151 protein-coding genes and 2 tRNA genes (1 of these 153 running past the window's edge) are annotated in these 167,064 nt (G+C 72.1%); 97 read left to right on the top strand and 56 right to left on the bottom strand.

Features of this window, described 5'->3' with window-relative positions; genetic code table 11:
* Window positions 1-793 precede the first annotated feature (793 nt).
* Genes ACFYXV_RS25795 through ACFYXV_RS25780 form a run of 4 tightly spaced genes read right to left on the bottom strand, consistent with a single transcriptional unit; the run spans window position 794 to window position 4,339 of the window.
* Window positions 794-1,996, bottom strand: a complete 1,203-nt coding sequence (locus ACFYXV_RS25795) for an ABC transporter permease (protein ID WP_383337863.1) — start codon at window positions 1,994-1,996, stop codon at window positions 794-796.
* A complete protein-coding gene (locus ACFYXV_RS25790) occupies window positions 1,993-2,727 on the bottom strand; it encodes an ABC transporter ATP-binding protein (RefSeq protein ID WP_385474848.1) in 735 nt (244 codons plus the stop codon). The genes ACFYXV_RS25795 and ACFYXV_RS25790 overlap by 4 nt, the downstream gene beginning before the upstream one ends.
* Window positions 2,724-3,833 carry a peptidoglycan-binding protein gene (locus ACFYXV_RS25785; protein ID WP_389384144.1) on the bottom strand — a complete coding sequence of 370 codons (1,110 nt, stop codon included), beginning with the start codon at window positions 3,831-3,833 and terminating at the stop codon, window positions 2,724-2,726. The genes ACFYXV_RS25790 and ACFYXV_RS25785 overlap by 4 nt, the downstream gene beginning before the upstream one ends.
* On the bottom strand, window positions 3,830-4,339 hold the full coding sequence (locus tag ACFYXV_RS25780) for a hypothetical protein (protein WP_389384143.1): 510 nt from the start codon (window positions 4,337-4,339) through the stop codon (window positions 3,830-3,832). The genes ACFYXV_RS25785 and ACFYXV_RS25780 overlap by 4 nt, the downstream gene beginning before the upstream one ends.
* 102 nt (window positions 4,340-4,441) lie before the next feature.
* On the opposite strand from ACFYXV_RS25780, the gene ACFYXV_RS25775 reads away from it, so the two are divergent.
* From ACFYXV_RS25775 to ACFYXV_RS25765, 3 genes are read left to right on the top strand one after another with little or no spacing between them, the layout of a single operon-like run.
* Window positions 4,442-5,167, top strand: a complete 726-nt coding sequence (locus ACFYXV_RS25775; RefSeq protein WP_389384142.1) for a response regulator transcription factor — start codon at window positions 4,442-4,444, stop codon at window positions 5,165-5,167.
* Window positions 5,164-6,453, top strand: coding sequence for a sensor histidine kinase (locus tag ACFYXV_RS25770; RefSeq protein WP_385474855.1), 1,290 nt, complete (start codon window positions 5,164-5,166; stop codon window positions 6,451-6,453). Before ACFYXV_RS25775 ends, ACFYXV_RS25770 begins: the two co-directional genes overlap by 4 nt.
* 25 nt (window positions 6,454-6,478) lie before the next feature.
* A complete protein-coding gene (locus ACFYXV_RS25765) occupies window positions 6,479-7,471 on the top strand; it encodes a L,D-transpeptidase family protein (RefSeq protein WP_389384141.1) in 993 nt (330 codons plus the stop codon).
* Window positions 7,472-7,539: 68 nt separating this feature from the next.
* On the opposite strand, the gene ACFYXV_RS25760 is transcribed toward ACFYXV_RS25765, so the two are convergent.
* On the bottom strand, window positions 7,540-8,190 hold the full coding sequence (locus ACFYXV_RS25760) for a hypothetical protein (RefSeq protein WP_389384140.1): 651 nt from the start codon (window positions 8,188-8,190) through the stop codon (window positions 7,540-7,542).
* Window positions 8,175-8,453, bottom strand: a complete 279-nt coding sequence (locus ACFYXV_RS25755) for a hypothetical protein (RefSeq protein ID WP_389384139.1) — start codon at window positions 8,451-8,453, stop codon at window positions 8,175-8,177. Before ACFYXV_RS25755 ends, ACFYXV_RS25760 begins: the two co-directional genes overlap by 16 nt.
* A gap of 240 nt (window positions 8,454-8,693) precedes the next feature.
* Between ACFYXV_RS25755 and ACFYXV_RS25750 the strand changes: the two genes are divergently transcribed.
* The 8 genes from ACFYXV_RS25750 (at window position 8,694) to ACFYXV_RS25715 (ending at window position 18,388) form a co-directional block, all read left to right on the top strand.
* Window positions 8,694-9,641 carry an LLM class F420-dependent oxidoreductase gene (locus ACFYXV_RS25750; RefSeq protein WP_389384138.1) on the top strand — a complete coding sequence of 316 codons (948 nt, stop codon included), beginning with the start codon at window positions 8,694-8,696 and terminating at the stop codon, window positions 9,639-9,641.
* Between the two features lie 111 nt (window positions 9,642-9,752).
* Window positions 9,753-10,550 (top strand): SDR family NAD(P)-dependent oxidoreductase, encoded by a 798-nt coding sequence (locus tag ACFYXV_RS25745; protein WP_383501080.1) that lies wholly within the window; start codon window positions 9,753-9,755, stop codon window positions 10,548-10,550.
* Between the two features lie 117 nt (window positions 10,551-10,667).
* Window positions 10,668-11,789, top strand: coding sequence for an LLM class flavin-dependent oxidoreductase (locus ACFYXV_RS25740; protein WP_366100562.1), 1,122 nt, complete (start codon window positions 10,668-10,670; stop codon window positions 11,787-11,789).
* Between the two features lie 247 nt (window positions 11,790-12,036).
* Window positions 12,037-13,776, top strand: a complete 1,740-nt coding sequence (locus ACFYXV_RS25735) for an amidohydrolase family protein (protein WP_389384137.1) — start codon at window positions 12,037-12,039, stop codon at window positions 13,774-13,776.
* Window positions 13,773-15,245: an aldehyde dehydrogenase family protein gene (locus ACFYXV_RS25730; RefSeq protein ID WP_385474867.1), complete on the top strand. Its 1,473-nt coding sequence runs from the start codon at window positions 13,773-13,775 to the stop codon at window positions 15,243-15,245. The genes ACFYXV_RS25735 and ACFYXV_RS25730 overlap by 4 nt, the downstream gene beginning before the upstream one ends.
* 253 nt (window positions 15,246-15,498) lie before the next feature.
* Complete coding sequence (locus ACFYXV_RS25725; protein ID WP_385474869.1) at window positions 15,499-17,088, top strand: APC family permease; 1,590 nt, start codon at window positions 15,499-15,501, stop codon at window positions 17,086-17,088.
* 135 nt (window positions 17,089-17,223) lie between these two features.
* A complete protein-coding gene (locus ACFYXV_RS25720; protein ID WP_385474871.1) occupies window positions 17,224-17,517 on the top strand; it encodes a hypothetical protein in 294 nt (97 codons plus the stop codon).
* Between the two features lie 76 nt (window positions 17,518-17,593).
* The gene (locus tag ACFYXV_RS25715; RefSeq protein WP_389384154.1) at window positions 17,594-18,388 is read left to right on the top strand and encodes a DUF4239 domain-containing protein; all 795 of its coding nucleotides are present in this window, start codon (window positions 17,594-17,596) and stop codon (window positions 18,386-18,388) included.
* Window positions 18,389-18,832: 444 nt separating this feature from the next.
* On the opposite strand, the gene ACFYXV_RS25710 is transcribed toward ACFYXV_RS25715, so the two are convergent.
* On the bottom strand, window positions 18,833-19,279 hold the full coding sequence (locus tag ACFYXV_RS25710) for a MarR family winged helix-turn-helix transcriptional regulator (protein WP_385474872.1): 447 nt from the start codon (window positions 19,277-19,279) through the stop codon (window positions 18,833-18,835).
* Between the two features lie 108 nt (window positions 19,280-19,387).
* Here ACFYXV_RS25710 and ACFYXV_RS25705 point away from each other — a divergent pair, with 108 nt between their 5' ends.
* Window positions 19,388-20,305: an alpha/beta hydrolase gene (locus tag ACFYXV_RS25705; RefSeq protein WP_389384136.1), complete on the top strand. Its 918-nt coding sequence runs from the start codon at window positions 19,388-19,390 to the stop codon at window positions 20,303-20,305.
* A gap of 309 nt (window positions 20,306-20,614) precedes the next feature.
* Here the strand turns inward: ACFYXV_RS25705 and ACFYXV_RS25700 are convergent, their stop codons facing one another.
* Together ACFYXV_RS25700 and ACFYXV_RS25695 are read right to left on the bottom strand one after the other, a co-directional pair.
* Window positions 20,615-20,860 (bottom strand): DUF397 domain-containing protein, encoded by a 246-nt coding sequence (locus ACFYXV_RS25700; RefSeq protein ID WP_385474876.1) that lies wholly within the window; start codon window positions 20,858-20,860, stop codon window positions 20,615-20,617.
* Window positions 20,857-21,693 carry a Scr1 family TA system antitoxin-like transcriptional regulator gene (locus ACFYXV_RS25695; RefSeq protein WP_385474877.1) on the bottom strand — a complete coding sequence of 279 codons (837 nt, stop codon included), beginning with the start codon at window positions 21,691-21,693 and terminating at the stop codon, window positions 20,857-20,859. Before ACFYXV_RS25695 ends, ACFYXV_RS25700 begins: the two co-directional genes overlap by 4 nt.
* Window positions 21,694-21,867: 174 nt before the next feature.
* Between ACFYXV_RS25695 and ACFYXV_RS25690 the strand changes: the two genes are divergently transcribed.
* Together ACFYXV_RS25690 and ACFYXV_RS25685 are read left to right on the top strand one after the other, a co-directional pair.
* Complete coding sequence (locus ACFYXV_RS25690) at window positions 21,868-22,320, top strand: ATP-binding protein (RefSeq protein ID WP_389384135.1); 453 nt, start codon at window positions 21,868-21,870, stop codon at window positions 22,318-22,320.
* Window positions 22,317-22,793 carry a hypothetical protein gene (locus ACFYXV_RS25685; RefSeq protein WP_389384134.1) on the top strand — a complete coding sequence of 159 codons (477 nt, stop codon included), beginning with the start codon at window positions 22,317-22,319 and terminating at the stop codon, window positions 22,791-22,793. Before ACFYXV_RS25690 ends, ACFYXV_RS25685 begins: the two co-directional genes overlap by 4 nt.
* Before the next feature lie 71 nt (window positions 22,794-22,864).
* Here the strand turns inward: ACFYXV_RS25685 and ACFYXV_RS25680 are convergent, their stop codons facing one another.
* The 4 genes from ACFYXV_RS25680 to ACFYXV_RS25665 all read right to left on the bottom strand — a co-directional run bounded on the left by ACFYXV_RS25680 (window position 22,865) and on the right by ACFYXV_RS25665 (window position 25,783).
* Window positions 22,865-23,350 carry a hypothetical protein gene (locus tag ACFYXV_RS25680; protein WP_385474881.1) on the bottom strand — a complete coding sequence of 162 codons (486 nt, stop codon included), beginning with the start codon at window positions 23,348-23,350 and terminating at the stop codon, window positions 22,865-22,867.
* A complete protein-coding gene (locus tag ACFYXV_RS25675; RefSeq protein ID WP_385474883.1) occupies window positions 23,347-23,592 on the bottom strand; it encodes a hypothetical protein in 246 nt (81 codons plus the stop codon). The genes ACFYXV_RS25680 and ACFYXV_RS25675 overlap by 4 nt, the downstream gene beginning before the upstream one ends.
* Before the next feature lie 60 nt (window positions 23,593-23,652).
* Window positions 23,653-24,513, bottom strand: a complete 861-nt coding sequence (locus ACFYXV_RS25670) for a TIGR03619 family F420-dependent LLM class oxidoreductase (protein ID WP_389384133.1) — start codon at window positions 24,511-24,513, stop codon at window positions 23,653-23,655.
* A gap of 73 nt (window positions 24,514-24,586) precedes the next feature.
* Complete coding sequence (locus ACFYXV_RS25665) at window positions 24,587-25,783, bottom strand: ADP-ribosylglycohydrolase family protein (RefSeq protein WP_389384153.1); 1,197 nt, start codon at window positions 25,781-25,783, stop codon at window positions 24,587-24,589.
* Window positions 25,784-26,313: 530 nt separating this feature from the next.
* Here ACFYXV_RS25665 and ACFYXV_RS25660 point away from each other — a divergent pair.
* The gene (locus tag ACFYXV_RS25660) at window positions 26,314-27,408 is read left to right on the top strand and encodes a tyrosine-protein phosphatase (RefSeq protein WP_389384132.1); all 1,095 of its coding nucleotides are present in this window, start codon (window positions 26,314-26,316) and stop codon (window positions 27,406-27,408) included.
* 76 nt (window positions 27,409-27,484) lie between these two features.
* Here ACFYXV_RS25660 and ACFYXV_RS25655 read toward each other — a convergent pair whose 3' ends face one another.
* Window positions 27,485-30,049 (bottom strand): bifunctional FO biosynthesis protein CofGH, encoded by a 2,565-nt coding sequence (locus ACFYXV_RS25655; RefSeq protein ID WP_389384131.1) that lies wholly within the window; start codon window positions 30,047-30,049, stop codon window positions 27,485-27,487.
* 49 nt (window positions 30,050-30,098) lie between these two features.
* Window positions 30,099-30,881 (bottom strand): SDR family oxidoreductase, encoded by a 783-nt coding sequence (locus ACFYXV_RS25650; RefSeq protein ID WP_385474891.1) that lies wholly within the window; start codon window positions 30,879-30,881, stop codon window positions 30,099-30,101.
* Between the two features lie 560 nt (window positions 30,882-31,441).
* On the opposite strand from ACFYXV_RS25650, the gene ACFYXV_RS25645 reads away from it, so the two are divergent.
* A complete protein-coding gene (locus ACFYXV_RS25645) occupies window positions 31,442-32,290 on the top strand; it encodes a helix-turn-helix domain-containing protein (protein ID WP_389384130.1) in 849 nt (282 codons plus the stop codon).
* A gap of 14 nt (window positions 32,291-32,304) precedes the next feature.
* Here ACFYXV_RS25645 and ACFYXV_RS25640 read toward each other — a convergent pair whose 3' ends face one another.
* Window positions 32,305-33,522 (bottom strand): PLP-dependent aminotransferase family protein, encoded by a 1,218-nt coding sequence (locus tag ACFYXV_RS25640; protein WP_389384129.1) that lies wholly within the window; start codon window positions 33,520-33,522, stop codon window positions 32,305-32,307.
* 130 nt (window positions 33,523-33,652) lie between these two features.
* On the opposite strand from ACFYXV_RS25640, the gene ACFYXV_RS25635 reads away from it, so the two are divergent.
* The gene (locus ACFYXV_RS25635) at window positions 33,653-34,504 is read left to right on the top strand and encodes a hypothetical protein (RefSeq protein ID WP_385474897.1); all 852 of its coding nucleotides are present in this window, start codon (window positions 33,653-33,655) and stop codon (window positions 34,502-34,504) included.
* A gap of 149 nt (window positions 34,505-34,653) precedes the next feature.
* Here the strand turns inward: ACFYXV_RS25635 and ACFYXV_RS25630 are convergent, their stop codons facing one another.
* From ACFYXV_RS25630 to ACFYXV_RS25620, 3 genes are all read right to left on the bottom strand, one after another.
* The gene (locus ACFYXV_RS25630; protein ID WP_048474551.1) at window positions 34,654-34,866 is read right to left on the bottom strand and encodes a DUF397 domain-containing protein; all 213 of its coding nucleotides are present in this window, start codon (window positions 34,864-34,866) and stop codon (window positions 34,654-34,656) included.
* A 225-nt stretch (window positions 34,867-35,091) separates the two neighbouring features.
* Complete coding sequence (locus ACFYXV_RS25625) at window positions 35,092-35,976, bottom strand: helix-turn-helix domain-containing protein (protein WP_383337884.1); 885 nt, start codon at window positions 35,974-35,976, stop codon at window positions 35,092-35,094.
* 338 nt (window positions 35,977-36,314) lie between these two features.
* Entirely contained in the window at window positions 36,315-37,061 is a 747-nt protein-coding gene (locus tag ACFYXV_RS25620; RefSeq protein ID WP_383337886.1) for a GPP34 family phosphoprotein, read from the bottom strand.
* 163 nt (window positions 37,062-37,224) lie between these two features.
* On the opposite strand from ACFYXV_RS25620, the gene ACFYXV_RS25615 reads away from it, so the two are divergent.
* The 3 genes from ACFYXV_RS25615 to ACFYXV_RS25605 all read left to right on the top strand — a co-directional run bounded on the left by ACFYXV_RS25615 (window position 37,225) and on the right by ACFYXV_RS25605 (window position 42,476).
* Window positions 37,225-40,026 carry a hypothetical protein gene (locus ACFYXV_RS25615; protein WP_389384128.1) on the top strand — a complete coding sequence of 934 codons (2,802 nt, stop codon included), beginning with the start codon at window positions 37,225-37,227 and terminating at the stop codon, window positions 40,024-40,026.
* Between the two features lie 144 nt (window positions 40,027-40,170).
* Window positions 40,171-42,165 carry an MFS transporter gene (locus ACFYXV_RS25610; protein WP_389384127.1) on the top strand — a complete coding sequence of 665 codons (1,995 nt, stop codon included), beginning with the start codon at window positions 40,171-40,173 and terminating at the stop codon, window positions 42,163-42,165.
* 107 nt (window positions 42,166-42,272) lie between these two features.
* Window positions 42,273-42,476, top strand: a complete 204-nt coding sequence (locus ACFYXV_RS25605) for a hypothetical protein (protein ID WP_351779666.1) — start codon at window positions 42,273-42,275, stop codon at window positions 42,474-42,476.
* A gap of 176 nt (window positions 42,477-42,652) precedes the next feature.
* Here ACFYXV_RS25605 and ACFYXV_RS25600 read toward each other — a convergent pair.
* Both ACFYXV_RS25600 and ACFYXV_RS25595 read right to left on the bottom strand, forming a co-directional pair.
* A tRNA-Arg gene (locus ACFYXV_RS25600) sits at window positions 42,653-42,725 on the bottom strand.
* 250 nt (window positions 42,726-42,975) lie between these two features.
* Window positions 42,976-43,923 (bottom strand): LysR family transcriptional regulator, encoded by a 948-nt coding sequence (locus ACFYXV_RS25595; RefSeq protein ID WP_389384126.1) that lies wholly within the window; start codon window positions 43,921-43,923, stop codon window positions 42,976-42,978.
* A 71-nt stretch (window positions 43,924-43,994) separates the two neighbouring features.
* Here ACFYXV_RS25595 and ACFYXV_RS25590 point away from each other — a divergent pair, with 71 nt between their 5' ends.
* Both ACFYXV_RS25590 and ACFYXV_RS25585 read left to right on the top strand, forming a co-directional pair.
* Complete coding sequence (locus ACFYXV_RS25590) at window positions 43,995-44,729, top strand: SDR family oxidoreductase (RefSeq protein WP_389384125.1); 735 nt, start codon at window positions 43,995-43,997, stop codon at window positions 44,727-44,729.
* Between the two features lie 143 nt (window positions 44,730-44,872).
* On the top strand, window positions 44,873-45,748 hold the full coding sequence (locus ACFYXV_RS25585) for an FAD binding domain-containing protein (RefSeq protein ID WP_389384124.1): 876 nt from the start codon (window positions 44,873-44,875) through the stop codon (window positions 45,746-45,748).
* Window positions 45,749-45,761: 13 nt separating this feature from the next.
* Here the strand turns inward: ACFYXV_RS25585 and ACFYXV_RS25580 are convergent, their stop codons facing one another.
* Together ACFYXV_RS25580 and ACFYXV_RS25575 are read right to left on the bottom strand one after the other, a co-directional pair.
* Window positions 45,762-46,244: a RidA family protein gene (locus ACFYXV_RS25580; protein ID WP_385473758.1), complete on the bottom strand. Its 483-nt coding sequence runs from the start codon at window positions 46,242-46,244 to the stop codon at window positions 45,762-45,764.
* Between the two features lie 31 nt (window positions 46,245-46,275).
* On the bottom strand, window positions 46,276-47,553 hold the full coding sequence (locus ACFYXV_RS25575; protein WP_385473760.1) for a M6 family metalloprotease domain-containing protein: 1,278 nt from the start codon (window positions 47,551-47,553) through the stop codon (window positions 46,276-46,278).
* Between the two features lie 246 nt (window positions 47,554-47,799).
* On the opposite strand from ACFYXV_RS25575, the gene ACFYXV_RS25570 reads away from it, so the two are divergent.
* The 3 genes from ACFYXV_RS25570 (at window position 47,800) to ACFYXV_RS25560 (ending at window position 51,596) form a co-directional block, all read left to right on the top strand.
* Complete coding sequence (locus ACFYXV_RS25570; RefSeq protein WP_389384123.1) at window positions 47,800-48,552, top strand: TetR/AcrR family transcriptional regulator; 753 nt, start codon at window positions 47,800-47,802, stop codon at window positions 48,550-48,552.
* A gap of 92 nt (window positions 48,553-48,644) precedes the next feature.
* Window positions 48,645-50,183, top strand: coding sequence for an MFS transporter (locus ACFYXV_RS25565; protein ID WP_385473764.1), 1,539 nt, complete (start codon window positions 48,645-48,647; stop codon window positions 50,181-50,183).
* Between the two features lie 435 nt (window positions 50,184-50,618).
* On the top strand, window positions 50,619-51,596 hold the full coding sequence (locus ACFYXV_RS25560; RefSeq protein WP_383337906.1) for an RNA polymerase sigma factor RpoD/SigA: 978 nt from the start codon (window positions 50,619-50,621) through the stop codon (window positions 51,594-51,596).
* Between the two features lie 87 nt (window positions 51,597-51,683).
* Here the strand turns inward: ACFYXV_RS25560 and ACFYXV_RS25555 are convergent, their stop codons facing one another.
* A complete protein-coding gene (locus ACFYXV_RS25555; RefSeq protein WP_385473767.1) occupies window positions 51,684-52,652 on the bottom strand; it encodes a helix-turn-helix transcriptional regulator in 969 nt (322 codons plus the stop codon).
* A 64-nt stretch (window positions 52,653-52,716) separates the two neighbouring features.
* Between ACFYXV_RS25555 and ACFYXV_RS25550 the strand changes: the two genes are divergently transcribed.
* The 3 genes from ACFYXV_RS25550 (at window position 52,717) to pfkB (ending at window position 56,027) form a co-directional block, all read left to right on the top strand.
* Complete coding sequence (locus ACFYXV_RS25550; RefSeq protein ID WP_385473769.1) at window positions 52,717-54,201, top strand: MFS transporter; 1,485 nt, start codon at window positions 52,717-52,719, stop codon at window positions 54,199-54,201.
* A gap of 120 nt (window positions 54,202-54,321) precedes the next feature.
* Window positions 54,322-55,080 (top strand): DeoR/GlpR family DNA-binding transcription regulator, encoded by a 759-nt coding sequence (locus ACFYXV_RS25545; RefSeq protein ID WP_385473771.1) that lies wholly within the window; start codon window positions 54,322-54,324, stop codon window positions 55,078-55,080.
* Window positions 55,077-56,027 carry a 1-phosphofructokinase gene (pfkB, locus tag ACFYXV_RS25540; RefSeq protein ID WP_385473773.1) on the top strand — a complete coding sequence of 317 codons (951 nt, stop codon included), beginning with the start codon at window positions 55,077-55,079 and terminating at the stop codon, window positions 56,025-56,027. Before ACFYXV_RS25545 ends, pfkB begins: the two co-directional genes overlap by 4 nt.
* A 51-nt stretch (window positions 56,028-56,078) precedes the next feature.
* Here the strand turns inward: pfkB and ACFYXV_RS25535 are convergent, their stop codons facing one another.
* Window positions 56,079-56,861: a DUF6227 family protein gene (locus tag ACFYXV_RS25535; protein ID WP_389384122.1), complete on the bottom strand. Its 783-nt coding sequence runs from the start codon at window positions 56,859-56,861 to the stop codon at window positions 56,079-56,081.
* Between the two features lie 192 nt (window positions 56,862-57,053).
* Here ACFYXV_RS25535 and ACFYXV_RS25530 point away from each other — a divergent pair, with 192 nt between their 5' ends.
* Entirely contained in the window at window positions 57,054-57,695 is a 642-nt protein-coding gene (locus ACFYXV_RS25530) for a vitamin K epoxide reductase family protein (protein ID WP_385473777.1), read from the top strand.
* Window positions 57,696-57,802: 107 nt separating this feature from the next.
* Here ACFYXV_RS25530 and ACFYXV_RS25525 read toward each other — a convergent pair whose 3' ends face one another.
* A complete protein-coding gene (locus tag ACFYXV_RS25525) occupies window positions 57,803-58,213 on the bottom strand; it encodes a rodlin (protein ID WP_385473787.1) in 411 nt (136 codons plus the stop codon).
* A 279-nt stretch (window positions 58,214-58,492) separates the two neighbouring features.
* On the opposite strand from ACFYXV_RS25525, the gene ACFYXV_RS25520 reads away from it, so the two are divergent.
* Both ACFYXV_RS25520 and ACFYXV_RS25515 read left to right on the top strand, forming a co-directional pair.
* Window positions 58,493-59,104 carry a hypothetical protein gene (locus tag ACFYXV_RS25520; protein WP_389384121.1) on the top strand — a complete coding sequence of 204 codons (612 nt, stop codon included), beginning with the start codon at window positions 58,493-58,495 and terminating at the stop codon, window positions 59,102-59,104.
* Between the two features lie 166 nt (window positions 59,105-59,270).
* The gene (locus ACFYXV_RS25515; protein WP_385473781.1) at window positions 59,271-59,510 is read left to right on the top strand and encodes a chaplin; all 240 of its coding nucleotides are present in this window, start codon (window positions 59,271-59,273) and stop codon (window positions 59,508-59,510) included.
* Window positions 59,511-59,629: 119 nt separating this feature from the next.
* Here the strand turns inward: ACFYXV_RS25515 and ACFYXV_RS25510 are convergent, their stop codons facing one another.
* The 5 genes from ACFYXV_RS25510 to ACFYXV_RS25490 form a co-directional block, all read right to left on the bottom strand.
* Window positions 59,630-59,977, bottom strand: coding sequence for a hypothetical protein (locus ACFYXV_RS25510; protein WP_385473783.1), 348 nt, complete (start codon window positions 59,975-59,977; stop codon window positions 59,630-59,632).
* Window positions 59,978-60,144: 167 nt separating this feature from the next.
* The gene (locus ACFYXV_RS25505) at window positions 60,145-61,368 is read right to left on the bottom strand and encodes a chaplin (protein WP_389384120.1); all 1,224 of its coding nucleotides are present in this window, start codon (window positions 61,366-61,368) and stop codon (window positions 60,145-60,147) included.
* 119 nt (window positions 61,369-61,487) lie between these two features.
* On the bottom strand, window positions 61,488-61,721 hold the full coding sequence (locus ACFYXV_RS25500; protein ID WP_366100511.1) for a chaplin: 234 nt from the start codon (window positions 61,719-61,721) through the stop codon (window positions 61,488-61,490).
* A gap of 245 nt (window positions 61,722-61,966) precedes the next feature.
* Entirely contained in the window at window positions 61,967-62,377 is a 411-nt protein-coding gene (locus tag ACFYXV_RS25495; protein WP_385477252.1) for a rodlin, read from the bottom strand.
* Between the two features lie 142 nt (window positions 62,378-62,519).
* Window positions 62,520-62,762: a chaplin gene (locus tag ACFYXV_RS25490; RefSeq protein WP_385477255.1), complete on the bottom strand. Its 243-nt coding sequence runs from the start codon at window positions 62,760-62,762 to the stop codon at window positions 62,520-62,522.
* Between the two features lie 102 nt (window positions 62,763-62,864).
* Here ACFYXV_RS25490 and ACFYXV_RS25485 point away from each other — a divergent pair, with 102 nt between their 5' ends.
* The 9 genes from ACFYXV_RS25485 (at window position 62,865) to ACFYXV_RS25445 (ending at window position 73,968) form a co-directional block, all read left to right on the top strand.
* Window positions 62,865-64,049, top strand: a complete 1,185-nt coding sequence (locus ACFYXV_RS25485) for a DUF3344 domain-containing protein (RefSeq protein ID WP_385477257.1) — start codon at window positions 62,865-62,867, stop codon at window positions 64,047-64,049.
* Between the two features lie 67 nt (window positions 64,050-64,116).
* On the top strand, window positions 64,117-65,286 hold the full coding sequence (locus ACFYXV_RS25480) for a glycosyltransferase (RefSeq protein ID WP_389384152.1): 1,170 nt from the start codon (window positions 64,117-64,119) through the stop codon (window positions 65,284-65,286).
* Window positions 65,283-66,809 carry an exopolysaccharide biosynthesis polyprenyl glycosylphosphotransferase gene (locus ACFYXV_RS25475; RefSeq protein WP_385477261.1) on the top strand — a complete coding sequence of 509 codons (1,527 nt, stop codon included), beginning with the start codon at window positions 65,283-65,285 and terminating at the stop codon, window positions 66,807-66,809. The genes ACFYXV_RS25480 and ACFYXV_RS25475 overlap by 4 nt, the downstream gene beginning before the upstream one ends.
* A complete protein-coding gene (locus ACFYXV_RS25470) occupies window positions 66,809-68,218 on the top strand; it encodes an O-antigen ligase family protein (RefSeq protein WP_389384119.1) in 1,410 nt (469 codons plus the stop codon). Before ACFYXV_RS25475 ends, ACFYXV_RS25470 begins: the two co-directional genes overlap by 1 nt.
* Complete coding sequence (murJ, locus tag ACFYXV_RS25465) at window positions 68,215-70,074, top strand: murein biosynthesis integral membrane protein MurJ (RefSeq protein ID WP_389384118.1); 1,860 nt, start codon at window positions 68,215-68,217, stop codon at window positions 70,072-70,074. Before ACFYXV_RS25470 ends, murJ begins: the two co-directional genes overlap by 4 nt.
* Window positions 70,064-70,840, top strand: coding sequence for a polysaccharide deacetylase family protein (locus ACFYXV_RS25460; protein ID WP_385472206.1), 777 nt, complete (start codon window positions 70,064-70,066; stop codon window positions 70,838-70,840). The genes murJ and ACFYXV_RS25460 overlap by 11 nt, the downstream gene beginning before the upstream one ends.
* A gap of 5 nt (window positions 70,841-70,845) precedes the next feature.
* Window positions 70,846-72,081 (top strand): glycosyltransferase, encoded by a 1,236-nt coding sequence (locus ACFYXV_RS25455; RefSeq protein WP_385472221.1) that lies wholly within the window; start codon window positions 70,846-70,848, stop codon window positions 72,079-72,081.
* Entirely contained in the window at window positions 72,074-72,829 is a 756-nt protein-coding gene (locus ACFYXV_RS25450) for a lipopolysaccharide biosynthesis protein (RefSeq protein WP_385472203.1), read from the top strand. The genes ACFYXV_RS25455 and ACFYXV_RS25450 overlap by 8 nt, the downstream gene beginning before the upstream one ends.
* Window positions 72,826-73,968 carry a GNAT family N-acetyltransferase gene (locus ACFYXV_RS25445; RefSeq protein ID WP_389384117.1) on the top strand — a complete coding sequence of 381 codons (1,143 nt, stop codon included), beginning with the start codon at window positions 72,826-72,828 and terminating at the stop codon, window positions 73,966-73,968. Before ACFYXV_RS25450 ends, ACFYXV_RS25445 begins: the two co-directional genes overlap by 4 nt.
* A gap of 5 nt (window positions 73,969-73,973) precedes the next feature.
* Here the strand turns inward: ACFYXV_RS25445 and ACFYXV_RS25440 are convergent, their stop codons facing one another.
* Window positions 73,974-75,626 carry a glycosyl hydrolase gene (locus ACFYXV_RS25440; protein WP_385472197.1) on the bottom strand — a complete coding sequence of 551 codons (1,653 nt, stop codon included), beginning with the start codon at window positions 75,624-75,626 and terminating at the stop codon, window positions 73,974-73,976.
* A gap of 294 nt (window positions 75,627-75,920) precedes the next feature.
* On the opposite strand from ACFYXV_RS25440, the gene ACFYXV_RS25435 reads away from it, so the two are divergent.
* The 5 genes from ACFYXV_RS25435 to ACFYXV_RS25415 all read left to right on the top strand — a co-directional run bounded on the left by ACFYXV_RS25435 (window position 75,921) and on the right by ACFYXV_RS25415 (window position 81,427).
* Complete coding sequence (locus ACFYXV_RS25435) at window positions 75,921-77,342, top strand: ATP-grasp domain-containing protein (protein ID WP_389384116.1); 1,422 nt, start codon at window positions 75,921-75,923, stop codon at window positions 77,340-77,342.
* 121 nt (window positions 77,343-77,463) lie between these two features.
* On the top strand, window positions 77,464-78,738 hold the full coding sequence (locus ACFYXV_RS25430) for an NAD(P)-binding domain-containing protein (RefSeq protein ID WP_389384151.1): 1,275 nt from the start codon (window positions 77,464-77,466) through the stop codon (window positions 78,736-78,738).
* Between the two features lie 18 nt (window positions 78,739-78,756).
* A complete protein-coding gene (locus tag ACFYXV_RS25425) occupies window positions 78,757-79,056 on the top strand; it encodes a hypothetical protein (protein WP_389384115.1) in 300 nt (99 codons plus the stop codon).
* A 14-nt stretch (window positions 79,057-79,070) separates the two neighbouring features.
* Complete coding sequence (locus ACFYXV_RS25420) at window positions 79,071-81,158, top strand: SpoIIE family protein phosphatase (protein ID WP_385472215.1); 2,088 nt, start codon at window positions 79,071-79,073, stop codon at window positions 81,156-81,158.
* A gap of 89 nt (window positions 81,159-81,247) precedes the next feature.
* Entirely contained in the window at window positions 81,248-81,427 is a 180-nt protein-coding gene (locus tag ACFYXV_RS25415) for a hypothetical protein (protein ID WP_383337945.1), read from the top strand.
* Between the two features lie 34 nt (window positions 81,428-81,461).
* On the opposite strand, the gene ACFYXV_RS25410 is transcribed toward ACFYXV_RS25415, so the two are convergent.
* On the bottom strand, window positions 81,462-81,902 hold the full coding sequence (locus ACFYXV_RS25410) for a DUF6299 family protein (protein ID WP_389384114.1): 441 nt from the start codon (window positions 81,900-81,902) through the stop codon (window positions 81,462-81,464).
* A gap of 162 nt (window positions 81,903-82,064) precedes the next feature.
* Here ACFYXV_RS25410 and ACFYXV_RS25405 point away from each other — a divergent pair, with 162 nt between their 5' ends.
* Together ACFYXV_RS25405 and ACFYXV_RS25400 are read left to right on the top strand one after the other, a co-directional pair.
* Complete coding sequence (locus tag ACFYXV_RS25405) at window positions 82,065-82,667, top strand: hypothetical protein (protein WP_385472185.1); 603 nt, start codon at window positions 82,065-82,067, stop codon at window positions 82,665-82,667.
* Between the two features lie 56 nt (window positions 82,668-82,723).
* The gene (locus tag ACFYXV_RS25400) at window positions 82,724-83,215 is read left to right on the top strand and encodes a DUF5949 family protein (RefSeq protein ID WP_359169438.1); all 492 of its coding nucleotides are present in this window, start codon (window positions 82,724-82,726) and stop codon (window positions 83,213-83,215) included.
* 89 nt (window positions 83,216-83,304) lie between these two features.
* Here the strand turns inward: ACFYXV_RS25400 and ACFYXV_RS25395 are convergent, their stop codons facing one another.
* Together ACFYXV_RS25395 and ACFYXV_RS25390 are read right to left on the bottom strand one after the other, a co-directional pair.
* On the bottom strand, window positions 83,305-84,573 hold the full coding sequence (locus ACFYXV_RS25395; RefSeq protein ID WP_389384113.1) for a cytochrome P450: 1,269 nt from the start codon (window positions 84,571-84,573) through the stop codon (window positions 83,305-83,307).
* 67 nt (window positions 84,574-84,640) lie between these two features.
* A complete protein-coding gene (locus tag ACFYXV_RS25390) occupies window positions 84,641-85,795 on the bottom strand; it encodes a low temperature requirement protein A (protein WP_389384112.1) in 1,155 nt (384 codons plus the stop codon).
* Window positions 85,796-85,990: 195 nt separating this feature from the next.
* On the opposite strand from ACFYXV_RS25390, the gene ACFYXV_RS25385 reads away from it, so the two are divergent.
* The 14 genes from ACFYXV_RS25385 to ACFYXV_RS25320 all read left to right on the top strand — a co-directional run bounded on the left by ACFYXV_RS25385 (window position 85,991) and on the right by ACFYXV_RS25320 (window position 100,089).
* Complete coding sequence (locus ACFYXV_RS25385) at window positions 85,991-87,415, top strand: NarK family nitrate/nitrite MFS transporter (protein WP_389384111.1); 1,425 nt, start codon at window positions 85,991-85,993, stop codon at window positions 87,413-87,415.
* 89 nt (window positions 87,416-87,504) lie between these two features.
* On the top strand, window positions 87,505-87,894 hold the full coding sequence (locus ACFYXV_RS25380) for a GntR family transcriptional regulator (protein WP_385472172.1): 390 nt from the start codon (window positions 87,505-87,507) through the stop codon (window positions 87,892-87,894).
* A complete protein-coding gene (locus ACFYXV_RS25375; RefSeq protein ID WP_385472169.1) occupies window positions 87,891-88,778 on the top strand; it encodes an ATP-binding cassette domain-containing protein in 888 nt (295 codons plus the stop codon). Before ACFYXV_RS25380 ends, ACFYXV_RS25375 begins: the two co-directional genes overlap by 4 nt.
* Entirely contained in the window at window positions 88,775-89,716 is a 942-nt protein-coding gene (locus tag ACFYXV_RS25370; RefSeq protein ID WP_389384110.1) for an ABC transporter permease subunit, read from the top strand. The genes ACFYXV_RS25375 and ACFYXV_RS25370 overlap by 4 nt, the downstream gene beginning before the upstream one ends.
* 206 nt (window positions 89,717-89,922) lie before the next feature.
* Complete coding sequence (gene pflB, locus ACFYXV_RS25365) at window positions 89,923-92,193, top strand: formate C-acetyltransferase (protein ID WP_389384109.1); 2,271 nt, start codon at window positions 89,923-89,925, stop codon at window positions 92,191-92,193.
* A gap of 134 nt (window positions 92,194-92,327) precedes the next feature.
* The gene (gene pflA, locus ACFYXV_RS25360) at window positions 92,328-93,113 is read left to right on the top strand and encodes a pyruvate formate-lyase-activating protein (protein ID WP_389384108.1); all 786 of its coding nucleotides are present in this window, start codon (window positions 92,328-92,330) and stop codon (window positions 93,111-93,113) included.
* 180 nt (window positions 93,114-93,293) lie between these two features.
* Window positions 93,294-94,427 (top strand): MFS transporter, encoded by a 1,134-nt coding sequence (locus tag ACFYXV_RS25355; RefSeq protein WP_389384107.1) that lies wholly within the window; start codon window positions 93,294-93,296, stop codon window positions 94,425-94,427.
* Window positions 94,424-96,742, top strand: a complete 2,319-nt coding sequence (locus tag ACFYXV_RS25350; protein ID WP_389384106.1) for a molybdopterin oxidoreductase family protein — start codon at window positions 94,424-94,426, stop codon at window positions 96,740-96,742. The genes ACFYXV_RS25355 and ACFYXV_RS25350 overlap by 4 nt, the downstream gene beginning before the upstream one ends.
* A 7-nt stretch (window positions 96,743-96,749) precedes the next feature.
* Entirely contained in the window at window positions 96,750-97,349 is a 600-nt protein-coding gene (locus tag ACFYXV_RS25345) for a 4Fe-4S dicluster domain-containing protein (protein WP_030865674.1), read from the top strand.
* Entirely contained in the window at window positions 97,346-97,999 is a 654-nt protein-coding gene (locus tag ACFYXV_RS25340) for a ubiquinol-cytochrome c reductase iron-sulfur subunit (RefSeq protein ID WP_385472152.1), read from the top strand. Before ACFYXV_RS25345 ends, ACFYXV_RS25340 begins: the two co-directional genes overlap by 4 nt.
* Window positions 97,996-98,364, top strand: a complete 369-nt coding sequence (locus ACFYXV_RS25335; protein ID WP_389384105.1) for a hypothetical protein — start codon at window positions 97,996-97,998, stop codon at window positions 98,362-98,364. The genes ACFYXV_RS25340 and ACFYXV_RS25335 overlap by 4 nt, the downstream gene beginning before the upstream one ends.
* 2 nt (window positions 98,365-98,366) lie before the next feature.
* On the top strand, window positions 98,367-98,621 hold the full coding sequence (locus tag ACFYXV_RS25330; RefSeq protein ID WP_389384104.1) for a hypothetical protein: 255 nt from the start codon (window positions 98,367-98,369) through the stop codon (window positions 98,619-98,621).
* The gene (locus ACFYXV_RS25325) at window positions 98,622-99,800 is read left to right on the top strand and encodes an MFS transporter (protein ID WP_389384150.1); all 1,179 of its coding nucleotides are present in this window, start codon (window positions 98,622-98,624) and stop codon (window positions 99,798-99,800) included.
* A gap of 67 nt (window positions 99,801-99,867) precedes the next feature.
* On the top strand, window positions 99,868-100,089 hold the full coding sequence (locus ACFYXV_RS25320; RefSeq protein WP_366100482.1) for a hypothetical protein: 222 nt from the start codon (window positions 99,868-99,870) through the stop codon (window positions 100,087-100,089).
* Window positions 100,090-100,093: 4 nt separating this feature from the next.
* On the opposite strand, the gene mscL is transcribed toward ACFYXV_RS25320, so the two are convergent.
* The 7 genes from mscL to ACFYXV_RS25285 all read right to left on the bottom strand — a co-directional run bounded on the left by mscL (window position 100,094) and on the right by ACFYXV_RS25285 (window position 107,562).
* Window positions 100,094-100,642 carry a large conductance mechanosensitive channel protein MscL gene (gene mscL, locus ACFYXV_RS25315; protein ID WP_385472141.1) on the bottom strand — a complete coding sequence of 183 codons (549 nt, stop codon included), beginning with the start codon at window positions 100,640-100,642 and terminating at the stop codon, window positions 100,094-100,096.
* Between the two features lie 120 nt (window positions 100,643-100,762).
* Window positions 100,763-101,134, bottom strand: a complete 372-nt coding sequence (locus ACFYXV_RS25310; protein ID WP_389384103.1) for a hypothetical protein — start codon at window positions 101,132-101,134, stop codon at window positions 100,763-100,765.
* A 428-nt stretch (window positions 101,135-101,562) separates the two neighbouring features.
* Window positions 101,563-102,993 (bottom strand): hypothetical protein, encoded by a 1,431-nt coding sequence (locus ACFYXV_RS25305; RefSeq protein ID WP_389384102.1) that lies wholly within the window; start codon window positions 102,991-102,993, stop codon window positions 101,563-101,565.
* Window positions 102,994-103,069: 76 nt separating this feature from the next.
* Entirely contained in the window at window positions 103,070-103,903 is an 834-nt protein-coding gene (locus tag ACFYXV_RS25300) for an S-methyl-5'-thioadenosine phosphorylase (RefSeq protein ID WP_389384101.1), read from the bottom strand.
* Between the two features lie 78 nt (window positions 103,904-103,981).
* Window positions 103,982-104,284, bottom strand: coding sequence for an FmdB family zinc ribbon protein (locus ACFYXV_RS25295; protein ID WP_385472129.1), 303 nt, complete (start codon window positions 104,282-104,284; stop codon window positions 103,982-103,984).
* Between the two features lie 67 nt (window positions 104,285-104,351).
* On the bottom strand, window positions 104,352-105,686 hold the full coding sequence (locus ACFYXV_RS25290) for an MFS transporter (RefSeq protein ID WP_385472126.1): 1,335 nt from the start codon (window positions 105,684-105,686) through the stop codon (window positions 104,352-104,354).
* A gap of 418 nt (window positions 105,687-106,104) precedes the next feature.
* Window positions 106,105-107,562, bottom strand: coding sequence for a potassium/proton antiporter (locus ACFYXV_RS25285; protein ID WP_385472123.1), 1,458 nt, complete (start codon window positions 107,560-107,562; stop codon window positions 106,105-106,107).
* Window positions 107,563-107,851: 289 nt separating this feature from the next.
* Between ACFYXV_RS25285 and ACFYXV_RS25280 the strand changes: the two genes are divergently transcribed.
* Window positions 107,852-110,710, top strand: coding sequence for a penicillin acylase family protein (locus ACFYXV_RS25280; protein ID WP_389384100.1), 2,859 nt, complete (start codon window positions 107,852-107,854; stop codon window positions 110,708-110,710).
* Here ACFYXV_RS25280 and ACFYXV_RS25275 read toward each other — a convergent pair.
* Window positions 110,700-111,332, bottom strand: a complete 633-nt coding sequence (locus ACFYXV_RS25275) for a 5-formyltetrahydrofolate cyclo-ligase (protein WP_389384099.1) — start codon at window positions 111,330-111,332, stop codon at window positions 110,700-110,702. The two genes, ACFYXV_RS25280 and ACFYXV_RS25275, sit on opposite strands and share 11 nt — an antisense overlap.
* A 96-nt stretch (window positions 111,333-111,428) precedes the next feature.
* On the opposite strand from ACFYXV_RS25275, the gene galU reads away from it, so the two are divergent.
* The 8 genes from galU (at window position 111,429) to ACFYXV_RS25235 (ending at window position 120,998) form a co-directional block, all read left to right on the top strand.
* Window positions 111,429-112,331 carry a UTP--glucose-1-phosphate uridylyltransferase GalU gene (gene galU / locus ACFYXV_RS25270; RefSeq protein ID WP_366100473.1) on the top strand — a complete coding sequence of 301 codons (903 nt, stop codon included), beginning with the start codon at window positions 111,429-111,431 and terminating at the stop codon, window positions 112,329-112,331.
* A 4-nt stretch (window positions 112,332-112,335) separates the two neighbouring features.
* Window positions 112,336-113,676 carry a gephyrin-like molybdotransferase Glp gene (glp, locus tag ACFYXV_RS25265; RefSeq protein WP_385472114.1) on the top strand — a complete coding sequence of 447 codons (1,341 nt, stop codon included), beginning with the start codon at window positions 112,336-112,338 and terminating at the stop codon, window positions 113,674-113,676.
* A 74-nt stretch (window positions 113,677-113,750) separates the two neighbouring features.
* A complete protein-coding gene (gene moaC / locus ACFYXV_RS25260; protein ID WP_383499706.1) occupies window positions 113,751-114,230 on the top strand; it encodes a cyclic pyranopterin monophosphate synthase MoaC in 480 nt (159 codons plus the stop codon).
* Between the two features lie 131 nt (window positions 114,231-114,361).
* The gene (locus ACFYXV_RS25255) at window positions 114,362-114,850 is read left to right on the top strand and encodes a molybdenum cofactor biosynthesis protein B (protein WP_385472212.1); all 489 of its coding nucleotides are present in this window, start codon (window positions 114,362-114,364) and stop codon (window positions 114,848-114,850) included.
* A gap of 17 nt (window positions 114,851-114,867) precedes the next feature.
* Window positions 114,868-115,458: a GNAT family N-acetyltransferase gene (locus ACFYXV_RS25250; protein WP_383338005.1), complete on the top strand. Its 591-nt coding sequence runs from the start codon at window positions 114,868-114,870 to the stop codon at window positions 115,456-115,458.
* 153 nt (window positions 115,459-115,611) lie between these two features.
* Complete coding sequence (locus ACFYXV_RS25245) at window positions 115,612-116,661, top strand: hypothetical protein (protein ID WP_385472109.1); 1,050 nt, start codon at window positions 115,612-115,614, stop codon at window positions 116,659-116,661.
* A gap of 75 nt (window positions 116,662-116,736) precedes the next feature.
* Window positions 116,737-116,810: transfer RNA gene (locus tag ACFYXV_RS25240), tRNA-Ala, on the top strand.
* A gap of 192 nt (window positions 116,811-117,002) precedes the next feature.
* On the top strand, window positions 117,003-120,998 hold the full coding sequence (locus ACFYXV_RS25235) for a hypothetical protein (RefSeq protein ID WP_389384098.1): 3,996 nt from the start codon (window positions 117,003-117,005) through the stop codon (window positions 120,996-120,998).
* A gap of 72 nt (window positions 120,999-121,070) precedes the next feature.
* Here ACFYXV_RS25235 and ACFYXV_RS25230 read toward each other — a convergent pair whose 3' ends face one another.
* Complete coding sequence (locus tag ACFYXV_RS25230; protein ID WP_385472103.1) at window positions 121,071-121,565, bottom strand: GNAT family N-acetyltransferase; 495 nt, start codon at window positions 121,563-121,565, stop codon at window positions 121,071-121,073.
* A 38-nt stretch (window positions 121,566-121,603) separates the two neighbouring features.
* On the opposite strand from ACFYXV_RS25230, the gene ACFYXV_RS25225 reads away from it, so the two are divergent.
* Window positions 121,604-122,407, top strand: a complete 804-nt coding sequence (locus ACFYXV_RS25225; protein ID WP_389384097.1) for an exodeoxyribonuclease III — start codon at window positions 121,604-121,606, stop codon at window positions 122,405-122,407.
* On the opposite strand, the gene ACFYXV_RS25220 is transcribed toward ACFYXV_RS25225, so the two are convergent.
* Window positions 122,389-123,069 carry a MerR family transcriptional regulator gene (locus ACFYXV_RS25220; RefSeq protein WP_383338015.1) on the bottom strand — a complete coding sequence of 227 codons (681 nt, stop codon included), beginning with the start codon at window positions 123,067-123,069 and terminating at the stop codon, window positions 122,389-122,391. The two genes, ACFYXV_RS25225 and ACFYXV_RS25220, sit on opposite strands and share 19 nt — an antisense overlap.
* Window positions 123,070-123,205: 136 nt before the next feature.
* On the opposite strand from ACFYXV_RS25220, the gene ACFYXV_RS25215 reads away from it, so the two are divergent.
* The 4 genes from ACFYXV_RS25215 to ACFYXV_RS25200 all read left to right on the top strand — a co-directional run bounded on the left by ACFYXV_RS25215 (window position 123,206) and on the right by ACFYXV_RS25200 (window position 126,813).
* Complete coding sequence (locus ACFYXV_RS25215) at window positions 123,206-124,744, top strand: flavin-containing monooxygenase (protein WP_385472096.1); 1,539 nt, start codon at window positions 123,206-123,208, stop codon at window positions 124,742-124,744.
* On the top strand, window positions 124,741-125,673 hold the full coding sequence (locus ACFYXV_RS25210) for an alpha/beta fold hydrolase (RefSeq protein WP_389384096.1): 933 nt from the start codon (window positions 124,741-124,743) through the stop codon (window positions 125,671-125,673). Before ACFYXV_RS25215 ends, ACFYXV_RS25210 begins: the two co-directional genes overlap by 4 nt.
* Entirely contained in the window at window positions 125,670-126,563 is an 894-nt protein-coding gene (locus tag ACFYXV_RS25205) for an SDR family oxidoreductase (protein WP_383338019.1), read from the top strand. The genes ACFYXV_RS25210 and ACFYXV_RS25205 overlap by 4 nt, the downstream gene beginning before the upstream one ends.
* 76 nt (window positions 126,564-126,639) lie before the next feature.
* Complete coding sequence (locus ACFYXV_RS25200; RefSeq protein ID WP_385472090.1) at window positions 126,640-126,813, top strand: hypothetical protein; 174 nt, start codon at window positions 126,640-126,642, stop codon at window positions 126,811-126,813.
* A gap of 100 nt (window positions 126,814-126,913) precedes the next feature.
* Here ACFYXV_RS25200 and ACFYXV_RS25195 read toward each other — a convergent pair whose 3' ends face one another.
* Window positions 126,914-130,261, bottom strand: a complete 3,348-nt coding sequence (locus ACFYXV_RS25195) for a S41 family peptidase (protein ID WP_389384095.1) — start codon at window positions 130,259-130,261, stop codon at window positions 126,914-126,916.
* A 172-nt stretch (window positions 130,262-130,433) separates the two neighbouring features.
* Between ACFYXV_RS25195 and ACFYXV_RS25190 the strand changes: the two genes are divergently transcribed.
* On the top strand, window positions 130,434-131,024 hold the full coding sequence (locus tag ACFYXV_RS25190; protein ID WP_385475764.1) for a TetR/AcrR family transcriptional regulator: 591 nt from the start codon (window positions 130,434-130,436) through the stop codon (window positions 131,022-131,024).
* A gap of 110 nt (window positions 131,025-131,134) precedes the next feature.
* Window positions 131,135-133,336: an MMPL family transporter gene (locus tag ACFYXV_RS25185; RefSeq protein ID WP_385475766.1), complete on the top strand. Its 2,202-nt coding sequence runs from the start codon at window positions 131,135-131,137 to the stop codon at window positions 133,334-133,336.
* A 96-nt stretch (window positions 133,337-133,432) separates the two neighbouring features.
* Here the strand turns inward: ACFYXV_RS25185 and ACFYXV_RS25180 are convergent, their stop codons facing one another.
* Window positions 133,433-133,852 (bottom strand): SsgA family sporulation/cell division regulator, encoded by a 420-nt coding sequence (locus ACFYXV_RS25180; RefSeq protein WP_385475768.1) that lies wholly within the window; start codon window positions 133,850-133,852, stop codon window positions 133,433-133,435.
* Between the two features lie 180 nt (window positions 133,853-134,032).
* Between ACFYXV_RS25180 and ACFYXV_RS25175 the strand changes: the two genes are divergently transcribed.
* The 4 genes from ACFYXV_RS25175 (at window position 134,033) to ACFYXV_RS25160 (ending at window position 137,897) form a co-directional block, all read left to right on the top strand.
* On the top strand, window positions 134,033-135,097 hold the full coding sequence (locus tag ACFYXV_RS25175) for an energy-coupling factor ABC transporter permease (protein WP_389384094.1): 1,065 nt from the start codon (window positions 134,033-134,035) through the stop codon (window positions 135,095-135,097).
* Between the two features lies 1 nt (window position 135,098).
* Window positions 135,099-135,860, top strand: coding sequence for a cobalt ECF transporter T component CbiQ (cbiQ, locus tag ACFYXV_RS25170; RefSeq protein WP_385475772.1), 762 nt, complete (start codon window positions 135,099-135,101; stop codon window positions 135,858-135,860).
* The gene (locus ACFYXV_RS25165) at window positions 135,848-136,627 is read left to right on the top strand and encodes an energy-coupling factor ABC transporter ATP-binding protein (protein WP_389384093.1); all 780 of its coding nucleotides are present in this window, start codon (window positions 135,848-135,850) and stop codon (window positions 136,625-136,627) included. The genes cbiQ and ACFYXV_RS25165 overlap by 13 nt, the downstream gene beginning before the upstream one ends.
* A 73-nt stretch (window positions 136,628-136,700) precedes the next feature.
* Window positions 136,701-137,897: a serine hydrolase domain-containing protein gene (locus tag ACFYXV_RS25160; protein ID WP_389384092.1), complete on the top strand. Its 1,197-nt coding sequence runs from the start codon at window positions 136,701-136,703 to the stop codon at window positions 137,895-137,897.
* Between the two features lie 105 nt (window positions 137,898-138,002).
* Here ACFYXV_RS25160 and ACFYXV_RS25155 read toward each other — a convergent pair whose 3' ends face one another.
* The 3 genes from ACFYXV_RS25155 to ACFYXV_RS25145 all read right to left on the bottom strand — a co-directional run bounded on the left by ACFYXV_RS25155 (window position 138,003) and on the right by ACFYXV_RS25145 (window position 141,846).
* Window positions 138,003-139,643, bottom strand: coding sequence for a penicillin-binding transpeptidase domain-containing protein (locus ACFYXV_RS25155; RefSeq protein ID WP_389384091.1), 1,641 nt, complete (start codon window positions 139,641-139,643; stop codon window positions 138,003-138,005).
* Between the two features lie 119 nt (window positions 139,644-139,762).
* Window positions 139,763-139,966: a hypothetical protein gene (locus ACFYXV_RS25150; RefSeq protein ID WP_385475780.1), complete on the bottom strand. Its 204-nt coding sequence runs from the start codon at window positions 139,964-139,966 to the stop codon at window positions 139,763-139,765.
* An 83-nt stretch (window positions 139,967-140,049) separates the two neighbouring features.
* Window positions 140,050-141,846: a dolichyl-phosphate-mannose--protein mannosyltransferase gene (locus ACFYXV_RS25145; RefSeq protein ID WP_389384090.1), complete on the bottom strand. Its 1,797-nt coding sequence runs from the start codon at window positions 141,844-141,846 to the stop codon at window positions 140,050-140,052.
* A 228-nt stretch (window positions 141,847-142,074) separates the two neighbouring features.
* Between ACFYXV_RS25145 and rsmI the strand changes: the two genes are divergently transcribed.
* From rsmI to ACFYXV_RS25080, 13 genes are all read left to right on the top strand, one after another.
* Window positions 142,075-142,923: a 16S rRNA (cytidine(1402)-2'-O)-methyltransferase gene (gene rsmI / locus ACFYXV_RS25140; RefSeq protein ID WP_180291325.1), complete on the top strand. Its 849-nt coding sequence runs from the start codon at window positions 142,075-142,077 to the stop codon at window positions 142,921-142,923.
* Between the two features lie 161 nt (window positions 142,924-143,084).
* Entirely contained in the window at window positions 143,085-143,585 is a 501-nt protein-coding gene (locus ACFYXV_RS25135; protein WP_385475784.1) for a hypothetical protein, read from the top strand.
* Window positions 143,586-143,595: 10 nt separating this feature from the next.
* Window positions 143,596-144,471 (top strand): TatD family hydrolase, encoded by an 876-nt coding sequence (locus ACFYXV_RS25130; protein ID WP_385475788.1) that lies wholly within the window; start codon window positions 143,596-143,598, stop codon window positions 144,469-144,471.
* A 122-nt stretch (window positions 144,472-144,593) separates the two neighbouring features.
* Window positions 144,594-145,889 carry a ubiquitin-like domain-containing protein gene (locus tag ACFYXV_RS25125; protein WP_389384089.1) on the top strand — a complete coding sequence of 432 codons (1,296 nt, stop codon included), beginning with the start codon at window positions 144,594-144,596 and terminating at the stop codon, window positions 145,887-145,889.
* Window positions 145,886-146,821 carry a 16S rRNA (adenine(1518)-N(6)/adenine(1519)-N(6))-dimethyltransferase RsmA gene (rsmA, locus tag ACFYXV_RS25120; RefSeq protein ID WP_385475793.1) on the top strand — a complete coding sequence of 312 codons (936 nt, stop codon included), beginning with the start codon at window positions 145,886-145,888 and terminating at the stop codon, window positions 146,819-146,821. The genes ACFYXV_RS25125 and rsmA overlap by 4 nt, the downstream gene beginning before the upstream one ends.
* A 20-nt stretch (window positions 146,822-146,841) precedes the next feature.
* On the top strand, window positions 146,842-147,732 hold the full coding sequence (locus tag ACFYXV_RS25115; RefSeq protein ID WP_389384088.1) for a 4-(cytidine 5'-diphospho)-2-C-methyl-D-erythritol kinase: 891 nt from the start codon (window positions 146,842-146,844) through the stop codon (window positions 147,730-147,732).
* A gap of 82 nt (window positions 147,733-147,814) precedes the next feature.
* On the top strand, window positions 147,815-149,146 hold the full coding sequence (locus ACFYXV_RS25110) for an acyltransferase family protein (protein ID WP_389384087.1): 1,332 nt from the start codon (window positions 147,815-147,817) through the stop codon (window positions 149,144-149,146).
* Window positions 149,147-149,173: 27 nt separating this feature from the next.
* The gene (locus tag ACFYXV_RS25105) at window positions 149,174-150,970 is read left to right on the top strand and encodes an ABC-F family ATP-binding cassette domain-containing protein (protein ID WP_385475799.1); all 1,797 of its coding nucleotides are present in this window, start codon (window positions 149,174-149,176) and stop codon (window positions 150,968-150,970) included.
* Window positions 150,971-151,125: 155 nt separating this feature from the next.
* Window positions 151,126-152,763, top strand: a complete 1,638-nt coding sequence (locus ACFYXV_RS25100; RefSeq protein ID WP_389384086.1) for a PQQ-binding-like beta-propeller repeat protein — start codon at window positions 151,126-151,128, stop codon at window positions 152,761-152,763.
* A 47-nt stretch (window positions 152,764-152,810) separates the two neighbouring features.
* Entirely contained in the window at window positions 152,811-154,601 is a 1,791-nt protein-coding gene (locus ACFYXV_RS25095) for a PQQ-binding-like beta-propeller repeat protein (protein WP_389384085.1), read from the top strand.
* Window positions 154,602-154,744: 143 nt separating this feature from the next.
* Window positions 154,745-155,443 (top strand): response regulator transcription factor, encoded by a 699-nt coding sequence (locus tag ACFYXV_RS25090; RefSeq protein ID WP_385477274.1) that lies wholly within the window; start codon window positions 154,745-154,747, stop codon window positions 155,441-155,443.
* A 77-nt stretch (window positions 155,444-155,520) separates the two neighbouring features.
* Window positions 155,521-156,468, top strand: a complete 948-nt coding sequence (gene galE, locus ACFYXV_RS25085; RefSeq protein WP_389384149.1) for a UDP-glucose 4-epimerase GalE — start codon at window positions 155,521-155,523, stop codon at window positions 156,466-156,468.
* Between the two features lie 523 nt (window positions 156,469-156,991).
* On the top strand, window positions 156,992-157,756 hold the full coding sequence (locus ACFYXV_RS25080; RefSeq protein WP_389384084.1) for a LuxR C-terminal-related transcriptional regulator: 765 nt from the start codon (window positions 156,992-156,994) through the stop codon (window positions 157,754-157,756).
* On the opposite strand, the gene ACFYXV_RS25075 is transcribed toward ACFYXV_RS25080, so the two are convergent.
* Window positions 157,715-158,212: a MarR family winged helix-turn-helix transcriptional regulator gene (locus ACFYXV_RS25075; protein ID WP_099891746.1), complete on the bottom strand. Its 498-nt coding sequence runs from the start codon at window positions 158,210-158,212 to the stop codon at window positions 157,715-157,717. The two genes, ACFYXV_RS25080 and ACFYXV_RS25075, sit on opposite strands and share 42 nt — an antisense overlap.
* A gap of 175 nt (window positions 158,213-158,387) precedes the next feature.
* Here ACFYXV_RS25075 and ACFYXV_RS25070 point away from each other — a divergent pair, with 175 nt between their 5' ends.
* Together ACFYXV_RS25070 and ACFYXV_RS25065 are read left to right on the top strand one after the other, a co-directional pair.
* Complete coding sequence (locus ACFYXV_RS25070) at window positions 158,388-159,272, top strand: trans-aconitate 2-methyltransferase (RefSeq protein ID WP_385477282.1); 885 nt, start codon at window positions 158,388-158,390, stop codon at window positions 159,270-159,272.
* A 5-nt stretch (window positions 159,273-159,277) separates the two neighbouring features.
* Entirely contained in the window at window positions 159,278-159,640 is a 363-nt protein-coding gene (locus ACFYXV_RS25065) for a VOC family protein (RefSeq protein WP_383338071.1), read from the top strand.
* A gap of 145 nt (window positions 159,641-159,785) precedes the next feature.
* Here the strand turns inward: ACFYXV_RS25065 and ACFYXV_RS25060 are convergent, their stop codons facing one another.
* On the bottom strand, window positions 159,786-160,457 hold the full coding sequence (locus tag ACFYXV_RS25060) for a TetR/AcrR family transcriptional regulator (RefSeq protein WP_037836190.1): 672 nt from the start codon (window positions 160,455-160,457) through the stop codon (window positions 159,786-159,788).
* Complete coding sequence (locus tag ACFYXV_RS25055; protein WP_385475890.1) at window positions 160,457-161,443, bottom strand: acyl-CoA desaturase; 987 nt, start codon at window positions 161,441-161,443, stop codon at window positions 160,457-160,459. The genes ACFYXV_RS25060 and ACFYXV_RS25055 overlap by 1 nt, the downstream gene beginning before the upstream one ends.
* Window positions 161,444-161,825: 382 nt before the next feature.
* Between ACFYXV_RS25055 and ppc the strand changes: the two genes are divergently transcribed.
* Window positions 161,826-164,594 carry a phosphoenolpyruvate carboxylase gene (gene ppc, locus ACFYXV_RS25050; protein WP_385475892.1) on the top strand — a complete coding sequence of 923 codons (2,769 nt, stop codon included), beginning with the start codon at window positions 161,826-161,828 and terminating at the stop codon, window positions 164,592-164,594.
* An 85-nt stretch (window positions 164,595-164,679) separates the two neighbouring features.
* On the opposite strand, the gene pth is transcribed toward ppc, so the two are convergent.
* The 3 genes from pth to ACFYXV_RS25035 all read right to left on the bottom strand — a co-directional run.
* The gene (pth, locus tag ACFYXV_RS25045) at window positions 164,680-165,270 is read right to left on the bottom strand and encodes an aminoacyl-tRNA hydrolase (RefSeq protein ID WP_383338079.1); all 591 of its coding nucleotides are present in this window, start codon (window positions 165,268-165,270) and stop codon (window positions 164,680-164,682) included.
* Between the two features lie 91 nt (window positions 165,271-165,361).
* Window positions 165,362-165,946 (bottom strand): 50S ribosomal protein L25/general stress protein Ctc, encoded by a 585-nt coding sequence (locus ACFYXV_RS25040; RefSeq protein WP_385475894.1) that lies wholly within the window; start codon window positions 165,944-165,946, stop codon window positions 165,362-165,364.
* Between the two features lie 177 nt (window positions 165,947-166,123).
* Window positions 166,124-167,064, bottom strand: the 3' portion of a protein-coding gene (locus tag ACFYXV_RS25035; RefSeq protein ID WP_048479135.1) for a ribose-phosphate diphosphokinase. Its footprint extends 37 nt past the window's final position; only the last 941 of its 978 coding nucleotides appear in the window; the start codon falls outside the window, past its right edge; the stop codon is at window positions 166,124-166,126.

Below are 167,064 nucleotides of genomic sequence, written 5' to 3'. Positions count from 1 at the left end.
GGCACCACCATCCCCAGCCGGACCCGGGGGCGCCCCAGATCGCTACGCGCTCCTCACGGCATAGCGTCCAACGACCGCCTGTGGCTGGACATAAGCCGCCCACGACCAACCCCACACCCCTCCGGCCCGCGAGAGCGGCCCGTTTGTCCCCATTTGGCCGCCGATCGGGACCCACAAGAGCCCTTGCCTGACCGAGAGGTTGAAAAGTCCGGCATCAGGCTCCCCCACACCCGCTCTTCACCCTCGACACCCGCCCATGGCCCCGGAACAGGCCGCAGACGCCGAAATAGCCGTCCGTGGATGACGTCTGGGCGGCCTATGTCCGGCCACAGGCGGTCGTCGGACGCTGAGACGTGAGGAGCGCGTAGCGATCTGACGCGTCCCGACGTCCTGGCAGGGGATGGTGGTCCCGGGACGGGAACACGGCCGGCCGAGAGCCCCGGTCGGCATCACTGAGGGCCCGTCCCTCTTGCTGAACCTCCCGGCCATTCCTTCGGGGGCTTCCCGGCAGTCTTTTGGCATTCCGGGGCGGGGCGGTCAGTCAAGGGTGGCCGAAGGCCATCGCGCAGCGACGCGAACGAAGTGAGCGCCCTTGACGGACCGACCCGACACGGAAGGACAGTGGACTGCCGGGACGCCCCCGGACACACCACCGACCCCGAACACGGGGATCCCGCCCCCCGAAGCCCCCGGTCGGCCGTCCCGTCACCGAGACGACGAGTCCCGCCCCCGAAGCCCCCACCAACCCACCCGACCCCGAGACGACGGGCCCCGCCCCCCGAAGCCCCCGCCCCTACCCCGCCTGCAGTGCCAGCGTCGGTGACAGGCGTGCCGCGCGGACCGCCGGGTAGAGGCCCGCCAGGGTGCCTATCGCCAGCGTCGAGGCGAAGCCGCCGGTCACCGCCCAGAGGGGGACCACCCAGGGGAGGTCGCCCGCGTGGGCGTACGCCGCCGTGGCCGCCGCGCCGAGGGCTATGCCGGCCAGGCCGCCGAGGCCCGACAGGAGCAGGGACTCCGTCACGAACTGGATGCGGACCTGGCCCTTGGTCGCGCCCAGCGAACGGCGCAGTCCGATCTCGTGGCGGCGCTCCAGGACCGAGATGATCATGGTGTTCGCCACCCCGACCCCGCCCACCAGCAGGGCGATCCCGCCCAGCCCCAGCAGCAGCGTGCTGAACGCGCCCTCCGTGGCCGCCTTCGCCTGGAGAGCGGCCGACGGGTCCGACACCGACACCGTGCTCGGCGACTGCGGGTTGGCCGTCGGGGCGATCAGCTCGCGCACCGCCGCGACGCGGTCGTCCGCCGAGCGCTCGTAGATCGCCGTCGGGTGGCCGTCGAAGCCGAGCAGCTGCTCCGCCGCCTCCCAGCCGATCAGCGCCGCGCGCTCGATCTCCGGGGCCAGCGGGATCGGGTCCAGGATGCCGATCACCGTGAAGTACCGGCCGCCGATGAACACTTGCTGCCCGGGCTCCGTGATGCCCAGCCGCTCCGCCGTGACGTTGCCGAGCACCACCGACGGGTAGCGCCCGGTGGCCCCGTTCAGCCACGTGCCCTTCTGCATCCTGGCGCGCAGCACCTCCAGCAGGTCGTCCTTCGTCGCCTTCAGCCCGATGCCGCCCGTCTCCTCCTTGGGGATGTTCTCGGAGCGCCGTACGGACTGGGCGACATCGCCCGTCGTACCCACCGACTCGACGCCCTCGATGCGGGAGACCATGCCCGGGGCCTCCTTCGGCAGCTTCGTGTCCTGCCCCGAGAACATCGACTGGCCCGGTGTCGCCACCAGCATGTTCGTGCCCAGCTTGTCGAGTTCCCGCAGCAGCTTGGCCTGGCTGGACGAGGACACCCCGACCACCGCGATCATCGTCGCGATGCCGATCGCGATCCCGAGCGCGGACAGGAACACCCGCATGGGGCGCGAGCGCAGCCCCGCCGAACCGACGTGCAGGACGTCGCGCGGCCCGAGCCGGGCCGGGGTCAGCCTTCGCGAGGCCCTCATGACGCGTTCACCCCTGCCGTGTTCCACACGTCCGCCACGATCTCCCCGTCCCGGATCCGCACCTGCCGCGGCAGGCTCGCCGCGATCTCGTGGTCGTGGGTGATCACGGCGATGGTGGCCCCGTCCGCGTTCAGCTCGTGCAGCAGCTCCATCACCGACCGCCCCGACGCCGAGTCCAGCGCGCCCGTCGGCTCGTCGGCCAGCAGCAGGTCCGGTTCCCCGGCCACCGCCCGGGCGATCGCCACGCGCTGCTTCTGTCCGCCGGACAGCTCGTGCGGCCGGTGCTCCATCCGGTCCCCGAGGCCCACGCGTTCCAGGGCCCGCGCCGCCCGGCGTCCGCGCTCGGCCCGCGAGAGGCCCGAGTACAGCAGTCCCTCGGCGACGTTCGCCCGCGCGCTGATGCCCGGTACGAGGTGGAAGGACTGGAAGACGAAACCGACATGGCGCGAGCGCAGCGCCGACAGGGCGCGGTCGGACAGCTTCGCGATGTCGTGCCCGGCGATGGCGACTTCACCGGCGCTCGGCCGGTCGAGGGTGCCGACGATGTGCAGCAGGGTGGACTTGCCGGAGCCGGACGGGCCGACGATGGCGAGGAGTTCGCCGTTCAGGACGGTCAGGTCCACCCCGCGCAGTGCCTTGACCCCGCCGGGGTACTCCTTGGTGACGCCCGTCAGCTCCACGACGGCGCGCGCGTGCCGGTGTTCTGCCGTACTCACGGTGGCCTTCGTCATGGCTTGGGGATCCCGACCTGCATGCCCTCCTTGAGGGCGTCCCCCTTGACCTCGACGCGGCCCTGGCCGAACATGCCGAGCTCCACGGGCACGTCGCGGACCGCGCCGCCCTCGACGACCTGCACGCCGAAGCCTCCGCCGGACAGCGCGAGGAGTGCGTTGACCGGAACGGAGAGGACGCCCTTGCGGGTCTCGCCCGTGAGCCGGACGGAGACCGGGGACTGGTCCGGGCCGTTGATCTCGGAGGCGTTGTCCAGGGACACGTTCACCTCGACCTTCGGCTTCCCGCCCCCGCCTCCTCCGCCCCCGCCGGGGCCGCCGCCGTTCGGGTCGTCCGGGTTCGCCGTGCTCCCCACCGAGTCGATCTTGCCGGTGGCCGTGGCGCCGCCCGGCAGGTTCACGGTCACCTTGTCGCCCGTCTTCGCCGCGCCCGCCTTGGCCACGTCCAGCTGGAAGCGGACCATCCGCTCGGTCCCGGTCAGGGTCATCACCGGCTTGCCCGGCGCCGGCTCGTCACCGACCGCCGTGTCGTTCTTCTGCACCCGCTGCGGCCCGGTCGCGAAGGCGATGTCCTCCTTGCCGACCTCGCCGGTCTCCGCCGTCTTGTGCGCCTTCTGCCAGCGCTTGACCGCGGTCGCCGTACCCGCCGTGAAGGTGCCGTCCTCGGGGTCGAGTCCGGTTCCGTACCCGAGGGCCTGGAGGTTGCGCTTGAGCTGCTTGACGTCCTCGCCCTTGTCCCCGGTCTTCATCTGCCGGTACACGGGCGTGCTGCCGTACATGAGCCGCACCGGCTTGCCGTTGACCTCGTACAGCTTCCCGTCCCGCTCGACGGCCGTGCCCGCGCCCGCGGCCCAGGTCAGTACGCCCGGACCGCCCGCGGCCAGCTTGCGCTCCTGCGCGTAGCCGAGCGTGCCCTCGACCGTGAGGCCCGAGCTGAGGTCCCCGCGGGTGACCGGGGCCGTCGCCTGCGGCAGCCCGTCCGCGCGCCGGTCCTTCGAGCCGTCGGAGTCCGACCGCGGCTGGGCCGCCGTGACCGCGTACCCGCCGCCCGAGACGGCGAGTACGACGGCCAGCGAGCCCAGCAGCCACTTGCCGCGCCGCCTCACGCGGCTTCGCACTTCTTCTGGGCGTCCTGGAAGGCCTGCTCCTGGCCGTCGGGGATCTTGGTCGCGCTCATCGCGCTCCCGTTGAAGGTCGGGTCCGGGATGTTCACGCCGTTGTCCCGCATGCACTTGGCCCACTTCAGGGCCTTGTCCTTGTCCTCCTGGGACACCTGGCCGCTGCCCGGGGCCTGGAGCCCGCACGCGTCGAAGGCCTTCTTCACGGCTTCCGGGTCCTCGCTGCCCGAACCCAGGGTCATGCCGCGCGGGTCCTGGCCCGGCTCCGGGTCGGGCGCGTCGATGCCGTGCTCGCGCAGGCACTTGCGCGTCTTGAGCGCCTTGTCGGCGTCGGCGCCGCTCGCCTTCCCGTTGCCGCCGCCGCCCGACGCGTTCGACGACGTGCCGTCCTTCTTCCCGTCCTTGCCGTCCTTGCCGTCCGAGCCGGCACCGCCCGTGCAGGCGGTGACGAAGAGGGTCAGGCCGGTGAGCGCCGCGGCCGTGGTCATGGTCATGGATCGATTCATGCGCCAGACCCTGCACCCGCTGCGGGTTTCGCTTCTCTCTCCGATCTTGCTTATGACGAGGAAATACGGGATTCCGGTAAAGAGGGCGCCATGCGAGTTCTGGTGGTGGAGGACGAGGAATTCCTCCGGGAGATGATCGCCGACGGGCTGCGCCGCGACGCGCTGGCCGTCGACGAGGCGGCCGACGGCCTGGAGGCGCTGCGCCGCCTGCGCCTGGGCGAGTACGACGTCCTCGTCCTCGACCGCGATCTGCCCGGCCTGCACGGGGACGAGGTCTGCCGCCAGGTGGTGCGCGAGCGCCTGCTGACCCGCGTCCTGATGCTGACCGCCTCGGGGACGGTACGGGACCGGGTCGAGGGTCTCGGGCTCGGCGCCGACGACTACCTCACCAAGCCCTTCGCCTACGACGAGCTCCTCGCCCGTGTCCTGGCGCTGGGCCGGCGCACCCGGCCGGCCCTGCCGCCGGTGCTGGAGCGGTGCGGGATCTCCGTGGACACCGCCCGGCGCAGCGCGAGCCGCGACGGGCACCGGCTGGCGCTGTCGCGCAAGGAGTTCGCGGTGCTGGAGGCGCTGCTGCGGGCGGAGGGGGCGGTGCTCGGCAATGACGACCTGATCGAGCAGGTGTGGGAGGAGGACACCTCGTACAGCACCAATGCCGTACGGGTGACGCTCAGCAAGCTGCGGGCGAAGCTGGGCGAGCCGCAGGTGATCGAGACGGTGCCGGGGGCCGGCTACCGGATCGCGGGCCCGGGCGCCGGTCCGATCAGCGAACCGATCACCACACCGATCAGCGAACCGATCACCGATCCGCGATGAGAGCAGTGCTCCATTCCGAGCGCGCCCGTCTCACCGCGCTCTACGGCTCCCTGCTCGTCCTCGCCGGCGGCGGCCTCATCGCCCTGATCAACATCCTGCTGCGGGGCGGCCTCTACACCCGCATCAGCGGAGCCGTCACCACCGCCGTCCCCGGCACCGCCTTCGAGCGCGCCGCCGTCGAGGGCCAACCGCTCAGGGCGGTCCCCGCCCAGCGGCTCCCGCCCGGCGCCGCCGTCCCCACGCAGGAGCAGCTCCGCACGTGGGCCGCCACCCGCAACCTCTCCACCGCCGTCGAGAGCGCCACCCTCCACGAACTGCTGATCGTCTCGCTCATCGCCCTCGCCGTCTTCGCCGTACCGTCGATCTGGCTGGCCTGGTGGATGGCGGGCCGCGTACTGCGACCGGTGGGCGTCATCACCGAGACGGCCCGCCGCCTTTCGGGGGAGAACCTGCACGAGCGGATCGGGCTCAAGGCCCCGCCCGGTGAACTCAAGCGGCTGGCCGACACCTTCGACGGGATGCTCGACCGGATGGAGAGCCTGGTCGGCGCGCAGCGCCGGTTCGCCGCCAACGCCGCCCACGAGCTGCGCACCCCGCTGGCCGTGCAGCGGGCGGCCGCCGAGATCGGGCTGGCCGGGGACCCGCCCCCGGAGAAGGTGGCCCGGATCCGGTCCAAGCTGATCGGCGTCGCCGAGTCCAGTGAGCACCTCGTCGAATCGCTGCTGCTGCTCGCCGTGTCGGAGGAGGGCCTGGAGACCACGGCCCCGGTGGACCTCGCGGCGCTGGCGGAGTCCGCGCTCACCGAGTCGGCGCTCACCGAGCAGGAGCCGACGGCGGATACGGCCCCGGCCGGGAGCGGCGCCCCGGCGGCCGGCCCGACCCTCGTACGGAGCCTTGAGCCGCTGAGCGTGGTCGGCGACCGGGCCCTGCTGGGGCACCTGGTGCGGAACCTGCTGGCCAACGCCGTACGGCACAACCGGCCGGGCGGGCGGATCAGCGTGAAGACCTCCGCCGACGGGGCGCTGACGGTGTCCAACACCGGACCGGTGATCGACCCCGCCGACGTGCCGCGGCTGCTGGAGCCGTTCCGGCGGCGCGCCGAACGGCAGCACACGGCGGGGGAGGGGGCCGGGCTGGGGCTGTCGATCGTCGCCTCGATCGCGCGGGCCCACGGCGCGAAGCTGGTGGTGCGGGCCAATCGGGGACCGGGCGGCGGTCTGACGGTCCGAGTGCGCTTTCCGGTCACACCTGCGCCGCAACGGACGGCGTCGCCTCAGCAATTCTGATGATCGCATGTGTAACGTCGGTCACATGAGCAAGCACCCCCGCGCCGGCTCCCGCAATCCCCTCTCGTTCCGTACGCTCCGCGGCCTCCGTTCTCCCCGGCGTGCCGCGCTCGCCGCCGCCGTGGGCCTGCTGGCCTTCGGGGCCGGCTGGGTCTGCACGGTCCAGGAGGACGACCCCGGCCCCACAGCCCAGGCCCGGACCGGAGACCGTCCGGGGGACGCGGCCGTCCGTACGCCGTCCCCGGGCACCGCCTCCGATGCCGCCACCTCCGACTCCGCCCCCGCCGGCGGAGCCTCGCACACCACCCGCGGGGCGCGGGGCGCCCCGGGTGCGCCGGGTGCGCCCGGGGCACCTGGCGCCCCGGGCGCCCCGGGCGCCCCCGCGGCCCCCGCCGCCTCCGGTGCCCCCGCCGGCTCCGATCCCGCCGACGGCCTGGCCGAGATCAGCGAGGAGACCCGGGCGCGGATCCCGGCCGACGCCCGCCAGCTCCTCCTCGTCGAAGGCAAGGCGAGGGACTCCTCGGAGTCCACGGCCACCCTCTACAGCCGCCCGGCGGCCGGCGCCGGCTGGTCCCGGACCACCGAGAGCTGGCCCGCGCACAACGGCGCCAGCGGCTGGAACTCCGGCGAACGCGAGGACGGGGACCTGACCACCCCGGTGGGCGTGTTCACGCTGGGCGACGCCGGCGGTCTGCTGGAGAAGCCGCCGGGCACGAAGCTCCCGTACGACCACAACCGGCTCTTCGTCCCCACGGGCCGGGGCGTGAACGGCGAGTCCCTCGCGGGCGCCTTCGAGTACGTCATCGCGGTCGACTACAACCGCCGCACGGGGTTCTCCCCGCTGGACCTGGTCAAGCCGGAGGGCGAGGACAAGGGCGGCGGCATCTGGCTCCACGTCGACCACAACGGCCCCTCGCAGGGCTGCATCGGCATCTCGAAGGAAGCCATGGAGAAGCTGCTGACCACCCTGGACCCGGCGGCGAAGCCGGTCGTCGTGATGGGCCCGGCGGGCTTCTGACGGCCGGGGCGGAGGGCCGGGGCGGGCGGTCAGCGCGTCCGATCAGCGCGCCCGATCAGCGCGCCCGGTCAGAGCGCACGGTCGGCGACCGGCAGCAGGACGGGAGCGGCGGCCACCCGCCGCTCCCGCACCAGCAGCCCGATGTACGTCAGGTCGAAGGCGCTGCACAGCAGGCCGAGCCCGAGGATGAACGGCGAGTCCTCGATCACCCCGAAGAGCAGGGTCGGGGCGAGCGTCCCGAGCCATTTGGCGACGGCGATGACGAGGGACTGACCGCGCGGGCCGCGCCGGTCGGCGTAGAGGGCGATGAACAGCCCGGACATCAGCAGGTTCTGCAGGAACGCCGCGTACCGGGTCGCGTCGTGCGTCCCGAAGTGCGCGAGGAAGAGCCACTGCACGGCGAAGCCGCTGCCGAAGACGAGTACGCTCCACGCCGCGAACAGCGGCCGCGTCACGAACCCCGGCAGCTCGGCGCGCCCGAAGCGCAGGTAGGTCCAGATGATGACGACGTCGGCGAGGGCCCACACCACGTTGACCACGCCCTGGGGGGACACCCCGGCGCGGAACTCGCCCACGGCGTAGGTCGCCTCCCACGCGAAGTTCAGCGCGAGCGCGGCCACCGGCATCGCGTACGTCCGGTCCCGCACCCCGACCCGGATCGCCTCGACGTACACGACGGTCCACGCCACTCCGCTGACCAGCGTCAGAAACAGATCCACGCGCGCACCCTAGAGGATGGCCCCCACCGGGCAAAGATCCCGCGCAGCGATCGGATGCGCACCCACTGGACCGGTGTGGGGCGCCCGACCGACGCGGCGGCGCAGAGCTTCGGTACGTGGGAGCCATCGGAGGAGATCACTTTCGCGGGCCCGGACGAGAGGGCGGCGGTGGCGACGACCAGTGCGTCCACCACGCACTCGTGGCCGTCGATACCGGCCGCCTCCAGCAGTCCGGCAGCGAGGTCCGCGAGCGGCTCGGTCACGGGGACGACGATGAGGCGGGATCTCACCCGGGCCGGGTGCTGCCCGGTCCGACCGTGTCGCCGCACCGCCACGAGGCGCCTGGCACGGGATCCCACCACGGGTAGGACCGGGCACGCGCGGACGGGTGAATCCCGCCCACCCCTTGCCTGACGGACCGTCAGCTAAGACGATGGCCCCCGGCGCCGGCGGGTCCCCGTGCCGGGGCCGCCGGTGAACGCGGTCGACGAAGCGGAGGCGGCATGGCGCGCGTGTTTGCGGAAGGCCGGCTGGTCTACGGGATGCAGCTCCCGATCCAGTCGCAGAGCACCATCTACGCCGAGCCCTGGGAGGCGGCGGCGAGCGCCGCCGACCTCGCCGAGGTGGCGCGGGCCGCCGACCGGGCCGGCTTCGGGTACCTCGCCACCTGCGACCACGTCGCCATCCCGCGCCGCCTCGCCGGCCCCATGAGCACCATCTGGTACGACCCGGTGGCCACCCTCTCCTTCCTCGCCGGGATCACCGAGCGCGTACGGCTGCTCAGCCACGTCGCGATCCTCGGCCTGCGCCACCCGCTCCTGAGCGCCAAGCAGTACGCCACCGTCGACCACCTCTCCGGCGGCCGGCTCATCCTCGGCGTCGGCGCGGGCCACGTGCAGGAGGAGTTCGAGGTCCTCGGCGTCGACTTCGCCCGCCGCGGGGCCGTCCTCGACGAGACCCTGGACGCGCTGCGCGCCGCCCTCGGGCCCGAGGAGTACCCGGAGTTCGAGGGCGAGCTGTTCTCCTTCAAGGACCTCGGCCAGCTGCCCCGGCCCGCCCAGACCCGCGTCCCCGTCTGGGTCGGCGGCTCCTCGCCCGCCGCCGTCCGCCGGGCCGCCGTGCGCGGCGACGGCTGGCTCCCGCAGGGCGACCCGCGCGACAAGCTCCCCGCGCAGATCGCGCGGATCAAGGAGCTCCGCGCGGCGGCCGGGGTCGGCGACCCGATCGAGTTCGGCGCGATCACCGAGGCGCTGTACGTCGGCGAGCCCGGCTGGGACACCGGCAGGCGCACCCTCACCGGCAAGGCGGAGGCGCTCGCCGAGTCGCTGCGCGAGTACAAGGCCCTCGGCGTGGACCAGATCCAGGTCCGCTTCCGCAGTCGCGACCGCGCCGAACTGACCGACCAGATCACCGCGTTCGGGGCCGAAGTGGGCCCGCTCCTCAATGACTGAGCTCTCGGCCGGTCGGCACTCGACCGCCAGCACTCGACCGCGAGCACTCGACCGCGAGCACTCGACCACGAGCACTCGACCACTGAACACTCGACGACTGGGAGTACGGGCATGGGCAAGCTGGACGGGCGCGTCGTCGTCATCACGGGCGCGGCGCGCGGCCAGGGCGAGCAGGAGGCCAGGCTCTTCGCCGCCGAGGGGGCCAAAGTGCTCCTCTGTGACGTGCTGGACGAGCAGGGCGCCGCCGTCGCCAAGGAGATATCCGAGGAGGCGGGCGAGGACCGCGCCCGGTACGTACGGCTCGACGTGAGCCGGGAGGAGGACTGGGCCGCCGCCGTCGCCACCGCCAAGGAGGCCTTCGGGCCGGTCAGCGGCCTGGTCAACAACGCCGGCATCCTGCGCTTCAACGAGCTGGTCTCGACCCCGCTGGAGGAGTTCCAGCAGCTGATCCAGGTGAATCAGGTCGGCACCTTCCTCGGCATCAAGGCCTTCGCCCCCGAGATCGAGGCGGCCGGCGGCGGCACCATCGTCAACACCTCCTCGTACACGGGCCTGACGGGCATGGCGTACGTGGGTGCCTACGCGGCGACCAAGGCCGCGATCGTCGGCCTGACCCGGGTGGCCGCCCTGGAACTGGCCGCCAAGGGCATCCGGGTCAACGCGATGTGCCCGGGCGCGGTGGACACCCCGATGGCCAACCCCGGCCTGCTGGACCCGGCCAACATGAGCGACGAGGCCCGGGACGCCATGGCGGAGCTCTACGGGCGGGTCGTGCCGATGGGCCGGGTGGGCCGGGCGGACGAGATCGCCAGGCTGGCGCTGTTCCTGAGCAGCGAGGACTCCTCGTACATCACCGGCCAGCCGTTCGTCATCGACGGCGGCTGGATGGCGGGCGTCAGCATCATGTGAACCGCCCCCGACCGATATCTGATGAGGCGTCAGGTATTGACGCTCCCGCTCCCCCGGTGGAACAGTCGATTCATCGAATCTGACGACACGTCAGAAATCAAAGGACGGTGAACCCCCTTGGAATTCGGGCTCTTCGTGCAGGGATACGTGCCTGAGGCGCGGTCCAAGGTCGACCCCGAGGCAGAGCACAAGGCGCTGATCGAGGAGACCGAGTACGTCATCCAGGCCGACAAGTCCGGCTTCAAGTACGCCTGGGCCTCCGAGCACCACTTCCTGGAGGAGTACTCGCACCTCTCGGCGAACGAGGTCTTCCTCGCCTACCTCGCCCACGCCACCGAGCGCATCCACCTCGGCTCCGGCATCTTCAACCCGCTCGCCCCGGTCAACCACCCCGTCAAGGTGGCCGAGAAGGTCGCGATGCTCGACCACCTCTCCAAGGGCCGCTTCGAGTTCGGCACCGGCCGCGGCGCGGGCAGCCACGAGATCCTCGGTTTCCTGCCCGGCATCACGGACATGAACCACACCAAGGAGATCTGGGAAGAGACCATCGCCGAGTTCCCCAAGATGTTCCTCCAGGAGGAATACGAGGGGTTCCAGGGCAAGCACTGGTCGCTGCCGCCGCGCAAGATCTTCCCCAAGCCGTACGGGAAGGCCCACCCGGCCATGTGGTACGCGGCCGGCTCCCCCTCCTCGTACGCCATGGCCGCGAAGAAGGGCCTCGGCGTCCTCGGCTTCAGCGTCCAGAAGGTCTCCGACATGGAGTGGGTGCTGGAGCAGTACAAGACGGCCATCCAGGAGGCCAAGGCCATCGGCGCGTTCGTCAACGACAACGTGATGGTCACCTCCACCGCCATCTGCGCCGAGACGCACGACAAGGCGGTGGAGATCGCCGTCAACGCGAACATGAACCGCTTTCAGTCGCTGGTCTTCCGCTACCACGACACCTTCCCGCGGCCCGAGGCCATCCCGCAGTGGCCCGAGACGCTCCCCGAGTACAACGCGGAGATCATCGAGCTGCTGATCGCCGAGGAGCTGCTGATCTGCGGGGACCCGTCCGAGGTGCTGGCGCAGTGCAAGCGCTGGGAGCAGGCGGGGGCGGACCAGCTGTCGTTCGGCCTGCCGACCGGGGTTTCGTACGAGGACACGATGAACACCGTCAAGCTCATCGGCGAGCACGTGATCCCGAAGATCGACACCGACCCGGTCCACCGCACCACGCGGTTCCGCGAATCCGCCTGACCGGGCGGACAGTACGGGGGCGGCGTCTTCCCGGACCGCCGCCCCGCACCGGCCCCGGCCGGAGGTCATGCCGAGGCCGCGGCCGGCCCGGCGGGGCCCCGGCCGGGGCGCGCGGACGTCCGGGGCGCGCACATCGGGGCGCGCGGACGACCGGGGCGCGCACACCCGGGGCGCGCGTACGACCCGGGGCGGGCGGCGCGGCCCCCGGGCGAAGGCCAGCGACACGAACACCGGCAGAGGGGACGTCATGCTCGACCACCTGATCAAGGGAGCCACCGTCGTCGACGGCACCGGCGCCCCCGCCCGCGTGGCGGACGTCGGCCTGCGCGACGGGCGGATCACCGTCATCGGCGCGCCCGGCACGGTCACGGAGGAGGCCCGGACCACCGAGGACGCCACCGGGCTCGTCCTGTGCCCGGGCTTCGTCGACCCCCACACGCACTACGACGCCCAGCTCTTCTGGGACCCGTACGCGACCCCCTCCATGAACCACGGCGTCACGACCGTCGCCGGCGGCAACTGCGGGTTCACCCTCGCCCCGCTGCACCCCGACCGCCCCGAGGACGCCGACTACACCCGGCGCATGATGAGCAAGGTCGAGGGCATGGCCCTCAAGGCCCTGGAGGAGGGTGTCGACTGGACCTGGTCCGGCTTCGGCGAGTACCTCGACGCCCTGGAGGGCCGGATCGCCGTCAACGCCGGCTTCATGGTGGGCCACTGCGCGCTGCGCCGCCACGTCATGGGCGCGGACGCCGTCGGCGGACAGCCCACCCCCGAGCAGATGCAGCAGATGCTCGACCTCTTCCACGACGCCATGAACGCGGGCGCCTGGGGCCTGTCCACCACCCAGTCCGCCACCCACTCCGACGGGGACGGCGCCCCCGTCGCCTCCCGCCACGCCAAGCCCGACGAACTGCTCGCGCTGTCGAAGGCCGTCTCCGAACACGAGGGCACCCAGCTCGAAGCGATCGTCGCGGGCTGCCTCGACCAGTTCGCCGACGAGGAGATCGACCTCTTCGTCGACATGAGCGCCGCCGCCGGCCGCCCCCTGAACTGGAACGTCCTCACCATCGATGCCGCCGTCCCCGAACGGGTCCCGCGCCAGCTCATACCGAGCGAGCGGGCCCGCAAGGCGGGCGGCCGCATCGTCGCGCTGACCATGCCGATCCTCACCCCCATGAACATGTCGCTCGGCACCTTCTGCGCGCTGAACCTGATCCCGGGCTGGGGAGAGGTCCTCGGCCTGCCCGTGCCCGAGCGGATCGCGAAGCTGCGCGACGCCGGCGTACGGGCGGAGATGCTGCGCCGCGCCGACAGCAAGGAGGCCGGGGTCTTCCGGCGCCTGGCCAACTTCGGCCGCTATGTCATCGGGGACACGTACAGCAAGGAGAACGAGGGCCTGTCCGGCCGCGTCGTGAACGACATCGCCGCCGAACGCGGCCAGGACCCCTTCCACTGCCTGGTCGAGATCTGCGCCAACGACGACCTGCGCACGGTGCTCTGGCCGATGCCCACCGACAACGACCCGGCGAGCTGGGCCCTGCGCGCCGAAACCTGGCAGCACGAGGACGTCATGCTCGGCGGCTCCGACGCGGGCGCGCACCTGGACCGCATGTGCGGGGCCCCGTACACGACCCGCTTCCTCGGGGACTGCCTGCGCGGGCGCAAGCTGGTGCCGCTGGAGCAGGCGGTGAAGATGCTCACCGACGATCCGGCGCAGCTGTTCGGGCTGCGCGAGCGCGGCCGGATCGCCGAGGGCTTCCACGCGGACCTCGTCCTCTTCGATCCGGAGCGGATCGAGGCGGGCCCGGCCACCCTCGTCCACGACCTGCCGGGCGACAGCCCGCGCCTGGACGCCCGCGCGATCGGGATCGTGTCCGTGCGCGTCAACGGCGTGGAGACCATCCGCGAGGACGAGGTCACGGGGGCGATCCCCGGGATCGTCCTGCGCTCGGGCCGCGACACGAGGACGGTGAGCACGCGATGAGCGGGCCCGCGGCGCAGAAGCTGTACATCGGTGGCGAGTGGGTGGAGCCGGACGCCGGCCACTACGAGGTGATCGGCCCGGCCGACGAATCGGTGGTCGGGCTCGCGCCCGAGGCCTCGCGCGCCCAGGTCGAGGAGGCGGCGCGCGCGGCGGCGGAGGCCTTCGGGACCTGGTCCCGTACGAGTCCCGAGGAGCGGGCGGCCGTCCTGGACCGGGCCGCGGACATCATGCAGCGCGAGTACGAGCCGTGGTCGGCCCTCGCCCGCGCCGAGACGGGCGCGCCGACCGGGATCGCGCGCGGGATGCAGGTCGGGGTCGGGGTCGCGCGCTTCCGGCGGTACGCGAAGGGCGCCCTGGAACCGGTGGAGCGCGGGCTTCCCCCGCAGGTCACCGAGGCCGGGCCGATGGGGAAGGCGAGCATCCTGGGGGCGCTGGAGGTGCGCCAGCCGGTCGGCGTGGTCACCTGCATCACCTCGTACAACAACCCGTGGGCGAACCCGGCGGGCAAGGTGGCCCCGGCGCTGGCCATGGGCAACACGGTGGTGGTGAAGCCGGCTCCGCAGGATCCGCTGTCGGTGTTCAAGATGGCCGAGGCCCTGCACGAGGCGGGCGCCCCGGCCGGCGTGGTGAACGTGGTCTGCGGTGCGTCGGTCGAGGTCGGCGAGGCCGCGGTGGACTCGCCGTACGTGGACATGGTGTCGTTCACCGGCTCCACGGGCGTCGGGCAGCGCATCGCGGAGGTCTGCGGCCGCTCGATGAAGCGGCAGCTGATGGAGCTGGGCGGCAAGGGCGCGGCGATCGTCTTCGGGGACGCCGACCTGGACGCGGCAGTGATGGGGATCGGCACCACCTTCTCCTTCTACTCCGGCCAGATCTGCACGGCTCCGACCCGGGTGATCGTGCACCGGTCGGTGTACGAGCGGCTGGTGGAGAAGCTGACCGGCTACCTGGCCTTCATGAAGGTCGGCGATCCGGCGGCGGCGGGGACGGTGGTGGGCCCGGTGATCTCGGCGGCGCACCGGGACCGGGTGGAGTCGTACGTGGAGCTCGGCCGCAAGGAGGGCGCGCGGATCGCGTACGGCGGCGAGCGGCCGGTGGTCGGGGACGGCCGCGGCTTCTACGTGGCGCCGACGCTGCTGGTGGACTGCACGAACGACATGCGGGTGGTCCGGGAGGAGATCTTCGGGCCGGTGGTCGTGGTCGTGCCCTTCGACGGGGACGAGGAGGAGGCGGTCCGCCTCGCCAACGACAGCGATTTCGGGCTGCTGAGCTACGTGTGGTCCGGGGACGCGGCGCGCGCCTTCCGGGTGGCGCGGCGGCTGCGGGCGGGCGGGGTCGGCGTGAACACGATCGGCCGGAACATGGAGGCCCCGTTCGGCGGCTTCAAGCGCTCGGGCGTCGGGCGGGACGTGGGCTCGTACGCGCTGCACGCGTACAGCGAGATGCAGTCGATCGTCTGGACGACGTGAGGGGAGTCCGGGCGGGCTGAGACCCAGGTCACAGGGGAAAGTTCAAACCGGCATAAAAGGGGTACTGCTGCGGTTTCCGCATTCCGGAACGGACTGTCCGCTCCCTGTTGAGCAGGGGGCGGACGCGCGCATGAACCTTGCATTAAGTGTTAATGAACTGCCGCATGCTCTGGATTCGAAGGTGTTCCCGCCGGTAGCCGCTCGGACCCAATCCGTCCGGATATGGAAAACGCAGCCTCTAACGTCTCGACCCATGACACAGCTGGACGTACGGCCTCGGGTCGGAGACACGGTGAGCGGCGTCGCCGGCGGCGGGGACGGCGAGGGCGGCGACGGCAACGGCGACGTGCGCGGCAAGGGCCTCGGCAAGGGCTCCGTGGGCCTGGTGGGCAGTGCCGTCATCGGCATCTCCACCGTCGCCCCCGTCTACTGCCTCACCTCGACCCTCGGCTCCACCGCCGGCGAGGTCGGCGTCCAGATGCCGGCGGTCTTCCTGGCCGGCTTCCTGCCGATGCTCCTCGTCGCCTTCGCGTACCGCGAGCTCAACAAGGCCGTACCGGACTGCGGCACCTCCTTCACCTGGACCGTGAAGGCCTTCGGCCCGCGGATCGGCTGGATGTGCGGCTGGGGCCTGGTGATCGCCACGATCATCGTGCTCTCCAACCTGGCCGGCGTCGCCACCTCGTACTTCTGGCTGCTGGCCGGAGAGATCACCGGCAATCCGTCGATCGCGGCCCTGGACGACGACAAGCTCGTCCACATCGCCACCTGCCTCACCCTGATCGCCGCGGCGACCGCCATCAGCTACCGCGGCATGACCGCCACCAAGGGCGTCCAGTACACCCTCGTCGGACTCCAGCTCGCGGTCCTCGCCCTCTTCGTCGCGATGGCCCTCCAGAAGGCCTCGGCCGGCACCTTCGACACCGGCCTGGACTTCTCCTGGCAGTGGATGAACCCCTTCGCGGTCGAGTCCATGGGCGCCTTCACCGCCGGACTCTCCCTCTCGATCTTCATGTACTGGGGCTGGGACGCCTGCCTGGCCACCAACGAGGAGACCACCGGCTCCGCCAAGACCCCCGGCCGCGCCTCGCTCATCGCGATGGTCGTCCTGGTCGGCTCGTACCTGGCCACCGGCATCGCCGCCCAGATGGCCGTCGGCTCCGGCACGTCCGGCCTCGGCCTCGGCAACCCGGAGACCTCCGGCAACGTCTTCGCCGCCCTCGCCGGCCCCGTCATGGGCCCGGCGCTCGGCATCCTGCTCTTCGTCGCCGTCCTCGCCTCGGCGACCGCCTCGCTGCAGACCACGTTCATCCCGGTCGCCCGCACGGTCCTGGCCATGTCCACGTACGAGGCCCTGCCGGCCTCCTACGCCAAGGTCCACCCGCGCTTCAAGACCCCGGGCCGCGCCACCGTCATGGCGGGCGTCGCGACCGGCGCGTTCTACACCGTGATGACCCTCGTCAGCGAGAACGTCCTGACCGACACGATCTTCGCGCTCGGCCTGATGATCTGCTTCTACTACTCGCTGACTGCCTTCGCCTGCGCCTGGTACTTCCGCGGCGAGCTGCGCCGCTCCGCCCGCGACCTGTTCTTCAAGGGCGTCTTCCCGGTCCTCGGCGGACTCCTGCTCGCCGCAGTCTTCCTCAAGACCCTGATCGACATGTGGAACCCGTCGTACGGCTCCGGCTCCACCGTCCTCGGCGTCGGCAGCGTCTTCGTCATCGGCGTCGGCCTCCTGGCCCTCGGCCTGGTGATCATGCTGGTCACGCAGCGCCGCAGCCCGGCCTTCTTCCGCGGGGAGATCCTGACAAAGTCCACCCCGGCCCTGGTGGTCGAAGACTGACCCCGCCGCACACTGGAGAAGTCCCCCCGCGGCCCGGACCGATCCCCCCGATCCGGGCCGCGGACCCAACACCGGGCGTCACCCCCAGGGGGGCCGGGTGGTGACCCTGGGTGGCGGCGGGTCGTTGGGTACGGCATGAACCCCATGAAGCGCCGCCTCGCCGCCCTGGTCCTGACCAGCGGCGCCGCCCTCGCCCTGACCCCCCTCGCCGCCCACGCCGACACGACGGGCCCGACCATCGAGGGGCAGCCCGTCACCAAGCGCATCACCGACATCGCCAACCACCCCGGCCAGGCGGTGGAGGACACGAAGACGGCCCTGGCCGTGACCACCTCCGCCGCCGGCGCCGCCACCCACGCCACCGACACCTCCCTCGCGGGCGCGGGCAACGCCATCGACGGGCTCCCGAAGGCCCCGTCGGTGCGCTGACGCGGCCGTTGACCCCCGCCGTTGACCGCGGCCCGGCGCGGCGGGCCCTCAGGAAGTGTCGGTCGTTGAGCAGGCCATGATCCTGTGGCTGCTCAACACCTTCAGCACGTTCACCCTCGGCATCCTCCTCGTCGGCGGCTTCGTCGCCCTCGCCGTCGGCGGCAGCCTGGCCTCCCGCCGCCGCTTCCCGCACCTGGCCGGCGGCGAGCACAACGAGATGGTCGGCGTGGCCCTCGGCATGTTCGGCGCGATCTACGGGATCATCCTCGCCTTCGTCGTCGTCACGCTCTGGACCCAGCTGGAGAGCACCCAGACCGTCGTCGCCACCGAGGCCACCGACCTCGCCCTCGTCGTCCGCAGCGCCGAGTCCTTCCCGCCCGCCGAACGCGCCCGCGTGGAGCGGGCGGTGGGCGACTACGTGCACGCCGTCGTCGAGGTCCAGTGGCCGATGATGCGCGACGGCCGCCCCAGCTACGAAGCGACCGCCGAGCAGACGCACGGGCTGTACCGGGCGTTCCAGGCGTACGAGCCCTCCGGAACCCGCAACGAGACCTTCTACGAGGAGGCGGTGGGCCGCCTCAACGACGTCGCGGCGCAGCGCCGCGCCCGCATCACGATGGCGGAGACCTCCCTGCCGGTGCTGCTCCAGGTGCTGGTGTACGGGGGCGCCCTCGTGATCCTCCCGCTCACGTTCCTGTTCGGCCTGCGCAGCCTGAAGATGCAGCTGCTGTTCGTCTCGGCGGTGGCGGGTCTGATCGGTTTCAGCCTGCTGCTGGTGATGGCCCTGGACCGCCCCTTCGCGGGCGACCTGAGCGTGAGCCCGGCCCCGTACAAGGAGGCGGCCCTGTCCCAGTTCTGGCGGGCGGGGTAGGACGGGTGGGGTGGGGGCTTCGGGGGGCGGGACTCGTCGACCCGGGGTCGGTGGTGTGTCCGGGGGCGTCCCGGCAGTCCACTGTCCTTCCGTGTCGGGTCGGTCCGTCAAGGGCGCTCCCTGCGGTCGCGTCGCTGCGCGATGGCCTTCGGCCACCCTTGACCGACCGCCCCGCCCCGGAATGCCACAAGACTGCCGGGAAGCCCCCGAAGGAATGGCCGGGAGGATACCGGGCAGGGACGGCCGCGTCAGCGATGCCGGTCGGCGCCCTTCGCAGGCCGCCATCACCCTCCAGGGCCACGGAGCCCGGCCATGACGTCGGGGCGCGTCAGATCGCTACGCGCTCCTCACGTCTCAGCGTCCGACGACCGCCTGTGGCCGGACATGGGCCGCCCAGACGTCATCCACGGATGGCCATGTCGGCGTCTGCGGGCTGCTGGATCCTCATCCCTGCCGGCCGGTTGAGCCGGCCTCCAGGTTTGTCCGAAGGGTGGCCAGGGTCGAGGCGATGCGGGCCAGGTCGTCAGGGGCAACCGTCGCGGTCAGTGAGGCGAGTTCGCTCTCGACGACGGGACGGGCGGCGGACAGCTGCGTCTCACCCTCGGACGTGAGGCGGAGTACGGACGAACGGCGGTCCTGGGGATGTGCGACCCGCAGGCACCAGCCCGCAGCCACCAGCCGGTCGACCGCCTTGCTGACGGCCCCCACGGTGATTGCCACTTCACCCACGATGTCGAGCACGCGGCACCCCGGCACGCGGTCGATGATCTCCAGGAACTCGAACTGTCCGAGGCTCAGCCCTCGTTCGGCTTGCAGCCGGTTGTTCACCGCGTTGTACAGCCGTGTCTCGACGCGGACCAGATCAGTGAAGATCGAAGTGACGTGGCTCACATTGGCCTTCCAATAGATTCCTGGGAATCATCTTCCTTGGAATCCGGTTGGGATCGGTAGATGGATTCCAAGGAATCCATCCTCGCACCCCGACCCGTGGAGGCCCCCATGTCCCGACAGCAGCGCGATGCCTTGGACGCCATACTCCGTTCCCTCCCGCGCAGTGAGGTGCCGCCCACTCCCGAGGAGCAGCGCAGCGGCTTCGCCGCAGCCGCCACCCGTCCCGCGCCGGAGGGCGTGGTCACCCGCAGGACCGTCCTGGGCGGGCGGCCGGCCCTGGAGCTGGAGCCGGCCGAAGCCTCCGGGCGCCTGCTCTACCTGCACGGCGGCGGCTACATCGTCGGCTCCCCGGACACCCACGCAGGTCTGGTCGGTGAGCTGGCCCGCCGCGCCGGACTGCGCGCGACGTCGGTGGACTACCGCCTGGCGCCCGAGCACCCCTTCCCCGCAGCCGTCGACGACGGGCTCGCCGCCTACCGCGAGCTGCTGGAGTCGACCGACCCGCGAGACCTCGTCATGGCCGGCGACTCGGCCGGCGGCGGACTGAGCATCGCCACGCTGCTCGCCGCCCGGGAGGCCGGGCTGCCGCAACCGGCCGCCGTGGTCGTCTTCTCCCCCTGGGTCGACCTCACGCTCTCCGGCGCAAGCATCCGTTCCAAGGAGGGCGCAGACCCCATATTCACCGAGGCCGACGTGCGCGCCTACGCCGACCTCTACGTCGGTGCGGGCGACAGGGCGCATCCCCTGGCCAGCCCGGTGTTCGCCGACCTCACCGGACTGCCCCCACTCCTCGTGCAGGCCGGGGCGAACGAGCTGCTCCTCGACGACGCGGTCCGGCTGGCCGGCCGCGCGGGCGCCGACGGCGTCGAGGTCACCCTCGAAGTCCTCCCCGGTCTCCCACATGTCTTCCAGCACCACTACGGCCGCCTCGACGAGGCGGACGCCGCACTCGACCGCGCCGCCCGCTTCCTCACCGCCCATCAGCCCCGGACGGCCGGCGGACGCCGAGCCGAGAGGAGCGCGTAGCGATCTGTCGCGTCACCCCGGGCTGCATGGGCATCTCATCGCTGCCGGGTGCGGGTAGGGGGCTGAACAGGGTGGCGGGATCCGCGTCCCTGACGCGGGCATGTGGATGACCGTCCCCCTGACCGTTCCTTCGGGGGCTTCCCGGCAGTCTTGTGGCGTTCCGGGGCGGGGCGGTCGGTCAAGGGTGGCCGAAGGCCATCGCGCAGCGACGCGACCGCAGGGAGCGCCCTTGAGGGCCCGGACCGACACGGAAGGACAGTGGACTGCCGGGAAACCCCCGGACTCCCTCTGACGCCGCCCGGCCGGAGCTCAGGCCCCGGTGACCCCGCCCAGGAACGCGGCCCAGGCCGTGGGCGCGACCGCCAGCTCGGGCCCGGCCGTCACCTTCGAGTCCCGGATGTGGACGGCGTCGGCGCACGCGGCGACCTCGACGCAGCTGTCGCCCTCGCTGCCGCTGTACGTCGACTTGTGCCAGGGGAGGGCGATCTCCACGCAGTCGTCGCCCTCGCTGCCGCTGTAGCTGCTCTTGAACCATCGCAACGGTGAGCTGTTCACAGGGATCCTCGCATTCGCATCAACAGGCCCGCGCTATCGGCGGGGTTGAGGGCCTGGATACGAAGTTTGGCATACCGCTGATGGAGCACGCTGATGGCTTTTGCGTCTGAGATGACGACGCCCGTCTTCTGCCCTTCGCTGTAGCCCAGCCACTCGTTGTCCTCGGTTTCGATGAGCCGGAAGGGGCCATCGGTGCCTGCGTGGAGAGGCTGGATCGTCGGCATGATCTGGATGTCGACGTTGGGTAGTTTCGCGCACTCCAGCAGGTGGTCGATCAGCTCCCTCGTGGCCTCCGCTCCGCCGATCCGGCGCTCGATCACCGCCTGTTCGATGATGAAACTGAAAGCGATGTACGGCATGCGCACCAGTAGCTTCTGTCGTTCGGCGCGGGCCGCTATGCGGGCCTCGGCCTCGCCCGGAGTGATCAACGGCGGAACGTTGTCGATCTGCGCCCGCCCATAGGCCTCCGTCTGTAACAGCCCCGGAATCGACCTGCACTCGTACGTATTGAGCGCGACGGCGACGTCCTCCAGTTCAGCCCACCGCCTGAACCATGAGGCGAGCCCCCGTCGTCGTTGCAGCTGCTTCGCCGCGATGCGGATCACCCCGAACGCGTCCAGCGCCTCCTCCGAGCGGCTCACGAACTTCACCGACGGGTGCCGCCGGCCCTGCTCGACCGAGCCGACGTACTGGACCGAGTACCGGACGTGCTCGGCCAGTTGTTCCTGTGTGAGTCCCGCGCGTTTGCGGAAGGCCTTCACGGTCTCCCCGAAGTTCCGCAGGTCGCTGTCCGGCTCGACCTCGCCGTCGCCGCTCTCTTCGTGACTCACCATCGCGGTCACCTCCCGCGTTCAGGTTCACGGGCGGTGACCGCCACTGTCCAGAGCGTGAACTCGTACAGTTGAAAAGTAGCGGTCGACTTTCTGGGAACTGCCCCCCTCACCCGGCACGTTGCTCCCATGACCGCACCCTCTGCACCCTCTGCCTGCCCCCAGACCCCCGCACGCGTGTTCACTCAGCGTTTCAGCAGCACCCGGCGCGGGGCCCGCCTGGCGCGGTGTCTCGCCATGGTCGAGCTGCACGACTGGGGGATCCCGCACCGCAGCCCGCTGTCGGAGGACGCGGAGCGGATCGTCGCCGAGTTCACCGCCAACGCCGTCATCCACGGGAATGCCGCCGGCCGGGACTTCGAACTCAAGCTCACGCTTCTCCAGGGCGTGCTGCGGATCGAGGTGTCCGACGCCCGCCGGGAGCGGCGGCCCGCGCTGCAGCCGCACGCGGACCAGGCCGAGGGCGGTCGCGGCCTGCGGATCGTCGACGCCGTCGCCGCCGACTGGGGCGTCACCGACCGCGTGATCGGCAAGACGGTCTGGGCGGAGCTGACCGTCAGGACGGCCTGGGCCCCTCATGTGGGTGATGGCGGCTGCCGGGATGATTTCGAAGTACTTTCAAAGTTGTGACCGCCGAGAACGCTGTGAACTTCTCCGAACTGGTGAACAAGAACAAGAAGACGCTCGCCCGACTCAAGGAATCGCCGCGGCTGCTCCTGCACCGCAGAGACGGTGAGGACCTGGTCCTCACCACCGCGGCGAGAGCGGAGCAGGATCAGACCGTGGTGTCGGCCGCCACCCGGATGTTGGCCGCGATGGCGCGGCGGGAGCGCGGCAGCACGGAGCTGCTCCTCGACATACTGCCGGATGCGTTTCCCTGGGTGCGCTTCCTGCCCGAGCCCGATGTCCATGCGTTCGCCGTCGAGCTGGTCGACACCATGCGGGCTGCGGACTCCATCGGCAACAGCGCCTCCGTGGCCCAGCTGCTCATCGCGTGGCAGCACACGGCCGAAATCCACTCCGACCCCGAGCTGCTCGACGCGCTGTCCAGGGACCACGATGCCGACTACGGGCCGGTACCCGATCCGCGAGGTGTCGCATGACGGCAGGTCGAGGTACCGGGCACCCGCGAGCCACCGACAGGCGGTAAGCGCGGTCCGGTCGGTGCAGGGCTTCAGGGGCGCCGGCGGGGGGCTTCGTAGGTCGGCTGGTCCGGGCTCGGGAAGTGGAAGGGGACTCCCAGGTGGTCGGCCAGGGCCGTGCCGGCGCGGGTGGCCACCGCGGCGGCCGTGGCCCGGTGGACGGTGGCCAGGTGGTGCTGCCCGGCCGGGGCTTCGGTGACGGCCAGCAGCTCCACGAACCAGTCGTGGACGGTGTCCCCGTCCCAGACGGCCTCCACCGCCACCACGCGCCCGGGGAACCCGGCGGCTCGGGCCGCCAGGGAGTCGAGGTCGACGGGGGAGTCGGGGGTACGGGCCACCCGGTCGCCGAAGTGCGCGTAGCGGGCGGCGACCAGGTCCTGGGCCTCCCTGAGGCCCAGCCCGGAGACGCGTCCGGCCTCCCAGACCGCCCGGACCGCGTACATGTACCGGTCCTGGAGGACGTACCCGTCGGCCTGTTCGCGGACGCCGGCCGGGACGCTCTCCCACCGGAAGCTCACGCGGCGCCCTCCGGGACGAAGACGCTGACCCGGTAGCTCGTCGGGTGGGTGAGGCGGCCGCAGAACTGGTCGATCCGCACGCACTCGGGGTCGAGGTCGCGCTCGGTGTGGAGGCGGCGGACGTACTCCTTCAGCTCCGCGTGCACCTGCGTCGAGAACAGCGGTTCCCAGTGTCCCGGTACGGCCGCCGCCCGGCGGTGGGCACGTTCCCTGCTTCGCTTGCGCTTCTGCTGGCCCGGCATGTGGATCAGCCCCCTTTCGGGGGCCATCGTCGGACCGGCCGTGTCCCCGCGTCGAACGAATTAGAGGTACTGCGCGAAGTCGTCCAGGATGCGCAGGATCTCCGGCTCCCGCTCGGACGGGAGCTGGAGGACGACCTCCTCGATGCCGAGGTCCGCGTAGTGGGCGAGCTTGCCCGGGTTCGGGTGGACCGCGTACGGAACCACCTGGAGGCTCTTGGGGTCGCGGCCCGCGGTCTCCCAGACCTGGCGCAGCACCGGCAGCGATTCGGTCAGGCCGCCCCCGCCGATGGGGAGCCAGCCGTCGGCGTGGTCGGCGATGGCCGCGAAGAGCTTCGGGCCGGCCGCGCCGCCGATCAGGGTGCGGGGTCCGTGGAGGGGGTGGCCGGGGCCGAGTTCGCGCGGGGCCTGGACCGGCTTGGGGTGGGCCTGGCTGGCCTGTACGGAGCAGAACTCGCCGACGTGAGCGGTGGGTTCCGGAGCCCACAGGGCGCGCATCAGGGCCATCCGGTCCCTGACCAGTTCGCGCCGCGTGCGCCACTCGACGCCGTGGTCGGCGGCTTCCTCGACGTTCCAGCCGTAGCCGATCCCGAGGGTGAAGCGGCCGCCGGAGAGGTGGTCGAGGGTGGCGACCTGCTTCGCGAGGGCGATGGGGTCGTGCTGGGTGACGAGGGTGATGCCGGTGCCGAGCGCGAGGCGTTCGGTCACGGCGGAGGCCTGACCGAGGGCGACGAAGGGGTCGAGGGTGCGCCCGTACATCTCGGGGAGGTCGCCGCCCATGGGGGCGGCGGTGTCGCGGGCGACCGGGATGTGGGTGTGCTCGGGGAGGTAGAGCCCGGCGAACCCGCGCTCCTCCAGGGCTCGGGCGAGGCGGACGGGGGAGATCGTGTGGTCCGTCAGGAAGATGGTCGTGGCGATCCGCATGGCTGGGGGCACCTCCGTGGCTCTTCGATGGAGGGCCACGCTACGGCCTGCGCGCGCGATTGTTGAGGGGGCGTCAGGTCTTGCCGACGGGATAGCGGGTCTGCCAGCCGGTGGAGGGGACCTTCGGGCCGTGCAGGGAGGGTCCCTGGGTCATTTCCAGGGCGAAGTCGTCGGCGAGTTCCAGGAGGGTGGCGCGGCCTTCGAGGCCGGCGAGCCAGGCGCCGGGGAGGGCGGTCTCACCGTGCAGGGCGCCGAGCAGGGCCCCGCAGAGGGCGCCGGCGGCGCAGGAGTCGCCGCCGTGGTTGACGGCGAGGCGCAGACCGTGCGGGACGTCCTCGGCGACGAGCGCGCAGTAGACGGCGACGGCGAGGGCGTTCTCGGCGGCGCCGGGTCCCTCGCCGCTGCTGCCCAGGGCCGACACCGTGCTCGCGGAGGGCGTCCCCTGGGGGACGGCCGCCAGTGCCCGCTGGAGGGCGTCGGTGACGGCCTGATGGCCGGGGCGGGCGCCGAGCAGGCCGAGGGAGCGCTGTACGGCCGCGTCGAGGGAGTCGCCGCGGGTCAGGCCGTGGACGATGACGGCGAAGGCGCCGGCGGCGAGGTACGCGGCGGGGTGGCCGTGGCTCTGTGCCGCGCACTCGGTGGAGAGTTGGAGGACGAGCCCGGGCTCCCAGCCGACGAGCAGGCCGAAGGGGGCGGAGCGGGTGGCCGCGGCCGCGTCGCGGGCGTCGGGGTTCTTGGGCTGGTCGAGGGTGCCGAGCGTGTCGTCGGCGAAGCCGGTCAGGCAGGCGCGGTCGGGGCCGCGGCGGGCGTAGAGCCACTCCTGCCGCGCGAGCCAGCCGTTCTCCGTACGGCGCTCGTCGGGGCCCCAGTCGTGCTGGGTGGCGGCCCAGCGCAGGTACGCGCGGTGGATGTCGGTCGGCGGGTGCCAGGCGCCGGTGTCCCGGCGTACGTGGGCACGGATCAGCCCGTCCACGGTGAACAGGGTGAGCTGGGTGGCGGCGGTGACCGTGCCGCGGGGGCCCTGCGGGCCCGGGGCGGGGTCGGCCAGGCCCTGCGGGCCGTGGGCTTCGCGGATGGCTTCGAGGGAGAGTCCGGCCACGGGGGCGCCGAGGGCGTCGCCGACGGCGGATCCGAGGAGCGCCCCGCGGACGCGGCTGCGGAAGTCCTGTTGCTCGGCCCGGCCCCAGAGACCGGCGACGACGCGGGTCCGCCCGCCGAGCGTCCCGCCGGGCTGTGCCGCAGGGCGGGCTCCGCCGACCCGGGCCGCGATCCCGGCCGCGGCCGCGGCGCCGCCCACCGGGCGCGGGCCGGCGCCGGTGCCTGTGCCGGTGCCGGTTGCCGTACCGGTACCAGCGCCGGTCCCCGCACCGGCCGCCGTGCCGGCCACCGTGCTGGTTCCCGCACCGGCCACCGCACCGGCCACCGCACCGGTCCCCGCACCGGTCCCCGCACCGGTTTCGGCGCCGGGACTCGGCGGCACGGAGTGCTTCTCGGTCGTCGTGTCGTCCATCGCGATCCCCCTGCCCCGCCCCGGCATGCTCTGGCGCGCACTGTAATGGACACGTCTGATCGAATCCGGAACCGGGGCGTCCAGCAAGCCTCATGTACGCACGGAACGGCTGGAATCCGTAGGTCGTTCCTTCGACATCTCGATCACATCCGGTCTGAACCGGTCGACAGAAGTCCAGGTGGCGACCCTTGATCGATAAGTGGCACGTTTTGCCACTCGCCTTGGAGCTGGCCGGTTTCGGCCATGTCTCGTTCATGCACAGTTATCCGACGGCCAACAGCCTCAAGGGCATGAAGAAGGCACTCCTCGCCGCGACCGTCGTCGCCTCCGCGCTCACCGCTTCCCTGGTCGCAGCCCCCGCCGCCACCGCCGCCTCGGCCTCCACCGGCTGGGACCTCCCCTGGAGCAACCACCACAGCCGCACCACCTCCATACCCTTCACCGAGGCCACCGTCACCGCCGGCGCGGACGGCCGGTTCACGCTGAAGTGGAAGGCCCAGGGCGTCAAGCGGGTCGAGATCAAGGCGAACGGCAAGGTCGTCGCCAAGGGCGGCGCGCAGGGCACCGCCGTGGTCTCCGGCCTGCCCGCCGCCGACCGCCAGTGGTTCGACTTCAAGCCCGACCGCGGGGAGGGCCTGCGCCTCGCCGACCGCCTCATCACGCTCGAAGGCGCGGTCAACTTCCGCGACGCGGGCGGCTACCGCACCACCACCGGCCAGTGGGTCAAGATGGGCGAGGTCTACCGCTCCGACGCCCTCGACAAGCTGACCGCCGCCGACCTGGCCAAGCTCCAGCGCCTGCGCGTCAAGAACGTCTTCGACCTCCGCATGGAGAGCGAGCGCGCCACCGCCCCCGACAAGGTCCCGGCCGGCGCCAAGTACACCGTCGCCGACGTCTTCGCGGGCTCCGGCTCCTTCCAGGTTCTGCCCAAGTCCCCCGACGAGGCCGTCAAGGCCATGGTCGACGCCGAAAAGGCGATGGTCAGCGGCGAGGGTGGCAAGAAGGCCTACGATCAGGTCTTCGAGGGCCTGGAGCGCGACCGTGACCGCGCCGTCCTCTTCCACTGCACCGCCGGCAAGGACCGCACCGGCTGGGCGAACGCCGCCCTGCTGACCGCCCTCGGCGTACCGGGCGACACCGTCATGGCCGACTACCTGGCCAGCAACGACTACCGCAAGGCCGCCAACGACGCGGTCCTGTCGCACCTGCCGGCCCCGCAGGCCGCCGTCTACAAGCCGATGCTCGACGTCCGCGCCGAGTACCTGAACTCCGGCTACGACGAGGTCAAGGCCAAGTACGGCACCTTCGACCGCTACCTCAAGGACGGGCTCGGCGTCGACTCCCGCGAGCTGAAGCAGCTCAAGAAGGACCTCCTCGTCGGCTGATCCACCGGCCGGAGGGAACGGCGAAGGGGCCCGGCCGGGAAACGATCCCGGCCGGGCCCCTTCGGGCGTACGGCTCTCAGTCGAGCACCGGCAGCAGCTCCGGCAGGTGACCGTCCGAGGCGCGCGCCGCCTGCTGCCGCTCCTGCGGCACCTCCCCGTACAGCGTCGTCCGGGCCTTCGCGGGCCGGCCCGCGGCCTCCGCGACCGCGATGAGGTCCCGTACGGACTTGTACGAGCCGTAACTCGACCCCGCCATACGGGAGATGGTCTCCTCCATCAGCGTCCCGCCGAGGTCGTTGGCCCCGGAGCGCAGCATCTCGGCCGCGCCCTCCGCACCCAGCTTCACCCAGCTCGTCTGGATGTTGGTGATGTGCGGGTGCAGCAGGATCCTGGCCATCGCCGTCACCGCGCGGTTGTCGCGGACCGTCGGACCGGGCCGGGCGATGCCCGCCAGGTACACCGGCGCGTTGGTGTGGATGAACGGCAGCGTCACGAACTCCGTGAAACCGCCGGTCTGCTGCTGGATCCGCGCCAGCGTGCGGAAGTGCCCCAGCCAGTGCCGCGGCTGGTCCACGTGCCCGTACATCATGGTCGACGAGGAGCGGATCCCCAGCTCGTGCGCCGTCGTGATGACGTCGATCCAGTCCGCCGTCGGCAGCTTGCCCTTGGTCAGCACCCAGCGGACCTCGTCGTCCAGGATCTCCGCCGCCGTACCCGGGATGGAGTCCAGTCCGGCCTCCTTGGCCGCCGTCAGCCACTCCCGTACGGACATCCCCGTCCGCGTCGCCCCGTTGACGACTTCCATCGGCGAGAACGCGTGCACGTGCATCCCCGGCACCCGCTTCTTCACCGCGCGCGCGATGTCGAAGTACGCCGTCCCCGGCAGGTCCGGGTGGATGCCGCCCTGCATGCACACCTCGACCGCGCCCACGTCCCAGGCCTGGGCGGCCCGGTCGGCGACCTGGTCCAGCGACAGCGTGTACGCGTCGGCGTCCGTGCGGCGCTGCGCGAAGGCGCAGAAGCGGCAGCCGGTGTAGCAGACGTTCGTGAAGTTGATGTTCCGGGTGACGATGTACGTGACCTCGTCGCCCACCACCGACTTGCGCAGGTCGTCCGCGATCCGGCACAGCGCGTCGAGCGCCGGCCCGTCCGCGTGCAGCAGGGCGAGGGCCTGGTCGTCGGTCAGCTTCGTCGGATCGTCGGCGGCCTGGGCGAGCGCCGCCCGCACGTCGGTGTCGATGCGCTGGGGGACCATGCCGGGGGCGGCCGCCTCGCGCAGCGCCTCCCAGTCCCCGTAGACGTCGTCGAAGTCCTCGCGCCGGTCCCCGGTGCGGCCCTCGGTGTCGATGGTGGCGTGCAGATCGGTGCGCCCGTACGAGCCGAACCCCTCCTCCGGCTCCTGCCAGGGGTGCCCGACGACCTCGGCGTCCGGGTTCGCGAGGCCCGTCTGCGGATCGGCCAGCGCCCGTACGTGCGGCAGCAGCCGCGGGTCCAGCCACGGTTCGCCGCGCTGCACGAACTCCGGGTACACGCACAGCCGCTCGCGCAGCTCGAAGCCGGCCGCCGCGGACTGCTCGGCCAGTGCGTCGATCTGCGGCCACGGCCGCTCGGGGTTCACGTGGTCGGGGGTCAGCGGCGAGACGCCGCCCCAGTCGTCGATGCCGGCGCCGATCAGGCGCGCGTACTCCCCGTCGACCAGGTTCGGCGGGGCCTGGATGCAGCCGGAGGGGCCCATGATGTGCCGGGCGACGGCGACCGTGGCGACGAGGTCGTCGAGTTCGGCGTCGGGCATGCCGCGCATCGCCGTGTCCGGCTTGGCGCGGAAGTTCTGGATGATCAGCTCCTGCACGCCGTGGTACGAGCGCGCCACGCGGCGCAGCGCGAAGAGTGACTCGGCGCGCTCCTCGCAGGTCTCCCCGATCCCGATGAGCAGCCCGGAGGTGAAGGGCACGGAGGAGCGTCCGGCGTCCTCCAGCACGCGCAGGCGTACGGCCGGCTCCTTGTCGGGGGAGCCGTGGTGCGGGCCGCCGGGCTCCGACCACAGGCGGGTGGCCGTGGTCTCCAGCATCATGCCCATCGAGGGCGCGACGGGCTTGAGCCGCTGGAAGTCGGCCCAGGACATCACGCCGGGGTTCAGGTGCGGGAGGAGTCCGGTCTCCTCCAGGATCAGGATGGAGATGGCCCGCACGTACGAGATGGTGTCGCTGTAGCCCGCCGCCTCCAGCCACTCGCGGGCCTCGGGCCAGCGGTCCTCGGGCTTGTCGCCGAGCGTGATGAGCGCTTCCTTGCAGCCCAGCGCGGCGCCCCGGCGGGCGATGTCGAGCACCTCGTCGGGGGACATGAACATCCCGTGGCCGGCCCGCCGGAGCTTGCCGGGGACGGTGGCGAACGTGCAGTAGTGGCACTTGTCGCGGCACAGGCGGGTGAGGGGGATGAAGACGCTCTTCGAGTACGTGATGACGCCGGGCCGCCCGGCGGCCGCGAGGCCGGCGTCGCGGACCCGGGCGGCGGAGGCGGCGAGGTCTTCGAGGTCGTCGCCGCGCGCCTGGAGGAGTACGGCCGCCTCGGTCGCGTCGAGCGCGACGCCGTCGCGGGCTCGCCTGAGCGCGCGGCGCATCGCGTTTTCGGTCGGAGTCGTCATGCGGTGAGCATACGAGCCGACATCCCCACCGTGAGGTGGCGCAGGGGGCTCATCGCATCAGCTCACCGGCGTTGACCAGCAGGGACTGGCCGGTTATCGCCCGTGCCCGGTCGGAGGCGAGGAAGGCGGCGGCGTCGGCGACGTCCCCGTCGGTGGCCAGGTCGGGCAGCGCCATGCGCTCTGTGAGCCGGGCGTGCACCTCGGCTTCGGGGACGCCTTCGGTGTGCGCGGTGAAGGTGACGAAGGCCTGGACGGGCGGCCCCCACATCCAGCCGGGGAGAACGGTGTTGACCCGGATCCGGTGCGGGCCGAGCTCGCGGGCCATCGAGTACATGGCGGAGGTGAGCGCCCCCTTGGAGGCGGCGTACGCGGCCTGCTGCACCTCGTTGGGCGCGGCGACGGCGGACTGCGTCCCGATGATGACGACGGATCCGCCGCCCTCCTTGAGGGCGGGCAGGCAGGCCCGGGTCATGCGCAGGGTGCCGAGCAGGTTGACGTCGAGGATCTGCTGCCAGGTCCCGAAGTCGGCGTCTTCGAGCCCGCCGAAGTAGGAGTCCCAGGCGGCGACGTGCACGACGGCGTCGATCCCGCCGAACCGCTCCTGCGCGAGGGCGGCGAGGGCCGCGCACTGCGCCTCGTCCGATATGTCGGTGGACAGGTGGGCGGTGTGCCGGCCGTCGGGGTCGATCTCGGCGGCGGACTTGGCGAGATTGGCCTCGGTGCGCGCGCCGAGGACGGCGTTCCCGCCGTCCCGTACGACGGCGGCGGCCACCTGGTGTCCGAGCCCGGCCCCGACGCCGGAGACGATGACGGTCTTCCCTTGCAGCAGCATGCGCGTGCCTCCCGGCGCCGGCCCTGTACGTGACGGTGCGTCAGATTACGGGGGTGGTGCCGAGGAGGGAAGGGGGCGGACCGGACCCGTCCCGTGTGTGTGCGGAGGCCCGGGCCGAAGCGTTTCGCCGTCGTTCGATCGGCGTAACGCCGCTGTTCGGGCCGGGTCTGGCGAAGGTGCGTGGCGGTGCCGGGAGGGGCGGTTCGGCACGTGGCCAAAGACCAAAGAACCGGGGGAAAGAACCAGACCAACCCCCTCCAGCCTCCCTGTTCGACCGCAATCGCTCGGATGGGTGAATCTGTCCAACTCGACTGGATTCGCGTGGGGTTGGCTGGCATATGCTCGCCGCGACAACTCCAGAACATGAGACGGCCCCCGGCGGGACTGCAATCCCGGCCGGGGGCCTGATCCACGAGGAAGAGAACAGCTTCCCAATGGCTTTCCAGAAGCTTAGCCGGGCCCTGCCCGCATCACCCCGCGCTCCGCGCGGAACCGCCCGATCCGGTGGCGTTTCCGGCGTCAGGCACACCAATGTCCCCCTCAGGGGCGACTTCACGGTCGTGAGCAACCGGCTCGCCCAGCACGGGCAGTTGTCGCTCCTGGCGATCGGCACCGCCCTCCACATCCAGTCGCTGCCCGAGGGCGCCCAGGTCAGCATCCGGGCCCTGGCCGAGCGCTTCCCCGAGACCGAGCACCGCATCGGGCGGGCGCTGCGGGAGCTGGAGGCGGCCGGCTTCCTGTGCCGCACGCGCCTGCGGACGGTCGACGGCAAGGTGGTCACCCGCACCGTGTCGTACAACCTGCCCCTGGCGGACACCCCGCCGGCAGATGCCCCGCCGGAGCGCGACCCGGACCCGGAGCCACCGGACCCGGAACCGGGGCCGGACCCGGAACCGGGGCCGCCGAGCGCCGACCCCGAACCGCGTGCGTCCACACCCGCACCCGCACCCGCACCCGCGCCGGAGCCGGTGTCCGGCACCGAACCGCCGGGTGATCCCGTACGGGACCCGGGGTGCGCCCGGGCCGTCCTGCGGGCGGCCCGGGAGCTGCTGGCCGGGCTGCGGACCCGCGAACCGCGCCTGCTGCTCGCCGAGCGGGACGTCGAGCGGCTCGCGCCCGCGCTCGTGGAGTGGCTGGACCGCGGGGCCGCGCCCGAGGCCGTACGCCGCGCCCTCACCGCGGACGTACCGTACGACCTGCGCAATCCGGCCGGGCTGATCGCCTACCGGCTGCGCGCCGCCATCCCGCCCCCGCTGCCCGAACGCGACCGGGGGCCCGTCACCACGCCGCCGCCCGACCGGCTCGTTCACCCCTTCCAGACCTGCGACGGCTGCGAACGCGCCTTCCGCGCCCCGACCCCCGGGCGCCGCTGCGGCGACTGCACGGCCGAGGGGCGAAGGGCCGCCTAGCCCGAAGGTGCCCGCTACGCGGCGGCGTCGGGGGAGTGGGCCGCCACCGCGTCGGCCAGCCGGGCAAGCCCCTCCGCGATCTCGGCCGGGGTGTGCGTCGTGAACGACAGGCGCAGGGTGCGGGGGTCCGGGGTGCCCGTGTGGAAGGGGGCGCCGGGGACGAAGGCCACGCCGCGGGAGATCGCCGCCGGCAGCAGGGCGCCCGCGTCGTGGCCCTCGGGCAGGCGGGCCCACACGAACATGCCGCCCTCGGGGCGGTTCCACTCCGAGCCCTCCGGCAGGGCCGCGCCCAGAGCCGCCAGCAGCGCGTCGCGCCGTTCCCGGTAGGCCGTGCGGACCGTGGCGACGTGGGCGTCGAGGTCGGCGGTCCGCAGATAGTGGGCCGCCGCCAGCTGGTCCACGGTCGAGGTGTGCAGGTCCGCCGCCTGCTTGGCCACCGCCGCAGCCCGCCGCAGCGCCTCCGGCGCCCGCAGCCAGCCCAGCCGCAGCCCCGGGGCCATGACCTTCGAGAAGCTCCCGAGAAGCGCCGTACGGTCCTCCGCCCCCGGATGCGCCGCGAGCCACGGGACCTCCGCCCCCTCGAACCGGAGCTCCCCGTACGGGTCGTCCTCCACCAGCCACAGCCCGCGCCGGGCCGCGATCTCCGCCACCGCCGCCCGCCGTGCGCCCGGCAGGGTGCGCCCGGTCGGGTTCTGGAACGTGGGCACCGAGTACAGGAGCTTCGGCCGCTCCCGGGCCACGATCTCCTCCAGCTCGTCGGGCAGCATGCCCTCCCCGTCGCAGGGCACGGGTATGACCCGCGCCCCGGCCAGGCCGAAGCACTGGAGGGCCGCCAGGTACGTGGGGTTCTCGACGAGGACGGCGTCGCCCGGTTCCACCAGCGTCGAGGTGATCAGGGTGAGGGCCTGCTGGGAGCCCGTGGTGACCACCAGGTCGTCCGCTCCGGTCTTCAGCCCCCGGGCCGTCACCCGCGCGGCCACCGCCTCGCGCAGCTCCGGCGCGCCCTCGGTGGTCGAGTACTGGAGCGCCCGGGGGGCGGATTCCGCGAAGGCGGCGTCGTACGCGGCCCGCAGGCCCTCCGTGTCGAAGAGCTCGGGCGCGGGCAGGCCGCCGGCGAAGGAGATCACCCCCGGGCGTGCGGTGAGGGCGAGGATCTCGCGGATGGGGGACCCGGCGACGGCCGTGGCGCGGGCGGCGAACGCGGGCGGGGGGAGGGCGGTGGTCGCGTACATGCTGCTCCTTCGGGGGAGGCGGGTGCGCGCATCCTAGACGCGGAAGCATGTAGACAGCACCTATGTGTCAGGGAGTGGAACGCGCCCCGGGGTCTCGTCATCTGACGCCACATCAGCTAGACCCTTGGGCATGACGACACACGAGCACCGCGAGGACGCCCGGACCGAGGACTACGCCGCGCTGGCGGCCGTCGGCCCGTACGGGGTCCGCCCCGGCCACGCGCTGATCACCATGGTGGAGCCGCATCCGGGCCACGAGTACGCGTACAACCGCTGGTACGAGGACGACCACTACTACGCCGGCGCCATGGCCATGCCCTGGATGTACGCGGGCCGCCGCTGGGTCGCCACCCGCGAGCTCCAGGAGCTGCGCTACCCGGAGAAGTCGGCCGTCGCCCAGCCCGTCACCGCCGGCTGCTACATCTCCACGTACTGGGTCACCGAGGGCCGCTACGACGAGCACATGAAGTGGACGGTCGGCATCAACAAGCGGCTGAACCGGGACGGCCGCGTCTACCAGGACCGCACCCACGTGTTCACGTCCTTCCAGGACCACGAGGCGACGGTCTACCGCGACGGGGCGGCGGGCCCGCGGGACTTCCACGCCCTCGACCACCCGTACTCCGGCCTGGTCCTCCAGGTCGTCGACGCCGACGGCCCCGAGCAGCGGGCGGAGCTGCTGGAGTGGCTGCGCTCGCGCGCCCTGCCGAAGCGGCTGCACGGATCGCCGGCCGCGATGGTGACGGTCTTCCGGCCGACTCCGCTGCCCGGAGACCGGATGACGTACGTCAAGCAGGTCGAGGGGGTCGACACCCGGCTGACGCTGCTGTGGTTCCTGGAGGCCGATCCGCGCACCTGCTGGGACCGGTTCCGGGGCCTGGACGCCGAGGTGGCGGAGGCCGGGCTGGGGCGGGTGGAGCTGGTGGCGCCGTTCATCCCGACGGTGCCGGGGACGGACCGGTACGTGGGGGAGCTCCGGTAGGCGGATCCGGATCCGGACATGGCCGAGCCCCCTCGGCCGGGACGGCGGGCCAGTCGAGAGGGCTTCAGTCAGTGGTGCAGGTGGTGCTGGTGGTGCAGTCGTGGCGCGTGATGCAGAGGAGGGGGCGGCGGGGCCGTACGCCGTGACGTTCAGGCGAGGCGCCCCAGCCGGCCCTCGGTGACGTCGGCGACGAAGGAGGTCCAGGAACCGGGCGCGAAGGTGAGGGACGGACCGTCCTGCACCTTCGAGTCGCGGACCGCGATGGCCTCCACGACCGGGGACTTGACCTCGACGCAAGCGCCGTTTCCGCCGGAGTAGGAGGACTTGATCCAGTTGTCCGTGGCGCCCTGACGAATAGCCATGTTTCTCTCCGGTTCAGCGAGTTGTGCCAGTGAGGTGTCGGCCATTTCGCTTCCCTGACCGACGTGATCGACGCTACCGGCACCTCCGGACAGGTGAAGGGGTCATTCACCCGACCGAGTGGCATATTCCATTCAGGACTTCTGTGGCTGGGGAGTGACGGTGTACCGTACCGGCCTCCCTCGCCACCTGCCCGGTTTTCTCCCCTTTTACCCTGTTCTCTGCTTCTACCGCCCCTTGCCCGCGTACTCGCCGATGATCTCGGCGATGAACTGCCGCGTCTGTTCCACGTTGAGGGCCTGGGCGCGCAGGTGCTCGTACATCACGCTGTACTTCTGGACGTCGTTGGCCTTCTCCAGGTACAGGTCGCTCGTCACGCCCTCGATGTAGACCACCGTCGAGTCCGACGCGTCCGGGAACTCCAGGATCGCGTACTGGCCGTTCACGCCCGGGTGGGCGCCCATCGAGAACGGCATCACCTGCACGGTGATGTACGGCTGTTCGGACTGCTCTATCAAGTACTCCAGCTGTTTGATCATCAGCTGGGGGTCTCCCACGTGCCGGCGCAGCGCGGCTTCGTCGATGACCGCCCACAACCGCAACGGACCGACGTCCGGATTGTTGTTGTCCGTCTCGGAGAGCCGTTTCTGCCGGTGCATGCGCACTTGTACGCGCTTCTCGACATCGACCGGAGCGGTCTCGGGCAGCGCGCCGCGGATGAGGGCCTGGGCGTACTCCGGGGTCTGGAGCAGGCCGGGCACCATCTGGGGTTCGTAGGTGCGCAGGCTGGCGGCATCGGTCTCCAGGCCGATGTACACGCTGTACGGGATGTCGCCGAAGGCGTGCCACCACCCCTGCTGGCGGGAGTCCTTGGCCATCTGCATGAGGGAGTCGACGAGCCGGCGGTCCTCGACCTCGTACACGTCGCACAGGTCGCGGACGTCGCGCTGGCTGATGGAACGGCGGCCGTTCTCCAGCCTGCTGATCTTCGACTGGGAGACGAGCAGGCGTTCGGCGACCTGTTCGGCCGTCATGCCCTTGTCTTCGCGGAGCTTGCGCAACTCCATGCCCAGTCGGCGGCGTCGGACGGTGGGATTGACATTGGACGCCACTTGAACGGCACCTCCGCCTTCTTCTGTTCTGTCTCTCTGCGTGTCTGATGGTGAGCAGACTGCCACCGAAGGGCGGGGCGGCGCCGGAGAACGGCCCGGAAATGCAGACGCGCGGGACGGCGGGGCCGGCGGACCGGCCCCGCCGTCCCGCGCGCTGGCGGCTCCCGAACCGGGTCATCGGGGACGCCGGTTGCGGCGATGGCGGTTCGGTGGAGCGGTGAATCGGTAAAGCCGCGGAGCCGAAGTTCGTTCGGTCCGGTGGTGCTGGCCGATCGGGTGGATCGGGTCGATCGGGTCGATCAGGTGGATCGGGACCACCGGTGGGACGGTCGGACGGATCAGTGCGCGGCCACGCCGGCGCGTGCCATCGCGCCCGTCCGGCGCGCCTGCATCGGTACGCCGTTCGCCGTGGCCCGGGCGGCCGGCGGGGCCGCCGGTGCGCGGTCGCGGCGCGGTTGCGCCGCCGCACCGTTCTGGACGTCCATGACGGCATGCGCCACGAGACCGCCCATCGGGTCGTGCCGGATCAGATCCCGCAGCCGGGATCTGGACGACCGCCCCTCGTTGCCGGGGTACAGGTGCTTGCCGAGTCCGACCGCGTGGGCCAGTGCGGCGAGCGCCGCGGTCCGCGGGTCCGGCGGTACGCCGGTGCGGATCGCACTGTCGAGCCGGGCACGGATCTCCCGGCTGATCGCCGTGTCGGTCGCCTGGTAGCGAGTCGTCGGCAGCACTCCGCACATCTGGCCCGCGACGGCATGCACCATGCCGCAACGCTCCAGATGAGCGAGGTAAATCTGGCGGAGCCCCAGCCGGGGTCCACCGATCCAGTGGACGGCCCGTACCGGGCTGCCGCGCCTGCGCAGCAGTTCCAGTGCGGAGTCCAGAGTCGGATCTCCTGTCGGCCGTGGCATCACCACGGCGATACGATCCCCGTCAGGGGCTATCCGTCCTGCCAGAGCCAGCTCTACTAGCTGTGCCCCGGCCAGGCCGAGGTCGAGCGACTGCGGCTGCGCCGTGGTACCCGTGGTCGGGTCCAAAGCGAGCAGCAGAAGCTCCTCCGGAATTGTTCTGCGGCTCCTGCCCATCCATGCCTCCCCGCGTGGATGAGTGACAGGGTGACGCCTCTCACATTCATCTGTCGAGAGCGCCTGGTCGTTTTGCGGGGGAACCGGCAACTATGTCGTTCTCGTCTGGCACGGGGGCGATGCTCCCTAGACGGGACACTGTTAGACATTCGGACAGCCGGACGTGGTGGCGATCGAGGAGGAACTGGTGGCGGGCGAGTCCCCCGACAAGTCGGTTGATGAAGGAGCGTCGGGGGCGGCGATGTCCTCCGCGGAGCGTGACCCGAGGCTGTCGGTGTTCCGGCCGCGGGAACCGGAGTCGGGCAGCGCGGGCGAGAAGCGCGACCCGCTGCGCGACGCGGTGGCGGCGTGGGTGGCCACGACCGAGGACGAGGCCGAGTCCTCCGGTCGGGTGGACTCCGACGCGGACTCCGACGCGGATGCGGATGCGGATGCGGACGCGGACATGGACGCGCGTGCGGACACCGACGCGGACACCGAAGCGGACGCGGCCTCCGCCCCGGCTCCCGGCGAGAGCGGCGAGAGCGGCGAGACCGACGAGAGCGGCGAGACCGACGCGCCCGCAGCGTCGCCCGCCGCCGCGAAGCCGGGCGACGCTGCCGAGCAGCCGGCGCGCGACAGCGAGCGGACCGCGGTCTTCCGGGCCGTGAGGCCGGGCAGCGGTACGGATGCCCCGGCATCCGCCGCCGGGAAGCCGGCCGACGGCGAGCGGAGCCCTGCGACGGCCTCCGGTTCCGGTGCTGCGGGTAAGGATTCCGCTTCGGCGTCCGGCGCGGCCAAGGCGCCCGCAGCCGACGGGTCGGCCGAGCCGACGGCCGGGCCGACGGCCGGGCCTTCGGTGGACGAGAGCGAGCGCACGGCCGTGTTCCGTGCCGTGAAGCCGGCTTCGGCATCCGCGCAGGGCGGCTCGTCCGCCTCTTCCGCGGATTCCGCTTCGGCCAGCGCCGATGCCCCGGCCGCCAAGCAGGGTTCGGCTCCCGCCCCGGCGGGGAAGCCCGCAGACTCCGCTTCGGAGTCCGGCGCGGGCAAGCCCTCCGCTTCCGACGCGTCGGCGGACGAGAGTGAGCGCACGGCCGTTTTCCGTGCCGTGAAGCCGGGTTCGGCACCCGCCCGGGGCGGCTCTGCCGTGCCCTCTGCGGATTCCGCTTCGGCCGGCGCCGATGACCCGGCCGCGAAGCCGGGTTCCGCTTCGGCGGACGACAGCGAGCGCACCGCTGTGTTCCGGGCCGTGAAGCCGGGGAGCGCCGGGCGAGGCTCTGCCGATGCCGGCAAGGGCTCCGCGGACAGTGAGCGCACTGCCGTGTTCCGGGCCCCGAAGGTGGATTCCGGATCCGGCACCGCAGGCAAGGCTTCCGGCGAGGCGGCCGACAGCGAGCGCACCGCCGTGTTCCGCGCAGTCAAGCCGGACGCCGAGGCCTCCGCCTCCGCCCCGGCCCCGGCAGCGGCCCCGGACCCCGCTTCGCAGAAGCCCGCCGCTTCCCGGCCCGTGCCGCCGAAGGCGGTCGGCGGGGAGCGGGCCAGCACGTTCGTCCCGCTGCGCAAGGACGACGCAACGGCTCCGGCCAAGCCCGCCCCGGCGGCCGCCCCGGCGGCTCCGGCTCCGGCCAAGGCCGCCCCGGCGGCCCCCGCTCCCGCCCCCGTACCCGAGCGGACCGAGCGGACCACGCAGCAGCCGCTGCCTCCCAAGCCGCCGCTCGACATGCTCGCGGACCTCACCAACAACCCGCCTCCGCCGCCGAGCCCGATGCGCACGGCCGTCCGGCGGTTCAAGATCTACGCCCCGCTGGTCGCGCTCGTCGCGATCATCCTGGCCGTCGTCCAGCTCGTGCGCCCCCTGCCCGAGCCGAAGCTCACGATGACCGCGAAGTCCTCGTACACCTTCGACGGCGGCAACCCGGTCCTGCCCTGGCCGAAGGAGGGCCAGGCGTACATGGCCGCCGCCGGCCTCGGTACGGTCGGCAGCTTCGGCGAGCAGAAGCCGGTCGCCATCGGCAGCGTCGCGAAGACGATGACGGCGTACGTGATCCTGAAGAACCACCCCCTCAAGAAGGGTGAGAAGGGTCCGCTGATCGACATCGACCAGACGGCGGTCGACGACGGCGCCAAGAGCTCCGAGGGCGAGTCCACGGTCGGCACGCTCAAGGCGGGCGACAAGATCAACGAGTACGACGCCCTTGCCGCGATCATGATCCCGTCGGCCAACAACGTCGCGCGGCTGCTCGCGCGCTGGGACTCCGGCGGCGACCAGGAGGCGTTCGTCAAGAAGATGAACGAGGCCGCCAAGGAACTCGGCATGACCAACACCACGTACACCGACCCCTCGGGTCTGGACGCGACGACGGTCAGCACCGCCGAGGACCAGGTCAAGCTCGGTCTCAAGGTCGTGGAGATGCCGGAGCTGGTCGCGATCACCAAGCTGCCGGAATGGACCGACCAGTACGGCAAGAAGTGGCGCAACTACAACACCCTCATCCCGGGCAACGGCGCGCTCGGCATCAAGACCGGCTCCACCACCAAGGCCGGCGGCAACCTGCTCTTCGCCGCCGAGAAGCAGGTCGGCAAGACCAGGCAGCTGATCGTCGGCGCGGTGCTCGGCCAGTACGGCGTGCCCATCCTCGACACCGCCATCGCGGCCAGCAAGCAGGTCATGCTGGCCACGCAGAAGATGCTGGTGAACGCCCCCGTCGTGAAGAAGGGCGACGTCGTCGGGTACGTGGACGACGGTCTCGGCGGCCATACCCCGGTCGTCGCCACCGCCGACGTGGAGGCGGTCGGCTGGCCGTCGCTCACGGTCAACGTCAAGCTCGCCGCCGGGGACGGCAAGCTGCCCCAGACCGCGAAGGCGGGCACCGAGATCGGCGCGCTGACCGTCGGCGAAGGGGCCAGCCAGGTGAAGGTGCCGGTGGCGCTGCAGAGCGACCTCGCCGCGCCGGGCATCGGCAGCAAACTGACCCGTGTCGGCTGATCGCCCCCGCGATACCGCGTGATTCCGGCGCCCCGGGCAACCCCGGGGCGCCGCCGCGCGTCTAGCGAGCCGGGAACGGCATGCAGAAGTTCGATCGAAGCTCCGGTGAACCCGGGGAGTCCGGGGAATCCGGGGAGTAGTGCAGTGACCACCGCTGAGCAGCAGAGCCAGGGAGACCGGGGTGCGTCCGAAGCCGCCGGCGGAGGCGACGTGCCCGAGGCCGCACCCGGCGGCATAGGGGCTTTCACACCCGCCCCGGCCGCCTCACCCGCCTCACCCGCCCCGGATCCCGCACCCGCCCCGGCCGCCGCACCCGCCCCGGCGCCGGCCGGCGCCCCCGCGGCCGACGACACCGCCCCCGTGGTCTCGCGCTTCCTCGGCCGGCTCCGCCGCCACCCCGTGCTCGTCGCCACCGCCGTGGCCGCCCTCCTGCACGTCATCTGGTTCTTCAGCTTCGCCAACAGCGGCGGCGACCTGGCCGCGCAGGACGCCTGGGCCGAGTTCGTCGGCCGCCATCCGGACTCGGCGTACAACCTGGCCTGGTACGGGGGCATGCACCCCGTCTCGTACAGCGTGGTGTCCCCGTACGTGATGTACATGATCGGTGTGCGGACCACGATGATGGTCGCCGGTACGGTCTCGGCCGGGCTGTTCGCGCTGATCCTCACCCGCAGCCGCCGCACCGTCCGCGAGCCGCTGTGGCCGGCCCTCGCGGGCGTGTACGGGCTGCTGTGCAACGCCCTGTCCGGCCGGGTCACCTTCGGGCTCGGCGCGATGTTCGCGCTCGCCGCGGTCGCCGTCGTCTTCTGCTGGCCCCGCAAATGGGCGGAGCGGCGCTGGGCCAAGGCGGCCGCGGCGGCCCCGCTGGCCGCCCTCGCGACCGCCTCCAGCCCGGTCGCCGGGCTCTTCCTCGGGGTGATCGCGGCCGCGCTGTTCCTGAGCCGGCGGCGCCCGGGGGCGTACGCGCTGGGCCTCGCCCCGGTGGCGGTCGTCGGGCTGTCGGCCTGGCTCTTCCCGTTCTCCGGGACGCAGCCGATGAAGCTGGGCTCGGCCGCGCCGCCGTTCGTGTTCGGGCTGGCGATCCTGTTCCTCGTACCGAAGCGGTGGAAGACGGTCCGGATCGCCTCCGCCGTGTACGCCTTCGGGGTGCTGCTGACCTGGGCGATCGACTCGCAGGTCGGCTCGAACGTCACCCGGCTGGTCATGCTGTTCGGCGCGGCCGTGCTGCTCGCGGCCCTCCCGTACGCGGTCCCGCGCAGCCGGCACTGGTACGCGGTGCTGTTCGCGTTCATCGGGATCAACGTCTGGATCACCGCCAACAGCATCACGGACATCGTCCGCACCACCCCGGTGGCCGCCTGGAACCGGGAGCTGGCCCCGCTGGTCGACCAGCTGAAGAAGGCGGACGCGGCGCGCGGCCGGGTCGAGGTGGTGCCCGCCAGCAGCCACCGCGAGTCCTCCGCCTTCCCCTCGTACGTGAACCTCGCGCGCGGCTGGAACCGCCAGGCCGACCTGGAGCGCAACCCGCTCTTCTACGACGACACCCTCACCGCCGAGAGCTACCGGGAGTGGCTGGACCGCTGGGCCGTGCACTACGTGGTGCTGCCGGCCGACAAACCCGATTCGGGCGGCGAGGACGAGGCGAAGCTGGTGCGCGAGGGGCTCCCGTACCTGGAGCAGGTGTGGGGCGACCGGAACTGGCGGCTCTTCAAGGTCGACCGGCCGACGGACCTGGTGTCCGGGCCGGCGACGGTGGTGCGGGCGGGCGCGGACCAGCTGGTCGTGGACGTGAAGGCGGCCGGGCGGGTGCTCGTACGGATCCCGCACTCGCCGTGGCTGGGGCTGGTGGACGGGGAGGGCAAGCCGGTGCCGCCCCCGCAGGAGACGTTCGCGTCGAAGGCGCGCGGCGGGGGCGCGGGCTCGGGCGCGCTGGGCAAGGAATACGCGAACACGGCGGGATGCCTGTTCAAGGCCGCTCCGGACACGGCGGGCGACGTGTGGACGGAGCTGCTGGCGCCGGGGCCGGGGGTGTACCGGGTGGCGGCGAAGTACCAGCTCCCGCGGGGGACGCCGTGCCCGGAGGAGCTGACCCGGCGGCTGGCGGGGCAGCCGGAGCGTGCGGCTGCCCCGCGCCCTTGACCGGCTTGATCGCGAGTTTTTACCCCCGGTCCGGGTGCGTTGCTCCATATATCTGCATACGATCCCAATAGTCCGATTGGGTGCTTCCCGAGGGAGTTGACGACGGGATGAGCAAAGAGCAGCAGAGGCAGGATTTCCGAGAGGCCTTCCAGGCCCAGGAGCCGGATCGGCCGCCGCGCCCGGCAGGCCACGGCTTCGACGGGCTGGTGCGGAGCAAGGTCAAGGGCGGTGCGCACACCAAGGCGGCCCTGAAGCGGGCCGGTACTCCGCAGGGTGACCGCATCGGTGAACGCAGCAGAGGCCTGAGCTGATCCCGAGACCCAGGACGCGCGTCTCACGTCCCGGCCCTCCCGGCTTCGGCCGGGAGGGCTTTCGCGCGGCTCCCACCGCACCAACAACGTCGTCTTCTACGCGGACCTGATCGCCTGACGCTCCCCCCGCACACGGAAGGGCACCCGCCGACTCCGGCGGGTGCCCTTCTCCACTGTGCCCTCGGCAGGATTCGAACCTGCGACACCGGCTTTAGGAGAGCCGTGCTCTATCCCCTGAGCTACGAAGGCGGGGGCTTGTCGGAGACGTTGCCGGAAACCCCAGGGGGATCGCGCGACCTGCCTCGACAAACGTGCTGCTCAGATGACGTTCGCACACCCGGGTGGAGATGCCCTCGCGGACACTTTCCCGGGCACACGCCTGGTAGTCGTCTGACCGCTGACAGCCTAGCGGATCGTGTTGGGAGTGGTCGCATGGATTGTCGTGACGTGGAAGACGAGGCGGCATGCCCATGGCGGGGGAGGGTGAGGGGGGCGGCCCTCAGTGGGCCAGTGCGGCCATGTGGTCGGGGTGGTGGGCGGCGACGTCGTGGGCGGCCTGGACGAAGGCGGCGACGGCCGGGGATCGCGAGGTCTCCGGCCAGGCGACCACGACCGCGCTGGGGCTGAGGCCCGTGACCGGCCGGTAGGCGATGTCCGGGCGCTGGTGCCGCTCGGTGGTGGAGAGGGACAGGAACGCCACCGCCTGGCCCAGCGCGACCACCTCCAGGAGTTGCTCGACGCTGGCCACGAGCGGCCCCTCAGGAGTGTCGGCCGGCGCCAAGTCCGTGTGGCCATCGCCCGCTTCCGCCCCGTCGCGTCCTGTGTAGTAGGCGGTGTTGGAGGGGGCCGCTCCCTTCCAGCGCGGGACCGGTTCGCCCTTGAGGTCGCTCAGCCGCAGTCGCCGGCGTCCGGCCAGGCGGTGCGCGGCGGGGAGGACGGCCAGTCGCGGCTCGACCACGAGCGTCTGGGAATCCAGTCCTCGGCCGTCGAACGGGCTGCGCAGCAGCGCCACATCGGCACGGCCGTCCCGCAGCATGGCGATCGGCTCTCCGCTGCCGCCGACCACGACTTCGGGCGGCGGCAGATGCGGACCCGTTCCCCGGTAGGCGGCGAGGATCTCCCGCAACAGCCCGGCATCGCCCGCCGGTTTGACCGCCACGACGAGTTGGGGTGTCTGCTGGCCGGCGCGGCGTGCTCGCCGGGCCGCCGCGTGCACCGCGTCGACCGCGATCCGGGCCTGGTCGAGCAGCACCTGACCGGCGTCGGTCAGCCTCACCTGCCGGGTGGTGCGCTCCAACAGGCGTACCCCGAGCCGGGACTCCATCTGAGCGATCGCCTTCGACAGCGGGGGCTGCGCCATCCCCAGGCGTTGCGCGGCCCGGCTGAAGTTCAGTTCCTCGGCGACCGCGATGAAGTACCTCAGCTCCCGCACCTCTAGCTCACTCATATCCGTGGACTATAGATCCAGAGCCTTCTGGTCTTTCCCTGCCGCCCGTGGGTGAGGGGAGGCTGGGTGCCATGACGACTTCGCAGAAGACCGCACTGATCACCGGTGCGAACAAGGGCATCGGCAAGGAAACGGCGCGCAGGCTCGCGGCTCTCGGCATCACCGTGCTGATCGGCGCCCGCAACGCCGAGCGTGGCGAGGCTGCGGCCGAGGAGCTTCGCGCGGGCGGCGCCGACGTACGGTTTGTACCGCTGGACGTCACCGACGAGACCTCGGTCCAGGCCGCCGCCGAGCACATCGACGCCACGTTCGGCCGCCTCGACATCCTCGTCAACAACGCCGCGATCGCCACCGAACCGAACAAGCCGAGTGAAGCCCTCGCCGCCACCGTCCGGCAGGTCTACGAGACCAACGTGTTCGGCGTCATCGCGGTGACCCACGCGATGCTCCCCCTGCTCCGCCGCTCCGCCGCCGCACGCATCGTCAACATGTCCAGCGAACTCGGCTCCCTCACGCACATGGCCGACCCGGGCAGCCCGTGGTCCGCCTACTACTCGATCCTCCTCCCTTACTGCACCTCGAAGAGCGCGCTGAACGCGATCACCGTGCTCTACGCCAATGAACTGCGCGCCGAGGGGATCCTGGTCAACGCGGTGAGCCCCGGCTACTGCGCGACCGACCTCAACCGCCACAGCGGGATGCGCACGGCGGAGGAGGGCGCGGCCGTCGCGGTCGACCTGGCGACGGCGGGCGAGGACGGCCCGACGGGCGCCCTTCTGGCCGAGGACGGCCCGATTCCCTGGTGACGCCCTGCCGCGCCGTCTCCACCCGTAGCCCGCCGGCGGCGGCGCTCCGCACCCCCGGCCCGAGCGGGCGTGGTGAGCGGGGTGGCCGGGGGAAATGCGGTCGATTCGGTTTGGGGGCGGACACCTCGGTCCATGGGACTCCCATGGAATTCCTTCGTCCCGCCGGCTGGGAGGAGGCGCTCGCCGCCAAGGCCGAGCACCCCGCCGCCGTGCCCATCGCCGGCGGTACCGACGTGATGGTCGAGATCAACTTCGATCACCGCCGGCCGGAGTACCTCATGGACCTGAACCGCATCGGGGCGCTGCGGGAATGGGAGACCGGCGAGGACGTCGTACGGCTCGGCGCCTGCGTCCCGTACACGCAGATCATGGAGCACCTGCGGACGCCGCTCCCGGGCCTGGCCCTCGCCTCGCACACCGTCGCCTCCCCGCAGATCCGCAACCGCGGCAGCGTCGGCGGCAACCTCGGTACGGCCTCCCCGGCCGGTGACGCGCACCCGGCGCTGCTCGCCGCCGGGGCGCAGGTCGAGGTGGAGTCCGTACGGGGCTCCCGGCTGATCCCGATCGACGACTTCTACACCGGGGTCAAGCGCAACGCCCTCGCCCCCGACGAGCTGATCAGGGCCGTGCACGTCCGTGTGGCCGACGGGCCGCAGCAGTTCTCCAAGGTCGGCACCCGCAACGCCATGGTCATCGCCGTCTGCGCCTTCGGCCTGGCCCTGCACCCGCGGACCCGCAGCGTCCGTACGGGCATCGGCTCGGCGGCGCCCACGCCGGTCCGGGCGAAGACGGCCGAGGAGTTCCTGGCCGCGGCCCTGGACGAGGGCGGGTTCTGGGAGTCCCGTACGTCCATCACCCCGTCGGTCGTCAAGCAGTTCGGGGATCTCGCCGCCGCGGCCTGCAACCCGATCGACGACGTGCGCGGCACAGCCAAGTACCGCCGGCACGCCGTGGGCGTCCTGGCCCGCCGCCAGCTCCTGTGGACCTGGGAGGAGTACCGCGGCCGCGGAGCCCCGTGAGCCCGGCGGGGCCTCACACGCCCATCGGGGTGTGCAGCTCGACGACGACCTCCACCTCCACCGGCGCGTCCAGCGGCAGCACCGCCACGCCCACCGCGCTGCGCACGTGGATGCCCGCGTCCCCGAAGGCGGTGCCGAACAGCTCGCTGGCCCCGTTGACCACGCCCGGCTGGCCGGTGAACCGCGGATCGCTGGCCACGAACCCGACCACCTTGACCACCCGCTTGACGGCGGACAGGTCCCCGGCCACCGAGGCGATCGCGGAGAGCGCGTTCAGTGCGCACTGCCGCGCCAGCCCCTTGGCCTGCTCCTCGGTCACCCCGGCGCCGACCTTCCCGGTCAGCGGCAGTGCGCCGTCGACCATCGGGAGCTGGCCGGAGGTGTACACGTAGTGCCCGTTGACCAGGGCGGGCACGTACGCGCCCAGCGGGGCGAGGGTCTTCGGGAGGGTGAATCCGGCCGCGGCCAGCCGCTCCTCGGGGGTACCGGTCGTCATCCTGCTCTCTCCTCGGTTCGGTCGCGCGGTCTCAGGGGCGGGTGATGCGGACCTGGAAGCTGCCGTTGCGCAGTTCTCCCACCACCGAGACGCTGATGCCGTTCTGCTCGTCGGTGAAGGTTTCGCCCGGCCGGAACGGCGCGTCCGACAGTTCGCCGTGCACGTTGGGCCGCCGGGTGCAGCCCCCGCTGCCGATCGCGCTGTCCGAGACGGCGACGGGCCCGCGCCCGGTGTCCACCTGCGAGTCCACCTTGTAGATCAGTACGCCGGGTTTGCAGACGGCCTCGTCGTTCCCGGCCCGGGTGCGCACCTCCACCGCGTACCCGGCGGTCTCCGACAGCGGTACGAAGGCCAGCTTGGTGCCGCCCTCCACCGCCAGCGGGGTCAGGGTGTGGTCGCTGACGCCGGATTTCGAGGCGCAGCTGATCTGCGAGCTGTCCAGCCAGCCCAGCTTCCACTTGTGCCAGCCCAGCAGGTCGTTGTTGGCTCCCCAGTCCTCGCTCATGATGTCCCAGTGCCCGACCGAGCCCCCGCCGTCGGAGGTGTAGAGGTCGGGCAGTCCGAAGACGTGCCCGTTCTCGTGCGGGAGCACCCGGTAGCCGGTCTCCCGGTACGTGCCGGAGCCGTCGTCCTGGCGGCTGTAGACGAAGGACGTGTTGGCGAGCGGTACGCCGTCGGCCATCGGGGCCTCGGCGTTCCCGGAGAAGGTCACGGAGAGCACGGTGTCCAGGGCGGACGGTCCGGCGTTCGGTGTGACCAGGATGTTGACCAGGTCGTAGCGGCTGAAGTCCACCTCCGCGTCCGCGGCCTTCGCGATGTGCTCGACGAGCTGGCGGTAGCCGGGCTCGTACGCGGATCCGCGCTCGATCCCGTAGGCGGCGAACGGCATCGGCATCCGCAGCCAGGTCCTTATCGGGGCCTCGGCCCGGTACGTGAGCCGCCCGTACGAGCTGGTGCGGAACCAGTCGGCGGTCTGGGGGAAGAACTCCGCCATGCGGTCGAGCGCGGTGCCCTCGCCCTTGGCGTCCGGGAAGTCGATCATCAGGTTCAGCGCGCGGACCTCGCCGGTCGAGCGGGAGTACCCCGGCGGGGTCGGCAGGCCCTCGGACATCTGGACGCCCATGGCGCCGGTGATCCGGCAGGGCGCCAGCGCCGACTCGGCGCTCGTGGCCACGGGTCCGGCGGCGGACTGGCCCCGGCTGGATATCCCGGTGCTCGCGGTCGCGGTGATCCCGAGGGCCAGCACGGTGAGGCCGATGTACGCGCCGGCGCGGCGTGGTGTGCGTATCCGGTGGCGGGTCTGCGGCATGGAGATCGCCTTCGGGTCCGCGGCAGCCGGCCGGGCCCGGACTGCGCTCTGTGCGATCACCCTCCGTCGGCTGCGGCGCGCCCGCGCGCCGGGTACGTCCGAACGGGAACCGGCATGTGACCCAGGTCACACAAGAGAGTGAAATAACCGGGGACGCAATCCCCGTTTGTAAGGGAGTCCCGCAAAGCGGGGACCGACTCCCCGTTTGGGGAGCGGACAGGAGACCCAGGCCCAGGGAGGCCCCGCATGAAGCGCCCCACCACCTCGGCGGCGGTCCTGTCCGCCCCGGAGGCGGCCGTGGACCTGTCGGCCGAGCCGTCCGCGGGCCCGGCGGGGTCGTCGGACCCGGCGGGGCCGTCGGCCGCAGCGGCCACCCCGGTCCCGCGGCCGCGGGCGGACGCCGTGCGCAACCGCGAGCGGATCCTGGTGGCGGCGCGCGAGATGCTGGTGGAGCAGGGCTCGGGGGCGCCCTTCGACGAGATCGCCCGCCGGGCGGGCGTCGGCAACGCGACCCTCTACCGGCACTTCCCCGACCGGGCGGCCCTCGTCCACCACGTCGTGCTCTTCGTGATGGACCGGGTGGTCGTCCAGGCCGAGGACGCCCTCGCCGGCGAGCCCGACGCCTTCGCCGCGCTGTGCCGCTTCACGCACGCCGCGGCGGACGAGCGGATCGGCGCCCTGTGCCCCATGCTCGCCGGCGACTTCGACGGCGAGCACCCCGAACTCATCGCGGCCCGCGAGGCCTTGGCGGCCGCCGTCGAGACCCTCGTGGCCGCCGGCCAGGAAGCCGGGCTGGTCCGCACGGACATCGGCGTCGGCGACCTGATGGTCGCCCTCTCACAGCTCAGCCGGCCCCTGCCGGGCATCTCGTGCATGGCGGTCGACGGGTTCGTCCACCGTCATCTCCAGCTGTTCCTGGACGGGTTGCGGGCGCCGGCCCGCTCCGAACTGCCGGGTGAGGCGGCCACGCTTGAGGACCTGAGGCAGAAAACCATGTGACGCCCCGGGTCGCGCCCGCTAGCGTCGTAAACCCGTCCAAAAGCTTCAAAGACAATAAATTCAGTCATTCCGCACAGTAAGTGGGTACCCCCATGTCAAAAACAGCCGCGCCCGCGCCGCTGGCTGCCGATCCCAGTCGCTGGAAGGCACTCGTCTTCATAGCCCTGGCCCAACTGATGGTCGTCCTGGACGCGACGATCGTGAACATCGCCCTCCCGTCCGCCCAGACCGACCTCGGCATCTCCGACGGCAACCGCCAGTGGGTCATCACCGCGTACGCGCTGGCCTTCGGCGGACTCCTGCTCTTCGGCGGCCGCATCGCCGACAAGTGGGGCCGTAAGAACGCCTTCATCGTCGGCCTCATCGGCTTCGCCCTGGCCTCCGCGCTCGGCGGCGCCGCCAACGGCGAGGCGATGATGCTGGGCGCCCGCGCCCTCCAGGGTGCCTTCGGCGCGCTGCTGGCCCCGGCCGCGCTCTCGCTGCTGGCCGTCATGTTCACCGACGCCAAGGAACGGGCCAAGGCCTTCGGCATCTACGGTGCGATCGCCGGCGGCGGCGGCGCCGTCGGCCTGATCCTCGGCGGCTTCCTCACCGAGTACCTGAACTGGCGCTGGACCTTCTTCGTCAACATCCCGTTCGCGATCATCGCGGCCGTGGGCGCGTGGATGATCATCCGTGAGCCCGCGGGCGGCCGGAACCGCGCCCCGCTCGACATCCCCGGCGTGATCCTTTCGACCACGGGTCTGGTCGCGCTGGTCTACGGCTTCACCCGCGCCGAGTCGGCGGGCTGGTCCGACGTGCTCACCGTGAGCATGTTCGTCTCCTCGGCCCTGCTGCTCGCGGCCTTCGTGTTCGTCGAGTCCCGCGTGAAGTCCCCGCTGCTCCCGCTGCGCGTCCTGCTGGAGCGCAACCGCGGCGGCGTCTACCTCTCGCTCGGCCTGGCCGTCATCGCGATGTTCGGACTGTTCCTGTTCCTCACGTACTACCTCCAGGTCGTGAAGGGCTTCTCGCCGGTCAAGACCGGTTTCGCCTTCCTGCCGATGATCGCGGGCATGATCACGGGCTCCACCCAGATCGGCGCCCGTCTGATGACCCGGGTCGCGCCCCGGCTGCTGATGGGCCCGGGCTTCCTGCTCGCCGCCACCGGCATGCTGCTGCTGACCCAGCTGGAGGTCGGCTCCTCCTACCCGGCGCTGATCCTGCCGGCGCAGCTGCTGCTGGGCCTCGGCATGGGTACGGCGTTCATGCCGGCCATGTCGCTGGCCACGCACGGGGTGAACCCGGCCGACGCCGGTGTCGCCTCCGCCATGGTGAACACCTCGCAGCAGGTGGGCGGCGCCATCGGCACCGCGCTGCTGAACACGATCGCCGCCTCGGCGACGACCGCGTACCTGACCGACCACGCGGCCGAGGCCGCGGCGGGCGGTCCGGCGGCGAAGCTGGTCCAGGCCCAGGCGATGGTGGAGGGCTACTCCTCCGCCATCTGGTGGGCGGTCGGCATCCTCGTCGCCAGCGCGACCATCGCCCTGACGCTGATCACCACGGGCCGGCCGGGCGCCGGCGGTCCGGTGGCCTCCGGTGACGGCGCGGGCGCCGACGCCGAGGTGAAGATCCCGGTGATCGCTCACTGACGCGGCTCGGGCAACCCCGGGGATGACTGACGACCCCCTGTCGTTCACATGTGAACGACAGGGGGTCGGTCCGTTCCCGGCCGGCGCGGACGACCCGCGGAGGTGCCGGTTCGAGTCGGATGGGCGGCTTGTCGGGAATCCAGTGATTCGCCGGTCCGGCCAGGCAACCGGAAGCGGGCGGCGGCCGTCTTCAGGAGTGGAGCGAGCAGCCACGGCACCTACCGCGAGGTGTGACGACGGTCACGTGAGCGCGGTGGCGGGGCAGGATACTGCAAGATCCCCAAAATGAGGGACCGGCGTGGGAATTCTGTCCCGATTCCAGTCGTTGTTTCCTTCGGAAGCGGGCACTCGGGAGAGTGTCCAGGAACGCACCGCGAAGACACACCCGCGTTCCAGCAGCCGCACCGCGACCTAACTCATTGCAAGGGAGCACGCATGGCAACCCGCGCCGTCGCCCGTAGTCAGTCCAGGGGCAGCGCCCGCGCTGTGGGCGGGGAGATCGCCGACCGCGACCTGGTGGGCATGTACCTCGACGAGATCGCGCGTACCCCGCTGCTCGACGCGGCCAAGGAAGTGGAGCTCTCCCAGATCATCGAGGCGGGCGTGTACGCCCGGCAGATCCTCGACGGGGAGATAGAGCGCGAGGGCGAGAGCCCGGCCCGCGAGGAGCTGGAAGCCGTCGCCGCCGAGGGGGAGCGGGCCAAGGAGATCTTCATCCGCTCGAACCTGCGCCTCGTCGTGGCCGTCGCCCGCCGCTATCCGCGCAGTGGCCTGCCCCTGCTCGACCTGATCCAGGAGGGCAACGCCGGCCTGGTGCGCGCCGTCGAGAAGTTCGACTACGCCAAGGGCTTCAAGTTCTCCACGTACGCGACGTGGTGGATCCGCCAGGCCATCACGCGCTCCATCGCCGACCAGTCCCGCACCATCCGCCTCCCCGTCCACCTGGTCGAGGAGCTCGGCCGGATCCGCCGCGTGCAGCGCGAGTTCAACCGCGAGAACGGCCGGGACCCGGAGCACGCCGAGATCGCCGCCGAGCTGGACACGACGGAGAAGCGCGTCGGCGACGTCCTGGACTGGGCGCGCGACCCGGTCAGCCTGAACATGGCGGTGGACGACGAGGGCGAGACGCAGTTCGGCGACCTCCTGGAGGACACCTCCGCGATCTCCCCCGAGCAGTCCGTCCTGTCCCTCCTGCGCAGCGAGGAGCTGGAGGACCTGCTGGGCAAGCTGGACCAGCGCACGGCGTCCATCATCAAGATGCGGTACGGCATCGACGACGGCCGCGAGCGGACCCTGACGGAGGTCGGCAAGCAGCACGGACTGACCCGCGAGCGGATCCGGCAGATCGAGAAGCACGCCCTGCTGGAGCTGAAGCGGATGGCCCGCGACACGGGCTTCGACGCGGTGGCCTGACCCGGCCGACCGCCCCCGAACGAGCCCCCGGTGCCTATCCCCCCCAGGCGCCGGGGGCTCCCCCCTACCCGCGGTCGCCGTCCGTACTCACGCGCGCGGAGCCGGGGCCGGCGCCGGGGCCACGGCCGCCGTGAGCCGGGAGGCCAGCGCGCGCGCCGCCGCGGCCAGGAAGTCGGGGGTGTGCACCGTGAAGGGGACGGCGGTCAGCGCAAGCCGGGCCGCCACCCACTCCGGGGAGTCCCCGCTGGAGAACCGCACCCGGCAGCCCCCGCCCACGGGCTCCGCGTGCTGGCGCAACCACCCCGGCAGCACCTCGGCCGGGGCCCCGAACGACACGTCGACCGCGTACGTCTCCCCGCCCCGCAGCCCACGCCGTACGAACTCCGCCGCGTCCACCGGCAGCTCCCGCGGCGCGAACCGGGCGCCCGTCGCGAACGGCTCCGCCACCCGGTCCACCCGGAAGGTCCGCCAGTCCCCCCGGTCCAGGTCGTACGCCACCAGGTACCACCGGCTCCCGGTGCTCACCAGCCGGTACGGCTCCACCAGCCGCTTCGAGTCCGCCCCGTCCCGCGCCCGGTACGCGAACCGCAGCCGCTCGGGCCCCGCCACCGCCGCCGCGATGGTGGTGAGCGTCCGCGGGTCGATGCTCGGCCCGTCTCCCCGGGTCACCGCGATCGTCGCCGACTGCAGCGCGCCCACCCGGCGCCGCAGCCGCCCCGGCAGGACCTGCTCCAGCTTCGCGAGGGCCCGTACGGACGCCTCCTCCACCCCCTCGATGGCGTGCCCGGCCCCCGCCCGCAGCCCCACCGCGATCGCCACCGCCTCCTCGTCGTCCAGCAGCAGCGGCGGCATCGCGGCCCCGGCCACCAGCCGGTACCCGCCCTCCGCGCCCAGCGTGGCCTCCACGGGATACCCCAGCTCCCGCAGCCGCTCGATGTCGCGGCGGATCGTGCGCGGGCTCACCCGCAGCCGCTCCGCCAGCTCGCTCCCGGGCCATTCGCGCGGGGTCTGGAGCAGGGAGAGCAGGGTCAGCAGCCGTGCCGGGGTGTCGGTCATACGATCCACATTGCCATGGGAAATAGGACACCATCTGGCCTAGATGGCGTCTAAGTTTTCTTCCATGACCTCCGAGACCACCTCGCCCGCCGATCGCCGCCGCTGGCTGGCGCTAGCCATCGTGATGACCGCGTCCTTCATGGACCTGGTCGACGTCACGATCGTCAACATCGCGATACCCAGCATGCGCCAGGACTTCGGCGCCTCCACCAGCGCGATCCAGTGGATCACCGCCGGCTACGCGCTCGCCTTCGCCGCGGGCCTCATCACGGGCGGCCGTCTCGGGGACATCTACGGACGCCGGCGCCTCTTCCTCGTCGGCGTCGCCGGATTCACCGCCGCCTCGCTCCTCTGCGGCATCGCGGCCGACCCCGGCATGCTCGTCGCCTCGCGCCTCCTCCAGGGCGCCATGGCGGCCATGATGGTGCCGCAGGTACTCGCGATCATCCACGTCACCTTCCCGCCGCACGAGCGCGGCAAGGTGTTCGGCATGTTCGGCGCGATCGTCGGCCTCGGCGCGGTCTCGGGGCCGATGCTCGGCGCGCTGCTCACCGAGTGGAACCTCTTCGGCCTCGAATGGCGCACGATCTTCCTGATCAACCTGCCCGTCGGCATCGCCGCCGTGATCCTGGGCCGCAAGTTCATCTCGGAGTCCAAGGCCCCCAAGGCCCTGCGCCTCGACCTGGTCGGCATGGTCCTCGCCACCCTCGCCCTGGTCATGCTGATCTTCCCGCTCACCCAGGGCCGCGAGAACGGCTGGCCGCTGTGGGGCTTCATCTGCATGATCGCCTCACCGCTGGTCTTCGCCGCCTTCATCGCGTACGAGAAGTACAAGATCAAGAAGGACGGCTCCCCGCTCGTCGAGCTCTCCCTCTTCCGGATCAAGAGCTTCGCCGGCGGCATCACGGTCCAGCTGGCCTTCGGCCTGGCGACCGGCATCTTCTTCCTCGTCTGGACGCTCTACATGCAGATGGGCCTCGGCTGGAGCCCGCTGCGCGCCGGTACCACCGGCATCCCCTTCTCCATCGCCGTCTCCGTCGCCGCCGGCCTCTCGGTCGAGAAGCTCGTCCCGCGGTTCGGCCGCAAGGTGCTCCAGGCCGGCGCGCTGACCATGGCCGCGGGTCTGCTCCTCTACATCTGGGAGTCGCGGCACTACGGCATGGGGATCGCCTCCTGGCAGATGGCCGCGCCGCTGATCGTCATGGGCATCGGCATGGGCCTGATCGTCGCCCCGCTGAACGACACCATCCTGTCCCAGGTGCCGCGCGAGCACGCCGGCTCGGCTTCCGGACTGATCAACACCACCGGCCAGATGGGCAACGCGCTCGGCCTCGCGCTGACCTCCGTCGTCTTCTTCGGGTCGATCGCGGACGACCGCGTCCTCGGCGCGCCGTACGTCGACGCCTTCCGCGGCGCGCTGTGGTGGGTCGTGGCGGTGCTCGTCGTGATCTTCGCGGTGATGTTCGTGCTGCCGCGCAAGCAGATCCCGATGGAGGAGCGCGAGGGCGGAACGCAGGCCCCCGCCTCCGAGACCGTCCCGGTCGGCTAGCTCCTCCCGAACCCCCTCCGGGCGTGTCCGCTTCTGTTGGCGGACATGCCCGTTTGGTTTTGTATGCCCTGATATCGGCGTAAAGTGGGGGGTAATCCGCAGAAACGGACGCGAACCCACATGTACGCACCGGAGCGTCAACAGGAGATCCTCCGGCTCGCCCGCGAGGCGGGCCGGATCGACGTCCTCTCCCTCGCCGACCGCTTCCAGGTCACCGCCGAGACCGTGCGCCGCGACCTGAACGCCCTGGACCGGGCCGGCCTGGTCCGCCGCGTGCACGGCGGGGCCATCCCGGCCGGCCGCCTCGACTTCGAACCGGACCTCACCGAACGCGAGGCCACCCGCGCCGACGAGAAGGACCGCATCGCGGCCGCCGCCCTCGCCGAGATCCCCGGGGGCGGGAGCATCGTCCTCGACGCGGGCAGCACCGTCGCCCGCCTCGCCGCAGCCCTACCCGTCGACACCGCGCTCACCGTGGTCACCCACGCGCTGCCCGCCGCCGCCCGCCTCGCCGACCACGCCGGCATCGACCTCCACCTCGTCGGCGGCCGCGTCCGCCACCGCACCCGGGCCGCCGTCGACGCCTGGGCGCTGCGCGCCTACGCCGAGATCCGCGCCGACGTCGCCTTCCTCGCCGCCAACGGCTTCTCGGCGCACGGCCTCTTCACCCCCGACCTCGCGGAAGCCGCCGTCAAGCGGGCCGCGATGACAGCCGCCCGCCGGGTGGTGCTGCTCGCCGACTCCTCGAAGGCCGACCGGGAGCACTTCGCGTGCTTCGGCTCCTTCGCGGACGTGGACCTCCTGATCACCGACCAGGGGCTCGCCCCTGCCCAGCAGGCGGCCATCGAGGCCGCCGGTACGGAAGTCGTGCTCGTATGATCCTCACCGTCACCCCGAACCCCTCCCTCGACCGGACGTACGAGGTCCCCTCGCTCGGCCGGGGCGCGGTGCTGCGTGCCACGGGCGACCGCGTCGACCCCGGGGGCAAGGGGGTCAACGTCTCCCGCGCGGTGGCCGCCGCGGGAGTCCTCACGACGGCGGTCCTCCCGCTCGGCGGCATCGCGGGCGCGGTGATCGCCGAACTGCTGGGCGTACAGGGCGTGGACGTCACGGCGGTGACCGTCGCCGGGCAGACCCGCTCCAACATCGCGCTCGTCGAACCGGACGGCACCCTCACCAAGATCAACGCACCGGGCCCCGAACTCACTGCGGAGGAGTCCGCCCTGCTGCTGGAGACCGTCCGCACCGCCGCCGGCCACCCCGAATGGATCGCGGCCTGCGGCAGCCTCCCGCGCGGCCTGGCCCCCGACTGGTACGCCGGCCTGGTCGCCCGCGGCCGCGAGGCCGGCGCCCGGGTGGCCCTCGACACCTCGGGCCCGGCGCTGACCGCAGCCCTCGCCGCCCGCCCGGACCTGGTCAAGCCGAACGCCTCGGAGCTCGCCCAGGCGGTCGGCCGCCCGCTGGCCACCCTCGGCGAGGTCACCCGGGCGGCCCAGGAGCTCCGCTCCCGGGGCGCGGGCGCGGTGCTCGCCTCGCTCGGCGCGGACGGACAGCTCCTGGTGAGCACCGAGGGCACCTTCCACGGCACCGCCCCCGTGACCGCCGTCCGCAGCGACGTGGGGGCGGGAGACGCCTCCCTGGCCGGGTTCCTGATCGCCGGCGGAACCGGCCCCAAGGCCCTCGCCTCGGCCCTGGCCCACGGCGCGGCGGCGGTCCGGCTCCCGGGCAGCGTCATGCCGGCCCCGGCGGACCTGCGCCCGGAGGCGGTCCACATCACGCAGAACCCGTCCCCGGAGCTCCGCCTCTCCGCTCCCGCACTTCCCTGAACCGGGGTCACGCACTCGCGCGCGGGGCAGAGGTCATCGCACCCGCGCGGGTCATCGCACCCGCGCGCGCAGCTCCATCGCGCCGCGGGCGGCCGCCTCGCTCTCGTACACCTCGCACATGTGCCGCCCGTCCGGCGTCGCCGTGTGCTCGACCTCCCACAGGCTGAGCTCGCTGCCGTCCAGCAGGACGAACGAGTGCTCGTACAGGTTGAAGCCCCCGCCCCGCCCGTCCGCCGTGAACGGCCGGGTCCCGAACGCCTGGGTGATCCGGTGCGCGTACGCCGACCGCAGCAGCAGGGCCGTCCCCGCGCCGGGCCGGTCCGGGTTCTCCGCGCGCCGCAGCACCCGGCGGGCGTGGTCGGCGGACTCCTCCACCGCGTACTCCCGGTGGCGACGCGCCGGCGCAGTGGCCGCGAACAGCGCGCTCAGCCCCGCCGCGGTGGCGTCCGGCTCCTCCTCGGCGGCCGCGAGCGCCGGATCCAGATCCGGGTCGAACGCCGCCTCCGCCGGGGCCTCGCCGAACAGCCTGGCCACCGCCAGGCAGGCCTCCGCCTTGCTCACGAAGACCTCGTGCCGGATCGTCCGGTCGCCCACCAGCCGGTACACCAGCTCCCACAGGGACGCCGAATCGCCGTCGGACAGCAGGTACGTGTGCCGGTGGGTCTCCCGCCACAGGCCCGCCGCCGGACTGCGGTGGGTGGCGTACAGCGAGGAGCTGTGGGCGAGCGCCGTACCGAGGCGCTCGACCAACCGGTCCGGCAGGTCGAAGGAGTTGAGGGCGCGGCCCAGGAGTCGATCGAGGTGCGCCTCGGTTGTCTCGTACGGATCGCTCAAGGTGGGTCTCCAGGCCGTCGCAGCTTGTGACTTCGCGGAAGCTCAACGTAGCCCCTGGCTCTGACATCACGTCCGGGGTTCGGTAAAACGTCCGGGAAGCATCAGGGGTTCCCGCCACACCTTCAGGTCAACTTGGCCCGGGATGTGCATGGTTCGCCCGGGTCTGTGCCGGAGCGCGGGAACATGGGCCGTATGGCAACGAAAACAGTGGGCCTTCCCCGCCAACAGGGACTGTCCTCCAGTCGAGACGAGGGTGAACCGGAGTCCGGGCGCCGGGCACCCGCCTGGCTGCTGGTGCTCACCGGGGCCGCCGGGGTGCTGGCCTCCTGGGTGATCACCCTCGACAAGTTCCTCCTGCTGGAGGACCCGGACTTCAAGCCCGCCTGCAGTCTGAACCCGGTGGTCTCCTGCGGCAGCGTCATGAAGAGCGACCAGGCGGCGGTCTTCGGGTTCCCCAACCCCCTGCTGGGGCTCGTCGCGTTCGGGGCCGTCGTGTGCGTCGGCGCGGGCCTGCTGGCAGGCGCCCGTCACCGCGGCTGGTTCTGGCTGGGACTGAACGCCGGGATGCTCTTCGGGGTCGGCTTCTGCACCTGGCTGATGGTCCAGTCCCTGTACGAGATCAACGCGCTCTGCCTGTGGTGCTGCCTGACGTGGACGGCGACCCTGCTGATGTTCTGGGCCGTCACCGCGTACAACGTCCGTACGGGCGCGCTGCCCGCCCCCGGCCCCGTCCGCACCTTCTTCACCGAATTCGGCTGGGCCCCGCCCGCCCTGCACATCGGCGTGATCGGGATGCTGATCCTCACCCGGTGGTGGGAGTTCTGGACCGGCTGACGGCCCCGCACGCCCGAGGGCCCCGGCAGCTGGACGCTGCCGGGGCCCTCGTCACATCGCTCCACGGGCCCGACGGGCCCGGACCGCGGAAAGCAGGGGAGCGGAGATCAGCTGCCGATGGAGCCGTTGCCCGACAGGACCGGGATGTTGTCCAGGATGTGGGAGAGCGGCTCGTCGCCCTTGGCCTGGGTGGAGTTCTCGGTGCACTGCTGGTTCATCGGGTTGGACAGGACGTTGACGTCCTGGACACCGACGTTGATGAGGGCGAGGATCGACTGCGCGTTGACCTTGACCGGCAGACCGATGCAGGGCTTGTTGAGGGTGCCCTGGACCAGGCCGAGCTGCGGGCTCATCGGGCCTTCGGTCTTCTGGTTGCCGTAGATCTGCTGAGCACCGTTCCCGTTGACGGTGTTGATCCCGTTGTCGTTGCCGATGGCCATGGCCGGGGCCGCGACAGCAGCGCCCGCGCCGACGGCGGCGGCGGTGACCGCGGCAGCAGTCATGATCTTCTTGAGCATCATTGGTCCTTTTGTCGCACGAGTGCCCGCTAGTGGAGCGCCCTGGTCAACTGCCCTCCCCGGGGGTTGGTTCCGCTGCTTCACTCAAACGGCCCGCCGCGGCCGAGGATTTCCCCGTCCCGGGTGAGCCTTCTGCGGACGCGTGCGCGAAGCCCGTACGCAGCGCCCAGGGAGGGGCGGCGCCCCGGGTCCGGTTGCGCTCCGTGCAAGGTGTTCGCACGGTGGGTGAGGAAGCGGATCGCTCGGGTCCGCCTCTGTGCGACCACCGAAGGAACCGCCATGCACCGCACGAAGCCGTCCCGCGTCCGCGTCCTCGTCCCGTCGGCCCTCGCCGTCGTCATACTCTCCGGCGCGGCCGCCCCCGCGGGCGCCGCGGACGGTGACACGGCCGCCGCCGTCCGGAACAGGATCGCGGCCGTCCAGCAGCAGGTCGACCGCCGCGCGGCGGCCGCCGGGCCGCTCGACGACCTCCTCGCGCAGATCACCGCGATCCTCGACGGGATCACGAAGTCCCTGGAGGGGCTCCTGCCGGGGGTGAAGCTCCCGCCGATCTCGCTGCCGTCCCTGCCGAACCTGCCGGCGATTCCGGACATCCCGGCGCTGCCGATCCCGGCCCTTCCCGAGATCCCCTCCGTCCCCGAGATCCCGGACATCCCCGAGATCCCCGTTTCCCAGCCGGCGGCTCCGGCGGCCCCGGCGGCCCCGGTCTCCAAGCCGGCCGCGCCGGCGTTGCCCGCGGTCCCGCTGAAGCCGGCCAGTCCGGTCAAGCCGGTCAGTCCGGTCAAGCCGGTCAAGCCGTTCAGTCCGTTCAAGCCGTTCACGCCGTTCAAGCCGGCCAAGCCGGCCCTGACGCCGGCGGAGATCGAGCCGGAGCTCCCCGACCTCCCGTAGCGGGGAGGCATGATCGCAGACGAACGGCCGAAAACCGCGCGCGGTTACGACTATTGAGCTGAACAGGTCTGATTGCGCGCGGGGCCGTGTCGTACGGGACGCTGGACCGTTTCGCTCGGTGTGAGCCCCGCGTGGGGCAGAACATCGAACAGAAGGTGCACTTCCCATGAACTCTGCCAAGAAGGCCGCCCTGGTCCTGGCCTCCGCCGGTCTCGCTGCGGCCGGTGCCGCCGGCTCCGCCATGGCCGACTCGTCGGCCGAGGGCGCGGCCGTGGGTTCGCCCGGTGTCCTCTCGGGCAACCTGGCCCAGGTCCCGGTCCACGTGCCCGTCAACGTCTGCGGCAACTCCGTCAACGTGATCGGCCTGCTGAACCCCGCGTTCGGCAACGTCTGCGTCAACGACTGACGTCAGTCGGCACACCTGACTGTGGGCGCCACCGGCCTCGCCGGTGGCGCCCACAGTTTTTTTCTCCGCTGATCCCGCTGATCCCGCGGATCCCGCCGGGGGCGGGGGACCGGACCGGCTCAGTGGGCCCCGCCGTTGAGCTTGACGCCGCCGAGGAGCGGGGAGGCCTCCGTGGCCCCGTTCGCCACCTTGAGCACCTCGCCCGGAGCATCGTTGCGGACCTTGTTGACGCGCTGGGCGGTGTCCACGACCTTGGTGACGGTCTCGCCCTGCTCGGCCACCCCGTTGTTCAGGGTCTGCGGGAGCGACTCGGTGACCGGGGCGAGGGAGTTGACGGCCTCGGTGGCTCCGCTCGTCAGGCTCATGGGGGGCATCGCGACCGGCGCCGCGGCCGCGAAGGCGGGAGCGGAGGCGCCGAGCGCCGCAACGGAGCCGGCGATGACCGCGGCGACCTTCGTGAGCTTCATTATCGAAATCCTCTTCTTTCGTGGACAGAGGTGTCAGCGCAGACCGTCACGCCGCTTTCGTCCTGGGTAACGATTCCCCGCCGCTCCGGAAACGCGTACGGCAACGGCCGGAGATCCCGACAAGGGATTCTCCGGCCGATATTTCTTCCGATTACCGGTATTGCCGGTCAGGCGTTTCGGGACCTCCGGTACAGAATGGCGCCGCCCAGGATCAGCGCCGAGGCGAGGGCGGCCGCCGCGCCGGGCCGGCCCGCGCCCGTGGCGGCGAGTTCCGGAGCGGACGCATGCGCCGGAGCGGGCGCCGGAGCCGGTACGGGGGCCGGCGCGGCCGGGGTCTCCGGGGTCACCGGTACGGGAGCCGGGGCGGGGGCCGGCGCGGGCGCCGGGTGGATCGGGGTGTCACCGGCGGGGGCGGCCGGCGGCTGGTCGGCGGGACGGACGACCTCGGGCGCCGGGGCGGGAGCCGGGTGCTCCTCGAACCGGCTGCCGTGCGGCGGCGCCGGTACGGGGGCCTCCTCGGCGACCGGCGCGGGGGCCGGAAGCGGTCGGGGCGCCTCCGCGACCGGGACGGGGCCCGGAACCGGAGCGGGGAGCGGGACGGGCGCCTCGTGGACCGGGGCCGGCAGCGGAACCGGAGCCGGGGCGGGGACCGGGGCCGGCGCGGGCCGTGGCGGCGCGGGCACCTCGTGGGCCGGGGGCTTCGGCGCCGGGTGGGGGACGGGCTTCGGCGCGGGGTGCGGCTTCGGCGCGGGCTTCGGGGCCGGGTGCTCCGCCTCCGGCTTCGGCTGCGGCTTGGGCTGCGGCTTCGGGTGGGGCCGCGGCTGCGGCCGCTCGGGAGCCGGGGGAGCGTGGTGGGCTACCGGCGCCGGTGCGGGGAGGGCGTGCGGATGGTCGTCGCACTCCTCCTCGTCCGAGCCCCCGTAGCCGCCCTCGTCGCGCGGCTCCTCGTACCGGGGGGCCGCGTGCCGCGGTGCGTGGTGACGGACGTCCTCGTAGCGCGGCTCCTCGTGGCGCTGCTCGGGCAGCGCGTGCCGGCCGCCCTGGTGCTCTTCGAGGTAGCGCTCGAAGGCCTCGGCGTGTTCCGGGCCGAGGTAGCGCTCGTAATCGCGGTCGGCGCCGTGGGCGTCCGAGCCGGTCGTGGTGGCGCACGTGTTCCCCATCGAGGGGTTGAGCGCCGCTCCGCCGTCCACGCTGTTGCCGCACACGTTCGGCGAGAGGGTGATCGGTACCGAGACGCTGTTGCCGGACAGCACGCCCGGTGAATGCGAGGCCTCGGCCATCGCCCCCGGGTGCGCGTAGGCCGCGCCGGTCGCGATCGACAGCAGGCTTGAGGCGGCCGCCGCCGTGAGCACCCCCTTGCCCAGTACCTGTCGGCTCAGTACCTGTCGCATGGGTCCTTCCCTGTCTACCGGCACTCCCGCCGGTGCTGGATCGAAGGTGGCCTCGGAGTGCACCGCCGTGCACTCCGAGGCCACCCCGAGGAGGTTTGCCCTGGCGGGCGGGCGCTTCGTCAGGCGTTGACGCAGGTGTTGCCGAACGCGGGGTTCAGCAGGGCGATCACGTTGACGGTGTTGCCGCAGACGTTGACCGGGACGTGCACCGGAACCTGGACGAGGTTCCCGGAGAGCACGCCGGGGGAGCCGATGGCCTTGCCGTCGGCAGCCGAGTCGGCCATGGCGGGCGAGGCGGCACCGGCGGCCATGAGAACGCCGGCGGCCAGCACCACTGCCTTCTTGTACGTCATTTGTTTTCGATCCTTCCCGCAGGGGCGTGTCCACTGCAGAAATAACAACGAGTGGGTCCGGAAAAAGAAACCGGAGATTTTCGCGAGTGGCTCCGCGAATTCACCCACGCGTACGCCGCCCGGAATTCGCGACGGATTTACGCGCTATTCGCGGCGCGGGTGGGAGGGGCGTGTGCGCGGTGTGGACAAGCGGCGAGGCCGCCGCGACCCGGAGGGTGCGGCGGCCTCGCTTGCGCGGGCTGCGGTCAGCTGCCGGCGGAGGCGTTGCCCGACAGGACCGGGATGTTGTCCAGGATGTGGGAGAGCGGCTCGTCGCCCTTGGCCTGGGTGGAGTTCTCGGTGCACTGCTGGTTCATCGGGTTGGACAGGATCGGGATGTCCTGGACGCCGACGTTGAGGAGCGCGAGGACCGACTGGGCGTTGACCTTGGCCGGCAGCGCGATGCAGGGCTTGTTGAACGAGCCCTGGATGAGCGCCATCTGGGGGCTCATGTTGCCGTAGGTGGCCTGGTTGCCGTAGATCTGCGAGGCGCCGTTGCCGTTGACGGTGTTGATGCCGTTGTCGTTGCCGATGGCCATCGCCTGAGGGGCCATGGCGGCACCGATGCCCACGACCGAGGCTGCGGCAGCCGCAGTTGCCATCATCTTCTTGATCATTGTCGTCCCTTTTTAGCTGGATTGCCCGGTGGTGGAGCACCCGGATCAACGGCCCCGTCCCGGTTCGGGTTGCGTGGCTTCACTCGGATGCCTTGGTTTCGAGCGGCCTGATTGACGGTTCGGCTGACAGTCGGACCGTCGGTCAGGCGTTGACGCAGGTGTTGCCGAACGCCGGGTTCAGTGCGCCCACCAGGTTCGCCGTGACGCCGCAGACGTTGACGGGGACGTGGACCGGGACCTGGACCAGGTTGCCGCTCAGCACGCCGGGGGACCCCGCCGCGATGCCGTTGGCCGCCGAGTCCGCGGAGGCGAGGCCCGCGCCGCCCATCAGCACCGCAGTGCCGGCGGCCGCCAGGGTGGTGACGCGCATCAGCCTCTTCTTCATCTCCGTTTTTCCTTTCGGTTCGAACAATGGTGCACCGCATAACGACCCGCCGCCTGTGAGGGTGCGTGTTATCGCCCAAAAGGCCGTACGAGCGAGTCCGGCGTGATTTCCCGCCTGCTTTCTGACAAAGTTCACTTCTGTTTTGTCCCCTTGATCGAAAATGGAGACAGGGTCATGGGTTCGTCCCGCGGAATCCTCGGCACGCTCGGCCTGCTGTCCTGCCTCGTACTTTCGGCGAACGTCCCCGCCGCGGCCGCCCCGCCGGGCCCCGCCGCCCCCGCCGCGCGGGAAATGGCCAAGGTCCCCTTCGCGCAGCGTTACCAGGCCGTCCAGCGCGGCGGGCTGGTCCGCGCTTCCAACTCCTCCATCGCCTGCCGCCGCGAGGAGGCGGCGGACGCCGAGCCGTGCACCGAGGTCAACCGGGGGGCGGCGGGGGTCAACGGCGATTTCGACATGTTCTACAGCGAGGTCGACAAGGACCCGGACACCTACAACTCCACCCGGGCCGAGCTCAAGGTCCCCCAGGGCGCGAAGGTCTCGTACGCCCGCCTGTACTGGGGCGGGAACCTGCGGGTGGGTGAGCAGAAGCCGCCGGAGGACAACGGCCGGGTGCTGGTCGCCGAGCCGGGCGGGGCCTACAAGGAGGTCCTCGCCGACACGGTGATCGGCCACCGGGCGGACGCGGGCAGCGATGCCTACCAGGCCTCGGCGGACGTGACCCCGATGGTCCGCAAGGGCGGCGCCGGGATGTGGACGGTGGCCCAGCTGAACATCGCGATGGGCCACTCCGAGGTGGGTGCCTGGGGCGGCTGGACGCTGGTCGTGGCGTACGAGCACCCGCAGGAGCCGGTGCGCCGGATCTCGGTGTGGGACGGCTTCGAGCAGATCGCGGCGGGCGCCGGCCCGGGTGCCGCCGACACGGTCGAGATCGCCGGCCTGGACGCGGCCGCCGGTTCCGCCGGGAAGGCCGGGGTGGTCGCGTACGACGGGGACCGCGGGACGCTGGGGGACTCGCTCACGGTGACCTCCGACAGTGGCCGCCGGGTCGACATCAGCGATGCCGAAAATCCTTTTAATGATGTTATGAATTCCACGATCACGGAATTCGGAGATCCCTCGTTCGTGCGACAGCCCGAACATATGAATAATCTCGGATATGACGCGGACGTGTTCGACCTGAGTCCCGCCCTGTCCGGTGGCGCCCGCAGCCTGAGCTTCAGGTTCGCGGGCGAAAGCCAGGGTCAATTCCTCGGCGTGCTCTTCGTTCAGACAGACGCGCGCCGCTGAACGTAGGAGACCACTCCGCGTGCCGACACAGCCTCCCCCCGCGCAGCCCTCCCGTGCGCGGGTCCCGATTCCCCGCCCCCTGTCCGTCCTCCACCTGGTCCAGCCCGTCGACGGCGGCGTCGCCCGCGTCGTCGTCGATCTCGTCCGCGCCCAGACGGCCGCCGGCCTGCGGACGGCCGTCGGCTGCCCGCGCGGCGGACAGCTCGCCGAAGCGGCCCGCGCGGCCGGGGCCGAGGTGCTCACCTGGCGCGCCGGGCGGGCCCCCGGCCCCGACCTGCCCGCCGAAGTGCTCGGCGCCCGCAGGGTGATCGGCATGGTCGGGCCCGATGTCCTGCACGCCCACAGTGCCAAGGCGGGACTCGCCGGGCGGCTCGCCGTGCGCGGGGCCGTGCCCACCGTCTTCCAGCCGCACGCCTGGTCCTTCGACGCCGTCGGCGGGGCCACCGCCGCGCTCGCCCTGCGCTGGGAGCGGTTCGGGGCCCGTTGGGCCGACCGGGTGCTCTGCGTCAGCGAGGCCGAGCGCCGGGCCGGGGAGGCCGAGGGGATCGCCGCCCACTGGTCGGTGATCCGCAACGGCGTGGACCTCGACCACTTCCGGCCCGGAGGCCCCGACCGCGAGGCCGACCGGGCCCGCGCGCGTACCGAACTCCCTTTGCCCGCCGCCTTCCTGGGCGACGGGCCGCTCGCCGTCTGCGTGGGCCGGCTCTGCCAGCAGAAGGGCCAGGACATCCTGCTCCGGGCCTGGCGGGAGGTGCTCGGCAACGTCCCGGAGGCCCGTCTCGTGCTCGTCGGCGACGGCCCCGACACCGAGAAGCTGCGCCGCAGCGCCCCGCCCGGAGTGCTCTTCGCCGGCGCCGCTCCCGACATCCGACCGTGGCTTCGGGCCGCCGATCTCGTTGTACTGCCGTCGCGGTGGGAGGGCATGGCGCTCGCCCCGCTGGAAGCCATGGCCTGCGGCCGACCGGTCCTGGTCTCCGACGTCAGCGGTGCCCGGGAGAGCCTGCCGCCCGGCCAGGGACGGCTCTGCCTGGTACCGCCGGAGGACCCGACGGCCCTGGCCAAGGCCCTGGGACGGCTGCTCGCCGAACCGCGGCTGCTCGCCGAACTCGGGGAGCAGGCCCAGCAGCACGCCCGGACCGACTTCGACGTGCGGCGGACCACGGACGCGGTCACCGGTCTGTACCACGAACTGCTGGGCAGGCCCCGGCCCTTGAACCAGGAGCGCATCAGCCGATGACGATGGACAGCGCACCCGCCCGGCACACCGGGCAGGGCGGCACGGGGGCCGGCGGCACCGCCGGCACCGCGGCCGTCCGACGGTCCGTGACCGCCATCCACCCCCCACGCCGGCCGAGGGCCGACCAGGCCCGGCCGCTGGCGCGGCCGCAGCGGGTCCGGCGCCGCGACGGGGTCCTCCCGCTGCTGACCGCCGATGCGCTGGCCGCCGTACTCACCACGACGCTCACCACGACGGTCCTGTCGGCGCCCGGGACGGCGATGCCCGCCGAGGCGTCCGCCCCGATGGCCGTCCTGCTCACCGCGCTGCACGCGCAGGCCGGGCTGTACCGGCCGCGCCTCGCGCCCTCCGCGCTGCTGGAGCTGCCCGCGCTGGCCGGGCGGGCCGCCATCCTGTGGTGCGCCTTCGCCGCGGTCGTGGCCGCCACGGCGCCGGGCGGGGCCATGGGCTGGCCGGCCCTGCTGGGCGCCGTCTGCGTGCAGACCGTACTGACCTGCTCCGGGCGCGGGCTGGTCAACCGGCTGCGCCACCGCGCGGCCCGCCGCCGGCCCGCCTCCGCCCTCGTCGTCGGCCCCGGCGCCGGAGCGAGCGCGGTCGCCGCCGCCCTCCACGGGCGCCCCGAGTACGGGCTGCGACCCGTCGGGCTCGCCGCCACCGGAGCACCGGAAGAGGGCGGCGGGGCCGTGCCGGTGCTCGCCACGCACGAGGACATCCGGCGCGCGGTCATCCAGAACTCGGTCCGGCACGCGGTGTTCACCCGGCCGCCGGAGGCCGACGAGCGCACCGCCTCCCTGGTCCGCCTCTTCCACGACCACGGCTGCCGGCTCTGGCTCGCCGATCCGGCCGGCACCGCCAAGGTGACCGGCATGCGGGTGGCCCAGCCCGCCGACCAGCTGTGGGGGTACGCCGTACAGCCGCTGCTGCCGCGCCCGTCCCGGCCGGTGGAGCGGTGGGTGAAGCGGGCCATCGACGGGCTGCTGGCCGCGCTCGCGCTGATCGCCGCCGCACCCGTGATGGGAGCGTGCGCGCTGGCCGTACGGATCTCCGACGGACCCGGGGTGATCTTCCGGCAGGAGCGGGTCGGGCTGTACGGGCGCCCCTTCACGCTGCTGAAGTTCCGCACCCTGCGCGCCGACGAGCACGAGTCGGCCACCCGGTGGACGGTCGCCGGCGACAACAGGATGAGCCCGGTCGGCTCCTTCCTGCGCAAGTCCTCGCTGGACGAGCTGCCGCAGCTGTGGAACGTCGTGCGGGGTGACATGAGCCTGGTCGGTCCGCGGCCCGAACGCCCGTTCTTCGTCGCGAAGTTCAGCACCGTCCACCCCGGCTACGAGGCCCGGCACCGGATGCCCGTCGGCATCACCGGGCTCGCCCAGATCAACGGCCTGCGCGGGGACACCTCCATCGAGGACCGGGCCCGCTTCGACAACCACTACATCGACACCTGGTCGCTCTGGCAGGACCTGTGGATCCTCGCCCGCACCGCGGCCTCCTTCTTCCGCTTCCGGCTGGGGGGCAGTTGATGAGCCTCGCCGTATCCCCGCTCGGCGCCGCGGCCGCGGCCCGGCCCGGCCCGGCCGGGCTGCTGCGGCGGCACTGGCCGCTGCTGCCGCTGGCCGCGACCGTCCTGCTGCTCCTCGCCCCGATCGCGGCGGGCGACGCGAGCACCTCCGGCAAGGTCGGCCCGGCCGACGCCGCCTCGCTGCTGCTGGTGGTGGTCTGCGCGGTGCAGGCGCTGCGCGGCCGGGTGCGGGCGCTGAGCCCGCTCGGTGTGCTGGTGCTCGGCGTGCCCGCCGTGGGGCTGGCGGTCGCGACCGCGACCGCCGGTGACCCGTACGCGGCGCTGCCCGGGTTCGTGCGCTACCTCCAGGTGTTCGTGCTGGTCCCGGCGGCGATCGTGCTGCTGGTGCGCGACGCCGGGGAGTTCCGGCTGGCCGCCGGGTGTTTCGTGGTGCTGGCGCTGGTGCAGGGCGCGGTGGGGGTCGTGCAGTTCGCGACCCACACCGGGGCCTCGTACCAGGGTGCGGACATCCGCGCCGTCGGCACCTTCGGGCCCGGCGACGTCATGGGCATGGCCACGGTGGTGGCGTACGGGCTGGTCGTGGCCGCGGCGGCGGCCCTGGCCCCGGGGCTGCCGGGCCGGGTGCGGCGGATCGCGGGCGGCGCGGCCCTGGTGCTGGTGGTGCCGCTGGTGCTGTCGTTCAGCCGGGGCGCGTGGATCGCCACGGTCGGCGCGGCGGTGCTGGTGATGCTGCTCGCCGGGATCCGGCGGGCGCTGAAGGTGCTGCTCGCGCTGGTCGCGGCCGGGGTGGTCCTGGTGGGCGGGTTCGGGGTCGGCTCCGAGATGGTCGCGGAGCGGCTGACCTCGATCACGCAGGTCTCCAGCGCCCCCGACCAGTCGGTGACCGACCGCTACACCATGTGGGCCGCCGCCGAGTCGATGTGGCGCGAGCGGCCGGCGGTCGGGGTGGGCCTCAAGGGCTTCCCGGCCAACCGGGACGGGCACTCCTCGCTGGGGCTGTCCTCCGGCAGCGACACCGCGGGCGCGGGACAGGCGTACATCCGCCAGCCGCTGCTCTCCCCGCACAACATGTACCTGCTGGTGCTGAGCGAGCAGGGGCTGATCGGGCTGACCGCGCTGGCGGGCGGCTGGGCGGCGCTGCTCGTCGCGGGCCTGCGGCGCTGCGCGGGCGGCGGCGCCGGCATCCGGGACTGCGGGCTGATCGCGATCGGGCTGTTCGTGTGGCAGCTCATCGACTTCCTGTACGCGGACATCGGCGGCCCCTCCACCGTTCTGACCGGAGTGATCATCGGCCTGGCGGCCTGGTGGGCCCTGCCCTCGCCCTCCGCACGGGACACGGCCGCCGAGGCGGGCGGGCGCACCGGCCTCGTGGCCGCACCGCGCGCCGCCTCGGGTGCGGACGGCCGGTGACCGATACGACGCCCTGGCGGCCCGCCTCCGGCCCCCCGGCCGGGGCGGGCCCCGCCCGCGTCCCGGGCCCGCCGGCCCCGGCGCCCCCCGCGGCCCCGCAGGGCCCCGCCGGGGCCCGGCCCCCGGCCCCGGGCGCAGCCGCGGCCGAGCGCGGGGTGCGGGTGGCGGCCCGGGCCGCGCGCCGGGAGGCGTCCGCGGGCGAGGGGCCCGTACGGGCCGAGCCGCCCGCCGGGACTGCGGGCGGGAACGCGGCTCCGGCTCCGCTCGGGCGGTTCCTGGCCAAGGCCGCCGCCGTCACCGCCGGACTGACCGCCGCCGGAGCGGTGTTCGGGCTGTTCCGGGACCAGACCATCGCGCACCTCTTCGGGGCCGGGCACGACAGCGACGCCTTCCTGATCGCCTGGACCGTGCCCGAGATGGCCTCGACGCTGCTCATCGAGGACGCCATGGCCCTGCTGATGGTGCCCGCGTTCAGCCAGGCCCTCGCCCGGCGGGCGGCCGCCCGCGCCGGGCTGACCCGCAAGGCGGCCCGCGACCAGGACCCCGTACGGCTGCTCGTGGCGGCCACCCTGCCGCGGCTGACGGTGTTCCTGGCCGCGGTCGCCTCCCTCCTCGTCGTCGCCGCGCCGCTGGTCGTCGCCGTGCTCGCGCCCGGACTGCCCGACCCGGCGCTGGCCGTGGAGTGCACCCGGATGACCGCGCTGACCGTGCTCTCCTTCGGGATCGCCGGGTACTTCAGTGCCGCCCTGCGGGCCCACCGCTCGTTCGTGCCGCCGGCCGCGATCTACGTCTCGTACAACATCGGCATCATCGGGACGATGATCGCCCTGCACGCGGTGTGGGGGGTGCGGGCCGCCGCCGCCGGGGTCGCCGCGGGCGGACTGCTGATGGTGCTCGTCCAACTGCCCGCGTTCATCCGGAACGTGGGCTTCGGGCCGTCCCGCGCCAAGGGCGCGCCACGCAGCCAGCGCGACCGGGACCGGCCCACCCTCATCGCGTTCGGCGTGATCGCCCCGGTGATCTTCTTCGCGGTGTTCCGGCAGTCGCAGGTGCTGGTCGAGCGGTTCCTGGCCGCCTCGCTGCCGCCGGGAGCCATCTCGCACCTGAACTACGCGCAGAAGGTCGCGCAGATGCCGATGGTGCTGTCGCTGATGATCTGCACCGTCACCTTCCCCGTCGTCGCCCAGGCCATGGCCGGAGGAGAGCGCGAGAAGGCCCGGCGGCGCGTCGAACAGGACCTGGCGCTGGCCTCGCTCGCCGTCCTCGTGGGCAGTGCCCTCGTCATCGGCTACGCGCCCCAGATCATCCAGGTCCTCTTCGAACGCGGCGCGTTCACCCACCGCGACACCCTGGCCACCGCCTCCGTCATGCGGGTCTACGCCCTCGGACTGCTCGGCCACTGCCTCGTCGGGGCGCTGTCCCGGCCCTTCTTCTCGACCGCCCGGCCCACCTGGTTCCCGGCGCTCGCGATGGGCGCCGGACTCCTCGTCAACATCGTGGCCGGAGCCTTCGCCGTCCGCTGGTGGGGCACGTACGGCATCGCCGCCGCCAACGCGGCCGGCATCTCCACCACCGCCGCGTTGCTGCTCACCGGGCTCGGCTCGCGGATCGTCGCCATCCAGGTCCGCCGGGTCGCGCTCAGCATCGGCCGGCTCTCCGTCGCCGCCGTCGGTGCCTGCGGCACCGGGTGGATCGCCGGGCCGATGATCCCCGACCCGCTGCTCAGCGCCGCGCTCGGCTGCCTGCTCGTACCCGCCATGTTCGGCGCCTGCGGCGTGGCCATGCGGGTGCTCGAAATCACCGCCCTGCCCGCCCAGATCGCCCAGATGACCCAGAGGTTCCGCAATGCCCGCTGACACCCGCACGGCGCCGGCCGCCCAGGTGGTCCCCGCCCCCCGGACCGCCTCCCCGTGGGTCCTGATGTACCACTCGGTCGCCGAGTTCACCGATCCCGCCGAGGACCCGTACGGCATCACGGTCACCCCGGCCACGCTGGAGGCGCAGCTCTTGTGGCTGCGCTCCCGGGGCCTGCGCGGGGTGTCCGTCGGCGAACTGCTGCGGGCCTGCGCGGCCGGGCGCGGCGCCGGGCTCGTCGGGCTGACCTTCGACGACGGCTACACCGACTACCTGACCCGGGCGCTGCCGCTGCTGCGCCGCCACGACTGCACCTCCACGCTGTTCGTGCTGCCCGGGCGGCTCGGGGTGGACAACGTGTGGGACCCGCTGGGCCCGCGCAAGTCCCTGCTGACCGCCGAGGGCATCCGCGAAGTCGCCGCCGCGGGGCAGGAGATCGGCTCGCACGGGCTGCTCCACCAGGACCTCACCGCCGCCCCCGACGACATCCTCCAGCAGGAGCTGCGGGGCAGCAGGGAGCTGATCCGGGAGCTGACCGGAACCCTGCCCGAGGGGTTCTGCTACCCGTACGGGCACCTCGACGCGCGGGTCGTCGAGGCGACGCGGGCCGCCGGGTACGGGTACGCCTGCGCCATCGACCCCGGCCGGCTGGCCGGCCCGCACGCCCTGCCGCGCACCCACGTCAGCCAGGCCGACGGACCCGGGCGGCTGCGGATCAAGCAGCTGCGCCACCGGGTGCGGGAACTGCGCCGGGCGGTGCGCCGGTGAAGACGCTGCGGGCGCTGCACATCATCACCGGGCTCGGCGTCGGCGGCGCCGAGCAGCAGCTGCGGCTGATGCTGCGCCACATGCCGATGCGCTGCGACGTGCTGACGCTGACCAACCCGGGGCCGGTGGCCGAGGGCCTGCGCGCCGACGGGGTCCGGGTGGTGCACCTGGGCATGAAGGGCAACCGGGACCTGGGGGCGCTGCCGAGGCTGGTGCGGTTCATCCGTCGCGAGCAGTACGACCTCGTGCACACGCACCTGTACCGGGCCTGCGTGTACGGGCGGCTCGCGGCCCGGCTCGCGGGGGTCGGGACGACCGTGGCCACCGAGCACTCGCTCGGCGAGGACGAGATCGAGGGCCGGAAGCTCACGGGCGGGGTGCGGACGCTGTACCTGGCCAGCGAGCGGCTGGGCGCGGCGACCGTGGCGGTGTCGGACACCGTGGCGGCGCGGCTGGAGGCCTGGGGGGTGCCGGCCGCGCGGGTGCACGTCGTGCCCAACGGGATCGAGGCGAGCCGCTTCCGCTTCGACGAGGGGGTGCGCCGGGCCACGCGGGCCCGGACCGGCCTGCCGGAACGGGCGTTCGTGGTCGGCGGGGTCGGCCGGCTGGTGCCGGGCAAGCGGTTCGACTCCCTCGTACGGGCGGTGGCGGCGCTGCCGGGGGCGCACCTGCTGCTGGCCGGGGACGGGCCGGAGCGGGCGGCGCTGCGGCGGCTGGCCGCGGAACTGGGCGCGCAGGGCCGGATCCACCTGCTGGGGGAGCGGGATCCGCTGGGCGACGGCGCCGACGGGCGCACGCCCGGTATTGCGTCGCTGCTGGCCGCGATGGACGTGTTCGTGTCGCCGTCGCGTGAGGAGGCGTTCGGGCTGGCGGTGGTGGAGGCGCTGGCGGCGGGGCTGCCGGTGCTGCACGTCACCTGTCCCGCCATCGACGACCTGCCGGCCGCGCAGGCGCCGGGGGCGCGGCGGATCGGGACCGGGACGGAGGAGCTGGTCGCCGCCCTGCGCGGGCACATGGAGGCGGGCGTGCGGCGTCTGCCCCAGCCCCCGGTGGTCCGCCGCTACGACATCGCCCGCAGCGCGGAGCGCCTCCTCGCGGTCTACGCCCAGGCCCTGCCGGGATCCCGTCCCGCACCGACGCCGCCACCGGGCGCCTCGATCGACGACGCACCACCGACGGGGTTCCCCTCGCGGGAGCCCGAAACCACTCCCATCCCTCCAGGAAGGCACGTACATGGCTGACACCGCCGATCCGAAGAAGACCGACCAGAAGAAAGCCGACCCGGGCAAGGCCGACCGCAAGAGGGCCGGCCGGAAGAGGGCCGACCGCCGCCGCACGGTGCGGCTGCTGCCGCCGCCCGCGTGGTGGCCGCTGCCCGCGGCCGCCGCACTGGGGCTGGCCGCGGGCGGGGCGTACGGGGTGCTGAAGGCCCCCGAGTACGCCGCCACCAGCTATGTCGTCGCCGTACCGGACGACACCACCGAGCCGGCCACCGCCCTCGGCTTCGCCCAGGCGTACGCCCGCATCGCCACCAGCAGCTCCACCCTCGCGTACGCCCAGCCGCGTGCGGGCATCAGCGCCCGTGAGCTCCGTACGCAGGTCCGTGCCGAGACCTCCCCCGAGTCCCCGATGATCGCCATCACCGGTACCTCGAAGAGCGCGGGCGAGGCCGCCGACATCGCCAACGCCGTCGCCGACGCCCTCTCGCTGAGCAGCAATCAGGCCGCCAAGAACACCGGCGTCCAGCTGCTCCTGTTCAACCAGGCCGTCGCGCCGAGCGAGCCCGCCTCGCCGTCCGCCGCCATCAGCGGGGCCGTCGGGCTGTGCGCCGGCGGGCTGTTGGGCGGTCTGTGGCTGCTGGCCCGGCCCGCCGGCCGTACCCGGCGGCCCGAGGAGCGGCCCGTCGCCGCGCCCGTCGTCGAGGAGTACGCCTCCCTGCCCGCCCAGGGCGACCACACCGAGACCAAGGAGAAGGAGTCCGTGCGATGACGACGGGCTCCACCGGGGCCCTGTCGGTGACGCTGTGCCGCGACCCCCGGCAGTTCGCCTCGCTGGAAGAGCCGTGGAACCGGCTGATGCGGGCCTGTCCCACCGCCACCCCCTTCCAGAGCCACGCCTGGCTGCACTCCTGGTGGCTCTCGTACGGCAAAGACGGGCGCCTGCGGATCGTGCTCGTACGGCGCGGCGGGGAACTCGTCGGCGCCTGCGCGCTGATGCTCGTCCACCGGCCCCTGCCGCTCCTGGTGCCGCTCGGCGGCGGCATCACCGACTACTTCGACGTGCTCGTGGACGCGGACCGCGCCGACGAGGTCGTCCCGGCGCTGGCCCGCGGCCTGCACCGGGCCGCCCGGGGCGCGGTCGTCGACCTGCGCGAGGTACGGCCGGGGGCGGCCGCCGAGGCGCTCTTCGAGCAGTGGCAGGGGACCCGGAGCAAGCTCACCGACTCCACCTGCATGGAGCTGCCCGCGCTGCCGTTCGACGAACTGGTCAAGCGGATGCCGGCCTCCGGCGCCCAGCGGGTCCGGGCCAAGCTGCGCAAGACCGACGCGGCGGGGATCGAGGAGCGGGAGGTCACCGAGCAGGAAGTGCCGCGCGCCGTACGGACGCTGCTGCGGCTCCACGAGAAGCAGTGGCGCGGCCGCGGGGTGACCCCGGAGCACCTGCGGCCCCGCTTCGCCGAGCACCTGACCCGGGCCACCCGGCGGATGGTGCGGGCCGGAGAGGGCCGGCTGACCGAGTTCCGGCTGGACGGGAAGGTGGTCGCCGCCAACGTCACGCTGTTGTCGGGGGCGCTCAGCGGCGGCTATCTGTACGGGGCCGACCCGGACCTGCGGACCCGGAAGGTGGACGTCGCCACGCTGCTGCTGCGCTACGAGGCGGGCCGCGCCCTGGCGGAGGGCCGCCCGGTGGTGAGCTTCCTGCGCGGCAACGAGCCGTACAAGAACCACTGGCGGCCCGAGACCGTCGTCAACCAGCGGTTCCTGCTGGCCAGGACGGCGCTCGCGCCCCTGCTCCACCTGCACGAATCGCAGGTGACGGGGCGCGAGCGGGCGGTGGACGCGCTGCGCGAGGCGCTGCCGGCCGCCAGGGACTGGCGGGCGCGGATCAACGAACTGCGGGTCCGATGACGGCTCTACCAGGGCCAGAAGCCGGAGTCCTTGCCCCAGTCGACCTTGACGCAGACCGACTGCTTGCCGACCAGCTTGGAGAGCCATTCGCCGAAGTTGACCGGCACGCACCACTCCGTGCTGTTGGCGGGCGGCTCGGGCGGCTCGGGCTTCGGCACGACCGGGTCCGGGTCCGGGACCGGGGGCAGCACCGGCGAGGGCTCCGGGAGCGGCACCGGGACGGGGTCCGGGCTCGGGCCGGTGCCCGGGCCCACCGGGGTCTGCGGCGACGGGACCGCCGGCGAGGGCACGGGCTCGGGAGCCGGCTCGGGCGAGGGGCTCTCGGGTGCCGGGACCTGCGGGCTCGGCTCGACCGGCTCCGGGGAGACCGGAACGGGCTCGGGGGCGGGGGCCGGGACCTCGGGCGAGGGCACGGCCGGCGAGGGCACGGGTACGGGTACCGGCTCGGGCGCGGGTTCCGGTACGGGACTCGGGCTGGTGCCCGGGGTCTCGGGCGACGGGACCGGAGCCGGGATCTGCGGGCCCGGGACCACCGGCGAGGGCACGGGGATGCCGGGGGTCGGGATCTCCGGCGTCGGGATCGAGGGAGTCGGCAGGACCGGGGTCGGGACCACCGGCGTCGGGATGGCCGGCGTCGGGACAACCGGGGTCGGGATCACCGGGGTCGGGACCACCGGTCCCGGCCGCTCGGGTGCGAGCGCGGCCCGGAAGGCCTTCGCGGAGCGGGGGTTCTGCTTGCACTGCCACACGCCGTGCGGGCAGTAGTCGGTGATGGTGTGGTAGAGCGGCTTGTGCTGCTCGATCCACTTCAGCATGCGCTGCACGTACGTCGGGTTGTCCCCGTGCCGGAACAGCCCCCACTCCGGGTACGAGATCGCTTTGCCGTGCGCTTTCGCGAAATCTACGTGCTTCTGGAGTCCGTAGGGCTGCTTGACCATCTCGTCGAAGGTCTTGCCGGGAGCCTGGTCGTACGAATCCATGCCGACGATGTCGACCACGTCGTCGCCCGGGTAGCACGCGGTCCAGCCGATCGCGTCCGAACCGCGGTTCGGGGCGAAATCGAACTTGAACTCCTGTCCGGGGACGGAGCGCATCGTGTTGACGATGCGGTTCCAGTACTCCTTCCATCCCTCCGGGTCGGGAGCGCAGCGGTGCGTGTACGTGGCGCCGTTCATCTCCCAGCCGAGCACGATCACCGTGTCCGGGACGCCCAGCTCCACCAGCTTGTGGGCGAGCTGCTCGAAGTGGTGGTCGAACTCGCCCTCCGCGCCCGCCCGGATGAGCCGGGCCACCTCGCGGTCGGGGACGTGGTCCTCGTTGTGCTCCTGCATGGGCACGTTGAGGACGAAGAGCCGGTCCGGCCTGGCCCGGCGCCACTGGGCCCAGGCCTCCAGGAAGTCGGGGTTCTCGATGCGGGCCCACCGGTCTCCGGGCAGATAGGTGTGCCCGACCCGGATCTCCTTGCCGCCCAGCCAGCGCGACAGCTGGGGAATCCGGGCGACCCCGGTCTGGCCGGAGTCGAGAAACGCGCCCATGGCGATGTCGGAACCCTTGGGCTGCTCCTTCTCGGGGGCCGCGAGCGCGGCTCCGGTGGCGAGCAGCCCGGCCGTCACCGTACCGATGCAGGTGCTCGCCAGTCGGCGGTGTGGTCTGGGCATGGCGTCTCCCGAACTTTCCTGAATCGGTCTGCTTGTCAAAGACGTTAGGCATCACATCTGACGAATGGCCTGTCCGGTGACCGCCGCCTAGGCCATTCGCAGCTGCGTATCCTCCCCGCTTGGTCCGACTAGGTGAAAGACACCGTTTCCATGCACGCGTTCGACGGCCATGTGCCCGCAGTAGTGCTCAGACTCGATCGGAATCCGTTCCACCACGGAACCCTCGGCGCCGTCAGATCGCTCGGGCGCAGGGGCGTGGAGGTCCATGCCGTCGTCGAGGCCGGGGGAGGTCCCATGGGGCGTTCGCGCTACCTGCGCGCCGTACATCCCGGCCCGGACGGGGGGTTGGACCCCGAGGCCCCGGAGACGCTGCTGGAGTGCCTCGTCGGGGTGTCGGAGCGGATCGGCCGGCCCGCGGTGCTGATCGCGATGGACGACCTGAGCGCCATCGCCGTCGCGCGGATCGCGCCGATGCTCGACGGGCGGTTCCGGATCCCCCATCAGCCCGACGGACTGCCGGCCCGGGTGGCGGACAAGGCGGAGCTGTCGCGGCTGTGCGCGCGCTGGGACGTCCCGCACCCGGAGACGGTGGTCCCGGCGAGCGGCGCCGAGGCGGCGGAGGCCGCGTGGCGGCTCGGGCTCCCGGTGGTGGCCAAGTGGAGCAGGCCCTGGCTGCTGCCCGCGGGCGCGGGGCTGCGCAGCACCACGCTCGTGCACTGCGCCGCCGAGGCGCGCCGGCTGTACGAGCGCACGCAGGAGGCGGGGAGCCGGCTGCTGCTCCAGCGGTTCCTGCCGGCCGGGTCCGACACCGACTGGTTCTTCCACGGCGCGTTCGGCCGGGGCGGGCATCCGCTGCTCGCGGGATCGGGCCGCAAGGAGCTGTCCTGGCCGGTGCGGACGGGGCTGACGGCGGTGGGCCGCTGGCTGCCGGACCCGGCGGTCGAGGAGGCGGGGCTGCGGCTCGCCCGGCGCCTGGGCTACCAGGGCATCCTGGACCTGGACTTCCGCCGGGACGAGGACGGCTGTTTCCGGCTGGTGGACTTCAACCCCCGCCCGGGGGCGCAGTTCCGGCTGTTCACGGACGCGGGCGGGCTGGACGTGGTCCAGGCGATGTACCTGGATCTGACGGGGCAACGGGTCCCGGAGCCCTCGGGCGGCCCCGGCCGGGTGTTCGTCGCGGAGAACTACGCCCTGCTGGCGGCGGTGCGCGGCCGCCAACTCCCGTGGCGGTCCGGCGCGGCCGGCCGGGCAGCCGTCCCCGCACCGGCGCGCTCCGGGGAGTCAGGGTCCGGGCAGGAGCGGCACGCGGAGGCCGAGCGGCCCGGGGCCGAGCGGACGGGTGACGTGCGGACAGGTGACGTGCGGACGGGCGGCGGGCGGACGGGCGGCGAGCGGACGGGCGGCGACCGGTCCGGCGGCCCGCGGCCCGGGCCCGTCCGGGTGGCGCCGCGTGCCGAGCGCGGGCGGGTGGAGGCGGCCTGGTTCGCCGCCGACGACCCGATGCCGTTCCTCGGGATGCTCGCCGCGTTCCTCGGCCGGGGCGCGGACAAGGGCGCGCGCGCCCTTCGCGGTGTCCCGGCGCACGGCCGGCGCACGGCGCGCGCCGTGGTGCGCGCCCCGCGCCAGCGCGGCCGCGACCTGACCCCGCCGGCCACCCCGGCGGCCCCGGCCAACCCCGCGGCCCCCGCCGAACCGGACGAGTTGGTGACCCGGTGACGCCCCGCCACCCGCCTCCACCTCCGCCTCCGCCTGCCGGCGCGGGCGCAGGCGCGGGCGTGGGCAGTGGTGCGGGCAGTGGCGTGGGGTCCATGAGAGTGGAGGGACAGCAGTGACGCGGATCAACGATCTCGTCGTGGTCGGCGCAGGGCCCTACGGGCTGTCGATCGCCGCGCACGCGGCCGCGGCCGGGCTCGGCGTACGGGTGCTCGGGCGCCCCATGGCCTCGTGGCGGGACCACATGCCCGAGGGCATGTACCTGAAGTCGGAGCCCTGGTCCTCCAACCTGTCCGCGCCCGGCGGCCGGCACACCCTCGCCGCGTACTGCGCCGGCCGCGGGCCGGCGGCCGAGCACGGCAGCCCGCTCCCGATCGACGTGTTCAGTTCGTACGGCATGTGGTTCGCCCGGCACGCCGTCCCCGAGGTGGAGGAGGTGACGGTCACCGAGGTCTGCCCGCAGGGCGACGGCTTCCTGGTGCGCACCGCCGAGGGGCCGCCGCTGCTCGCCCGTACGGTCGCGCTCGCCGTCGGGGTGATGCCGTTCGTCCACCTCCCCGAGCCGCTGCGGGAGCTGCCGCCCGGGCACTGCTCGCACAGCAGCGGCCACCGCGACCTGTCCCGGTTCGCCGGCCGGGAGGTCGCGGTGATCGGAGCCGGGCAGGCGGCCCTGGAGACCGCCGCACTGCTGGCGGAGAACGGTGCCCGGCCCTGCCTGGTCGCCCGCCGGTCCCGGCTGAACTGGAACACCGTGCCCCAGCCGCTGGAGCGCCCGCTGCTGCGCGCCCTGCGCGAACCGCACAGCGGCCTCGGCACCGGCTGGCGCAGCTGGGCCTGGTCGGAGCTGCCGTGGGCGGTGCGCCGGCTGCCCGCGCCGACCCGGGAGCGCATCGCGGCGACCGCGCTCGGGCCGGCAGGGGCCTGGTGGCTGCGGGACCGCTTCGAGCGGAGCGTGCCGGCGCTGCTGGGGCACCGCCTGCACCGCGCGGCGGCGGTGGGCGAGCGGACCCGGCTCGGGCTGACGGCGCCGTCCGGGGAGTCGGTCGTACTGGACGTCGCGCACGTGGTCTCGGCCACCGGGTTCACCCCGCACCTGGGGCGCCTGGAGCTGCTGGACGCCCGGCTGCGGGCCGTCCTCGAGACCGTCGGGGACAGCGGTACGCCGGAGCTCGGCGCCGGCTTCGAGTCCTCGTGGCCGGGTCTGTTCTTCGCGGGGCTGCTGACGGCTCCCTCATTCGGCCCTTCCATGCGATTCGTGCACGGTGCGGGGTTCACGGCGGGGAGACTGGTCACAGGAGTGCGAAAGCGTCTCGGTGCCCGGGGCAGGCCGACGGGCTCCACCGGGACCGTACGGCCCGACCGGGCCGGTGCCGGGCATCCGAAGACGTCTCTGCGGTGAGGTCGAGAGGGGTCCGCGATGAGTGCGGAGCAGCGAGCACAGGGCGGCCGTGGCTGGGTGCGCATTCCCGCGAGCCGGGCGGAGCAGCCCGGCGCGGCCGGGCCTGCCGCGAGGCCGGCGTCCAGGCCCGTGACCAGGGCCGCCCCCTCGCCGTACGCCCCCGGCGCCCACACCCCTCCCGGACACGCCGCCCCGGACCAGCCGACGATCTACCTCTCCCTCGTCAGGCGCTGGCAGGAGGCCGGGCGCACCCTTCCGGGGCATCCTGACGAGGAGTGGGAGCGGCTGATCTCCCAGCCGTGCTGGCCCGGCCGTTAGGTGGTGTGTCTCTCGTGGCAGCGGCGGAGCGCGACAGATCCGGGCAGGGCAGCCGGGACCCCGTGACGGGCCCCGGCGAGCGGCTCGCGCTGAACGGCATGGGCAGCTTCGAGTGGGACCTTGAGGCGGGGACGCTGACGCTGGACGAGTCCGGGCTCGTGGTCTTCGACCTGGAGCGGGAGGAGTTCGACGACACCCCGGAGGGGCTGGGGCTGCGGATCCCGGCCGACGACGGCGCCCGGCTGGCGGAGGCCACGCAGGCCGCCCTGGACGGCGGCACGGAGACGTACGGCTCGTACTTCACCGTGCAGCGGCGCGACGGCGTCGACCAGTGGACGCACACGCAGGGCCGGATCCAGCGGGACGCCGGTGGCCGGCCCCTGCGGATCGTCGGGATCGTCCGGGACGCCACGGCCGAGCTCGCGCACGCCACCGTGCTGCGCAAGCTGGAGACGGCGCGGGCCCAGCAGGCCGCCATCGTGCAGCGGACGACGGAGGCCCTGTCGCGGGCGGTGACGGTCGACGACGTCACGGCCACGCTGACCGGCGCGGGGGCGCTGGAACGCCTCGGCGCCGACGGGCTGGCCCTGGGGCTGGTCGAGAACGGCGCCATCAAGATCATCGCGCTGAGCGGGGAGTCGCTGGAGATCCTCAGCGAGCGGCGGTTCACCCGGCTGGACGGCTCGCTGCCGCTGTCGCAGGCGGTGCTCACCCGCAAGGCGCGGTTCGTCACCTCCCTGGCCGAACTGGCGGGGGAGTTCCCGCTGCTCGCGGACTACCTGAGCCGGATCCGGTTCGACGCCGCCGCCTACCTGCCGCTGATCGCGCAGGCCAAGGCCATCGGCGGGCTGGTGCTGTTCTACCGGCGGCGCACCGAGTTCAGCCCGGAGGAGCGCAACCTCTGCCTGGGCCTGGCCGGCATCGTGGCGCAGTCCCTCCAGCGGGCGCTCCTGTTCGACCAGGAGCGGGAGTTCGCCACGGGACTGCAGGCCTCGATGCTGCCGCGCCGGATCCCCGAGATCAGCGGCGGGGAGATCGCGGTGCGCTATCACTCCGCGTGGAGCGGGCGGGAGGTCGGCGGGGACTGGTACGACGTGATCGCGCTGCCCCGCGACCGGGTGGGCATCGTCGTGGGCGACGTACAGGGCCACGACACGCACGCGGCCGCGATCATGGGCCAGCTGAGGATCGCGCTGCGGGCGTACGCGGGGGAGGGCCATCCGCCGTCCACCGTCCTGGCCCGGGCCTCCCGCTTCCTCGCGGAACTGGACACCGAGCGCTTCGCGACCTGCATGTACGCGCAGGTGGACCTGGAGACCGGCGGCGTACGAGCGGTCCGCGCGGGCCACCTCGGGCCGCTGATCCGGCACACGGACGGGCGTACGGGCTGGCCCAACGTACGGGGCGGACTGCCGCTCGGGCTGGCCTCGGTGTTCGAACAGGAGGACTTCCCCGAGACCCGGCTCGACCTGGTCCCCGGGGAGACGCTGGTGCTGTGCACCGACGGCCTGGTGGAGGAGCCCGGCACCGCCATCACCCAGGGCATGGAGGCCCTGGCGCACGCCGTGCGCAGCGGCCCGCACGAGGCGGGGGCGCTCGCCGACCACCTGTCGGACCGGCTCTGGGAACGCTGGGGCTCCGGGGACGACGTGGCCCTGCTCGTGCTGCGCCGGGCGCCCGACCCGGGCACCCACCGGGCTCCGCGGATCCACCAGTACATCCACCAGGCGGACCCGGAGGGGCTCTCGGAGGCCCGCTACGCCCTGCGCCAGGCCCTGCGCGACTGGGGCATGCCGGACCTCGCCGACGATGTGGAACTGGCCGCCGGGGAGCTGCTGGTCAACGCCCTGCTGCACACGGACGGCGGGGCGGTGCTGACCATGGAGGTGCTGCCGGAGCCGGTCCGGCGGATCCGGCTGTGGGTCAAGGACCGCTCCAGCGTCTGGCCGCGCCGGCGCACCCCGGGCGAGGCGGCGACCACCGGGCGCGGGCTGCTGCTGGTGGACGCGCTGGCCACGCACTGGGGCGTGGAGTCCCGGGGCGACGGCAAGGCGGTGTGGTGCGAGTTCGACGTCGCGGGCAGCGTACGCGGCATGGGGTGACCGTGTGGTCACCCCGAGTTGTGGGATGCCGGGGCCGGAGTGATGATGCCGTCCATGGAACGGACGACCACACGGACCGGGATCCCGCCGTGCACCGGCTGAACAAGCGGCCGGGCAAGGGGGCGGCGACCGCTCTCCTCGGGCTGCTCCTGCTGTCCGCCGGCGTACCGGCGGCCGTGCACCGTGCGGCCGGGCGCCCGCAGACGGATCCCGGCTGCCGGACGGTCGCGTTCATGTCGATGACCGGCGTGGCCCCCGCCTGCAGGTAGCGGCGGGCGCCGCCCACCGGCCGGGAACGGGCGCTCAGCGGTGCTTCTCCTCCAGGACGACGTCCCGCTCGGCCTGCGCCAGGTAGGACACGCGCACGCTGAACCCGGAGTTCAGGCTCGCCGCCTGGAGCCTGGCCTCCGCACCGGCCGCACCCCGGTGCAGGTGCACCAGTTCCAGTGGGGCGGACGCGGACCAGTCGTGCTCCTGTCCGTCGCACACGGCCTCCTCGCCGCCGAAGCCCAGGCGGGTGGAGTCCTGGGTGAGCGTGACCTGGATTTGCACTCCACGGGGTGACGAGGGCGTGCACACGTAGGTCCCGTAAAGGGTGACGCGGTCGCCTCCGGAAAGGTGGCCGACGTCCTGTACGGAAATCGCATTCTGGTGGGAACGGGCGTCCGCCGGGGCGGTGAACGCGGTGGTGGCGGCCAGTGCGGAAAGCGCCGTCACGGCCAGGCGGCGGGTGGAAACTCGCATGAATCCTCCATGGGGGTGGGTCGGCACAAAAGCGCCGAAACGCATTGTGCTGGCAGATGGCGGGCAACTCCTTCCGCACACTCGTGTCGGTGTGTGCAATTTCCCGCTCGGGCGCGTGAGACTGGCCGGAATACCTCCCGAAGGTCCCCGAAGGGATCAGCCATGCGCCAGTCCGCTTCCGTCCTCGCCGCCGCTCTCCTGCCCGTCCTGCTGTTCGGTGCCACAGCCTGCTCCGGCACCCCCGAGGGGCCCGCGCTCGCCCCCGCCGCGGCGCCCGCCGTCCCGGTGGACGACGGGGTGCCGGGGGCCGGGGAGGATCCGGCGGCCCCGGGGGCGGCCCGGGCCGCCTCGAAGGACGCCCATGTGGGTGATGCCGTACGGGTGCGCGGCCGTCAGATGGGCCGGCACCTGCAGGCCGTGCTCAACGCGTACGTCGACCCCGCGGTCAGCGTCGAGAAGAACTACGCCCCGCCCGCGGGCAAGCGCTGGGTGGCCGCCTCGATGTCGTTCGTCAACGTCGGCGGGGACTCGTACGGGGAACTGGGGCACATGTGGGCGTACGACAGCGCGGGAGGGCGCCACCGGGTGGTGCCGACCGGTGAACTGACCACCGGAAAACCCCTCGTCTTCGATTCCCTCGCCGTCGGCCAGCGGGCCGAGGGGTGGGTGGTGTTCGAAATTCCGGAAAAGGCGCGCATCGTGCGGCTCCAGTACCAGGACGCGAACATGCAGGCGAATTCCGCAGAGGGATTCTGGGCCGTCTAGCCCGCCCGGGTGAAAGGCCGGAAAGGGTCGGCGGAGAGAGCACTAGGGTGCGGCGCATGACTTCAACTCAAGCCGAAACCGACCGGTCCCATCTCGGCACCCTTTCGGTGCTCGCATGGATCGGCGACCCCGCCGAGGGCCACGACATCCCGTACCTGCTCGCCTACACCCTCGGCGACGGGCCGCAGGGGCGGGAGGCCGGCGAGACCGCCGCCCGCGGGCTGCTGGAGGAGATCGGCCTGCCCATCGGTGACGTGGTCATGGACGGCACCCGCAACCCGGCCGGTTTCCCCGTGCAGATCGTGCTCGCGGACAACCAGGTCGCGCTGACCCTGCCGGGGCTGAACGCGACCTGCACGGCCCCGGACGAGTGGGTCGCCGCGGCCAACGAGAGCGGCCAGGCCTACTTCCTCTTCGCCACGCGCGCCTGGCCCGAGGCCGTCCCGGGCCAGCCGGTCGACCCGAAGACCCTTCAGGAGTTCGCGGGCGACGAGTCCGTGCTCACGGGCAGCGCCCACTGCGTGCTCGCGGTGCGCCGCCTGCAGTAGGGCTCTTCCGGCCGCGCGTGAGCACTCCCGCGGATCCCCTCCAGCTCCGGCCGCCGGGCCCCCAGCCCGCCCGGTGGCCGGCGCGCCCCTCAGGGGCGTTCGAAGGCGAATTTGAGCGAGCGGACCCGGTTGTCGAAGTTCGAGCCCGCCAGGTCCGGGAGCCCCACCGCCCGCAGTCCGACCGGCCGGGTCAGCAGCTCGCGGAACAGGGCCTTCATCTCCACCCGGGCCAGGTGCGCGCCGAGGCAGAAGTGCGGGCCGCCGCCGCCGAAGCCCAGGTGCGGATTGGGCGAGCGGGTGATGTCGAAGGCGTCGGGGTCGGGGAAGACGGCCTCGTCGCGGTTGGCGGAGGCGTAGTACAGCACCACCTTGTCGCCGGGGTGGAACAGGTGGCCGCCCAGGGTGTGTTCGGCGGCGACGGTCCGGCGGAACTGGATGATCGGCGTCGAGTGGCGGATCATCTCGTCCACCGCGCCGTCCGCGTACGTCTCGAAGTCCTCCAGCAGCAGGTCCCGTTGGGCGGGGTGGTCGGTCAGCAGGCTCAGCCCGTGGGTGATCGCGTTGCGGGTGGTCTCCACCCCGGCCACCATCAGCAGCGAGAAGAACGCTCCGAGCTGGCGGGCGTTCAGGGCCTGTCCGTCCACATCGGCGCAGACCAGCGCCGAGATCAGGTCGTCCGTCGGGTTCTTGCGCCGCTCCCGGCCGATGCCCGCGACCATCCGCTGCATCCTGGCCAGCGCCCGAAGCCCGCGCCCGGGCATCCGCAGCCGGGCGGCCAGGCCCCGCTCGACGCCGATGTTCTCCGAGGCGTGGTTGACGCGGTCGGCGATCTCGGCGCGGTGGCGCTCCGGGATCCCCATCATGTTGCAGATGACCTCCAGCGGCAGCCGGGAGGACACGGCCGAGACGAACTCGTCGGGCTCCCGCACCAGTACGTCGTCCACGATCCGGGCGGCCACCGCGTGGATGTCCGCCTCGGCCGCCGCCAGCAGCCGCGGTGTGAACGCCCGCTGCACGATCTTGCGCAGCTGCGCGTGGTCCGCGCCGTCCAGGTTGACCATCGAGTCCCCGAACAGCGCCCGCACCCACCGGGCCGGCTCGGGCGTGGTCACCCCGGGCGCGCTGGCGAACACCTTGGGGAGCCGGCTCGCCTCCTGCACGTCCGCGTGCCGCACGAGGGCCCAGTGGCCGCGCCCCTTGCCCTCGGGCACGTAGACCGGCGAGTCCAGGGCCCGCAGCCGGGCGAACGCCGCGAGGCGCGCCGCCGGGGGCTGCTGCCAGAACGCCGGGTCGGCGAGCTCCCCGTACTCCGCCACCGCCGAGCCCGTGTCCGCGTACCGCTGTACCGGGACCTTCATCGTTTCTTCTCCCTGTCGCCGGCGCGCTCGCTCGCCGCGGCCGCCGCGGCCGCGGCGCCCGCCGTCCTCACGCACCAGAACGCGCCCGGTCGGCCAAGGTCACGCCCACCGCGACGGAGGCCGAGGCGACCAGCCCCGCCCACAGCACCGCCTGCGGACCGGCCCACGCGCAGGCGAGGATCGCCGCCGCCGTGAGCGGCAGCACCAGCTGCTGGGCCGTGCCCCGCTTGAAGTGGCGGGAGTGCAGGAGCCAGACGAATGCGAGGAAGAGAGCCGCCGGAACGCACACCGAGAGATTGGCGGACAGCGCCGAGACGTGGGCCTTGCCGACGGCGTGCTCGATCGCCACTTCGAGGCCGGCCCCGATGGCCGCGGCCGCGGCGAAGATCACGTAGTGCCCGTACCCCCACGGGATGGCCTCGCGGTTGCCCCTCAGCCGGTCGTGCGCGGGGACGGCGAAGTAGATCCACCAGGCCGCGAAGACCAGCAGCAGCCCGCCGGCGGCGATCGGCAGCAGCTCGCCCAGCGCCTCGTGCTCGTCGATCGCCGACTGGACCGCGACCGTGCTGGCGGCGATGGTCTCGCCGAGCACGATGATGGTGAACAGGCCGTACCGCTCGGCGATGTGGTGCGGGTGCCAGTGGGTCTGGTAGCTGCGCTCGGCGACGGCCGGGATCAGCAGCTCGATCAGCACCAGGATCAGGAACAGCCACCTGCGGGAGTGCTCGGGGGCGGCGAGCAGCGCCACCCAGCCGGCCTGGCAGACCAGCAGGCCGATCGCGTACGTGAGCGCGGTGCGCCGGGCGGCCCCCTGCTCCCCGGCGGCGGCGCGCAGCCACTGCACGGTGAGCGCGAGGCGCATCACCACGTAGCCGAGGACGCAGATCGTCCAGTCGTTGTCGTTGAAGGCGCGCGGGATCCCGGCCGCGTAGATGAGCACACCGGCGATCTGCACGAGGGTCGCGATCCGGTACGGCACGTCGTCGACGTCGTAGGCGGAGGCGAACCAGGTGAAGTTCATCCAGGCCCACCACACCCCGAAGAACACGAAGAGGTAGCCGGTGATGCCGTCGCCGACATGGCCCTCGGCGAGCGCGTGGACCAGCTGCCGGCCGGCCTGCGCGACGGCGACGACGAAGCAGAGGTCGAAGAAGAGCTCCAGCGGGGTCGAGGCCCGGTGGCTCTCGTGCCTGCTGCGGGAGGTCATCGGTACGTACGTCATGCCGCACAGGACAGCAGCCTTGCGCCGGACGGCAGGCGAGGCGCGCGGTCGGGGTCCCAGACCTACGCACTGTGGGCGACGGGACCTTGTCCTTGCCGGCCGCGCGACGTTCTCCTCTGATGCCGGGGGGCGGGCGGGACGGAGCCTGGAGGGGTCAGGACCCTCAGGAGTCTTCTCAAACACCCAGGACATGCCATGAGTTCCGCCACGCAGGATCTGCGCACGGAGACGGGCCGCCGCGCGCAGGCGCCCGATCCGGCGCAGTACCGCCCCGGCCGCACCATCACGGACTGGACGCCCGAGGATCCGTCCTTCTGGCGGACCACGGGCAAGCGGGTCGCCACCCGCAACCTGTGGATCGCGGTGCCGGCCCTGCTCGTGGCCTTCGTGGTCTGGCAGGTCTGGAGCATCACGGCGACGAACCTGAAGGACGTCGGCTTCGGCTTCAGCCAGTCGCAGCTGTTCTGGCTGACGGCCGTTCCGGGCATCACCGGCGGTACGGCGCGGATCCTCTACACCTTCCTCGGGCCGATGATCGGCCAGCGCCGGTTCACGGCGATCTCGACGGTGGTGCTGGTCGGACCGCTGCTGTGGCTGGGCTTCGCCGTGCAGAACCCGGACACCCCGTACGCCACGATGATCGCGATCGCCGCGCTGTGCGGCATCGGCGGCGCGAACTTCTCCTCCTCGCTCGCCAACATCGGCTTCTTCTACCCCAAGCAGGAGAAGGGCAACGCGACCGGCATCAACGGCGGCCTGGGCAACCTCGGGGTCTCGGTGGTCCAGCTGCTCACCCCGATCCTGATCACCTCGTCCGTGCTGGCGATCGGAGCGGGCCAGAAGAAGGCGAACGGCTCGGAGATCTACCTCCAGAACGCGGCGTTCGTCTGGATCCCGGTCCTCGTCGTGCTCGCCGCGGTCGCCTGGTTCGGGCAGAACGACCTGAAGGTGGCCTCCACCCCCTTCAGCCGGCAGAAGGTCATCTTCAAGCGCAAGCACAACTGGCTGATGACCTGGCTCTACGTCGGCACGTTCGGCTCCTTCATCGGGTTCGCGGCGGCCCTGCCGCTGCTGATCAAGACGACCTTCCCGGCGTACTCGGTGGCGACGTACGCCTGGATGGGCCCGGCGCTGGGCGCCCTCGCCCGCTGGGCGGGCGGCTGGATCGCCGACAGGCTCGGCGGCGCCCGGGTGACGATCCTGTCCTTCCTGGGCATGGCCGGCTCGATCATCGGCGTGATCACCTTCCTCCCCGCGGGCTCGGACCAGGGCTCCTTCCCCGGCTTCTTCCTCTGCTTCCTGTCGGCTTTCTTCTTCTCGGGCATCGGCAACGGCTCGACGTTCCGCCAGATCCCGGTCATCTTCCGGGGCCAGCACCTGAAGGGCCTGACGGAGGGCACGCCGCAGTACGCGGCCGCGCTGAAGCAGGCGGAGATCGAGTCGGGCGCGGTCACCGGTTTCACGGCGGCGATCGCGGCGTACGGCTTCTTCTTCATCCCGGCGATGTTCGCCAACTTCCCGGTGACCGGCGCCATGTGGGGATTCGTGGGCTTCTACGCCAGCTGCGTGGCGGTGGCCTGGTGGTTCTACGCCCGCAAGGGCGCGGAGGCCCCCAGCTAGGCCGACTCCCGCCGTGGCGGGGCGGGTTGACACGGAGCGGGACCTGCACCACCCTTTCACTACTTGCCTAGTGAAAGGGTGGTGTTGGCGTGCTGGAGTACCGCATCGACCGGCGCAGCGGCATCGCCACGTACCTCCAGATCGTCCAGCAGACCAGGCAGGCGCTGCGCCTGGGCCTGCTGGAGCCCGGCGACAAACTGCCGACCGCGCGCGAGGTCGTCGAGGCCACCGCCATCAACCCGAACACCGTGCTCAAGGCGTACCGCGAGCTGGAACGCGAAGGGCTCGTCGAGGCGAAGCGGGGCCTCGGCACCTTCATCCGGAGGTCCCTGGGCAGCGCCCCGGCCGACTCTCCGCTGGTCGAGGAACTCGCGGACTGGGCACGGCGGGCCCGGGGGGCCGGGATGGAACGGGACGACGTCGCGGCGCTCTTCGCATCCGTACTGGAACAGCAATTCAAGGGGGACGGCGACTCATGACGGAAACCGTGATCGAGGCGGAGGGCCTCGGCCTGCGCCACGGACGCCGGGGAGGCTGGGCGCTGCGCGACTGCTCCTTACGGCTGAGCGAAGGACGGGTGTGCGCGCTCGTCGGTCCCAACGGGGCCGGGAAATCGACGCTGCTGACCCTCCTGGCCCGGCTCGCCCTCCCCACGGAGGGCACGCTGCGCACGGCGCCGCCCGAGGCACTGGCCTACGTGGGGCAGGACAAGCCCCTCTACCCGCAGTTCACCCTCGCCGAGACCCTGCGCATGGGCCGCGAGCTCAACCCCGGCCGCTGGGACGCGAGGGCGGCGGAGCGGATCGTGGCGGGAATGGAGCTCGACCCGGGCACCAGGATCCGCACCCTCTCCGGCGGCCAGCGCACCCGCGTCGCCCTGGCGCTGGCCCTCGGCAAGCGCCCCGGCCTGCTGCTCCTGGACGAGCCGATGGCCGACCTCGACCCGCTCGCCCGACACCGTCTGATGGGCGCCCTGATGGCCGACGCCGCCGAGAACGGCACCACCGTGGTGATGTCCTCGCACATCCTCACCGAGCTGGAGGGCGTCTGCGACCACCTCGTCCTCGTCGACGGCGGCCGGATCCGCCTCAACGGCCCCATGGACGAGCTCCAGGCCGCCCACCGGCTGCTCACCGGCCCCGTCGCCGCCCGCGCCGAACTCGCCCCGCACACCGTCGTCGAGACCCGCACCACGGGCCGCCGGATCACCGCGCTGGTGCGGCCGCGGGGCCCCGTCGACGGCCGGACCTGGGAGGCGGTGCACCCCTCGCTGGAGGAGCTCCTGCTCGCCCATCTGCGTTCGCCCGACGCCCCGTCGTTCGCCATCGACGACTCCCTCGCGAGTGCGGGGGTGCGGGCATGAGCGCGCTGACGCTGAAGGGCCCGTACTGGGTCACCGCCCGCCAGCACCGGCGCGTGCTGTGGGCGATACCGGCCGTCGTGGCCGCGAGCCTCGCCGCGGTGGTCGCCCTGCGCACGGGGGCGGGGGACCCGTACTCCGACCCGTCGTCCCTCGTGCCCCCGCCCCCGGACCGCTGGTACGACCTGCTGCGGCTCTCCATGCAGTCGGCGGGCACGGCGCTGCTGTTCCTGCCGATGCTGGTGGGGGCCTTCGTGGCCGGCCCGATGACCGCTCGCGAGCTGGAGAGCGGCACGTGGCGGCTCGCCCTCTCCCAGTCGACGACGGCGAGGGCGTGGCTCGGCGCGAAGGTCCTGGTGGCGGCGGGGGTCTGCGTACTCGGCTCGGCCGCACTGGCCGGCGTCTACCGCCTGGGCTGGGTCCGGGTGTACGGCACCTATCAGCTCCACTGGGCGGACCGCGGGCCCTACGAGGCGGGGGGTCCGGTGCTCGCCGCCTACTGCCTGCTCGGTGTGGCCGCCGGAGTCCTCGTGGGCCAGCTGGTGCGGCGCACCCTCGCCGCCATGGCCGTCACCGGCCTCCTCGTCGGCCTGATGCTGCTGGCCCTCGGCGCCCTGCGGTGGTCGTTCCTCCCGGTGCGGACGGTGATCACGCCCTTCCCCCGCGGGAGCGCGGCCGGAGGACAGCCGGGTTCGTCCCTGCTGATGGACTCGGGACTCGTCACCGCCACGGGCGGGCGCCTGCCGATGTACGCCTGCTTCGAGCGGACCGGGAACATGAACGCCTGCCCCGCCGACATGAACGTCATCGGCCGGTACGCCGATTTCCACCCGGTCTCGCACTACTGGCCCACGCAGCTCATCGAAACCTCCCTCGTGCTGGCCCTGGCCGCCGTGCTCCTCTACGCCGCCTTCCGGCTCGTGCGCACCCGGCAGGGCTGAGACCCGGCTCTTGTGAAGATCTTCACAAGCTGCGCCGTGGACTTTCGGCCCGGATGAAACACCAGGTGGGAGGTGGTGTCGACCCGGATGGCCGGTGAGGGTGCGGGACCTTCGGACGTCGGATCGGGACCAATGCGGCGCCAGATGATCGATCAAACGGCGTGCAATGGAGTCAAGCGATGATGCGACGGAAGAAGGTGCCGGCCATGACTGTCACTCCTGCGGAGACCACGACGAACGGCGAGGCCTGGGAGGGCTTCAGGGGCGGTCTGTGGCGCGACGCCATCGACGTCCGCGACTTCATCCGGCAGAACTACACGCCGTACGAGGGCGGCGACGAGTTCCTGGCCGGCCCCACCCCCCGTACCACCGCCGTGTGGAAGGCCGTCGCGGACAGGTTCCCCGAGGAGCGCGAGAAGGGCGTCCTGGACGTCGCGTACGACATCCCGTCGACCATCACCGCGCACGCGCCCGGCTACATCGACCGCGACAAGGACCTGATCGTCGGCCTCCAGACCGACGCCCCGCTCAAGCGCGCGATCATGCCCAACGGCGGCTGGCGCATGGTCGCCGGCGCCCTGGAGACGTACGGCTACCCGGTCTCCGAGGAGCTGGAGAAGGTCTTCACGCAGTACCGCAAGACGCACAACGCCGGTGTCTTCGACGCCTACACCCCCGAGATCCGGGCCGCCCGCAAGGCCGGCGTCGTCACGGGGCTGCCGGACGCGTACGGCCGCGGCCGCATCATCGGCGACTACCGCCGCGTGGCCCTGTACGGCGTCGACCGCCTCATCGCGGTCAAGAAGGAGGAGAAGGAGGAGCTGAACTCCCTCTCCGCGAGCCCCCGCCCGCTGGAGGAGACGATCCGCCTGCGCGAGGAGCTCGCCGAGCAGATCCGCGCGCTCGCCGAGCTCAAGGCGATGGCCGCCTCGTACGGCCACGACGTCTCCGCCCCCGCGCGCACCGGCCGCGAGGCCGTCCAGTGGCTGTACTTCGCGTACCTGGCCGCCGTGAAGGAGCAGAACGGCGCGGCCATGTCGCTCGGCCGGACCTCCACTTTCCTCGACGTCTACCTCCAGCGCGACATCGAGGCCGGCCTCCTGACGGAAGAGCAGGCGCAGGAGCTCGTCGACGACTTCATCATCAAGCTCCGGATCGTGCGCTTCCTGCGCACGCCCGAGTACGACCAGCTGTTCTCCGGCGACCCGACCTGGGTCACCGAGTCCATCGCCGGCATGGGAGAGGACGGGCGCCCGCTGGTCACCCGCACCTCCTTCCGCTACCTCCAGACCCTCTACAACCTGGGCCCGGCCCCCGAGCCGAACATGACCGTCCTCTGGTCGCCGCGGCTGCCGCGGGGCTTCAAGGAGTTCTGCGCCCGGGTCTCGATCGACACCTCGTCGGTGCAGTACGAGTCCGACGAGCTGATGCGCCCGCGCTTCGGCGACGACACCGCGATCGCCTGCTGCGTGTCCGCGATGCCGGTCGGCAAGCAGATGCAGTACTTCGGCGCCCGGGTGAACCTCGCCAAGACCCTGCTGTACGCGATCAACGGCGGCCGGGACGAGAAGTCCGGCGCCCAGGTCGGCCCGGCGAGCGGCGCCATCACCGCGGACGTCCTCGACTACGACGAGGTCATGGCCAAGTTCGACACGCAGATGGAGTGGCTCGCCGACACCTATGTCCACGCGCTGAACGTCATCCACTACATGCACGACAAGTACGCGTACGAGCGCCTCGAGATGGCGCTCCACGACCGCGACGTGCGCCGCACGATGGCCTGCGGCATCGCCGGCCTGTCGGTCGCCGCCGACTCGCTGGCCGCCATCAAGTACGCCAGGGTCGGCGTGGTCCGCGACGAGACCGGGCTGGCCGTCGACTACACCGTCGAGGGCGAGTACCCGGCGTACGGGAACAACGACGACCGGGCCGACGGCATCGCGGTCCGGCTGGTCGAGGAGTTCATGCGCAAGGTGCGCCGCCACCCGACGTACCGCGGCGCCGAGCACACCCAGTCGGTGCTGACGATCACCTCGAACGTCGTCTACGGCAAGAAGACCGGCAACACCCCGGACGGGCGCCGCGCCGGCGAGCCGTTCTCCCCGGGCGCCAACCCGATGAACGGCCGCGACACCCACGGCTACGTCGCCTCGGCACTGTCGGTCGCGAAGCTGCCGTACGAGGACGCCGAGGACGGCATCTCGCTGACCAACACGGTCACCCCCGACGGACTGGGCCGCACCCCCGAGGAGCGGATCGAGAACCTCGCGGGGGTGCTCGACGGCTACATGGCCGGCGACGGCTTCCACATGAACGTCAACGTCCTCAACCGCGAGGTGCTGCGGGACGCCATGGAACACCCGGAGAACCACCCGCAGCTGACCATCCGGGTCAGCGGCTACGCGGTGAACTTCGTCCGCCTCACGAGGGACCAGCAGCTCGACGTGCTGAACCGCACCTTCCACGGCTCGCTGTAACCCACGCGAACGGGCGGTCCGGGGGCCGGTCCGGGGCCGGTCCGGGGCCGGCCCTCATCCGGCTCCGGACCGCCCGCCAAGGATCTCCCACAGAGATCGAGAAACGACGGAACACAGCTCAAGGGGTGCCCGCCATGACCGTCCTGCTTCCCCTCCCCACCACCCTGGCCGCTGCCGCGACCCACCGGCCCAGCGAGGGCTCGGTGCACTCCTGGGACCTGTCCACCGGCGTCGACGGGCCCGGGACCCGCTTCGTCACCTTCCTCTCCGGATGCCCGCTGACCTGCCTGTACTGCCACAACCCCGACACCTGGCGGATGCGGGCCGGCAAGCGCACCTCGGCGGACGAGATCATCGCCGAGGCGCGCAAGTACACGCGGTTCATCACGGCCTCGGGCGGCGGCGCCACCCTCTCCGGCGGCGAACCGCTGCTCCAGCCCGTCTTCGCGGGCGAGCTGCTGCACCGGATGAAGCACGAGCTCGGTCTGCACACCGCCCTGGACACCTCCGGCTTCCTCGGCGCACGGGCCACCGACGCGCTGCTGCGCGATGTGGACCTCGTCCTCCTGGACGTCAAGTCCTGGGACCGGGAGACGTACCGGAAGGTGACCGGGCGGCCGCTCCGGCCGACGCTGGACTTCGCCCGCCGCCTCGCCGGCCTCGGCAAGGAGGTGCACCTGCGCTTCGTGCTGGTGCCGGGGCTGACCGACGCCCGGGAGAACGTCGAGGGCGTCGCCGCCTTCGCCGCCGGCCTCGGCAACGTCGCGCGGGTCGACGTACTGCCCTTCCACAAGCTGGGGGAGGGGAAGTGGGAGGCGCTCGGCAAGGAGTTCACCCTGCACGACACCCCGTCGCCGACGGCGGAGCAGGTCGCGCGGGCCAGGGCGGTCTTCGAGGCCCGCGGGCTGACCGCCGTCTGAGGCGTCTGAGGCGTCTGAGGCATCTGAGGCGAGCAAGGCGTGTGAGGCGAGCGAGGCGTGCGAGCTGTGTAGGCGGGTAGGCGTGCGGGCCGTGCGGGTCTGCAGGAGGCTCACTCTTCCAGCCCACCCCCGTATACGTCATAACGGGCCTAATCGGTACAGACCACCTAGCGTGGTGCTGTGTCCGAGCCCTCAGAAGCCCTCGCCGCGGAGCCGCCCCCGCCCCCGCCCCCGTCCGTGCCTCCGCGCCCGGCCGCGCCGCCGCTGACGGGGACCCTCCCGCCGGCCGGACCGTCCGTCACCGCCCGGGCCACGCTCGCCGGCACGGTCGTCTCGCTGCTGCTGATCGCGGCGATCGTGCTCGGCAGCCGGCTCCTGCGCGACTTCGACTCCGCGCTGCTGCCGTACGCCGTCGCCACCGTCTTCCTCGCCTTCGGCGTGGCCTACCGGTACACGGTCTGGGTCTCCGCGCCCGGCGCCCGGCGCCTGTTCAAGAAGGGCTTCGGCAGCTTCTTCTCCGCCGCCAACTTCCGCAAGGCCCCCACCGCCGTACCGCGGATGATCGCCACCTACCTCGGCTTCCAGAAGTTCCTGGGCGCCCGCTCGCGCTCGCGCTGGGCCGCCCACCAGATGATCTTCTGGGGCTGCCTGCTGGCCGCGGCGATCACCTTCCCGCTCACCTGGGGCTGGTTCACCTTCACCTCCTCCACCGGCTCGGGACCCGGCTACGAGATGCGGATCTGGGGCTTCAAGATCCTCGGCTTCAACGCGCTGAACTTCGTCGGCTGGCTGATGTTCCACGGCCTGGACATCGCCGCCGCGCTGGTCATCCCCGGGGCCTCGTACTTCCTGTGGCGGCGGATGAAGGACCGCGGGGCCATCACCGGCCAGCGCTTCGCCTACGACCTGCTGCCGCTGATCTGCCTGATCGTGATCTCGGTGACCGGGCTGCTGCTGACCTTCTCGTCGATCTTCCTGCACGGCGGCGGCTACGAGTTCCTGGCACTGCTGCACATGGTGTCGGTGGTGTTCACCCTCATCTACATCCCGTTCGGGAAGTTCTTCCACATCGTCCAGCGGCCGGCCGCCGTCGGCATGCAGCTGTTCAAGTACACGGCCCGCCAGGACGAGCAGGTCTTCGCCTGCAAGCGCTGCGGAGAGCCCGTCGACACCGCCCCGTACGTCGAGAACCTGCGCGGCACGATGCAGGACCTGAAGCTCGACTTCAACGCCTTCGTCGAGTACTGCCCGCGCTGCAAGCGGGTCCTGCGCGGCAACGCGTACCTCGCGCACGTCAAGAAGGGCTTCAAGTGACCGCGACGGACCCCGCCAAGCCGGCCGCACTGCCCCTCGACCCGTCGATCGCCCCGCCCGGCACGCGCAACTTCCGCGACGCGGGCGGCATCCCGGCCGACCGGTGGCACGCCGACCAGAACGGCGAGACCCTCGTCCCCACCCACTGCTGCTTCTGCGGGGTGCAGTGCGGGATGTACCTGCGCGTGGACCGCGGCGGCAAGGTGTTCGGCGTGGAGCCCCGCAACCACGACATCAACCGGATGCGGCTGTGCCCCAAGGGCATCAACGCCTACCAGCAGGTCAACCACCCCGACCGGCTCACCGCCCCGCTCATGCGCCGCTCCCGGGACGAGGAGTTCCGGGAGTGCTCCTGGGACGAGGCCCTGGACTTCACCGTCTCCGAGATCCGCCGCATCCAGGACGCTTACGGGAACGACGCGTTCGGGCTGCTCGGCGGCGCCAGCCTGTTCTCGGAGAAGACCTACCTGGTCGGCAAGTTCGCCCGGGTCGCCCTGAAGACCAAGCACGTCGACTACAACGGCCGCCTGTGCATGGTCAGCGCCGCGGGCGCCAACAAGCTCGCCTTCGGCATCGACCGGGCCGGCAACCCCTTCTCCGACATCCTCCTCACCAACTGCCTGCTCATCGCCGGGTCGAACGTGGGGGAGTGCTTCCCCGTGATGACCCAGTACCTGTGGGGGGCACGGGACCGGGGCGCCACGCTGATCGTGGTCGACCCGCGCGAGACGGCCATCGCCCGCACCGCCGACATCCACGTCGCGATCAAGCCCGGCACCGACTCGGCCTTCTTCAACGCCGTCCTGCACGTGATCGTCGCCGAGGGCCTGACCGACGAGGCCTACCTCGCCGCCCACGCCACCGGCTGGGACGAGGTCAAGGCGACCGTCGCGCAGTACCCGCCCGCCCGCTCCGCCGAGATCTGCGGGGTGCCCGCGGAGCAGATCGTCCAGGTCGCCCGCGTCTTCGCCGGTGCGGCCAAGGCCATGGCCTGGCACGCCCGCGGCATCGAGCACCACTCCCAGGGCGTCGAGAACTGCCTCTCCGTCATCAACCTGTGCGTCGCCACCGGCCACATCGGCAAACCCGGCGCCGGCTACGGGACCATCACCGGCCAGGGCAACGGCCAGGGCGGACGCGAACACGGCCAGAAGTCCGACCTCCTCCCCGGCGGCCGCTCCATCACCAACCCGGAGCACCGGGCGCAGATCTGCCGGATCTGGGGCATCGAGGAATCCGAACTCCCCGGCGCCGGCACCTCCATGATGGAGATGGTCTGGCAGATGCAGCGGCGGGAGATCCGCGGCCTCATCGGCATCTGCAACAACCCCTTCGTCTCCCTTCCCAACTACGCGGTGGTCAAGGACGGCTACGACACCGCCGAGTTCCACGCGCAGTTCGACTTCTTCCTCTCCGAGACCGCGGCCAACGCCCACGTCGTCTTCCCCGTCACCACCTGGGCCGAGGACGAGGGCGTGATGGCCAACGCCGAGGCCCGCGTGGTCAAGCACAACAAGGCCCAGGAGCCCCCGGCCGGGGTGCGCACCGACACCTGGGTCATCTGCGAGCTCGCCCGCAGACTCGGCGCCGGAGCGCACTTCGAGTTCCCCGGCTCCCGCGAGGTGTTCGAGGAGCTGCGGATCGCCTCCGCCGGCACGGTCAACGACTACTACGGCATCACCTACGACCGGCTGGAGGAGACGGGCGGGATCGCCTGGCCCTGCCCGTCCACCGAGCACCCGGGCACGCCCCGGCTGTTCGAGGACGGCCGGACCTACCACCCCGACGGAAAGATCCACCTCCAGGTCGTGGAATGGCATCCGCCCATGGACGCCTACACCGAGGAATTCCCCCTCTCGCTCACCACCGGCCGCACCGTCGCGCACTTCCTCTCCGGCAACCAGACCCGCCGCCTGGGCGCCCTCGTCGAGCAGACCCCCCGCCCCTGGGTGGAGGTCCACCCCTCGCACGGCTTCAGGAACGGCGACCCGGTCCGGGTGGTCACCCGCCGCGGCAGCGAGGTCTTCCCGGCCCTGGTCACCGAGGCCATCCGCCCCGACACCGTGTTCATCCCGTACCACTGGCCCGTCCCGACGGCCGCGAACGCCCTGACCATCGACGCCCTCGACCCCCGCTCGAAGATCCCCGAGTACAAGGTCTGCGCCGCCCGGATCGAGGCCGCCGAGCGGGTCGACGAGGTGCCCGCGCCTCCCACGGCCCCGGGCCACGAGGCCTACCCGGAGGCCCAGGCCTCCCGCACCGACCGCCTGCCCCCCACGTCCCCGCAGGGGCGTGGCACGGCGGAGAGGAGCTGACCCCGCCATGATGGGCCGCACGATCTTCATCGACCCGGGGCGCTGCATCGGCTGCCAGGCCTGTGTCTCCGCCTGCCGCGAATGCGACTCCCACCGCGGCAAATCGATGATCCACCTGGACTACACCGAACCCGGCATGTCCGTCGCCTCCCTTCCGACCGTCTGCATGCACTGCGAGGACCCGGTCGCCCCCTGCGCCGAGGTCTGCCCCGCCGACGCGATCCTGGTGACCGCCGACGGCGTGGTCCAACAGGCCGACACCACCCGCTGCATCGGCTGCGCCAACTGCGTCAACGCCTGCCCCTTCGGCGTCCCGAAGATCGACCTCCAGGCGAAGCTCCAGATGAAGTGCAACCTCTGCTACGACCGCACCGCCTACGGCCTGGCCCCGATGTGCGCCACCGTCTGCCCGACCGGGGCCCTCTTCTACGGAACCCTCGAAGAGCTCCAGGCCGAACGCCCCGGCGTCCAGGTCGCCGACTCCTTCGCCTTCGGCGACGTGATGGTCAGCACGGGCGTCGCGATGGTCGTCCCCGCCGACAAGGTCCAGTGGCCCGTCCCCGGCGGCCTGCCCGTCGTCGAGATCAACGGAGTGGATGTCCGATGAGCCTGACCGAACCGCCCCCGCCCGCCACGGGACCGGAACTCGCGGGAGAGGACGCCGCCGAGCGGCTGCGCGACCGGATCAGCGCCGACTCCCTCACCACCCGCCGCGACTACCTGCGGATCGTGGCCACCGTCTCGGGCGGCCTCGCCATCGGCGGTGTGGGCGTCGCCTCCGGCATCCTGCACCGGCACGGTGACAGCGAGAGCCTGCCCCGGACCAAGAAGGTCGCCGACCGGCTGGCGCCGGGAGAGTCCGTCGCCTTCCGCTTCCCGGGGGACGAGGACCGGGCCCTGGCCGTACGGCTGTCGGACGGCTCCCTCGTCGGTTACTCCGCCGTCTGCACCCACCTGGCCTGCGCCGTGCTGTGGCGCGAGGACCGGGGCGCCGACGGGGAGTTGTACTGCCCCTGCCACGAGGGCGTCTTCGACGCCCGCACCGGCGAGGTCACCGCGGGCCCGCCGCCGCGCCCGCTCCCCAGGATCTTCCTGACCGAGGAGATCGACGGCAGCGTCTGGGCCGTCGCGACCGCCCGGTCGGGAGAGTCGGCGAGGGAGGCCCTGTGCCGGCAGTTCGGCGAGGACCGGCCCGACACGGCCCGCCGGCTCGGCTGCCCCGGTGCGGACCGCGCCACCGAGAGCAGGCGTACATGAGCAACGGCGCCCTGCCTCCGCGCCCGGACTACCAACCGGGCAGTGCCCAGCCCCGGCTGAACCGTCCGGTGCACGAGCGGTATCCGCAGATCCGCCCCACCAGCGGCTACGGAGACCCGCGGATCCGGCACACGGGCCCCGGTCCGGGCGCCGGATCCGAACAGGAGCCGGAGCGCTCCTCGAAGCTCAACGCCCGCCTGGCCCTGGCCCTCACGGTCGTGATCGGCCAGCTCTGGGCGCTGACGGTGACCGTCAACGAGTGGATGGAAGGCAACACCGCCACGGCCTGGTGGGGCGCGGGATTCCTGGTCCTGTCCTTCCTCGTCGTGCTCGGACTGTGGCTCCTCGACCCGAAGGACCGATGACCATGTCCATACCCACCCCCACCCCCACCCCGTCCCCGGTGCGCCCGCACCGCCGCGAGACCTACAAGCCGGGCGCCACCATCGGCGACTGGCGGCCCGAGGACGAAGGGTTCTGGCAGTCCACCGGCCGTACCGTCGCCCAGCGCAACCTCTGGGTCTCGATCCCGGCGCTGATGCTCGGCTTCGTGGTCTGGCAGGTCTGGTCGGTCACCGTGGTCAAGCTGAACGACGTCGGTTTCGGCTTCTCGAAGTCGTAGCTGTTCTGGCTGACGGCCATCCCCGGCATCACCGGCGGCACCTTCAGGATCCTGTACACCTTCATCGGGCCGATCTTCGGCGAGCGGAAGTTCACCGCGTTCAGCACGATCATCCTGGTCGGGCCGATGCTGTGGCTGGGCTTCGCGCTCCAGGACACCGGCACTCCGTACTGGGAGCTGGCGCTGATCGCTGCCGTCTGCGGGATCGGCGGCGCGAACTTCGCCTCCTCGATGGCGAACATCGGCTTCTTCTTCCCCAAGCGGGAGAAGGGCAGCGCCAACGGCCTCAACGGAGGCCTCGGCAACCTCGGCGTGAGCGTGGTCCAGCTCGTCGCCCCGCTGGTGGTCACCGCCGCGGTACTGGGCGCGCCCGCGGGCGGTCCGCAGCACGACGCGAAGGGGAACACCGACATCTGGCTCCAGAACGGCGCGTTCCTCTGGGTGCCGCTGCTGGTGATCATGGCGCTGCTCGCCTGGTTCCTGATGAACGACCTCCGGGTGGCCTCGGCCCCCTTCAGCCAGCAGAAGATCATCTTCAAGCGCAAGCACAACTGGCTGATGACCTGGCTCTACGTCGGCACCTTCGGCTCCTTCATCGGGTTCGCGGCCGGCCTGCCCCTGCTGATCAAGAACAACTTCGAGGGGCAGGGCTACCAGGCGACCACCTATGCCTGGATCGGCCCGTTCATCGGCGCGCTCATGCGCTGGGCCGGCGGCTGGCTCTCCGACAAGATCGGCGGCGCCAGGGTCACGATGCTCTCGTTCGTCGGTATGGCCGCGGCTCTGGTCGTGGTGATCTTCGCGCTGCCCTCGGGTGGCGACCAGGGCAGCTTCTGGGCGTTCTTCATCGGCTTCCTCGCCGCCTTCGCCTTCTCCGGGCTGGGCAACGGATCGACCTTCCGGCAGATCCCGGTGATCTTCCGGGACCAGCACATGCGGGAGGCGGAGGGCAAGGGGCCCGAGGCGCAGGCCGCGGCGCTGAAGCAGTCGGAGATGGAGGCCGGCGCCGTCACGGGCTTCTCCTCCGCCATCGCCGCCTACGGGTTCTTCTTCATCCCCGCGATGTTCGCCGCCATGGCCGTCACGAACGCGCTGTGGCTCTTCATCGGCTTCTACGCCACCTGCCTGGCCGTGTGCTGGTGGTTCTACGCCCGCCCGGGTGCCGAGGCCCCCAGCTGACCCCGAGCCCGGATCGGGGCGGGATCGGGGCCGGAGGCCGGGGCGGGGGCGGCCGTACCCTGGAGGCATGAGCAGCGCCCCCGCTTCCGACCCGCAGTCCCCGCAGCCCGAGCCCCGGCCCGAGGCCGCGCCCGCGCCGCGCCCCAAGCCCCGGCTCGTCTTCGACGACCCGCTGGACCAGCAGTCCTCGGACGACACCGACCGCGGGTGGGGCGAGCGGCCGGCCTCCGCCGGGAGCGCTGCCGACCTGGCCCGCTTCCTCGACGAGAAGCCGCCGCACCACGTCTGACCCGCTAGTAGCCCTGGCCGGGGTGACCGTACTGGCCGCCCTGGCCACCTTGGCCGCCGTAACCGCCCTGGCCACCTTGGCCGCCCTGGCCGTTCTGGCCGCGCTGGGCGATGAGCTCGTCCCGGATCTCCTTGAGGACCACCAGCTCGGTGATCTCCATGGTCTCCTGAACGCCTTCCTTGGCCCGGCGGCGCTGCTCCATCCGGGCCAGGTACTTCGCCATCGGCAGCACCATCAGGAAGTAGACGACCGCGGCCGTGATCAGGAAGGTCAGCGCGGCGTTCAGCACCGAACCCCAGAGGATGTTCACGCCGATGGCATCCCCCTTCGCATCGACACCGCAGGGGCCCTTCAGGCAGGACGTGTAGCCGTCCAGACTCTTCGTCCCCACGGCGCCGACCAGCGGGCTGATGATCCCCTTCACGACCGAGTTCACGATGTTCGTGAACGCGGCGCCGATGACGACCGCCACCGCCAGGTCGACCACGTTGCCGCGCATCAGGAAGGCCTTGAAGCCTGCCAGGACGCCTTCCTTCTTCTTCTCGCTCACCACTGAGCCTCTCTTCGAATCCGCCGAACATGGAGCCAACGGTTCCGAAAGCTACGGCAGTCCGGGCCCGGCGTGTCCAATCGGTGCCCGTCTTGTAGTGACTTGACTGCACGCACGTCCGATTCAGCACAGTGTCACCGCCAGCCGTGCCACGGCGCCCGCCCCCACGAGAGCCCGCGCGGTGTCCCGGGGCACCGACAGGACGACCAGCGCCCCGGCGTCCCCAACGCCCTGCTCCGGAGCGGGCACTTCGGCCACGCGCGCTCCGGCGGCCACCACCCTCGGCGGGCCCGCGCGCTCCGCCGCGACCACGTCCACCCGGTCCCCGGGCCGCAACAGCCGCACCGTCGCGGCGTCCGCGATGCGCACCGGCGCAGACACCCACCGCACCGCCGCCGGCGGGGGTTTCACCTCGGGTGGCGGAGCCGCGCCCCGCGAGGCCTGGGCCGCCTCCGTCCCGCCCACCACCGCCAGCGCGGCCGCCAGTACGGCCAAGCCGGCCGAAGCGGCCCGCCGCCGACGCCGTACGGCCCGGCGCAGCCGGTCCCCGCCCCGCCCGACGCGAAGCGGGGGAAACGGGGGCACGGGCCGCGCGGGGGGACACGTGGAAGAGGCGGAAGAGGAGGAAGAGGAGGAAGAAGAGGAAGAGGAAGAGGAAGAGGAGGAGAAGCACGAGGACTTGGACATGACGGTCACCACCGGCGAATCGAGTTCCGACGCCCGGACCCGCCGCCCGGACACCCCTCACGATCCGCCGCCCCGCCCACTCCCGCTCGCCCCTGTGGACAATCCCCAGCCTGTGGACAACTCCGTCACCCACAGGAGTGAGCCGGCCAACCAGCTCCCGGACCGTCCTTGTCGGGTGATGTGGTGGTCCGCGTCTCCGCGAGACGGGGCGCTCATCGCCGGCTCGGGTTTGGTGTTCAGTGACTCGGCGAGAGCGAAGGGTTGCTCAGTGCGGCGAAAGGTGTCGCGACGTCCACGGACTGCTGGTAAGTGAGGCCGTATCGTTCGCCCTCATCCGCCGGCTGGTTGCGCGCGCCGATGCCCGCACCGATGCTCGAATTGATGCCGTCCCTGTTTACCGTCATCCAGGAAGTCACGTAACGAGGCTCCCTCGTCACATTTGTGATGGTGTTATTGTGGCGTACCTCCGCGAAGTGTGTAGCGGTTGTGTTGCATTGCTCGGGGCAGCCTTCGATGCCGTACTGGTCGTTGGTGAAAGAGAGCGAGCGGCTGGCTGCGAATTCTCCTGTGGACATAGCCGCGCGGTCTCGGCGAAGAATCAGGGCATTCGCGTTGGCCCGCACGAGATCGAAGTGGGCGCTGCGCGGCATCTGGGCGATCTTCACCGTGCTGAACTCGGCCCCGGGCTCAAGCCAGGAGCCCGGAGCAACCCACCATCCGGTACTGATCAGTTTCGATTCTGGGGGTGTGCGGTAGAGGTCCGTGTCGCGACTCTGCCATGCGTCCGTCTTCCGCTTTTCCGGAGGGCGTTCCGTCTGGGTGAACTCGGCTGTCTCACCCCGGACCCAGAAGATCGTTTCGAGTACGTAGACCGGCACTTTCCCGCTGTTCCTTACCCGGAAGTCCACCGGAAGGTGAATGGTCGACCCCTCGATTTTCGATACTCCGAACTTTACTTCAGTGGTGATGAAGGGCTGCATGGCGCTGGGCTGGTACATGGCCGAGTAGACAAAGTTCGCGCCGGTGAAGGCAACGGTCAAGGCCACTCCGATAGCCACGCCCTTCGGAGAGGGGATCTCGTGCCAGGCTCTCTGCTTGTGAAGGAGTGCGGTGGTCCAGGCGGCCCAGACCCAGACTGCGAAGATCATCGGCACAAGAGGCGGGAACTCCATTTCATCGTGCCAGACGAAGACGAGCAGGCTGCTGACCGCCAGCGCGATGAGTGAACCTCCGAGGCTCACCGCCCCCGAGTACCTCCCCTTGCGTTTGGCCCAGTAGTCCAAGGCCGCGAGTGCAGCCGCCCCCTCGACCGCCCCTGCGGCGACAAACAAAGCCCCCGTGACACGTCCCGCGAAGGTCAACGCATTGAACGCGTCGTCCAGGCCGATGTAGGCGAACAGGGCCATGGAACCCAGAAATCCCGCCACCATCACCACGAGCGTGACGAGCCGCCGGGGCCGATGCGGCCAAGTCGTGCTGCCCGCCTCGCGCCAGCGGACGATGGACGGATCGTTCAGATCCACATCATGCGGGAAGCCGGCACGCCGCAGGATCCTGCGGAGGTCGCGCAGGGACCATGCGGCGCCAACCGGGATGCCGCCGACGGTGACCTCGCGCAGACCGCGGCTGTCGGGAGGCTTGACCACCACCTTGGGATGCTTGCCCATGGAGCCAGGGTCGTGGCAGGGCCCCCAGGCCGCACCCCGGATTGCTCCAGGCGCCCTGCCGGGGTGCGGAGGCGGGTTACGGCAGTTCGATGCCGAGGTCCCAGCCGTCGTGGGCGTGGGTGCACAGGCAGGCGCGGGAGTCCGTCGGGGGGAGGGCGGAGACCGCGTCGAAGAGGACCTCGCGCAGGCGGCCGACGTTCTCGCCGAACACCTTCAGGACCTCCGTGTGGGACACGCCCTCACCCGTCTCCGCACCCGCGTCCAGGTCCGTGACCAGCGCCATCGACGTGTAGCAGAGGCCCAGCTCGCGGGCGAGGACCGCCTCCGGGTGGCCCGTCATGCCGACGACCGACCAGCCCATCGCCGCGTGCCACTTCGACTCGGCGCGCGTCGAGAAGCGGGGGCCCTCGACGACGACCATCGTGCCGCCGTCCACCGGCTCCCACGCGCGGCCGCGCGCCGCCGCCAGCGCCACCGAGCGGCCGACCGGGCAGTACGGGTCGGCGAAGGTGGTGTGCACGACGTTCGGCACCGTGCCGTCGGGCAGCGGCTCGCCGTCGAAGAAGGTCTGGGCGCGGGACTTCGTACGGTCGACCAGCTGGTCGGGAACGAGCAGGGTGCCCGGGCCGTACTCCGTGCGCAGGCCGCCGACCGCGCACGGGCCGAGCACCTGGCGGACGCCCACCGAGCGCAGCGCCCACAGGTTCGCCCGGTAGTTGATCTTGTGGGGCGGGACCTTGTGGCTGCGGCCGTGGCGGGGGAGGAACGCTACCTGGCGCCCGGCCAGCTCACCGAGGAAGAGGGAGTCGCTCGGGGGCCCGTACGGGGTGTCCACCCGGACCTCGGAGACGTCGTCCAGGAAGGAGTAGAAGCCCGAGCCGCCGATGACACCGATCTCTGCGTTAGCCATGCCGCCACCCTAACCGGGCATGCGCGAGGCCCCGCCGCCCGGAAGGGCTGCGGGGCCTCGCGCATCAGAGACGGGAGATCAGGCGGCCGACGTCGAGCTGCTGCTCGTGCTCGACGAAGAAGACGACGAGGACGTCGACGAAGCGGCCGGGGCGGCGGCAGGCGTGGACGGCTTCGAGGAGGCAGGCGTGCTGCTCGACGAGGCGCCGCGGCTGTCGTTCCGGTAGAAACCGGATCCCTTGAAGACGATGCCGACCGCGGAGAACACCTTCTTCAGGCGTCCGTGGCAGTTCGGGCACTCGGTCAGTGCGTCATCGGTGAACTTCTGCACGGCCTCAAGGCCCTCACCGCACTCGGTGCACTGGTACTGGTAGGTCGGCACGAATTTCCTCCTGGCACTCTGACTCAATGAGTGCTAACGACGTTCCATGGTGACGTATTCCGGCCGATCAGTCCACCGTCACCGGCACGCGGTGACCGACACCACGCTCGTTCACCCGCGCGGCAGGGACCTCGGGAGCACCGGTGGCGGGCGTTCCCGCCGACGAGCTGATGATCCGGCTCGGCGCCTTCGGGGCCAGGCTGGAGCGCAGCGCCAGCAGGGTGGCGAGGGCCAGCACGGTGCCCGCCATGGGCACCAGGAAGCCGTACGAGGACCCGTGCGCGTCCGTCAGGCGGCCGGCCAGGGTCACGGCGGTGGCCTGACCGAAGGCGACGGCGCCGGTGAGCCAGGTGAAGGCCTCGGTCCGGGCGTTCGCCGGGATCAGGGATTCGACCATCGTGTAGCCGGTGATCAGGGCCGGAGCGATGCACAGGCCGACGACCAGGCCGAGCGCGCCCAGCAGGATCATGGAGTGCGCGGTCCACAGGACCGAGGCGGCCACGGTGAGGCCGGCGTAGCCGAGCAGCAGCCGGCGGCGCGGGCCGATCTTCCAGGCGATGGCGCCGCAGGCGATGCCCGCGGTCATGTTGCCGGCCGCGAAGACGCCGTACAGCAGGCCGTTGGCGCCCGGGTTGCCGATCTCGTTGGAGAAGGCGGCGAGCGAGACCTGCATGCCGCCGAAGACGGCGCCGATGCCGAGGAAGGCCACGATCAGGACGCGCAGGCCCGGGAAGGACAGCGCGGAGGCGTGCTTCTCGTTCCCGGCCGCCACGGTGTGGAGCTTCGGCTGGGTGGCGCGCTGCGCCGCGAAGACCAGACCGCCGGCCAGCGTCAGCACGGCCTCGGTGATCAGGCCGGCGGCCGGGTGGACGCCGGTGCACAGGGCGGTGGCCAGCACCGGGCCGACGACGAAGGTGAACTCGTCGGTGACGGACTCGAACGCGGCGGCCGTCGGCAGCAGCGGGGAGCCTTCCAGCTTGGCGGCCCAGCGGGCCCGGACCATCGGTCCGACCTGCGGGACGGAGGCGCCGGCGGGGACGGCCGCCAGGGCCAGCGCCCACACGGGAGCGCCCAGCAGCGCGAGCGCCACGAGGGTGGAGACGGCTGCGGAGTGCATGAGGACGACGGGGACCAGGACGGCGCTCTGGCCGCGGCGGTCGGTGAGCTTGCCCATCACCGGGGCGGACAGCGCCATCGAGACGCCGGTGACGGCGGCGACGATGCCGGCGCTGCCGTAGGAACCGCTGGTGTGCTGGACGAGCAGCAGGATGCTGATGGTCAGCATTCCGAAGGGGAGCCGGGCGGCGAATCCCGGGAGAACGAAGCCGATGGCGCCGGGCGTGCGCAGGAGCTGCCCGTAACCGGGGCGGGCGGACTTGTCGGTCGTGACCGCGGATGTCACGGCCTGGCCTTTCCGCTGCCTGGTAGAGCGTCCCCGTCTGCGGACGGTGAGCCGCCTCGTGAGCGACCGCACCCGTACATGTGGGAGCCCCGAGAGCTGTCCTCTTGCGCAGAACCGAGTGATACCTGGGCGCCCACTGCGGGAGGGAGCCACGGCCGCTTTGCGGTCGCGCCAGCTCTGCGTCAGGCAGAGTTGGTTCGATGTGGTGTGCCTTTATCGTACAGGCAGACCCGGTGTGTGTCCTGTGATTCCGGTGACATGCGATGTCTTCACCTGCGATTAACTGGAAGTTCGCATTCCGGGGCCCATGAAAGCGGGGTGAAACCGCCCGCAAACCCCGAAAACACAGAATTAGAACGACACTCTAACGCTCTGTTGAAGTCAGGTCCGGGGGCCCGCGGCCCCGCCCGGCCCCCGTTCAGCCCCCGTTCGCGCCCGTCCCCAGCCATCCGGCCAGCTTGCCGCCCCGCGCCACCGCCCGCAGCCGGGCCTCCGCCGCGTCCCGTACCGGATCCGTCGCCACCACCAGCAGCTCGTCCCCGCGCCGCAGCACGGTCGACGGCAGCGGTACGAAGCTCTTCGCGTCCCGGACCACCAGCGTCACCGAGGCCCCCGGCGGCAACCGCAGCTCGCTCACCTCGACGCCGTGCATCCGCGAGGCCTCGGGGATGGCGAAGGACAGCAGGTGCCCGCGCAGCTTCTCCAGTGGTGCCGACTCGATCCCCAGGTCGGCGGCTCCCTCGTCGCCCGCGCCGAGTTCCAGCTTGCGAGCCAGCCAGGGCAGGGTCGGCCCCTGGACCAGGGTGTAGACGACGACCAGCACGAAGACGATGTTGAAGACGCGGTCGCTTCCCTCGATCCCGGTCACCATCGGGATGGTCGCCAAGATGATGGGCACGGCGCCGCGCAGCCCCGCCCACGACATCAGGGCCTGCTCCTGCCAGGGGATCCGGAAGGGCAGCAGGCTGAGGAAGACCTCCAGCGGGCGCGCCACCATCGTCAGCACCAGGCCGATGACCACGGCGGGCCAGAAGTCGTTCACCAGCTCGTGCGGGGTGACCAGGAGCCCGAGCAGGACGAACATGCCGATCTGGGCGATCCAGCCGAGCCCGTCCGCGAACCCCCGGGTCGCCGGCCAGTGCGGCAGCTTCGCGTTCCCGAGCACCATCGCGGCCAGGTAGACGGCGAGGAAGCCGGAGCCGTGCGCGATGGCGCCGGCCGCGTACGCCGACACCGCGATCGCCATGACGGCGATCGGGTAGAGGCCGGAGGCGGGCAGTGCCACGTGCCGCAGGCCGTACGCCCCCAGGAAGCCCACCGACAGCCCGATCGCGACGCCGATCAGCAGCTCCAGGGCGATCTTGCCGATCAGGACGTACCACTGGTCCACCGGGCCCACCGTCGCGAAGGCGACGACCAGGATGACGACGGGAGCGTCGTTGAAGCCCGACTCCGCCTCCAGCACACCCGTGATCCGGGAGGGCAGCGGGACCTTGCGCAGTACGGAGAAGACGGCCGCGGCGTCGGTCGAGGAGACGACCGCGCCGATCAGCAGGGCCTGCCGCCAGTCCAGCCCGACCAGGTAGTGCGCGCCCGCGGCCGTGACGCCGACGCTGATCGCGACGCCGACGAGCGACAGCACGATCGCGGCCGGCAGCGCCGGTCTGATCTGTTTCCACTTGGTGCCCAGACCGCCCTCGGCGAGGATCACGACGAGCGCGGCGTAGCCGATGACCTGGGTCAGCTCGGCATTGTCGAAAACGACGTTGCCTATGCCGTCCTGGCCTATCGCTATGCCTATGCCGAGGTAGATGAGCAGGCTGGGGAGGCCGCTGCGTGAAGAGAGGCGCACCGCCGCGACGGCGACGAGCAGCACGAGCGAGCAGACCAGCAGGAGCTCATTGAGCGTGTGGACGGTCAGCGGGCGGCCCTTTCTTCAAGTCGCCCGGCGGAACGTTCCTCCAGGCCACAAGTCCGGCAAGATCGGCAGGTACTTCGTTACCTTACCTAATATTTGACGCGCCCTTTACGCGATACCCACATTGTGAAACGCCTGTCAGGCCCTGTCCTCGTCACCTCGACCCCTGGCGGATCAACGGACCCGGTGCTGCGCCTATGGTTGCTCCCAGCACTCCCAGGACCACCCTGCCCCTCTAAGGACAGCGATGCCCGCCAACGAAACCGCTCCTCCCGTCAAGAAGAGGGGACGACGCGCCCGTCTGATCGTGCTCGTGCTGGTCCTGGCGCTCCTGTCGGGCTTCGGGTACGGGACGTACTGGAGCATGGACAACGTCCGCGCCTCGTTCCCCCAGGCCACCGGCACCCTCAAGGTTCCCGGCCTGACCGGGACCGTCGAGGTCAAGCGCGACTCCCACGGCATTCCCCAGCTCTACGCCGACAACGACGACGACCTCTTCCGCGCGCAGGGCTTCGTCCACGCCCAGGACCGCTTCTGGGAGATGGACGTCCGACGCCACATGACCTCCGGCCGGCTCTCCGAGATGTTCGGCGCCGACCAGGTCGAGACCGACGCCTTCCTGCGCACGCTCGGCTGGCGCCAGGTCGCGCAGGAGGAGTACGACAAGAAGCTGTCGCCCGAGACGAAGAAGTACCTCCAGGCCTACGCCGACGGGGTCAACGCGTACCTGAAGGGGAAGTCCGGCAAGGACCTCTCCGTCGAGCACGCCACCCTCAAGCTCAGCGACGACTACCAGCCCGAGCAGTGGACGCCGGTGGACTCGGTGGCCTGGCTCAAGGCGATGGCCTGGGACCTGCGCGGCAACATGCAGGACGAGATCGACCGCGCGCTGATGTCGAACAAGCTCACGCAGGCGCAGATCGACGAGCTCTACCCGCCGTACCCCTTCGACCGGAACAAGCCGATCGTCGACGCCGGCAAGATCGAGGGCGGCAAGTACGCGCCCCAGGGCGCGGCCGCGGGTTCCCCCGGCTCCGGCAAGGGCTCGGGCGGCGGCAGCACCACCGGCTCGCAGGCCTCGACCGGCGCGCAGGCTCCGGGCGCTCCGGCCGCCCCCGCCACCCCGACCGGCCTCGCGGACGACACCACCGCCCAGGGCGCCACGGTGGGGCTGCGCAACTCGCTGACCTCCCTCGCCGCGACCCTGGACAAGGTCCCGGCGATCCTCGGCCCCAACGGCAGCGGCATCGGCTCGAACTCCTGGGTCGTCTCCGGCCAGTACACGACCACCGGCAAGCCGCTGCTCGCCAACGACCCGCACCTGTCCCCGCAGCTGCCCTCGGTCTGGTACCAGATGGGCCTGCACTGCCGCACGGTCTCCAGCCAGTGCAAGTACGACGTCGCCGGCTACACCTTCTCCGGCATGCCCGGCGTGGTCATCGGCCACAACGCCGACATCGCCTGGGGCATGACGAACCTCGGCGCCGACGTCACCGACCTCTACCTGGAGCAGGTCAAGCCCGAGGGCTACGTCTACGACAACAAGGTGGTCCCCTTCACGACCCGTGAAGAGGTCATCAAGATCGCGGGCGGCAAGAGCAAGAAGATCACCGTCCGCACCACGAACAACGGCCCGCTGATCTCCGACCGCAGCGACGAGCTCGGCACGGTCGGCAGCCGCACCCCCGTCTCCAGCTCGGCCCCCGACCGCGGCAACGGCTACGCCGTCGCCCTGCGCTGGACCGCCCTGGACCCGGGCAAGTCGATGGACGCCGTCTTCAGCCTGAACCGGGCCAAGGACTTCGCGGGCTTCCGCGCCGCCGCCCGCGACTTCGAGGTGCCCTCGCAGAACCTGATCTACGCCGACAACAAGGGCCCCTCCGGCAACATCGGCTACCAGGCCCCCGGCCGCATCCCGATCCGCGGCGCCGGCGACGGCCGCATGCCGGCCCCGGGCTGGGACTCCAAGTACGCCTGGAAGGGCGGCAGGGACGGCAACGCGGGCTACATCCCGCAGGACGAGATGCCCTACGACTACAACCCGGCGCGCGGCTACATCGTCACCGCGAACCAGGCGGTCGTGGAGGGCGGGACCGGCGCGGGCAAGTACCCGTACGTCCTGACCACCGACTGGGGCTACGGCGCCCGCAGCCAGCGGATCAACGACCTCATCGAGGCGAAGACCAAGGACAACGGCAAGATCTCCACCGATGACATGCGCACCATGCAGATGGACAACGGCAGCGAGATCGCCGCGCTGCTGACCCCGATGCTGGCCAAGATCGAGGTCTCGGACCCGGACGTGCGCTCCGCGCAGAAGCTGCTGGAGGGCTGGAACTACACCCAGGAGCCCGACTCGGCGGCGGCCGCGTACTTCAACGCGGTCTGGCGCAACATCCTCAAGTTGTCCTTCGGCGACAAGATGCCGAAGGAGCTGCGGATCGAGGGCAGCTGCATGAACGTCCAGGAGGAGAGCAGCGGTCCGGTCGACGACCTGGCCAAGACGGTCCGCGAGTGCGGTGCGCGCGACGCGGACTCGGCGCAGCCGGACGGCGGCGACCGCTGGTTCGAGGTGGTCCGCCGCCTGGTCAAGGACGAGAAGTCGGCCTGGTGGCAGACGCCGGCCGCCCGCAACCAGCCGGCGACCGCCACCCGCGACCAGCTGTTCGCGCGGGCCATGAAGGACGCGCGCTGGGAGCTGACCGCCAAGCTGGGCAAGGACCAGTCCACCTGGAGCTGGGGCCGCCTGCACCAGCTGACGCTGAAGAACCAGACCATCGGCACCGGCGGCCCCGGCTTCATGCAGTGGCTCCTCAACCGCGGCCCGTGGAACCTGGGCGGCGGCGAGGCCACCGTGAACGCGACGGGCTGGAACGCCTCCAGCGGGTACGGGGTCACGTGGGTCCCGTCGATGCGCATGGTCGTGAACCTCAACGACCTGGACAAGTCGCGCTGGATCAACCTGACCGGCGCCTCGGGCCACGCGTACCACGACAACTACACGGACCAGACGACGATGTGGGCCAAGGGCGAGCTGCTGGACTGGCCCTTCGGCAAGGAGGCCGTGGACAAGGCGACCACGGAGACCCTCACGCTCAAGCCGTGAGCGGCCCCCGCGCCGTGAATCTGACCACCCCCGACGGGGTGGCCACCGCCTGAACGGGGTGGTCGTGCGGTTCCTCCGGGACCCGCGCGACCACCTCTTCGTCGTAGAGGAGCACGACCAGCGCGGGGTGCGCCCCGGCGCGCGCCAGGCGCGCCAGCACCCGGTCGTACGAGCCCCCGCCGCGCCCCAGGCGCATCCCGCGCCCGTCCACGGCCAGTCCGGGCAGCAGTACGGCGTCGGCGCCGGTGACCGCGTCCGGCCCGAGCCGGGTCCCGGCCGGCTCCAGCAGCCGCATCTTCCCGGGGTGCGCGGCCTCGGCGAGGCTGCCGGGACCCTCGTACGCGGCCCAGTCGAGGTCGTTGTCGGGCAGCAGAACGGGCAGCAGTACGCGCTTCCCCGCGGCGAGCAGGGCGTCCAGCAGATCACGGGTGCCCGGCTCGGAGCCGACCGAGACGTACGCCGCCACCGTGTGGGCAGCGGCCAGTTCGGGTAGTTCGAGGGCGGAGCGGGAGAGCGCGAGGGCCGATGCGCGAAGGGATTCGGGGGACAGGGCGCGGCGGGCGGCGAGCAGTTCGCGGCGCAGCGGAGCCTTTTCGGACGGGTTCGGCGGGTTCCCTACCACAGCTGACTCTGATTTCCTTTCAAACCGGTGCATTATCGGATCTACTTACCGGAAACAAGCCCGGAGCGGTCTGTGTGACCCACTATCGTTCTGCCCATGACTCAGTTGCACCCTGTGATCAAGAAGGCCGTGATCCCGGCCGCAGGTCTCGGTACCCGCTTCCTGCCGGCGACGAAGGCGACGCCCAAGGAAATGCTCCCGGTCGTGGACAAGCCGGCCATCCAGTACGTGGTCGAGGAGGCCGTGTCGGCCGGCCTGGACGACGTCCTCATGATCACAGGACGTAACAAGCGCGCCCTCGAAGACCACTTCGACCGCAACTACGAGCTGGAGTCGGCCCTCATCGCCAAGGGCGACGACGACCGCCTCAAGAAGGTCCAGGAGTCCAGCGACCTGGCCACCATGCACTACGTCCGCCAGGGCGACCCGCGCGGCCTCGGCCACGCCGTCCTGTGCGCCGAACCGCACGTCGGCGACGAGCCCTTCGCCGTCCTCCTCGGCGACGACCTGATCGACCCGCGCGACCCGCTGCTGCGCCAGATGACCGACGTCCACGCCCGCACCGGCGGCACGGTCATCGCCCTCATGGAGGTCGACCCCGCCAACGTCCACCTGTACGGCTGCGCCGCCGTCGAGGCCACGGACGAGGACGACGTCGTCCGGATCACCGGCCTCGTCGAGAAGCCCGACCCGGCGGACGCGCCCAGCAATTACGCGGTCATCGGACGGTACGTCCTCAACCCCGCGATCTTCGACATACTGCGGGAGACCGAGCCGGGCCGCGGCGGGGAGATCCAGCTCACCGACGGCCTGCAGAAGCTGGCCGCCGACGAGACCGTGGGCGGCCCGGTGCACGGCGTGGTCTTCCGGGGCCGCCGCTACGACACCGGGGACCGCGGGGACTACCTGCGGGCCATCGTCCGACTCGCCTGCGAGCGGGAGGACCTCGGCCCGGAGTTCCGCACCTGGCTTCACCGTTACGTCACGGAGGAGATGTAGGACCTTGAGCAGCCGCGCACCGCAGGACACCGGCCCGGACGCCCAGCGCCTGTGGTCGGTCGACGAGCACCTCGCTGACGTCCTCGCCGCGATCCGGCCGCTGGAGCCCATCGAGCTCCAGCTGCTCGACGCCCAGGGCTGCGTCCTGGTCGAGGACGTCACCGTGCCCGTCGCGCTCCCGCCCTTCGACAACAGCTCCATGGACGGCTACGCCGTCCGCACGGCCGATGTCCAGGGCGCGAGCGAGGAGTTCCCCGCGGTGCTGACGGTGATCGGGGACGTGGCGGCGGGCAGCGCCGAGCTGCCCACCGTCGGCCCCGGCCAGGCCGCCCGCATCATGACCGGCGCCCCGCTGCCCCCCGGCGCGGAAGCCGTCGTACCGGTCGAGTGGACCGACGGCGGCACGGGCGGCGGCGCGGCCGCCGGCATGACCCCCGCCAGCGCGGCCCCCGAGGGCTCGGGCGGCGAGGTGCGGGTGCACCGGGCCGCCGAGGCGCGGGCCCACGTCCGCGCGCGCGGCAGCGACGTCCAGGCCGGTGACCTCGCGCTCGCCGCGGGCACCGTCCTCGGTCCGCCGCAGATCGCGCTGCTCGCCGCCATCGGGCGGGGCACCGTACGGGTGCGCCCGCGCCCGCGCGTGGTCGTCCTGTCCACCGGGAGCGAGCTGGTCCAGCCGGGCGAGTCGCTGGCCGCGGGAACGATCTACGATTCGAACAGCTTCGCGCTGGCCGCGGCCGCGCGCGACGCGGGAGCGATCTCCTACCGGGTCGGGGCCGTGGCCGACGACGCCGAGACCCTTCGCTCCACCATCGAGGACCAGCTGATCCGGGCGGACCTGCTGGTCACCACGGGCGGCGTCAGCGTCGGCGCGTACGACGTGGTCAAGGAGGCGCTGACCTCGGTCGGCGCCGCGGACGACGAGGCCGACGGCGGGCGGATGGACTTCCGCAAGCTGGCCATGCAGCCCGGCAAGCCGCAGGGCTTCGGCACCATCGGCCCCGACCACACCCCCCTGCTGGCCCTGCCCGGCAACCCGGTGTCCTCGTACGTCTCCTTCGAGCTGTTCGTGCGGCCCGCGATCCGCGCGCTCATGGGTCTGGCCGACGTGAGCAGGCCCAGCGTGCGGGCCGTCCTGGAAGCCGACAAGGCGCTGGGCTCCCCGGCCGGGCGCCGCCAGTTCCTGCGCGGCAAGTACGACGCGCAGAAGGGCACGGTCAGCCCGGTCGGCGGATCGGGCTCCCACCTGATCGCGGCACTGGCCCACGCCGACTCCCTGATGGTCGTACCGGAGGACGTCACCTCGCTGGAGCCGGGGGCCGAGCTCGAAGTGGTCCTGCTCGGCTGAAGTACGGCCGGTGCGGGTAGCGTGTTGCACCACACAGGCCCTTGCGGGGCCCGGAGCGGGAGCGGCACGAACCTATGACCACGCACAGCAGGCTGACGCACATCGACGAGGCCGGCGCGGCCCGGATGGTGGACGTCTCGGAGAAGGACGTCACGACGCGGACGGCACGGGCCAGCGGCCGCGTGCTCGTCTCCGCGCGGGTGATCGAGCTGCTGCGCGGCGAGGGCGTGCCCAAGGGCGACGCCCTCGCCACCGCGCGGATCGCCGGGATCATGGGCGCGAAGAAGACGCCTGACCTGATCCCGCTCTGCCACCCGCTGGCCGTCTCCGGCGTGAAGGTGGACCTGACGGTCGCCGACGACGCCGTCGAGATCCTCGCCACCGTCAAGACGACCGACCGTACGGGCGTCGAGATGGAGGCGCTGACGGCCGTCGCGGTCGCCGGGCTCACCGTGATCGACATGGTGAAGGCCGTCGACAAGGGCGCCGTCATCACGGACGTCCGGGTGGAGGAGAAGACCGGCGGCAAGTCCGGCGACTGGACGCGCGCGTGAACGCCCCGCGCGGCGGCGACGCCTTCAGCCACGTGCCCGTACCGGCCGGCGGGAGCGGGTCGGCGGCCCGGTCGGCCGAGCCGGACGCGGCGGGGGAGTCCCGGGAATCCGGGAGCGCCCCGCGCGGACTCGTGGTCACCGCCTCGAACCGCGCCTCGGCGGGCGTGTACGCCGACCGGGGCGGGCCGTTGCTGGCCGAGGGGCTGGAGAAGCTGGGCTTCGCGGTGGACGGCCCGCGGGTCGTCCCCGACGGGGACCCGGTCGAGCAGGCGCTGCGCGAGGGCGTGGCCGCCGGGTACGACGTCATCCTCACCACCGGCGGCACCGGCATCTCGCCGACCGACCGCACCCCGGACGCCACGGCGCGGGTGCTGGACTACGAGGTCCCGGGCATCCCGCAGGCCATCCGCGCCGAAGGCCTGGCCAAGGTGGCGACCGCGGCCCTGTCCCGGGGGCTGGCCGGCGTGGCCGGGCACACGCTGATCGTGAACCTGCCGGGTTCGCCGGGCGGGGTGCGCGACGGCCTGGCCGTCCTGGCCCGCATCCTGCCGCACGCGGTGGACCAGATCCGGGGCGGCGACCACACCAGACCGGCGGAGCCTTCCGGGAGCACGAGCTGAACGGACCCACCTGGCCGGTGGTGCTCACCGACGGCGACGTCACGCTCCGGCCGATAAAACTGCGGGACCAAAGTGCCTGGCGGGAGGTCAACCGGCGCAACCGCGACTGGCTCCGGCCGTGGGAGGCGACGATTCCGCCGCCCGCGCCCTGGGGGCCGGTGATCCACCGGCCGACGTACCGCCAGATGGTCCGCCATCTGCGGGCCGAGGCGAACGCGGGGCGGATGCTGCCCTTCGTCATCGAGTACCAGGGCCGCCTTGTCGGCCAGCTGACGGTCGCCGGGATCACCTGGGGCTCGATGTGCGCGGGCCACGTGGGCTACTGGGTGGACCGCGAGGTGGCGGGCCGGGGCGTGATGCCGACGGCGGTCGCGATGGCGGTGGACCACTGCTTCGCCAAGGTCGGGCTGCACCGCATCGAGGTCTGCATCCGCCCGGAGAACGGGCCGAGCCGGCGCGTCGTGGAGAAGCTGGGCTTCCGCGAGGAGGGGCTGCGCCCGCGCTACCTCCACATCGACGGCGCGTGGCGCGACCACCTCGTGTACGCGCTGACGGCGGAGGAGGTCCCGGAGGGGCTGCTGCGCCGCTGGCACCGGGCACGCGCATAAACGAATATCTGTTCGAATTATCGGGGGCGGAGCCGATTCGCCCATAACCTGATCCGAAGAATCACAAAAAAAGTCCGTGATATCAGCCGGTTCGCGCGACACACCGGCCCAATTGGCGGATCCGCCCGGCCGCGCCCCTCTACGGTGTGAGGTGTGAGCAGCAGCGGCCTCATCTACGCAGTCATTGTCGGGGCCTGGGCCGCCTACTTGGTGCCCATGTGGCTCCGGAGGCAGGACGAGCTGAACGAAGCCCGTCCGACGGAACGCTTCTCCACTGCCATTCGGCTGCTTTCCGGCCGGGCGGGAATGGAGCGCCGTTACGCCAAGGGGCTGCGTGAACGCGGCGACCAAGAGGCCGGTCCCGAGTACCGCGCGGACCCGGACGCCGCGACGGAAACGGTGAATTCCGTGGACGCCGACGCCCGGGCCGTTGTCGTACCCCCGACCAGGGCGGAGCCGAGGTCGGCCGCGGCGGAGCGGCACCGGCGCGAGCAGCGCCTCCAGGTGCTCGCGCGCCGCCGGCGTACCACCGCGCTCCTCTTCCTGATCTTCACGCTCGGCGCGGTCGTCGCCGCGGTCGGCGGTCTCGGCTACCTCTGGGCGCCCGCCGTGCCGGCCCTGCTGCTGAGCGCGTACATCGTGCACCTGCGCGTCCAGGAGCGGCGCCGCTACGAGTTCACGATGGACCGGCGGCGCGCCGAGGCCGCCGCCCGGCAGCTGCGCGAGAACCGCCCGCGCCGCCGCGAGCCGGAGGCGGACGCGGGATCCGAACCGGACCCTGCTCCACCGGTCTCCCCGCAGGAAGCCGGACGGCGCGCGCTGGTCGAGCAGACCGACCACGCCGAGTGGGTGGACCAGCAGCGCGAGCGCGAGCGAGGCCCCGTCCGCGGTGACAGCTGGGAGCCGGTCCCGGTCCCGCTGCCGACGTACGTGACGGCCCCGGTCGCCCCGCGCGCCACGGGACCCTCGAACCCGGACGCCTGGAGCGCGACCCGCTCCAGCACGGCCGAGCCGACGGACCCGCGCCTGCGCGCGCAGCCCTCGCCGGCCGCGAAGCCGGAGCCGAAACCGGACGCGAAGCCCGAGCCGAAGCCGGACCAGAAGCCGCTCCCGAACGCCCGCGGCCGCGGCCAGGGCCGCGGCCGCACGCCGCTGTTCGACCAGTACGAGAGCGACGACCGCCCCCGCGCCGCGAACGAGTGACCGGACCTGCGCGGACGCTCCCGGTATCGGTTTTGGAGCACCGGCGCGGGGATGCTAATGTTTCACACGTCGCAAGGGCCTGTGGCGCAGTCTGGTAGCGCACCTCGTTCGCATCGAGGGGGTCTGGGGTTCAAATCCCCACAGGTCCACAAACGACAGTTCTTGAGTAGCTCTCAGGAACGGTGACGAGATCCCGTCCGATCGAAAGATCGGGCGGGATCTTCGTCGTTTCCGGGCTCCTGAAATCCCCTTGGGGCTCCCCTGCGGCTGATGGTTACACTCCGCCTGCCCGCAATCCGTGTGATCGTCATCCGGGTCGGGCCGTTTGAACTGGGGGGTTCATGAGTTTGCTGCCGATCGGCAGAAGAGTGCGGGAAAGACGGGGCAGCGGCCGTGGCCCGGTCGTCTCCGGTGCTCTGCTGCTCGCCGTCCTGACCGCGCTGACCGGTCCGACCGGATCCGCGTTCGCGGCCGTCTCGCCGCCCGCGGCCGCCGCCTCGCCGCAGTCCGAGCCCGCCGGGCCGGCCCCGGCCGGGCCCAAGGCGCCGCCGAAGCCGGATCCGAAGGCCGATCACGAGGCCGCCGTGCGGGCGCTCCGCCAGAGCGATGTCACCGGGGACTGCCCTGCGGCGCTGGCGCCGCACACGACCGTCAACTGCACGGTGGAGCCGAACAAGACCGCCTCGTTCGCACTCGCTCTGCCGCAGCAGAAGGACCTGGTGCTGGCCCAGATCGTCTCGGCCCAGGGGTCCGTCTACTCCAAGCTCGTGGGGCCGGACGGCGCCGCGGTCGCCTGCGAGAACGTCTTCGGCAGCGGCTTCGGGAACGGGGCCCAGCGCTGCGCCACCGGCAAGGCGGGCGCGTACACCTTGCAGATCTGGACCAATAGCGGCTCGCAGAACGACATCTCGGTGTCGTACGTCCCGCTGCTCTCCTCCACCTCCTGCAAGGCGGTGGGCGCCGCCGACCGCAAGCTCGGTGCGCCGACCGCGTTCCACGGTGCACCGGCCGCCGGCTCGGCGGGCGACTGCTACACGCTGGACCTGGCCGCAAACGACGTGCTGCGCGGCTACACCTCCACGTACCGGGTGACCCAGACCGTCTACGACGCCACCGGCACGCAGATCTGCTCTTCCCGGGACCACGAGAGCGAGGCCCTCGACTGCAAGCTCACGGGCGCCGCGCCGTACCGGATGTCGGTGCTGCAGTTCTCCGGGGCGGCCGAGACCTACGACCTCACGGTGGCCCGGCTCTCCAAGCCCGAGGGCTGCACCGTGGTGGAGCCACAGGCGTTCGGGGTCTCCCCGGACCTGAGCTCCACAGCACGCTGCCGCACCCTGCGGGTGTCGCAGGGCGGCGCGTACGCCTTCGAGCCCGTCTCCTCCGGTTCCGCCCCCTACGGCGCGCTGTTCGCAGCCGACGGCACACCCGTCGCCGCATGTGCGCAGGGCGCCTGCGACCTGGCCCCCGGCGATCACAGCTGGGTGGTCGACCCGCGCAGCGCCGACCCCGGCGCCTACGGGATGGCCTTCCTCTCCGCCAAGGAGGCCCGGGGCTGCACCGCGACCCACGACAACGGGCTGGTCGCCGGTCCGGCCACGGGCACGTTCGGCGGAGCCGGGCAGAAGCTGTGCCTGACGCTGCCGACCGCCACCGGCAAGGGCGTCTACCTGCTGAACCGGCCGCCGGCCGAGGGCACCGACGCCACCGTCGTGGTCTACGACGCGTCCGGTGCCAAGCAGTGTGAGAACGACGGGCGCGCGTACGCCGTCTGCAAGCTGACCGGTACCGCCCCGTTCCGCGCGGTGCTCGGCGGCACGCCGTCCCAGGCGTACGGGCTCGTCGTCCACCGCACCGGTGAGACCGCGGGATGCACCCCGTGGCAGCAGACCGGCTTCGACGGCAGCTGGGGCGCCGAGGTCTCGCAGACCCCGGCCGACCCGATGCGCTGCCTGGCCATTGCGGCGGACCGGCACTCCACCGCAGAGATGCTCGACTACGCCAACCTGAACAACAAGGTGAACGCGTCGGTCCAGGTGGTCGACCCCGCCGGTACCACGGTCTGTTCCACGGCCGGTTCGTCCACGACCATGTGCGGTCTCGCGGCCGGTGTCCCGCACACGGCGATGCTGATCCTCACCGGCTGGCAGCCGGACACGTACAAGCTGGTGCGCCGGGACGTCTCGGCGACCGCGAAGTGCCTCACGCCGTCCTCGACCGCCGTCGGCGGCAAGTCGACCCCGCTCGACCTGACCTCCGCGCTCGACGCCCGCTGCGTCCGGGTCACCGGAGCGGCCACGGACAAGTTCTGGCTGAGCTCCCGCACGCTCGGGGACCCGCGCTACGAGCCCTCCACCCTGATGATGGCGGTCGACGCCGACGGCAAGTTCGTCTGCCGCCAGTGGGGCGTCTCCTGCCGGGTGACCGGCTCGACCTCGTACCTCGCGGTCGTCCTGGCCTCCGGCTACAAGGACAACCCCATCCACGCCGACGTGGACACCTGGAGGGTGGGCACGGCGGCCGGCTGGGCGCCGGAGTGCACCGCCAACCCCGTCTCGGTCAACGGCTTCCCGGCGCGGAGCGGGGTGCTCTCCGAGTCCTCGGCGGGCTACTGCGCCGTGGTCGACGTGAAGCCCGATCAGGCGTTCAAGGTCGCCGGTACCACCAGCACGACCACGAACGAGAACCCGTCGCTCAGCCTGCACGGTGCCGCTCAGTGGACGAGCACGGGCTCCGAGTTCCAGTGCGTCCAGTCGTGGGGCGTGTTCGGTGCCCGGTGCCTGACCCTCGGGAACGCCGGGGCCGGCCAGGCCGTTCTCCTGCTGAGCGCCGGCCGCAGTGCCACGCCCGTGGAGTTCAGCATGCAGGGACTGTGCGACTCCGAGTGCGTCCACCCGCAACCGGGGGCCCTGCCCACGTCGATCAGCCCCGCGACCGGCGCCGCCGGGACGCAGACCCACGCCGTCGTCCGCGGTACGGGCCTCACCCTGGACAGCAAGATCCATCTGGTGCGCAGTGACGTCGGGGGCGATCCGAGGCCGGTCATGAAGGTGCTCTCCGTGAACGTCGACGGCACCGCCCTCGATGTGCTGGTCGACACCAACGGGCTGGAGCCGGGCACCTACGACGTGGTCCGCGACGGCTACGTGTCCACTCCCGGAGTGCCCTCTCCGGGCTACCTGCCGAAGGCGTACACGGTGACGGCGGCCGCGACCGCGGCGAAGAGCCGGTTCGTGCCGATCACGCCCTCGCGGTTCCTGGACACGCGTGACGGCACCGGGGCGACGAAGGCCCGGGTCGGCCCGGGTGGTGTGGTCACCCTCCAGGTGGCCGGTGTGAAGGGTGTTCCGGCGAGCGGGGTGACCGCGGTGGTCATGAACGTGACCGCCGTCAACCCGACCGAGGCCGGGCACGTGATGGTGTACCCGAACGGTCAGCCGCAGCCCTCGGTGTCGAACCTCAACTTCTCGGCCGGGCAGATCGTTCCGAACCTGGTGACGGTCCCGGTCGTGAACGGCAAGGTGGACCTGCGCAACAACGCCGGTTCGGTGGACCTGATCGCGGACGTGACCGGGTACTTCACCGACAAGGCCGCGACCGGCTCGGCATTCACGCCGATCACGCCGTCACGGTTCCTGGACACGCGTGACGGCACCGGTGCCAACAAGGCCCGGGTGGGTCCCGGCGGGGTCGTGACCCTGCAGGTGGCCGGTGTGAAGGGTGTTCCGGCGAGCGGGGTGACCGCGGTGGTCATGAACGTGACCGCCGTCAACCCGACCGAGGCCGGGCACGTGACCGTCTATCCGAACGGGCAGGCGGCGCCCGGGGTGTCGAACCTCAACTTCACCGCCGGGCAGGTCGTCCCCAACCTGGTGACCGTTCCGGTCGTCAACGGCAAGGTCGACCTGCGCAACAACTCGGGCTCGGTGGACCTGATCGCCGACGTCACGGGCTACTACTCGGCGAACGGGTCGACGTTCTCGGCCGGTTCACCGGTGCGGCTGCTCGACACCCGTACCGGCACCGGCGCCCGCGCCGGGGCGGTCGGCCAGGGCGGCGTCGTCAGCATCAAGGTCGCCGGGGTCGAGGGCGTGCCGCTGAGCGGGGTGAGCGCGGTGGTGCTGAACGTCACCGTCACCAACCCCACCCAGGACGGTCACCTCATCGTCCAGCCGCACGGGGTCGCGCGTCCCAACGTGTCGAACCTCAACTTCACGGCCGGCCGGACCGTATCCAACCTGGTCGTGGTCCCGGTCGTGGACGGTCGGGTGACCTTCTACAACAACACCGGTTCCGCCGATGTGATCGCCGACCTGAACGGGTTCTTCACTTCCTGACCCGGATCCGCTCTGCCTTACGGGAGATCCCGTCCGTTCGCGAGATCGGGCGGGATCTTTCGCATCTCACCGTCAGGGGTGGAGCGGTTTGGCCATGCAGCGGCTGGAGTCGTAGTCGCGGTAATGGCCGAACTTCTTCGTGAGGGTGTAGTCCGAGGAGGAGTAGAGGGCTATCGCCTCCGGCTGCCGGTCTCCCGTTTCCAGCACCATGCGGGTGCGGCCGGCCGCGCGGGCGTCGGCTTCCAGTGCGGCCAGGATGCGGCGGGCCAGGCCCAGGCCACGGGCCCCGGCGACCACGTACATGCGCTTGAGCTCGGCGTCGCCGTCCGAGTAGCCCTCGTCGTTCTCGTCCTGGCCGCGCCAGCCGCCGCTGGCCACGGGTGCGCCCGAGGCGTCGTACGCAAGCAGGTACAGGCCCCTCGGCGGGGCGAACATCGCCGGGTCGAGCGGTGTGACATCGCCCTCACCGCCGTAGCGCGCCTGGTACTCCAGCTGGACCTGGTCGTTGAGTTTGAGGGCGTCCGGGTGGTCGTAGGGCACGACGCGGAGCTCTATCCCGTGAGACATCGGAACATCGTACGGAACGCTCCCGTTATGGTGCGGGGATGCTCACTGTGACCAGCGTGAATGTGAACGGGATCCGCGCCGCCGCCAAGAAGGGGTTCTCCCCGTGGCTGGCCGGGTCGGACGCCGACGTCGTCTGCCTGCAGGAGGTGCGGGCCGAGGAGGGGCAGATTCCGGACGAGGTCCGCACGCCCGACGGCTGGCACACCGTGTTCGCGCCGGCCGCCGCCAAGGGGCGGGCCGGGGTCGCGCTCTACACGCGCCGGGAGCCCGACGCCGTGCGGGTGGGGTTCGGGAGCGACGAGTTCGACGCGAGCGGGCGCTACATCGAGGCGGACCTCCCGGGCGTCACCGTCGCCAGCCTCTACCTGCCCTCCGGCGAGGCCGGGACCGAGAAGCAGGAGGAGAAGTACCGGTTCATGGGGGAGTTCCTCCCGTACCTCGCCGAGCTGAAGGTGCGCGCCGCCGCCGAGGGCCGCGAGGTCGTGGTGTGCGGTGACTGGAACATCTGTCACCACGAGGCCGACCTCAAGAACTGGAAGACCAACCGGAAGAACGCCGGCTTCCTGCCCGAGGAGCGTGAGTGGCTCGGGCAGGTGTACGACACCGCGGGCTACGTGGACGTCGTACGGAGCCTGCACCCCGACACCGAGGGACCGTACTCCTGGTGGTCCTACCGCGGGCGGGCCTTCGACAACGACGCCGGCTGGCGCATCGACCTCCAGGTCGCGACCCCGGGTCTGGCCGCCAAGGCCGTGAAGGCGTTCGTGGAGCGGGCCGAGACGCACCCGGAGCGCTGGTCCGACCACGCGCCCGTGACCGCGGTCTACGAACTGGGGTCCTGAGCCGAGGCCAGGAGGCGGTCCATCGCCATCGTGAGCTCCGCCTCCACCACGCTCTTCGCGAGGGGGCGCAGGCGCGGCAGGGCGTCCTCCGGCAGGTGGGCGGAGATCAGCTCCGTGAACAGGGCCGCCATGGCGTCCGCGTGCTCGCGCACCCGGCGTCCGGTCTCCAGCACCGCCGCGAGCGGGACGCCCTCGCGGACCAGCGCGGAGGAGACGTCGAGCAGGCGGCGGCTGACGTGCACGATCGCGTCGCCGTCGGTGGCGAGGTAGCCGAGGTCGAGGGAGGCCGCCAGGTTCTCCGGGGTGACCTCGCCCTCGAAGTAGTCGGCGAGGGCTTCGGGCGTCAGCCGTACGGGTGTCTCCTCGGACCAGCCGATGCCGAGCAGCTCGCCGAGCTGGCCGACGTCGCGCCCGTTCTCGAAGGCGGCGGTCAGCTCGGCGATGCCGCCGAGGGTGTGGCCGCGCTCCAGCAGGGCGGCGATGGTGCGCAGCCGGGCCAGGTGGTGCTCGTCGTACCAGGCGATCCGGCCCTCGCGGCGCGGTGGCGGGAGGAGCTTGCGCTCGCGGTAGAAGCGCAGGGTGCGGACGGGGATGCCGGCCGCCTCGGCCAGTTCCTCCGTACGGTATTCACGCACTGTCGTCCCCGCTTCCGTGTCTTCCACAGGCGCAGCCTATGGCGTACCGGCAGTAACTTTCCGGGCGTGACCTCTACCCATGAGTACGGAGCTGCTCTAGTCTCCCGATTGTGCCAGTGATTGCTGGCAGTGTTGCGCTGTGGGGCTGCGGAAGGCGGCGGGCATGAGCGGTGGCAAGGGTGAGCGCGAGCACGTACGAGTGGCGGTGATCGGTTCCGGATTCGGGGGACTGGGCGCGGCCGTGCGGCTGCGGCGCGAGGGGATCACGGACTTCGTCATCCTCGAACGGGCCGATTCCGTGGGCGGGACCTGGCGGGACAACAGCTATCCCGGGTGCGCGTGCGACGTCCCCTCCCATCTCTATTCCTTCTCCTTCGCGCCCAATCCCGACTGGCCGCGCACCTTCTCGGGGCAGCCGGCCATCCGCGCGTACCTGGAGCACGTCGCCGACACCTTCGGACTGCGCCCGCACGTACGCCTCGACTCCGAGGTGCGCATGATGCGCTGGGACGCCGACCGGCTGAGGTGGGAGATCGAGACCGCGTCCGGCGAACTCACCGCCGACGTCGTGGTCTCCGCCACCGGGCCGCTGTCCGACCCGAAGATGCCGGAGATCCCCGGGCTCGCCGAGTTCCCCGGCAAGGTCTTCCACTCCGCGCGCTGGGACCACGACTACGACCTGCGCGGCAAGCGGGTCGCCATGATCGGCACCGGAGCCTCGGCCATCCAGATCGTGCCGGCCATCGCCCCCGACGTACGGCGGCTCACGCTGTTCCAGCGGACCCCGCCGTGGGTGATGCCGCGCACCGACCGGGCGATCAGCGGCGCGGAGCGCTGGCTGCACCGCCAGCTGCCGTTCACCCGGGCGGCCCGCCGGGGGCTGCTGTGGGGGATCCGGGAGCTCCAGGTCAGCGCCTTCACCAAGCGGCCCAACCAGCTCGGGCTCATCGAGTCGCTGGCCAAGGCCAACATGGCGCGCTCGATCAAGGATCCGGAGCTGCTGGCCAAGCTGACGCCCTCGTACCGGATCGGCTGCAAGCGGATCCTGCTCTCCAGCGAGTACTACCCGGCGCTGGCCCGGCCCAACGTGGACCTGGTCGCCTCCGGTCTCCAGGAGATCCGGGGCAACACGCTGGTCGCCGCCGACGGCACGGAGACCGAGGTCGACGCGATCATCTTCGGCACCGGGTTCCACGTCACGGACATGCCGATCGCCGACCGGGTGGTGGGCGCGGAGGGCAGGACCCTCGCCGACCACTGGAAGGACGGGATGCAGTCGCTGCGCGGGGCGACGGCGGCCGGCTTCCCGAACTGGATGACGATCATCGGGCCGAACACCGGGCTCGGCAACAGCTCGATGATCCTGATGATCGAATCGCAGCTGAACTACATGGCGGACTACCTGCGCCAGCTGCACGTGCTCGGCGGGCGGGTCGCGCTCGCGGCCCGGCCCTCGGCCGTGAACCAGTGGAACCGCCGGGTCCAGACCCGCATGGAGCGGACCGTGTGGAACACCGGCGGCTGCACCAGCTGGTACCTGGACGCGCAGGGACGCAATACGACGGTCTGGCCGGGCACGACCGGAGAGTTCCGCAAGGAGACGCGGAGCGTGGACCTCTCGGAGTACGAGGTCATCCGGCTCCGGGAGGACCGGCCCGAGCGCGTTCCCGCCGGTGCCGGGAACGCGGAGGGAGCAGCGTGAGCCGGACCGGGTACGTCACCTCCGGGCGCTACGCCCCGCCCGCCGCCCGGCGGGAGCTCGTCGCGGTCTCCGCCGACGGGGCCCGCCTGCACGTGGAGGAACACGGGGACGAGGGAGCGCCGGCCGTGGTGCTGGCCCACGGCTGGACCTGCTCCACCGCCTTCTGGGCCGCGCAGATCCGCGAGCTCGCCCGGGACCACCGGGTCATCGCGTACGACCAGCGCGGGCACGGGCGCTCCCCCGCCGCCTCCCGCTACGCCACCGAGGCCCTCGCCGACGACCTCGTCGCCGTCCTCGGGGCCACCCTGGGCCCCGGGGAGAAGGCGGTCGTCGCCGGGCACTCCATGGGCGGCATGACGATCATGGCCGCCGCCGGCCGGACGGAGTTCGCCGAGCACACCGCCGCCGCGCTGCTGTGCAGCACCGGCAGCGCCCGGCTGGTCGCGGAGTCGCTGGTCGTGCCCCTGCGCCCCGGGCGCGTACGCACTCGTATCACCGGCGCGGTCCTCGGGGCGCGCGCCCCTCTCGGGCCCGTCACGCCGGTCGCCAGACGGGTGCTGAAGTACGCCACCATGGGCCCCGGGTCCGCGCCCGACAAGGTCGAGGCCTGCGCCCGTATCGTCCACGCCTGCCCCACCGGGGTCCGCCACGCCTGGTCCGAGGTGCTCGCCGGGCTGGACCTGGAGGCGAACCTCGCGGCGCTCACCGTGCCCACCGCCGTCATCGGCGGCAAGAACGACCGGCTCACCCCGATCGTGCACGCCCGGGGGCTGGCCGCCGCGCTGCCCCACTGCGTGGGGCTGACCGAACTGACCGGCATGGGGCACATGACCCCGATCGAGGCGCCCGAGGCGGTCACCGGCGCCATACGCGAGCTGACCGTCCACCTGGCGAACGTGACCGACGAACCGAAGGAGAAGACGCCGTGAGCGCGAACAGGAGTCTGGAAGGCCAGGTCGCCGTCGTCACCGGCGCGGCCCGCGGGGTCGGCGAGCTCCTCGCCCGCAAGCTGTCCGCGCGCGGCGCGAGGGTGGCGCTGGTCGGCCTGGAGCCGGAGGCCCTCAAGGAGGTCTCCGAGCGGCTGCACACCGACAGCGACCACTGGCACGCCGACGTCACCGACCACGAGGCGATGGCCCGCGTCGCGCAGGAGGTCAAGCAGCGCTTCGGCAAGGTCGACCTCGTCGTCGCCAACGCGGGCGTCGCCGCCGGCGGTCCCTTCGCCGACTCCGACCCCGAGGCCTGGCGCCGGGTGATCGAGGTCAACCTGATCGGCGGGGCCGTCACCGCCCGCGCCTTCCTCCCCGTACTCACCGAGAGCCGCGGCTACTTCCTCCAGATCGCCTCGCTCGCCGCGATCACGCCCGCGCCGATGATGAGCGCGTACTGCGCCTCCAAGTCCGGGGTCGAGGCCTTCGCGCACTGCCTGCGCGCCGAAGTCGGCCACAAGGGCGTCAAGGTGGGCGTCGGCTACCTCTCCTGGACCGACACCGACATGGTGCGCGGGGCCGACCAGGACGAGGTCATGCGGGAGCTGCGCGCGCGGCTGCCCTGGCCGTCGAACCGGACGTACCCGCTGGGCCCGGCCGTGGACCGGATCGTGGCCGGCATCGAGCGGCGCTCGCCGCACGTGTACGCGCAGTGGTGGCTGCGCGGGATGCAGGGCGTGCGCGGCTACCTGCCCGGGATCATCGCGACCGTCGGGCAGCGGGAGATGAAGCGCTTCGAGCCCCGTCTGACGAGCGTCTCCAGGGGGCTGGTGGGGGCCGGAGGCGCCGCCGACGAGAAGGAACGGACCCTGGGCACCGAGCGTCATTGATCGAAATGCGAGCTTTGTCCGCTCGTGCAAATCTGGTCGCAGCCCGGTCCCCTACACCCCACCAGGAGTGAACAGCATGGGCATCAAGGACCAGTTCCAGGACAAGGCGCAAGAGCTTGAGGACAAGGCCAAGGCGGCCCGCCAGGGCGCGAAGGACGAGGCGTCCCAGCGCGGTGCGCACGCCTCCGACCCGGCCAAGAAGAAGAAGGAAAAGGTCCACGACGAGCTCGACGACAACTGGGACTTCTGACGCCCGGAGTTCGTGACGGAAGGGGCGCGGCCCGTGCACTGCACAGGCCGCGCCCTTTCCCCGTGTCCCGTACCCCGGGGGCCTCCCGTGCCGCCGGGGCCTACGGCCTCGGCGGCAGCTTCGGACGCTTCAGGTCGGGGACGTCCGCGTACCCGGGCGGCACCGCGGCCGGCTCCTGCTCCAGCAGCTCCAGCGCCAGGAACACGGCGTCGTCCAGCTGCGCGTGCCGCCCCTCCGCCCAGTCGAGCGGGGTCCGCAGGATCGCCAGGTCCGGCTCCACGCCGTGGTTCTCCACCGACCAGCCGTACTCCGGGAACCAGGCGGCGTTCATCGGCACCGTGATCACCGTGCCGTCGCCCAGCGTGTGCCGGCCGGTCATGCCGACCACCCCGCCCCAGGTGCGCTGGCCGACCACCGGCCCGAGCCCGAGCAGCTTGAAGGCCGCCGTGATCATGTCCCCGTCCGAGGAGGTCGCCTCGTCGGCCAGCGCCACGATCGGACCGCGGGGCGCGTTGGAGGCGTAACTCACCGGCTGGGCGTTGCGCGTCAGGTCCCAGCCGAGGATCGAGCGGGTCAGCTTCTCCACCACCAGCTCGCTGATGTGCCCGCCCGCGTTGCCGCGCACGTCCACGATCAGCGCCGGCCGGGACATCTCCATCCGCAGGTCCCGGTTGAACTGCGCCCAGCCCGAACCGCCCATGTCGGGGATGTGCAGGTAGCCGCACTTGCCGCCGCTGAGCTCGCGGACCACCGCGCGCCGCTTGGACACCCAGTCCTGGTAGCGCAGCGGCCGCTCGTCGATCAGCGGCACGATCGCGACCCGCCGGGCCCGGCCCTCGCCTTCGGCGGGTACGAAGGTCAGCTCCACCGTGGTGCCGCCGGCCGCCGCGAGCAGGGGGTAGGGCCCGGCCACCGGGTCCACCGGCCGCCCGTCGATGTGGGTGAGCACGGCCCCCTCCCGGATGCCGGTGCCGGCGAGCGGGGAGCGGGCCTTGGAGTCCGAGGACTCGCCGGGCAGGATCCGGGCGAGCGTCCAGCCCTCCTCGCGGGGCACGAAGTTGGCGCCGAGCAGCCCGATCGGCCGGTGGTAGTGCGGCGGGCCCTCGTTGCGGCGCGCGGGGGCGACGTACGCGTGCGAGGTGCCGAGCTCGCCCAGCACCTCGCGCAGCAGGTCCGCGAACTCGTCGGGCGAGGCGACCCGTTCGACCAGGGGGCGGTACTGGCGCAGCACCCCGTCCCAGTCGATGTTGCACATGTCCGGCTCCCAGAAGTACGCGCGGATCAGCCGCCCGGCCTCCTCGAAGGCCTGGCGCCACTCGGCGGCGGGGTCCACCTCGTGCAGGATGCGCCGCAGGTCCAGGTAGACGGTGGAATCGCCGTCGCCGGACTCGGTGGACGGGACCGCGCGCAGGTCGCCGTCGTCGTTGACGACCAGCCGGGTGCCGTCGCCGCTGACCGCGAACCAGTCCAGCCCGGAGGCCAGTTCGCTCTTGCGCGCCTTGGTGATCTCGAAGTGCTCCAGGGTGGGCTTGCCGCTGGTGTCGGTCGGGTTGGCGAAGGTCTCGCCGAGCGCGCCCGAGATCGGCCAGCGCAGCCACACCAGCCCGCCGCCGCTGACCGGGTGGAGGGCCGAGTACTTGGACGCCGTCACCGGGAACGGGGTGACGCGGCTCTCCAGCCCCTCCACCTCCACCATGACCGCGCCCTCGCCCTCGGTGGACTCGCCCTCGCCCGGGTCGAGTCCGCCCGCCGCCGGGCGCCCGTCGGGGGTGAACGCGAACGGCGAGGGGGTCGCCGAGGACAGCGGCACCAGGTACGGACGGCAGCCCAGCGGGAAGGACAGGTCGCCGGTGTGCACGTCGTAGACCGGGTCGAAGCCGCGCCACGAGAGGAAGGCCAGGTAGCGGCCGTCGCGGGTGAAGACCGGACTCTCGTCCTCGAAGCGGCCGTTGGTGACGTCGACGATGGAGCGCGGGCCGGGGCCGGAGATCCGGGCCATCTTGATCTGGCGCAGGGAGCGCCCGATGCCCGGGTGCGACCAGGCCAGCCAGGCCCCGTCGGGGGAGAACGCCAGGTCGGTGACGGGCCCGTTGATGGACCGGATCAGCTCGGTGACTCCCCCGGAGGTACCCCCGCCCCTTTCGGACCCTTCGGACCCCTCGGTCTCCGGGGCGCCGGCCTCGTCGTCGACCACGTCGTCGGCCACGTCGATCAGGAGCAGCCGCCCGTCGTTGGAGGCGATCGCGAGCCGCTCCCCGTCCGGATCGGAGAGCAGCTCCAGTACGCGGCCCAGCTCGCCCGAGGCCAGCCGGCGCGGCTCCCGGTCCCCGGAGGCGCGGGGCAGGTAGGCGATCTCGATCGCGTCCTCGCCCTCGGCGTCCGTCACGTACGCGACCTGCCCGCCGCTGCCGAGCATCTCGGGCAGCCGCACCCGTACGCCCGGGGTGTCGGCGATGGTCCGGGCCGGCCCGTCGCGGTGGGTGAGCCAGTACAGGCTGCCGCGGATGACGACGGCGCTGGCCCGGCCGGTGGCGTCGACGGAGAGCGAGTCGACGTGGCTGGCGGCCGGGATCTGGTACGTACGGCGGCCCGCGCGGGGACCGCCGAGGCGGACGTCGAGCCGGCGCGGGGCGGCTTCGGGGGCGAGCGAGTCCACGAGCCAGAGGTCCCCGCCGCACTGGTAGACGACGCGGGAGCCGTCGCTGGAGGCGTGCCGGGCGTAGAACTCCTCGTGGTCGGTGTGCCGGCGCAGGTCGGTGCCGTCGGGCAGGCAGGAGTACAGGTTGCCGATGCCCTCGTGGTCGGAGAGGAAGGCGATCCGGCCGCCGACGAACATCGGGGCGTCGAGGTGGCCCTCGACGTGCTCCATCAGCCGCTCGCCGTGCAGCCACAGCCGGCCGGTGGCGCCGCCGCGGTAGCGCTTCCAGGCGGCGGGCTCGTGCGGGGGCTTGCCGGTCAGGAGCAGGGTGCGCCGCTCTCCTCCCGCTTCTTCGTGGACGGCGATGTCCGAGACCGGTCCCCACGGCAGCTTGCCGCCGGGTGAGCCGTCGGTCGGCACGCTGTAGGCCCAGGCGTAGTAGGAGAAGGGCTGCCCGTGCGAGGAGACGGCGAGGATGTCGCTGTGGCCGTCCTTGTCGGGCGGGGTCCAGCCGCAGACACGGGTGTCGGTGGCCCCCCAGTGGGTGAGCTGGCGGGCCGGGCCGCCGGCCACCGGGGCGAGGTGGATCTCGGGGTCGAGGCTGCGCCAGTTCGTGAAGGCGATGTGCCGGCCGTCGGGGGAGAAGCGGGGGTGGCCGACCCTGGTCCGGTCGACCGTGATCCGCCAGGCCCGGCCGGGGCTCTCGCCCTCGGGGACCAGCGGGGCGACCCAGAGGTCGTCCTCGGTCGCGAAGCACAGCAGATCGTCGTGGAGGTGCGGGAAGCGGAGGTACGCGCCGTCGTGACTCACCCCACAATGCTTTCCGCGCCAAGGGGGGCTGGCAACTCGTACAGGTGATCCATCCCCGCCGTAGGTGACACATGCCACTCCCCAAGCGAAACGGAACGGTTTCGTTTCGCTCGCTGCGGGGGTATCGTCATTGGTGTACGAAACAGTTTCGTTCGGATGGGAGGTGCCGGAGATGCCCGAAGAAGTCTCGTCGCGGCGCAGCCGGATCACCCCCGAGCGGGAAGCCGAGCTCCACGAGGCGGTCCTCGACCTCCTCCGCGAGGTCGGCTACGAGGCGCTGACCATGGATGCGGTCGCCGCCCGCACCAAGTCCAGCAAGGCCACCCTCTACCGCCAGTGGGGGAGCAAGCCGGAGCTGGTCGCCAGAGCCCTGCGGTGCACCCAGCCGGCCTCCCTCCGGGAGATCGACACGGGCACGCTGCGCGGCGACTTCCACCGCATGGTCGAGCTCTCCGACAACGCGCAGATGGCGAAGGACACCGCACTGCTGCGGGGCCTCGCCCATGCCGTCCACACGAGCCCCGAACTGCACCAGGCGCTGCGCAGGCTGCTCATGGAGCCGGAGATCTCCGGACTCGACGAGATCCTGCGGCGCGGCGTGGAACGGGGTGAGATCGCCCCGGACTGTCCCGCGATCCGTTTCGTACCGCACATGCTGATCGGCGCCTTCATCGCCTTGCCGCTGATGGAGGACCGATCCGTGGACCAGGCGTTCCTCGCCGACTTCATGGACTCCGTGGTGTTCCCCGCCCTCGGCGTCTGATCGTCCGATCCCTCCTGCTGCTCCTGACACGCCGCTCTCGTCGTCGGGCCGGCTCTCCACGCCCTGATCCGTCCCGGATCCACCACGACCTGAACGGGAGAACCGCCTCCGTGGCTACCTTCCTCTACCGACTCGGCAGGGGCGCCTTCCGGCGCCGAGGCCTCGTCGCCCTGCTGTGGGTGGCGCTGCTGTTCGCCGCCGGCTTCGGCGCGGCGACGGCGTCCGCACCCACCTCCGGATCGTTCTCGATACCCGGCACGGAGGCCCAGAAGGCCTTCGACGTGCTGGACAAGAAGTTCCCGGGCATGGCCGCCGACGGCGCGACCGCCCGGATCGTCGTCAAGGCGCCCGCGGGCTCCTCGGTCAGCGACGAGAAGAACAAGACCCAGGTCGAGAAGATCGTCACCGACCTGAAGGACGGCCCGGGCAAGGCCCAGGTCGCCTCGGTCACCGACCCGTACCAGGCGCGGGCGGTGAGCCAGGACGGCTCCACCGCGTACGTGAGCGTCAAGTACACCGTCAGCGGCATGGAGCTGAAGGACGAGGCGCGCGACGCGCTCAAGGACTCCGGAAACGCCGCCAAGGCCGCCGGGCTCACCGTCGAGATCGGCGGCGACGCCCTGATGACGGCCCCCGAGACGGGCTCCGGCGAGATCATCGGCATCCTGATCGCGGCGATCGTCCTCGTCATCACCTTCGGTTCGCTGGTCGCGGCCGGGCTGCCGCTGCTGACGGCGATCATCGGCGTGGGCATCGGCGTCTCCTCCATCACCGCGCTCGCCAACGTGCTGGACCTCGGCTCCACCACCTCCACCCTCGCGATGATGATCGGCCTCGCGGTCGGCATCGACTACGCGCTCTTCATCGTCTCCCGCTACCGCGTGGAGCTCGCCGAGGGCAGGGAGCGGGACGAGGCCGCGGGCCGGGCCGCCGGAACCGCCGGCTCCGCCGTCGTCTTCGCCGGTCTCACCGTGGTCATCGCCCTCGTGGGCCTGGCCGTCGTCAACATCCCGATGCTGACGAAGATGGGCTTCGCGGCCGCGGGCACCGTGGTCATCGCCGTCCTCGTCGCCCTGACACTGGTCCCGGCCATCCTGGGCTTCGCGGGCAAGAAGGTCCTGCCGGCGGGCAAGAAGAGCAAGCTGTTCGGCAAGGGCAAGCCGGCCGGCGCCGAGCCCAAGGCCAACGGCGGCACCCGCTGGGCCCGTTTCGTCCTGCGCCGCCCGATCATGGTCCTGCTGGTCGGCGTGATCGGCCTCGGCGCCATCGCGATCCCGGCGAGCAAGCTGGAGATGGGCCTGCCGGACGACGGCGCCCAGCCGGTCTCCACCACCCAGCGCAAGGCGTACGACCTGCTGTCCGAGGGCTTCGGCCCGGGCTTCAACGGCCCGCTGATGGTGGTCGTCGACGGTGACAAGAAGCTCGCCGACGCGACGGAGGCCCGGATCAAGGGGCTGGAGGGCGTGGCCGCGGTCATGCCGCCGACCCCGAACGAGGCGGGCGACGCCTCGGTGATCACCGTCATCCCGAAGGACCGCCCGTCCTCGGTGGAGACCGAGAACCTGGTCCACACGATCCGCGACGGCAGCGGCGACGACGTCCTCGTCACCGGCGCGACCGCGATGAACATCGACTTCTCGCAGAAGATGAACGACGCGCTGCTGCCCTACCTGGCGCTCGTGGTCGGCCTCGCCTTCCTGCTGCTGATGCTGGTCTTCCGCTCCATCCTGGTCCCGCTCAAGGCGGCGCTCGGCTTCCTGCTCTCCGTGGTCGCCGCCCTCGGCGCGGTCGTCGCGGTCTTCCAGTGGGGCTGGCTCGGCTCGCTCTTCGGGGTGGAGCAGACCGGCCCGATCATGTCGATGATGCCGATCTTCATGGTGGGCGTCGTCTTCGGTCTGGCCATGGACTACGAGGTCTTCCTCGTGACCCGCATGCGGGAGGCGTACGTCCACGGCGAGCGCCCGGGCCAGGCCATCGTGACCGGCTTCCAGTACAGCGCGCGGGTGGTCGTGGCGGCCGCCGTGATCATGATCGCGGTGTTCTCGGGCTTCATCGGGGCCAGCGAGCAGATGATCAAGATGATCGGCTTCGGTCTCGCCATCGCCGTCCTCTTCGACGCCTTCGTCGTCCGCATGGCGATCGTCCCGGCGGTGCTCGCGCTGCTCGGCCACAAGGCCTGGTGGCTGCCGCGCTGGCTGGACCGGCTGCTGCCGAACGTGGACGTGGAGGGCGAGAGCCTGCGCAAGCACCTCGAAGGCTCCACCGATTCCCCGGAGGGTCCGGACAAGGACCGCGAGCTGGTCAACGCCTGACCCGTCAGGCAGTCCATGCAGGACCGGCCCCGCACCTGATCCCAGGTGCGGGGCCGGTCCCGTTTCGCGTGCGCGTCCGTTTTCCGTCCGGGGCCGTTACGCCTGCCGGGTGACGGCGGCGTTCGTACGGCGCAGGAAGCGGCGCAGCGCGGCGATGTCGAACTGGATCACCGCGACGCCTTCGGGGGAGTGGAATTCGACGACCGCCTGGACGCGGCCGCAGGGCCAGACGCGTACGTCGCCGGTGCCGGTCGGCGCCTGGAGGCCCGCTTCGAGGAGCGCCCGCGGGAAGACCCACTCGTTCTCGGTGCCCTCGGGGGAGAGCCCGGCGGGGAAGACGATCCGTACGGCCAGCGGCTCCGCGGGGGCGAAGCGCAGGGCGACCGGGATCTTCCGGAAGAGCGGGTCGTCGCTGATCACGCGGGCCGTGACGCGGTCCTCGACGGCGGTGGCGACGACGGTGGCGACGGCGGTGGCGGCTGCGGCCGCGGGGGGATTCTCGGCGGTGGCTGACACGACAAGACTCCTCAAATCGGAACACATGAGTCCGTATTGCCCCCAGCCTCGCACATTCCCACGAATCCGCGCGGAGGTATTTGTGGTGTGGACGCTCTTGCCAACGGTTTGCAATTGGGCACTATTCTTAAGCGGTTAAAGATTTGTCAGCTCAAAGACCGCAGGAAGCGGAGCAGCCCCATGCATGTGCCCGACGGCTTCATCGACGCCCCCGTCTCCATCGCCGCAGGTGTCGCCGCCGCGGGCGCGGTGGCCGTGAGCCTCCGAGGCGCGCGCCGAGAGCTCGAAGAGCGGGCGGCTCCGCTCGCCGGGCTCGTCGCCGCGTTCATCTTCGCCGTCCAGATGCTGAACTTCCCGGTCGCCGCAGGCACCAGCGGGCACCTGCTGGGCGGGGCTCTCGCCGCGATCCTCGTCGGCCCCTATACGGGTGTGCTCTGCGTGTCCGTGGTGCTGCTCATGCAGGGGGTCCTGTTCGCCGACGGCGGCCTGACCGCCCTCGGGGTCAACGTCATGAACATGGCCGTCGTGACCGTGGTGGTCGCCTACGCCGTCTTCCGCGGGCTGCTGAAGCTCCTGCCCGACACCCGCCGCTCGGTCACCGTCGCCGCCTTCGCCGGAGCGCTGCTCTCGGTGCCCGGCGCGGCCGTCATGTTCACCCTCCTGTACGCCGTCGGCGGGACCACCGACGTCCCCCTCGGCAAGGTGTTCACCGCCATGGTCGGCGTGCACGTGCTGATCGGCGTCGGCGAGGCCGTCATCACCGCCGCGACCGTGGGCGCCGTACTGGCCGTGCGGCCGGACCTGGTGCACGGGGCGCGCGGGCTGGCCGCGCCGCTGAAGCTGCGCGTCGGCGGCGAGCTGGTCGACGCCCCGGCGGCGGCCCCGGCCGCCGTTCCCGCCGCCGCGCGGTCCGCGAAGCCGGTGTGGATCACCGGTCTGGTCACCGCCCTCGTCCTCGCCGGGGTCGTCTCCTTCTACGCCTCCACCAGCCCCGACGGCCTGGAGAAGGTCGCCGCCGACAAGGGCATCGACCAGAACGTGAAGGAGCACGCCAGCGCCGGCTCCCCGCTCGCCGACTACAGCGTCAAGGACGTCGGCGACGCCCGTCTCTCCGGCGGCCTCGCCGGTGTCATCGGCGTCGGCGCGACCGTGGCCGTCGGCACCGGGATCTTCTGGACCGTACGCCGCCGGCGCGCCGAGGACCTGACGGCCGCCTCCGCCTCCTCCGCGACCTCGGCGGTCTGAGATGGGCGCGGGCCACGCCCACAAGCTCTACCGGCACGGGCACTCACCGGTCCACGGCCTGCCGCCGCACTGCAAGCTGGCCGCCGCCTTCGCCTTCGTCGTGGTCGTCGTCTCCACACCGCGCGAGGCGGTGTGGGCCTTCGCGCTGTACGCCGTCCTCATCGCGGCCGTCGCGGCCGCGGCCCGGATCCCGGCCGGCTTCCTGCTGCGGCGGCTGCTGATCGAGGTCCCGTTCGTGGCCTTCGCCGTGCTCATGCCGTTCGTGGCACAGGGCGAGCGGGTGGAGGTCCTCGGCATGTCGCTCAGCGTCTCCGGCCTGTGGGGCGCCTGGAACGTCCTGGCCAAGGGCACGCTCGGGGTCGCCGCGTCCGTCCTGCTCGCCTCGACCACCGAGCTGCGGGCGCTGCTGCTCGGGCTCCAGCGCCTCAAGCTGCCGCCGCTCCTGGTGCAGATCGCCTCTTTCATGATCCGGTACGGCGACGTGATCACCGACGAGCTGCGGCGGATGTCGATTGCCCGGCGCTCGCGCGGGTTCGAAGCCGGCGGGATCCGGCACTGGGGGGTGCTGGCCAAGACCGCCGGAGCCCTGTTCATCCGCTCGTACGAACGCGGCGAGCGGGTCCACCTCGCGATGGTCAGCCGCGGCTACGCCGGCTCGATGCCGGTGATCGACGAAGTCGTGGCCACGCGCGCCCAGTGGGCGTACGCGGCCGTACTCCCGGCGGCGGCGCTCGCCGTCTGTCTGATGGGATGGACCCTGTGACCCCCTCTCCGGCTTCTCCCGCTCCCGCCTCCCTTGAGGTCTCCGGCCTCGCGTACGCCTACCCGGACGGGCACCAGGCCCTCTTCGGCGTGGACCTGACCGTCGGACAGGGCGAGCGGGTGGCCCTGCTCGGCCCGAACGGCGCCGGGAAGACCACGCTGGTGCTGCACCTCAACGGCATCCTCGGCGGCGGGGTCGGCACCGTGACCGTGGCCGGGCTGCCGGTCGAGAAGCGGAACTTCGCCGAGATCCGGCGCCGGGTCGGCATCGTCTTCCAGGACCCCGACGACCAGCTGTTCATGCCGACCGTGCGCGAGGACGTGGCCTTCGGCCCGGCGGCCGCCGGCATGCGGGGCGCGGAGCTGGAGACCCGGGTCCGCGAGGCGCTGGAGCAGGTCGGCATGGCGGGCTTCGCGGACCGGCCGCCGCACCACCTGTCGTTCGGCCAGCGCCGCCGGGTCGCGGTGGCGACCGTACTGGCCATGCGGCCGGAGATCCTGGTCCTGGACGAGCCCTCGTCGAACCTGGACCCGGCGTCGCGGCGCGAACTCGCCGACATCCTGCGCTCGCTGGACGTGACGGTGCTGATGGTGACCCACGACCTGCCGTACGCGCTGGAACTCTGCCCGCGGTCGGTGATCCTGAGCGAGGGGGTCATCGCGGCGGACGGGCGCACGCAGGACCTGCTGTGCGACGAGGAGCTGATGCGGGCGCACCGGCTGGAGCTGCCGTTCGGGTTCGACCCGCGTTCGGTGTCGGTGGGCTGACCCCCGGCGGCCCCCGGCGGCCCCCGGCGGCTCGGCCCGGCATAAGTCCGACCAGGTGATTGTTGGACCCCTCGTGGACATCCAGGGTGAGGTGGCGGCGGGCTTCGAGGCCGTCCGGGACGCTTTCGTGCGCAACTTCGAGGTGCTCGGGGACCGGGGCGCGGCGGTGGCCGTGTACCGGGACGGCCGCAAGGTCGTGGACCTGTGGGCGGGCTCAAGGGACGTCGACGGCGGCGTGGGCGCCGAGGGCGGCGTGGGCGGCTTGGGCGGTGAGCCCTGGGCGGCCGGTACGGCGCAGGTGGTGCGCTCGGCCACCAAGGGCGTCGCCGCCGTCGTACCGCTGCTGCTCCACCAGCGCGGGCTGCTGGACCTGGACGCGCCGGTGGGGGAGTACTGGCCGGAGTTCAAGGCGGGCGGCAAGGAACGGGCGCTGGTGCGGGACCTGCTCGCGCACCGGGCCGGGGTGCCGGCCCTGGACGTTCCGCTGACGCCGGGCGAGGCGGTGGACGGGGTCTCCGGAGCGCGCGCGGTCGCCGGGCAGCGGGCCTTCTGGGAGCCGGGCTCCGCGCACGGCTACCACGCGCAGACGTACAGCTGGCTGCTGTCGGAGCTGGTGTTGCAGGTGACCGGGGCCTCGCTGGGCCAGTGGCTGGCGCAGGAGGTCACCGGGCCGCGGGGGCTGGAGTTCTGGATCGGCCTGCCGGCGGGGGAGACGGGGCGGGTGGGCCGGGTGGGGCCCGTGGAGCCGCCCTCGGGAATGGCGGGCGGCCTCAGGACACGTCCGCGGAGGAACGTCTCGGAGGCCTGGGCCGACCCGTCCTCGCTGACCCGGCGGGCGTTCGCGGCGATCACCCCGCTGCCGGACGAGAACGCCCCGGAGTTCCGCGCGGCCGAACTCCCGGCGTCGGCCGGCATCGGCACGGCGCGGGGCCTGGCGGGCGTGTACGCGGCGCTGCTGGGCGACACGGAGGACGGAGCGGGGCTGTTCACCGCGCGGACGCGCCGGCTGGCGGGTACGGAGCTCTCGTCGGGGCCGGACGGGGTGCTGGTGGTCAACACGCGGTTCGGGCCGGGGTACATGCTGCACAGCCCGGCGTCGCCGCTGCTGTCGGCGGGGTCGTTCGGACATCCGGGGCGGGGCGGGTCGCTGGGCTTCGCGGACCCGGAGACGGGGGTGGCGTTCGGGTACGTGACGAACGCCCACGCCAAGTCGGTCACGGCCGATCCCCGGGCGCAGGCGCTGCTGCGGGCCGTTCGCGGCGCGCTCTGACCTTCCCGGAGGCCCCCCGGCTCCCCGGCCCCCCGGCCCCCCGGCTCCCGCCCCCGGCGCGTCGAACGCCGGGGGAGAGGGCCGCGATCCGGACGGGGTCCGGCGCTACGAGGCGTTCAGGACCGCGGCCACCAGCGGGCCCGCCGCGTCTCCGCCGTGGCCGCCGGCCTCGACCATCGCCGCCGCGGCCACGTCGCCGCTGTAGGCCGTGAACCAGCTGTCCGGGCTGCCCGCGCCGTCGACCTCCGCCGAGCCGGTCTTGGCGCCCTTGTCGGAGCCGCCCACCGAGCTCATCGCCTGGGCCGCGGTGCCGCTGGTCGCCGTCAGCCTCATCATCCGGACCAGCTGCTGCTGGACCGAGGGCTTCATCTGCCGCGCCGCCTGTGCGATCGGCCGCCCGTCGAGCTCCGGCGAGACGAGCAGCGGCTGGTGGAAGACCCCGCTGCGCGCGGTCGCCGTGAACGAGGCCACGTTCAGCGGGTTCATGGTGATCCGGCCCTGCCCGATGTACTCGGCGGCGGCCTCCGCGCCCTTCGCCTCCGGCACCTGGCCGTCCGTCGACCGGATGCCCGTCTTCCAGTTGTCCAGCCCGAGGCCGAAGACCTCCCGGGCCTCCTTCGCCAGCGCCGAATCGTCGTTGACGTCGTCGATCTGCTTGATGAAGGCGGTGTTGCAGGACTTGGCGAAGCTGGTCGCGAAGTTCGCGCCCGGCAGTTCGAAGTTGTTCAGGTTGTGGAAGGTGCGGCCGCCCCAGGCGGCGTCCTTGGTGCACTCCGCCGGCTTGTCGGCCGCCGCCTTGCCCCGGTCGATCAGCATCGCCGCCGTCACGACCTTCATCGTCGAACCGGGCGCCCGCCGCCCCTCCATCGCCGCGTTGAAGCCGTCCTTGCGGTTGTTGGCGACCGCGAGGACGTGCCCGTTGCCCGACTGGAGGGCGACCACCGAGGACTCGGGGTACTTGGCCACGGCCTTCTCGGCCGCCGCCTGCACCTTGGCGTCCAGGTACGTCTTCAGCGTGCTCGGCTCCCCCTCCACCAGCGTCAGCAGCGTCCGCTTCGGCGCGTCCTGGGCGGCGGGCTCGATCCACAGCTCGGCCCCGGTCTTGCCGCCCGTCTTGCCGCCGTACGTCTGGCGCAGCTGGTCGAGGACCGGCCGCAGCGAGGGGTACTTCTCGGCGCTGAGCTCCTCGCCGCTGCGGTCGACGGCCTTGACCGGCGGGGCCGAGGGCGCGCCCGCGCGCAGCTTCTCGTCCTTCTGCAGCTGCGGGTGGATCACCGAGGGCTGCCAGTCGACGAGCGGCTTTCCGCTGGTCAGCCCGCGTACGACGGTCAGCTTGGACTCGTACGCGAGGGGCTTGCTGGTGCCCTCGTACGTGACCTCCGCGGCGACGCCGAACGGGATGGTCGTGCCCGTCTGCGTCCCCGGAGTGATCACCGCCTTCGATACGTACGCCTTGGCCCGGTAGTCGGCCACCGCGCTCTGCGCGGCCTCCACGTTGTTCGTCAGCTCCGCCGCCGCCCGCGCGTCCCCGGCCGCCCAGGCGGCGAGGAAGGCCTTCGCGGTCTGCGCGGCCTCCTTGTCGGTGACGGGCCCGCTGCCCTTCCCCGCCGTCACGGCGGTGTCCGCGTTCTTGCCGTCTTCGTCGCCGCCGCCGTCCCCGACCAGCGCGTACACCCCGTACCCGGCCCCGCCCACCATCGCGAGGAACACCCCGCCGACGATGGCCCCCTTCGCCGCCCCGTTCACGTACGTCCTCCCCAGATCCCCGCGTTCTCTGAACGTGTTCAAAGAACCTCTGGTGCGGACCTTACTCTGCGCAAACGTTGCGCATACGGCTTGTTACCAGACCGGAACAACGCGGCCGGTCAGTTGACCGCCACCTTGGTTCCGTCGGGGAGCACGCACGAGGTTCCGGCGTAGGGCTGGCTCACGACCGTTCCGCCCTGGTCCGTGCACTCCGCTGACGTGATGGTCGGGGCCGCCGCCTGTGCGGACGCGGCGCCGAGGGCGCTCGCGCCGGCCAGGGCCGCCGTGGCGAGGGCGAGGCCGAGCAGTCGTCGTATGCGCATGACCCTTCACCTCCTCCTCCCAGCATGGGCGCGGCCCGCCACCCCCGCGAGCGGTGACGGGCCGTGCCGCGGAGCGGCGGTGACTAGACCCAGGTGTCCAGCCACATGCGGCCGCGCCAGGAGTCCATCGGGAGCGTCTGGCCTGTGTAGATCGGCCAGAAGTAGATGAAGTTCCAGATGATGAGGAGGACCAGTACGCCCGCCGCGATCGCGCCCAGCGCCCGCCTTCGCTCCGACGAGCCCGCCGGGCCGAGCAGCGCGCCGATCATCATCGTCACCGCCAGACACAGGTACGGGACGAAGACCACCGCGTAGAAGAAGAAGATGGTCCGCTCCTGGTAGTTGAACCAGGGCAGCAGGCCCGCGCCCAGCGCGCACGCGATCGCGCCCGCCCGCCAGTCACGGCGGAAGAACCACCGCCACAGCACGTACAGCAGCGCGAAGCAGCCCGCCCACCACAGCAGCGGGGTGCCCAGGGCCAGCACCTCGCGGGCGCACTTGCCCGCCTCCGTCGCCGGGCAGCCGTCCGTCCCCGGGTCGGGGGACTCGTAGAAATAGGAGACGGGCCGGCCCAGGACCAGCCAGCTCCACGGGTTCGACTGGTAGGTGTGGCCCGAGGTCAGGCCCACGTGGAACGAGTAGACCTCCGTCTCGTAGTGCCACAGGCTGCGCAGCCACTCCGGCAGGAACGACAGCGAACTGTGCTGGTCGTTCTTGGCGGCCCAGTCGCGGAAATAACCGCCCTTGCCGTTGTCGGGGGACAGGATCCAGCCGGTCCACGAGGCCAGGTACACCGCGATCGCCACCGGCACCGTCGACAGGAAGCCCGGCAGCGCGTCGCGGCGCAGCATCGCCGCGTACGGGGCGCCGGCCCCCGCGGTGCGGCGCGCGGCCGCGTCCCACAGGACGGTCAGCACGCCGAAGAAGGCCAGCACGATCAGGCCGTTCCACTTCGTGCCGAACGCCAGGCCCAGGCAGACGCCCGCCAGGATCCGGTACGGGCGCCAGCCCATGCGCAGCGTCTCGGCGACGGTGGCGTCCGGGCGGGTGCGCCCCTCGTCGTCCACCGGGAGCGCGTCCGCGAGTCTGGCCCGGGCCCTGTCCCGGTCGATCAGCAGGGCCCCGAAGGCGGCCAGCACGAAGAACATCAGGACCAGGTCCAGGAGGGCCGTGCGGCTCATCACCAGGTGCAGGCCGTCCACCGCGAGCAGCGCGCCCGCCAGGCAGCCCAGGAAGGTGGAGCGGAACAGCCGGCGCCCGATCCGGCACAGCATCAGCACCGACAGGGTGCCGAGCACGGCCGTCATGAACCGCCAGCCGAACGGCGTGAAGCCGAACATCCACTCGCCGAGCCCGATGACCCACTTGCCGACCGGCGGGTGCACCACGTAGCCGGGGTCCAGCGGGAGGGAGACCCCGTCGGGGTTGGCGAGGATCGACTTGTCGATGTCCTTGGGCCAGCTCGCCTCGTAGCCCTGCCGGATGGTCGCCCAGGCGTCCTTGGCGTAGTACGTCTCGTCGAATATCACCGCCTTCGGACTGCCCAGGTGCACGAAGCGCAGCACCCCGGCCACCAGCGCCACCAGCAGCGGCCCCGCCCACGCCAGCACGCGCTGCCAGGTGCCCGCCGCCGCGAGCGGGACGCCGAGCGCCGTCCACAGCTGCGCGGAGGGCCGGGCGTACGGGGGCACCAGGCGGGTACGGAGGTCCGGACTCGGGGCGGTGGCCCGCCCGGGGCCCGGGCGCCAGGGGCCGGCGGGCGGCGCGTAGCCGAAACTGCGCAGGCGGCGCAGCCAGGTGGACGGCTGGTCTGCGCGTCCCGCCGGAGGGGCGGGCGGGGCCCCCGCGGGGCTGGGCGGCGGCGTCGCGGTACTGGTCACCGGGTCATCGTAGGGAACGCACCTGTGCGAACCCCAGTGCCGGGGGCCCCCGGTGCGTGTGCCGGGTGGGACGGACGAGGTCTGCCGGGTGGGCCGGACGAGGTCTGCCGGGTGGGACGGATGACATGTGCCGGGCGGGACGGCTGAGAGGATGGACGGGTGACGACTGACCAGCCCACCGGCTCCGAAACCCCCTCCTCGACCTCCGCCTCCGCGGGCTCCGCGGGCGTGCTCGTGCTCGCCGGCACCCCGATCGGCGATCTCGCCGACGCCCCGCCGCGGCTCGCGGCCGAGCTGGAGCGGGCCGACGTGGTCGCCGCCGAGGACACCCGCCGGCTGCGCCGGCTGACGCAGGGGCTCGGCGTGCACACCACCGGGCGCGTCGTCTCGTACTTCGAGGGCAACGAATCGGCGCGCACCCCCGAGCTGGTCGAGGCGCTGGAGCAGGGCAGGCGGGTGCTGCTGGTGACCGACGCCGGCATGCCGTCCGTCTCCGACCCCGGCTACCGCCTGGTCGCCGCCGCCGTCGAGAAGGACATCAAGGTCACCGCCGTGCCCGGGCCGTCCGCGGTGCTCACCGCGCTCGCCCTGTCGGGGCTGCCGGTGGACCGCTTCTGCTTCGAGGGGTTCCTGCCGCGCAAGGCGGGCGAGCGCCTCGGCCGCCTGCGCGAGGTCGAGGGCGAACGCCGCACCCTCGTCTACTTCGAGGCCCCGCACCGGCTCGACGACACCCTCGCCGCGATGGCCGAGGTCTTCGGCGCCGACCGGCGGGCCGCGGTGTGCCGCGAGCTGACCAAGACGTACGAGGAGGTCAAGCGCGGCGGGCTCGGCGAACTGGCGGCCTGGGCCGCCGAGGGCGTGCGCGGCGAGATCACCGTCGTCGTGGAGGGCGCACCGGCGGCCCGGCCCGGCGATGTGGACGCCGAGGAGCTGGTGCGCAGGGTGCGGGTGCGCGAGGAGGCCGGGGAGCGTCGGAAGGAAGCAATCGCGGCGGTCGCGGCCGAGGCCGGAGTACCCAAGCGGGAGGTCTTCGACGCGGTCGTCGCGGCAAAGAATGCGGCTCAAAAGGTGCTGTAAGACGGTAAAGGGCTAACCTGAAAAGCAAAGCTCAGACCGCGCACCGGGGCCTTTCGGACATGAGTCGCCCAAAGGCCGTCCAACACTGGACAGGGCCTGATGCGCTCCCGCCCGAAGAGGCGTCCACTGGCATTGGCACCAGTGGAACAAGAGGAGCTGGCATGAGTGAGATCGCAGACACCTCGGTACCCGTACCCGCGCCCGCAGTGGCCGTACCCGTCTCCGTGCCCAGGCCTGGTGTGCACACCGTGCACGAGGCGTACTCCTTCGCGTGCATGAAGTGCGGCTACGGCTGGGAGCAGGGCTACGAGATCGAGCACCACGTCGACGGCGCGGGCCAGCCCTTCATCATCTACACCGTCCAGGGCGAGCGGGTGCCCTCCCCGCTGTCGAACCCGACCTGCCACAACTGCGGCGGGCACGTGGTGCGGATCATGCGCGAAGGCCAGGTGTCCTCGGTGCTCGGCACGATCGACAAGCTCTACCACCACCGCATCTCGCCCGGAATCGCCGGCCCGGTGCCGGCCGGAGCCAACGTCCCGCGGGCCCCGAAGCAGCGCACGAGCCCGCCGCACGACTCCCCCGGAGCCGTCCCGGCGGACGAGGGCGCCGAGCGCCGGGGCTGGCTCTCCCGGCTGATGGGGCTCTTCCGCCGGTCATAAGATCGGCTCCATGAGCACTGCCTCCAAGGACACCCCGCCGCCGCTGCCCGAACCCCTCCGGGTGGCGGTGGCGGACTCACACACCCACCTGGACATGCAGCGGGGCACCGTCGAGGAGGGCCTCGCCAAGGCCGCCTCGGTCGGGGTGACCACCGTCGTCCAGGTCGGCTGCGACGTGAAGGGGTCCCGCTGGGCGGCCGAGACGGCGGCCGCGTACGACAACGTCCACGCGGCCGTCGCCCTTCACCCGAACGAAGCGCCCCGCATCGTCCTGGGAGACCCCGACGGGTGGTCGCGCCAAGGGGCGCGGGCCGGCGGCGGCGAGGCCGCGCTCGACGAGGCGCTGGCCGAGATCGAGGAACTCGCGCGGCTGGCGCACGTCAAGGCCGTCGGCGAGACCGGACTCGACTTCTTCCGCACCGGACCCGAGGGCATGGCCGCCCAGGAACGCTCCTTCCGCGCCCACATCGAGATCGCCAAGCGGCAGGGCAAGGCCCTGGTCATCCACGACCGCGACGCCCACGCCGACGTCCTGCGCATCCTGCGCGAGGAGGGCGCGCCCGAGCGCACCGTCTTCCACTGCTACTCCGGAGACGCCGAGATGGCCCGCGAGTGCGCCGCCGCCGGGTACTACATGTCCTTCGCCGGGACGGTGACCTTCAAGAACGCCGCGCCGCTGCGCGAGGCCCTGGCCGTGGCCCCGCTGGAGCTGGTGCTCGTCGAGACGGACGCCCCGTACCTCACCCCGGCGCCGTACCGCGGACGGCCCAACGCCCCGTACCTCGTTCCGCTGACCGTACGGGCGATGGCGGCGGTGCGCGGGATCGACGAGGACGCGATGGCGACGGCCCTGGCGGCGAACACGGCCCGCGCCTTCGACTACTGAGGGGCCGCCCGGACCGCCCACGCGTCCGACACGCAGGGTAGCCGTCCGGCTTTGGTGAGTGACGGACGTCCGCTAGGGTGCCGTGCCCGAACCGATGGGGCCGGACCAGTGGAGCGAGCGTCGTGAGCGAGAGTCCTTTCAGCGGGGCGTACGGGGCGTACGGGAACGAGACCGTCGCCCAGGACACCGAACCCGTCGTGGTGCCCGCCCCGCGCACCGGGGACCGGCGGGCCGCCCGGCGCCGCAAGGGCGCCGAGGCCGGCGCCGCCCTCGCCGCCCCCACCGGGCGCCGGCGCCGCAGCGCCCCCGCCGACGCGGGCGCGGGCCCCGGCACTTGGCGGCGGATCGTTCCGCAGGCCCTGGTCGTCGCCTTCCTGGCCGGCGGCACCACCGCCTTCGTCGCCGCCGACAAGTCCGTACGGCTCACCGTCGACGGGGAGCCCCGGACACTGCACACCTTCGCCGACGACGTCGACGAGCTCCTCGCCGCCGAGGGCCTCGGCGTCGGCCCCCACGACCTCGTCGCCCCCGCGCGCACCGAGGCCCTCGACGACGGCGACGAGATCGTCGTCCGCTACGGCCGCCCCTTGCGCCTGACCCTCGACGGGCAGAGCCGCCAGGTGTGGACCACCGCCGCAACCGTCGAGGGGGCCCTGCGCCAGTTCGGCATCCGCGTCGAGGGCGCCTACCTCTCCGCCCCGCGCACCGCCTCCGTTCCCCGGGCCGGCCTCGCCCTCGCCGTCCGCACCGAACGCAGCGTCACCTTCATGGCGGACGGCCGCGAAAGCACCATCCGCACCAACGCCGCCACCGTCCGGGAAGCCCTCGGCCAGGCCGGGATCACCCTCCAGGGCCAGGACACCACCTCCGTCCCGCCCGCCTCCTTCCCGCGCGACGGCCAGACCGTCACCGTGCTCCGCATCACCGGCACCCGAGAGGTCCGCGAGGAGCGCATCCCGTACGCGATCGAGAAGACCGAGGACGACTCCCTGTTCGCCGGCACGGAGGTCGTCGAGCGGGCGGGCCGGCCCGGCGCGCGCCGGGTCACGTACGTCCTGCGCACGGTCAACGGGGTCCGCCAAAGGCCCCGCATGGTCGCCGAGGAGACCGTCCGCGAGCCGGTCACCCAGCTCGTCAAGGTCGGCACGAGGCCGCTGCCGACCTCCGTCGCCGGGGCCGACGGCCTCGACTGGGGGGCGCTGGCCCAGTGCGAGTCCGGCGGCCGCCCCTCGGCCACCGACGCCTCGGGCACGTACGGCGGCCTGTACCAGTTCGACGTCCGCACCTGGCAGAGCCTCGGCGGCTCCGGCCGCCCCCAGGACGCCGCGGGCTCGGAACAGACGTACCGGGCGAAGAAGCTCTACGTACAAAGGGGCGCGACCCCGTGGCCCCACTGCGGCCGTAGGCTTTACCGGTGAGCACCGCAGAGCAGCAGCCCGAGAACACGACCAGCAGTACGACCGGCAGTACGGCCGGCACCGCCTCCGACGCCCTTCTCGGGCCGGCGGACATCCGCGAGCTGGCCGCCGTACTCGGCGTACGGCCGACGAAGCAGAAGGGCCAGAACTTCGTCATCGACGCCAACACGGTGCGCCGCATCGTGCGCACCGCCGAGGTGCGGCCCGACGACGTCGTCGTCGAGGTCGGGCCGGGGCTGGGCTCGCTGACGCTCGCGCTGCTGGAGGCCGCCGACCGGGTCACCGCCGTCGAGATCGACGACATCCTGGCCGCGGCGCTGCCCGCCACCATCGAGGCGCGGATGCCGCAGCGCAAGGACCGCTTCGCGCTGGTGCACTCCGACGCGATGCTCGTGGAGGAGCTGCCCGGGCCGGCGCCGACCGCGCTCGTCGCGAACCTGCCGTACAACGTGGCCGTGCCGGTGCTGCTGACCATGCTGGACCGGTTCCCGACCATCGAGCGCACGCTGGTCATGGTGCAGGCGGAGGTCGCCGACCGGCTGGCCGCCAAGCCGGGCAACAAGGTGTACGGAGTGCCGTCGGTCAAGGCGAACTGGTACGCGGACGTGAAGCGCGCCGGGTCCATCGGCCGCAACGTGTTCTGGCCCGCGCCTAACGTGGACTCGGGCCTGGTCTCGCTGGTCCGGCGAGCCGAGCCGATCAAGACGAGCGCCACGAAGGCCGAGGTCTTCGCCGTCGTGGACGCCGCCTTCGCGCAGCGCCGCAAGACGCTGCGGGCCGCACTGTCCGGCTGGGCCGGGTCGGCGGCGGGCGCCGAGCAGGCGCTGGTCGCCGCCGGGGTGTCCCCGCAGGCGCGCGGCGAGTCGCTGACGGTGGAGGAGTTCGCGGCGATCGCCGAGCACAAGCCGGCGGCCCAGAGGCCCGCGCTGTGAGCCCCCGCACGAGGAAGAGCGTGACGGTACGGGTCCCCGCGAAGGTCAACGTGCAGCTGGCGGTGGGCGCGGCCCGGGCCGACGGCTTCCACGACCTGGCCAACGTCTTCCTCGCGGTGTCCCTGTACGACGAGGTGACGGTCACCCCGGCCGACACCCTGACGGTCACCTGCACCGGCCCGGACGCCGACCAGGTCCCGCTGGACCGTACGAACCTGGCGGCGCGGGCCGCCGAGATCCTGGCCGCCCGCAACGGCCTCTCCGACGCCGTCCACCTGCACATCGCGAAGAACATCCCCGTCGCCGGCGGCATGGCGGGCGGCAGCGCCGACGGCGCCGGCGCGCTGCTGGCCTGCGACGCCCTGTGGGGCCTGAACACCCCGCGCGCCCGGCTCCTGGAGATCTGCGCGGAACTCGGCAGCGACGTGCCGTTCAGCCTGATCGGCGGGGCGGCTCTGGGCACCGGGCGCGGGGAGCTCCTGACCCCGGTCGAGGCGGGCACCTTCCACTGGGTGTTCGCCGTGGCCGACGGCGGACTGTCGACGCCCGCGGTGTTCCGCGAGTTCGACCGGCTGGCCGAGGGCCGGAGCATCCCGGTCCCCGAGGCCTCGCCCGCGCTGCTCGCCGCCCTCGCCTCCGGCGAGGCGGACGCCCTCGCCGCGACCCTGGCCAACGACCTCCAGCCGGCGGCCCTGTCGCTGCGTCCTCAGCTGGCCGCGACGCTGGAGGCGGGCACCTCCGCCGGCGCCCTGGCCACGCTGGTCTCCGGCTCCGGCCCGACGACGGCCTTCCTGGTCCGCGACCCGGAATCCGCCCTCAAGGTCGCCGCGGCCCTCGAAGCCTCGGGCACCTGCCGCACGACCCGGACGGCCACCGGCCCGGCCCCGGGGGCCACGGTCCTGTCGTCCTGAAGCGCCCCCGTACGCAGGTACCCAGAGCGAACTGAGTACCAGCGCTCTGTTCCCGCCCGGCCCCGGGCGGGAACGTGCACCCATGGGATACGCCGCGCACACCGCCAAGGACCTCGCCGAGGCCACCCCCGGGAGCCGGGACCGGTACGTCGACCTGCTGCGGGTCGCCTCGCTCGGGACCGTGTTGCTCGGGCACTGGCTGATGGCCGCCGTCAGCAGCGAGGGCATGGGCAACCTGCTCGCCCTCGTCCCCGCGCTCCAAGTGCTCACCTGGGGCCTGCAGATCATGCCGGTGTTCTTCTTCGTCGGCGGGTTCTCACACGCCCTGTCGTACCGGTCCCTGGCCCGGCGGGCCGACGGACGGCCGGTCTACGCCGCCTTCCTGCGGGCCCGGCTCCAGCGGCTGCTGCGGCCCACCCTGGTCTTCGTCCTCGTCTGGACCGCCGGGGCGCTCGCCGTTCAGCTCGCCGGCGCGGGGGAGGGGAAGCTGACCGGGGCCGCCCTGCGGCTGGTCACCCAGCCGCTGTGGTTCATCGGGATCTACCTCGCCATGGTCGCCTTCACCCCGGCCCTGCTGGAGCTCCACCGGCGGTGGGGCTGGGGGGCCTTCGCCGCACTGGCCGCGGCCGCGGCCGCCGTCGACCTGCTGCGCTTCGCGCTCGCCGTCCCGTACGTGGAGTTCCTGAACTTCGCCTTCGTCTGGCTCGCCGTCCACCAGCTCGGCTTCCTGCGCGCCGACGGACGGATCACCCGCCCCGCACTGCTCGCCGCCGCCGGGCTGGCCGGCGCCGTGCTGCTCGTCGCCTACGGCCCGTACCCGCTGTCCATGGTCGGGATGCCGGGCGAGAAGGTGTCCAACATGGCCCCGCCCACCCTCGCGCTGCTGGCGCACGGGGCGTGGCTCGTCGGAGCCGCGGAGCTGCTCAAGGCGCCCGCCGCCGCGCTGCTCGCCCGGCCCCGCGTCTGGCGCGGTGTCGTCGCCGCCAACGGGATCGCCATGACCGCCTTCCTCTGGCACCTCACCGCCATGCTCGCCGTGTACGCCGCCCAGCTCGGCCTCGGCCTGCGCCTGCCCGAGCCGGCCACCGCCGCCTGGTGGGCGCAGGTCCCCGTCCGGCTGCTCGCCGCCGCCGCGCTGACCGGCGTACTCGTCGCGCTCTTCCGCCGCTTCGAAGCCCCGGGCAGCCGGCGTGCCGAGGCCGGATCCGGGCCCCGCGCCGCCCTCGGCATCACCCTGTGCCTGCTCGGGATCCTCGGTCTGTCCATGACCGGGCTCGGCGGACTGCTGGAGGGCCACAGCGCCACCCTCATCGCCCTTCCGGTCACCGCGCCCGCCGCCATCGGCATGGCTCTGGGAGGCTGGCTCCTGGTGGAGCGCTCGGCATCGGCTCGGAGGGTTAGGCTGAGGGGCTGATCCACACCCTTCCCTGGAGCGCGTCTGATGGCCGTCAATCTGGTCAATGTCGAGGCAGTCGGCAAGGTGTACGGAACCCGTGCCCTGCTCGACGGCATCTCCCTCGGCGTGTCCGAGGGAGACCGGATCGGTGTCGTGGGCCGCAACGGCGACGGCAAGACCACCCTCATCCGGATGCTCGCCAAGCTGGAGGAGCCCGACACCGGCCGGGTCACCCAGAGCGGCGGCCTGCGCATGGGCGTCCTCACCCAGCACGACTCCCTCGACCCCGCGGCGACCATCCGCCACGAGATCATCCGGGACATGGCCGACCACGAGTGGGCCGGCAACTCCAAGATCCGCGACGTGCTCACCGGACTCTTCGGCGGCCTCGACCTCCCCGGCTTCGGCCAGGGCCTCGACACCGTCATCGGCCCGCTCTCCGGCGGCGAGCGCCGCCGCATCGCGCTCGCCAAGCTGCTCATCGCCGACCAGGACCTCCTCGTCCTCGACGAGCCCACCAACCACCTCGACGTCGAGGGCATCTCCTGGCTGGCCAAGCACCTCCAAGAGCGCCGCTCCGCGCTCGTCTGCGTCACCCACGACCGCTGGTTCCTCGACCAGGTCTGCACCCGCATGTGGGACGTCCAGCGCGGTTCCGTCTACGAGTACGAGGGCGGCTACAGCGACTACGTCTTCGCCCGCGCCGAGCGCGAGCGCATCGCCGCCACCGAGGAGACCAAGCGGCAGAACCTGATGCGCAAGGAGCTGGCCTGGCTGCGCCGCGGCGCCCCCGCCCGGACCTCCAAGCCGCGCTACCGCATCGAGGCCGCCAACGAGCTCATCGCCGACGTGCCGCCGCCGCGCGACAAGTCCGAGCTGATGCGCTTCGCCAACGCCCGCCTGGGCAAGACCGTGTTCGACCTGGAGAACGTCAGCGTCCAGGCCGGACCGAAGGTCCTGCTCAAGCACCTCACCTGGCACTTGGGCCCCGGCGACCGCATCGGTCTCGTCGGCGTCAACGGCGCGGGCAAGACCTCGCTGCTGCGGGCGCTCGCGGAGGCGGCCCGTACGCAGGGCGACGTCCAGCCGGTGGCCGGTACCGTCACCGTCGGCAAGACGGTCAAGCTGGCGTACCTCTCCCAGGAGGTCGGCGAACTCGACCCGTCCCTGCGGGTCCTGGAGGCCGTGCAGCGGGTGCGCGACCGCGTCGACCTCGGCAAGGGCCGCGAGATGACGGCCGGTCAGCTGTGCGAGCAGTTCGGCTTCACCAAGGAGAAGCAGTGGACGCCCGTCGGCGACCTGTCGGGTGGTGAGCGGCGCCGGCTGCAGATCCTGCGCCTGCTGATGGACGAGCCCAACGTGCTCTTCCTCGACGAGCCCACCAACGACCTCGACATCGAGACCCTCACCCAGCTGGAGGACCTCCTCGACGGCTGGCCCGGCTCGATGATCGTCATCTCCCACGACCGGTTCTTCATCGAGCGCACCACCGACACGGTGATGGCGCTGCTGGGCGACGCGAGCCTGCGGATGCTGCCGCGCGGCCTGGACGAGTACCTGGAGCGCCGGCAGAAGATGATCGAGGCGGCTGCCCCGGCGCCCGCTCCGGCCGCCGCCAAGTCCTCTTCCTCCGGCGACTCCCGCGCGGCGAAGAAGGAACTCCAGAAGATCGAGCGGCAGCTCAACAAGATGTCCGACCGCGAGACGAACCTGCACGCGCAGATCGCCGAGAACGCCACCGACTTCGACAAGGTCGCCAAGCTCGACGCCGAGCTCCGCGAACTCATCTCGGAGCGCGACGAATTGGAGATGCGCTGGCTGGAGCTGGCCGAGGAGTCCTAGATTCCGCCGGGGGCAGGCGTCGCCCGACCCGATAACGGCGTTGTCACGGGCCGGTTCTCCCTTGGGAACAGGGGCTGGACCGGCCCGATGTAAAAGCGCCGTCAGTGATAGAAAGGTCATCCCCCCACGCCACCCGACGCCGAAGGTACGCGCTGATGACCGAGCCGCCCCAGCCGCCGAACCAGCCGCCCACGCCTTCCGGTTACGGTCACCTGCCCGGCCCGCCGCAGCAGGGCTACGGGTACCCCCAGCAGGGTGACAACCCGTACGCGCAGCAGCCGCCCACGCAGCCCATGCAGCAGCCCGCGCCCCACCAGGGCCACTTCCCGCCGCCGCCCGGCATGCCCACCGCCGGCATGCCCCGGACCGGGGGCGCCCCGCAGCCGCCGAAGAAGAAGACGGCCGTCTTCGTCGCCGCGGCCGTCGCCGGCGTGCTCGTCCTGGGCGCCGGAGGCTACTTCGCCTTCCGCACCGGCGACCAGGACCCGAAGCAGCCCGTCGCGCAGGGCTCCACGCCCGCCGACGCCAAGCCCTCCGCCACCGTGGACAACGGTGACGGCAGCGGCAACGGGAGCAGCCAGACCGAGGACCTCAACGCCGGCCGCAAGCAGGGCGAGGACAAGACGCTCTGGCTCAAGACCGCCAAGATCGACGGTCCCGGCCTCGGCGTGGACTCCGCCGGCCAGTGGGTCGTCGGCGACACCGTCGTCAAGAGCGTCTGGAAGAACCTCACCGCGTACGGGGCCACCGACGGCAAGGAGAAGTGGACGCTCGCCCTCCCCACTCCCATCTGCTCCGTCACCAAGCAGACCACCGCCGAGGGCAAGACCGTCGTCATGTTCAAGGACGGCGACGGCGACTCCGCAACCTGCAACCAGATGAAGCAGGTCGACCTCAAGACCGGCAAGGAAGGCTGGACGAAGGAGGTCCCCAAGGAGGGCCTCTTCGACATCATGACCAGCCCCAGCCTGGGCATCACCGGCGACACCGTCGCCGTCAGCCGCAGCGGCACCGCCAGCGCCTTCAAGGTCAGCACCGGCGACAAACTGTTCGGCAGCGCCACCGCCGAGGGCTGCAAGCCCGACGCGTACGTGGCGAACAAGGGCAAGATGATCGCCATCGCGACCTGCTACGACGACGACCTCTCCAGCGAGGTCTCCGACGCCGACCCGGTCACCGGCAAGAAGACCTGGACCTTCAGGCTGCCCGCCAAGTACAAGGTCGGCGCCGTCTATTCGCTCGACCCGCTCGTCCTCGACATCGGCAACCAGGACAAGAAGGAACGCGCCATCGTGGTCCTGGGACCCGACGGGAAGCAGCGCGCCACCGTGAGCGGCGAGGGCAGCTTCGCCACCGAGTGCACCAACGGCCTCTTCCGCTCCGTCGAGATCTGCTCCACCACCGCCGTGGACGCGGGCACCCTCTACATGCCGACCGTCGCCGAGTCGGGCAAGGCCAACGAGATCGTCGCCTTCGACCTGGGCACCGGCAAGGCCAAGTGGCGCACCCCGGCCGGGGACGGCCGCACCATCGTCCCGTTGAGCGCCGCGAACGGGCAGCTGATCGCCTACCGCAAGGCCACCTCCGACCAGGGCGGCGAGGTCGTCTCGATCCCCGCCGCCGGCGGCACGCCCACCGCGCTGCTGCGCAACCCGTCGGGGGCGTCCGCCCCGATCGAGAGCTCCTTCTTCACCCCGATCGTCGACTACGCGGACGGCAGGCTCTTCGTCTCCCAGTCCCGTCTTCTCGCCAAGGGCACCGCCGAGAAGCTCCTGATGGTCTTCGGCAAATGACGCGCAGCGAGTCCACCGAGCCGCCCACCGAGAGGCAGTAGCAAGCGATGAGTACCCCGCCGCCCCCCCATCAGCCGCCCGCCGGCGGCTTCGGCGCGCCGCAGGAGCCCGCGCCCGGCGCCTTCGGCGCGCCGCAGCCGCCGCCCGCGCCGCAGGGCGCCCCGCAGCCGCCGCCCATGCCGCCGGCCCCGCCGCAGCAGCCGCCCGTACCGCCGGGCCCGCCGACCGCGCCCGCCGCACCGGGCGTACCGCCGCAGGAGCAGCCGGCGTACGGCTATCCCCAGCAGGGGTACGGCTATCCGCAGCAGCAGCCCCCCGCCGGGGCCGGAGCCCCGCAGTCCTACGGCGCGCCCACGGCGCCCATGTACGCGGCCCGGCCCGCGGCCCCGGCCGGTCCGGGCGGCGGCAACGACAAGCGCACCCAGCTGATGATCGTCGGCGCGGCCCTGCTGGCCATCGTCCTGATCATCGCGGGCGGCTTCTGGTACGTCTCCGGCGACGGCGGCGGCGGCGACAAGCAGCCCACCGCGAACGGCACCACCGGGGGCGACAAGCCCGCCTCCGGCACCCCCGGTTCGGAGAAGGTGCCCGCCAACACCAAGTCGAAGCCGCTGTTCAACCAGCCCAACCCGACCCCGGAAGAGGTCGTCACGGTCGCGGGCTCGTGGATCACCGACTCCACCTACATCAAGTCGGACGTGGCGAAGGTCGTCGGCTACAACACCGTCGACGGCGGCAAGAAGTGGGAGGTCCCCCTCCCCGGCGAGCTCTGCGCCGCCACCAAGCACGTCAGCGACAACAAGACGGCCGTCCTCTTCCGGCCCACCAAGCCCACGCCCGACAACAAGTACCCCGCGTGCACCGAGGTCGGCGTCATCGACCTGAACGCCGGAAAGCTCCTGTGGTCCGGCAACGCCAAGGGCGCCACCACCGGCGACAAGCCCGCCTCCTACTACGAGGTCACCATCAGCGGCCAGACCGTCGCCGCGGGCGGCACCAGCGGCGGCGCCGCCTGGAACCTCGCCGACGGCAAGCCGCTGTGGACGCCCAAGGTCGACGGCGAGGGCTGCTACGACAGCGGCTACGCCGGCGGCGAGGCCCTCGGCGTGATCCGCAAGTGCGGCAGCGGCGACAACCAGACCCTGTACGCGCAGACGCTGGATCCGGCCACCGGCGCCCAGCTGTCCTCGTACAAGCTCTCCCCGGGCATCCAGTGGGCGTCCATCGTCGCGACCAAGCCCCTCATCGTCGGCGCCGACGTCGGCAAGACCGCCAAGAACGCCTCCGGCGTCAGCGACCTCTTCGTCGTCGACCCCAAGGGCGAGCTGAAGGCGCGCATCTCGCTCGCCTCCGGCAACTTCGGCGGCAAGTGCGGCGGCACCGAGGTCGAGAAGTGCGCCGGCTTCGTGGTCGGCAACGGCAAGATCTACCTGCCCTCGATCGAGCACCAGGGCTCGGCGGACGTCGGCCGCACCAACGAGCTGCTCTCCTTCGACCTGGAGACCGGCAAGCAGACCACCGACCGCGCCGACGCGGGCGAGCGGTACACGCTGTTCCCGCTCCGCATGGACGGGCCGAACATCATCGCCTACAAGGAGCCCCCGTACGACAAGGGCGGCCAGGTCATCAGCATCGACGGTACGACGATGAAGGAGACCGTCCTCATGGAGAACCCGGCGGAGAAGGCCAGCCGCACCGCCGAGACCGGCTTCTCGCCCGACTTCTCCGAATACCGCTACCACAACGGCAAGCTCTTCATCTCCCGGACGACGGCCCGGAAGCCGTACTCCGACAAGGGCGATCCCGAATACCTGTTCGTCTCCTTCACCGCCAGCTGATACCCGGCCGATCGCGGCCGTTCACGGCAGCCGGCACGAGCCCCCGGAAGGTCCGCCTTCCGGGGGCTTCTGCGCGGTATCCGCCGCGCACCGTCGAACAAGCGTGTAGCTTGCCGGGTCAGAAGGGCGGGGGTGGGTGCGCGATGGGCGTACGGGTCATGGTGCTCGACGAGCACCGGCTGCTGGCCGAGGCGCTGGCCTCGGCCCTCAAACTGCGCGGGCACCGGGTGCTGGCCGCGGCCGCCCCGGCCGCGGGCGCCGCCGAGCTGGTCATCAGCCGGGCGCCGGAGGTCTGTCTGCTGGGCACCGCGACCCCCGCCGAACCGGGGGTCTTCGAGCCGGTCGCCCGGATCAAGCGGGAGCGGCCGCAGATCGCCGTGGTCGTCCTCGGCCCGGTGCCGAGCCCCCGCGGGATCGCGGCCGCCTTCGCCGCCGGCGCCTCGGGGTACGTACGCCACGACGAGCGGATCGAAGGGGTGGAGCGGGCGCTGGCCAAAGCCCGGGCGGGGGAGGTGGTGATCTCCCCGCAGCTGCTCCAGGGCGCCTTCGCGGAGCTCCTCAACCCCGCCGCCCAGCCCGACGACGAGGGCAGCCGACTGCTGCGGCTGCTCACCCCGCGCGAGGTGGAGGTGCTGGTCCGGGTAGCCGAGGGCGAGGACACCCGGCTCATCGCGGCGGGCATGGAGATCGCGCCGAGCACCGCCCGTACGCACGTGCAGCGGGTACTGATGAAGCTGGGCGTGGGCTCCCGGCTGGAGGCGGCCGCGCTGGCCGCCCGTACCGGCCTGCTGGACCGGGCGGGACTGCCGTCGGCGGCCGCCGATTTCCCCGGAGGCCAGTAATCCGGTAAGCCAGTGACCGGCACGTGCACGCGCCCGCGTGCATTCCCCCGCGAGAAGGCAGTGGACGAGTGAAATACATGGTCACCGGCGGCGCCGGATACGTCGGCAGCGTCGTCGCGGCGCACCTCCTGGAGGCCGGGCACGAGGTCACCGTCCTCGACGACCTGTCCACCGGCTTCCGCGAGGGCGTCCCGGCGGGCGCCGCCTTCGTCGAGGGCCGGATCCAGGAAGCCGAGCGCCACCTGGACCCCTCCTACGACGCGGTGCTGCACTTCGCGGCGTCCTCGCAGGTCGGCGAGTCCGTCGCCAACCCGGGCAAGTACTGGGAGAACAACGTCGGCGGCACGCTGGCCCTGCTGGCCGCGATGCGCACCCACGGCGTGGGCAAGCTGGTGTTCTCCTCCACGGCCGCCACCTACGGCGAGCCCACCGAGGGCCTGCTCACCGAGGACTCGGTCACCAAGCCCACCAACCCCTACGGCGCCACCAAGCTGGCCGTCGACCACATGATCACCGGAGAGTGCGCGGCGCACGGCGTCGCGGCGGTCTCGCTGCGCTACTTCAACGTGGCCGGCGCGTACGGGGAGTTCGGCGAGCGGCACGACCCCGAGACCCACCTGATCCCGCTGGTGCTCCAGGTCGCCCTGGGCGAGCGGGAGTCGATCTCCGTGTTCGGCGAGGACTACCCGACCCCGGACGGCACCTGCGTCCGCGACTACATCCACGTGGCCGACCTGGCGGAGGCCCACCTGGCCGCCCTGGAGGCCGCCACCGCGGGCGAGCACCTCATCTGCAACCTCGGCAACGGCAACGGCTTCTCGGTCCGCGAGGTCGTCGAGACGGTCCGCAAGGTCACGGGCGCCGAGATCCCCGAGGTCGTCGCCCCGCGCCGGGCCGGCGACCCGGCGGTGCTCGTCGCCTCCGCGCGCACGGCCCACGAGCGGCTCGGCTGGACCCCGGCCCGCTCGGACCTCACCGGCATCATCACGGACGCCTGGAACTTCACGCGCAAGCACCGTTCCTGACCCGCCGCCCCGCCACCCCGCCGCCCGGCCTTCCCCCGCGCCCCCCGCACCCGACCGTGCGGGGGGCGCGGTGCGATCGGCGCGGCGCGGACCTCGGCGTGCGCGGGGGAGCGCGCCGGCCGCGGGCCGCGCCGTGGGAGGGCGCGGTGCGCGGGCGCCCGGCGTGCACGCGCCGGGTGAAATGCCCTCCGTGCAACTGCCCGCGGCACGGGCCCTGCGGAAACCGTCTTCCAGACCGTCTGCATGGTCGAATTCAGGCCATCACGAACATGGTTCACACCTGCCCAGCCGGAAAATCCCTCGAAAAACTTCTGCTATTCGGCCAACCGTGAGCGGCACCCCGTTCTACGCTGATGCGTGACGCCGGTGGGGGCCGGTGTTGATTCAGGGGTCGAGACATGCCGGGTACGGCGTCCGGTCCGGGGTAGTGCAGAGATGTCTCGGCGGCGGCCGCGGCAGCTGCGGATCACCCGGTCCGGGCGCCGTGCCCGCAGTCGTCCGTTCCCCGACCCTTGGGGGTTTTGTGGTTCGCATCCGGGTTCTCGTGGTCGACGATCACCGCATCTTCGCCGAATCGCTCGCAGCCGCGCTCGCGGCCGAGCCCGACGTGGACGTGTCCGCGGCCGGCAGCGGCCCCGCCGCGCTGCGCTGCCTCGAACGCGCGGTGGCCGAGGGCCGCCGCTTCGACGTCCTGCTCGTCGACGCCGATCTCGGCGCCGCCGCCGGGGCCGTGCCCGCCCAGCGCGAATCGGGCTCCGGGCCACCGCCCGGCACCGACGGGATCGCGCTCGTCGCCGGGGTGCGGGTGTCCCACCCCGGGGTCCGCACCGTCGTGCTCGCCGAGCGCGACGATCCGCGCCGGGCCGCCCACGCCCTCCAGGCGGGGGCCTCCGGCTGGGTGGCGAAGGACTCCTCGCTCTCGCGGCTGCTGACCGTCATCCGCGGGGTCCTGCGCGAGGAGACCCACCTGCCGCCCGCGCTGCTCACCGGGGTCCTGCGGGAACTGACCGCCGCGCGCAAACACCGTACGGACAGCGAACGGCTCGTCGAGTCCCTCACGCCGCGCGAGCACGAGGTGCTGCGCTGCATGGTGGCGGGGCTGGGCCGCAAGGACGTGGCGGCGCGGCTGTTCCTGTCCCCGCACACCGTCCGCACCCACATGCAGAACGTGCTGGGCAAGCTCGGGGTGCACTCCACGCTCGCGGCGGTGGCCCTGGCCCGGCGGGCGGGCGTACGGCCGGCGGAGCTAGCCGGGGATGTTGTCGAACGGAGCGGTCAACTGGCGTAGCAGTCCCGCCAGATCGCCGCGCTGGGCCTGGGAGAGCTGGGCGAGGATCGCCCTCTCCTGGGCCAGCAGGCCGGCCAGGGCCTCGTCGGCGCGGTCGCGCCCCTCCGGGGTGAGGCGCACGAGCACCCCCCGCCGGTCGTTGGGGTCGGGCAGCCGCTCGACGAGGCCCTTCTTGGCGAGCCGGTCGATGCGGTTGGTCATGGTGCCCGAGGTGACCAGGGTCTGCGTCAGGAGCTGGCCGGGGGAGAGCTGGTAGGGCGCTCCGGCGCGGCGCAGCGACGTCAGGACGTCGAACTCCCAAGGCTCCAGGCCGTGCTCGGAGAAGGCGAGCCTGCGGGCGCGGTCGAGGTGCCGGGCGAGCCTGCTGACGCGGCTCAGCACTTCGAGCGGTTCCACGTCGAGGTCAGGGCGCTCCCGCCGCCATGCCGCGACCAATCGGTCGACCTCGTCCTCCATGCCGATCAGTGTAAGGGGTCTGTCGACGTGAAGTCTCTTCAAATCGAGGATCTCGGATATAGATATCTCGATCACATGAATCTTGACGTCGAGATATATTCTGAGCGACGATGGGCATGGAGGGGGCCGGAAACGCTTCCGCTTCCGCCCGCCCCGCCAGTAGGGAGGCTCGAACATGCATTCCGATACCGCGTCGGCAAGGATCCCCGCACCCACCACCCAGGCCGCGCCCACCTGGGACCCCCAGCAATACCTCCGGCACGCAGGACACCGAACCCGCCCCTTCCTCGACCTCCTGAACCGGATACCCGAGCTCCCCACCCGCCCCCGGACCCCCTCCGGGGAGACCCCCGGGCCCCGCATCGCCGACCTCGGCTGCGGCCCCGGCAACGTCACCGCCCTCCTCGCCGAGCGCTGGCCCGAAGCCCACATCACCGGCTTCGACCTCTCCCCGGAGATGCTCCGCCGCGCCACCGACGAGTACGCGGGACGGACCTCCGGCGGCGGCAGCCTCGAATTCCGCCACGGCGACCTCGCGCACTGGCTCCCCGAGGAGCCCTACGACCTGATCGTCTCCAACGCGGCCCTCCAGTGGGTCCCGAGCCACCCCGGCTCCTTCGCCGCCTGGATCAACGGACTGCGCCCCGGCGGCACCTTCGCCTTCCAGATCCCCGCCAACTTCACCGCCCCCAGCCACGCGCTGCTCGCCCGGCTCTGCGACACCCCGCGCTGGCGCAGCCGCCTCGCCGGCCACGGCGCCCGCTACATCCACCTCCTCGAACCCGGCGACTACCTGGACCGGTTCGTCGAGCTGGGCTGCACCGTCGACACCTGGGACACCACGTACCACCAGCTGCTCACCGGCACCGACCCGGTGCTCGACTGGGTCAAGGGCACCGCCCTCAGGCCCGTGCTGACCGCCCTCGGGGACGACCGGACGGCGGTGGAGGCCTTCCTCGCCGAATACCGCGACCTGCTGCGCGAGGCCTACCCGCCCGGCCCGCGCGGCACCGTCTTCCCCTTCCGCCGCATCTTCGCCGTCGCCCGCAAGGAGCTCTGACCGCCGTGCTGACCGCAGTCGACCACGTCCAACTCGCAGCGCCGCCCGGCTCCGAGGACCGGCTCCGCGCGTACTACACCCACGTGCTCGGCATGACCGAGATCCCCAAGCCGCCCGTACTCGCCGCCCGTGGCGGCTGCTGGTTCGCCGCCGGCCCCGTGCAGCTGCACCTGGGGGTCGAGGAGGACTTCCGGCCCGCCCGCAAGGCACACCCGGGGCTGCGGGTCACGGGGATCGAGGCGTACGCGGACAGACTGGCGGAGCGCGGCGCCGAGGTCGTCTGGGACGACAACCTGCCGGGACACCGCCGCTTCTACTCCGAGGACCCCGTGGGCAACCGGCTGGAGTTCCTCGAACCGCTGGCCTGAGTGCCTCGGTGCCCGAGTGCCGAGCCCCCGAGCGCCCGAGCGCCCGGCGCGCCACGCGACGGCGCCCCGCCACCGGAGGTCCGGTGACGGGGCGCCGTCGCGTGGTGCGTCCCCGCGGTACGGCCGCGGTGCGCGGCCGCAGGGCTCAGTTCTTGCGGTGGCCGACCAGCCGCGGCTTCGACTCCAGCCCGTCCAGCCCGTGCCAGGCCAGGTTCACCAGATGCGCCGCGACCTCCGCCTTCTTCGGCCGGCGCACGTCCAGCCACCACTGCCCGGTCAGCGCGACCATCCCGACCAGCGCCTGCGCGTACAGCGGGGCCAGCTTCGGGTCGAACCCGCGCGCCTTGAACTCCAGCCCCAGGATGTCCTCGACCTGCGTGGCGATGTCGCTGATCAGCGAGGCGAACGTACCCGTCGACTGGGCGACCGGAGAGTCCCGGACCAGGATGCGGAAACCGTCCGTGTACGACTCGATGTAGTCGAGCAGCGCGAACGCCGCCTGCTCCAGCAGCTCCCGCGGATGCCCGGCCGTCAGCGCACCCGTCACCCCGTCCAGCAGCTGGCGCATCTCCCGGTCCACGACGACCGCGTACAGGCCCTCCTTGCCCCCGAAGTGCTCGTACACCACCGGCTTGGAAACCCCGGCCTTCGCCGCGATCTCCTCCACCGACGTGCCCTCGAAGCCCTTCTCCGCGAACAGGGTGCGGCCGATGTCCAGCAGCTGCTGACGCCGTTCGGCGCCCGTCATCCGGACCCGGCGGCCACGCCGGGGCTTGTCGCTGCTGGAACTGCTGCCGTCGATCGCCACGTCCCCCATCATGCCGCGTTCGACGCGTTTTCCCTGCGCCGGGCGTCGACGCGGTCCTTGGAAGGCCAGCGCACGTCCGTCGCCCAGCCCGCCAGCTCGAACCAGCGGATCAGCCGGGCGCTGGAGTCGACCTGGCCGCGCAGCACGCCGTGCCGTGCCGACGTCGGATCCGCGTGGTGCAGGTTGTGCCACGACTCCCCGCACGAGAGCACCGCCAGCCACCACACGTTGCCCGAACGGTCCCGGGACTTGAACGGACGCTTGCCCACCGCGTGGCAGATCGAGTTGATCGACCACGTCACGTGGTGCAGCAGCGCGACCCGTACCAGCGAACCCCAGAAGAACGCCGTGAACGCGCCCCACCACGACATCGTCACCAGACCGCCGACCAGCGGCGGGATCGCCAGCGACACGATCGTCCACAGGACGAAGTCACGCGAGATCCGCCGGATCGCCGGGTCCTTGATCAGGTCCGGGGCGTACTTCTGCTGATTGGTCTGCTCCTCGTCGAAGAGCCACCCGATGTGCGCCCACCACAGCCCCTTCATCAGGGCCGGGACGCTCTCGCCGAACCGCCACGGCGAATGCGGATCACCCTCGTGATCGGAGAACTTGTGGTGCTTGCGGTGGTCCGCCACCCAGCGCACCAGCGGACCCTCCACCGCCATCGAACCCATCACGGCCAACACGATCCGCAGCGGGCGCTTCGCCTTGAAGGAACCGTGCGTGAAGTACCGGTGGAAACCGATGGTGATCCCGTGGCAGGCCAGGAAGTACATGAACACCATCAGGCCGAGATCCAGCCAGCTCACCCCCCAGCCCCAGGTCAGCGGGACCGCCGCCAGCAGAGCCACGAAGGGAACGACGATGAACAACAGCAGGGCGATCTGCTCGACGGACCGCTTGTTCTCGCCCCCGAGGGTCGCGGAGGGAGCGGGGGTATCGGAATCGGAGGCCGCCGAGGCGTCCTCGATCAGCTCGGGACTGGTGGTCATGAAGGTCCCCTGGGGGGTGAGTGATCGGTGGGACGCCCACGGCGCCCATCCAGGCTACGGATCCGTAACCTACGGCAACGTAAGTATGGCAAAGCCGGAGCCTTGGGCAAGAGGAGCACGACCGGTGCCCGAGGCGCTCTCAAGGGCGCTCACAACGGGCCGCGCGCCGCCTGGTGAGACGTTTAGCGAGGCACGAGGCCCGGACACCTATCCTGGTGTCGTCGGACAGCGCGGTCCGCACGGGCAGCCGAGCTGCGCACCAGGTGGGGGACACCCCCTGGACCCCTCCCGGCCACAGCCGGGGAAGGAGTCCGGGCCCTTCCCCCGCGCACCCCGGAGCCCACCTCCCAGTAGCGCTCGAACACTGCAAGGAGCCGCACCTGTGAGCAGTGCTGACCAGGCCTCCTCCACCCCGGCCAAGGCCCCGGCCACCGCCGTCGCCGCCGCCAACGCGGAGCTGCGCGCGGACATCCGCCGCCTCGGCGACCTCCTCGGCGAAACCCTCGTCCGCCAGGAAGGCCAAGAACTCCTCGACCTCGTCGAACAAGTACGCGCCCTCACGCGCACCGACGGCATCGCCGCCGCCGCACTGCTCGGCGACACCGACCTGGAGACCGCCGCCAAGCTCGTACGGGCCTTCTCCACCTACTTCCACCTCGCCAACGTCACCGAACAGGTACACCGGGGCAAGGAACTGCGCGCCCACCGCGCCGCCGAGGGCGGCCTCCTCGCCCGCACCGCCGACATGCTCAAGGACGCCGACCCCGAGCACCTGCGCGAGACGGTCAAGAACCTCAACGTCCGCCCCGTCTTCACGGCGCACCCCACCGAAGCGGCCCGCCGCAGCGTCCTCAACAAGCTGCGCCGCATCGCGGCCCTCCTGGAGGAGCCCGTCGCCGGCGCCGGCGAACGCCGCCGCCACGACCTGCGCCTCGCCGAGAACATCGACCTGGTCTGGCAGACCGACGAGCTGCGCGTCGTACGGCCCGAACCCGCCGACGAGGCCCGCAACGCCATCTACTACCTCGACGAGCTCCACGCCGGCGCCGTCGGCGACGTACTGGAGGACCTCGCCGCCGAGCTCCAGCGCGTCGGCGTCGACATCCCCGCCGGCACCCGCCCGCTCACCTTCGGCACCTGGATCGGCGGCGACCGCGACGGCAACCCCAACGTCACCCCCGACGTCACCCGCGACGTCCTGATCCTCCAGCACGAGCACGGCATCACCGACGCCCTCGAACTGATCGACTTCCTGCGCGGACTGCTGTCGAACTCCATCCGCTACACCGGCGCCACCGAGGAGCTGCTCTCCTCCCTCCAGGCGGACCTGGAGCGCCTCCCCGAGATCAGCCCGCGCTACAAGCGGCTGAACGCCGAGGAGCCGTACCGGCTGAAGGCCACCTGCATCCGGCAGAAGCTCGTCAACACCCGCGAGCGCCTCGCCAAGGGCACCGCCCACGAGGAAGGCCGCGACTACCTCGGCACCGCCGAGCTCCTCACGGACCTCACCCTCATCCAGACCTCCCTGCGCGAGCACCGCGGCGCCCTCTTCGCCGACGGCCGCATGGACCGCACCATCCGCACGCTGGCCGCCTTCGGCCTCCAGCTCGCCACCATGGACGTCCGCGAACACGCCGACGCCCACCACCACGCGCTGGGCCAGCTCTTCGACCGGCTCGGCGAGGAATCCTGGCGCTACGCCGACATGCCGCGCGACTACCGGCAGAAGCTCCTCGCCAAGGAACTGCGCTCGCGCCGCCCGCTGGCCCCCACCCCGGCACCCCTCGACGCCGCCGGACAGAAGACCCTCGGCGTCTTCTCCGCCATCAAGGACGCCTTCGAGAAGTTCGGCCCCGAGGTCATCGAGTCGTACATCATCTCGATGTGCCAGGGCGCCGACGACGTCTTCGCCGCCGCCGTCCTCGCCCGCGAGGCCGGCCTCGTCGACCTCCACGCCGGCTGGGCCAAGATCGGCATCGTCCCGCTCCTGGAAACCACCGACGAACTCAAGGCCGCCGACGTCATCCTCGACGCCATGCTCGCCGACCCCTCCTACCGCCGCCTCGTCTCGCTGCGCGGCGACGTCCAGGAGGTCATGCTCGGCTACTCCGACTCCTCCAAGTTCGGCGGCATCACCACCAGCCAGTGGGAGATCCACCGCGCCCAGCGCCGGCTGCGCGACGTCGCCCACCGCTACGGCGTGCGCCTGCGCCTCTTCCACGGCCGCGGCGGCACCGTCGGCCGCGGCGGCGGCCCCTCGCACGACGCGATCCTCGCCCAGCCCTGGGGCACCCTCGAAGGCGAGATCAAGGTCACCGAGCAGGGCGAGGTGATCTCCGACAAGTACCTCGTACCGTCACTCGCCCGCGAGAACCTGGAGCTGACCGTCGCGGCCACCCTCCAGGCCTCCGCCCTGCACACCGCCCCCCGCCAGTCCGAGGACGACCTCGCCCGCTGGGACGCGGCCATGGACACCGTCTCGGACGCCGCGCACACCGCCTACCGCGAACTCGTCGAGGACCCGGACCTGCCGGCGTACTTCTTCGCCGCCACCCCCGTCGACCAGCTCGCCGACCTCCACCTGGGCTCGCGCCCCTCCCGGCGCCCCGACTCGGGCGCGGGCCTCGACGGACTGCGCGCCATCCCGTGGGTCTTCGGCTGGACCCAGTCCCGCCAGATCGTCCCCGGCTGGTACGGGGTCGGCTCCGGCCTGAAGGCCCTGCGCGAGGCCGGCCAGGGCGACGCCCTCGCCGAGATGGGCGCCCGCTGGCACTTCTTCCGCAACTTCCTGTCCAACGTCGAGATGACGCTGGCCAAGACCGACCTGCGGATCGCCCGCCACTACGTCGACACCCTCGTCCCGGACGACCTCAAGCACGTCTTCGCCCGCATCGAGGCCGAACACGAGCTCACCGTCCGCGAGGTCCTGCGCATCACCGGCGGCGAGCGGCTCCTGGACTCCAACCCGGTCCTCCAGCAGACCTTCGCCGTCCGCGACGCCTACCTGGACCCGATCTCCTACCTCCAGGTCTCCCTGCTGGCCCGCCAGCGCGCGGCCGCCGCCCGCGGCGAGGACGCGGACCCGCTGCTGGCCCGGGCTCTGCTGCTCACGGTCAACGGCGTGGCCGCGGGCCTGCGCAACACCGGCTGAGCGCGCCCGGGGCCCGTACCGGGCCCGGAACACGGGGAAGCCCCCGCACCGGCCGGTGCGGGGGCTTCCCCGTGTCGTGCGTCCGTCAGGAGTTGTACGCGGACTGGGCCCGCTCCAGGCCCTCCGCGATCAGGCACTCCACCGCGTCCGCGGCCCGGTCCACGAACCAGTCCAGCTCCTTGCGCTCCGTGGAGGAGAAGTCCTTCAGCACGAAGTCCGCGACCTGCATGCGGCCCGGCGGCCGCCCGATGCCGCACCGCACCCGGTGGTACTCAGGCCCCATCGACTTCGTCATCGACTTCAGCCCGTTGTGCCCGTTGTCCCCGCCGCCCAGCTTCAGCCGCAGCGTCGGATAGTCGATGTCCAGCTCGTCGTGGACCGCCACGATCCGGTCCACCGGCACCTTGTAGAAATCGCGCAGCGCCGTCACCGGCCCGCCCGACAGGTTCATGAACGACATGGGCTTCGCCAGCACCACCCGGCGGTTCGCCGGCCCCGGCGGACCCATGCGGCCCTCGACCACCTGCGCCCGCGCCTTGTGCGCCTTGAACTTCCCGCGCATCCGCTCGGCCAGCAGGTCCACCACCATGAACCCGATGTTGTGGCGGTTGCCCGCGTACTCCGCACCGGGGTTACCGAGGCCGACGATCAGCCACGGCGCCGCGTCGTCCGACATCCATGCTCCTTAAACGGGGACGACCGCCGTCCCGCTCCCAGTGGAGCCGGACGGCGGTCGATCAGCAAGTGCTGAAGGGGAGGGGCGAGGCTCAGGCCTCTTCGCCCTCGGCGGCCTCGGCGGCCGGCTCCTCGGCCTGCGGGGCGACGACCTGCAGGACGGCGGTGTCACCGTCGACGGCCAGCGTGGTGCCGGCCGGCAGGACCAGGTCCTTGGCGTGGATGGAGGCACCGGCCTCAAGGCCCGCGATGGAAACGGTGACCTCGGTCGGGATGTGGGTGGCCTCGGCCTCGACCGTGATGGTGTTGAGGAGGGTCTCCAGCATGTTGTTGCCGGCGGCCAGGTCGCCCTCGGTGACGACGGCGACCTCGACGGTGACCTTCTCGCCCTTCTTGACGATCAGGAAGTCGACGTGGGAGATCGAACGCTTCAGGGGGTGCTTCTGCACGGCCTTCGGGATGACCAGCTCGGTGCCGTCGCCCGCGATGTCCAGGGAGATCAGGACGTTCGGGGTACGCAGCGCCAGCGCCAGGCCGTGGCCCTCGACGTTGACGTGCTTCGGGTCGTTGCCGTGACCGTAGATGACGCCGGGAACCATGGCGTCGCGACGGGCCTGGCGGGCAGAGCCCTTGCCGAAGGTGGTGCGGAGCTCGGCGGAAAGCTTGACCTCGGACATGCTCACTCCTCGTGGGGTGATGGAAACGGACACAGTCACCCGGCCTGAACGGCCTGCTACGAAGAGCGCGTCGATAACGGAGCACCGACACCAAAAAGGTGCGGCCTCCCTCGCCGAGCAACTCGTGGAGTCTACCCGGCGCGGAGGCCGCACCCAAAAGGATCTCTGCGCTACCGGTTACTGCTGCTCTTCGAACAGGCTGGTGACCGAGCCGTCCTCGAAGACCTCGCGCACCGCGCGCGCGACCATCGGGGCGATCGACAGGACCGTGATCTTGTCGAGCTCCAGGTCGGACGGGTCCGGCAGGGTGTTCGTGAAGATGAACTCGCTGACCTTCGAGTTCTTCAGACGGTCCGCCGCCGGCCCCGACAGGATGCCGTGCGTCGCCGTCACGATGACGTCCTCCGCGCCGTGCGCGAACAGCGCGTCGGCGGCGGCGCAGATCGTGCCACCCGTGTCGATCATGTCGTCGACCAGGACGCAGACGCGGCCCCGGACCTCACCGACGACCTCGTGGACCGTCACCTGGTTCGCGACGTCCTTGTCGCGGCGCTTGTGCACGATCGCCAGCGGCGCGTCCAGACGGTCGCACCAGCGGTCGGCGACGCGCACGCGGCCGGCGTCCGGAGAGACGATCGTCAGCTTCGAACGGTCCACCTTCGCGCCCACGTAGTCCGCGAGGACCGGCAGCGCCGACAGGTGGTCCACCGGACCGTCGAAGAAGCCCTGGATCTGGTCCGTGTGCAGGTCGACCGTCAGGATGCGGTCCGCACCCGAGGTCTTCAGCAGATCGGCCACCAGGCGGGCCGAGATCGGCTCGCGACCCTTGTGCTTCTTGTCCTGACGGGCGTAGCCGTAGGACGGGATGATCACGGTGATGGAGCGGGCCGACGCGCGCTTCAGCGCGTCGATCATGATCAGCTGCTCCATGATCCACTTATTGATCGGAGCCGTGTGGCTCTGGATCAGGAAGCAGTCCGCGCCACGAGCCGACTCCTGGAAACGAACGTAGATCTCACCGTTCGCGAAGTCGAAAGCCTTGGTCGGCACGAGGGCGACGCCCAGCTGATGCGCAACCTCCTCGGCCAGCTCGGGGTGGGCGCGGCCGGAGAAGAGCA

Source organism: Streptomyces sp. NPDC002181, from assembly GCF_042890485.1.
Lineage (GTDB): Bacteria > Actinomycetota > Actinomycetes > Streptomycetales > Streptomycetaceae > Streptomyces.
The sequence above is the reverse complement of the archived record's forward strand: the minus strand, read 5'-3'. Positions and strand labels throughout refer to the sequence as shown.

Excerpts from the sequence above, each read along its gene's own strand:
- ACFYXV_RS25795 (WP_383337863.1), bottom strand. The coding sequence starts at position 1,996 with ATGAGGGCCTCGCGAAGGCTGACCCCGGCCCGGCTCGGGCCGCGCGAC.
- ACFYXV_RS25790 (WP_385474848.1), bottom strand. The coding sequence starts at position 2,727 with ATGACGAAGGCCACCGTGAGTACGGCAGAACACCGGCACGCGCGCGCC.
- ACFYXV_RS25780 (WP_389384143.1), bottom strand. The coding sequence starts at position 4,339 with ATGACCATGACCACGGCCGCGGCGCTCACCGGCCTGACCCTCTTCGTC.
- ACFYXV_RS25775 (WP_389384142.1), top strand. The coding sequence starts at position 4,442 with ATGCGAGTTCTGGTGGTGGAGGACGAGGAATTCCTCCGGGAGATGATC.
- ACFYXV_RS25770 (WP_385474855.1), top strand. The coding sequence starts at position 5,164 with ATGAGAGCAGTGCTCCATTCCGAGCGCGCCCGTCTCACCGCGCTCTAC.
- ACFYXV_RS25765 (WP_389384141.1), top strand. The coding sequence starts at position 6,479 with ATGAGCAAGCACCCCCGCGCCGGCTCCCGCAATCCCCTCTCGTTCCGT.
- ACFYXV_RS25750 (WP_389384138.1), top strand. The coding sequence starts at position 8,694 with ATGGCGCGCGTGTTTGCGGAAGGCCGGCTGGTCTACGGGATGCAGCTC.
- ACFYXV_RS25745 (WP_383501080.1), top strand. The coding sequence starts at position 9,753 with ATGGGCAAGCTGGACGGGCGCGTCGTCGTCATCACGGGCGCGGCGCGC.
- ACFYXV_RS25735 (WP_389384137.1), top strand. The coding sequence starts at position 12,037 with ATGCTCGACCACCTGATCAAGGGAGCCACCGTCGTCGACGGCACCGGC.
- ACFYXV_RS25730 (WP_385474867.1), top strand. The coding sequence starts at position 13,773 with ATGAGCGGGCCCGCGGCGCAGAAGCTGTACATCGGTGGCGAGTGGGTG.
- ACFYXV_RS25725 (WP_385474869.1), top strand. The coding sequence starts at position 15,499 with ATGACACAGCTGGACGTACGGCCTCGGGTCGGAGACACGGTGAGCGGC.
- ACFYXV_RS25720 (WP_385474871.1), top strand. The coding sequence starts at position 17,224 with ATGAACCCCATGAAGCGCCGCCTCGCCGCCCTGGTCCTGACCAGCGGC.
- ACFYXV_RS25715 (WP_389384154.1), top strand. The coding sequence starts at position 17,594 with ATGATCCTGTGGCTGCTCAACACCTTCAGCACGTTCACCCTCGGCATC.
- ACFYXV_RS25705 (WP_389384136.1), top strand. The coding sequence starts at position 19,388 with ATGTCCCGACAGCAGCGCGATGCCTTGGACGCCATACTCCGTTCCCTC.
- ACFYXV_RS25695 (WP_385474877.1), bottom strand. The coding sequence starts at position 21,693 with ATGGTGAGTCACGAAGAGAGCGGCGACGGCGAGGTCGAGCCGGACAGC.
- ACFYXV_RS25675 (WP_385474883.1), bottom strand. The coding sequence starts at position 23,592 with ATGCCGGGCCAGCAGAAGCGCAAGCGAAGCAGGGAACGTGCCCACCGC.
- ACFYXV_RS25670 (WP_389384133.1), bottom strand. The coding sequence starts at position 24,513 with ATGCGGATCGCCACGACCATCTTCCTGACGGACCACACGATCTCCCCC.
- ACFYXV_RS25660 (WP_389384132.1), top strand. The coding sequence starts at position 26,314 with ATGAAGAAGGCACTCCTCGCCGCGACCGTCGTCGCCTCCGCGCTCACC.
- ACFYXV_RS25655 (WP_389384131.1), bottom strand. The coding sequence starts at position 30,049 with ATGACGACTCCGACCGAAAACGCGATGCGCCGCGCGCTCAGGCGAGCC.
- ACFYXV_RS25650 (WP_385474891.1), bottom strand. The coding sequence starts at position 30,881 with ATGCTGCTGCAAGGGAAGACCGTCATCGTCTCCGGCGTCGGGGCCGGG.
- ACFYXV_RS25640 (WP_389384129.1), bottom strand. The coding sequence starts at position 33,522 with ATGTACGCGACCACCGCCCTCCCCCCGCCCGCGTTCGCCGCCCGCGCC.
- ACFYXV_RS25635 (WP_385474897.1), top strand. The coding sequence starts at position 33,653 with ATGACGACACACGAGCACCGCGAGGACGCCCGGACCGAGGACTACGCC.
- ACFYXV_RS25630 (WP_048474551.1), bottom strand. The coding sequence starts at position 34,866 with ATGGCTATTCGTCAGGGCGCCACGGACAACTGGATCAAGTCCTCCTAC.
- ACFYXV_RS25620 (WP_383337886.1), bottom strand. The coding sequence starts at position 37,061 with ATGGGCAGGAGCCGCAGAACAATTCCGGAGGAGCTTCTGCTGCTCGCT.
- ACFYXV_RS25605 (WP_351779666.1), top strand. The coding sequence starts at position 42,273 with ATGAGCAAAGAGCAGCAGAGGCAGGATTTCCGAGAGGCCTTCCAGGCC.
- ACFYXV_RS25595 (WP_389384126.1), bottom strand. The coding sequence starts at position 43,923 with ATGAGTGAGCTAGAGGTGCGGGAGCTGAGGTACTTCATCGCGGTCGCC.
- ACFYXV_RS25590 (WP_389384125.1), top strand. The coding sequence starts at position 43,995 with ATGACGACTTCGCAGAAGACCGCACTGATCACCGGTGCGAACAAGGGC.
- ACFYXV_RS25585 (WP_389384124.1), top strand. The coding sequence starts at position 44,873 with ATGGAATTCCTTCGTCCCGCCGGCTGGGAGGAGGCGCTCGCCGCCAAG.
- ACFYXV_RS25580 (WP_385473758.1), bottom strand. The coding sequence starts at position 46,244 with ATGACGACCGGTACCCCCGAGGAGCGGCTGGCCGCGGCCGGATTCACC.
- ACFYXV_RS25575 (WP_385473760.1), bottom strand. The coding sequence starts at position 47,553 with ATGCCGCAGACCCGCCACCGGATACGCACACCACGCCGCGCCGGCGCG.
- ACFYXV_RS25570 (WP_389384123.1), top strand. The coding sequence starts at position 47,800 with ATGAAGCGCCCCACCACCTCGGCGGCGGTCCTGTCCGCCCCGGAGGCG.
- ACFYXV_RS25565 (WP_385473764.1), top strand. The coding sequence starts at position 48,645 with ATGTCAAAAACAGCCGCGCCCGCGCCGCTGGCTGCCGATCCCAGTCGC.
- ACFYXV_RS25560 (WP_383337906.1), top strand. The coding sequence starts at position 50,619 with ATGGCAACCCGCGCCGTCGCCCGTAGTCAGTCCAGGGGCAGCGCCCGC.
- ACFYXV_RS25555 (WP_385473767.1), bottom strand. The coding sequence starts at position 52,652 with ATGACCGACACCCCGGCACGGCTGCTGACCCTGCTCTCCCTGCTCCAG.
- ACFYXV_RS25550 (WP_385473769.1), top strand. The coding sequence starts at position 52,717 with ATGACCTCCGAGACCACCTCGCCCGCCGATCGCCGCCGCTGGCTGGCG.
- ACFYXV_RS25545 (WP_385473771.1), top strand. The coding sequence starts at position 54,322 with ATGTACGCACCGGAGCGTCAACAGGAGATCCTCCGGCTCGCCCGCGAG.
- pfkB (WP_385473773.1), top strand. The coding sequence starts at position 55,077 with ATGATCCTCACCGTCACCCCGAACCCCTCCCTCGACCGGACGTACGAG.
- ACFYXV_RS25530 (WP_385473777.1), top strand. The coding sequence starts at position 57,054 with ATGGCAACGAAAACAGTGGGCCTTCCCCGCCAACAGGGACTGTCCTCC.
- ACFYXV_RS25525 (WP_385473787.1), bottom strand. The coding sequence starts at position 58,213 with ATGCTCAAGAAGATCATGACTGCTGCCGCGGTCACCGCCGCCGCCGTC.
- ACFYXV_RS25520 (WP_389384121.1), top strand. The coding sequence starts at position 58,493 with ATGCACCGCACGAAGCCGTCCCGCGTCCGCGTCCTCGTCCCGTCGGCC.
- ACFYXV_RS25515 (WP_385473781.1), top strand. The coding sequence starts at position 59,271 with ATGAACTCTGCCAAGAAGGCCGCCCTGGTCCTGGCCTCCGCCGGTCTC.
- ACFYXV_RS25510 (WP_385473783.1), bottom strand. The coding sequence starts at position 59,977 with ATGAAGCTCACGAAGGTCGCCGCGGTCATCGCCGGCTCCGTTGCGGCG.
- ACFYXV_RS25505 (WP_389384120.1), bottom strand. The coding sequence starts at position 61,368 with ATGCGACAGGTACTGAGCCGACAGGTACTGGGCAAGGGGGTGCTCACG.
- ACFYXV_RS25500 (WP_366100511.1), bottom strand. The coding sequence starts at position 61,721 with ATGACGTACAAGAAGGCAGTGGTGCTGGCCGCCGGCGTTCTCATGGCC.
- ACFYXV_RS25495 (WP_385477252.1), bottom strand. The coding sequence starts at position 62,377 with ATGATCAAGAAGATGATGGCAACTGCGGCTGCCGCAGCCTCGGTCGTG.
- ACFYXV_RS25490 (WP_385477255.1), bottom strand. The coding sequence starts at position 62,762 with ATGAAGAAGAGGCTGATGCGCGTCACCACCCTGGCGGCCGCCGGCACT.
- ACFYXV_RS25475 (WP_385477261.1), top strand. The coding sequence starts at position 65,283 with ATGACGATGGACAGCGCACCCGCCCGGCACACCGGGCAGGGCGGCACG.
- ACFYXV_RS25470 (WP_389384119.1), top strand. The coding sequence starts at position 66,809 with ATGAGCCTCGCCGTATCCCCGCTCGGCGCCGCGGCCGCGGCCCGGCCC.
- ACFYXV_RS25460 (WP_385472206.1), top strand. The coding sequence starts at position 70,064 with ATGCCCGCTGACACCCGCACGGCGCCGGCCGCCCAGGTGGTCCCCGCC.
- ACFYXV_RS25450 (WP_385472203.1), top strand. The coding sequence starts at position 72,074 with ATGGCTGACACCGCCGATCCGAAGAAGACCGACCAGAAGAAAGCCGAC.
- ACFYXV_RS25445 (WP_389384117.1), top strand. The coding sequence starts at position 72,826 with ATGACGACGGGCTCCACCGGGGCCCTGTCGGTGACGCTGTGCCGCGAC.
- ACFYXV_RS25440 (WP_385472197.1), bottom strand. The coding sequence starts at position 75,626 with ATGCCCAGACCACACCGCCGACTGGCGAGCACCTGCATCGGTACGGTG.
- ACFYXV_RS25435 (WP_389384116.1), top strand. The coding sequence starts at position 75,921 with ATGGGGCGTTCGCGCTACCTGCGCGCCGTACATCCCGGCCCGGACGGG.
- ACFYXV_RS25425 (WP_389384115.1), top strand. The coding sequence starts at position 78,757 with ATGAGTGCGGAGCAGCGAGCACAGGGCGGCCGTGGCTGGGTGCGCATT.
- ACFYXV_RS25410 (WP_389384114.1), bottom strand. The coding sequence starts at position 81,902 with ATGCGAGTTTCCACCCGCCGCCTGGCCGTGACGGCGCTTTCCGCACTG.
- ACFYXV_RS25405 (WP_385472185.1), top strand. The coding sequence starts at position 82,065 with ATGCGCCAGTCCGCTTCCGTCCTCGCCGCCGCTCTCCTGCCCGTCCTG.
- ACFYXV_RS25400 (WP_359169438.1), top strand. The coding sequence starts at position 82,724 with ATGACTTCAACTCAAGCCGAAACCGACCGGTCCCATCTCGGCACCCTT.
- ACFYXV_RS25395 (WP_389384113.1), bottom strand. The coding sequence starts at position 84,573 with ATGAAGGTCCCGGTACAGCGGTACGCGGACACGGGCTCGGCGGTGGCG.
- ACFYXV_RS25390 (WP_389384112.1), bottom strand. The coding sequence starts at position 85,795 with ATGACGTACGTACCGATGACCTCCCGCAGCAGGCACGAGAGCCACCGG.
- ACFYXV_RS25385 (WP_389384111.1), top strand. The coding sequence starts at position 85,991 with ATGAGTTCCGCCACGCAGGATCTGCGCACGGAGACGGGCCGCCGCGCG.
- ACFYXV_RS25375 (WP_385472169.1), top strand. The coding sequence starts at position 87,891 with ATGACGGAAACCGTGATCGAGGCGGAGGGCCTCGGCCTGCGCCACGGA.
- ACFYXV_RS25370 (WP_389384110.1), top strand. The coding sequence starts at position 88,775 with ATGAGCGCGCTGACGCTGAAGGGCCCGTACTGGGTCACCGCCCGCCAG.
- pflB (WP_389384109.1), top strand. The coding sequence starts at position 89,923 with ATGACTGTCACTCCTGCGGAGACCACGACGAACGGCGAGGCCTGGGAG.
- pflA (WP_389384108.1), top strand. The coding sequence starts at position 92,328 with ATGACCGTCCTGCTTCCCCTCCCCACCACCCTGGCCGCTGCCGCGACC.
- ACFYXV_RS25345 (WP_030865674.1), top strand. The coding sequence starts at position 96,750 with ATGATGGGCCGCACGATCTTCATCGACCCGGGGCGCTGCATCGGCTGC.
- ACFYXV_RS25340 (WP_385472152.1), top strand. The coding sequence starts at position 97,346 with ATGAGCCTGACCGAACCGCCCCCGCCCGCCACGGGACCGGAACTCGCG.
- ACFYXV_RS25335 (WP_389384105.1), top strand. The coding sequence starts at position 97,996 with ATGAGCAACGGCGCCCTGCCTCCGCGCCCGGACTACCAACCGGGCAGT.
- ACFYXV_RS25330 (WP_389384104.1), top strand. The coding sequence starts at position 98,367 with ATGTCCATACCCACCCCCACCCCCACCCCGTCCCCGGTGCGCCCGCAC.
- ACFYXV_RS25320 (WP_366100482.1), top strand. The coding sequence starts at position 99,868 with ATGAGCAGCGCCCCCGCTTCCGACCCGCAGTCCCCGCAGCCCGAGCCC.
- ACFYXV_RS25305 (WP_389384102.1), bottom strand. The coding sequence starts at position 102,993 with ATGGGCAAGCATCCCAAGGTGGTGGTCAAGCCTCCCGACAGCCGCGGT.
- ACFYXV_RS25300 (WP_389384101.1), bottom strand. The coding sequence starts at position 103,903 with ATGGCTAACGCAGAGATCGGTGTCATCGGCGGCTCGGGCTTCTACTCC.
- ACFYXV_RS25280 (WP_389384100.1), top strand. The coding sequence starts at position 107,852 with ATGCCCGCCAACGAAACCGCTCCTCCCGTCAAGAAGAGGGGACGACGC.
- galU (WP_366100473.1), top strand. The coding sequence starts at position 111,429 with ATGACTCAGTTGCACCCTGTGATCAAGAAGGCCGTGATCCCGGCCGCA.
- moaC (WP_383499706.1), top strand. The coding sequence starts at position 113,751 with ATGACCACGCACAGCAGGCTGACGCACATCGACGAGGCCGGCGCGGCC.
- ACFYXV_RS25235 (WP_389384098.1), top strand. The coding sequence starts at position 117,003 with ATGAGTTTGCTGCCGATCGGCAGAAGAGTGCGGGAAAGACGGGGCAGC.
- ACFYXV_RS25230 (WP_385472103.1), bottom strand. The coding sequence starts at position 121,565 with ATGTCTCACGGGATAGAGCTCCGCGTCGTGCCCTACGACCACCCGGAC.
- ACFYXV_RS25225 (WP_389384097.1), top strand. The coding sequence starts at position 121,604 with ATGCTCACTGTGACCAGCGTGAATGTGAACGGGATCCGCGCCGCCGCC.
- ACFYXV_RS25215 (WP_385472096.1), top strand. The coding sequence starts at position 123,206 with ATGAGCGGTGGCAAGGGTGAGCGCGAGCACGTACGAGTGGCGGTGATC.
- ACFYXV_RS25200 (WP_385472090.1), top strand. The coding sequence starts at position 126,640 with ATGGGCATCAAGGACCAGTTCCAGGACAAGGCGCAAGAGCTTGAGGAC.
- ACFYXV_RS25190 (WP_385475764.1), top strand. The coding sequence starts at position 130,434 with ATGCCCGAAGAAGTCTCGTCGCGGCGCAGCCGGATCACCCCCGAGCGG.
- ACFYXV_RS25175 (WP_389384094.1), top strand. The coding sequence starts at position 134,033 with ATGCATGTGCCCGACGGCTTCATCGACGCCCCCGTCTCCATCGCCGCA.
- cbiQ (WP_385475772.1), top strand. The coding sequence starts at position 135,099 with ATGGGCGCGGGCCACGCCCACAAGCTCTACCGGCACGGGCACTCACCG.
- ACFYXV_RS25165 (WP_389384093.1), top strand. The coding sequence starts at position 135,848 with ATGGACCCTGTGACCCCCTCTCCGGCTTCTCCCGCTCCCGCCTCCCTT.
- ACFYXV_RS25150 (WP_385475780.1), bottom strand. The coding sequence starts at position 139,966 with ATGCGCATACGACGACTGCTCGGCCTCGCCCTCGCCACGGCGGCCCTG.
- ACFYXV_RS25135 (WP_385475784.1), top strand. The coding sequence starts at position 143,085 with ATGAGTGAGATCGCAGACACCTCGGTACCCGTACCCGCGCCCGCAGTG.
- ACFYXV_RS25130 (WP_385475788.1), top strand. The coding sequence starts at position 143,596 with ATGAGCACTGCCTCCAAGGACACCCCGCCGCCGCTGCCCGAACCCCTC.
- ACFYXV_RS25110 (WP_389384087.1), top strand. The coding sequence starts at position 147,815 with ATGGGATACGCCGCGCACACCGCCAAGGACCTCGCCGAGGCCACCCCC.
- ACFYXV_RS25105 (WP_385475799.1), top strand. The coding sequence starts at position 149,174 with ATGGCCGTCAATCTGGTCAATGTCGAGGCAGTCGGCAAGGTGTACGGA.
- ACFYXV_RS25100 (WP_389384086.1), top strand. The coding sequence starts at position 151,126 with ATGACCGAGCCGCCCCAGCCGCCGAACCAGCCGCCCACGCCTTCCGGT.
- ACFYXV_RS25095 (WP_389384085.1), top strand. The coding sequence starts at position 152,811 with ATGAGTACCCCGCCGCCCCCCCATCAGCCGCCCGCCGGCGGCTTCGGC.
- ACFYXV_RS25090 (WP_385477274.1), top strand. The coding sequence starts at position 154,745 with ATGGGCGTACGGGTCATGGTGCTCGACGAGCACCGGCTGCTGGCCGAG.
- galE (WP_389384149.1), top strand. The coding sequence starts at position 155,521 with ATGGTCACCGGCGGCGCCGGATACGTCGGCAGCGTCGTCGCGGCGCAC.
- ACFYXV_RS25075 (WP_099891746.1), bottom strand. The coding sequence starts at position 158,212 with ATGGAGGACGAGGTCGACCGATTGGTCGCGGCATGGCGGCGGGAGCGC.
- ACFYXV_RS25070 (WP_385477282.1), top strand. The coding sequence starts at position 158,388 with ATGCATTCCGATACCGCGTCGGCAAGGATCCCCGCACCCACCACCCAG.
- ACFYXV_RS25060 (WP_037836190.1), bottom strand. The coding sequence starts at position 160,457 with ATGGGGGACGTGGCGATCGACGGCAGCAGTTCCAGCAGCGACAAGCCC.
- ACFYXV_RS25055 (WP_385475890.1), bottom strand. The coding sequence starts at position 161,443 with ATGACCACCAGTCCCGAGCTGATCGAGGACGCCTCGGCGGCCTCCGAT.
- pth (WP_383338079.1), bottom strand. The coding sequence starts at position 165,270 with ATGTCGGACGACGCGGCGCCGTGGCTGATCGTCGGCCTCGGTAACCCC.
- ACFYXV_RS25040 (WP_385475894.1), bottom strand. The coding sequence starts at position 165,946 with ATGTCCGAGGTCAAGCTTTCCGCCGAGCTCCGCACCACCTTCGGCAAG.